Genomic DNA, 229,419 nt, shown 5'->3' with positions numbered 1-229,419 from the left:
GATTTTTATTTAGAGATAAATGAGGATAAAAAATGTCTTGGAATAAGTACTTAGCAGCACAATATGCCAGAGACAATGCTGAAGATCATAGTATTGGGTTATGTGCGAGATATGTAACCAACGCAATTCTCTATGGTGGTCTCAACATCCCAAGAACTCCATATGCCAAGGACATGGGAAACACTCTATTTGCAGCTGGATTTAAGTATGCGATTGTTAGTATGGATACTGGAGATATTGCGATAATACAGCCTATACCAAACCATCCTTATGGCCATGTCTGTATATATGATGGTGAAAATTGGATTAGTGACTTCATTCAAAAAACAATGTATCCGGGGCAGGCATACAGAAATGCAGCTCCTCCATTTATCATTCTTCGCCACACTTGATTAAGAGATTGAATTACCAATAAATTCAGCTCAACAAATCAGTTGGTAAGATCTAGAGGGCTCACAATTGCGAGCCCTAATATTCCACGCGGATGAAGTAAAAAAATTATTAGCGGCTATGATAATGTTAATCACTGCCTTTATGGATAACAAAGTTAATTGTCAGTAGGACCTCACATCTGCAATTGTTTCTGCCGGCGACCAGACACTGCTACATACGCCTACGACCACGACGATTGCAGCGCAATCAAGTCTAGCTTTTTGGCCAAAGAAGTGCTCGCCCCTTGCAACTTAGGGCTTTTTAACGATCTCCATATCATGCCTAAAAATAATGTTTTTAAGTTTTACAGCTAGTGCGTCAAAGTTAGCTCCTTGAGCCTCTATATCAATAAGTAGGAGATCTATCTCACTTCGGCTTAAACGATTACTCCTCCATTTACGCTCAAAGCCTCCTGCAGTTGCGATTGCTGTAAGTGCTGCTGCAATAGTCGTTAATACTACTGCGACTCCTGAATAATCTGGGTCTTTGATTTGTAAAATTGCTCCCGCAGCTACACTACATAGAATTGAACCGAAGATACTGAAATGATGTGCAAAACTCCAATTCTTTTGACCTTTATTAAACTGAGAACGAAATTCAAGTGCTTGATCATTTAACGTTTTCTTGTCCATAACGCCCTCGCATGATTAGTTCAAAAAAGATGATTTATAAGAATAAATATAACGATAAAAACATGCCAATCCTGACTTATATTTCAGGCGCTTTTACATCAACTTCATCAAACTTGGTTTGTTCGATTTTTATTATAGTAGTTGTTCTCTTGTTTTCATTATCTCAAGTTCTGACCAGTTTGCTACTCTTGATGTCCCAAGCTTCTGTCTCGATTGACGTAGCACATTTTTGTAGCTGGCCTTGACTATTTTAATTGTTGAACACCATTAGCCTGCTCGTAAAAAGATATTAAAAAGCAATTGGTTATATGCAAAAATATAGAGTGTTCATATGACCACAAATGAACTTGCTTCCCTGAGTTTGCACTCCTCTAAGCGCGTACCGTCAAGCCACTCACCGCAAAAAACTATCGTTCTGCAGATACTCCCTTACTCGCTCATTTTTCGATCCCCCACGTAACCGCTAAGCCTTCACGCTAAATACAAATTCGATGTTTTCTGTTAAACCTGCTTCGACCATTAATTTCTTTATTACCATGACAGCAAACGGCATGTTCGGCCCACCAAAAACAACGGTAGGAAACCGCTCGGCCCTGCCCTGGACGCGCTGAAAGCACACAGCATGAACTGACAGCTGGACATCCGGTATCCACTATCACGTTTCACCACTGGGAATACGGCTCAAGCGAGGAACAGAATTTGCGATTTGTTTTCATGCCGCGGAGACGGAAAGGCGAGCAAAAACCCTGCTACTCGCACAGCAGTATAGGCAGCAGATGGGAAGCTGCAGTAAAACGCGCTGGCATTCGCCGCAGGAATCCGTACCATACGCGGCATACTTTTGCCTGCTGGCTCCTGACGGCTGGCGCAAACCCGTCTTTTATAGCCAATCAGATGGGGCATGAAAACGCGCAAATGGTGTACGACGTTTATAGTACATGGATAGAAGAGATGAACGGCGACCAGGTTTCTATGTTGAATTCCCGGCTTGGGCTTTAACACATTTTGCCCCCTATATGCCCCTTTTAGATTTTGAGAATGTTAATAATGCAAGAAAATCAAGAACTTACAAAGAAAGAGAAATACAACATCGATAAGCTGCAGAAACGTCTGCGCCGCAACGTCGGTGAGGCGATTGCCGACTTCAATATGATTGAAGAGGGCGACCGCATTATGGTTTGTCTTTCTGGCGGCAAGGACAGCTATACCATGCTGGAGATCCTGCGTAATCTGCAGAAAAGCGCGCCCATCTCCTTCTCGCTGGTGGCGGTGAACCTCGACCAGAAACAGCCAGGGTTCCCGGAGCATATTCTGCCGGCGTATCTTGAGCAACTGGGCGTGGAATACAAGATTGTTGAAGAGAATACCTACGGCATCGTCAAAGAGAAGATCCCGGAAGGGAAAACCACCTGCTCGCTGTGCTCTCGCCTGCGTCGCGGCATCCTCTACCGTACCGCTACCGAGCTCGGGGCGACCAAGATCGCCCTCGGCCATCATCGCGACGACATCCTGCAGACGCTGTTCCTGAATATGTTCTACGGCGGCAAAATGAAAGGGATGCCGCCGAAGCTGATGAGCGACGACGGCAAACACATCGTCATCCGCCCGCTGGCTTACTGCCGCGAAAAGGACATCGAGCGCTTCTCCCAGGCCAAAGGTTTCCCGATTATTCCGTGCAACCTGTGCGGTTCGCAGCCAAATCTGCAGCGTCAGGTGATCGCCGATATGCTCCGCGACTGGGATAAGCGTTATCCTGGGCGCATTGAAACCATGTTCAGCGCGATGCAGAACGTGGTGCCTTCACACCTGAGCGATGTCAATCTGTTTGATTTTAAAGGTATCACCCACGGCTCCGAGGTGGTGGACGGTGGCGATCTGGCGTTTGACCGGGAAGAGATTCCCCTGCAGCCTGCCGGCTGGCAGCCGGAAGAAGAAGACGCCCGTCTCGATGAACTGCGTCTGAACGTGGTGGAAGTGAAGTAACCCTCACGCGTCTCAGGCAGCCGCCTGAGACGCACTAACCTGCCCTTACTTCAGCAGTCGAACGCGGCAGGCTTTGCCTTTAATCTTGCCGTTTTGTAACTGCTTATACACCTTCTGCGCCATATTCTGGCGGATCGCCACATAGACATGAGCCGGATGGACGGTAATTTTGCCGATATCGGCGCCATCAAAGCCCATATCCCCTGTCAACGCCCCCAGCACATCTCCCGGGCGCATTTTCGCCTTTTTCCCGCCGTCGATACACAGCGTGGCCATCTCCGCCGTCAGCGGCGCGATGGTGTTGCCCGTCGGCGCCGGCAGCCAGTTGAGGGAAAGCTGCAGCATGTCGGCGAGGATAGTGGCGCGCTGCGCCTCTTCCGGCGCGCAGAAGCTGATGGCCAGCCCTTGTTCGCCAGCGCGGGCGGTACGGCCGATGCGGTGAACATGCACCTCCGGATCCCACGCCAGCTCGAAGTTCACCACCAGCGCGAGGGATTTGATGTCCAGGCCGCGGGCGGCGACGTCGGTCGCCACCAGAACCCGGACGCTGCCATTGGCGAAGCGCACCAGCGTCTGATCGCGATCGCGCTGCTCAAGATCACCATGCAGCGACAAGGCGCTCTGCCCGGCGGCGTTGAGCGCATCGCAGACCGCCTGGCAATCGCGTTTGGTGTTGCAGAACACCACACAGGATGCGGGCTGATGCTGGCTGAGCAGGCGCTGCAGCAGGGCAATCTTACCGTGGCGGGAAACTTCAAAGAACTGCTGTTCAATGGCGGGGAGCGCATCGACAGAGTCGATCTCTATCGTCTGCGGATAACGCTGCACCCGGCCACTAATCGCCGCGATCGGCGCAGGCCAGGTAGCAGAAAACAGCAGGGTCTGCCGGTCAGCCGGCGCGAAGCGGATCACCTCGTCGATGGCGTCGCTGAAACCCATATCGAGCATGCGGTCCGCTTCATCCATCACCAGCGTCTGCAGCGCGTCAAGGGAGACCGTCCCCTTCTGCAGATGATCGAGCAGACGGCCCGGGGTGGCGACGATAATATGCGGCGCGTGTTGCAGAGAATCTCGCTGGGCGCCAAAGGGCTGGCCGCCGCAGAGCATCAAAATCTTGATGTTCGGCAGGCAGCGCGCCAGGCGACGCAGCTCGCCGGCAACCTGATCGGCCAGCTCGCGGGTCGGACACAGGACCAGCGACTGGGTTTCAAAGCGCGCCGGATCGATATGCTGCAGCAGACCCAGCCCAAATGCGGCCGTTTTTCCGCTGCCGGTTTTTGCCTGCACGCGCACATCTTTTCCCGCAAGGATCGCCGGCAGGGCGGCGGCCTGAACCGGCGTCATCGACAGATAACCCAGCTCATTAAGGTTGGCTAATTGGGCGGCAGGTAAAACAGTCAGGGTAGAAAAAGCGGTCACAATGTATTCTCGTATTAAAGGACGGACAATCTGCAGGCGCGTATCCTCGCAGATCTCCGCGCCTGATGCGACAATTTAATCGGCTCTTCGTCAGGCGGCGGATCGGGCTGTGGCTGCGGACGCGGTCGTGGGTCGGGTAAAGGAACCGGATCGTTCGGCTCGGGTGAGATGGGGATAGACTGGGCTGTCAGCCCTGAAGCGTAATGCATAGAGGCCTCCCGGAGAGTAATACGGGCGTACCCGCAGGCTTAACGGCCTGAAGACCGTCGGGTGTCTTAGTAAGCGTAGAAGCTGGTCCGGAGAGCGCAAAAAAAAAGCCGACTCAACAAAGTCGGCGTCGTACGAATCAATTGTGCTATGCAGTAATTCAAAAAAGGAAGTAAGACAATATGGAGCGCAACGCCCATCGCTTGACGTTGCATTCACCTGCGAGAGAGATATTGCCCTGAATGGGTAGGTGGTTTATTGATTTCGCTCAAACATTGCCGGGTTTTCCCGGCAATGCGGCCGCTAAAAGGCGATTCTTTACAACCATTTACTGCGATGTAACCACCACGCAACACCACCGATGACAACAACTAACATCAGGCAGAAGAGGCTAAATCCCAGATGCCAGCCGTTGCCGGGGATCCCGCCAAGGTTGACGCCGAACAGGCCGGTTAAAAAGGTGCTGGGCAGAAACACCATCGCCATCAACGACATTGTATAAGTCCGCCGCGCTAGCGACTCCTGCATAATCTGGGCGATCTCATCGCTCATGATCGCCGTCCGGGCAATACAGCTGTCGATCTCATCCAGCCCGCGTCCCAGCCGCTCAGCGATATCCTGCATTCGCCGCCGCTGATCGTCACTCATCCACGGCAGACGCTCGCTGGCCAGCCGGGCATAAACATCGCGCTGCGGCGCCATATAGCGGCGCATCACGATCAGTTGCTTACGCAGCAGCGCGAGAAAACCGCGCGGCGGCACCTGCTGGTCAAGCAGGTCATCTTCCAGGTCGATAATGCGGTCGTGCAGCTGTTCGATAAACTCGCTGGCATGATCGGTCAGCGCATCGCAGACCTCCACCAGCCAGCTGCCGCCGTCCGTCGGGCCATTGCCTTCGCGCAGGTCGCCAAGCACATCATCCAGCGCCAGCACCTTGCGCTGACGGGTGGAAACGATCAGCCGCTCGTCCATATACAGACGCATCGCCACCAGCTGGTCGGGACGCTCATCGGTACTGCCGTTAATGCAGCGCAGGGTGATCAGCGCCCCGTCGCCGATCCGCGTCACTCGCGGCCGGGTGCTCTCCCCCGCCAGGGCGTCACGCACGTTATTGGGCAGCAACGGGGTGGCCGCCAGCCAGTCAGCGCTGTCGCTATGGGTATAGTTCAGATGCAGCCAGCAGGGCTTGTCCTTGTCGATAATATCGTTATCGGTAAGCGGCTTCACGCCGCCCTGCCCGTCGAGCACCCACGCGAAGATCGCGTCCGGTATCTGCAACTCCGAGCCTTTAATCGCGTCCACTCAACCTCCGTTAATCCATACCTGTCACATTGCGCGTACTCTCTATAAGGTACGCGAAAGCGCGCTTTTTCGCTTTTTATTGCCCGGAAGACTGGCTAATGACTTCATTGAAAAGCGCTTTTGCCCCGGGTCGCGCCGCTCTCCTCATTTAACGTTAAAGCGTAGTGAAATCAAGTTCTTCCCGTTTTGCCGATTTCACTGCGTCTTTTTGCGGTTTATTTTGCCATTAATTGCTGTATTATGCTTTTTATTGCGTTAATTTGCGGAGGCGCTTGCCATGCATAAGCTCGCCAGACAAAAACACATCCTCGACAAGCTGAGTGAAAACGGCCAGCTAAGCATCAGCGAACTGGTCGAAGGGCTACAGGTCTCGGCCGATACCATTCGCCGGGATCTGAGCGAGCTGGAAAAACAGGGCGTCCTGCAGAAAAGTCACGGCGGCGCCATCGCTCTTAACGTCCCGGCGATGACGCGCCAGGGTCGAAACGCCCTGCTCCCCCAGACCAAGCAGCGCCTGGGCCAGCGGGTCGCCGCGCGCATCCCCCTCGGCTCGACGCTGTTTCTCGACGCCGGAAGCACGGTGCTGGCGGTCGCCGCCAAGCTTAAAGGGCCGATGACCGTGATCACGCCTTCGCTGGATATCGCCCAGCTGTTTAGCGACCGTACGGATATCCAGCTGATCCTGCTTGGCGGCCAGTGGGACAGTGAACAGCGGCTGTTCGCCGGCAGCGCCACGCTGTCGCTTGTCGCCCGCTACCGCGCCGACATCGCCATTCTCGGCGCCTGCGCGCTCCATGCCGGGCTGGGGCTGAGCGCCAGCCAGGAGGCCGATGCTGACGTGAAGCGCGCCATGCTGGCCGCCAGCGCAGAGCACTGGCTGGTGGCAGACCATACCAAAGTCAACCATTGCGAGCCGTGGCTGGTGGCTGGGCTCAGCGACATTCACCATCTTTTTCTTGATCGTCCCTGGGCTGAGCTGGGGGATGACCCCGCCCTCTCTGTACACATTGCTGACGCTTAACCGCGTGGAGAACCTGATGAGTAACAACACAATAAATATCGCCCTGATTGGCTATGGCTTCGTCGGTAAGACCTTCCACGCGCCGCTTATCCGTTCGGTGCCGGGTCTGAATCTGGCGTTCGTCGCCTCGCGCGATGAAGAGAAAGTCAAACGCGACCTGCCGGACGTCACGGTCATCGCCTCCCCGGAGGTAGCGGTCCAGCATCCGGATGTCGATCTGGTGGTCATCGCTTCCCCCAACGCCACCCACGCGCCGCTGGCCCGTCTGGCGCTCAACGCCGGCAAGCATGTGGTGGTGGATAAACCCTTTACCCTTGATATGCAGGAGGCCCGGGAGCTGATCGCCCTGGCTGAGGAGAAGCAGCGCCTGCTCTCCGTCTTCCATAACCGCCGCTGGGACAGCGATTACCTCGGGATCCGTCAGGTCATTGAGCAGGGCGCCATCGGCACCGTGAAACACTTCGAGTCGCATTTTGACCGCTTCCGTCCTGAAGTTCGCGTCCGCTGGCGTGAGCAGAACGTCCCGGGCAGTGGTTTATGGTTCGATCTGGGGCCGCACCTGATCGATCAGGCGCTGCAGCTGTTTGGTTTGCCGCAGTCGGTACAAGGCAATATCGCCACCCTCCGCGACGGCGCGGAGATCAACGACTGGGCGCATGTGGTCTTAAACTACCCGGCGCATAAAGCGATCCTGCACTGCAGCATGCTGGTCGCGGGCGGCTCGTCGCGTTTCACCGTGCACGGCGATAAAGGCAGCGTTATCAAAGCGCGGGCCGACCAGCAGGAGAGCCAGCTGCTGGCGGGCGTGGAGCCCGGAAGCGCCGGCTGGGGTCAGGATGATGACAAGCTGGTGATCTATGACGCCTCGCTGCAGGCCCACTCTCAGGCCACCCCGCAGGGCGATCAGCGCCAGTACTATATGCAGATCCGCGACGCGCTGAAGGGTCAGATCGCCAATCCGGTGCCGCCGGTTGAAGCGCTGGCGGTAATGGCCGTTCTGGAAGCGGCGGTGCGCGCCGCAGAAAGCGGCATGGTGCAGACCCTGGACCTGACCGACGACGAGCGCAACGCGCTGCGCTAATCCTGCCTGTTCTCCGGTTATCTGCGCATCCCGCAGGTAACCGGATCTCCCGCCCAACGTCAGAAAAAATCACTACCCATACGAAATTTAACCTTTCTTTATCCTGCTTTATAGCGCAAAGCACCGCTGGAAATTTCAGCCAATTGGGAGGAGGATAGAGAACAGATCGATCGTGATGAGAAAAAGGTTGCTGACGCTGTGGACGTGGCGACCGCATTAATGGACAGGAGAAGCTCATGTATTACACGTTAGGAGATACCACTCTCCATTTTTATCGCTATCAGTGCAAATTTTACGTGGCCCACTGGGAAGGGGGTAACGTGATGGACGACAAATTTAAACCCTTTATTGAACAGATCACTGAGAAGACCGGGCTGGATGCGAAACGCGTCGAGACCGCCGCGCGCGATTATTTTACCAACGTGGATTAACATGCAACCTGGCGCTGTAGAGCGTGGGTGCAAGCTGGCGCGATGACCATGCATGCTAACCCACGCTTTCGCCGCCGGGTGTTTCTCCCCCTGGCGGCATCCCTTCCCCCGTCTGTGTTAAACCGTGGACAGTTTGGCCAGAATGGCGGCAAAGGCGTCATTGACGTCATCGCCGGCGAGCAGTTTTTTACGCAACGTGAAGCTTCTGCCGCTGGAACGGATCAGTAGCCGAACTTTCGCATCATTATTCCCGCGCTCAGCCAGCACAACGTCACGCAAGGGAATAACGTAAGTATCGGCATAGAGTCCCGGCGTAAATATCATCGACTCGCCGCTCACGCCAATCACCACCCGATTCTGCAGACGATAGCCGTTGCACAGCGCCAGAATACCGGCGGCAATAAACACGCCACCAATCCCCATGCCAATCATTAAGATAATAATGCCGGCAATGAGCGCCAGTCCTCCCTGAGGATAAAAACCGGACGCATTAAAGGTTAATAGCCGGTGATTATCGTCGCTGCCCATCGCCCCGGTTGTTGACCGCCACGGGGTAAAACCGGCGTTAATCCGCGTTTGAAAGCTGAACATACAGCCAACCAGAAAGATCATGCTGGCAGGTACCATGACGATACCGCCAATAAACGCCAGCACGATGGCCAGATAAGGATAGCGGCCTGACAGTATAATACTGACAGCCTGAACCACCACGGCGATAAACAGGGCGAGCACCAGCCAGGACCACATGCTGTCCGCCCGACGATGAAAGTTCAGCTGTCCTTCATCGAGTAATAAATTTCGCGCGACAAAACAGATAATAATATTGACGAACAGGCCTATCCAGACCAGCTTATGAACATGCTTCATTCCATACTCCATTATGTATTTTGCTATTCCATTCGGTGGCATTATAAAATAAACCTGAATGCCGCCTGGATATTACCAAAGCGCCACGCAAGATCAATAAAAAGCATGTCCACTTACTCTATTCCCAGATTAACATGTCCTGCTATCATTTATTGGACTTATATAATCAACTATAAGTATTGACGTTATTTTTCACGATGAGAATATCACCCTGCCGCCCGGCAGGGTGTTGGCGATTAACCCTCTTTCATCGCCACCAGCGCCGGGGCGCTTTTCTTCCGCAACAGATAACCGGCGGCGAGGATCAGCAGCCATACCGGGATCAGGCAGACGGAGATGCGGATGTCGGGGGTGAGATACATCACCACGAGGATCCCGGCGAGAAACAGCAGGCACAGCCAGTTAGTCACGGGATAGCCGAGGCTTTGGAAGGCCGTTACTTTCCCGGCCCGCTGCATAGCGCGACGAAACTTAAGATGGGTGATGCAGATCATCGCCCAGTTAATCACCAGGGCCGCCACCACCAGCGCCATCAGCAGGCCAAACGCTTTACCAGGCATCACATAGTTAATCACCACGCAAAGCGCCGTAGCGACGGCAGATACCGCCAGCGCGGTCAATGGGATCCCCCGGCGGTTAACCCGCAGCAGCGCCCGCGGAGCATTGCCCTGCTGAGCCAGGCCGAACAGCATCCGGCTGTTGCAGTAAACGCAGCTGTTGTAGACCGACAGCGCGGCGGTGAGCACCACCAGATTGAGAGCGTTGGCCACAATATTGCTGTCAATGGCATGAAAGATCAGGACAAAGGGACTGCCTCCTTCCACGACGTTTCGCCACGGGTAGAGTGACAGCATGACCGCCAGCGATCCCACATAAAACAGCAGAATACGGTAGATCACCTGGTTAGTGGCTTTAGGAATGGTTTTATGCGGTTCGTCGGCTTCCGCCGCGGTGATCCCCACCAGCTCAAGCCCACCAAAGGAGAACATGATTACCGCCATCGCCATCACTAAGCCAGTGATACCGTTAGGGAAAAATCCCCCATCCTGCCACAGGTTGGCGACCGTCGCCGCCGGGCCGCCGTGGCCGCTAAATAACAGATAGCTGCCAAAGGCGATCATGCTGATGATGGCGGCCACTTTGACAATCGAGAACCAGAACTCCAGCTCGCCATACACTTTGACATTCGTCAGGTTGATGGCGTTGATCGCCACGAAGAAGATCGCCGCCGACAGCCAGGCGGGTACTTCCGGCCACCAGTACTGAATATAGATCCCCACCGCCGTCAGCTCCGCCATGCTCACCAGCACGTACAACACCCAGTAATTCCAGCCGGACATAAACCCGGCGAAGGGTCCCCAGTAGCGGTTGGCAAAATGGCTGAATGACCCGGCCACCGGCTCTTCCACCACCATTTCGCCAAGCTGACGCATGATGAAGAAGGCGATCGCTCCGGCGATGGCGTAGCCCAGCAGGACCGAGGGGCCTGCCATGCGGATCGTTTGCGCGATACCTAAAAACAATCCGGTGCCGACCGCGCCCCCGAGGGCGATCAACTGGATATGGCGGTTTTTTAACCCACGTTTTAATTGATGCTCTTGCTGCGTTGTCATCTCTGACCTGCCCCTGTCTGTAAAAAGTCACCTTCGGCGATAGCAACTTTCAGGCCAGGGCGCAGCAACCCGGCGTAAGAGCAAGAGCAATATATTGAATTTGATTAAAATATTATTTATCCGTCTGCTCCGGGGCGTGAGTCATGCGCCGCCGGGCCATACATAACGCGCGAAAAAACGCCTTAAATCGCACAGTTCATGAGAAAATCAGCCGTTTTATGCATGAATCTGACCCGTTTTGGTGCGCCGGCGTCGTCGCCCTGTCGTCAGACTTCACGGCGGGCAAAAAGCTGTTAGGCTGTTAATCACTCTGACGTTCCACTAGTGGCCACCATGTACAACATCGACGACTATGATTTGAAAATTCTCACCCTGCTGCAGGCCAATGGCCGTTTGACCAATCAGGAACTGAGCGATCTCATCGGCCTGTCCGCCTCCCAGTGTTCACGGCGCCGCATCGCCCTTGAACAGGCGCAGCTTATCCTCGGCTATCATGCGCGGCTGGCGCCGGATGCTGCCGGGCAGGAAATGCTGGGCCTGATAGAAGTGCGCTTGCTGAATCACACCCCGCAATGCGTGGAGAGTTTTCACCAGATGCTCAGTGAAGTGGACGCCATTCTGGATGCCTGGAAAACTACCGGCGACGCCGATTATCTGCTGCGGGTGACGGTCCCGGACCTGCCCGGTCTGAGCCATTTGATCAGCCATATTCTGGCGCAAAACAAAGGGGTCGCCCACCTGAAAACCGCGGTGATACTCAACCGCCTTAAAGAGAATGGCCAGCTGATGCCGGGCCCGGATCCGCTGCGCTGAATCAGGGCATGATGCCCTGCGCTGGTGCAAACGCAGGGTTAGTTAATGCATCACAGCGTGATAATTTGCACGGTTTGCGCAATGTAATGCAGAAAATCGCATGGGTCGTGCAATTTTCTCTTTTTGGCATAACAATACGTTAGGCTGAATAGCGCCTGTTTTTTCCGCAAACGATCGCCCGGCCCCCTCCTCTGGTGCGATTTTTGCAAACAAGGACTTATCCTTGTTAACGAAAAGATAGTGCTTATTTATGGATAATATCCTTTCCCCTGAAAAACTGACCCACACCTGGCTGGAGGATACCCTGGCGCTGCTGTTCGGCACGCTGATGATCTCCTTTGGCATTATTTTATTTCGCCAGGCCGGCGCCCTGACCGGCGGAACGGCAGGTATGGCCTTTCTGATCCACTATGCCACCCACCTGCCGTTTGGCGTGGTCTTCTTCGTCATTAACCTGCCTTTCTATTGGCTCTCCGTCCGGCGGATGGGCGCCGCCTTCACGCTGAAAACCTTCTGCGCGGTCGGACTGGTGTCCCTGTTCTCTGACCTGCACGGTTACTTTATTCATGTCGATCGCCTGAACCCCTATTACGCCACCCTCTTCGGCAACATCATGGTCGGCATTGGCTTTGTGGTGCTGTTTCGCCATAAAGCGAGCCTCGGCGGCGTTAATATTCTGGCCCTCTATCTGCAGGACAAAAGTGGCATCCGCGCCGGTAAATTCCAGATGGTGGTTGACGCCTGCATCGTCACCGCCTCGCTATGGGTAGTAAGCCTGCCGATGCTGCTGGTCTCTATCCTCGGCGCCGTAGTTTTGAATTCGATTATCGCCATGAACCACCGTCCCGGACGCTACGCGGTGTAATGGCTTCACCTTTGACGGTCATTTCAGGAGTAACCACTGTGTTTCAGAACGTTGACGCCTATGCGGGCGATCCTATCCTGTCGCTGATGGAAGCCTTTCAACAGGATCCCCGGGCAGACAAAGTTAACCTCAGCATCGGGCTGTACTATAACGAGCAGGCCATTATTCCCCAGCTGGAGGCGGTCCGTCAGGCCGCTGACCGGCTGCAGAGTCAGCAGCAAAAGGCCAGCCTTTATCTGCCGATGGAGGGGCTGGCGCCCTATCGCCGTGCGGTCCAGACCCTGCTGTTTGGCGACAATCATCCGGCGTTGCGTGCCGGACGCATCGCCACCATCCAGACGCTGGGGGGCTCCGGCGCGCTGAAGGTGGGCGCTGATTTCCTCAAGCGCTACTTCCCCGACTCCGCGGTCTGGGTCAGCGATCCAACCTGGGAGAACCACGTTGCCATCTTTGCCGGCGCCGGCTTTGAGGTACATACCTATCCCTGGTTCGACAGCGCCACCCGCGGGGTGAATTTCCCCGCTATGCTCGCCGCCCTCCAGCAACTCCCGCCGCGCAGCATTGTGCTGCTTCACCCTTGCTGCCATAACCCGACGGGGGCCGATCTCACCCGCGAGCAGTGGGATCGCGTGATTGAGGTGCTGATCGCCCGGGAGCTGATCCCATTCCTTGATATCGCCTACCAGGGCTTCGGCCGCGGACTGGACGAGGATGCCTATGCCATTCGCGCCATCGCCAGCGCCGGGCTGACGGCGCTGGTCAGCAACTCGTTTTCCAAGATATTTTCGCTGTATGGCGAGCGGGTTGGCGGCCTGTCAGTGGTCTGCGACAATGCCGATATCGCCGGGCGCGTGCTGGGCCAGCTGAAAGCCACCGTGCGGCGCAACTACTCCAGCCCGCCGGGGTTTGGCGCCCAGGTGGTATCGCAGGTGCTCAACGCTCCCGCGCTGAACGCCTTGTGGCAGGAAGAAGTGGAAGCCATGCGCACCCGCATCAGCGCCATGCGCGTCGCGCTGGTGACGGCCCTGCAGGCCGCCCAGCCGGAGGGTGATTTTTCCTATCTGCTGACCCAGCGCGGCATGTTCAGTTATACCGGCTTTAGCACCCGGCAGGTGGACATCCTGCGTGAAGAGTACGGCATTTACCTGATCGCCAGCGGTCGGGTCTGCGTGGCCGGGCTCAACCACGGGAATATTGCGCGAGTCGCCCATGCCTTTGCCGCGGTCTCCACGCGCTAAGCCGCTGTCCCGCCAACCGCGGTTACCCCGGGGCGGGACGACGGTTATTCGCGACGCAGTCGGCGAGCCAGGCGGGTGCCCAGCGTCTGAATGAGCTGGACAATCACAATCAGCACCAGGGCGGTGGTGAGGGTGGCAAAGGCGTCGAAGCGCTGATAGCCATAGGTGATCGCCAGGTCGCCAATACCGCCGCCGCCCACCGTTCCTGCCATGGCGGTCGCACCAAGCAGGCCGATGGTCGCCGTGGTAAGGGCCAGAATCAGCGACGCTGCCGCCTCCGGCAGCATAAAATGCCAGACCGTCTGCAGGGGGGTTGCGCCCATCGCATCCGCGGCTTCGAGGATCCCCTCATCCACCTCCAGCAGTGAGCTCTCCACCAGCCGGGCAATGTAGGGGGCGACAAAAACGATCAGCGGCACGATGGCCCCCGCGGTGCCGATAGTGGTGCCCACCAGCAGTCGGGTAAAGGGCAGGATCACAATCAGCAAAATGATAAACGGCAGCGAACGCAGCACGTTAATCAGCGGATTCAGCGCCTGATGCACCACCGGGTTGGCCACGATGCCGCCAGGACGGCAAACCACCAGCACAATCCCTAACGGTACGCCGATCAGCGCGCCAAAGCCCAGCGAGACGGCGACCATAATCAGCGTGTCATGCAGCGCCAGCAGAAACTGATCGCCGGTAATGGCGGTATCAATAAGATCAAACATGGGTGATTTTCACTCCTGCATCGGCCAGATGGGTGATGGCGCGGTCGGTTTCGTCAGGCTCGCCGAGGAGTTGCACAATCATAAATCCCAGGATCCGGCCCTGAACTTCAGACATGCTGGCAAACAGGATATTCACCTCGACAGCATACTCGCGGATCAGGTGGTTAATGATCGGCTGCTGCGCCGTCGCGCCGATAAATTCGAGGCGTAAAGCCCGGGCGCCGTTATCGCGCTGCAGGAGCGACGCCACCCGCTGCGGCAGACGATCGTGCACCACCGACTGCACGAAACTGGCCGTTACCGGATGCTGCGGCTGGGCAAAGAGGTCGAAAACCGTCCCCTGCTCAACGATACGGCCCGCCTGCATCACCGCCACCTTGTGACAGATTTTCTGGATCACCGACATCTCATGGGTGATCAGTACGATGGTGATGCCATAGCGGCGATTAATCTCCTGCAAGAGCAGTAAGATCTGCACCGTGGTGTGGGGATCGAGCGCCGAGGTGGCTTCATCGCACAGCAGCACCGACGGGTTGGTGGCCAGTGCCCGGGCAATACCGACCCGCTGCTTTTGTCCACCCGACAGCTCATTAGGGTAGCTGTGGATTTTGTCGCTCAGATCGACGAACGCCAGCAGTTCCGCCACCCGCGCCTGGATAAAGGCCTTGTCGCGGCCTTGTAAAATCAGCGGGATGGCGATGTTATGGAAAACGGTTTTCGAATTCAGCAGATTAAAATTCTGAAAGATCATGCCGATATCTTTTTTGATCGCCTGCAGGCGCTGGCCGCTGCAGGCCTGTAGCGGCTCGCCGTTTAACAGCACCTCGCCCTCGCCAGGCGTTTCCAGACGATTAATCAGCCGTAATAAGGTGCTTTTTCCTGCCCCGCTGTAGCCAATAATGCCGAAAATATCGCCTCGTTCAATGCTGAGATTAATATCCTGCAAGGCCAGAACCGGATGTCCTTTCCTGAAAAAGCTTTTACTGACGTGGCGAAACTCTATCATCGCGTTATTCATTTTAAATAATCAGGAAGCAGGTAACCATCATACTGTGGATGGCTGAGAATATATTTTTTGAAATCGGCAGAGTGGTAGCCATCGATAATATCTTTGGCAAACTGCGCCTTCTGATTTTTACCGGCGACGGTCACGACATTAATAAAATGGCTGGTGGCAGCCTCCAGCTTTAATGCCGAAGTCAGGGACATACCGCTGGAGACGGCGAAATTGCCCTGAATCAGGCCATAGTCGACATCCGGCAGAGCGCGAACCTGCTGGGCATTATCCATCTCTTTAAGGACAATTTTGTACGGATTGTCAACGATATTGCGCTGCGAAAAAGTGGCGGGGTCGCTGTCCGGTTTGACCTTCACCCAGCCCAGACTCTGTAACACCAGCACCGCGCGATATTCGTTCGACGGCTGGTTCGGTACCGACACGACGGTCCCTGCCGCCGGAGTGCCCAGGGTGGTCAGTTTACCGCCGTACAGCCCCATCGGCGGCGTGGGGACCTGCACAATGCCCACGTTATCGATCCCCAGCCGCTCATTAATTGCTTTCAGATATACCGGATGCTGCATAATATTCGCTTCGATATCCCCGCGGGCTACTGCATCATTCACCTGAATACCGTCGCTGAAATCCTTATATTCGATTTTATACCCTTTACTCAATAAATAGGGCGCGACGCCTTTCTCAAATTGCTCTTTATACGGCCCGGGGTTAAAGCCGACGCGGATAAGGTGGTCTTCGGCGGCGGCATAAAAAGAGGTGGCCGACAACAGGGCGAGGGTCATCCCGAGCGCAACTGACTTGTTCATAAGGTATTTTCCTGGAAGGTTGACGATATTGAGCGATTAAATCACAGCCGACTGAGGGTTGTAAGCCAGAACGCCGGATTTCCTTTTGCTAATTCCTCATTAACTTTTGCTATATCGACATATCCTAAAAACAAGAATCCTTTGCGTATTTTGTTATTTAGCCAGGCGTAATAAATCCCTTAAAGATGACTAATTATTCGTGACTTAAACCGGGAGTGTTATGCCTGATTTTACTGCTTCACCGCTGGTGGATGCGCTGGAAGAGAATCTGTTCAGCCTGCTGGAAAAACTGGCCGCGGAGGTCAACACCGAAGCGCTGCCGCTGATCGATCTTTCCAGCGGCAGTCCGGATCAACCCACTCCGCCGGAAGTGATTGACTCGCTACAGAGCGCCATTCATCGTCGTGAAAACCATGGCTACCCGTCGTTCTGGGGCAAACCACAGGTCCGCGAGGCGATCGCCCAGTTCTATCGCCGGCAGTATGATGTGGAACTCGATCCGCACAGCGAAGTCGCCGTGTTTCAGGGTTCGCATATCGGCATTGGCGGCATCCCGCGGGCGCTGCTCAGCCCCGGGCAATATCTGATCTCCACCGATCCCTGCTATCCGATTTACCGCTCGGCGGCGCTGCAGTCCCAGGCCGCGTTTTATGGCCTGCCGCTCAGGGCGGAGAACCATTTCCTGCCGGATTTTAACGACCTCCCCCAGGAGGTGGCTGACAAGGCCGGGCTGGTGGTACTTAACTACCCGCATAATCCAACCGGCGCCCTCGCCACGCCGGCGCTGTTCGCCAGCGCTCTGCAATTTGCCCGTCGTCACCAGGTGCCGATCCTCCATGATTTTGCCTATGCGGCCATCGGCAGCGCGGCTGGCGATGCGCCGCTGAGCCTCTTCTCCCAGCCCGACGCGAAAGCGTGGGGAGTGGAAACCTATACCTTTTCCAAGACCTTTAATATGGCCGGCTGGCGCTTCGGCTTCGCGGTCGGCAACGCCTCGATTATCCGGGCGTTTAAAAAGCTGCATACCCATAGCTACAGCACGGTGTTTGGCGCGATTCAGGATGCGGCGATCGCTGCGCTCAACCTGCCGGCTGAGCGGATTGCGCAGTTGACGGCGGTCTATCATCAACGTCGGGAGTGGGTTCTGCGTCGACTGGCTGCGCTGCGCTGGCCGGCTCGTGCCGCACAAGGCACTTTCTTCCTCTGGCTCGGCGTGCCGCCCGGCTACCGTTCGCAGGAGTTTGCCCGCCTGCTGCTGCAGGAAGCGCATATTCTGGTGGCGCCGGGCACTGGTTTTGGCGAAGGGGGTGAAGGGTTTATTCGCATCAGCCTCACGGCAGGCGACGACGCGCTGAGCAACGCGCTGGACCGTCTCGCCCGGCTGGCGCTGTTTTAGTCCGCCGCCGGGAGAAGCGAACAAACGTAACCCTGGCCGCCGGGGGTTACTCCGCTGAGGAGTCCATCACCGACAGTACAATTTTGCCCTGCAGACGACCTTGCACCGCTCGCTCGTGCGCCCTCTGCGCCTGCGCAAGGGGGAAAACGCTGTCAATCGCAACCCGGATGACTCCGGCGTCCAGCAGGTCGGCAAGCCGAGCGAGCTGCGCGCCGCTGGAGCGCACCTGGGTGGTCGAGACCGTCACTCCGCGCTGTCGCGCCTCTTCCGCCCCGGCAAAGCCGAGCGGAAAGACCGGGTACAGCGCGCCGCCGGGCCGCAGGGTACGCAGAAAACGGCCGCTGGCCGGCCCGCCCGGCGCATCAATGACCAGATCCAGGTCACGCACCGCCTCCTCAACCGCTGTGGTCGTATAGTCGATAAAAGCATCGGCGCCGAGCTGACGTAAAAAGGCTTCATGGCGGCCCGCGGCGACGGCAATCACCTCGGCGCCCTGCCACTTCGCCAGCTGTACGGCGAAATGACCAACGCCGCCCGCCGCACCGTTGACCAGGACGCGTTTACCTGCCAGCGGCACCGGCCGATGCGGCCCCGGCTGCAGCGGATTCACCACCTCATGCCCGGGCTCGATCATGAACTGCCAGGCGGTGAGGAGTGACATCGGCACCGCGGCGGCCTGCTGATGGCTCAGGGTTAGGGGCTTGCGGGCCAGATCGCTGACCGGCACGCTAACGTACTCGGCGTAAGCGCGGCTGCCCCCTGCTGCCCCTTCGGGAAAACGCGCCATGGCGTACACTTCGTCGCCGACCGCCACCTCCCGGACGTCATCCGCCCGCGCCACCACCACCCCGGAGAGATCGGTCCCGAGGATCAAGGGAAAGCGGACCTCGGGCCGCCACTCCGGGGGCAGCTGTTGATAGCCATCGCGCAGATAGCTGTCCGGTGGGTTCACGCCCACCGCGTGCACCTGCACCAACACTTCGCCGGCCTGCAGCACCGGCAGTGGCGCATCCTCATAGTTCAGGACTTCCGGCCCGCCAAAGGCGTGCTGTTGAACGGCCTTCATCATCTGCGTCGACATCGCTTTCTCCTCATATGGAAATGCGTTATATTTAACGGAGCACTGTTCCGAATATATGGAGCAGTGCTCCGTTTGTCAAGGAACGCCAATGAGAGCTGATGCCAGAAAAAATTATGATCTGTTAATCGACGTGGCTCGGGACGTCTTTGTGGAGCAAGGCGCCGAGGCGTCGCTACGCGATATCGCCCGCCGGGCGGGCGTCGGAATGGGAACCCTTTACCGCCACTTTCCCAACCGCGACAGCCTGCTGGAAGCCCTGCTCCGCAGCCGCTTTGCGGCGCTAACCGCCCGGGCTGAGTCGCTTCTGCTCGCCGCCGATCCTGCCGCGGCGCTGCTGGAGTGGCTGGCCGAGAGCGTGGCGTTTACCCATCAGCATCGCGGGATCATCGCTCCGCTGATGAGCGCCATCGACGATCCTGAGTCCGCCCTGCACAGCGCCTGCGTTGCCCTGCGCGCCGCCGGTACGTCGCTGCTGACCCGCGCGCAGCAGGCCGGCCAGGCACGGCCAGATCTCAGCGGAGACGAACTGTTCGATCTGATTGCCGCGCTTGCCTGGCTGCGGGAGCAGCCGTCCCATGCCCCGCGCGCAGAGCGGATTTTTGCGGTGCTGGCCGACGCGATCCTGACTGCCGGCTAGCGGCGGCCAGCCACCGACGAGACAGCACGCCTCGAGAGTGACCGGTACGCCCGCCTTTAACGATTAAACGCCCAGTTGGCCCCGCTGGTCAGCGCCCGCTCGAAGGCGGGACGGCCAGGGCCGGACAGCCAGCCGGCGAAGGTGTGCAGCTGCGGGTGCAGCTGGCGCATGGCGTCGAGGTCGGCGTGCCCGGCCAGCCGCCCGTCGTCCACCAGCCCGGTCAGCTTGTGCAGAAAAGGGCTGGCGGCCAGCACCTCATCGGAAAATCGCGAATAGGGGATCGGCCGTCCCGCCGCCGCGGAGAATAACCCCTCCAGCTGACGGCCGGTCACGCTGTCGCTGGCGATCTCAAACGTCTTGCCGGCAAACCGCGCTGGCGCGGCAAAAACCGCCGCGACTAGATGGCCGATATCCTCCACCGCCAGCACCTGCATCCTCCCCTCCGGCAGCATAAAAAAGTGAAAATGACCTTCATCAAGGCCAAAACCGGGCATCACCAACAGCTCCATAAAGGTGGCGGGACGCACGATGGTCGCCACCAGCGGCAGGCGGCGGATATGCCGTTCAATCGCCGCTTTGGTGTCATAATGCGCTACGCCGGTGGGCATCTCCCCCACCGCGCTGCCGGAGCTGTACACCAGATGCTTCACCCCGCACTCGACGGCAAGATCGGCGATGGTTATCCCGTAGCGTACCTCCTGCTCATCGGTCACCGTCCCTCCCGGCGAACTGGGCTGGACGCTGAAGACGCCGTCGACCCCGGCCATTGCCGATCGCATTGCCGCCCGGTCGTCAAAGGTACCCACCACCAGCTCGGCTCCCCGTGCCGCCAGCGCGACGGCCCCGGCGGAGAAAGGATCCCTGACCAGCGCCCGAACCCGCCAGCCGCGGTGCAGCAGCGCCCGCGCCACCGAGCCGCCCTGCTGACCGGTCGCGCCAAAAACCAACACGCTTTGCGCATTATTCATCACTGTTTCCCCTTATCTGCAGCTTGTTGCCCGGCCTCTCGCCAGCGATAGTCACCTTGCTTAACCTCCTCCAGCCAGCCGCAGGAAGGCCCGGCAAAATGCCCGGTGAACCATTGAGCATGATGGCTGGCTCCCCACGCCATCATCTCCCGTCGGGAGGCTTCCGCCTGCCGGGGATCGCCGCAGAACGCTGAGTTCCACTGCGGATGGGCAAACTGGAGCGGAGAATGAAGGAGATCGCCGGAGAAACAGGCGTAATCATCTCCGGCGGCGAGGATCAACGCGGCATGGTCCGGACTGTGGCCGGGGGTGGGCACAAAGGCGATCCGCCCGCCGACTCGCGGCCGGGCCGCCACATCGACGGTTTCCAGCAGGCCGGCCTCGATCACCGGCAGCAGGCTGTCGAGCCACAGCGCCCGGTAGCGTTCGCTGTTTTTCACCCGCGTCAGCTCTTTTGCCGAGCACAGGTAGCGGGCGTTGGGGAACAGCGGCACCCAGCGATCGTCCTGCCAGACGGTATTCCATCCGACATGGTCGGTATGCAGGTGGGTCAGTAGCACCAGGGTCACGTCCTCCGGGTTCACTCCCGCGGCGCGGAGATTCTCCAGATACGGCGTGTTAAGTTGATGATAGAGCGGATTGCCGCCGCGCTCCCGACCGTTGCCGGTGGCGGTATCGATAACAATCAGATCGTGGGGAGTCTGCACCACCCAGCTGTGGATCGACAGCGCAATCGACTGAATAACGTTGTCCGCCTCCGCTACCGGGAACGCCTCTGGATAGAGCGCCGCCGGCTGCAGGGTCATCTCGCGCTCCGGCACTTTGAAAATCAGGCTATCGCCTGTCTGGTAAGTTTGCATCACACCCTCCGCGCGCATTGCGCTGGTTGATTTATCGGGGTGAGATTCACTATGCTGCCGGGATAACCCACATTCAAATTGATTATCATAATGAAGAAAATCATTGAAAATGATTTTAGCCGTATCGATCTGAATCTGTTGACGGTCTTGATGGTGCTGTACCGCGAAGCGAGCGTCACCCGCACCGCAGAGGTGTTGCACCTTGGCCAGCCGGCTATCAGCGGGGCGCTGAAGCGGCTGCGCGAGATGTTTGACGACCCGCTGTTCGTGCGCAGCGCCAGAGGCATGCTGCCGACGCCGCGGGCGCAAGCGCTGATGACCGACCTGCAGCCGCTGATGGAAAACCTGCATTCGGCGATGTTTGGCGCCGGGGAGTTCGTCCCGGCGCGCGTGCAGCAGCTTTTTCGCATCGGCCTCAGCGACTGGAGCGAACACTGGCTGATGCCCCAGCTGTTACCCGGGCTGATGCAGGAGGCGCCTGGGGTCTCACTGCAGTCGATAGCCGCCGACCCCTTCAAGGTTCGCCAGTTGCTGGAGGAGGAGCGCATTGATGTCGCGGTGTCTGTCAACAAACAGAGCCGCGGGGAGGTGGTCAGCGAGCCAGTGATGACCATGGGAGTCACCACCCTGTGGTCGCCGCAGCAGATCCCCTGTCGCGGGCCGCTGTCGGTGAGCGACTTTGTCGCCTGGGAACATGTGATGGTGGCCTATCGCGAAACCGGCCACGGTGAAATTGACCGCCAGCTCGCCAGCCAGGGACTCGCGCGGCGCGTGCGCTTTGCCACGCAGAATTTCTCCACCTTTCCCCTGCTGCTGACCACCCTGCCGCTGTTCGCCACCGTCCCGCAGGGGTTGGCGCAGCGCTGGCAGGCGCAGTACGCGTTGCGTGCAGACGCCCCGCCGGTAGCCTACCCGGAATTTACGCTGTGCATTTTGCGGCACAAACGCCGGGCGCAGGATCCGGCGCTGAACTGGCTGGTGACGAAGTTAAAACAGGCCATGCGCGGTCAATAACCGGGCCGATGCCCGGCATCAAGCCTCGCTGAGCGGGGGTTGCAGAACGCGCCTGCTCCAGTCATAAAACGCGCGCACCGCCGGCGGCAGATAGCGGTTTTGCGGATAGACCAGCGACAAGGGAAGATCAGAAGCGGCCTGCTCCAGACAGGCGACCAGCGCGCCGCTCTGCAGATAAGGTTGCGCCAGATAGCTGGCGACGCGGATCAGGCCCAGCCCCTGAACGCCGGCCTGGATATAGGCATCGGTATCGTCGACCACCAGCGTCTCCTGCATACGGATCGCGCAGTCGCCGTCATCGAGGGAGAAAAGCCAGTCGATGGTCCGCCCGGTACGGTGGTTCAGGTAGCCCACCGCCCGGTGGTGGTGCAGATCGTCGATGCTCTGCGGCCGGCCGTGGGCCGCGAGCCAGGCCGGCGAGGCGAGGACCATCCAGCGGTAGCGGGCCAGAGGACGCGCCACCAGGGTGGTGGAATCTTCGATTCGCCCGGTACGGATCACGCAGTCGAATCCCTCCTGAATAATATCTTCCACGTTGTCGCTTGAGCAGAGGATCAGCTCCAGGTCGGGATACTGCTGCAAAAACTCGCCGATCCTCGGCAGAATGCAGTGGCGGGCAAGGGATTGCGGCATCCCCACTTTGAATCGCCCGGCGGGCTGAGCCGAGCGCCCGGGAAAAGAGGCTTCCATCGCCGCCATCTCGGCCAGCAACCGTTTACACTCCTCGTAGTACCGGCGCCCCTCCGCCGTCACGCTGAGCTTGCGGGTGGTGCGCTGGAGAAGCTGCGCCCCAAGCCAGGCTTCCAGCTCCTTCACTACCCGCGACACCGTGGAGCGCGGCTGCCCGAGCACCTCCGCCGCACGGGCGAAGCTGTGGGCATCCACAACCGCAACATACAACTGCATGGCATCCAGTCTGTCCATTTCGTTCTCCCCCGGCAATTATTATCCCATTATAACGAACAGTCTAACCCGAAATCCTGTTCTTATCGAATGATGCCCGCCCCCCTACACTGAGCCTGTATCCAGTCGATACAGGGCTTAACTGAGCAAGGAGTCAAAATGAAAACTGATAATCTTAATCATGAGGAAAAGGTATTGGTGCTGGGAGCGGGACAACTGGGCGCCGCCGTTCTCGATGCGCTGGTGCCTGCGGTGATCCAGCGCCAGGGCACGGTCTCGGTTATCGTCTCGCCGGCGGCCTGGGATGAAACCGGCCAGCTGCGGTCGGCAAACCATCAGGCGCTGGCCGCCGCCGGGGCCACTTTTCTCGCCGTCGACATCGCCGGTGGATCCCAGGAGGCCCTGGCCGGGCAGTTTCGCGGATTCACCACCGTGATTAACTGCATGGGTTTTGTCGCCGGACCGGGGACACAGCTGAAAATCACCCGCGCGGTGCTGGCGGCCGGGGTACCCCGCTATTTTCCCTGGCAGTTTGGCGTCAATTACGATGTGGTCGGCAAAGGTAGCGGCCAGCCGGTCTGGGACGAGCAGTATGATGTCCGGACCCTGCTGCGCGCGCAGCAGGCCACGGAATGGGTCATTGTCTCCACCGGGATGTTTACCAGCTTTCTCTTCGAGCCAGACTTCGATGTGGTGAATTTATCCAACCGAACCCTTCACGCCCTTGGCAGCTGGGATACCCAGGTGACAGTCACTTCGCCGGCGGATATTGGCCGCCTGACCACGGCGATTTATCTGCATCAGCCGCGGATTGCCAACGAAGTGGTATTTGTTGCCGGCGAAACGACCTCTTACCGCCAGCTGGCGGATACCGTGGAGCGCGTAACACAGCAGACGTTCAGCAAAGCCGTCCACACCCTGCCCGCCCTGCTGGACCAGCTGCGGGCGGACCCGGAGAACACCATGCTGCGCTATCGCGCCGCCTTCGCCCGGGGCGACGGCATGTGGTGGCCGATGGAGGATACCTGGAATGCCCGGCATCATCTGCCGACCCAGAACGTTGCCGGCTGGCTGCAGGCCGCGCGCTGATTTTCTCTCACAGGACAGAATGAAGATGAACAAGTTGATTCCACTGATCGTATTGAGTTGTCTGCTGCCGCTGGCGGTCAACGCCAGGACCATCACCGCCACCGGCGATACTCTGGACCATGCGGAAGGCAAAATCCGCCAGCAGACCGCCCGCGAGGGCGCAACCGCCTATCGCATTACTGAAGCGCGAATGGGCAACAAAGTGCATATCACGGCGACCCTCGTGGACTAAAACCCCGGCGCCAGGCTCAGGGATGAGCTGCCGCCAGCCCGCGCGCCAGGTCAGGCGCTCATTTTTTCCCGCCGACGATCGCGGCCCGGCGGCGCGCCGTACAGGCGAGCGTATTCCCGGGTGAACTGCGACACGCTGATATAGCCCACCTCCCCGGCAGCCTGCGCAATGCTCATCCCTTCCGCCAGCATCAGGCGGCGGGCGTGGATCAGGCGCAACTGCTTCTGAAACTGCAGTGGCGACAGCGTGGTCATGGCGCGGAAATGACGGTGAAAGACAGAGACGCTCATCCCGGCGGCATCGGCCAGCGCGTCGACGCTGACTGGCTGCATAAAATCCCGGCGCAGCATCGCCACCGCCCGGCGGATCCGCGCTGAATGGCTGTCTACGGCGCCCAGCGCCCGAATGGCCGGCCCGTGGACACTCTGCAACAGCCAGTAATGCAGCTCCCGCCGCAGACCTTCCCCCAGCACCGCCAGCGCCCCCGGTTGATCAAACAGTCTTGCCAGCCGGTAAGCGGCGTCCGTCACATCGGCATTCATCGGTTCGATACCGACGCGGGGCGCCTCATCCGGCCCTGACGGCCCGGCCTCCTGCAGCTCGCGCAGGATAGCCAGGTCCAGCTCCAGCACCAGCGCGTAATAGGGAAAACGCTGACTGGCCTCGGTGATCTGGCTGGTGGTGGGGACATCCGCGGCAATCACCATCGCCTCGCCCGGGCCATAGTCAAAGCTCGCCAGGCCGGTGGTCACGCTCTTGCGCCCCTGAAGCAGCATGGCCACCAGCGGCCTGGCGATAGCCGCCTGTAGATCGCCAGGATGCAGGGCCCGCACCAGGGTGATGCCGGGAACCGGGGTAACCGCCACCCCGCTGCTATCGACATGAGCATCGGCAAACCGGCGGCAGAGATCGAACAGGGCGTCGCGCATAAGTTCCTTTCAGGCAAGTTTTAAAGCCTGAGTATGCGCTATTTCCCGGGAAAAGGGAGTGAACGGAGAGAAATGGGCAAAAAATAACAAGGATTGGGCAACCCGGCCTGACGCGCGGCCCCTATTGTAGAGCCTCCACATACCAGAGAGGACCGAACATGACTAAGATTGCACTTATTACCGGCGCCAACCGCGGCCTTGGCCGTCAGACTGCACTGGATATCGCCCGCCAGGGTGGGGATGTCATCGTCACCTACCGCGGCAATCTCGAACAGGCGGAAGAGGTGGTCGCCGACATCCGCGCCCTGGGGCGCAAGGCCATCGCCCTGCCGCTGGATATGGCGCAAACCGCCAGCTTCCCGGCCTTCGCCGACAGCCTGAGCGCTGCGCTGGCCAGCGTCTGGGGGCGGGACACCCTCGACCATCTGATCAATAACGCCGGACACGGCGAATTTGCCTCGCTGGCCGAAACGCGCGAAGCGCAGTTCGACGGGCTGTTTAACGTCCACGTTAAGGGGGTATTTTTCCTCGTACAAACCCTGCTGCCGCTGCTGGCGGACGGCGGACGGATCGTTAACTTTTCTTCCGGGCTGACCCGCGTCTCCTATCCTGGCTTCTCCGCCTACGCCGCGGCCAAAGCGGCTGTGGAGATGCTGAGCGTGTATATGGCCCGCGAGCTGGGCGGGCGCGGCATCACCGTCAATACCATCGCCCCCGGGGCTATCGCCACCGATTTTGGCGGCGGGCTGGTGCGGGACGACGCAGGGGTTAACGCGCAGTTTGCCGCCATGACGGCGCTGGGACGGGTGGGCGTTCCTGAGGATATTGGGCCGATGATCGCCAGCCTGCTGCGCGACGATAACCGCTGGGTGACCGCCCAGCGGATCGAGGTGTCGGGCGGACAAACCATCTGACGACTCAGGCTGGCAGGATGCGCTCCAGCGCCAGGCCTGCCAGCCGCACGGTCTCCAGAAGACGCGGCAGGCTATCCCCTTCCCGCGCTTTCGCCGACAGGCCAAGCATCAGCGTATCCATATAGTCAGTCACCCGCAGCGCGTCCTGCGGGTGATGGCGGGCGATATACTGCTGGATTTTGGCTCTTGCCGCGGCATGCCATTCGCCTGCCGCCCCCCGGGCGTCGGCATCCTGGCAATGACCCCCCTCCAGCACCAGACAGCCGGCGGCGGCCGGATCGGCCACATAGCGGCGAGCCGCCTCCTGCAGCACGGCGATGAGCGACACCGCCACCGGCTGGTCGTCTCGCAGCAGGGCGTCGATGGGAATGGCCCCGGTCTGACTGTAGCGCTGCAGGACGCGGGTATACAGCCCGAGCTTGCTGCCGAAAGCGGCATAAAAACTCGGGGGGTTGATACCGAAAGCCTGGGTCAGATCGGCCACGCTCACCGCGTCGTAGCCTCGCGCGTGAAAGAGGCGTTGCGCCGTTTCAATGGCCTGTTCCGCATCAAACTGGCGAGGACGTCCCGGAGTACGCCCTGGTTTTGTAGTGGTCACTATATTAATCCTTGACAGCCTGTTTTGCCGCAGCATATTGTAATCATCACTACAATATCATGAGGTGCGGGATATGACAGCGTTTCACAACAAATCAGTGCTGGTTTTAGGCGGGAGTCGGGGAATTGGCGCGGCGATCGTCAGGCGTTTTGTCGCCGATGGCGCATCGGTGGTGTTTAGCTATTCCGGTTCGCTGGAAGCGGCCGAGCGGCTGGCGGCGGAGACCGGCAGCACGGCGGTGCAGGCGGACAGCGCCGATCGCGATGCGGTGATAAGCCTGGTCCGCGACAGCGGCCCGCTGGACGTGTTAGTGGTCAATGCCGGGATCGCGATTTTCGGCGATGCCCTCGAGCAGGACAGCGATGCCATCGATCGCCTGTTCCGCATCAATATTCATGCCCCCTACCATGCCTCCGTGGAAGCGGCGCGCCGGATGCCGGAAGGCGGACGCATTATTGTCATCGGTTCAGTCAATGGCGATCGCATGCCGGTGCCGGGAATGGCGGCCTATGCGGTCAGCAAATCGGCCCTGCAGGGGCTGGCGCGTGGCCTGGCGCGGGATTTTGGCCCGCGCGGCATCACGGTCAACGTCGTCCAGCCCGGCCCTGTTGATACCGACGCCAACCCGGAGAACGGTCCGATGAAAGAGCTGATGCACAGCTTTATGGCCATTAAGCGCCACGGCCGCCCGGAAGAGGTGGCGGGAATGGTGGCGTGGCTGGCCGGTCCGGAGGCGTCGTTTGTCACGGGCGCCATGCACACCATCGACGGAGCGTTTGGCGCCTGATATCCCCGGGCGGCGATGCGCGCTTTGCACCGCCGCCGCGGGAACGTCATCCCCTGTCAGGGATCTTCAGGCCAGGCTGTCGACCGCCATAAAAAAGCGATCTTCGGTAAGCATAAGCCGCGCTTGCGGGGACTGGTGCGCCTTGCGGATCATCCAGCCATCCTCCGGGGCCAGGCTAAGATAAAACACCTCCCGGGAGCCCGTACCGCCGGGTGTCTCGAGACTCAGCGTCACGATCCCCTTTTCCACGCCATCCAACAGCTGCTGCGGCACGATATTGACGCTGCGCTCGCCGTTTTGCAGACGAATGGCCGGGATATCGTAGCGGCAGATGCCGTTGTTGAGGCTGTAGCCAAGGGTACTCAGGTCCTGGAGATGGCGGGTCGACATCACCACCTCAATACCGGTTCCATCAAACCACTGACTTATCTGCTGAGCCAGCGCCGCCATCTGCTGACGAAACCTGGCGATATCCGCGGCGACCGACCCGTCGAGGGCCGCTGTCCGCTGCGGATTTTGCTGTTGCTGCAGTTTCTTAAAAAAACGTTCCCTCGCTGTCACGTTATCTCCCTGTGCTGTGGTGAAGATGGTATCGCCCGTTCGCTGGTTACGAAGATTGGGGGCGAACTGGCGCGATAGCCCCGCCACAAATGTTTGTTTTTGACGTTACTTCGCCGCTTCAGGCCTGAGCCGTAGCTGGTTGTGTTCGGCGGTAAAAATGCGCGGCTTGTCCGGATCCAATTCCTCACGCCCCAGCACCTGCTTCCAGGTATTTCTTTCTATGTCCGGATGGCGGAACAGGCCGACAACCGCCACGAACGTCGCCTCCGCTTTCAGCGGCATATTCAGACTGGCATCCCCTCCGGGACTGATCACCACATCGCGACTGGCGAGGAGATCGGCGGCGAGCAGAATATCCCCCTCCTCCAGCAGCTGCTGGTAAACCAGCCGGTCAAAGGTCTGGCGATCTTTAAGCTGATAGATGCGCACCACCACCGGTTCAGAGAGCGTGTGATTCTCTCTGCCATCGGTGTTGAGCGCTTCGCGCGCGGTAAAGTCCAGATGCAGCGTATTAATTTTCTTATAAAAAACGGCGTTGAAGGCAGTTTTGGTCCCCTCCGAGACGCGCTGGGTGAGCCCGCACCCGCTCAGACAAAGCGCAAGCAGGGGCAGCAGGCAGGCGGTTTTAGTCAAACTTGTACGTAACACGTCGGTTTCCTTGTAGAAAGGTGGCAGGCTGCAGGCCCGTATAGGTACCCAGCTCGGTGGTAAAGGTCTGAGGAATATCGTCCTGACTCTCGCCCTCCCCCACACCCAGCACGCCGTTCATACCGAGCCAGAACGGCTCGTCCCCCAGCGGCGGGACAGCCAGCAGTCGGGTCGGCGCGGTCAGGGTGATGTTGGCCCGGAATCGCCAGCCGAGGTATACCCGCAGCAGGATGAGAAAGTCCCGAAACAGGGGGCCGTCAGGCTTCCAGCCCTGCACCTCCGCGGGATTGTCGGTGGTAAGGGCGACGAGGAGCTGGCTGCTGGCATCCATCGCTTCGTCACCCAGCGGCATATTGCCGTCCAGTAAGAAGTCGTCATCGCCGTAAAAACCCAGCGGCTGGCTGATCGCCACCGGACGCAGGCTGTACGGGCTCACCCTGACAGTGGTCTCCGGGGCCAGCAGGGTGACCAGCGCCTGGATCCCTTGCTGGGTTTTGCCAGGCTGACGCAGCACGCCAGTTAGCGCCAGAAAGCGCGACGCCGGCGAGGCGATATGCTGCGTCGTGCCGGGGATGCCCAGCCCCGCCAGGCCCAGCAGCGACTGCGAGAGACGATCGGTGCCGCCGGGCTCAAAGGTGGCGGGCCAGGAGTATTTCCGCCAGATGCGGTAAAACTGCGTCATGATCCGGTGGCTGAAGATATCCAGTAAGCCCTGCAGCGCTTCATGCCCTTCCCTGCGCTGGGCGATATCATCGAGATATGCCGTCGGGAGCGGCGAATCGACACCGTACAACCCCATAAAGGTGGTGCGAATGACCGGCGGCCTGCTGTCATCGGCCTCATCGTATTCCACATCTTTCAGTTCGCTGGCCGGAAACCCCATCCCCGGATGCGGGTAAAAACGCACCGGATCGTCTGCCGGATGGCTGGTCGCCCCCATCAGCGGTTGGCCGGGACGCCGCTTTTCCAGAAGCTGGCAGAATCGGTAAAAATTGATCCGCGGCAGATCGACCTCCAGCCGCGGGGTCAGCCGGGAATGCGGCGGCTGTGCTTCTCTTCCCATTCCAGTCGTTCTCCGGTTGGTTGCAGAATGATAATCAGGCGGTTGAACAAGTAGATGTCGGTGTAGAGCGCGAAGAAGCGGCTAAGCATCTCGCCAAACAGGCATATGTCGCCTCGTCCGGCAAAGCCGTGACTGTCGAGGGTGACTTCAATCTGCACGCCGCGCACCAGATGGCCCTGCGCAAAGCGCTCTGTTGCGCAGTGCTTCACGTCGAGGATGGCTTCCAGACGCCGACGATTCATCTCGCTGTCGGTCCATTCATACAGCGCCAGGGTGCCGCGCAGGACTTCAGCGTTATCCATCAGGGAAAGAAAACTGCTGCCCAGATGGCTCAGCACCCGCCAGTGAAAACGGTCCTGGGCCGGGGGATAGCACGGCAGCGTTGGTGCGCAGAGGTTACGCACCGCAACGCTGGCGGAAGTGGTTTTCATCACCGTATCAAGCACGGTGCTCTGCAGCGCGCGACGCGGCAGCTGGCCGTTAGTTCCGGTGAGGGTCAGCGACAGGCTTTCATCTTCCGGTACGGTATGATTATCGAAGGCTTCTCCGCCGACGATAAGCCAGGTGTTGTAAAGCCCGGAGGGGCCACGGCGCACCCGGGTATGATAGTAATATTCCGCCGCGTCATGACGCATCATGCCGCCTTTGTGGCGAAAACTTGAGAACGGCGCGTAAACCTGCTGGTGCGAGGAGATCACGGAATCGACGGTGTAAATTTCGGTGTGGCCGTCCTGCACGCGCATCGGGCGCAGCGGGTATTCCGTCTGCAGGGAGTTGATGGTCAGCGGATCCGACTCCAGCGGAAACAGGTTGATCACTGGCACGCAGTGCAGGCGCAGCTGCTTTTCGCTGAAGCGGAAGTCATGTTCCCAGCGTTCCGCCAGCACGATGTCGATTTCAAACCACGCCAGTCCGGCCGGTAAATCCACTGTCTCCAGTCCGCGCAGGTCGATGAACATGAACTTTTCGCGGAAGGTAAAATACTCCAGCAGCAGCTGATAACCGCGAAAACTGCGGCCATCTTCAGGCCAGAGGCCGTCATCCTCGCCAAATCCCAGCGCGCTGAAATACCCGTCCAGCGGCCTTCTATCCACCTCATCGGGCATGCGCAGCCACATCCGGGCCACATTGAGGGTAAAGGCCTCGTGCATGGCGCAGGCCAGCGGCGCATCGGCGTTGCAATAGAGCGGGATATGACTGAGATCGACCCGGCTCCAGTCCGTCAGCTGGCTGCAGTTAAAGCGCAGCGTGATCACCGACCGGCCATCCGTATCGGTGGCCAGCTGGACGCGCTCAAGGGATAACGGCTGCAGAGCGATCGCTTTGGTGATGGTGTACCGGCAGCGCGTGCCCTTTTCACCGATCGGCCGGGAAAGCACTTCAAAACCTTTGCCCATCGTCATCGGCTCTTTCATTTCCGGCCAGTCGGGGGTGAATTCCACGACCGACATCGAGGGAATGGTACGTAAATAATGTGGCCACAGCAGACTGACCACGCCTTCGGTCAGCTCAGGCAGATCGTCATCGAGCTTCTCGCGCATGCGGCCCATCAGGAAGGCAAAACCTTCAAACAGGCGCTCAACAAAGGGGTCGCGGGCGCCTGCTTTGTCGAGATTGAGCATTGCCGCCTGCTCAGGATGAGCACGGGCAAACTCTTCACCCGCTTCCAGCAGGTAGCGCATTTCAGCGTCGTAATAACGCAGAGTTAAATCGTCCATAAATCACCAGAATGAGTAATAGCATTCAGATATGCAGAGAACAGCAAGTGCAGGGAGTGCAATGTGAATGATGCGTGAATTATGCGCACAGCACCGCAGCGCGAGCGGGATCCAGAGCGATAAGCCCGGCAAGCAATGACTCCATTTCTGGCAGCAAGCGATTTTTTTCTGCCTCACTGCGCCCGGCCTTGCCTCTGAGCAGCCGGAGTCGGCGGGCTTTGACCTCAAAGATAAGCTCCGGCTTCCATTGTTCGAGCGTGATTTCCCGGGCACGGCTGTCGAGTTCCGCCAGCAGATGTAGCGCCATTTCATTTTTTCCGTACTGCTCGCTGACTCGCGCCATCAGTAAGCGCATCAGCCACCGATTGCGGCTGGTGGTATAGCCCGGCTGCGCCTGTAACCAGTTCAGCGCCGACTCAATACCTTCATCGTCCGCGCGGGTGAGCACTTCTGGCTCCAGCGACAGCACCTCATCAGCGCTGGTCGCCGCCATTACCGGCTCATCTTGCCATCCGGCCATCTCATCCAGAACACGCTCGTTAAGCCAGTTGAGCGTCACTTCATCGGCGAATGGCGTACCATCGTTAAACGCCAAGGTTTCCAGCCCCGGCAGACGAGCCAGTAGCCCTTTCATATCCCGGCACAGGATATCGGCACGTACACTGTCAGCATCCAGTTTCAGCAGCGCCTGCCAGGCGTACCACTGCACATCCAGCCACAGATGGTTGACGCCTTGCGCCAACAGCGTGTCCGTATGCTCCAGCAATTCCGACCAGCTTTTCTGTAAATACAACCGTTTAAGATGGGCTTTACTCTCAGGCTTGGGAGGCAATAGCCGGGTCCGGCCGGAGGCATCCAGCGGCGGTAACTCCGTTAACGTATCCCAACGCACACTCTTCATCAGATGATGACCTGCCAGCCATCCGCCGGGACACTCACGCAGATATTTCGCCAACACCTTAGCCTGATCGAGCAAATCACGACCTGACGTGACGGTATGCATTACCGGTGCGGTGTCCGTATGTTGGGGTAGCAGATCGTGTTCTTCGCGGCTGGTCTGCGGCACCAGACTGTGGGCTCCGCCGCTTTGCACCAGGCGGTTCTCCAGTATCTGATATAGCCCGGAAAGATCGGGGCGAGATGCTTCAGCCAATCCGGCAAAAGAGGCTTCCGTCAGCAATAACGCCCCGATAATGACCTGCATAGTGGTCATGTCGACTTCCGGATAAAGAGACAGACTGTCCGACATCCGGCGACTGCCAAGCCATTCCAGCGCCGATTTACAGCTACGTTCACGCTGGGGATGGAGCATAGCCCCAAACCGCTCAAGCATTGCCGCCAGCAGCGTAACGCCCTCCGCCAGACCGGTTTCGCCATCCCGCTGCAGACGCGCCCACACGTAAAAGGTGATCACGCGCAGATCCTTGCAGGTCTGAGTCAGCAGTTTTTCAGCCAGCTGGCAAATCAGTTCGGTATCGACACCGGAGATCTTATTGACCTCCTCGCGGATACGCTGAAAATCATCGTCATAGCCCGGATCGCTCCCGGTGGGCTGGCTTTCACTGATTGGCGCAAGCCAGGACTGCCACTGCGCCTGGCGTGACCGGGCCTGCTGGCGCAGTACGCTTTCATCCAACTGACTGGCGGCAACCAAATTTTGTAAAATACTCATAATTCCATCTCATCCATGTCACTATTCCCTACCCCCGTCGTCAGGGCCTGTGCGCTCTCAGCCGCATCGACACTAAAAATCTGATCCGGCAGGGTCAATCCGCGCAGCGCCAGAAGCGCCAGCGGGCCGCTCCCAAGCTGGGAGCGCAATACCCACTTCAGGGTGCGGCCATCCGGGGCGGTGAAGCTCATCATCCACTGGCTGCGATCCAGCGGCTGGCGTTTACCCTGCTCCAGCCAGCGAATAAAACCCCAGGTACCGCTGTAGTCACCAAACAGGCGCGTGCCCGCATTGACGCTGGTCCAGGTCAGCAGAGTGCCGGGTTTATACGTCTCCCCCGGCCAGCGGAAAGTCTGCCAGTCGGCCATTTGATTGAAATAGCGCAGCTTTTGGCCGTCTATCGTCAGCTGTGTCTCCACAACCTCCGGGGCAGGCCTGGCCTGTAACTCAAAGCTGATCCCCTGGCTGCCGTCGGTAAAAAGAATGTCGGACAGCTGGCTTAGCTGGTTGATGGCGCGCAGAAAGGCCGGATTAAAGACCAGGCCGTGACTGTTGACCTTATCCGGCACCCACTGACTGCCTTCTTTATGCAGGACACCGTTCAGCTCCGTCGTGAGAAAACGTTCGATCCGCCCGCTGTCTTTGCGCACAAACTCAGCCAGCATCGGCAGGGAGGCGTCGCTTTTGCTGGCGGCAAACGGAAAGCGTCCGTCAAAGGCGGTGTGCCAGTTCGCCACTACCGAGCGGCGCCATTTATCATTCAGACTGGCCGCCGACGGCAGAAGCACGGTTTCCCATGCCTGGGTCAGCGGTTGCACAAACAGAGTGTTGCCGAAGCCACTCCACTCTTCGCCAAGGCTTGCCGAAATCAGGCTACCGTACTGTTGCGTGTCGGTCAGGTCGACGCTTTTCCCCTGGAAGACGGTCTGCGCCAGGGTCTGCATCATCTCCTGCGGATCGGAGGCATTCGCAACCTGCTGCAGGCGCAGGCGCACGCGGGTGATACGGGTCAGATAGGTTTGCAGGCTCAGGGTGCTATCGGCCGACATGACGTTGCTGCCCGTGTTTTTCCCCATTAGCTGGAGCAGTGGGCCGAACGTGTCATCCAGAGGCCCCTGCGGGCCGGCTGCCGACTGGTCGATGACTGGCTTGTCTTTCCCGCCCACCAGGTCTTTGGCCGATTTAATAAGGCTGTCCGACAGCCCCTCCCTTTGTTGCCCCGCCTGCCCCTGCCAGGCAAGGGTATTCATCAGGGCTATCAGCGGCGACTGGCGGACATCGCTTATCAGCGTGAGCTGGTCGGTAACATCGGCGATATTGGTCGCCGGATTAAGTCGCAGACTGTTGAGAAAATTCAGCCAGCTGCCGGCGAAATCGGTGAAGTAGCGTCGGGTCAGACGCGCTTTCAGCGCCTCCGGCGACAGGTCTGTCGACATCGTTTTGCGCGAATCGCTCAGCACCCAGTCGATTTCTTCCCGGCGCGAGCTGGCTGCCTTATCAATGGCCTGCTGAATGCCGCCTTCCCATGCCTGGCGGGTAAACATCCCCGGGACCACTTCATCGGTGGTAAACAGGCGGCGCGCATCGGTGCCACTGGTCATGTCTTCCAGCGACACATCGGCAAAATTACGACGCACGGATTTAAGCATGTTCTCATATAAGGTACTTTCGGCATTGCGGCGACCTAGCTGCTGCAACAGAACCTGACGGCTCTGACTCACCCGTTGCGCATCTGGAGTTATCTTCCATTCAGGCCGTTCGGGCAGCAGGGAGAGATAAAAGGCCCACAAATCCGGCGCCAGACTTTGCCACAGACCGGTCGAGATCCCCATTCGCGTTGGCTGGACCGCTTTCATGGTCTGCGCGAAAAAGGCGCCATCGGCTTTATCCGGACGAGACATCATCAGCCAGGCTTTCAGCTGGTCATAGCCCGGTTTCGCCAGCTGGGCTCGTTGGTCGCTGTTGGGTGCGGAGTTGACCAGCGCGCTGAGCGCCTGCTGCAACGCGGCATTGGCCGGGTCACGTATCAGGTGATGATTTGCCACACCGTACCAGGGCAGGACGGCGTCTAATAGTTGCTGATGATGATCCAGACCAAAACGCCGATACCAGGGAGCCCCCTTCTGCCCATCGTGTACGAGACGGCCGGCCTCATTGCGCAGGGCATGGAGGGCCGTCAGTTGATAGTCAGAAACAGAGGGGTGGGCCACCAGGTCGCGGGCTTTTCCCGCGACTGTAGCAATCTGACTGTAATTGAGGGCAAAGGAGAGCAGCAGTCCCGCCGCCCACAGGCCGAGGATGGCCAGCAGACCGCACGCCAGGCCCCGCTCCCACGCCATTCCCACGTGATGCCCGCGTAAACGGCGGCAGTCATCAACGATCCCCTGCCAGGTGGCGGGCAGCGTCAGGAGATGAGGCTGGCCCGCAGGCGAGGTATCAGCCTCCTGATAAGGATCTACGGTACGAGGCGCCGGCAGGCTAAACATCAGGCCACGCAGTGCAAACCGCTGCCGCGAGGCGGTCAGCCACGGCGCCAGCTGCCAGCGCCATTGCGCGATCTCCCCGTCGATAAGCCGCTGCCCCAGACGCAGCAGGAAGTCGTGGCGGGTCTCCTCCGCGATCTGGTGCATCCCCTGCTCCCGCAGCGTGGGCAACATCTGCGCAAGCTGACGGGCGACATCGTCCTCGGTAGCGCGTAACGGGAAGCTAACCCCTACCGCCTGCACCACGCGGTCAGCCTGCGACCACTCACTGTCGCACAGTTTCCACAGCCAGACCGGGGCGGCATAGCCCAGCAGTTCGCTGATTTTTTCCAGCCCACGCAGGTCGTTCTCGCTTATCTGCGGTGTCAGGGTCAGAGACGACGGCATCACCCGCACAATCCCATCCAGAGGACGGCCACGGCGCAGCTTGCGCAGCGCGGCGTATTGTTGGCGATCGGGTTCGGAGAGCAGACTGCCGCCGTAAATCAGAACGGTACGCTGGCCCTCCAGCCAGCGCTGCTGACACAGACCAGGCACCAGTTGTTCGATTGCTGCATCGTCCCCGGTAACCAGCAGCAGGCGGACTTTGCGCCGCCAGTGAATTCCAATTCGGGTTCGCAGATGGTCACGTATCCTGGCACACATCACCACTGCCGGAGAAACAGAGATGTTTTCACTCTCATCTTTTCTCTTATTGTCATCACCACGAGTGACATCCAGGAGAGCCTCAAACTCCTTTTTACCGGCACTGCGAGCTGTCCACAGGAGCATAACTAACATGATAAAGATACATCCGGTAATGCAGCACCCGCCAATAAGCCAGTAATTCTGCTGCTGACTATCGCCCTCAAGTCCGGCCATTTCAGGATTTTTCCAGACGATAAATGTCATTGCAGCCAAGAGTAAAAAGAGAATGAATACGACTGAAAGATAGCGACCTTCCGTAGTTTTCGGTGCTAAAAGTAACTTCACAGATCCATCTCCTGTCTTGAAGCTATCGGGGTAATAAGCGTGCTCCATAGCACTTTCTGAGTGGTATCCCCGCAGATAATCATCTGCGGGGATTGTGTTTGTCGGGCGATTTCAGTGGCGGCAGCAATAGCCAGCCAGGGTGCAGCGGCTCCAGCACTCCCCATGGATATATCCAGTGAAATGACAGCCTCATCTTCTACGCACTGCGCAGGATGTGCATTCTGACATCCAATCGCTTCTGCACGTTGCTCACCTGTCATTCCAGCGAGCCATAAATTTTTCACCATATTTTCTTTTAGCGGGACGTTCCAGGCGGCCATCCTCATCCCTTCGCTAAGTTCACCTGAGGGAGCAGCATCTGGCCGGTGTAGTAATGCGAGGGGGTCAAGCGTCTCCTGCGTTAGGCGGTTGCCAAGAAGTAGAGCAACAGCCGCTTCAGCAGTATTGTTTGTAACAACCGGATCAATCTGGAGGCCAACAATCAATAACATTGCTTTATCTTTAATACGTTCATTTAACCAGCGGTCAATTACACTAAGACCACTCCCTTCACCGTGTTCAACAGGAAAAGTGATATTGTTCTTTTGCCATGCCTCATCCCAGTAATGGCGAATGTTCTCCAAAGGCAGCGATGTTGTTACATCAAAAACTACTACTAATGGGCATTTATCAGGGATTTGTGTAAAAGGAATGTCTGCAATCATCTGCGAAAAAATATTTATTATCATGAATTCCATAGAATCCTGCGGGCTGGAAGAAATTTGGCTCATTCTGGCGCTTTCATTACCATCCCGGCCGACTTGTGAAACAATAATGCTGGCGTTATTTTGCATAGCAATAGCGGTATCTTTCTGAGCAACTGATGAGTGGCCGGTAATAAATGTTGCACTCAGCACTTGTAATGCACGCCGTGCCTTACGGGTTTCTCGAAGAATCCACTGTTCTCGCTGTTTGTCAAAAGCGTTTGCTTTGCTATCCTGTAAAGACCAAACAAGCAGACGAGAAGAAAGCAAGACACTCCACAAAGCAACAGGAAAACCTACAGCTAATCTCCAGAAGTACAGATTTTCAACATAACGCCCAAATATACGCATTATGATAATACTGACTGAAAGCATGACAACCAGAGCAACAAGCCAACGATAAAATTTCAGAGGCTTAGGTCTGGGGTAGCTTTCTGGCAAATGTTTAAGTGTATATGGCATTATTATTCCCTGCTTGCTAAATCATCTAAAAACGATAAAAATCACCTGTACCTATTGAAATACCATGATTTATGGCCAGCGCATGATTCAAAACTATTATCGTTTGCAGAATCAAGGTTTGTGCTAATTTTATTACAACGTCCATTATCCATGGCCAATATAAACGCCTTAGTTATTATCAATATATGCAAAACCTATAGATCTTAGATAATTCATATCAAAAACACCATCAGTAACGCTTTTCATTATCGTTCCATACCTTTTGGAAAGCCTAAGAACTTGCAAAAACCGATTCCAATGATACCAACGAAAAAGTAATAATTAGCCTCAAATTCACAACGTTTGCTACTTTCATGTTGGCCTACTAGATCTATGGAGCACTTAGTTAATATACATTTATTCCAAAACAACCGTTGATGCTTTATGCCAGTTGCTGATCATGTATTTATGCAATAGGATGTTATTTTTCAAATTAGTACCAGGCACTGATTTAACATTATTATCAATTATACCATCAGGCATAATCATCGTTCTTCACCTCGAAGTTAATGCTTAACGCCATTTTCATAAGCATAATATTTTACAGTAACCGGGTCGATAGCACCTACACAACCTATGGTATATGCAAATAACACTGTATCAAATGAGCCATTGATTTTCTTAATCTCAAATGAGTCTTTAATTAAACCTAAATTTATATCGAGAAGACATCTATTTACATAATCGACAAGACTCCATATTTTTTGTCTTTTACATATTTCGAAGCGATTATTTTGGCATTTTTAAAATCTTCAAGGTTATCTTCTTGTATATCAATCTTCACATTATGCACACCATCTGCACGATCAATCTGTTTATTAAATGTAGAGGCTGCACTACTAATTACAGGTAACGCAACCAGAAATAATGCAAGTGTTTTTTTGTTTTTTAGAATCATCTTGTACTCTCACGTACAGTTGTTTTAGAATGAATACCAATCATTTCGTTGAGTTAATTTACTGCAAATATTTCTAATTTGGATGCCTCCCCGCGGGTGACATCCACCTGCGCGCTCATGTCCGCCGTCGCCTCGAGGTAGTTGTGACCCTAGCATTATTTTCAGGGAGGAGAATAATTCCCCTGCAATGGCGCTTGAAAAACACAGCATACATATGATTAATCAAATGTATCTAAACAAAGCAACTGACCTCAATGTCATTAAGGACTGGAAGGGAGTATCTTTGATCTTATAGACTGGCAAATGGACCTTCCCAAAAGCTTATAGCTAATAATTCCATCAACATTCAACTCATTCGTAAAGATATGCACAGGGGCTTTTGAATCGAACGTATAAATAAATAACTTATTATCTTTCACTGCATAAAAAAGAACTCCATCAAATCCAGAAACTTGATCATCAGAGTAAGATGATAATATTTTGGCAATCTGAGTTCTGGATGATAAGTCTGTTATGGATTTTATTAATATATTGTCATCAATACCTTTTGGGAGCGTATTCAAATATACGTTATCAATATAAGGGGTATAATCATTTTGATCGCACGAAGGAGTGTGAGGATTGTCCACACCGTAATAATTTCTAAAAAAGCCATCAAGGACATATTTATAATCACTTGCAGAAGGCAATGCCTTTACAAGTAAGGATATTCCTCCGGGATCACCTGCCATCACTCTCAATGACAACAACAGTAGCATACTTATAGCTATAAAATTTTTCATCGACCGCCACCTTCATCTTTCACAGATTTAGTTTTGCTATCAAACCCGAATAAATTATTGTTTACATCGTCAACATTAACTATAGGTAATTCCGCTGAAATTTTTGAATAATATTCTTTATACGCGACAGGTATATAATATTTATAAAATTTTTGATACACAGGAGTTTCCTTTTTTTTTCTAACAGTCATGCTGAATCTAGATGTTGGTTTCGTGGTACTATACATCGATAACTTAATAGTACCTCCACCATATGCTTTACCTCCTTGATTTCCGCCTAAGCCAGCAATATCACCGTTACTCGTTTTTCCATACACAAATGTTACATGCCCATTGCCTGTAAATTCATCACTTGATTCGACATAAGTACGAAAGACCATCAATGCACCATATACAGGATTTTTTATCTCGATAAACTTAGTTTTATCATAAACTGGAAATTGAGAAGACTTTGTAAAACTCCTGGAGTAGTCATACCCTGTTTCTTTCAAGCAATAATTAGCAAACGAAGCGCACCATGCAGTACTACCCAATGACCCCTTAGAACCCGTAAGATTATGATAATTATCAGTGATTTTCTTCTCTCCTGTTCCATGCCATTCCGTAACCTCGCGGATTGCAATCGCCATCCATGGTGCCTCTCTCTGATCATGGGGAAGCAAGGCTATCGGTTTATCCGATTTTTTAGAGCCCACTGATTCCAGTGTTTTTTTATCTAAATTGACCGATTGCACATTGGGTGAAGTTCTACTAACTGGGGGCTGAGGTTTGGGTGCCTGTTTGTCAGAGACTAAGACAGGGCTGCTACCTTTTGAGCAGTTTGCATCATTTGAAATCAATATCGACTGACCTGGATAGATTTTGTTTAGATCTACGATATTGTTCCGACGAGCGAGTTCATCAACAGTTACGCCATATTGTGCTGCGATCTTCGCCAGCGTGTCACCAGGTACAACGATATAGATTAAGGGGCTATTAGTTTTGGCACCATAAATCGTCAAGTGTTGACCAGGGAAGATCTTACTCACATCTTTTACATTATTGTTTTTGACAATTTCATCAGTGCTTGTCTTATAACGTTCGGCTATTTTTGATAGAGAATCTCCTGGCATGACTATATACTCTATCGGTTTCAGAGCGCTCTTCTCACGTGGCACTTTGGGAGTCTCGGCAAGTGTTTTTGCAGAGAATTGAGAAAAGTTTCGCGTGAGCAGTATATTCTTCGTTTCATCCCCAGCAACAGCTGAATAAACAACATCCTCTTTTCCAGCAGAATTAGTATATTTGACGACAATAACCATTCCTTGTTTAGTATGAATAATTGTCTTTAGCTTGCCGTAAACGTCTGTTTTCCACTCTTAGCTAGTACTTCCTAGTGTTACCTTAAATGGCACATTAGCAACTGGGCGAGAGCCGTCTGAAACCGTCAAGTTTGTCACATATACCCATTTTTCAGTACCAGCCTTCAGGCCACCTTCTTTTTTACTGATCGCATCCACAACTTTGCCGAATTCTTTATCATTCAAGTCAGATATTTTTTTATCTTTTGCAACGCCACTCTCTGAACTTATAAAGTTAGCATAAGCTACGGGATCATTACCTGCGGTTTCAGGAGCATACTGCGACATCATCTCAGATATGGTGTCATTTCGGTATTTTCGCCTCAATAATGCACATTTTTCACGCTCCCCAGCTTCAATACTGGAAAAAATCGCAAATGTATTTTCTTTCGGATTATATACAGTGCCGGCACCTATTCGCCCTTTTTGCTTACTTGCATCAGGCAATGCCATAATATTTCCAGGGTTGTTAAATCTCCAGTTTAATGTCCCTGCAGTTTTTAGCAAACGAGTCCCATCACCAGCTTCGTACTCAACCGTCTTGGTTTCAAGATGGTATGTCGCTTTTATAAATCTCATACATCATCCTTTTTATTTTATTCTGTTGGCTGAAAGCTGGTGTCGTTTAATAAGACGGAAGTCATATGATAGCCTGTGACAGCAAGCATAATTTTTCCATCTACAGTGACATGGTGATTAAGTAGATTGCGTTTAGTTTTATAATCATCACTACTAACAATGAGCTGAATATTGCTGTTCCAACCTTCTTGCTCAGTATTAGCATCAACCACGCACTTTAGCGGACTATTTATATGCAGGATCCAGTAGAGTAATTTTTCGTCATGCGCCCTATCTTCCCCCCAATTTGGGGGGCCGTAAAATATTTCTTCTTTCATTACTCCTGTGAGTACAATCTTATCCCCCTCTTTCAGGCATGCAGCATATACACCGAAGCTATAAAATAAGATAACCAGACTCAACATAAGTTTCATAAGCATACTTAACACTATCAACTATCCTTTGTTAAACTTAATAAAGTTGAAATCATTGATTCAGTCAATGCTGATGTTCTATCATCTTCAAAACCCATTTCACTTAAATGAAGATCGGCATCAGGTGCTTCATCCTCAAAATCCTCCATAGTGTCGTCTTCAGTTGATGAGACAGAAAGCTCCTCTTTACTCCAAGTTTCTCGGCCAATGATTAAATTTAATGTATCGCTTTCAGGAAGTACTATTTTGGGGAAACGACCTGAACTGTCTACTGTTCCGGTAGACAGAATTTTTCCAGCGCTATCAGAAATACTGTACGGCTGATTTATCAGCCAGTTCATACTCTGGCTGACACTATCCGCACCTGGAAAAGCAAAACGTAAACTGTGCTCTCCAGGCTCCATTACAGGAAATACAGGCATTTTGACTTTTTCAGAAGCGCTTTCCTGACGCCCGTAATATCCTGCTTTCGTGCGATATTCGCCTACAGTAGCAGATTCAATCGCATTTGCATCAAGTCTGATATAACTCCCTCCACCATTCAGGGTCAGCTTCTTCTTCGCGATGATTTTGATTTCATCCTCCGTGCTGACAATGCTGATTTCCTTCAGGGCAAGCAGCGCCATCAGGTCATTCTGCGCCTGCATCTGTACCGGTCCCTGGTTCGCTATCAGCCTGATCCCAAGCTTTCGCACAAACACGCTCAGCGCACTGCCCACCCCGATGAACAGATTTTTCACCACGCTGACATCCGCATTCTTTCCGGCCGTGGCAATCAGGTTCTGCCCGGCTGAGACCTGCAGATGCTCCCCGCTGGTCAGCGCTATCCCCTCCGGCGCGCTGAGCAGCAGTACCGATTTTTTGAGGTCCGTCAGCTGCTGCTCCAGCAGGGTAATTTGCGCCTGGAGATCGGCCGGGTTCGCGGTCGCCTTCTGCGCGTCACCGGAGATGGACATCATCTGCTCCCGGGCATCAGCCAGATTGCTGACCGCCGGCTCCATATTCAGCACCTGCCCCTGAGCCTGCGCCTGCCCGTCCGCGCTGATAAAAATACCCTTCTGTGCCCGGATAGCTCCCCAGCTGTCGGTTCTTAGCTCAAAACCGTCCCCGCGCGGCTGCTTTTCAGCATCCACGAGATGGCCGAGGTTCAGCTGGCTCTTGCCGCCATACTCCGTCGACACCTTGATATGTTCTTTCCCGCGCTCATCGTCGAGGCGGATTTTGTTGTTGGCCGGGGTGCGCAGAACGTTGCGTTTGTCATTGCGGATGGTGACGTGGTCGCCGTGCGCCGAGTCGTGCAGCACGCCCGCGATATACGGCCGGTCAGGGTTACCATCCTCAAAGCCAATCGCCACCTCCGTCCCCGCCAGCAGCGGCAGGTGCAGGCCGTAAGTGTCTCCGGCATACGGTCGCGACTGACGGACCCACAGACTCTCGAACCCGGTTTCCCAGCGCGCCCGGTCAAACAGCATATTCACCCGGTAGCGCCCGTGTTTATCGATATGCCCGTAGGTGTCGTTTTCCCGGGTGCTGGTCACGCGGGCCGGCAGCGTCCCGGCCATCACCGGACGCGCGCCGGGCTCAGGCCGGTAGCCGACGTCCGGGCTGTCCGGTATGCCGGCAAACTTCACCGCAAAGTCGGCATCGCGCCGGGCGTGGCTGTGCATCGCCGTGACGAGCACGCCATCAGCAAACTCCCCGGCCACCTCCTCTCCGCCGGTGACCTTCAGCACCTGCCCCGGGCAGAGCGTCGGGCAGCTGGTGGTGGCCTGCATCCGGGTCTGGCCGTTCAGATAACGCTCATGGCGAAGGCGGGCGTAAAACGCCCCGGACTCCGGCGCCGGATGCCGGTCATGGGCATTCCCCGCCGTCAGGTAGTTATCTCCCCAGTGGTAAGCCTCACCGAAGGTGGTGGTCTCCCCGCGGGTGACATCCACCTGCGCGTTCATGTCCGCCGTCGCCTCGCGGTAGTTGTAGTCGCGGGTACTGACCTGCTGCTCCACGACACGGTGGCGGCATGCCATCTCCCACACCGCGTCCACCCCGGCCGACTGCTGCCCGGACGGCGGGACCGAAGGCAGCGTCAGCCCCTTCTCATAGCCCTGCTGACTGTCGCAGAACACAGCGACGTCGATGTGCAGCCGCGTGTCGGCGGAAAAGCGAAACCAGATCCCCACCTCACCCAGCAGACGGGTGATAAAGCGCAGGTCATCCTCGCCGTACTGCATCACCTGCTCGCGGCGCGGATACGTTTTTGTCAGTGAGAACAGAAAATCCTGACCGCGCAGGCCGTGGCGCTCGCGGAGGATTTTTTCCACAATCTGCGGAACGGACTGGTCCTGGTAAATGGCGTTCTGGTGCGAGCGGTTAAGCAGCGCCAGGCGCGGCTGAAGCGTCAGCGCGTAGTGCGTTTCATCCCTGGAGGTACTGAGCCGTTCAAACCCCGTCACCACGCCCTGGATCACCCGCACGGGTTGCTGAACATTGATGCTGAAACCCTGAGCCACCGGCGCCTGCAGCGTCAGGGAGGCAGCCTTCATCAGCATCATCTCTTTGCTGATGGCATGGTCTGCGCTGGTGAATTCGATACGGTAGCGGAACGGCTGGCTCAGGGCTTCATCGCCCTCAAACGCCAGCACATCAAGCCCGGCTTCACATCCCTTCACCGAAAGCAGGTGGTGGTTGTGGCTGAACAACAACGATTTCACGCTACTCATCGGCGATTGCCCCCTCGTCAAACGCCATCACGACGCCTTCCTCTTCGTGATACCCCAGCGTCACCTGGCGCGGTTTCTGCCCCGCCGCCATATGGCTCAATAGCTGCTGACTCAGCGCCGGCAGGATCTGCTGATTCAGCAGACTGTCGACGTTGCGGGCGCCGGTGTCCGGTAGCAGGCAGGCCTCGGTCAGCACGTCGAACAGGCTCTCGCTGAGGGTGGTGGTGATTCCGTAATGGCAAGCCAGACGCTGACTCACCTGACCGAGCTTGATCCCGACAATGGCGCGCAGCGCAACCGCCGGCAGCGGACGGTAAATCACCGTCTGGAAGCGGGCCAGCAGCGCCGGCTGGAAGTGGCCGCGCAGCACCGGGCGCAGCAGCTCGTGCAGGTCTGATTCACTGGCCTCCGGCTGTTCATCCAGCAACTGCATCAGGAGGTCGCTTCCGAGGTTGGCGGTCATCAGGATCACGGTGTTGCGAAAGTCGATTTCACGCCCCTCGCCGTCGCGCATTACCCCCCGGTCGAAGACCTGGTAGAACAGGTTCATCACATCGCGATGGGCCTTCTCCACCTCATCGAGCAGCACCACGCTGTAGGGGCGTTTGCGCACCGCCTCGGTCAGGATCCCGCCCTGGCCGTAGCCGACGTAGCCCGGCGGAGAACCCTTCAGCTGGCTGACGGTGTGCGGCTCTTGGTACTCGGAGAGATTGATGGTGATCAGCGCTTTCTCGCCGCCGAACAGCGCATCGGCCAGGGCGAGCGCCGTTTCCGTTTTGCCGGTGCCGCTCGGCCCGACCAGCAGGAACACCCCCTGCGGACCGTTCTCCGGCGTCAGGCCGGTTTTCGCGGCGCGCAGGCGCCGGGCAATAGCGCTCAGGGCCGCCTCCTGGCCAACCACCCGTTTGCCGAGACTCTCTTCCAGACTCAGCAGCTCCGTCTGCTCATCTTTCATTAGCGAGGAGAGCGGCACGCCGGTCCAGTCGGCAATCACCGTCGCCACGGTGCGGACGTCGACGTCCAGCCCGAGCAGCGGATTGCCCTGCTGGACGGCAATAAGCGCGTTTTGCAGGTCGTTAATTTCCGCCTGGCGGGAGATATCGCGGCGACAGGCCAGCAGCGCCTCCGTCAGCTGCAGCTCCTGACCATACTGAGTTTCAAGGGTATCCAGCGCCAGAATAAGGCGGATCTCCTCCTGCTCAATGGCCGCCAGCCGTTCGCCGCGGGCGCTGTTGCCCAGCGCAATATCTTCCAGCAGCGCCTGTTTCTCCATCGCCAGCGCGGTGAGCTGTGCCTTCATGCGGGTCAGCGGCTCAGGCACGGTATCGAGACTCATACGCAGGCGGGCGGAAGCGGTGTCGAGTAAATCCACTGCCTTGTCCGGCAGCTGGCGGCCGGTGAGATAGCGTCGTGACAGCGTCACGGCGGCGCGCACCGCATCATCCGTGATATGCACGCCGTGGTGGTCGGCATAGCGGGACTTCAGGCCGCGCAGCATCAGGCAGGCGGTGTCGTCGTCCGGCTCATCCACCTTGACCATCTGAAAGCGGCGCTCCAGCGCGGCGTCGCGCTCGAAGTACTGCTTGTATTCAGACCAGGTGGTGGCGGCGATGGTCCGCAGCTCGCCCCGGGCCAGCGCCGGCTTCAGCAGGTTGGCGGCATCCGCGCCGCCCGCCTGATTACCCGCGCCGATGATCGTGTGCGCCTCGTCGATAAACAGCAGCACCGGCGAAGGCGACTGCTGTACCGCCTCAATGATATTTTTCAGCCGCTGCTCGAACTCGCCTTTGACCCCGGCGCCGGCCTGCAGCAGACCGAGGTCGAGGGTGCGCACCGACACCGGCTTCAGCGCGTCGGGGACGTTGCCTTCGGCAATGCGCAGCGCCAGGCCTTCCACCAGCGCGGTCTTGCCCACGCCCGGCTCACCGACGAGGATCGGGTTGTTTTTACGCCGACGGGAGAGAATATCCACCATCTGGCGGATTTCCGTGTCACGTCCGAACACCGGGTCAATCTGGCCATCTCTGGCTTTGGCGGTGACGTCGAGAGTGAATTTGTCCAGCGCGTTCTGCAGCGCCGGGTTGAGCCCATCCGCATTCAGTTCACCGCTCGCAGGACGCCCCACAAATTCCACGTCCCCGCCATGGGGCTGCGCCAGGGCCGCTTCCTGCTGCGCTGGCGGACGTTCGTCGGACTGGGCATCCAGCAAGGGGCGCAGGCGTTCCAGCTGACGCTGGCCCAGCGTTAACAGCGGCCACAGGCCATCGCACTGGATCAGATTCTGTTTTTCAACCAGCGCCATCAACAGGTGAACACTGCGGATCTGCGTTTCGCCGCTGAGCGAGGCAATCAGCCAGGCCTCCTGCATCAGCCTCAGGGTATGGTCAGAGAGCTGGGGACGATGACGTACCGAGCGCGGCTGTTTATCCAGCCAGTTCAGCAGATCCTGCCACAGCGCATCCATATCCCATTCATAGCGCCGCGCCAGCACCGTCAGATCGCCTTCCCCCTGTTCCAGCAGCTTGAGCAGCCAGTGCTCGGGCAGGATCTCGGCATGCGCCCGGGTCTGGCACAGGGAGGCCGCCCCCTCCATTGCGCGGGCACAGCAGGGATTAAGACGGCGTAACAGGCTGGCTGGATTTTCCATGAGATCCTCTCTTATTGGTTCCGGACACGCTACCGCCCGTCGCTGTTCCCGAACAGGAACCCACAGCGCACAGGGTCAGGCAGGCAGATTGTGTTTTTCTTTGCTGAGAACCCGTATCTCAGGCGCTCAGCAAAAAACGGCGGGCAGAGAAACGCTGCCCGCATCAGGCGATCGCCCGCAATAAACCCCGGTCGCAGAGATAACAATGCGGCCGGGGTGAGCGAACGTCGCCTGCGCACCAGCGGCGCGAAATATGACGGGCAATTACGCGGTGGCGCGTTCGTTCCAGCTATCGGAGTGAATGATGTTGCCGTCTTTATAGGTCCAGGTGATCTTCTCGTAGCGCAGCTCAATCTGTTCCAGATGGTTGTGCTTCTCGTAGGCGGGGTCTTTGATGTCGTGCATCAGGGGATTCACTTTCACCACCTTGACGTTCTCAAGTTTGGTATTGAAATACTCCACTTCCTGGCCGGCATCGTTGATTCGGTACCACTTGAACTCAGCGGATTTCAGGGTCTGGCCGGTGGTCACCGCCTTGTACAGGTAGGGGCTGGAGGAGTCGATCTCCTTGGTGAACAGGAACGGCGTATGAATACGCGTTCCGGTCAGTTTGCCGGTGTTGTTATCGGTCGGGATGTACAGGTTATGCTCCTGGGCCACCACTTCGATACTGCCTTCACGATCCTGAACGTCGACAGACCCTTTAATGTCCGCGCCGCCATCGTCTTTCAGCCAAAGATAAACAGGAATTGCCATGGAATTACTCTCCATTGTGTAGTGAAGCGCCATCATCCTGGGATGACGCAGAGGGTTGGTCCGGTAACCGGCAGGCGTCTACCTGCGGCACCAGACTGATTTCGACACGACGGTTCAGCGCACGGCCCTCCGGCGTATCGTTTGTTGCAATTGGTCGGCTTTCGCCATAGCCCTGAACGGCAAAGCAGCTGTTCGGCACGTCGCCGGTATCGCGCATCCAGTCGCGGACCGATTCCGCGCGTTTCAGCGACAACAGCTGGTTGGCTTTTTCCTCACCCACGCTGTCGGTGTGGCCCGCCACCACGATCAGCCACCCGGGCCTGGCCTTAATGTCCACCAGCGAGTTGACCAGCCGCTTTGTCGAACCGGGCTTCAGTACCCATTTCCCGGTATCGAACAGCGACATGCTGTCAAGGCGGATGACGTTCGGCGCGACGCGCTGCACCGGCCTGGGCGGCGGTGGAGGCGGCACGTAACCGCGAATAGCCTCCAGCAACGGCAGGCGAATCTGCTCCCCGCGATACAAGCCCAGACTCAGGCGCAGCGGGACGCCGTTACGCGCCCAGCTATCCAGCAGCGCGGCATCTTCACGCAGCACCCTGACAGCGCTGGCTTTTGGCCGATAATCATCCATCGCAATCCGCTCATAACGGGCAATATCGACGCCCACGCGCTGCAGCAGCTGTCGATTGTTCCAGCCACTGCTGAGCAGCGCGGCGACAGCCGCGAGGGTGAAAATCGCGAGCGCCGCACGCCAGGCCCTTCCCCGTGGCGTGAGTCCCCGTCCCGCCGGTAACTGCGGCAGGATGAATTCCGGCAACGCTGAAGCGTCTTCGGTGTCACTCTCGCCTGGCTGCCAGCCAGCTACCCGCGACAGACCGCTATGTCGGGATAACCACGTCGTCCAGGCCGACGACGCCAGACTTCCAGGCAGCGAGGGCCCGAGACCCCACAGCACGGCCGCTGGGGTCAGAGGCGGCAGGTCGGTATTTTCTTCCGTCAACACGGCATGGACGTGCTGTTCAAACCAGCCCATCAGGCTATTCATCAGCACCTGCTGCTCCAGCGCGGCCGCCCCGCCGGCGCTTACCCAGGCCGGTACGGAACAGGGGGCGCAGGAGGGCTGCCAGACTTTCACCGCTTCACCCGGCATCGCCGCCTGCCAGAGCAGGATGGGGCTCATCGCGCTGCCCACCAGCCCCTGCAGCGCCAGTGGTACGGCATACCCCGTCTCCTGGCGCAGCTGGCTGAGTTGCCAGCGCAGGGCCAGCAGAACGCTGGTCAGCGCATCGCTTTGCGCGTGCCGCTGCGGGCAGACGCAGAGCAGCACTGACAGCTGAGGCCCCCATTCCGGCCGCTGGCTCAATACCTGGCGCGCGACCTGCTGCAGCTCCTCCGTCTTTTCCACGCGGATCCAGCAGCCCTGTTTGACGACCCGCACCGGTGACGCTTGCGGCCAGACACACGGCAGATCGCCGCAGACGAGGACCACCGGCTGGCGATAAGCGCCCTCCGGGAGATGGTCCAGGCTTGACGCAACGTTACGTCGGGTACGACGACTGGCGATGCGCCAGATCCCGATGATCAGGGCCAGCGTCACCAGTAGAATGAGCCACGCCCCCCAGCGGGGAACCGGCAAAAATAGCAGGCACACCAGCGCACTCAGCAGACTGGCCCACAGCGCCAGCCCACGCTGCTGCGCGGGGCTCATTTCACCGTCCCCGGTAACAGGGTCAGCAGCAGGTGATCGAGCCAGTGGTTCAGCCCCCACCACAGGACGAGTACCACCATCACGCTCAGGCCAATACGTACCGGCCAGGAGGCCAGCCAGCCGCTTATCCCCAGTCCGGCCCGACTCTCTACCAGTACGGGAGCGGTTGACGGGCACTGAAAAGGTGGGACATGCTCACTGAGCGCGTTGATCAGCTTCAGGCGCTCGGGATCGTTGAGGGAGCGAAAGCTGCCAACAAAACCCAGCAGCATCACCCGCTGAAAACAGGTGACCACGGCCAGGTCGGGCGCCGGTTCACGCAGCACATCACGCATCCGATCGCACAGCGTATCACCGGCATCCATGGTGCCGAGGAAGTGCCCCTGCAGCGGAATGTCATACCACTGCAGGCAGGCCTCATCCTCCACGCCGCGCCCTTTCACGGCTTCATCGAGCAGCGCGCACTGGGCGGTGAGAATATGCTGACAGCTGGCGTCATCAAGCCCGCTCGCCTTCAGCTCATGTTGCACGCGCTCGACATCAGCAATACAGCGCTGCCATAGCGCGTACCCTCCCTCATCGCGGAACTGCGGGCCGTGGCGCAGGCTGATAACCTGCAGCCAGGTGTTCTGCAGCAGCGCATCAATATCAATGGACGCGGCGTTGCCGCGTTTAGGCTCATTCACGTTCGTAGTACCGCAAAAAGTTCAAGTTCAGGCTCACCGAGCATCCCCGGGACGTAGAACATACAGGTGCCGCTCTGCAGCATTTCCGTCGCCAGAGGGTGGGACACATCGAGGCTGAAATACTGATTTTCCAGACGCAGCGGGATCGCCGCCGGCACATGACGCAATGGCGTCAGGGGCACCCCTGTCCGCGAGGAGTTGACGATGGCTTTGACATGATCCGGGCTACCCACTTTGCACTGTCGCGGAAACTGCTCCTGCAGCCGGGCGACCGGTACCGACGAACGAACCGACAGATAGTAATCAGCCCCTTCCCGCAGCCGGGCATCGTGCAGACGCGCCTGCCAGAAGTGCAGCCGGGCATCATGCTCCAGCGCAATCGCCACCACCCGCGACGGCAGGCTCGCCTCCAGCAGGTCGCTCAGTAAATCAAACAGCGGCGGAAAAACCGCGTTCAGCTGATCATGTTGATAGATCGGGACGGCATTCGCCTGATGGGTGAGCGAAAAGGTCAGCAGGCTGCCAGCCAGGCGCGCCAGCTCCGGATAGAGGCGTTCCGGCGGGCTCTGTTGGTCACGCAGAAAGTACCCCAGCACCGGCTCGGCGCTGTTCAGCGCATTCAGCAACCAGAACAGAGAGACATCGGCCACGGCAAAATCAGCCATCCGTTCATTGCTCTCGCGACGCATGGCCATCAGGCGCGTCAGACGAGCCCGAAGCTGAGTAAGCAGCTGTTCAAGCTGCGTCGCCAGCCAGCGGCTGCCCTGGATCTGCAGCAGCGGCGGGAGAAACGTCTCGTCGATAAGCCAGGCCCCCTGCGAGTCCCGCTGCAGGCGAACAAGCGGACAGGTCAGGTAATCGCTGTTGTCCTGATGGGCGAAGCGGAGGGTCAGCTCCGGCTGCATGACGGCAATCTGCCGGGTATCATCCCCGAACTGGTTGCGGACATCACGCCAGCGCTGCCGGAAGCGCACCGGCCTTTCGGCCACCTCCTCCGGCTTCAGACAGTTGCCGCCATTCGCCTGCATCAGGGGCAGCGCCAGCACGATCACCGCCTCGTCGTCCACCCTGTCCAGTGACAGCGCGGACGGCAGCGCATCGGCATTGTCCGTATCAATCATCGTGCCATCCTGGAACCGGACCTGCAGCCTGTGAGCCTGCAGGCGGCCCAGTTTGAGCATCTCTGGTTCGAAGGTCGCCTCCATCACTCCCCAGGGGTGATTAAGACCTATCCGGGCAATCACTTCCGCAGTCCAGGCTGCATACGCAGCCTGCTGTTGAAAATGCTGGGGCGACACCATAATGCCCCGGCCCCACAACGGACGTTCCGTTTTAATCATCGTCCGGACCTACGCCTTCGCCTTTGGCATCTGGCTAACCAGCGACAGATTGACGTCCATCCCCTCGACCTGGAAGTGCGGCACCGCGTACAGCTTCACGCGGAAGAAGCCCGGGTTATCCTCAATATCTTCCACCACCACACTGGCATCGCGCAGCGGATGGGAGGCCTGCAGCTCGTCGCCAGGGTCGGTCATTTCGGTCACCAGGCTCCGCACCCAGGTGTTCAGCTCCAGCTCCAGCAGTCGCCGGTCCTTGGTGGTGCCGATATTCTCGCGCTGGATCATCTTCAGGTAGTGCGCGATGCGCGACAGCAGGAAGATATAAGGCAGACGCGCGTTGATGCGGCTGTTGGCGGTGGCGTCGGCGGTATCGTACAGCGCCGGTTTCTGCGCGGAGTTGGCCGAGAAGAAGCAGGCGTAATCGCGATTTTTGTAGTACGACAGCGGGATAAAGCCCAGGCTGGCAAACTCAAACTCCCGCGTTTCCGGGATCATCACCTCGGAAGGGATCTTCACCTGGTTGCCGGTGCCGAGATCGTACAGATGGATGGGCAGATCTTTCACCGCGCCGCCGGCCTGCGGACCGCGGATCTGCACGCACCAGCCGTTATTGACAAAGCTCTTCACCATATTGGAAGCGAAGGAGAACGCCGCGCTGGTCCACAGATACTTTTCGTGATCCGGGCCCTTCACCTGCTCGACATAGTTGAAGCTGCGCACCGGCACGGTGTCCGGACCGTACGGCAGACGACCCAGCACGCGCGGCATCACCAGGCCGATGTAGCGGGCGTCGTCGGTTTCACGAAACGCCTTCCAGCGAATATATTCCGCGCGATCGAAGTAGTTGCCGATATCCTTAATGGCAGCCACCTCTTCCATGGTCTCTTTCAGGAAAAAGGCCGGACCGACGGCGCCGATAAACGGCATATGGGCGGCAGCAGAGACGCGGGAGATATTGCGCAGCAGCGCCACATCCTGCGGGCTGGCATCGAACTCATAGGCCGAGATCACCGAGCCGATCGGCTCGCCGCCGGGAGTGTCATACTCCGCGGTATAGGTGTGCCAGTAGAGTCCGCTCTGGATAAGCTCCGGCGCGTCCTCAAAGTCCTGGCGCAGATCGTCTTTGGCGACGTCAAGGATCTCCGTTTTGACGTTCTGGCGATAGTCGGTGTTGTCCACCAGCTGTTTGAGGCCACGCCACAGGGATTCGACCTGCTGAAACTCCTGATGGTGCATCACCGCGTCCAGCTGACGGCTTATCTGGAAATCCAGTTCGGCGATATGGTGGTCAATCAGCGTTTTGTCGAGCTTTTCCACCCGCTGACCGGACTGACGGATGCGCTCCATAAACACCTGCATCGCCGCGGTGAGACGTTCTGCCGCCGGCGCCTCGGAGAGCGCGGCATCGTCCAGAAAATCGTTGATATCCCCGAGGCGAGACGCCGGGGCGAGATTAATTTTTTCAAACAGCGAGGCGTAAACGCCCTCGCCAGCCCTATTTTCCTGCAGCGTGGTTTGCCCCTGAACAGGGGCGTTTTCTGTGGTAACAGACATTAGCATTTTCCCGGTTAATCCATTAACAGACTTGCCCCGCCATTATTTCGGGGCAAGCGCACTCATTTCGTCGCGTAATTCCTGGGACAGCGCCGGATCTTTCAGGATTGCCTCAAGCTCTTTTCTGAAAGTGGCGTTATCAAGCAGATTGGATTTGAGATCGCGTAATAAATTACGCATCGCCAGCATGGCGCGGAGTTGCGGTATTTGCCGGGCAACCTGCTCCGGTTCGAAATCTTTAATATCGGTAAAACGCAGTCTGACATTCTCCTCTTCGCCGTTACCGGCCAGCGTATTCGGCACCGAGAGATTCACCTCCGGGCTAAATTCCGAAAGTACGCTGTTAAAGTTATTTTTATTGACGTTGATCTTTTCTCTTTCCGATAAAGGCCGGTTTTCCTTACCATGACTAAAATTGCCAATGGTAAGCAGCTTCAGCGGTAGCTCGACCTTCTTTTGCGCGCCGCCGGTATGAAGAGATAATTTGAGATTAATGCGCGCCCTGGGGACTTCATTCTGGAACGTATCAGCCATAGTAGTTCCTTTCCTTGAGGAATAATTGTTGAAGAATTGACGGTAAAAAACCTGAGGATGATAAAGCAAAAATAGATTATCGATCAACTTAACAAGAAGATTTATTGAATATACTCACGAGGTGAATGAATTTATTTTCCATGGCACTCAACGTGAATATTTAATAAGTCAATACAAAGCCCTCAAATAATAATCACAATAAATCCCGCGCAAAATTAAAATAAAACAACAAACCTAGCGAAAGCATCACCTGGGATAAAATCATCCAGATATCAACGCAATTAACCCCTGCTGGCGGGTAAAAATTATTACTTACCGATCTACATGCACCAGACGTGACGAGGAATAGCCTGCGGAACCCGCGATATTTTCCACCGCAGACAGCCGTCTGTAGCTAAAAAGGATATTTTTCCGGGTGACTGACCGCAGGGCGGCGATGCCGGAAAAAGTTGTCATTGCCAGAAAAACATGACCCCGATAACAAGATACGCACGCCACCGTCTTCGGCATCCTGAGGGGGTCGCATTCTGCGGATCGCCAGGCTATATCTAAGACACCTTTCTCCCACAACGAGTAAAAATGATGAGCAAGAAGATCCTGATGCTGGTCGGCGATTATGCCGAAGATTACGAAACGATGGTCCCTTTCCAGGCACTGCAGATGATTGGCCACCAGGTCGATGCCGTCTGCCCGGATAAAGCCGCTGGCGACTATGTCATAACCGCAATCCATGACTTTGACGGCGCCCAGACCTACAGCGAAAAACCGGGGCACCGCTTCACCCTGAACGCCGACTTTGCCGCAGTGAAGGCCGAGGACTACGACGCGCTAGTGATCCCCGGCGGCCGGGCGCCGGAGTATCTGCGCCTGAACGAGGAGGTTATTAAACTGGTACAGGCATTCGACGCCGCGCGTAAACCTATCGCCGCCGTCTGCCACGGCCCGCAGCTGCTGGCCGCCGCCGGTATTCTGCAGGGCCGCACCTGCAGCGCCTATCCCGCCTGCGCCCCGGAAGTACGCCTGAGCGGCGGGCACTATGCGGATATTGGTATCGACCAGGCGCACGTGGACGGTAACCTGGTTACCGCCCCCGCGTGGCCGGCCCACCCGCAGTGGCTGGCGAAATTTGCCGCCCTGCTGGCGGAATAACGGCCTGTAGAGAAAGCGTTTTCTCTGACGAAGGGAATTAGCCATCGCCGCGCTGGTGCTCTCCTGCCCACCGGCACGGCGGTGTTTGATCAGCCGTTCCCGCAGCAGCTTAACCTGACTCAACTCCGCATGACATCGACCGGGCAATATCCCGCGATTTAGATCCGCATTCCCCCGGAAACTTCAATTCGCTGGGCATTCACCCAGCGATGATCGTCAGATAGCAGCGAGGCGATCATCGGCCCGATATCCTCTGGCAGACCAGGCCGCCCCAGCGCCGTCATCCCGGCGACAGCCTGGGCGACCTGCGGGTTATCCCGCACCACCCCGCCGCTGAAATCGGTGGCGATGGCGCCGGGCGCCACGCAGTTCACCGTAATTCCGCGACTGCCCAGCTCAAACGCCATATAGCGGGTCAGGGTTTCCACCGCGGACTTCATGATCGCATAGGGCGCCCGGTTCGCCATCACGATACGGGTTAGCCCGGACGAGACATTCACTATCCGTCCGCCGTCTGCCATCAGCGGCAATAGTTTTTGGCTAAGGAAAAAAACGCCCTTCACGTGGATACGATACAGCGCATCGAATTCCGCTTCCGTAGCGTTAAGAAAACCCATGCCGCTGGCGTTGCCGGCGTTATTGACCAGATAATCAAATTTATCGGCACCCAGCTCCGCCTGCGCGCCCTGAAAAACGCTAACAAATGCGTCAAAGGTGTCGATGTCGCCGGCGCTGAAGGGCAGCGCGATCGCCCGCGCGCCCAAGTCTGTAACCCGCGCGACCACCTCGTTCGCCTCGGCAAAATGCGCGTTATAGGTCAATACCACGTTCACGCCGCGCTGAGCCAGCGCTTCAACGGTCGCGCGCCCCAGGCCGCGGCTGCCGCCTGTCACCAGGGCAATTTTTGCGCTATTGTTCATGTTTCCCCCTTTTATCTCTGCTGAAAACATGAGCGATTATAGGCTTCTGCATGCCGACGATAAGACCGCGTTGCGCGACAGGATTGTTTTGCCAGCTGGAACAATGTCATGGATAAACTGGATACCCTGACCCTGTTCGTGCGCATCGTCGAACGCGGCTCATTCAGCGCCGCCGCCGCGGACCTCGGTCTTTCCCGGCCGGTGGCGACCGCGGCTATTCAGGCGCTGGAGGCCAGCCTCGGGGCACGGCTGCTGCAGCGCACCACCCGGCACGTGCAGCCCACGGCAGAGGGCACGCTGTATTATCAGCGCTGCGTGTCCATTCTGGCGGCCCTTGAGGAGGCCAACCGCAGCGCCGGGGGGAGCATTGCCGGTATGATCCGCGTGGACGTGGCGGGCAATCTGGCGCGAACCCTGCTGCTGCCCGCGCTGCCGCAGTTTCTCGCCCGCTATCCCGCCATTACGCTGCAGATCGGCGAAAGCGAACGCGACGTCGATCTGGTTCGCGAAGGGGTCGACTGCGTTATTCGCGGCGGCCATCTCCCCGACAGCGAGATGATTTGCCGGCCGCTTGCCAGGCTGCAGGAGATCACCTGCGCCAGCCCGGCCTACCTCGCCCGGTATGGTACCCCGGAAACCATCGACGGACTGACAGGCCACGTGATGATCGGGTTTGTTTCAACGCGTACCCACCGGACCCTGCCGCTGAGCTTTACCCTGGAGGGCAGGCAGACGGAGGTCAGTTTGCCCTGTCGGCTGCTGACCTCCGATGCCGACGTCGGTGCCGAAGCGGCAAGGCTTGGCTTTGGCCTGTATCAGGCCCCCTTGCCCCGCCTTGAGGCCGATCTGGCGTCGGGCGCGTTAACGGAAGTGCTGGCCGATTTTCGCCCTGCGCCTCTGCCGCTCTCCCTGCTCTATCCCAGTAATCGGCATCTCTCTGCCCGGGTTCAGGTGTTTATCGACTGGGTTACCGCGCTGATGAAGGCACCCCTGACACAGCAGGCATCCGGAAGGCTAAAATAATATTTGCTATTATTCGCGGCACGTGCGTTAATCGTTGTGTCGATTTACCAGACGAAAAGTTATTATCTGAGTACGAGTTCTCATCTCCAGGCGTTATCCCTGATACCACCTTCCTTTGAGCAGTCCCGTTAGTATTTTGCTTTTTCTGTAAACAGGCTCTGTCAGACCCCTGCTGGCTCGTTAATAAAGCCCTCCGTCTGATCCAATACCCGGCTTACCACTAACTAAAATCAGCCGCGTTAATTTCCCTGAAAACGTCCATTGTCTTTTCAACAGAACATTACCCATACAAGGTTTACATTATGATCGAACATATCCATTTTAGATGCCCATGCTGCCATGGCTCCCAGTACAGAACGTCCCAGTTTGACGTGACTGAAAAAAATCCCTTTGGTGCGAAATGCATTTTCTGCAAATCGGCGATGATGACATTTGATGCTATCCGCCCTCATCATCTGGGTGCGTTGTCCACCGCGCACGCGCAACAATAAGAATGCGCAGGAAAAGAGTGCCCGTTATCCGCCTGGGGATAACGTCTTTTTTTCAATCGCAGTTTTTGTCGGTTGAATAATTAACGCCGGGATCAGGCAACGCTTTTATCAGGGTGGTGATATTCTTCCCTGCATTCATTTCAACGTTAAAATAGTCCACCGCGCGCAAAATAAGTCGCAAGCCTCTACCACTTTCCGCTAACGGATCGACATCGAAGCGCTCATCGCTACGCGCCAGCGCCAGGCGCTCGGCGGGAAAGGTTTCCCCCGCGTCGGTAAAGCGCAGCGTCACCCGTCGGTCCGCGACCCTAAATTCCACACCAAAACGACTTTCCCGATCCTCATGCAGCGCATAGCGAATAATATTCGTTGCCGTTTCACAGGCAGCGAGATCGAGCGCGAAGCGCCACTCGTCCGCAACAGGCAGCGGCGCCATTCGCTGGGCAAGCCACTCCGCCAGCGGTGAAAGCGAGGTGAGTTCGGCAGGAAACATCATGATGTTATTCACGGGCACGTCACTCATTTGGCTGTGCAATTTTGCTGAAATCAACAATCAGATCGGTACGAGCTTCACCTGTCTCACTGGCGATTGCCGCTTTAAAGGCCACCGCGACGGAAGCATCCAGCCGACGCACGGCCGGCGTCAGGATCGTGACCGCGGCCTGCCGTTCGGTATCAATTTTCATCACTGTCCCCTGTACGTTCAATAATCAAGAGTGAAACATCATCAGCCATTGCCTGCGGCTCCCGGTCATCACCATTGCGCCAGCAAGTAAGATGCTCGGCAAACTGCGCCAGCAGCGTGGGTAGCGAAAGCGTTACGCCATCCTGCAGACGGCGCTGCAGGCGCGCTTCGCCAAACTGTTCACCGTTACGGTTTTCACATTCGGTGATACCGTCGCTGAACAAGCACAGCCGCTCACCCGCCGCCAGCGAGAAGCTAACATCTGACCACGTGAGATTGGACATCAACCCCACCGGCGCCCCACCGCTGCCGACCGAGCGCACACCTCCATCCACAGTGACGACAAACGGTGTGGGATGCCCGGCCTGACACAGTTTCCCCTCGCCGGTTGCCAGGTCAATGACGCCATAGATGAGGGTGAAATAGCTGACGATCTCTGCCTCGTCGCTACAAAAACGACCATTCAGGATCTGCACTACCTCGGCAGGTGATGCCGGCTGGTTATCAGCAGAGAAAAGAAAAAGTTCAACCGCCCTGCCATGCAGAAACTGGCGGGCGACGGCGAGCGACATCATCGCCGCCCCCACACCGTGGCCGGAGACATCCACACAGTAAAATCCGAGATGATCCCCCAGCGTGAAAACATTAAAAATATCCCCCGACACCCAGGCCGACGGCAGGAATATCCAGTCGGAGAAAAAACCCTGATGGCGCAGCTGATGGGCCGGGAGAACCGACTGCTGGATGCGCGCCGCCAGCTCCAGATCTTGTTCAATCTGATGCAGTGCTTCGCTTAGCCGCGTATTGCGCGCGGCGAGGTCGGCTTCAAGGGAGAGGATCCGCGCCCCGGCGTGCAGTCGCGCCCGCAGTTCACTCTGCTCCACCGGCTTACTGAGAAAATCATCGGCACCGGCCTCAAACCCCAGCGTCAGATCGCCTGGATTTTCGCGGGCAGTGAGCAATATCAGATAAACATAGTGACCAAACTGGCGGCGGCGCACTTCCCGGCACAGCGTCAGGCCATTCATCTCCGGCATTTCCCAGTCGCTAATCACCAGGCTGACGGGCTGGTTCTCCAGGATCGTCAGCGCAGCGACGCCGTTTTCCGCCTCGCTGACGATATAACCCCACTGCATCAACATTCGACTCAACAGCCGACGATAAACCAGTGAATCTTCAACAATCAGGACGTGCTGCACCGACATTGCGCCTCCTAAATCGGCAGGAACCAGATAAGGCTGACCGTGCCTTCACGAAACTTGCCGCTGTACGCTATCAGTTTAGTCAGTAGCGGGTTGGCTTGCTCATCAGCAATGGGGTTGTCAACCAGGCTATACTCCAACCTGACGGCAACGCCAATCGACTTTAGCGACAAACCGGCGATAAATGGCTGGTCAGCAAAAGTATCGTGTGGCTGATGCTGGATAAAGACGGGTGAGCGGCGGCCCGCTTTACCGCAGAATGGCAACGAGGAAATCCTGTAAGGGGAAAACTCATGCATGGCCAGCGCGTGTCGCCTGCGGATCCTAACCCGCCCGGCCGCTGCCGGGAGAACGGGTCATGAGGAACGCACCATGAAGTTTTATCGCGATCTTTTTGAAGCCAGCCTGAATCGCGTCGTACCGGAGCACGATAAAAAGCGCTTTTTCCAGGCCTTCTACAGCACCTTTATCCATATGTCTCCCGAGACGGAGCAGCACTTTTCACGACGCCCGGGCGAGGAAGGCCAGCAGATGATCTTTAAAAGCTTTTTCGCCATGCTGGCGGTCAACGGTGATCTCTTCGTACCCGATTTTCTGGAACGGCTGGCGCGCGAGCAGAGCGAGGAAGGCCTGCGCCTGCCGCCGCGGTTTTTTGCGCTGTGGCGGGAAGCCATGCTCAAAACCGTCCGCGCCAGCGATCCGCTGTGCGATGAAGAGATCCTCACTGCATGGGCGATGGCGATCGCCCCTGGCCTTGAGTATCTACGCCGCCAGGCGGAGCTCCACTATCAGACCGCAGGTCAGTAATCATGTGCGCCGCTAACCGTGTCGACCTCAACGTCCTGCCCTCGGCGGTGATGATCTACGATGAGCGCGAACGACTGCAGGCCTGGAATGATAAGGTGGCGCTGTTTTATCCCGCGATCGCGCCCTGGCTCGCCGTCGGCGCTCCCCTTGAGAGCCTGGCGGAGAAGTTCATTGATGCCGGGTATAACATCGACCCTGGTCGGCAACAGACGCTACGCGAGACGATTATCCGCAACTGCCGCCAGACGAACCACTGCGAGGTCCGCCAGTCGGGCAACCGCCGGATTTACGTCCAGCATCAGCGGCTGGCAGATGGTGGAATTGTCAGTCTGCATACCGACATCACCGAGCTTGACGAGGCCCGACGCGCACGTCACCAGCTTCACGACGATTTTTTATTCACTGCGGAGTCGATCCAGATCGGTATCTGGGACTGGCAGGTCTCCCACGACAACCTGCAGGTGAATGACACCCTGCTGGCGATGGTCGGCCAGTCGCGGGCACAGTGGCGCTATCCGCTGCGTTTTATGCTCAATCTGGTCCACGAGGACGATCGCGCTACCCTGCAGCAGGCGATGATCGCCTCGCAAAACGAACATATGCCGGTTTTTGAATGTGAACTTCGCGTCCAGCACCCGACGCAAGGCTGGCGCTGGATGCTGCTCTCCGGGCAGATCGTCACCCTCAATATGCAGCAGCAGGCAGAGCGGGTGATCGGGACGTTGCAGGATATTACCCGGCGCAAAGCCGCAGAGCTGCTGGCCATTGAGGCGGCGAAGGAGGCCCGCGAGGCGAACGAAGCGAAAAGCGCCTTCCTCGCCAATATGAGCCACGAAATCCGCACCCCGATGAACGGCATTCTCGGCATGACCCAGCTGTGCCTCGACACGCCGCTGACCGCAGAGCAGCGGGAGTACCTTTCGCTGGTGATGAGCTCAGCCCAGTCGCTGCTGCACATCATTAACGACATTCTTGATTTCTCACGCATTGAGTCGGGCAAGATGCAGGTAGACGAAGAGCCGCTGGAGATCCGCCCCTTTATCCAGTCGCTGATCCGCCCGCATATGCCTGCCGCCAGCGAAAAGGGCATTGAGCTGCTGGTGGACATCTCCCCTGCGGTACCGGAGGTGCTGATCGTCGATGGCCCCCGGCTGCGGCAAATTCTGACTAACCTGTTGGGTAATGCGCTGAAGTTCACACATCAGGGGGAGGTTCTGCTGGCGATTGCGCCGGCCGACGACGAAAGCCGCTGGCGCTTTCGCATTCGCGATACCGGCATCGGCATCGCCCCGGAGAAGCAAAAGGCGATCTTCGAGGCCTTCAGCCAGGCCGATAGCTCCACCACCCGCCGCTACGGCGGCACCGGGCTGGGGTTAACCATTTCGGCCCGCCTGGTCAGCCTGATGGGCGGCGAGCTGACGGTGGAGAGCCAGCCCGGGGCGGGCAGCGAATTTGCCTTCACCCTGCCGCTGGAAGGCCTGCACGCCGCCGCCTCCGGTAGCGCCCCGCCGGGACGCTTCAACAACGAGCGGGTGCTGGTGGTTGACGACAACAGCACCAACCTGCGCCTGCTCGACACTATGCTTCGCCAGATGGGACTGATACCGACCTGCGTGGACAACGCTGGTGAGGCGCTACGCCGGGCCGCCGAAGGGCCGCCCTGGCCACTGATCCTGCTGGATGCGCAGATGCCGGATATGGACGGCGTGTCGCTGGCGCTGGAGCTCTCCGCCCTGCCCGAGGCCAGACAAAGCCAAATCATTATGCTCAGCTCCATGAGCCGCCATTTTGACGCCAATATGCTTAAGCGCATCGGTATCGCCCACTATCTGCATAAACCGGTGGCACAGCGCGAGCTGCATCAGGTTATCGCCGGGATTCTGGTCCCCACGCCAGTAGCGACAACAGCGCCAGCCCCCGTTGCGGGACCGGTCAGGGACCAGACCGGGCTGCATATCCTGCTGGCCGAAGATAACCTGGTGAATCAAAAGGTCGCCAGACGACTGCTGGAACAGCTTGGCCACCGCTGCGAAGTGGTAAATAACGGCCGGGAGGCGCTGGCGCGCTGGCGCGCCGCCTGCTGGGATCTCCTGCTGATCGATCTGCAAATGCCGGAGATGGACGGTGAAACCGCCATCCGCCTGCTGCGCGAAGAGACGCTGGCGCTGGGCCGGGAGCACCAGTTCGCGATTGCGATGACCGCCCACGCCATGCAGGGCGATAGAGAGCGCTGTCTGGCGATGGGCTTCGACGACTATATCGCCAAACCGGTGAGCCAGGAGGCGCTGAGGGAAGCCATCGCCCGCGTCGGCGCAGCGGCAGATAGCGGTCCGGACGAAGAGGCAGGCCTGCCGGACGAGGCCCACCTGCTAAAACAGTGCGCCGACGATCCTGAGCTGGTCGAGGAGCTGCTGGGACTCTTCGCTGAAGGGCTTGACACCGCAACGGCGGCCCTTACCCACGCCATTGACGCCAATGACCGGGAGACGTGGCGCCGTACCGCCCACAAGCTGCGCGGCGAGGCGGTCACCCTCGGCTTTCAACGCCTTGCCGGGGTGCTCCAGCAGTTGGAGAGCCAGGCGACGTCGCCCGACCGGACCGTGCCAGATGACCTGCGCGACGCGCTGGCCGAGGCAACCACAGGCTGCCACCGGTGGCTACATCGCAGAGCGCAGGCGGCTTCACGCTAAGCCGCGATCAGTCGTGGATTTTCACCCCCAGACAGCCGCGAACAAATTCAGGGTTAAAGTGTTTCACCGCTTCGCCAACGTAACCTAAATCCAGGGCGCCGATCTGCGCCATTTCGCTCGCGGTGAGCGAGAAATCCCAGATGGCAAAGTTCTCTTCAATACGCTCCTGGCGGGTGGATTTAGGGATCACCGTGACGCCACGCTGCACGTTCCAGCGCAGGATAACCTGCGCAATGGTTTTTTGATGGGTATCGGCAATCCCCTGCAGCATTTCATCTTCATACGGGTGATGTCTGCCGCCGCCTAACGGCGCCCAGGCTTCAGGCTGAACGTGATAATGCTTCATGGTTTCCAGCGCCGCAGGCTGCGCGAAATAAGGATGCAGTTCAACCTGGTTCACCATCGGCATGATTCTGACGGTTTCGCAGAAGTTAGCTAACACATGGGGGTAGAAATTGGAGACGCCAATCGCTTTCAGCTTCCCGGCTTCATACGCGTCTTCCAGCGCGCGCCAGGCGCTGAAATAATCGCCCATCGCCTGATGCAACAGATAAAGATCGAAGTATTCCAGCCCGGATTTTTTTAAGGACGCGGCAATCCCGGCTTTCGCCATCCCGGTGTTGTCCATGTCCTGAATCCACAGTTTGGAGGTAATAAATAGCGCCTCACGGGTACACAAACCTTCGGCGATGGCTTCGCGAACGGCCTCCCCCACCGCATCTTCATTATCATAGACGGCAGCGGTATCGATAAGGCGGTAGCCGGTACGAATGGCGTTCAGCACCGACTGCTTACACTCTGCTTTATCGGTCACCTTAAAAACGCCAAAGCCCAGCATCGGCATTTTTAGGTTGTTACTTAATACGGAATATTCCACGGTGAAGCTCCCCTCTTGTTAAAACACCATGGTAAGACAGGAACGCGGTCACGATTAGCCTGTCATTCCTGATTTGACTTATGCATTCAATTCATTAATCGCAGTGCGCTGAGATGATCTGATTTTGACAGAGAGCAGAAAAGTCACCCCTGCCGCGCCCAGCAGTAACAGACCACTCAGTGCAAAAGTGCTGTGCCATCCCAGACTATCAAACACCAGGCCGCCTGCCGTTGACCCGAGGGCAATCGATAGCTGGATCACGGCAACCATTAGACCACCGCCCGCCTCCGCCTCCTCGGGCAGCGTCCGCGCAATCCATGTCCACCAGCCGGTGGGCGCCGCCGTCGCCAGCAGGCTCCACAGGCTTAACAGTACGGTGACGGCACCGGTATGGTGCCCGGCCAGCAAAAGCGCTCCGACAATCGCAGCCATAACCAAAGGGATAGCCACCAGCGTCGGATAAAACCGGGCGTGCAGAACGGTCGAAATGGGCAGCGTGCCGACAAAACCAGCGACGCCAATCGCCAGTAATATCAGTGGCAGACCAGAAGAACTGACCCGGGTCACCGTCTCCAGAAACGGTCGCACATAGGTAAATAAGGTAAACTGCCCCATAAAGAACAGCCCGCAGGCCAGCAATCCCAGGGATAGCGTAGAAAGACGGAACAGACGCAGCACCGATCCCTGCCGCTGTGGTGCGCGCGGACTTTTCATCGACGGCAGGCTAACGCATTGCCAGACGAAGGCCAGCACCGCCAGCGGGACAAGACATAAAAAGGCGCCGCGCCAGCCGACGGTGGCCCCCAGGTAGCTGCCCAGCGGCGCTGCCACGACCGTGGCCAATGCGTTACCACCGTTAAAAATGGCCAGCGCGCGGGGAACCTGGCGTTGCGGCACCAGCCGAATGGCCGTTGCTGCCGACAATGACCAGAATCCGCCGATGACGATCCCGATGAGCGCCCTGCCCAGCATATAAACCGGAAAACTGGACGCCTGGGCAATCATCAATCCTGAGGCCGCCATCAACGCCGTGAGCCCCAGCAACAGCCATTTACGGTCCAGCGACCCGGTAAGACGGGAAATCGTCAGGCTGGTCAGTACCGCCAGCGCGCCAGAAAGCGCGATCCCCTGGCCTGCTAATCCCTCGGTAATGTGTAAATCACCCGCGATGGGTGTCAACAGACTGACCGGCATAAACTCTGAGGCAATGAGCACAAATACGCAGAGCGTCATCGCCAGGACGCCGCTCCAGTATGCGCGGGTATTATGTAATCCAGACATTATTTATCTCCGACAAAACAAAGCCGCCTGCAGGCGGCTTTGGGGATGTCTCCGGCACAGGAGAGCTATTGCAGGTTGGTTTTGAAAAATTGCGTGAATGTAGCAAAGGGAATTTTGCCCGCGACGTTGTCATAGAGATCGACGTGGTTTGCGCCAGGGACAATCACCAGCGCTTTCTCTTTACTGCCGATCGCCTTAAAGGCATCTTCGGCAAAATAGCGTGAGTGGGCTTGTTCGCCGGTCACAATAAGCGTCGGAATAGTCACTTCGCTGGCGTAACTCAGCAGCGGCATATTCATAAACGACAGCGGCATCGTCGCATTCCATGCCCCGGTTGAATTAACCGAACGCGCATGGAAACCACGCGGCATACGGTAATAATCGAAGAACTCTTTCAGGACCGGGTTGGGGTTGGCGGGCAAGGTTTCCGGCAAAATACGATCGGCAGCGCTGACGTTGCCTTTATCATCAACATAAATGTCATGCCCACCGGGGGCGAAAGTGCCGTTTGCCGCATCCTTCCAGCGCTGCGCGTTCAGGTAATGCAGTACCGCTCGGCGGTCAGCTGTCGTGTAGCGGTCTTTGCCATCGCCTACCCCATGCCCCATCGCGCGGCTCATGTCATACATGACGCTGGTCGCCACCGCTTTGACGCGTGTATCCATCGCCGCGTCGTTTAGGGCCATACCGCCCCAGCCGCAAATGCCGAGCAAACCGATACGGTTGCGATCCACCTCTTTTTGCAGGCCCAGAAAGTCCACCGCGGCACTGAAATCCTCGGTATTGATATCCGGTGAGGCCACGTTGCGTGGGTAGCCACCGCTTTCGCCCGTATAGGATGGGTCAAACGCCAGGGTGACAAACCCCTGTTCGGCCAGCGTCTGGGCATACAGGCCGCTGGACTGCTCTTTTACCGCGCCGAAGGGACCGCTCACGGCAATAGCTGCCAGTTTGCGGTCGCCGCGATCCTTCGGCAGGTAGAGATCGCCAACTAAGGTTATCCCGTAGCGGTTCTGGAAGGTCACCTTACGATGATCCACTTTCAAACTTTCAGCAAACGTTTTATCCCATTTTTCAATCAGTGAAACAGGCGCATTCGGGTTAGTTGTCTCAGCATAGCTCATCGTTGTCACTCCAGTTAATGAGGCGCAAAGCAGCATGGCGGGTATCGCGGCTGTCAGTTTTTTGGTGAAAACCGTCATCAAAATTCCCCTAAATAAACGAGATCAATGCAAGTCTCCAGTAGACAATGCAGCTTTGCTTTATTGTCGTGCGCTTAGTGTAGCCAGCAGTAATGGTTCTGATTAGTAGGTAAAAAATGCTAAAATTAATACCATATTGTTCTAAATGGCATGTGGATGACGAGGCGGGAGAATGGCGAAACGGGAAAACTATAATGACCTTTATCTGTTTATGCAGGTGGTGCGGGAAGGCAGTTTTACCGCCGCAGCGCAACGACTTGGCCTGGCGCAGTCCGGGGTAAGCCGTGCGGTTCGCGAACTTGAAGAACGGTTGGGCGTTCAGCTTCTGGTGCGTACCACCCGCCGGTTGTCGCTCACTCAGGCGGGTGAGCAGCTCTATCACAATGTCGAATCCGGTTTCGACGCCTTAGATATGGGACTCGCCACGCTGGCCCACTATCGTCAAACGCCCTCCGGTACGGTACGCATCAATGCCAGCCAGCATGCCATTGATAAAGTCCTGCTGCCGAAGCTGGCAGTATTTAAACACCGCTATCCCGATATCAGACTGGAACTGATCAGCGAAAGCCGGTTTGTCGATATTATTGCGGAGCGATTCGATGCGGGCGTGCGTCTGGGCCCGGAAGTCGGGAGTGGTATGATTGCGGTACGCATTTCGCCCGATATGGAGATGGCTGTTGTCGGTACCCCGGAACATTTTCGCCGCTACGGCTTTCCACAAACGCCCGCCGATTTAGTCGTCCACCCCTGCATCGCTTATCAGTTCGGCGACGGCAGCCTTTACGCCTGGGAACTTAATGTGGATGGCAAAAAAATCACCCACCCGCCTCAGGGACAGTGGGCTTTCGCCGATAGCTATATGGAGGCCAAAGCGGCGAGGCTCGGTCTGGGGCTGGCCTATGTCCCGGAAGAGCTGATTACCGACGATCTAGCCCAGGGCACACTTATCCGGGTGCTCCAGCGTTATAGCCAGCGTCTGGAAGGTTCATTTCTCTATTACCCGCACCGCAATGTGTCGCCCGCGCTGAGAGCGGTCATTGATACATTGCGAATGTAGCAGAGGTTGCCTGCGGGCAGCAGGCAACTGGTAGTGGTCAGAGACAGCTACTGTGCTCGGACCTGTCATTCAATTCCGATCTATGCAAATAGTCATGCCAGGCGGAAATGAATATATAGATTCATTTTACGAGTTATGTACTTCATTATAAAGTTTAGAAGCAGCGCCTCTACGTAATAAACTAAAAAAGCAAATGATCGTAAAAATGAAGGGGTAAATAGCCAAAACCCATGCCAGCTTTTGATTTTTAATAATGCTATTTATAGTATCACTCAACGAACCACTTGAAAAATTTTCACAAATCCTGTCAACCGAGCGCACACTTATCCCCGCTTTTTCTGAGAAAGCCGTTTTATCGAACGCCTTGCTTTCACACTGTTTTTTATCGAGCTTCCACTCAGTCCAGTTCAGGGGAAGGTAATTATTGGTCCAGATCGAACTCTCAGCAATATGATCATTAATCCAAACCCATGACTTGTCGTCGCCTAATCGTACTAATGCGGATGGCTTCAATGCCAGCAACATAAAATTTGATAATAGCAGCATAGTTAACACACAAGAGACAAATACGCCAGTATTAGCGATAAATAATGGTTTTATTGCCTTAAGCGTTGATATTTCAAACCATCCTTTCGCGGCTGTGACATGACGAATATCTATATTTTTCTTTTTTGTCCAGTTAATCAGCGACTTGATCTCTTCTTTATTTCTTGCGCCGACATTAAATAAAACATTAAAGCGTTCAACATCATTTCTCTCATTGAAATATGCATTTATTTTACCGTCGTGAAACGTTTTCCCTCCCAGGCAGAACTCCCATAGCCGGTTCAATAAAGAATATGCGGATCCTGCCCGTTTCCAGATAAACACCCCTAATAAGCCAAAAGTAACAAAAATTAACGCGCTATTTATCAGTCCATCAAAATTCCATATCGAAGAAATTAAACTTTCCATCTATCCCCTCTTAATCATCCCGCTAATCGCATGCTCAGCAATCACACCACAGCATCATTACAAAATAAATATTTTTTAACTGCAACTTTTCTTATCCAGCGCACAAGGTCATTGCCGATATCTTCTTATACGCAGGCCATAACTATACGTCACGCACTTCTGCTACTTGAGCCTTACATTCCACCTCAGTGCTGCTACGCTATCTCTGAGAAAATGGCGAAGGAGATATAATGAAAGTCCTCAATATCCTGATCCGTCGATGCGTGCTGATTACCCGCTTTGAAGAGACCGTTTCGTTTTATGAAAACCTTATCGCGCAGACGGCCAGATTGCGTTTCGACTATCCCGAATACGATCTCAAACTGGCGCAGGTAGGTTCTGTGCTTTTAATTGGCGGAACCGAGAAAAGCCTGGCGCCTTTTCGCGCCACCGAGGCCACTTTCCTGGTCAACGACATTACCGCCTGGGAGAAACATCTGCCTTCCACCGGAGCAACGATTATCAACCCGGTGAAGGCCGTGCCCACCGGCTGGAACATGCTGGTTCGGCATCCGGATGGCATGATTGCCGAATACGTTGAGCATCATGACAAAAACACAGCAGATGAGATCTTCTGATGCTTCGCTTTCAGAGGGTTGGACCTGGTATCAGTCGGCCATACTGCCAGAAAAGTGCGCTTTCTGCTGTAGCGAGAGAGGGAGAGCTGGAGAAACTGGCGCTGCAAGCCGCAGCGCCACAGTTATCCTCTCAACTGGATAGCATCACAGGCTGACACTGTTCAACCAGTTGAGCAGACTTTCCACTGAGTATTGCGTCGGTGCGCGCGATATCGGTTGGCCCGATGTTATCAGCAGCAGCGTCGGCAGGCCGCGTACGCCGAGGTCGCTGGCCAGTTCCTGATGCAGATCGGCATCCAGATAGCGCGTTTCAAACTGAGCAATACGCTGGCTGAGTTTTTCATGGGCCAGCAGCTGCCAGAGTTTACGGCAATGCACACAGCGCTCCGCGCCAACGAACAGCAGCACGGGTCGTTCACCCTGCAGTTCACTCGCCGCGCTTATCGGCCGGAATGCGCTTTCCGCAACGCGGAACAGCTTCGGACTGCGGCGCAGAGTATCGTTATCGGTTGCTACGCACAGCGCATCGGCGCTTTTACTGTACGGTTGTACGCCCGCTACGCGCACCACGCTCTGCGCCGGGCCCGCCGCCGCCGCGCCCGGCTGACGCAGAGTGCGGACATCGACTGCCGCAATCGGCGTCTCCTGCGGTTGCGCAAGCTGCGGGATCCACGCGTAAGGAATGCGGTAGGCGCGGTAAACCATATTATTATTCAGCGTTTTGCCCCAGAACGGCGAAATATATTCCCAGACAATGTCGTGATCGCGGGTCACTTCAAAAATGCGGCCGTTCGATCCTTCGTTAATCAGCGTATTGCCATTTTCCAGGCGCTGCATATTACTGATATACGGACTGTAGAAGCGATAGGAGTCGGTCGGTTGCGGCAGATCCGCTTCATAAGGCGAGTAGCGCCACTCAATATCGAGGGTCAGCGGGTTAATCTCAAGGATCCGTGAATAATCGCGCCAGGCGTTTTTCACCCCATCCTCCGACGCCGGGTTCGGCGCACCGTATCCGGCCCAACCGCCGTTGTCGAAAATCAGGATATTGCCCGCGCCCGGCAGCCCCTGCGGGATCATATGCGCATGATGCTGGCCGATGATCCAGCCGATGTGCTTCAGCTCCGGTTTGCTGTAGTCCGGGCCGAGCTGCCAGACTATTTTGCCGCTCTGCTTATCGATAATGGCGATAATGTTGGATTCGCGGGCGTCCCAGATAATGTTGTCGGGATGAAAGCGCGCATCGCCGGCGTCATACCATTTATTCGGTCCCAGCGCCGACATCGAGTTGATATGCATCCAGTCGCCCATTCCGCCGCCGCTGGCGCGCATATTCGGGTTATTGTACAGCGCGGTGCGTGCCGCATCGTCGAAGCCCAGCTCATGAAAATGGTCGCTGCAGCGCCACTCCCAGACCACATTGCCCTGCCAGTCGACTTCAATAATGGTGTCGTCCAGCAGCAGCTTGTCGGAGATCGCTTCATTAACCAGATTGGTGTGGGCGAGGATCAGGGTATTGCCGCCATCCACCTGCGGCTCCAGCCCCGGCGCGTAGTAGCCGACCGGGTTACCCGCTCGCTGATAGTCGTGATGAGCGCGCGCCATCCAGCGCGTTTCGTTGCCGGGATCGCTGACCTGTTCGTAGCGGTCGAATTTCCAGGTCACGTTGCCCTCCCAGTCCACCTGGATCAGATCGAGCATATCCTGCATGCCATAGCGCGGGTCGCGCTCGCCGCTGTGGCCAAGGATGGCGCCGCCGGGCAGAATTTTGTTGGGAAACCCATGCAGTTCAGGCCATTCCCGCACCACGTGACCATTCATATCCACCAGTACCGCGCCGTGTTCGGTGGCCTGGAAAAGGGTGTAGCCGCTCCAGGCGCGCTGCGGATCGTAAAGGGTGGCGCCGGTCGGGTAAACGGAAGGATGTCCCATATGTTGCTCCTTAAATAATAAAATCAGACAGAAGTAATCAGGTTGCGAATGTGGCGGCAGGCGGCGGTAAACGAGTCATCATCACGCTGGCGCGGATGAGGCAGCGCCAGGTTCACGATTTCTCGTATCCGCCCCGGACGCGGTGAGAGCACGACGACGCGATCGGCCAGGGCGACGGCCTCTTCCACATCGTGCGTCACCAGTAACGTGGTGGTTCCCGCGCTTTGGTGGATCTGTAAAAGTTCCTGCTGCAGGGTGTGACGCGTCAGGGCATCCAGCGCGCCGAAAGGCTCATCGAGCATCAGGATCTGCGGGCGAGCCACCAGACCGCGGGCAATAGCCACCCGCTGGGCCATGCCGCCGGAAAGCTGCGCGGGCAGCGCGCTGGCGAACTCGCTGAGCTGCACGCGCGCCAGCATCTCCAGTGCCCGCTGGCGCTTCGTCGCACGGCTGAGCTTTTCATCCGCCAGGCCGAGCATCACGTTGTCGAGCACGTTAAGCCACGGGAACAGGCGCGGCTCCTGAAACACAATGCCGCGCTCTTTGCCCACGCCGGTGACCGGCTCGCCGTTAATACAAATATCCCCCTGGGTGGCTGACTCAAGGCCCACCAGCATCCGTAGCAGCGTCGATTTACCGCAGCCGCTGCTGCCCACCAGCGCGACCAGTTCACCGGCGGCGATATCCAGATTGAAATTCTGTAGCGCCGTCACCTGTTGCCAGGATTTACGCACGTGGCGAAAAGAGACCAGAGTTGAAGAGGTCATAACTGCTCCTGTTGACGCCAGCGGGTGGCGCGCATTTCCAGTAAACGTCCGGCTTTATCCAGCGCCGCGCCGGTGATACCGACCAGCACCATGCCGCAGAGAATAGTGGGCATATCCAGCAGCTGCTGGGCATTGATCATCAGGCTGCCGATCCCGACGCCGGAGGACATGAAATATTCCGCGCCGATATTGCCAAGCCAGGCGTAAATCAGCGCCAGCCGCAGACCGGCGAAGATCCCCGGCGCGGCACCGGGAAGAATGACCCTGCGCAGGCGCGCGAATTCACCCAGCCGCAGTACCCTGGCGACTTCATCGAGTTGCGGATTTCGCTGAAGTACCGCCTGCAGGGTGCTGAAGAACATCGGAAAGAAAGACGCCAGAGCGATAAAGACAATTTTGCCGCCGTTATCGTTACCCACCCATGCCGTCAGCAGCGGCAGCCAGGCAAACAGAGCAATATGGCGCAGCACGTTAAGCATGGGGGTAAAAATTTGTCCGGCGCGTGGGCACAGCGCCAGCAGCAGCCCGCACAGCAAACCGCCGGCAATCCCCAGCGCGCCGCCGACAACCGCTCTCCCCAGACTGGCCAGCATCGCGGCGCTCAGCTCTCCGCTCAGGATCCCCTGAACAAAACGCGCCGCCACCGCCAGCGGCGAAGAGAATAATCCGCTATCAATCCAGCCCCACTGACTGGCCAGCTGCCACAGCGCCAGCAGGACTATCGGCAACTGTAACGCCCGCCAGCTGGCCTGCGGTTTCCACGCCAGGCGTCCGGCGGCTGGCTGCGGCCAGAACACCAGTCGGGAACAGGCCCGATTCGCCGCCCACTCCATCAGCATGCCGCTCAGGCCAACCACCGCGATGGTGACGAAGACGATATCCAGCTGAAACAGCTGGCGGCCCCAGACCATCAGGTAGCCAATACCTTCGGAAGAAGCCAACAGCTCGACAACGATAAGCGATACCCAGGCCTGCGAAAGCGCCAGACGCAGACCGGTAAACCAGCCCGGCAGGCTTGCCGGGATCACCAGCCAGCGCAGCCGCTGCCAGCGGGAGAAGTTCATCACCCTGCCGGCTTCGCTCAGGGTCAGCGGCACGCTGGCAACTGCCTGCTGAGTGTTGATGGTCATCGGCACCACGGTGGTTTTCACGATAACCGCCAGCTTGAGGCCATTATCAATCCCGAACAGCACCATCAATAGCGGGATCCAGCCGAGCGTCGGAATTTGCGCCAGCGCGTAGAACAGCGGTTCCACCCGCTGCGCGGCCGCTGGCACCAGGCCAAACAGCGCCCCGAGCAGCGTGCCGGCGATGGCGCCCAGCAGCAGGCCAAGCGCCAGATGCTGGAGGCTAAATCCCCACTGCGCCAGCAGATCGCCGCTCAGCAGCGACAACGCGGTATCGGCAACCACCGACGGCGCGGGCAAAATTTGCGCGGGCATCCATCCCTCGCGGGCGGCGATGTACCACAGCAATAGCAGTAGCGCTGGCAGCAGCCACGGCCAGCCGTTAAGCCGGAAACCCGGCCTGCCAGGAGCATCGGTTCTTAAGATCATCTGCGACATATCGGTCCACTAATCGGAAAGTGATGCCGCTATGAAAACGTGACTCACGCCGCCCCGCTATTGCGTAAGGTGAATAATCCCGATGCATCGAATGCATTTCAGCCTGGCGAGCACGCTGCGTCTGATTTAGCTTTTTTTCACCCATGCTTGGCGAATAAAAGCATTTAACACACGGCCCGCCGGCTCTTTAGGGTGAGAAAAAACTCAAGGGAGCAATACGTTATGATGAAAGCATATTTTAGCCGCACCTTGCTGGCATTGGTCACGGTCATCGGTCTGGCGGCAAACGCCCAGGCCGAGACGCTACGAACCATTCGCATCGGCGTGCCGGATCAGAGCGCAGGCAGTCAACCTTTTATTGAGGGGCCGGTCGGCATGGCGTTTATCCGCCATCAACTGGAAGAGGTGTTTAAACCGCAGGGTGTGGAAGTGCAGTGGCAGTTTTTCAAGGGGGCAGGCCCGGCGGTGAATGAAGCGTTAGCCAACCGACAGCTTGATTTTGTTTACCTCGGCGATCTGGCGGCGATTATCGGTAAGGCCAATGGTCTGCCGACACGCCTGCTTCTGGGCAGCCGCGGCTCGGAATCCTGGCTCGCGGTAACCAAAGCCTCGGGTATTAAAACGCTGGCCGACCTGAAAGGCAAACGGGTGGCGGTCTATCGCGGTACGGCGGACCAGTTGGCCTTTGACCGGGCGCTGCAAACTGCCGGCCTCAATGAGCGCAGTTTGCAGGTCATCAACCTTGACTGGAACGCGGGTAAAGCAGCGCTGGCGGCCGGTCGCGTCGATGCGGTATGGGGAGGCGTCTCCCTGCTGGCGCTACGCGGCGACAAAATTGATGTGGTGGTTAAAAGCGGCGATTCAGGCCGCCAGAACACCACTCAGGCGGGGTTCCTCGGCACACAGACGTTTATCGAGACCTGGCCGCAGGCGACTCAGCAGATCGTTAATGTGCTGGTGAAGAATGCCGCTGAAATCAGCGATCCGGCTAATCGAGACGCCTGGTCTGCCGAGATGGCGCAGCAAAGCCAGATCCCTAAGTCGCTGTTTCTGGAGGCGCTGCAGCCGCAGGATCTGAACTTTACCACCTCACCGCGTATTGACCCGTTCCTGACCGACAGCTTCAGCAGTAGCGTCGAGCAGGCTAAATCGGGTCGTCTGATCCGCAGCGCCTTTGACGTTAAGCAGTGGGTGGACGGCCAGTTTGTCGAGCAGGCGCTGAAAACGCAGCAACTGGAAAACCGCTGGCCACCGTACGATGCCAAAGGTGAGGCGAAAAACGCCGGTTAATCCCTCTCCTCCTGCGCCAGCAGCTGAAGCTGAAGCTGATGCTGACGGTCGGTATGGAGGATAATCTCAATCAGCCTCTCAACCAGCGGCGGCTGAATCGCGTGAACCGGGGAGATAATGGCAAACCGGGTCTGCATTAGCCGCCACTCATCTGGCAGATCGCTAAGTTCCAGTTTCACCAGCCGATGGCTGTGCTGGCACAACGCGAAGCCGTCCTCGCTGGCGAAGCTTATCGCGTGGGTTTGCGCCAGAGTGGAAAGCAGCGCGTAAATATGGTCGCACTGGATCGCGGGCGTAAAGTCCTGTTGCTGGCTGAGGGTCGCCAGTACCTTGCGTACCCCCGGCGGCAAATAGGGGGCGGCAAAAGGGTAGCGCAGCATCTCCTGAATCGAGACCGTCCCCTGTTTTGCCAGCGGATGTTCGGCATGGCAGACAAAGAAACAGCGTTGTGGGCTGAGCGGCTGCACGCGTAGCTGCGGGTCAAGCTCGGCCTGCCAGCTATCGGCGACCACAAAAGGATAGTGCTGGGAGGTAAGCGCCTGATGCAGAGCAAGCCAGTTATCAATGTGGAAACGCACCCTCGCCTGCGGCAAAAGACGATGAAACTCACCGATGGCCGCCGGAATCAGCCTGGCGCCGGGGGCCGGTCCGCAGCCAAAAGCGACCTCGCCATTTTGCGCATCGTCCGCCTCACGTAGCTGGCTACTGAGCTCAATATTGAGTTCCTGAAAACGGCGCGCATAAGGCAGCAGCTTTTGCCCATGCAGCGTGAGCGTCGGTAGCTTGCTCTGGCGGTCGAATAAAGGATGACCGACACTCTGCTCCAGCGCCTGAATGCTGCGGCTAAACGCCGACTGCGACAGGCAAACCGCCTCCGCCGCACGATTAAAACTGCCGTACTCCACTAGCGCCACAAAATTGCGTAACTGGCGAAAATCCAGATGCATCGATCCGCTCCCTTCCCTCTACTGTTCAACAAAAGTACTGGAAGGCGGCCTGGCGGTAAACCACAGACACCACTCCCGGTGGGTTAGCGCACGGTGACTGGGGGTGAAAGTTCGCGTTGCAGAATAGTGATGAATCTGCATGAGCGGCCAGCCACAGAGCCTCACGCTGATCTCACGTTTCAGCCATTAATTCCGTCATCACTTTCGCAAACACTTCGCCCGGCTGCGACAGGGTGCTATGTCCATCCGTCACCGCGACGACAGACACCGGCAACGCATGACGGAACGGCCGCACCGCCAGACCGCTGGTGTCGACGCCCTGTAGAGAAAAACTGTCAACAATAGTCATACTGTTGTTGCCGTGTCTGACAAGATTAATCGCTATGCTGTAGCGGTTGGTTTCTACCGCCGCCACCTGGCGCTGGCGGAACGCCGGCACCTCCTCGGCAATCATGGCAACCAGCCGCGCGTCGGTCGTGATATATACCAGGTCGCGTGTCGGGATATCCTGCCAACGGATTTCCGTCTGCTGCGCCAGCGGATGCTGCTCGGGCAGCACACACACCATTTCGCCCCGGCAGATGGCCAGCGGGTTCTCCTCTGGTTCGTAGCCGGGTTTCACCAGAAAACCGAGATCGTAACGCCCTTCTTCAACCGCTGTCTCAATTTCATTGTTGAGACACATATCCGCCACCACACCATAATCCGGAAAGGTCTGGCGAAAACGCGCCACCGCCAGCGGCAATATATTCAGCGCCAGCGCAGGCGTGGCACAGACCCGCAACTGACCAACGCGATACTGGCGGATGTGATCAACAAAACGCTCAAAACGAAGCCGATCCTGATGCACGCGCAGCGCCTCTTTATACAGCGCTCTGGCTTCCGCGGTTGGCTGCATCTTCCCTTGATAGCGCTCAAACAGGCTGAACCCCATCTGCTGCTCGATAAGCGCCAGGCTTTTACTCACCGAAGGCTGCGACATGGCCAGCTGCGCCGCTGCCGCTGTCACTGAACCTAGCTGAACGATACTGATAAAGACCTCGAGTTGCTTGGGTGTCATTGCCATTTTCCTGATAACGATATGCTGATTATGCATTTAAAAAATATGCACTCAGGGTTATAGAATCCATAATTATATTCACCAGAGGGCATAAAATGAAATTTTTCACGTCACGCTTCATGTCGATATTGTTGCTTATACCGGGGATGTTCTTAGCCCAGTCTCCTGCTCAGGCCGGGGAAGAAATCAATACGATCCTGCCAGACCATGTGATCCGCGTCGGTGCGGTCAACGCACCGCCGTGGTATCAGAAAGATCTGCTGACCAACCAGTGGACCGGGCTGGTTCCGGATGTTGTGCAGGCGATATTTAAAAACACCGATATCAAGATTGAATACGTTGATACGCAATGGGGCACCGCCGTCGCGGGTTTACAGTCCAACCGCTTCGATATTTTAGGTGGTTTTAATAATACGCCAGAAAGAGCCAAAGCCGTCGACTTTACCCGCCCTATGGGCTCGCACCAGATGGGCGTCCTGACTCTGGAGAAAGAGACGCAGAAATATCAGCGCTGGGACACCATCAACACTTCGCAGACCAGGCTCAGCGCGATTGATGGCTCGGCAGCCGTCACGCTGCTGCAGCCTCAACTGGACAAAGCCCAGTGGATTATCGTTCCCGATAGCGACAACATGCAGCTCCAGATGGAGAGCGGCCGCGCGGATGCCATCGTCACTAACGATATCCAGATGGCGCAATATATTCAAAAGCGTCATCAGGGCACGATGATTATTCCACAGCCGATCAAAGAACAGGCAACCAATATGGGCCTGCGTAAAGATCGACCGGAATTACAGGCGTGGCTGAATGGACGGCTCGAACAGCTGGATAAAGACGGCACGTTGAAAAAAATCTGGCAGAAATATACTCACCCAGCGAAATAACTCTGATGAACCCACAATCATTATTACCGTTGCTGAAAATTGAAGCGCTTAGCAAATCATTTTCAGGTAATAAAATTATAGATGATGTTTCCTTCGCGGTTCGTCCCTCGGAGGTGATTGGCATCATTGGCCGCAGCGGCGCGGGTAAATCCACCCTGCTGCGTTGCCTGAACATGCTTGAAGTCCCGGATAGTGGGCATATCTGGCTGGGTGAGGAAGAAATAGGCTTTCACGGCGCGCAGAGAAAACAGGTCACACAGCGCACATTAGCGCGCCAGCGTGCCTCAATGACGATGGTATTCCAGCACTTTAATCTGTGGCCACACCGCAGTGTATTGCAGAATATTATTGAAGGTCCGGTACAGGTCCTGGGCGTGCCGCGTAAAAAAGCCATCGAAAAAGCCATGGCGCTGCTCACGCGTATGGGCCTGCAAGAAAAAGCCGGAGACTTCCCGGTTCAACTTTCAGGCGGTCAGCAGCAGCGGGTATCTATCGCCCGCGCCCTGGCTATGGCGCCGCAAGTGATCCTGTTCGACGAACCGACTTCCGCACTCGATCCGGAATCTGTCGGGGAGGTGCTGTCCGTTATTTCCGAACTGGCGGCCAGCGGCACCACCATGCTGGTGGTTACCCATGAAATGCGTTTTGCCCTGCAGGTCTGTAGCCGGCTGCTGTTGATGGATAATGGCAAACTGGTGGAAGAAGCATCCCCGCAGGAGATCTGGTCACGACCGCCCGATGCCCCTATCCGACGCTTTATGACGCTGTCCGGCGTAACGGCAGAGGAGCTGCGCTAATGTCATATCACTGGGATTTCTCAATACTGTGGCAATATCACGCGGTTTTGCTGGAAGGGATATTGACCACTTTTAAAATTGTGCTGGCCTCAGTCACGTTAAGCATTCTTGGCGGAGCGCTGCTGGCCCCGTTGCGCGGCGCGTCCAGGGCGGTCATCCGCTTACCCACCCAGGGGTTGATTGAGATTGTGCGTTCAATCCCCCCTCTGGTGCTGATTGTCTGGGCCTACTACTGTCTGCCCATTTTGTTCGGCCTGACCCTCTCCTCGTATCTGACCTGTGTCCTGGCCATCTCATTATATGGCAGCGTATTTTTCGCTGAAATATTTCGCTCTGGTATGCAATCGGTCGATCATGGTCTGGTCGAAGCGGGCCTGTCGGTGGGGATGTCACCGCTGAAAGTATTAGTTCGCATTACCGGGCCGGTTGCCTTTTTGCGAATTCTACCGGCGTTTGTCAGTCAGTGCGTGATGTCGGTTAAGAATTCCGTGCTGGCGAGTTATATCGCAACGGGTGAGATCCTCTATCAAGGGCAACGGCTGAGTACCGCCACCTTCCGCCCTCTGGAAACACTGACTTTTGTGGCGCTGTTTTTCGTCGCCACCATTCTTCCGCTGTCACTGCTGGCAAGCTATGCCGAGCGCCGGATCCGCAGCCGCTACTTCAAACGTTGAGTAACCATGACTATTTCCGCAACACGCCAGCTGGTCAATTTTGCCAGTACCTTATCTGCGCCAGCTATCCCGGCTCCCCTTCGGCGCAAAATTCGACTGCATTTACTGGATGCTCTGGCCTGCGGTTGGGCGGCCAGTGGCCACCGGGTCAGCGAACCGATGATACGCGCCTCCCGGCTATTTGGCGGAAACGGTCACTGTAGCGTCTTCGGTGAGTCCGGTTTCAGCCCATCGGCGGCCGCGTTCGCGAACGCCGCCATGATAAACGGCCTGGATCACGATGACGGTGTGGAGATCGACGGCAAAGGGCTCGGCCATCCGGGGGCCACGCTGGTTGCCGCCGCGATGGTTGCGCTTGACCTCAATCCTGAGCCGGTAGCTCAGGACGTGCTGATTACCACCCTGGCGGCCGGTTTCGAGGTGAATAACCGGCTCATCCACGCCATCCAGCCTTCGGCAGAACGCTTCAGCCAGGTCTACGGCGTGGCGCAGCATCAATCTATCGGCGCAGCCGTGGTAGCCGGTCGGTTGTTGGGGTTAAACCCTGAGCAATTACATCACGCAGTGGGCCTGGCCGCCGCGTTAACACCGCTCCCCAGCCTGCACCAGTATAACTGGCGACAACGACCGCTGTTGTCGCTCAAAGATGCCGTGGCGCCCGCCGCGCAAGCCGCCGTGCAGGCGGTGATAATGGCGCAGCAAGGCCTCAGCGGCAGCCTTGACGTACTCGATGGCGAACAGGGCTTCTGGCGGATGATTGGCTCTGACCAGTTCGCGCCAGACAGGTTGACCGACGATCTCGGCAGCCACTGGTACGCTGGCTACGGTAGCTTTAAGCGATATCCCGCCTGCCGCTGGCTGGCCTGCGCGCTGGAATGTATGGAGGGCATTATGCAGCAGACCGGCTGGTCCGTTGCGGATCTCCGCACCATTGAGGTACAAAGCTTCCCCCGCCTGGTCAATGATATGATGGACTACCGGCCGCAAACGGTGACCGACGCGCAGTTCAGCCTGCCGTGGACGCTGGCAGCGGTCGCCGCTGGCCTGCCACCTGGTGCCGACTGGTATACAGAAGACAATATGCAAAACCCAGCCTTGCTGGCGGTGGCGGATAAAGTCACGGCCACTGTCACACCTGAATTTACACAACGAATGAACGGTCCGGCACGCCAGCCTGGCGCGCGCGTTGTGGTCACAAACAGCCGTGGTGAACGTGCAGTGCAGGAACGCTACAAACCCCTGGGCAGCGCCGAACGCCCGCTTAGCGATGGCGAAATTATTGCCAAAGCGCGGCGAAATTTGCCCGGACATAAGATAAAGGTTAACGAACTGCTTACGAGCGTGATGGAGGAGGAAACGGCTCGGTATTACTCCTCTTCGGCAGACCTGATGGGCTTTTCGCTACCGGCGTAGCAAGGGTTGCCTGACATCATCAGGCAACCACGACCGGTTAGTGCTTGGTTATATACTCACCATGTAACATCATGTCTGATAGTGGTTTTTTCTTACCCTTAGAAACCCATACCGTCTTTTTTACCGTAGACAAAAAGTTTTCTGTTTTGTGATCTAGCAACGGTTCCAACGAGTCGCTTTAATCCACAGAGACAGCGTCACGGATACCTTCCATTTCCGACCAAAACCGAAATGCATCATCACGAATAAATGGACAAATAATACCAAAATGCCCCGTTGTTCTCTCAACCCAGGAATAAACGCCAAAAAAGCCGAGACCCGAATTGCGGGAGCCGTTCCTCTCGTATCCCAGACTCACACCAGTTACCCAGCGCGTAATGGACATCAACCAGAATATTATTCCCCGTCGATGTCATTACTACACCAGGAGTTTGATCTGCCAACATTTCATTGATGGAATCTGGCGAGAGAATACGTTAACCCGCAAACATCCCATTCTGAGCGATCATACTCAGAAAATTGAGATAATCCTCCGCCGTACTGACCGCCCCGCCCTTCAAAACTGGATTCAGGATCTCCTCCACAGGCACATCATTAGCTCGATCCCTTCGCGGATGCATCCATTGGGTTCGCATCATCCCCAACGGTCCGGCTAATTTCTCCTGGAATACCTGACTCTAGCATTTCCCTGTAATCACCTCAACAACAGCGCCAACTACCTGAAAACCCGGATCACCATAGGCAAAAACTTTTCCAGGACGGCTAATCAGAGGGCGCTGCATAAACTCCTGCGCCGACTGTACTAACGTAATGCGATGATCCTGAGCAAACTCATAGAACTCCTCTTACGTACCGGCAAGACCTGAAGTCTGAGATAAAAGCTGACGTAGAGTTAGTTCATCAGCAATTTTCGGAAACGCTGGCAGCCAACGTGAAACAGGCTGATCCAAGGATAATTTTCCCTCATCCACAAGAGCCATCACCGTAGCCGCAGTCAGAAACTTTGATGCAGAAGCTATCGGATACTGAGTATTGGGCTTCTGGCCACCAAAATTTACGAGAGAAACAATCTTGTCCTTAAAACCAATACCAAAACTGAAAGCACCCGCGCCTTTACCCATCATGCTTTTTGCAATGTTCAAGGCTGTTGTAGGGAGAAGGGAACCATGAACTAACATATAATCCAATTTTACAACCTTTGAATCAGGGCTGCTCATATCATTCGGTTTCATATTTTAGCACTTTCCCCTAAGGTATATTAATAATATGATGCCTGTTCTTTATTAACAGCTAAAACAAGATCATTGGAAGAAAGTAATTCGTGTTGCAATCAATTATGATCAATCATATCCATTAACATCTCCCCATAGCGCATCTGACTCGCACTGAATTGCATGCGCCGTTCTTACCATATCTGCCAAATTTGGAAGCACGCCAGTAAGCCCCAACTCCGCAGCTACCAATTGCCCTGTAATGATTGCTAATGTCTGGCGATCAAGATCTTCGTTTGTCACCGCTTGTGGGGGAGGAACAAAATCAGAAGTAGAGATATTTTCGATTTCCATCGTCATTGCCTCTTTCAGACCTGGCTATGATTTTGCCTGTCATAATCGAGAGCATCTAATGTATTGGTGCCACTTTATCTATGGCACCTAAAATAAAACCGGTCACCACATGGCAAAATGCATACGTCCTCTTCCAGGGATAGATCATCAACTGAAATATTTACTTAAAGAGCTCTAATAATTACCGAACAGCTCCTTCGGCGCTGATCCCTGCCACGGTATTTCTTATCAACTTCAGGAGGTCAGCAATGAGAACCTCAACGTCCCCTGCGTCTTAGTTTAATCTGCACATTAACGGTCTGGGCTATCTCAGCCGCATCCGCGACGTGCAGCCTAAAAAAGGCGACAGCTTCCTCGCGTACGCCATTGCGGCACTGAACGGCCCCACCACCAAACCGGAATATCACTATTTTGATGTTCGGGTTTCAGGCGATGAGGCGCAACATCTGATCCGTCGCTGCAATGATGCCGTGGACGCCGGGAAAAAAGTGCTAATTGGCTTTCGTCTCGGCGACTTGTGGACCGATATTTATTCCCATACCAAAGGGAAGTATGCCGGGAAGCAGGATGTAAGCCTGAAGGCCAGGCTTACCTTTATCCACTGGATTAAAGTCTATGGCGAGCAGGTTTATCAGGCGAAGCCCAAATCATCTGAACAGGCTGAAGATACGTCGCCGGAGGCTCCAGCATCGACTGCATATCCAGATTCAACGCCCTACATGTGGTGACAGTCAGGCTCCTTTGGGAGCCTGCTTTTTTAATATATCTTCTGCACTTTCAATAGGATAACGGGTATAACTGCCATCTTTCTTACAAACCACAGCAGTCACATGAACAGCATTATTTTCAATATATATCGCTCTATAATTATTTGGTGTGTCCATGAGATATCTGGCTTCTCTACCTAATTCTGGAATAATCCAGTATTTATCATTACATTGAAAAGAGCTTCTGGTATCATAACGGTAAACTTCTTTCGCCACAGCATTAAACAATCCACCAGCGCTAATGAAATAGGAAGTATAACCGATAATTAAAAAAACACCTGACAGACAAAGAATTGATGTATGCACCATCGAAGGTATTTTAATTTTTTTAACCCGCGATGAATCAGTTACCGCCCCTATAGCCATACAGCTAAAATATGAAGCAATCACAAAAAATGGGATGGAAAATAAGATTGAAAAAGCCCACCCAACATAAGCGATTTTAGAAACACTAATATCAAAGAATTCATTGACAAAACCATTCGTAAACATCTTTGAAATAAACAGTATGATTGAACACAAAATTAAAAGAGCTCGATTTATTTTTTTAACAGTATTTTCTTGCAGCCTTGACATGCATAAAAAATAATAATTCCAAAACAGTAATGAGAAACAAATTGCCGGAACACCAAGCAGGAAAATACCATAATTGAAACCAACACCTGAAATCGCCGTCGCCGCCGCGATAAAAAATATTACGATTAACGTACTTGAAGCACTAATGATTCCTTTCAGTTTACCTTTTCGTCCAGGAAATACACCTCTGAGGCGTTTTCTCTCTGTGCTTGCAAAGGTAGCAGAAGAAAAAAATCTGATAATATATCCGGATATCAACACCATGCTGATAAATGTTATGATAATGAGTAGATCAGTACTTGTACGCTTTCTGGCATAAGCCAGACTGAACATAATGGCTGGCCACCAAATAAAACTTATCCAGAACACAACAGGGACTGAACGAAAAAACTTTCCTATCATTAATTTTCTGCCTTTCCATATGATAATTCAGGTAGTTATAACAGGTGTATCTCCTACACGTCTATCACCCAGACAACAGATAAGTAAAAAGGCTGTGTTAGTCACCACATGGCTAAAAACGACTATCCACTTCCCCCTATTTTCGGCTGTCCGATAGTCACGCAACTGGCAGGATGAGCTCAATTTCCTGTCGGACGCCTCGCCATGAAGAATGACGCTCTGTGTTTACTGTATATTTTTTCACTGTTTATTAGCGGCTGCGCCGTACGCCAGAAACCGTTGCCTGTTTCCGCCAATATCGGTGTAGTCCCCACTACGCCGCAATTTACCGAGCGCCAGCAGCGCTACACCCTAGTAGAACTCAAACCCGAAACCAGCCGGATGAACCTGCAGCTACAGCCCGTCGAAATTAACCTTCTCGATAGTCCTGGTCTCACGATTGGCGCCGCATTGCGCCACACGTTGCGCCAGACGGGCTTTAGTCTGTGTCCCGCCGCCGAACGTTCATTGCTCTATATGCTTCCGCTGCCTGCCATCCACCGACACAGCGGGCGAATACTGCTGACTATTAATTCAAAGCTGTTTTCAGTAGACTATCCGGCTGGGTCTGATCCAGCCACACCGACGCGCTATCGCTCAAGGAATCGCTATGTCAGGCTATCGCAAGCACCGCCCTTTTACTTCTCTTTCACGCCGTTGTCGCCGTAAAAAAGTCATTCTACTTAAGAATCTGATCCGTCAGGAGCATCACCGCTGTGGCGGCATATACTACGACGCATGCGGCATTTCCCCTTTCTGCGATGAACCCGATCGCATTTGGGGATGGAGCGATGTCTACTTTACGGGATTAGATCCCGCCGTTCTTTGGAACGCGGAAATTATCACAGTGCAAACAGCGTTTAACGATGCCGTCCACGCCCGAGCATTTGATGAAGCCCGTGAGTTGCTGAGCAAAAAAGAACGTGAAAATGAATTCCGAATGGAAACCAGACACAATTACGACGCAAAAGGAAAAATTCTAAGCCACACAATGATATTCCGAGAACCCAGTAAATATGTCATGTTTGGCAACCTGACTTTTTCACAGTATGTTCATAAACGCGAGCAGGAGATAGCTCATGACGATCCGCCCATAATTCACTGCTGTTATCGTTTTTTACCCAACTATGCTTATGGACTGGGGTTGCAGATGATTATTGACGCTCCGTCGTTAAGCCAACAGATCATTGAAGCAGCTATTTCTGATTTTCGTTTACGCGGTGAGTGTGAATGGCATTCACCCAAGCCTGTTTCGGTTGAAATGCTGAGGTTGTTTGACAGAGAGGAAGGAATCTGAAATTGCGATAAACGGGCGGCATCGTTTCATCTTTCCGCCCGGAGCCCTCCTCTGTCTGACAAGTTGCGCGCTGACGATTTGCTGCAAACTTTTGCCTGTGTATCTCTCACGTTTTTTCCAGACCTTTCATCATCCCCGCGTCACGCTCAATTAAGTCGGGGTATTTCTGACGTGCGTCTGGCCAAGCTTCCACCTCATCCCGGTTCCAGGCAACAACGCGTGGCGTCAGTGAGAAGCGTTTAGGAAAATCGCCATCTTTTCCCTGCTTATCAATAGTATAAAAAGACAACCGCACTAACTTTATCAATTCTTCTTTTCTGAGTGCTGCATGCATGATTCTCTCCAGAAGTTGGTTATCTGTCGTCAAATTCTGTTAAATCCGGCTCACTGTTTTAAGCAACAATAAGCTTTTATCGGCTGCCCTATTCCTGACTCATTTAAATTTCTCAATACACCGGTCAACCATATCCGCCCAGTCCTGCAACATGGATGTCCGTTGCTCTGCGTATTCCGCCTTGTTATACACCGCCAGGACACCCCGCTGTTCATGCGCCAGACATTTTTCGATCCAGTCAGAGTTATACCCTGCTTCGTGCAAAAGCGTGCTGGCCGTCCGACGCAGGTCATGAACTGAAAAGGATTCAAACTCCACGCCCTCTTCCGCTAATTGTTTTAACCCCGAACGAATAGCGGCATTCAGCGCAGCGTCAGATAGCGGGAGTCTGGGGCTAAAACGTCCGGGATGAAGATACTCGGGCCAGGCATAGATGATATTTAACGCAACAAGAATCTCTTGCGCCTGCCGGGAGAGATAAACCCGATGTGGTCGCGACATTTTCATGATAGAGGACGGTGCGCCGCGATCGCGGATTTCTTCGCACAGGATGCGGAGGTCAATATGACTAATCTCCTTGAGGGTTCGCTTACCAAAATGCGGCAGCACTTTTTTATCCATAATAGATAATCTAAGAGCTCTGGTACTTTCAGCAGCATTCCAGGATTTACGCCAGCGTTTCTCAAAATCCCTGAAATAGAGGGCCTCTCTTATTTCCTGCTTTGCCTGCTGCTTTTTAATCGCAGGAGAAACACCCTCTGAAATAAGTTATTTGGCCTTACTTAACATTTCCCGCGCTTCAGCAAGGCTAAGCCCTCCCACGCCAAAACGTCCAAGAGTCAGGGTCTCACGCCGATTATTGATGCGGTAGTCATAGCGAAATGAAACAGAACCAGCGGGAGAGAACAAAACATACAGGCTATCACGGTCAGAAATTTTATAACTTTTATCATTTTATTTCAGACACTTAAGCTCGACATCAGTCAGTATGACGGTATCCTCCGGTGTTTACGATACCGTCGATAAAACACCTGGCTGACGGTATTATACGCAATTTACCGCAACCGCTTTTTGTTGAATACGTCAAAAATACCGTCAGAAAAGTGATGCTTTCTGCTGTGGCGGGAGATGGTCAGAAAGAGAGACTGGCGCTTTAAGCCGCGCCAGCTCTGGGTTTATCCGTGGTTACCTTGCGTTATTAACAGGAGGCCAGTACCGGTTAGTGCTTCACGATATACATGGTACGACTGTAGGCCACATCTTCCGGGTTGGTGATCGGGTAGCCTTTCAGCCACGGCTTAATCAGCCGGCCGTTAGTGTACTGGTAGATCGGCGCAATCGGCGCTTTGACCATAATGATCTTCTCCGCCGCGTTGTAATCGTCGTTACGCGCTTTGGCCGAATTCTCCACCGCCGCCTGGGCGAGGATTTTGTCGTACGCCGGATCGTTAAAGCGGGAGATATTTCCGCTGTGGGTGGAGGTCAGTAGCGACAGGAAGGTGGACGGCTCGTTGTAATCCCCCACCCACGAGGCGCGGATCACGTCGAAATTGCCGGTGTTACGGCTGTCGATATAGGTTTTCCACTCCTGGTTCTGCAGTTTCACCTCCACGCCGAGGTTTTTCTTCCACATCGACGCCACCGCGATGGCAATCTTCTGGTGATTCTCTGAGGTGTTATACAGCAGCGTCAGCTTCAGCGGACGATTCGGGCCATAGCCGGCGGCAGCCAGCAGGGCTTTCGCCTGAGCATTAAGTTCGGCCTGACTCATACTCTCAAACTGCGACGGCTGGGGGGTGAAGCCCGCCGTCACGTCCGGCGTGAAACGCCACGCCGGTTTTTCCCCGGTTCCCAGCACTTTCTCCGCCATCACCCGGCGATCGATGGTCATGCTCAGCGCCAGTCGCACCCGCTCGTCCGCCGTCGGCCCCTTTTGGGTATTAAAGGCGTAATAGTAAGTGCCCAGCTGCGGCGGGGTATAAACCTGCCCCGGAATGTCCTTCAGCAACTTCTGGTACATATTTTTCGGGAAAGATTCGGTGATATCGATATCGCCAGCGAGATAGCGCTTGGTGGCGGCGGACTCCTGGTTGATCGGCACAAAGGTGACCTGCTGGATCACCGTTTTGGCGTTATCCCAGTAGTGCGTGTTCGGCACCAGCACCAGCTTTTCATTCACGACGCGGTCTTTCAGAACATAGGCGCCGTTGCCCACCAGGCTGCCGGGCCGCGTCCAGTTCGCCCCGCTGTCGACATTCGCCTTCTGTACCGGATAGAAGGCAAAGCTGGCGGTCAGGTTGCTGAACCACGGCAGCGGTTTGTCCAGCTGCACCCGCAGGGTGTGGGCATCGACGGCGGTGACCCCCAGGGTCTCCGGCGCGGCTTTGCCGTCAATGATGTTCTGCGCGTTAGCGATCCCCGCCAGCGCCGCGAACCAGGCGAACGGCGAAGTGGTTTTCGGATCCACCAGACGCTGCCAGCTATAGACGAAATCCTCGGCGGTAACCGGCGTGCCGTCGGACCAGCGCGCGTCATCGCGCAGGGTAAAGGTCCAGACGCGGTTATCGTTGCTCTGCCAGCGGGTCGCCACGCCTGGAACCAGGTTGCCTTTCGCATCCTGATTGACTAAACCTTCAAACAGATCGCGGATCACCTGGATTTCCGGCAGGCCCACCGCTTTGGCGGGATCTAACGAGGCGGGTTCATCTTTGATATGGCGTACTAACAGCTGTTTTTCAGCCAGTACCGTACCCGGCGGTACGTCCGCCGCCCAGGCTAAAGAAGATACGCTGGCTAACCACAGCGCGCCGCATGTCAAAGCGACAGGATACTTCATAAGATCCCCTTTAAAATGAAAAAAATACCGCCAACAGAGCGATAATTATTTGTTTCATCACCTGAAATTGCAAACGACATATGATAGAAAATTGATGTGTCGTCGGATTTCACGCCTCAGGGAATGGGTTTGATCCCGACACGCTTTTCGCCAACACTCAATAATAACGACACACAGGAAGCCCTATGTCTATTTCACGTCCTCGTCCGCAGCGCGGCGACTTTCCGCCGGGAACCCGGCAGTACGGCAGCTCGGAACTGGGCGCGCCGTTGTTGTGGTTTCCTGCGCCGCAGGCCGACAGTCGCAGTGGCCTGATTATTGCCGGCACCCACGGTGATGAAAATTCGTCGATTGTGACCCTCTCCTGCGCCCTGCGCACCCTGAAACCCGAGCTGCGCCGTCACCACGTGGTGCTAACGGTCAATCCTGACGGCTGTCAGCTCGGGCTACGCGCCAACGCCCGCGGCGTTGACCTCAACCGTAACTTTCCGGCCGCTAACTGGCGACAAGGGGAAACGGTTTATCGCTGGAACAGCGCGGCAGAGGAACGCGACGTGGTGCTGTTGACCGGCGAGCAGCCGGGTTCGGAGCGGGAGACCCAGGCCCTGTGTCAGTTGATCCATCAGATCCATCCGGCATGGGTGGTCTCCTTTCACGATCCGCTGGCCTGTATCGAAGACCCGGGCCACAGCCCGCTGGGGCACTGGCTGGCTAATGCCTTCTCCTTGCCGCTGGTCGGCAGCGTGGGCTACGACACGCCGGGCTCCTTTGGCAGCTGGTGCGCCGATATCGGACTCCCCTGCATCACCGCCGAGTTCCCGCCGGTCTCCGCCGACGAGGCAACGGAGCGTTACCTGCCGGCGATGACCGACCTGCTGCGCTGGCAGGCTTAAAGATGAAGCACGCCGGTGCTGAACCGCAGCGCCGGCTCAACGTCCACCGCCAGCCATGTCGGGCCGTCGAGATCGGCGAAGCGCGCCAGCGGCGCCAGCGGGAGCGCGGCGGCGATCCCGCGCGAGGTGCAGAGCATACAGCCCAGCATCCGTTCAAACCCCTGCCGTTCCGCCTCCTCGGCCAGAGCCAGCGCTTCGGTCAGACCGCCCGTTTTATCCAGTTTGATATTGACCATCTCATAGCGCCCGCGCAGCCTCGGCAGGCTCTCCCGGGTATGGCAGCTCTCGTCGGCGCAAATCGGTAACGGATGAACGAAGTTTTCCAGCGCCGCATCGGCGTCAGCCGGGAGCGGCTGCTCGAGCATCGCCACGCCGAGGTCCGCCAGCAGCTGACAGCGCGCCGCCAGCCCCTCGCTGTGCCAGGATTCATTGGCGTCGACAATCAGGGTGGCCTGCGGCGCCGCCTGACGGATAGCGATTAACCGCTCGCTGATCAGCCGGTCGTCAAGCTTCACTTTCAACAGCTGGGCCCCCTTCTGCCACAACGCCGCGGCGCTGGCTGCCATCTGATCCGCCGTACCAATCACCACCGTTTGGGCGGTGATCACCCGGTTGGGTAACGCCACACCCAGCAGCTGAGGCAAGGTTTTGCCTTCGCGCCGCGCCTGCAGATCCCACAGCGCGCAGTCAACGGCATTGCGCGCGGCGCCTGCCGGCAGCAGCCGCTGCAGCTGTTCGCGGGTGAGACCCGCTTCCAGTTGCTCGCCGATCGCCATCACCTGGGCCATGACCGAAGCGATGCTCTCGCCATAGCGGGGATAAGGTGTGCATTCGCCCACCCCTTTCACACCGTCCTCCTCCAGTTCCACCACCACCACTTTTGCCTCGCTGCGGCTGCCGCGGGCGATCACAAAAGGGGTATGTAGCGGCCAGGCTTCCTCATACACTCGCACGTTGCGCATTCCCTTGTCCTCTCTGGTCAATGTTAAATAGGGTTTGCCGTGTAGCTGGCGGATGTCATACACTACTCGTGACGTTAACTATATGTAAACAGGAAGATAACCATGTCACAAACCGTGCATTTCCAGGGCAACCCCGTTTCTGTTCAGGGCACCATTCCGCAGGCAGGCGCTAAAGCGCAGCCGTTTACGCTGGTCGCCAAAGATCTCTCTGACGTCGCGCTGAGCCAGTACGCCGGCAAACGTAAAGTACTGAATATTTTCCCGAGCATTGATACCGGCGTGTGTGCCGCATCAGTGCGTAAATTCAACCAGCTGGCCGCTGAACTGGACAACACCGTGGTGCTGTGCATTTCCGCTGACCTGCCGTTCGCCCAGTCCCGCTTCTGCGGCGCGGAAGGCCTGAGCAACGTGGTGACCCTTTCCACGCTGCGCGGCGCGTCGTTCCTCGCTGACTACGGTGTCGCCATCGCCGCCGGTCCGCTGGCTGGCCTGGCCGCTCGCGCTGTGGTCGTTATCGATGAAAACGATCAGGTCGTCTACAGCCAGCTGGTGAACGAAATCACCGAAGAGCCGGACTACGACGCCGCGCTGGCCGCTCTGAAAGCCTGATAACAGAGTGCCCGGGCGCATCGCGCCTGCGGACATTCTCTTTGCTCAGCCCCCGCTCTGCGGGGGCTTTTTATTGCCGTGGCGCATAGCGGGAGATAGCCCGTGCCATCGCCGGGCCGGTCAGTAAAATGGTAAACAGTCGCAGCGTCTGTAGCGCCATAATGAACGACATATCCGCCCGGGTGCCGGCGGCGATAATCGCCACCGTGTCCAGCCCGCCTGGGCTGGTGGCCAGATAGGCGGTCATAAAGTCCATCTGCAAAATGTGAGTCAGGCCGAGGGCCATCAGGGCGCACATCATGATCAGCCCGAGAATAGAGGCGATAATCTGCGGCAGCGTCTTCAGCGCCAGCAGAAAAATGGCTTTATTAAACTGGAGCCCCACCGTCCAGCCCAGCACCGCATAGGCCATCGCCAGCAGCCACTCCGGCAGCTCCAGCATCACCCAACCGCTGCCCTGCGCGAGTGCGCCGAGCAGCATCGGCAACAGCATGGCCCCGGAGGGGATGCGCAGCCGCATGCCCAGCCAACAGGCTAGCGCCGTCAGCAGCAGCGTGAAAGGGAAATTCAGGGTCAACGATGGAAACCAGACAATATCCTGAGTCATTTCCTGCGCTTCATTGCCCAATGCATAACGCACCACCAGCGCCGCCGCGCCGACGACAAACAGCACTCGCAGATACTGCATCAGCGCCACCAGCCGCACATCGGCCCCGTACTCCTGGGCCATCACCACCATTGCCGACGCGCCGCCGGGAGAGCTTCCCCAGGCGCCAGTGGCGCCCGGCAGCGCGCTATAGCGGACCAGTAGCCAGCCGGTGAGGCCGCTAATCGCCAGGGTGGTCAACAGGATCGCCAGTACCAGCGCCCAGTTGTTGAACAGCACACCAAAAACAGAGGGGTTGATCGCCCGGGCAATCATGCAGCCGACAATGGCCTGCGCCGCCAGGTAACAGGGGCGGGGAAGCTGCAGCGTCACCCCGCGCAGGCTGAAGATGATGCCGGCGATTAGCGGCCCCAGCAGCAGCGCCGCCGGAAGATGAAGGCGTAACAGCAGCGAGGAGAAGAGAACAGAGAGCAGCAGCAATGCCAGCCATTGCCCGATCGCGCGACGCGACGCCAAGATGCACCACCCCGGAAAAAGGATTAAAAAACCAGTATATACAGGTTTGGCCCGCTTTGCAGGCCAGGATGCCGGCAACGAGGGTCGCCGGCCTGGCGGGATTATTCGTCGCCCTTTTTCTGACTCAGACCATATTCACGCAGCTTATTGGCGATGGCGGTATGCGACACCCCCAGCCGCTTCGCCAGCTTACGGGTGCTGGGGTAGCTGCGATAGAGCTGGGTCAGCACCGAGCGCTCAAAGCGGCGGGTGATGTCGTCCAGCGACCCTTCCATCGCCTCCTCGCCCACTGGCAGCGACGCGACGTCATGGTCCGGCAGCAGAATGTCCTGTGGGCGCAGCTCGAATCCCTCCAGCTGGGTCAGTGCGCGATAGACGGCATTCTTCAACTGGCGAACGTTGCCGGGCCAGCTGTAGCGGGTGAGCACCGTACTGAGATCGGCGGAGAGCTTTGGCCGCGGGACGCCCTGCTCATCAGCAAAGCGGGCCACGAACAGCTCCGTCAGCGGCATAATGTCCTGCGGGCAGTCGCGCAGCGGCGGCAGATAGAGCGTCAGGACGTTGAGGCGATAGTAGAGATCTTCACGGAACAGCCCTTTCTGCACCAGCTCGACCAGGTTTTTCTGCGTCGCGCAGATCACCCGCACATCGACGTGCACTTCATGATCCTCGCCAACGCGGCGGAAGGTGCCGTCGTTGAGGAAGCGCAGCAGCTTGGTCTGCATTCGCGGCGACATCTCGCCAATTTCATCCAGCAGCACCGAGCCGCCGTTGGCCTGCTCGAAGAAGCCCTTCTTGCCCTGCAGCGCGTCGCCAAAAAGTTCGCTCTCGACCGCGTCCTCGGGAATGGAGCCGCAGTTGAGCGCCAGATAAGGTTTGCCCGCCCGCGGACTGGCCAGATGGCAGGCATGGGCCAGCAGATCTTTGCCGGTGCCGGTGTCGCCGACAATCAGCAGCGGCGCGCTGAGCATCGCCAGCTTGCGCGCTTGCTCCACCACGTGGCGCATTTTCGGCCCCACCGCGAGGATCTGGCTGAAGGCGCTGGTGTCCTGGCTGGTCATGGTCTGCAGCTGACGTCCCATCCGCACGGTTGAGCGCAGCATCGCCACGGCGCCGGTCAGCACCCGCTCGTTATGCTCCCCTTCCAGATAGACCGGAGTCACTTCCAGCAGGTAATTCTGACCATTCACCACCACATGTTCCGCATGCGTCTCCAGCGGATTGCTCTCCAGCCAGCGCTGAACGTTAAAATCGGCGATCAGCTGGGCCACCGGATGGTTACGCAGCTTCGCCTGGCTTTGACCAAACAGCAGACAACTGGCGGGGTTGGCCAGTTCCACCTTGCCTTTGGTATCCAGCGACAGCACCGGCTCCGGCATCGCCACCAGCAGGGCGCTGAGCGCCAGGTGTTCACGCTCCGATGGCATCCACGGCACGGTGCGCACATCTGTCACGCCGGCGATACGACGGATCTCTGCCATCAGGCTGCTGAACGTGGCGAACTCCAGTTCGGCAAAATTGAGGTAAATTCGGCCAATAGGGTCAATATCGATACCACGTAGATCAATGCCGCGCAGCACCAGCAAATCAAGCAATTCACGAGTCAGACCGAGGCGGTCTTCACAAAAGACTTCAAGACGCATGGGAGTGTTCACCCTAAAAGTGCCAATGACGGGAGAATAATAGGACAGGAATGGGTTTTCGGGAAGCTAACTGTCAACAATTATTGACAGCATGGCGGAAAAATGGGCGTTGTGCCGTAAAGTCAGGCGGTCAGTGGCTAAATGACCGCCTCGGCGAGCCGGGATCCGGCATGCCCTGTAGGCCGGGCAAGGCGAAGCCACCGCCCGGCAATGTCTTTCAGCGGGGATCAGTTCTCCGGGCGGGTTTTGCTTTTCTGCAGGGTCTCTTTCAGCTGCCCAATCAGCTCGCGACGAAAATCGCCGAGCCGCGGTTTATCATCGGCGATCCACGGCAGTGGGCGGCACAGCTCCATTGCCTTGATCCCGAGACGGGCGGTCAGCAGTCCGGCGCCGATGCCCTGCGCGGCGCGCGCCGACAGCCGGGCCGCCAGATCCTGCGACATCCAGTCCATCCCCACCTCGCGCACCAGTTCGCTGGCGCCAGCGAAAGCGATATTCAGCAACACCAGGCGAAACAGTCGCAGACGGCTGTAATACCCGAGCTCAATGCCGTACAACGTGGCAATTCGGTTGATCAGCCGCAGGTTACGCCAGGCGATAAACGCCATATCCACCAGCGCCAGCGGGCTGACGGCAATCATCAGCGTCGACTCCGCCGCAGAACGGCTGATTTCCCGCCGCGCCTGGGCATCCAGCACCGGCTGCACCAGCTGCGCATAGAGGCTCACCACTTCACGATCGCTTTGCGTTTCGTGGATCGCGGCATACCAGCGCTGCAGCGCCGGATGCGACTGATCCAGACCCGCCTGCTGCGCCAGTTTCTCGCAAAAGGCTTTGGCTTTACCGACCGCGTGACTGTGCAGCATATCGCGCGCTTCATCGCGTTCGTGGGCGCGCTGGCGCAGTCGCCACAGGCGGCGCCATTCGGTAGCTACCGATCCGACGCCGGCGCCGACGATCAGCGCCCCGGCGACGCAGCCGCCCAGCGCAATCCAGTCCTGGGTCTGCCAGGCGTTGGCCGTCCACTGCACGCCTTGCGCCACGACGCTGACGCCGAAGATCGCCAGTCCGGCGCTGACCATCCGCCGCCACAGGCTGCGTTTGGGTCGCAGGACTGACTCCACCACCGCTTCCGCCGCCCCCTCTTCCTCTTCGCCGGTCACCAGCCGCGCTGGCGCGAAGTTGTCCGCCTCCAGGGTGTCGAAGGCGCGGGCGCTTTTCAGCGGCGGAATTTTTTCCGCTTGCAGCGGACCATCAAAATCAATCCGCGGTTTTAACGGTTCGCTCATCGCAGTTTATCTCCAATCAAAAATTCCAACGCCGCGTCGAGGCGAATGTGCGGCAAAGGCCGATCGACATCCATGACCTGCGGACGAAAGTTTTCAAACTGAAATCCCTGCTGCTGCCAGAAGGCCTGGCCCGGCAGACGCGCCGGCACCTCGCCGGGATAGATGGTCAACGGCTGGCCGTCGCTCAGCCGATCGCCGCGCAGGGCGGGAATTTTCTCGCCATTCACCTCAATCAGCCCGCTCTGGGTCGCCTGAATGGACGCCAGCCCCAGGCAATCCATGCTGATCCCCTCAAAGGCGGCGTTCTGCCACGCGTCCTGAATCAACTGCTGCAGGAGCGACACCATATTGCTGTGCTGATCGACCGTGACGTGGTCAGCTTTGGTGGCGGCAAACAGCAGCTTGTCGATAACCGGCGAAAACAACCGGCGGAACAAGGTGCGCTGCCCGTAATGGAAACTTTGCATCAGCTGGGTCAACGCCAGGCGCATATCGTTAAAGGCCTGTGGCCCGCTGTTGAGCGGCTGCAGACAGTCCACCAGCACAATCTGCCGATCGAAGCGCAGGAAGTGCTCTTTGTAGAACCCCTTCACCACCCTTTCGCAATAGTATTTGTAGCGTTCGCGCAGCATGCCGGCGTTGCTGTGTTTGTCCGCCTGCGCCAGCTTGGCTTCGCCGATGGCATCGACGTCAGGCCATGGGAAAAACTGCAGCGCCGGCGCACCCGCCATTTCACCGGGCAGGACAAAGCGCCCGGGCTGGATAAAGTGCAGCCCTTCACGCTTACAGGCGTGCAGATAGTCCGTCCAGGCGGCGGCGATATCTGCCAGACGGGCCTCGTCGGCAGGGGCCAGCGGATCCAGCCCGGCGCACAGCTGCCGCCAGCGGGCCGACCACTCCGCACGCTGTCCCTGCAGGAGTCCGGTCATCTGTCGTGACCAGCTCAGATAATCCTGTGCCAGCATCGGCAGGTCGAGCAGCCACTCGCCTGGATAGTCGACGATCTCCAGATACAGCGTGGAGGTGTCTTTAAAATGGCGCAGCAGGGAGTCATTCGAACGGTAGCGCAGCGCGAGACGGATCTCGCTCACCCCGCGCGTCGGGGTTGGCCACATAGGAGGCTGGCCGTACAGCTGGGCCAGCCCTTCGTCGTAGGTGAATCGGGGAATGCCAAAGTCCCGCTGCGGCACGCGCTTGACGCCGAGCAGCCGCTCTTCGCGTGCGGCGCTCAGCAGCGGCAGGCGGGCGCCGGTGTGGATATTCAACAATTGATTGACCAGCGCGGTGATAAACGCCGTTTTACCGCTCCGGCTCAGGCCAGTCACCGCCAGACGTAAATGCCGGTCAACCCCGCGGTTGACCAGCGCATTCAATTCAGTTTTCAGTCGCTTCATCGCCAGTCCGTTATGCCCTGAAGGTGGTTCTCGTTATCATAAGTTATCTGGTGAGGATAAGCAGGGCAACGTTCATCCCTGGGGGATTTCCTCACGGCGGCATTATTTCATCCCGCGCGTGACGCGGTTGGCCAGCCGGCTGAGCAGCGGCTCCAGCGCCACCGCCAGCAGCATTTTCAGCGGCCGACGCGCGACCGATTTGACCGCCCAGCCGGCAACGCCCGCCGGGCCATAACGCAGCGCGGTCAGCAGCGCCAGCTTACCGACGATTTTCAGACCGGGCTTCACCTGCTGCCCGGCGCGTTGCCATTTGCTATTCATGCGTTGCCTCACTCGTTAAAAACAGGATTTACAGCTGGCGAAAGCGGCTGCGCAGCGTAAAGGTGTCGGAGGTCACATACCGCTCCATTTCACGCAGACGCTGTTCACCGGAGGCCAGTTCGGCATCCACGGCGGCCAGCAGATCGCCATTGCTCGGCGCTTTATGACCGTACAGCTCGCTGTCCGGTATCGGGTCCAGGGCAAAGGTCAAAATGATGTAGGCCACCAGGACAAAGAAAAAGAGGCCGAAAATCATCGCCAGCACGGTAATCAGTCGCACCAGCTTCACCGGGACATCAAGATGCTGAGCAATGCCCGCGCAGACGCCCTTCACCATCCCGCGCTGCGGGATACGCCACAGTTTTTTATTCAGATCCAGTCCGGCCATTATTTGTCTCTCCAGTTCGGATGTTCGGCATCCAGGATCGCTTCCAGCGCCTGAATGCGTTCGCGCATCCGCTTCGCGTCATCGGTCAACTGCAGCAGCCGTTGCTGCTCATTTTGCGTCAGACTGCCGTTGGCGCCGCGATTGTTATAATGCAGCCACAGCCAGACCGGCAGAACAAACAGCACAAACAGCGTCAGCGGAATGGCGAGAAAAAGCATGCTCATGTGTACTCCTTACAGGGGGTGAGCCGCGGCGCAACGCCGCGCCGCGCAATCGTACTTACTGGTTCGACTGGTTCATTTTGGCTTTCAACGCCGCCAGTTGATCGCTGATTTCGTCGTCTGCTTTCAGTTCGGCAAACTGCTGATCCAGCGTCTGCTGCTTGCCAAAGCGGTGACTCTCCGCTTCCGCTTCCATCTGATCGATGCGGCGCTCAAACGATTCAAAGCGGGCCATCGCCTCATCCAGTTTACCGCTGTCCAGCTGGCGACGCACATCGCGGGACGAACTCGCCGCCTGATGGCGCAGCGCCAGCGCCTGCTGACGGGCGCGGGTTTCGCTGAGTTTGTTCTCCAGCTCGCCAATCTCTTTTTTCATGCGCGCCAGCGTTTCATCCACCAGCTGCACTTCGTGGTCCAGCTGAGCAATCAGGTCGGTCAGCTTCTGTTTTTCGATCAGCGCCGCCCGGGCCAGATCCTCTTTCTCTTTACGCAGCGCCAGCTCGGCTTTTTCCTGCCATTCCGCTTGCTGGGCGACCGCCTGCTCAATACGACGGGACAGCTGTTTCTTTTCCGCCAGCGCGCGGGCCGACGTCGAACGCACCTCCACCAGCGTGTCTTCCATCTCCTGGATCATCAGACGCACCAGCTTTTGCGGGTCCTCCGCTTTCTCCAGCAGGGAGTTGATGTTGGCGTTCACGATGTCGGCAAAACGAGAAAAAATACCCATAATTTCAATCCTCATAGTTCTGGTTTCAGGTATTCACCTGTGGCTTAGCTAATACAAATGGCGTGCCAACTTTTTATCTTATTGATTTTAAACAGAGTGGTTGCGAATTGTGCAAGGTATTGCTACAGTCACCTGGTTAATCACACTACTTAATGGCGAAATTCATCATGGCGCAGTACAAGGATAATCTGCTGGGCGAGGCCAACAGCTTTCTCGAGGTGCTGGAACAGGTTTCCCGGCTGGCCCCGCTGGATAAACCGGTGCTGGTCATCGGTGAGCGCGGCACCGGGAAAGAGCTTATCGCTAACCGTCTGCACTACCTCTCCAGCCGCTGGCAGGGGCCGTTTATCTCGCTGAACTGCGCGGCGCTGAACGACAATCTGCTCGACTCGGAGCTGTTCGGCCACGAAGCTGGGGCCTTCACCGGGGCCAGCAAGCGCCATCCCGGGCGCTTTGAACGCGCCGACGGCGGGACGCTGTTTCTCGATGAGCTGGCGACGGCGCCGATGCTGGTGCAGGAGAAGCTATTAAGAGTCATTGAATATGGCGAGCTGGAGCGCGTAGGCGGCAGCCAGCCGCTGCAGGTCAACGTCCGGCTGGTGTGCGCCACCAACGCCGATCTGCCGCAGATGGTAGAGGAAGGCCATTTTCGCGCCGACCTGCTCGACCGTCTGGCCTTCGACGTGGTGCAGCTCCCCCCGCTGCGCGAACGGCAGAGCGACATCATGCTGCTCGCCAACCAGTTTGCCATTCAGATGTGCCGCGAGCTTGGCCTGCCGCTGTTTCCCGGCTTTAGCGAGCGGGCGACCGCAACGCTGCTCGGCTACCGCTGGCCGGGCAATATTCGCGAACTGAAGAATGTCGTCGAGCGCTCGGTGTATCGCCACGGCGACAGCGAGCATGAGCTGGACGCGATTATCCTTAATCCTTTCCGCCAGACTACCGCTCCCACCCCGGAAGCCGCGTCCGGCGATGATCTGCCCGCCCTGCCGCTGGATTTGCGCGATTTTCAGCTCCAGCAGGAAAAACGCCTGCTGCAGCGGAGTCTGGAGCAGGCGAAGTACCATCAGAAGCAGGCGGCGGAGCTGCTGGGGTTAACCTATCATCAGCTCCGCGCGCTACTGAAAAAACATCAGCTGTGAGAGGTGCGCGGCAGCAGCAGCGCGCTCACCGCCATCGCCCCCAGGCATAAGACGGCGTTGAACCACAGGGCATACTGGGCGGCATGGGCCATGCCCAGCGGTAAAAACAGCGCAAAAAGTGACGCCGTCACGGCAATGCCCATCGCCCCGCCCAGCGAGCTGCCCATCTTGTAGATCCCCGAGGCGACGCCGATTTTGTTCTCCGGCGCGTTGGCCACCGCCGTATCCGTTGACGGCGTGGCGTAGCAGCCCAGCCCGAGACCAAACAGCACGTTGCTGGCGAACACCACCCCGATATACAGCGCCTTATCGAGAAAAGTGCAGGATATCAGGCCGATGGCAATGGCGGTCAGCACCGGCCCGGCCATCATCGGCAGCCGGGCGCCATAGCGCTGCAGCAGCTTCTCGCCAACCCGGATCATCGCCAGGACGGTTACCAGATAGCCGAGGGTCATCATCCCGCTCTCCAGCGGCGTCAGGTGGTGCCCCTGCTGCAGCCAGATGCTGGCGATCATCATGGTGCCAATCGCCCCATTGAGCAGAAAGTTCGACAGCACTGCCGCGCCGTAGGCCCGGTTACGAAACAGCGCAAAATCAATCAGCGCCGCCTCGCCTTTGCGCATGCCGTTACGGATAAATACCGCTCCCGCCGCCAGCGCCCCGACCAGCATGGTCAACGACAGCGGGCTGCTCCAGCCCCAGCCGTGGCCTTTGCTGATAAACAAATTCACCAGCACCAGCGCGGCAATCAGGCTCAGCAGACCGCCGACGTCCAGCTTATGCTGGCTGGCGCTGGCGCTGCGGCTCTCCGGCGTACCGCGCAGCAAAAACAGCGCCAGCAGAGCGACGGCGATAGAGAAGACGAAGATCCAGCGCCAGCCGAGCCCGGTGGCGATGGCCCCGCCAACGAAGGAACAGAGACCGCTGCCGCCCCACGAGCCGATGACCCAGAAGCTGACCGCCCGCTGCCGCGCACGCCCTTCATACCAGGTCTTAATCAGCGCCAGCGTCGCCGGCATAATGCACGCCGCCGACAGCCCCTGCAGCACCCGGCCGGCCAGGAACAGCCCCGGTCCCTGAGCGACCACCAGCATGGCGCTGCCGACGATGCTCAGCCCCAGTCCGAGGGTGGTCATCCGCATCCGGCCAAACTTGTCCGCCAGGCCGCCGCTGGCGACCACGAAACAGCCGCTGAACAGCGCGCTAAGGCTGACGGCCAGAGTTAAGGTTTCAAGGGAGATATCAAGACTGCTTTTCATCGCCGGCACCACGTTAATCACCGACTGGGCAAACAGCCAGAAGGTTAAAACGCTTAGCACAATCCCCACCAGCAGGCGATCGCTGCCGACAAAGGGGGTGTCGCTCACGGTGACAGTGCTCATCGCATGGCCCTCCTGTTTCCGGTGATTAACGCAGATAGTGTTCCGCCAGACCGCACCACAGCGCCGCCCCGGTCAGCAACAGCGCGTCGTTGAAGTCATAGCCCGGGTTATGGACCATGCAGCGATCCGGCTCATCGCCGGCGCCGATGGTGAAATAGCTGCCATGCGGGTGCTGCTCCAGCATGAAGGCAAAATCTTCACTGCCCATAAACGGCTTCACCTCGCCCACCTGCTCTGCGCCAAACAGCGACGTCGCCACTTCCCGCACCAGCGCGTTGGCCGCCGGATCGTTACGCAATACCGGGCTGCCGTTGACGTGCGTCAGCGTGGCCGTGGCGTTGAAGCTCTCCGCCTGAGCCACGGCGATATCATGGATCCGTTGCAGCACGGTCTCGCGCACCTGCTCATTGAGGGTGCGCACCGTGAGCTTCATCAGCACGTGATCGTTAATGATATTGGGCGCGTGTCCGGCCTGGATGCTGCCGACGGTGACCACCGCCGGTTCGAACGGGGTGATATTGCGCGAGACGATCGACTGCAGCGCGAGGGTGATATGGCAGGCGACCAGCGTGGCATCCACGGTATGCTCCGGTACCGCGCCGTGGCCGCCAACGCCTTTCACCTCAATATGCAGCGTATCGGAGGAGGCCATCATCGCCCCGTCGCGCAGGCCGATCTTGCCCAGCGGCTGACCCGGCATATTGTGCAGGCCAAAGATGGCATCGCAGGGGAACTGGTCAAACAGACCGTCCTCGACCATCACTCGCCCGCCGTACAGCAACTCTTCCGCGGGCTGGAAAATCAGCTGCAGCGTCCCGGTAAACTGGCGGGTGCGCGCCAGATATTCTGCCGCGTAGAGCAGCGTGGTGGTGTGCCCGTCATGGCCGCAGCCGTGGAAACGCCCTTCGACCTGGCTTGCCCAGGGCTTACCGCTCCGCTCCTGCATCGGCAGCGCATCCATATCCGCCCGCAGGCCGAGTCGTTTTTTTCCGTGGCCGACGCGCAGCGTGCCCACCACTCCGGTGCCCGCCAGGCCGCGGTGAACCTCGTATCCCCACTCGCCAAGCAGTCGGGCGACCTCGCTGCTGGTCTGATGCTCTTCAAAGCCGATCTCCGGCTGCTGGTGGAACTGGCGACGCAGGGCAATAAATTGCGCCTCGTTGACCTGCAAGGCTTCAAGCAACGGATGTGTCATTTTTGTTATTCCTGTGTTGTGTTTGCACGACACTTTCGAGTTTATGCGGGTGAAACAGCTTTCAGGCGCGCTTTTTTGTTTTATATTGACGAGAAATCAATGACTGTTTTTCATACATATCAGTTATGACAAAAAATGACGGGTTGTTTTTTGTCTTCGGAGGAGTGTCACGTGGAGCAGCATTCAGGCGACTTTAGCGTTACCGTGCGCGATGTCCGTCAGTTAAACCAGCCGGAAAGCGATCTGCTGACGCTGCTGTGGGTGTTGGAGGGGTCTGTGACGCTGACGGAGGCCGACGCTGCGCAGCCGCTCGCCGCCGACGGGCTGGCGATCGTTAACCGCAATCGTCGCTGGAGCCTGTGCGGCGACGGGGCCAACGCGGTGATGTTCCTGACCCTTTCCGCCAGCTGGCTGACCCGCCTTGATAGCGTTTTTTTTGCTGTCGACTATCAGATAACGCCGCGCACCCGGGATGCGGAGGACGGCCTGCGCCGCCTGATGCGCCAGCTGCTGGTGAGCGGCCTCGTCAATCATCCCGGCCATTACCGGCTGGAGGCCAATCGCTGGCTGAGTGAGATAGCGCTCCTGCTGGCCACGCGCTTCAGCCAACCCATCGCCTCCACGCCGCGCCGTGGGGCGGAGAACTGGAGCCGGCGAATCGCCAGCGTGGTGGCGCGGATCGATGCCAACTATCAGCGCCGCCTCTCGTTGCAGGAGGTGGCGACAGCGGAATTTGTCTCCGAGGCCTGGCTGTCACGCTTATTTCACAAAGAGGTCGGGGTGAGTTTTGTTCAGTATCTCACCGCGCTGCGCCTGCGCCACGCCGCCGATCAGTTGTTGACCACCCGCAAACCCGCCCAGCAAATCGCCCGCGAACAGGGGTTCGCCAGTACCCGTATGATGAGCGATCTGTTTAAGCGCCAGCACGGCGTGACGCCGCGCCAGTATCGTGAACAGCATCCCCGGGAGCTTGCCCGGCCGCGTCCGCCGCAGGCCGACCGCTGGCAGCCGGTCGCTGTCGACCGGCTCTATGCTCGCCTCAATGAACCGGAACCACGCGACCGGGAAAGTCCCCCGCTGCCGATCAATCCGCCGCAGACCCGAGAGATCAACCTGCACGATCGCCCGGCGCGCGCCGCTGTGCTGCGCCATACCCGGATGGTGGTGACCGTGCGCGAGCTGGACGACCTGCTACGGGAGGATGTGCGCCGGGAACTGGAGCAGCTGCACCGCGCCCTGCCGGTGTATGCCATCGATATCAACGATCCCTTTCTCAGCAGCCGGCTGTTCGGCACCGGCTGGGACGATCCGCAGATGGCCGGCTACGCCTGCTGGTACAATCTGCAGCAGATTTTTAGCTGGCTGGCGGCGATGGGCTGGAACGTGATCCTTCACACCGGCGTCACCACCCGCAGCGATCTGCTGCAGCGGTTTCTGCTGCTCGCCGCCAACCATTTTCCGCCGGCCACGCTCAACAGCTGGCGCTTTGTCTGGCACTGGTCGCCACAGGCCAGCGAAGCGGCCCGCCAGGCGGCCTGGCGGCAGCAGCGCGAGGTTCTTCACCGCCTGCTGCCGCAGCCGCAGCTGGGGATCTGGCACCGCTTTGCACCCAGCGATCCCGGGAACGATCCGCTGTTTCACTCACCGCTGCTGGCGGAGGCGGATTTTCTCGCCTGCCAGGCAGATGCCAACGAACAGCTGGATCTGGCGCAGGCAGACAGCAGCCGCCTGGCGTCCAGCGAACATTATCCGCTGCATAAGCTGCGGCAGATCCACAGCGCCCTGCGCCAGCGACAGCTTAACCTGCCGCTGTGGCTGCTCTCCTGGAATACCCTGACCGGCGATACGCGGGATACCAACGGCCGCTTTTTTCGCGGCGCGCTGTTGATGGATAATCTGCTGGGGGTGGCGGACCAGGTCTGGCTGGCGGGCTTCTGGTTAAATTCAGGCCTCCAGGGCGAAGCCCGCGCTAACGGGAAGCTCGATACCTCCAGCCTGGCGCTGCACTATCTGCACGGGCTGCCTCGCCCGGTTTACTGGGTACTGTGGCTCTGGCGGCGGCTACGCGGCGAGATCCTGTTTCAGGATAAAAACCTGCTGTTGCTTCACCACCAGGGGCACTACCAGCTGCTGCTGCGCAATACGGTGGTCTACAATCCCTGGCTCTCCAGCGAAGCGGCCTTTATCCAGCGCTTCAGCCAGCCCTACAGCGTGCGGCTGCAGGGTCTGGAGGGCGGCTGGCGCGTCAAACAGCACCTGTTCGATCAGCATCATGGCGCGTTATTCCCGCTGGTCGACGCCTTTCGCAGCCGCAGCGGCCCTGACGCCGAGGATTACCAGTGGCTGATGCATCAGGCCCGTCCGGCGCTCAGCGTGGAAGATGCCCGGCTCGACGGACACTGGCTGCGGATCGACTCGCTGGAAAGCAACGCTTTGGCGCTGTACGAATTTACGCCTCAGCGCTCACCAGGCGAGGATCCCGCCCCCGCAAGCAAACCGTGAACTTTCCGCTGACTTTCCGTCGTTGCCGGATTAAAGACCAGTAGCGAAAGATCGGGGCGGCCTTCCACGGCAAAAGAGGTGAACTCCAGATCGAGCGGGCCCATCTGCGGGTGGTGAATGCGCTTATAGCCTTCTCCGTGGCCGGCGACGTCATGGCTTTGCCAGAAACGGGCGAACTCAACGCTCTGCTGCGTGAGTTCAGCGATCAACTGGTCAGTTTCCGCCGTCGCCCCCATCCGGGTGACGTCGGCGCGAAAAGCGTTGACGATAAGCTGCCCCACCGTCTGCCAGTCTTCCAGCGTGCTGCGGGCTTCAGGTCGGGTAAACAGGCGACGCAGTACATTGCGCTCCGCCAGCGGTAGCTGGCTGTAGTCGGTTAGCACCCTGGCCGCCGCCGCGTTCCAGGCGATGACGTCCCAGCTGGCGGTGCGGATAATCGCCGGAATGGTAAAAGCGTCAAGCACCCGCTGCAGCCGCGGCGTCATATCATCCGTCACCGTCAGACGCGTCTGCGGCGGATGGCCAAAGGCGAGAATAAACAGGTGTTCGCGCTCCGGGGTGGTCAGCCGCAGACCGCAGGCGATCCGCTCCAGCACCTCGCGGGAGGGCGCCCCGCCGCGCCCCTGTTCAAGCCAGGTATACCAGGTCGGGCTGATACTGGCGAGCTGCGCGACCTCTTCGCGACGCAATCCCGGCGTGCGCCGACGTCCCGCCGGGAAGCCAAACGTCACCGGATCGAGACGCTGGCGCCGGGCGCGGAGAAAATCGCCTAAAGCATGGTTGTCAGAAGTGTTCATCATCTGCCTGTGGGATCTGCCTGTTAGAATTTATACCCCGATAATGTCTCTACTTTTATAGTATGGCATCGCGGGTAGGATACGCCTGAAACCCGTTCAGGAGATCCATGATGCGTATATTTCTTACCGGTGCGAGCGGCTTTATCGGCTCACGTATTCTTCCGGCCCTGCAGGCGTCGGGCCATCAGGTTATCGGCCTCGCGCGCAGCGATGCCACAGCGCAGACCCTTAAGGCGCATGGCGTCGAGGTGCACCGCGGCACGCTGGACGCCCCGGACTCGCTACTGGCCGGCGTCGAGGGCGCCGACGCCGTGATCCATACCGCCTTCGACCACGACTTCAGCCGCTTTGCCGCCAACTGCGAGAAAGACCGCCAGGCGATCCTGACCATGGGTCGGGCGCTGCAAGGCAGCGCGCGGCCACTGATCATCACCTCCGGCACGCTAATGGGCGACGACGGGAGCGGCGTCCCGGCCCGGGAGTCGTTCTTTAACGCAGGGCACCCCAGCCCGCGCACCGCCTCTGAACTCGCCGGTCAGCAACTGCTGGAAGCGGGAGTGGATGTCCGGGTGGTCCGCCTGCCGCAGGTGCATGACACCGTGCGTCAGGGGCTACTGACCAGCTATATCGAACGCGCGGTCGCCAACGGGGCGGTGGCCCTGCGCGGCGAGGGAAGCAATCGCTGGTCCGCCGCCCATGTCAAAGACGTCGCGCGACTGTACGTTAGCGCCCTGCTGCAGGGCGCGGCCGGCGAGCGCTATCATGCGGTGGACGAAGAGGGGATCGCGTTACGGGATATTGCTGCGGTAATTGCTCAGGGATTAAACCTGCCGCTGACCCACCTGGATGAGTCGCAGGTCGACGCCTGGTTCGGCTGGTTTGCGCCATTTACCGCCCTCGATCTGCGCGCCAGCTCCGCATGGACCCGTGAGCGATTGCAGTGGCAGCCGGTTGGCCCCGGGCTGCTGGAGGACCTGCGACATATGGATTATCAAAAAGTGACGTTGTCACAATAAACAGGCACGGCCCCTGCTTATTTCCTGACGGGCTCGCCCGCTGCCCGTCAGCCCCTCTGCTCTCTCCCCGCTATACTGAATATATCTCCACGGCGTCAGCGCCTGTTTCATCGTCTGGCAAACCGCGGCCAAACAGACCTGACTGGCGATATCGGCGATAAAAAGTTACCATGTTTCAATATACAGACTCGGTTCCGCTACTATTTTAATCAATTGACTGAATACTATACGCTCCCGGTGACCGCATTATCCCTCAGGCTTATTGAAGGCGGTGGTGAATGTCTATTAATCTTAATAAGATAGAGTTCAACTCTATAATCAAACAGAAAATATGCGCCTGAAATTGTCATCTCTCCTGGCAGCGGTTTCCCTGCTGTGTGGGCAGGCCTTTGCCGCCCCTGTGCTCCCTGACCGCGCCGATATCCGCGACAGCGGTTTCGTCTATTGCGTCAGCGGCCAGGTGAATACCTTTAATCCGCAGAAAGTCAGCAGCGGCCTGATTGTCGATACGCTGGCCGCTCAGATCTACGATCGTCTGCTTGACGTCGATCCCTATACCTACCGGCTGGTCCCCGAGCTGGCGGAGAGCTGGGAAGTCCTCGATAACGGCGCCACCTACCGCTTCCACCTGCGCCGCCATGTCCCGTTTCAACGCACGGCATGGTTTACCCCGACGCGGGACTTCAACGCGGATGATGTGATTTTTACCTTTGGCCGTATTTTTAACCGCGACCATCCATGGCACAACGTCAACGGCAGCAGCTTCCCCTACTTCGACAGTCTGCAGTTTGCTGACAGCGTGGAGAGTGTGCGTAAGCTGGATAATCAGACCGTGGAGTTTCGCCTCAAGCGGCCGGACGCCTCGTTCCTCTGGCATCTGGCCACTCACTATGCGTCGATTACCTCTGCCGAATATGCCGCCCGCTTAACGCAAGACGACCGCCAGGAGCAGCTGGATCGCCAGCCGGTCGGTACCGGTCCGTTCCAGTTGTCCGAGTACCGCTCCGGGCAATATATCCGTCTGCAGCGTCACCCCGACTACTGGCGCGGCAAACCGTTGATGCCGCAGGTGGTGGTGGACCTCGGCTCTGGCGGTACCGGCCGACTGTCGAAACTGCTCACCGGGGAATGCGACGTGCTGGCCTGGCCCGCCGCCAGCCAGCTGACGATCCTGCGCGACGACCCGCGCCTGCGCCTGACGCTGCGCCCGGGAATGAACATTGCCTGGTTGGCCTTCAACACCGCCAAGCCGCCGCTGGATAACCCCGAGGTGCGCCACGCGCTGGCGCTGGCCATTAACAACCAGCGCCTGATGCAGTCCATCTACTACGGCACCGCAGAGACGGCGGCATCCATGCTGCCGCGCGCCTCGTGGGCCTATGATAACGACGCTAAGATTACCGAATATAATCCCAAGGAGGCCCGCACGCGCCTGAAGGCCCTGGGGCTGGAAAACCTGACCCTCAAGCTGTGGGTGCCCACCAGCTCGCAGGCGTGGAACCCCAGCCCGCTGAAAACGGCGGAGCTTATCCAGGCGGATATGGCGCAGATTGGCGTCAAAGTGATTATTGTGCCGGTGGAGGGGCGCTTCCAGGAAGCGCGCCTGATGGACATGAACCATGATCTGACGCTCTCCGGCTGGGCGACGGACAGCAACGATCCGGACAGTTTCTTCCGGCCGCTGCTGAGCTGCGCGGCGATCGCCTCACAAACCAACTTTGCCCACTGGTGTAACCGGGAGTTTGATGACGTGCTGCAAAAAGCGCTGCTCTCGCAACAGCTCTCCTCGCGGATGGACGCTTACAAAGAGGCGCAGCGGATCCTCGCCCGCGAACTGCCGGTCCTGCCGCTGGCCTCCTCGCTGCGTTTGCAGGCCTATCGCTATGATATGAAAGGCCTCGTGCTGAGCCCCTTCGGTAACGCTTCGTTCGCTGGCGTATCGCGGGAGAAAACCGAAGAGGTGAAAAAACCATGATTATTTTTACCCTGCGTCGTCTGCTGTTGCTGCTGGTCACCCTCTTTTTTCTGACCTTTATCGGCTTCAGCCTGAGTTATTTCACCCCTCATGCGCCGCTACAGGGCGCCTCCTTGTGGAATGCGTGGCTGTTCTGGTTTCAAGGGGTGCTGCACTGGGATTTTGGCGTCTCCAGCATTAACGGCCAGCTGATTTCCGAACAGCTGCGCGACGTGTTCCCGGCGACCATGGAACTGTGCATCCTCGCCTTCGGCTTTGCCCTGCTGATTGGCATTCCGGTGGGCATGATCGCCGGCGTAATGCGCAATAAATGGCCCGATACGCTGATCAGCGCCATCGCGCTGGTTGGTTTCTCGATCCCGGTGTTCTGGCTGGCGCTGCTGCTGACCCTCTTCTTCTCGCTGACTCTTGGCTGGTTTCCGGTCTCTGGCCGCTTCGATCTGCTGTATGAGGTGAAAACCGTCACCGGTTTTGCGCTGATTGACGCCTGGATCTCGGACTCGCCATGGCGCCATGAGATGATCGTCAGCGCCGCGCGGCATATGGTGCTGCCGGTGCTGACCCTGGCGGTGGCCCCCACCACCGAGGTGATCCGCCTGATGCGCATCAGCACCAGCGAGGTGTATGACACCAACTATGTCAAAGCGGCTGCCACCCGCGGCGTGTCGCGACGCAAAATTTTACTGCGCCATGTACTGCACAACGCCCTGCCGCCGGTGATCCCGCGCCTCGGCCTGCAGTTTTCCACCATGCTCACCCTGGCGATGATCACCGAGATGGTGTTCAGCTGGCCCGGACTGGGACGCTGGCTGATCAACGCGATCCGCCAGCAGGACTACGCGGCGATCTCCGCCGGCGTCATGGTGATTGGCGCACTGGTTATTATCGTCAACGTGATTTCCGATATCCTCGGTGCCATGGCTAACCCGCTGAAACATAAGGAATGGTATGCCCTACGATAGCGTTTATCTGGAAAAGCGTCCGCCCGGCGCGCTGCGCACCGTATGGCGTAAATTCTATGGTGACACCACGGCGATGATCGGCCTGTACGGTTGCGCGGGTCTGCTGTTGCTCTGCGTCTTCGGCGGCTGGTTCGCCCCCTATGGTATCGATCAGCAGTTCCTTGGCTATCAGTTGCTGCCGCCGTCGTGGTCGCGCTATGGCGAAGTCTCCTTCTTCCTGGGGACCGATGACCTGGGCCGCGATGTGCTGAGCCGGCTGCTGAGCGGCGCGGCGCCGACCGTCGGCGGGGCCTTCGTCGTCACCCTCGGCGCGACGCTGTTTGGCCTGGTGCTGGGCGTGATTGCCGGGTCGACTCACGGCCTGCGCTCGGCGGTGATGAACCATATTCTCGATACCCTGCTCTCTATTCCCTCGCTGCTTCTGGCGATTATCGTCGTCGCGTTCGCCGGGCCGCACCTCAGCCATGCGATGTTCGCCGTCTGGCTGGCGCTGCTCCCGCGCATGGTGCGTTCCGTCTACAGCCTGGTCCACGACGAGCTGGAGAAAGAGTACATCATCGCCGCTCGCCTCGACGGGGCGTCGACGCTGAACATTTTGCTGTTTGCCATTCTGCCCAATATTGCCTCTGGCCTGGTGACCGAGATCACCCGCGCCCTGTCGATGGCCATTCTGGATATTGCCGCGCTGGGCTTTCTTGATCTCGGCGCCCAGCTGCCTTCACCGGAATGGGGAGCCATGCTGGGCGATGCGCTGGAGCTTATCTATGTCGCACCGTGGACCGTGATGCTGCCCGGGGCCGCGATTATGCTCAGCGTACTGCTGGTCAACCTGCTGGGCGACGGTATTCGCCGGGCGATCATTGCCGGGGTACAATAATGCCGTTACTCGATATTCGTCACTTAACTATCGAATTTAGAACCAACGAAGGTTGGGTGAAAGCCGTCGATCGCGTCAGTCTGACCCTGACTGAAGGCGAGATCCGCGGCCTGGTGGGCGAATCCGGTTCCGGGAAAAGCCTTATCGCCAAAGCCATCTGTGGGGTGACCAAAGACAACTGGCGGGTCACCGCCGACCGCATGCGTTTCGATGATATCGACCTGCTGCGGCTGTCGAACCGCGAGCGGCGCAAACTGATCGGCCACAACGTGTCGATGATTTTCCAGGAGCCGCAGTCCTGTCTTGATCCCTCTGAGCGCATCGGCCAGCAGCTGATCCAGAGTATCCCCGGCTGGACCTATAAGGGCCGCTGGTGGCAACGGCTGGGCTGGCGTAAGCGCCGGGCGATAGAGCTGTTGCACCGCGTCGGCATTAAGGATCACAAAGACGCGATGCGCAGCTTCCCCTATCAGCTCACCGACGGTGAGTGTCAGAAGGTGATGATTGCCATCGCCCTGGCCAACCAGCCGCGTCTGCTGATCGCCGATGAACCCACCAATGCCATGGAACCCACCACCCAGGCGCAGATTATTCGTCTGCTGACGCGGCTCAACCAGAATAACAACACCACTATTTTGCTGATCAGCCACGACCTGCAGATGCTCAGCAAATGGGCGGATAAAATCAACGTCATGTACTGCGGACAGACGGTAGAGAGCGGCCCGAGTGAAGAGCTGATCACCCTCCCGCATCACCCGTACACTCAGGCATTAATCCGTGCGATCCCGGATTTTGGCAGCGCCATGCCACATAAAAGCCGCCTCAACACCCTGCCGGGGGCGATCCCGCTGCTGGAGCAGTTGCCCATCGGCTGTCGGCTGGGGCCGCGCTGCCCTTACGCCCAGCGCGAGTGTATTGAAACACCGCGTCTTACCGGGGCACGCAACCATCTGTACGCCTGTCATTTCCCGCTGAACATGGAGAAAGAGTGAAATGGTCGAAACATTGCTGGAAGTTCGCCAACTCAGTAAGACCTTTCGCTACCGCACCGGCTGGTTTCACCGCCAGACGGTGGAGGCCGTCAAGCCGCTGAGTTTTACTCTGCGCGAACGGCAGACGCTGGCGATCATCGGCGAGAACGGCTCCGGGAAATCCACCCTCGCCAAGATGCTGGCGGGCATGGTGGAACCCACCAGCGGCGAGCTGCTGATCGACGACCATCCGCTGACCTTCGGGGATTACTCCTACCGCAGCCAGAAGATTCGCATGATCTTTCAGGATCCGTCGACCTCACTGAATCCGCGCCAGCGTATCTCGCAGATCCTCGATTTTCCACTGCGGCTGAATACCGACCTCGACGCCGAGGCGCGGCAGAAGCAGATTATCGACACGTTGCGCATGGTCGGTCTGCTGCCGGACCACGTCAGCTATTACCCCCATATGCTGGCGCCCGGTCAGAAGCAGCGTCTCGGCCTCGCCAGGGCGCTGATCCTGCGCCCGAAGGTCATCGTCTGCGATGAGGCGCTGGCCTCGCTGGATATGTCGATGCGCTCCCAGCTCATTAACCTGATGCTGGAGCTGCAGGAGAAACAGGGCATCTCCTATATCTATGTCACTCAGCACCTGGGAATGATGAAGCACATCAGCGATCAAGTGCTGGTGATGCATAACGGCGAAGTGGTCGAGCGCGGCAGTACCGCCGATGTGCTGGCCTCACCGCTGCACGACCTGACCCGACGCCTGATCGCTGGCCACTTCGGTGAAGCCCTCACCGCCGACGCCTGGCGCAAAGACGGGAAATAGCCCATCTCATTCACCTCGCCCGGTGACCTCACACCGGCGCGTGGCCAGCCGTCCGCTTGAGGATAGCCGCCGCGTTGGCGATGTCCGGCGCCAGCCAGCGATCGTCCTCCCAGGTGGGCACGTTTTGGCGCAGCAGATCGCGCGCCCGGCGCGTCCCCGACGCTAGCTTCTGCGGCTCGTGAAAATCGAGCCCCTGCGCCGCGAGTAAATATTCGATACCCAGGATCTGATAGAGGTTGCCGAGCAGACGCTGCAATTTCAGCGCAGCACTGGTGCCCAGGCTTAAATGATCCTCCTGCAAAGCCGAGGTAACAAAATTATCCAGCACCGCCGGCTGCGCCAGCTGCTTATTTTCCGCGCACAACGACGCAGCGACGTACTGGGCAATCATCATGCCTGAATTCACCCCGGGTCGGGCGACCAGAAAGGCCGGCAAGCCGCTCACCAGAGGATTCACCAGCCGGTCAAGGCGTCGTTCGGCGATGGTACCCAGCTCTGCCATGGCAATGGCCAGCAAATCGCAGGCCATTGCCACCGATTCGCCATGGGGATGCGCCTGGGACACCACCCGCCACTGCTCAAGGGTACCCAGGATTAGGGGATTATCGGTACAGGCGTTAAGTTCGATATTAATCTGCGTCTGCGCATGGCTAAACTGGTCGCGGCAGGCGCCATGCACCTGAGGCATCGAGCGGAGACTCAGCGCATCCTGGGTGCGAAGACCTTCGCTTTCGGCCAGAAGATGGCTGTCCGCCAGCAGCTCACGCAGCCGCTGGCCGCTGGTCTGGATCCCGGGACTGGCTTTCAGCGCCAGGATCTCGGCATCGAATGCCACAAGCTGGCCGCGCAGCGCTTCAAAGCTCATCGCCCCGGTCACATCAGCCCAGTTCATTAAGCGCTCGGCGTCGTCTAAGGCCAGGCAGGCCAGGCCGGTCATGCACGGCGTACCGTTAACCAGACTGAGCCCCTCTTTCGCTCCCGGCGCAATGGGCTGCAGATTCAGCTGCGACAGGACCTCTGCCGCAGACCACGTTCGCCCTTGCCATAGCACATCGCCGACTCCCATCAGGGCCAGGCCAACGTGCGCCATATGCGTTAAATAGCCAACCGACCCCTGAGAGGGCACCTGCGGTGTCACGCCATGCTGCAAAAACGTCAGCAGTTGTCGCACTATTCCGGCGGAGATACCGGATTTACCGTGGCTGAAATTGGCCACCGCGGCGCACATAATGGCCCGGGTTGGGGCGACCTCCAGCAGCGGCCCCACCCCGCAGGCGTGACTGAGCAGCGTATTGCGCGACAACTGGTGTAACTGCGCTTCCGGCAGCGTAATGTTGCACAGCGCCCCCAGCCCGGTGTTAATCCCATAGGCCACCTGACCGGCGCTAACGATATGCTGGACGATCGCCCGCCCCTGCTCGATACGCGCCCAGGCGCTTTCGCTGAGGCTCAAGGTCGCCTCGCCCCGGGCGACACAAGCCACCTCCTGCCAGCGTATCGGTGCATCGCCCCACTGGATCATATTCATACGACCTGTCCTGGCTGTTGATGGCTGGAGATAAATTGCTTAAAGCGCGCGGAACCCTGAGTGCCAAATAGCGCCTCAGGCGCACCGTCGCAGTCAATCGTCCCCTGGTGCATAAATACCACCCGATTGGAGACATGGCGGGCGAATCCCAGTTCGTGGGTGACCACCAGCATCGTCCGCCCCTCTTCCGCCAGGCTGCGCATGACCTTTAACACCTCGCCGACCAGTTCGGGATCCAGCGCAGAGGTGGGTTCATCAAAGAGCATGACGTCTGGCTCCATCGCCAGCGCGCGGGCTATTGCCACGCGCTGCTGTTGGCCGCCGGAGAGCTGTGCCGGATAGAAATCCTTTCGGTTCAACATCCCCACCCGCTCCAGCAGCTGCTCCGCCTGTTCAATGCAGGTCCGTTTATCCCGTTTGAGCACATAATGCGGCCCCTCAATGACATTCTGCAGGACCGTCATATGCGACCACAGGTTAAAACTTTGAAAGACCATCCCCAGCCGCGAACGCAGGCGCTCTATCTGCCGGGGATTCGCCGCCAGCCGATGCCCGCGGGCGTGGTGCTTCATTTCAATCGTCTCGCCACCGACGCTGACCACCCCGGCATCGGGTGTTTCCAGCAGATTAATGCAGCGCAGCAGCGTACTTTTACCGGAGCCGCTGGCGCCGAGGATCGAAATGACATCGCCCTGCCGGGCCTGGATGGTGATCCCCTTCAGGACATCCAGGGAGCCAAAGGACTTATGAATATCGCTGACCGATAAGGTCACCGGACGTGAATCGAGCATCTTACTCTCCTTTGGTTATCGGCTTGAGCGACACGGTCGCCGGGTTTTGCCGGGTATGCGGCGTTAATCGCCGTTCTAGCAGGGCATACAGCTGCACAATGATGAAATTAAGCAGCAAATAGATGGCCGCCGCGCAGAGAAATACCTCCATCGTCCGGTAGGTACGCTGAATAATCTGTTGCGCCACCCCGGTGACGTCCCAGACGGTCACCAGGCTTGCCAGCGCCGTCGACTTGACCAGCAGAATGGCCTCCGTGGAGTAGGCTGGCAGCGCATAACGTAGCATCACCGGGGCAATGATCCGCCGCAACAACAGCCAGCGCGACATGCCGCAAGCCTGACCGGCTTCAATCTGACCCGGCGGTATCGCCAGCAACCCGCCGCGAAGAATTTCCGCTGTGTAGGCCGCCGTACAGAGCGCCAGCGCCAGAACGGCGCAGATAAAGGGTTCGCGCAGCAGCGGCCACAGGAAACTGTGACGGATCACCCCAAACTGACCCAGCCCGTAATAAATGAGAAACAACTGGATCAGCAATGGCGAACCGCGAAAGATCAGGATATAGCCTTTGGCGAAACCGCTAGCCAGCGGCCAGTGGCTCATTCGCAGCGCCAGAACGCCGAGGGCCAGTACGCCGCCGAGGATAAAAGAGCAAATAAAGAGCCCCAGCGTCACCGGCAGTGCCGCACCGAGCTTTAACAACGTCTCACCAAGGAAGGCAAAATCGATAAACATACGGGCTCCTTACGCCTGCGCGGTGCTGCGACGCAGCCAGGCGCGGTTGAGATGGCTCTCCGCCCGGGTAAACGCGCGGTTAGAGAGCAGCGTCAGGATCAAATAGCAGCCGCCGCCGATCAGATAGAACAGGAAATATTCGCGGGTCGAGCCTGCGGCAATCTGGCTGGCGCGCATCAGTTCAACCATCCCGGTCACCGATACCAGCGCCGAATCTTTGAGGCTCATTTGCCACACGTTGGATAACCCCGGCAGCGAATAACGGACAATCTGCGGCAACAGAATGCGCTGCAGGATCCGCCAGCGCGGCATGCCGATAGCGGTAGCCGCCTCCACTTCACCGGGCATCAGCGCCAGGCGAGCAGCACGATAGACTTCCGCCTGATACGAGGAGGAGATCAAACCAATCGCCAGGGCGCCAATCAGAAAGGGCGGAACCTCAATAAAGCCATCAGCGCCAAACAGACGCCCCACCCATGAAATCATCCCTGAGCCGCCAAAATAAAACAGGTAGATCACCAGTAATTCGGGGATACCGCGGAATACCACCGACCAGGCGGCGCCAAACCAGCGCGCTGGCGCGTGCCGGGATAGCTTCGCGGCGGCAATGACGCCGCCCACCGCCGCACCGACGGCCAGCGCGGCGAGCGACAGCAGCAAGGTGGTCAGCGTGGCACTGAGGATCAGCGTCCCCCACCCGTTTTCACCAAAACTCAGAAGATTCAACATAACAGCCTCACTCAGGGGGTAACGTCGCTTTTAAACCATTTCTCACTCAGTTTTTTTACCGTCCCATCGGCCAGCGCCGCCTGAATAGCGCTATCCAGTTTCGCTTTAAGATCGGTATCGGTCAGGCGTACCCCCATCGCTTCACCGCCTCCCCAGATCGGCCCGCTTATCAGCGGACCGCTTAATGCCAGATTGCTATTCTCCGAGCGCGACAGGGTGGTGTTGGCAAAGGTAATATCATCAAAAACGGCATCGATGCGCTCAGCCTGCAGGTCGAGGATCGCATCCGCTGAGTTGTTATATTCCCGGACGTCAGCGATATCCTTGAAATACTTGTCAATAAACGGGGTGTACACGGTGCCGGAAGCGATGCCGATGGTTTTCCCTTTCAACGCCGCGCGCAGAGGCGCAATCGCCGCCTGAATCTCTTTCTCATCATCATGAAGCTTGACCGTCGGAGACGGAGGGAGCAGTGACCCTTTTACCGCAATAAACGAGGCTGGCGTGGCAGCGTAGGCCTGGGTAAACGCCACGACCTTCGATCGCTCCGGGGTGACGACAATAGCGTCCATGATCACGTCATATTTTCCGGCGTTAAGTCCGGCAATCATGCCATCCCAGTTCTGTACCACCAGCTTGCATTCGATCTGCATCCGCTGGCATAAATTCGCCATGAGCTCAGGTTCGAAGCCGCTCAACTTCCCTCCGGGAAGCGTCAGGTTCCAGGGTTCATAGCCGCCTTCCGTAGCGATGGTGATTGATTTCCACTCTTTAGCGTATGTTGAGCCACCAGACAGCAGTAGCCCCGAAAACAGGGTGACCAGGCAGGCCTGGCGGAAAGTAATACGCTGTTGCATTTTCATTCTCCCGATCGCGTTTTGTCATGATGGCTCTGGTCACTGCGATAAGATAATTCGTAGATGACTGCTCATGTATATACAAGCATTGACAAACCCACACACGCGCTCGATGATGGATTTGTGAACCCTGTTGTAAATAATTTGTAAGCATGTTGAGACACACATGTAACAAATACCATCCACCCTCTGAATTCCGCCGAGCAGACCATGATCTTTTTTTTTGATATCGCCACCTTACCCATCACGCCATGGAAGAACGGTGCCGGTGCCACCCGGGAAATTATCGCCGTTCCTTCCGCAGAGGCTCCCTTTCTCTGGCGAGCGAGCATTGCCACACTGCAGGCAGATGGTCCATTTTCCCCCTTCCCCGGCGTCGACCGGGTGATTACCCTGCTGGCGGGACAACCGCTACGACTGTGCGGCGAGGACATCGACCATCCGCTGACGCTCTGGCAGCCATGGGCTTTCCCCGGTGAATGGGCGCTGTCCAGCGTCGGGATCGTTGAGCCAGGGCTGGACTTCAATATCATGACTCAGCGCGGACGTGCCTCGGCGAGCGTAGAGGTGATAAACGACCAGCAACGCCCTGCCACTGAGGGGGTCGCTTATGTTCTTCAGGGCGAGTGGGATCTGGCCGGGCAGCGAAGCGCGGCCGGCAGCGGTCTCTGCTGGCGCGGTGAATCCCCTGGCGAGCTATTGCCCCTCGGCGCCAATGGGCGTCTGCTGCTGGCGGAGATCGCGCTCAAATAATCGTCAGGAGAGATGGTATACTGGAGCCGTTGCGATGAGCTTTTGCCCCGCGCGGCGCGGGCCGGCTGAAAAATATCGTGACACAAGGGGTCGTCAGTGGGATATAATTCCCGGCTAAATTTGAGTTATTTTGAAATAACAATGTTAACGCTATGATTGTTAAAGTAAAAATAAGCAATAACGATAAGGATTAAAGCTATGGGTTTTCTTTCCGGTAAGCGCATTTTGATCACTGGCGTCGCCAGCAAACTGTCCATCGCCTACGGTATTGCGCAAGCAATGCACCGCGAAGGCGCGGAACTGGCATTCACCTATCAGAATGAAAAACTGAAAGGTCGCGTAGAAGAATTTGCTGCCGCGCTGGGTTCTGACATTGTGCTGCCGTGCGACGTTGCTGAAGATGAGAGCATCACCGCACTGTTCACCGAGCTGGAAAAAGTCTGGCCGAAATTCGATGGTTTCGTCCACTCTATCGGTTATGCTCCGGCTGACCAGTTAGATGGCGACTACGTCAATGCCGTGACCCGCGAAGGTTTCAAAATCGCGCACGACATCAGCGCTTACAGCTTCGTGGCGATGGCTAAAGCCTGCCGCAGCATGCTGAACCCGGATTCAGCCCTGCTGACGCTCTCCTACCTGGGCGCAGAGCGCGCGATCCCGAACTACAACGTGATGGGTCTGGCAAAAGCCTCTCTGGAAGCTAACGTCCGCTATATGGCTAACGCCATGGGTCCGGAAGGCATTCGCGTCAACGCCATCTCTGCCGGTCCGATCCGTACGCTGGCTGCTTCTGGCATTAAAGATTTCCGTAAAATGCTGGCACACTGCGAAGCGGTCACCCCGATCCGTCGCACCGTCACCATTGAAGATGTGGGTAACAGCGCAGCCTTCCTGTGCTCCAACCTGTCTGCGGGGATCTCCGGTGAAGTCGTTCACGTTGACGGCGGGTTCAGCATCGCCGCCATGAACGAACTGGAACTGAAATAAGTTCCATACCCTCCTCACCCTGGTGAGGAGGGCCTATCCCTTACTCCCTTCCGTTGCGCTGTCTCTTGTTATTCCAATCGGCTATTTGTTAGCACGTATCAATATTTTCTCCTGCTTCCGGGTTACGCCAGGATAGTTCTGCATAAACGATCCGCGGAACGGCGGTTCGCCACATACCGAACAAGGAAAGCCCATGGAGCCACGCCGCGTGAATGGCAAAAACCACTGGTATCACGAAACCCAGTCAACAATCTGCCCAGTGGATGTTCTGCCACTTGTCCCTGAAGCCGCCCATGTTGAAGACCGCTTTTTGCTGGACCTGACGCTGCCGGATGCCTGGCTACACATCCACGCAGGCTGGCTACATCCTGCTCGCCAGCTGGCAGTGCGGCTGTTTCCCGATCAGGTGACGGTGAGCCGACTGCAAACTTTTACCGCCTATGATCGCCTGAGCACCGCGCTGACTGTCGCCCAGGTCTACGGCGTCCAGCGGTTGTGTAACCACTATGCCGCCCGTCTGGCCCCCTTGCCTGGCCCTGACTCTTCGCGTGAGAGCAACCGTCGCCTGGCGCAGATCACTCAGTACGCTCGTCAGCTCGCCAGTTCGCCCTCCGTCATTAACGCCCTCTCACGCAGCCAGCTTGACGAAGTAGGCTTAACCAGCCGGGATATTATCCTGATCAACCAGATTATCGGTTTCGTCGGCTTCCAGGCCCGGGCGATTGCTGTCCTGCAGGCGGCGCTGGGCTATCCGGTGCGTTGGATCCCCGGCATGCCTCAGCAAGAAGAGGCCCCCGCCGAACTGTTCACCGCGCCACCAGGAGAGTGGCAGAGCGACCTTGAGGACCCCGATCTGCAGTATGCCGATGATGAACGCCAGCGGCGCATCGCTGGCTGGCAGTCGCTGCACGGCCTGGGCGAGTTGGCCCCACTGCTGGCCTGCGACCCACAGTTGATCGTGCCTCTGGAGACCTTGATCCGTCAGCTCAGCACGGATGATGCCTTTGGCCCGCAGGTCGCCTTACTCACGGCACGCACCAATGGCAGTCCCACCTGTTTTGATGCCTGGCTCCCCCACTGGCACGGTGAAGAAGAGTTCGCCAGCCACCTGCGGGAAGGCGACCAGGCCCTCCATCGTTGGCTCCAGCAGCATCCTCAGTCCCGGGCCCTCGTTACCGCGGTGCAGCTGTTAACCCGCTCGCCGGACCGGTTTAGCGCCGCCCAGTTAACTCCCCTCGCGGAATATGGACTCTCTGCGGAACAAGCGATCGATCTGTTGACCTGGAGCGGGCTGTGCGGATGGATGAATCGTCTGAAAATCGCCCTCGGCAATGTGCGTCAGCAGACGTAAATTGCTGAAACAGCGCTTGCTGCGGCAGGCATATTCGCGTAAAAATGTCAGCCGCTCTTTTAGCCACGAAAATACCTAATTATGTTTCAGGATAACCCGCTGCTAGCGCAGCTTAAACAGCAACTGCATTCCCAGACGCCGCGCGCTGAAGGGGTCGTTAAGGGCACGGAAAAGGGCTTTGGCTTCCTCGAAGTGGACGCTCAGAAGAGCTACTTCATTCCGCCGCCGCAGATGAAAAAGGTGATGCATGGCGACCGTATCGTCGCGGTGATCCATTCTGAAAAAGATCGCGAAAGCGCCGAACCGGAATCACTGATTGAGCCGTTCCTGACCCGTTTCGTCGGTAAAGTCCAGAAGAAAGACGATCGCCTCGCTATCGTTCCTGACCATCCGCTGCTGAAAGACGCCATTCCCTGCCGCGCCGCCCGTGGCGTTGAGCATGATTTCAAACAGGGTGACTGGGCCGTCGCCGAGATGCGCCGTCATCCGTTAAAAGGCGACCGCGGGTTTTACGCGGAGCTGACCCAGTTCATCACCTTCAGCGACGATCACTTCGTCCCCTGGTGGGTAACCCTGGCGCGCCATAACCTCGAAAAAGAAGCGCCGGACGGCGTGGCCACGGAAATGCTCGATGAAGGGCTGACGCGCCGCGATTTAACCGCTCTCGACTTCGTCACTATCGACAGCGCCAGCACCGAAGATATGGACGATGCGCTGTATGCCGAATCCACTGCTGATGGCAAACTGCTGCTGACGGTCGCCATTGCTGACCCGACCGCCTGGATTGCCGAAGGTAGCAAGCTGGATAAGGCCGCAAAAGTGCGCGCCTTTACCAACTATCTGCCGGGCTTCAATATTCCGATGCTGCCCCGCGAGCTGTCAGACGACCTGTGCTCCCTGCGCGCTAACGAAGTGCGCCCGGTGCTGGCCTGCCAGATGACTCTGGCGGCCGATGGCACCATCGAAGACAACATCGAGTTCTTTGCCGCCACCATCGAGTCGAAAGCCAAGCTGGCCTATGACGACGTCTCTGACTGGCTGGAAGGCCGCGGCAGCTGGCAACCGGGCAGCGACGCCATCGCGCAGCAAATTACGCTGTTGAAAGATGTGTGCCAGCGTCGTAGCGAATGGCGTCAGACCCATGCGCTGGTGTTCAAAGACCGTCCGGACTACCGTTTCGTTCTTGGCGAAAAAGGCGAAGTGCTGGATATCGTCGCGGAGCCACGTCGCATTGCCAACCGCATTGTCGAAGAGTCGATGATCGCCGCCAACATCTGTGCCGCCCGCGTTCTGCGCGACAAGCTCGGCTTCGGCGTTTATAACGTCCATACCGGCTTCGACCCGGCGAATACCGAACAGCTGGCGGCGCTGCTGAAAACCCACGACGTGCACGTCGACCCAACGGAGGTGCTGACGCTGGAAGGGTTCTGCAAGCTGCGCCGCGAACTGGACGCCCAGCCGACCGGTTTCCTCGACAGCCGCATCCGCCGCTTCCAGTCGTTTGCGGAAATCAGCACCGAGCCGGGCCCGCACTTTGGCCTCGGCCTTGAGGCCTATGCCACCTGGACCTCGCCGATCCGTAAATATGGCGACATGATCAACCACCGTCTGCTGAAGGCCATCATCAAAGGCGAGACCATTGCGCGCCCGCAGGATGATGCCACCGTGCAGATGGCGGAGCGCCGTCGTCTTAACCGGATGGCTGAGCGCGATGTGGCCGACTGGCTGTATGCTCGCTTCCTCAACGATAAAGCCGGGACCGATACCCGCTTTGCGGCGGAGATCATCGACATCAGCCGCGGCGGGATGCGCGTGCGCCTGGTGGACAATGGCGCGGTCGCCTTTATTCCGGCCCCGTTCCTCCACGCCGTTCGCGACGAACTGGTGTGCAGCCAGGAGAACGGCACCGTGCAGATCAAGGGCGAGGTGGTCTACAAAGTGACTGACGTTATCGATGTCACCATCGCTGAAGTCCGCATGGAAACCCGCAGCATTATTGCGCGTCCGGCAGTCTGACGCCCCTTCACAGCGGTTCCTCCGGGAACCGCTGCTTCTTTCCTCTCCATCCAGCGATTTCCGTCGCACCGATTAAGGTTGTGCGTTTTTTTCGCTTCTCTTTTTCACTCATTTTTAGCATCATTGATTTCATTCGTTTTTGTTACCAGGATAATGCCATGTCAGATGTGAATGCCCACCTGCTCGCCCAACGTATCGATACCGTGCTGGATATTCTGGTTGCCGGTGATTACCACTCTGCGATCCATAATCTGGAAATCCTCAAAGCGGAGCTGCTGGCACTGGCAGCGGACGACGCTGAGCAAAAAAACCAGCCCAAGGCCCCCTGGGAAATCTGATTATCGCCCATGCCGCAACCGGTGACTCATACCGGTTGCTCGCCATATAGCCCCCTAACAGTGATGTTGCTATGAACGCCCGACAACAAAGTATTTTGCAAGTGGTCATTGATAAAGGCCGGATGAGCGTCGCCGATCTGGCGAAGATGACCGGTGTCTCAGAGGTCACAATTCGCCAGGATCTGAATCTGCTGGAAAAGCAGAGCTATTTGCGCCGCACCCATGGCTATGCAGTCCCACTGGACAGTGAAGATGTCGAAACCCGCATGATGACCCATTTCGCCATTAAGCGTGAACTGGCCAGCCGGGCGGCGGCGCTGGTGAGCGCCGGCGAAACGGTATTCATCGAAAACGGCAGCAGCAACGCCCTGCTGGCGCGCACCCTCGCCGAACGCGGCGATATCACCATCATTACCGTGAGCAGCTATATCGCCCATCTGCTGAAAGAGACGCCGGGAGAGGTGATCCTGCTGGGCGGGATTTACCAGAAACGCAGTGAAAGCATGGTGGGCCCGCTGACCCGCCAGTTCATCCAGCAGGTGCATTTCAGCAAAGCCTTCATCGGGATCGATGGCTGGCAGGCAGAAACCGGCTTTACCGGTCGCGATATGATGCGTGCGGATGTGGTTAACGCCGTGCTGGAAAAGCACTGTGAAGCGATTATTCTCAGCGACAGTTCAAAATTCAGCGCGGTTCATCCCTATCCCCTCGGTCCCGCCGGGCGCTTTAACCGCGTTATTACCGACGATCGCCTGCCGGCCGCCTGCCGCGACCAGTTACTGCACAGCGGCCTGACCGTCGATATTGTGCCGTACGCTTGATGTTTACCCTGCCCCGAGCCATGCCATAGCGCCGTTCGGGGCGTTATTACGCTCTGAGAGTATTCCGAGCCGCTAATTAAGATTTTTTACCTGACGATACATTTAAAAAAAAGTAAAATTATTATTAGCGATATAACAGGAAGTGACTATCACCTGCGTGATTTTCGTGACACCTGCGCACCCTAACTTCATGGAATTGCCCTAAAGCTGCTATTTCAGGCTATGCTTAAAGGAGCGTAGTATCCATGAATAGATTATTCAGGAGAAAAAAATGATGACTTCAACGAGCAAAAAAATGGCTGCTGTCGTTCTGGCTGTCACTGTAGCAATGTCTCTGAGCGCTTGCTCTAACATGTCTAAACGCGACCGTAACACCGCGATCGGTGCTGGCGCCGGCGCCATCGGTGGTGCGGTGTTAACTGACGGTAGCGCACTCGGTACCTTGGGTGGCGCGGCAGTCGGTGGTATTATTGGTCACCAGGTTGGCAAATAATATAATTACCTGACGAAATAAAAGAATAATTCACACGAATTGACTTACGCACGTTAAATCATTCAAGGCCGCGGCATTCACCGCGGCCTTGTTATTTCAGCATTACTTTAATTATTGCCGAAATAGCACTCAGCCACCGGCTAACTTAACCTTCATCCCTTTCGCCTCGAGCAGCGACTTAAGTAAATCCCGTTTATCACCCTGGATCTCGATCACGCCATCTTTCACTGCGCCGCCGCAACCACATTTCTTTTTCAGCTCTGCTGCCAGAGCGTTCAGCGCGGCATCGTCAGCATCGATGCCGCTAATCAGGCACACGCCTTTGCCCTTGCGACCGCTGGTCTGGCGCTGAATACGGACAATACCATCGCCTTGAGGCCGCACCGGCGCCGGTTTCGCCTCGTCGATACGCCCGGTTTCCGTGGAGTAGACCAGGCGGCTATTGGAATCGCTCATTATGCCTCCTTTGACAACGAGACGTTGATTGCCCGCAGCGTTGCGGCAGGATCGGCCGACTGTGTTACCGGGCGACCAATAACCATATAATCCACACCCGCCGCCTGGGCCTGCTCGGGGGTCATAATCCGCCGCTGATCCCCGGCCTCGCTCCCCTGCGGACGGATCCCCGGGGTCACCAGCTTAAACGCCTGTCCCAGCTCCTGTTTGAAGCGCACCGCCTCCTGAGCTGAGCACACGACCCCGTCAAGGCCGCAGCGTTGGGTCAGCGCTGCCAGCTTCGCCGCGTAATCAGCCGGGGATAAGGTAATGCCCAGATCCTGCAGGTCGCAGGCCTCCATGCTGGTGAGTACGGTGACGGCGATCAGCAGCGGAGCGTCTTTGCCAAACGGCAGCAGCGCTTCACGCGCGGCGGTCATCATTCGCGCGCCGCCGGAGGCATGAACATTCACCATCCATACACCGAGTTCGGCCGCCGCCGCCACCGCGCGAGCCGTGGTATTGGGGATATCGTGAAACTTAAGGTCAAGGAACACCTCAAACCCACGCTGATGTAGATCGCGAACAAACTGCGGGCCCAGCAGGGTGAACATCTCTTTGCCCACCTTCAGGCGGCAGTCTCGCGGGTCGATGCGGTCGACAAATGCCAGCGCTTTATCGCGATTATCATAGTCGAGCGCAACCACAACGGGAGAGGATGTGACAGCGCGGGAAGATGTGATAGCTGTAGACGTCATGACCAGACCTTAGTGTTGATGGGCGCCAGGGCGGCGCAAAAAAGGTAAACGGGCAGCATTCTACCTGTGAAGCTAACAAAATAACAGGCTGCTGTATTGGCGCTGGCCGGACGATGGCGCTGCCGGGGCCGCGCGTGGAGTGGAGAGAAGCGATAAGTATGTTGTAACTAATAGAGGGATTTTTTTTGACTTTATTGGCCGTCGAGGCCGCGAATGGGTTTGATGGTTGCCCACGAACGGCAGGATGGGCAGTGCCAGTAGAGCGTATGGGCGGTAAAGCCGCATTTCTGGCAGCGATAGCGCGGTTTGCTGCGCACCTGTTCCCCGACCATGTTTCTCAGCACCCCGAGGCTTTCTTTCGCCCGCCCTTCTTCCGCTTCGTTGAGATGGTAGTCCATCAGCTTATGGAAGACACGCATGGTCGGGTGACGTTCCAGCTGCCGGGTAACGTAGTTTTGCGCGGCTTCGACCCCTTCCCGTTGCTCGAGGATCTGCGCCAGCATCAGTTCAGCGGTGGCCCCGGTGTTCTCATCCACACAGCGACGCAGGAAAACTTCCCACTCTTCGGCTTTACCCAGTTGCTGGTAGCAGGTCTGCAGCATCTCCAGCGTCTCACCGACCAGCTCTTTATCCTGATCGATAACCCGCTCAAGGCTCTCTACCGCTTTGGCGTAATCACCCTTTTCCATCCACACCCGGCCCATCATTATTGAGACCCGCGCGCTGTTGCGGTCTGCGGCGGCGCCTTTCTTCAGCAGCGCCATCGCCTTATCCAGATCGTTGGCCGCCATCTGCTGCAGGGCCAGCTCACACCAGAAGTTGGCGATTTCGCCACGATGTTTCTCTTTACCCAGCTTCACCAGCCGTTCAGCCACTTCGATCGCCGACTGCCAGTCGCTGGTCGCCTGGTAGATCTGCAGCAGCTGCTGCAGAGCGCTCAGGCGGAAATCGGTCTCATCCACCAGCTGTTTGAACATGTCTTCCGCGCGATCGTACAACCCGGCGGCCATATAGTCGCGCCCCAGCTGCTGGACGGCCAGCAGACGCTGATCGTAGGTTAACGATGCGCTTTCCATCAGGCTCTGATGGATACGGATCGCGCGGTCAACCTCGCCGCGCGAGCGGAACAGGTTACCGAGCGTCAGGTGGGCCTCAACGGTGCCGGTATCCTCTTTCAACATATCAAGGAACAGGTCGACGGCTTTATCCTGCTGGTTGCTGAGCAGGAAGTTAACCCCCGCCACGTAATCCCGTGACAGGCGGTTCGCATCGTCCTGTTTGGACTGTTGTGCACTTCTGCGCCCCATGTACCAGCCGTAGGCGGCGGCAACGGGTAAAAGCAGAAACAACAACTCCAGCATAAGAGGTTATTCCTTCACGGCAGGCACGCCTGCGTCGACAGCGACCGGGCTGACGGGGGCAATCTGGTGCTCAAGGCGCTTAATTTTTCGCTCCGCGCGCGCCAGCGAGACACGCACCCGCAGCCAGAACAGGCCGCAGATCAGCCAGCCAATGGCAAAGCCCGCGGCGAACAGCACCGCCAGCAGCGTCGAAATGCGGAATTCACCCTGCGCGAGTAAATAGTTGAACGTGACCTGTTGGTCATTCTGCGCCCCCAGCGTCACTGAAATGACGAAGATTGCTAGCACCAGTAAGAAAATGAGTAAATATTTCACATGACTTCCCGTTATGTGGGTTGCGCGTAAAAAAGCCCGCTTTCAGCCCTATAAAGTATCATTTTCGCCGCAGCGGTGGAATGAAAAAGCATGGCAACTGTACAGGATATGCGGTCGGATGCCGCTAAAATCAACATTATTCCGCTTCGGGCATCCGTTTTTTAATATCCTGCGCCTCCTCCCCCGGCGGCGAGAGCGGTCCGCACAGGCGCTGCGTCAGCCAGCAGGCCACCGTGACCAGCAGCCAGGAGATCAGCGTGGCGACAATGAGATCCAGCGGCCAATGCATGCCCAGCGCCAGACGACTGCCCATCACCGCCGTCGCCCATACCAGCAGCACGGCGACCGTGCCCCAACGCCGACGCGGCCACAGAAGTCCGGCGGCCAGCAGTGCCCAGCTGGCGGCGAACATCGTGTGACCAGACGGGAAAGCAAAGCCCGTCTCTTTCTGCCAGTGCTTGCGTAAAAATGGCGGAATGTCCTGCGCCTGCGCCAGCTGAGCATGCACCAGTTTAGCGCGTTCTTTACGCTTCAACGCATAGAATTGCGTCACCGGCACCTGTCTTGAGTTTTCCAGCCAGATGACAAAGGGTCTCGGCTCCTGAACCCGCTCTTTGACCCAGGATTTAATCCCCTGTCCCGCCAGGATGGCGGCGGCAAGAATCAGGAACAGGATCAGTGCCGCGCGCAGCCGGTAGCGCAGACACCAGAGAAACCAGCCGCACAGGGCGACATGCGTGATAATTCCCCACGGCTGCGTCACCGTTTCCGTCACCCACCAGAGGGTTTTCAACATAGCAACCGGCAGTCCTGGCTGCCACAGCCAACCAGACAGCCAGACCGTAACAGGCATAACAAGCAGCAGCGCCGCCGCGAGAGCGGTTCGTCGGGCAATCAACAGCATTTTCTCTCCTTCTCCTTGTAGATGAACATCATAGCGGAAAGTAGTTCGTTTGTGCGCTTTCCACGCGGCTAACCGTTCGCGATTAGGAGAACGTCCCGGCCTTGTGGCAAAATAGCGACAAACAGAAAGCACATTCAGGTGCTGACAGAATCTGGAGAATCACATGCAGCTTAAACGTGTGGCAGAAGCCAAACTGCCAACCCCATGGGGCGATTTCCTGATGGTGGGTTTTGAAGAACTGGCAACCGGACAAGATCATGTCGCGTTGGTGTATGGCGATATTTCGGGGCAGTCGCCGGTCCTGGCCCGTGTCCATTCAGAGTGTCTGACGGGCGATGCCTTGTTTAGTCTGCGCTGTGATTGTGGCTTTCAGCTGGAAGCGGCCCTGTCGCATATCGCCGAAGAAGGTCGGGGGATCCTGCTCTATCACCGTCAGGAAGGACGCAACATTGGTTTATTGAATAAGATCCGCGCCTACGCGCTGCAGGATCAGGGCTACGACACCGTTGAGGCAAACCATCAGCTGGGCTTCGCCGCCGATGAGCGTGACTTCACCCTGTGCGCCGATATGTTCAAACTGCTCAACGTTGAGCAGGTGCGCTTATTAACCAATAACCCGAAAAAAGTGGAAATTCTTACCGAAGCCGGAATCAACATTGTGGAGCGCGTACCGCTGATCGTCGGGCGCAACCCCAAAAACGCTCACTACCTGGATACCAAAGCCGCCAAAATGGGCCATCTGCTGAACAGCAAGCCGGCGGAGTAAATCGTTTAGATCAAAGAGAAAGGGCCAGCGATGCTGGCCCTTTGTTTTACAGCATATTGCGGATGACGTAGTGCAGAATGCCGTCGTTGCGGTAGTAGGTAAGCTCGGTCGCCGTGTCGATACGGCACCGACAGGGGATCACTTCCTGCGAGCCGTCAGCGCGAGTCAGGGTCACCGGCACCGTAGCGCCAGGCTGAAGCGACTGCAGATTGCTGATATCAACCTGCTCTTCCCCGGTCAACTGCAGCGTTTTGCGGGTGACGCCCTGCGGGAACTCCAGCGGTAAAATCCCCATCCCGATCAGGTTGGAGCGGTGGATACGTTCGAAGGACTCGGCGATCACCACCCGAATGCCCAGCAGGCGCGGCCCCTTCGCCGCCCAGTCGCGGCTGGAACCAGACCCATATTCCTTACCGGCAATCACCGCCAGCGGAATGCCTTCCGCTTTATACCGCATCGCCGCATCGTAGATCGCCACCGGTTCGCGGTCCGGCAGATGCCGGGTCATACCGCCTTCCACTCCCGGCACCATTTCGTTACGAATACGGATATTGGCGAAGGTGCCGCGCATCATCACCTCATGGTTACCGCGACGGGAACCATAGGAGTTAAAGTCGCGCCGGGCAACCCCATGCTCCTGCAGATAGCGGCCTGCCGGGCTATCGGCTTTGATGCTCCCCGCCGGCGAAATGTGGTCAGTGGTCACTGAATCGCCCAGCATGGCGAGGATCCGCGCACCATGAATATCCTCCACCGGCAGCGGCTCGACGCCCATCTCGTCAAAGAACGGCGACAGGCGAATATAAGTCGAGTCCTCCTGCCAGTCATAGGTATCTGACGCCTCTACCTTGATTGCTTTCCACTCCTCAGTACCGGAAAACACTTCCGCGTACTCTTTGCGGAACATCTCGGTGGAGACCTGTTCCACCGCGCGGGCAATCTCCTCCCCGCTCGGCCAGATATCTTTCAGATAGACCGGCTTACCATCGCTGCCCTGCCCCAACGGCTCGCGGGTAAGATCGATGTTCATGTTCCCCGCCAGCGCGTAAGCAACCACCAGCGGCGGTGAGGCCAGCCAGTTGGTTTTCACCAGCGGATGGATACGCCCTTCGAAGTTACGGTTACCGGAAAGCACTGCCCCGACGGTCAGGTCGCCCTTTTTAATCGCCTCTTCGATAGGCTCCGGCAACGGACCAGAGTTACCGATACAGGTGGTACAGCCATATCCCACCAGATTAAAACCGAGCTGGTCGAGGTAAGGCGTCAGGCCGGCATGGGCCAGATAATCCGACACCACTTTCGAGCCTGGAGCCAGGGAAGCTTTTACCCACGGCTGCGGCTGCAGTCCTCGCTCGACGGCTTTTTTCGCCAGCAGACCGGCGGCCATCAGCACGCTGGGGTTGGAGGTATTGGTACAGGAGGTGATCGCCGCAATGGCCACAGCGCCGTCCGGTAGCGAATAGTGATGCCCGTTCAGCGTATAATCCACCGGCTGGCGCTGACGCTGAAGATGGTTAACCTCCAGCTCGCCGCTGGCGGCGAAGGCTTTCGGTACATCGCCCAGCGCCACGCGATCCTGCGGCCGCTTCGGCCCGGCAAGGCTTGCCTCAACGCTGCCCATGTCCAGCGCCAGGGTGCTGGTAAAGACCGGCTCATCGCCAGGTTTGCGCCACATGCCCTGCGCTTTGGCATAGGCTTCCACCAGCGCGACCTGCTCTTCGCTACGGCCGCTGAGACGCATATAGCTGAGCGTCACGTCATCGATCGGGAAGAAGCCACAGGTGGCGCCATACTCCGGCGCCATATTGGCGATGGTGGCGCGATCGGCCAGGGGTAAGGTATCCAGGCCATCGCCGTAGAATTCAACAAACTTGCCGACGACACCGTGCTGGCGCAGCATCTGAGTGACCGTCAGCACCAGATCGGTGGCGGTAATGCCTTCACGCAGTTTGCCACTGAGCTTAAAGCCCACGACATCCGGGATCAGCATCGACACCGGCTGGCCCAGCATGGCGGCTTCCGCTTCAATCCCGCCCACGCCCCAGCCCAGTACGCCGAGACCGTTAATCATGGTGGTATGGGAGTCGGTGCCCACCAGCGTATCCGGCCACGCCATCCATTTCCCGTTCACCTCTTCGCTCCAGACGGCCCGACCGAGGTATTCCAGGTTGACCTGGTGACAAATACCGGTGCCCGGCGGCACCACGCTGAAGCGGCTGAAGGCCTGCTGACCCCAGCGCAAAAAAGCGTAACGTTCGTGGTTACGTTCCATTTCCAGACGGACGTTATCTTCGAAGGCCTCGTCATCGCCGAAGCGGTCGACGGTGACCGAGTGGTCGATCACCAGGTCTACAGGCGACAGCGGATTCACTTTCGCGGTGTCGCCGCCCAGGCGCTTCACCGCCTCGCGCATGGCGGCCAGATCCACCACTGCCGGCACGCCGGTAAAGTCCTGCATCAGAACGCGCGCCGGACGGTAGGCTATCTCCCGGTCGGCATGGGCCTGTTGCAGCCAGCCGGCCAGGGCACGAATATCTTCTTCTGTCACCGAGTCACCGTCCTGCCAGCGCAGCAGGTTCTCCATCAGCACCTTCAGCGACTTAGGCAGTCGACTAAGATCGCCCAGCTGCTTCTCTGCCAGCGGCAGACTGTAGTAATGCCAGGTTTTCTCGTTGACCAGCAGCGTGTCCTTACTGGCTTCTCGTAGGGTTGACGACATAGCTCCTCCTTTATCTCAGGGATGGCATACCCCGATTCTCCTCAGGGTCTCCATTAAAGATAACACATGCAGAGCATAACACTTTGATAACAACCCAAATTGCTAAATGCGCAGATGGCGAGAGTGATTATTCGGGAATTATCCTGGAATCGGAGAAATAGCACCAAAATAGTGCAGAAGCGATGATTAAGCCGATATTGTATTAGTACACGAGGACAAAAAAAGAGCTAATCGGCCAGCTGGCTATGATTAGCTCTTGTGAGTGATTTCAGATTGGATGAATCCAGCGGCAAAATATATTCTCCCTGTATTGCCGGTCACTGATCTTATATTACCGTTTCCTTTCACTGTCATAAAAATGACATGTATCTACAACGATGACCTACAGCTTTAGCTGACAATCCAGATGTTGCAGATGGTAAGCGCGATGATGCTCCAGAACATCGCCAGCCCTACCAACACTACGCCCCATACGCGACTACGCAGAACGGGATCGATTTCGGTTTTGTCATTCTCGTATGACATCGCCAGTTTCATGTAATCGATATTACTTATCATATTGTCACCACCAATTGCTCAAATCATCAGGTACAGATAAATCTTAATTATGGATAAAAGATTAATCCAGTGAATTTAGGCCTGATGGAATATATTTAACCGGTTATTTGATCGCGGCGGGCATAATGACAAACGTGTTGCCAGAAATTATTAATTTTGTGATTGGTTCGAGGTTTAAGATGTTAAATTGGGACCATGATAGTCAATGGCACTCCCCACAGGGAATGCCATTGTTTTTTTAAGGGTTATTTTTCCGGAAGTTTTATATCTTTAAACATCGCTTCTATATCTTCATTTGACCGCAAAGCCACCGCAGTATCCACGACATCCCGGGTCAGATGGGGTGCAAAACGTTGAATAAAATCATACATGTAGCTTCGTAAGAAGGTGCTACGGCGGAAACCAATTTTGGTGGTGCTGTGGCTGAATATACCGTTCGCATCCAGCTTCACCAGATCAGGGTCAGAGACCGGATCGACCGCCATGCTGGCAATCACCCCTACCCCAAGGCCCAGACGAACATAGGTTTTGATGACGTCGGCGTCAGTGGCGGTAAAGACAATGCGCGGCGTCAGGCCCGCACGGTTAAACGCAGTATCCAGTTCCGAACGACCGGTAAAGCCAAAGGTATAGGTCACCAGCGGGTACTGCGCCAGCTCTTCAATGGAAACCGAGCCCTTCGCGGCCAGAGGATGCTCAGGCGTCACCACAATCGACCGGTTCCAGTGATAGCATGGCAACATCACCAGATCGTCATACAGATGCAGCGCCTCGGTGGCGATGGCGAAGTCGGCATTGCCTTTCGATACGGCTTCTGCAATCTGGGTTGGCGAGCCCTGATGCATATGCAGCGACACGCGCGGGTAGCGTTCAATAAAGCCCTTGATCACTCCCGGTAACGCATAGCGCGCTTGAGTATGGGTCGTCGCCACATATAACGACCCTTTATCAGGCCAGGTATGCTCCCCGGCGACAGATTTGATCGCATCGACTTTCGACAACACCTCGCGGGCGATACGGATGATCTCCTGCCCGGCAGGCGTCACCTGGGTTAAATGTTTGCCGCTGCGGGCAAAGATCTGGATGCCCAGCTCATCTTCCAGCATGCGGACCTGCTTACTGATGCCCGGCTGGGAGGTATAAAGCCCTTCGGCGGTGGATGAAACATTCAGGTTATGGTTCACCACCTCAACGATGTAGCGAAGCTGTTGTAGTTTCATGCTGATATCCGTTTGCGCGTAAAATGAAGCCGCTTAATACACTTTACGTTCAGGCAACTTGTCGACCGTGAGGCCCGGCCTCCCGGCAGTTGGCCATAGTGGCGCCGCAACGCATCCTGAAAGCGATGATGTATAAGACGTTTTAATAATAAAAAAGGGATTAACTATAACCACTATATCATTTATATCAACAGTGTATAGATACTAACGAAAAATAATATAGGTGGTTATAAGGGGAAGAAAAGCCGATCCAGAAGGGGAAACGATGCGGCAGAAGCATCCACTGCTTCTGCCGGTCGTTAGAGCAGGAAAAGCGCGCTTTTCCTGCCTGGTCATGCACAATTACTTCTTGGCTTCAGTCCATTTACCGTCGATAAAGAAGGCTGACCAGCCGGTCGCTTTGCCCTCTTTTTCGGAAGCCACGTACTGCTGTTTCGTTTTACGGCTAAAGCGCACCAGCGTTTTATTACCTTCCGGATCCTGCTGCGGCGCATCGGCGAGATAGCGCAGTTTTTCCGGCAGACGATCGCGGAAGCGGTACAGCTCTTCCACCAGCGGCGCACGCGTTTCCCGTGATTTCGGGAAGGTGTTGGCCGCCAGGAAGACACCCGCCGCCCCGTCGCGCAACACGAAGTATGCGTCAGACTTCTCGCACGGCAGCTCCGGCAGCGGCACCGGATCTTCCTTCGGCGGAGCCACTTCGCCATTGCGCAGGATCTTACGCGTGTTTTTACACTCGTCGTTGGTACAGGCCATGTACTTGCCGAAACGCCCCATTTTCAGGTGCATTTCAGAACCGCACTTCTCGCACTCTACTACCGGACCGTCATAGCCCTTGATGCGGAACTCGCCCTCTTCAATCTCATAGCCGTCGCAGGTCGGGTTATTACCACAAACGTGCAGTTTACGCTTGGGATCGATAAGGTAGCTGTCCATTGCCGTCCCGCACTTCTGACAGCGACGTTTGGCGCGCAGCGCGTTGGTTTCCGCGTCATCGCCTTCCAGCACGTTGAGGACTTCGTTTTCCGGCACCAGGTTGATGGTGGTTTTGCAACGCTCTTTCGGCGGCAGGGCATAGCCCGAACAGCCGAGGAAAACGCCGGTACTGGCAGTACGGATCCCCATTTTACGTCCACAGGTCGGGCAGTCGATGCTGGTAAGCACCATCGGGTTCGGCTGCATGCCGCCCTCTTCCGGATCTTTCTCCGCGGTCTCCAGCTGAGTGGTAAAATCGCCGAAGAAGTGGTTCAGCACCTCTTTCCACTCGGCCTGGTGGTTGGCCACCTGGTCGAGACGATCTTCCATCTGCGCGGTGAAGTCGTAGTTCATCAGATCGCGGAAGTTTTCTTCCAGCCGATCGGTGACGATTTCGCCCATTTTCTCCGCGTAGAAACGACGGTTTTCCACCCGCACGTAGCCGCGATCCTGAATGGTCGAGATGATCGAAGCGTAGGTGGAAGGACGGCCGATACCGCGTTTTTCCAGCTCTTTGACCAGCGAAGCTTCGCTGAAGCGCGCCGGCGGCTTGGTAAAGTGCTGCGCAGGCGTCAGCTCCACCAGGCTCAGGCGGTCGCCCTGTTTGACCACCGGCAACGTCCGGTCTTCATCGCCCTTGCGCAGCGCCGGCATCACTTTGGTCCAGCCGTCGAAACGTAAGGTACGACCGCGCGCTTTCAGTTTGAAATCGCCCGCCGCCACGGTCAGCGTGGTGGAATCGTATTGCGCCGGCGTCATCTGACAGGCGACAAACTGGCGCCAGATCAGCTGATAGAGCTTCTGCGCATCGGCTTCCATATCTTTCAGCGTTTCCGCCAGCACGCTCACATCAGAAGGACGAATCGCTTCGTGCGCTTCCTGCGAGTTTTCTTTGCTGGCGTACTGGTTAGCGCTCTCCGGCAGATATTTTTTGCCAAAGTTGTCGCTGATATAACCGCGAACCATGTTCAGCGCGTCCTGACTCAGGTTGGTGGAGTCGGTACGCATATAGGTGATGTGCCCCGCCTCATAGAGACGTTGAGCCATCATCATGGTCTTTTTCACGCCGAAGCCGAGACGGGTGCTGGCCGCCTGCTGCAGCGTGGAGGTGATGAACGGCGCGCCCGGCTTGCTGCTGGTCGGCTTGTCTTCTCGCTCCAGCACGCTGTAGCTGGCTTTTTCCAGCAGCGATACCGCCGCCATGGTCTCATCACGGCTGACCGGACGGAACGGCTTATCGTCTTTATGGGTCACCTGCAGAGGCAGCGCGTCGCCGCCCGGCGTGGTGGTGCTGGCATCAACTTCCCAGTACTCTTCCGGGACGAAGGCTTTGATTTCACGCTCACGTTCCACCACCAGGCGGACCGCAACGGACTGCACGCGCCCGGCAGAAAGACCACGGGCAATTTTCTTCCACAGCAGCGGCGAGACCATATAGCCCACCACGCGGTCCATAAAGCGGCGCGCCTGCTGGGCGTTAACCCGATCGATATTCAGTTCGCCCGGCTTTTCAAAGGCCTGACGAATAGCGTTTTTGGTGATCTCATTGAACACCACGCGGCTGTAACGCTGTTCATCGCCACCGATCACTTCCCGCAGGTGCCAGGCAATGGCTTCCCCTTCGCGGTCAAGGTCGGTTGCGAGATAGATGTGGTCAGCTTTTTCTGCCAACTGTTTGAGTTCTGAAACTACCTTTTCTTTACCCGGAAGTACTTCATAGTGCGCATTCCAGTCATGCCATGGGTCCACGCCCATGCGGTTAACCAGAGCACCACGTTCGTCCTTTTTAGGCTTTTTAGCCCCTTTGGTGGCGGTAGAGTCGGTGCTCTTTTTGGAAGCTGATCCACTGGTCGGCAAATCGCGGATATGACCGACGCTGGATTTCACCACGTAGTCATTACCCAGATACTTATTGATCGTTTTGGCTTTTGCCGGGGACTCAACGATAACGAGAGCTTTACCCATATTCACCTTTACCTAATTTGATTCATCCAGGAATACATCGCACATTCATACACCCTCCACTGGCGACTGCCTCATATGTTGCGGCACCGTCGGTGAATATCAACCCTGAACACCCGTTTCATCTCCGTAAAACCAGGCGTTTGAGTTTGCTGACTTTTTTTCGTCAGGTGACATAGCACGAAGAATTTTTGGCCGAATGTCAAGCAAATCTGTTGCCAGATCGCCGAAAGCGTCACACTGTACCTGATAAAATTCGTTACGCAACTTTATTAGCATGCAAAAGCGAATCCCGCCAGTAAACGGCTGTTTCTCCACTGGTTACGATTACCCTTGTTTTGACCATGGAAAATTTGCCCCACGCCGCGGCGCGGCGTAAACTACGCGCGGAGAAAAAGAGGAGTCCGTTATGCAAGGTACAACCCAACCTATCGATCGCCAGACGCTGCTCGAAAAAGCCAACAAACTTATTCGCGAACATGAGGATACGTTAGCCGGTATCGAAGCCACCGACGTCGTTCAGCGCAACAATGTCCTGGTGTTTAGCGGTGAGTTTTATCTTGACGAGCAAGGTTTACCGACGCCGAAGAGTACGGCGGTATTTAACATGTTTAAGTACCTCGCCCACGAGCTGTCGGACAAGTATCACCTGGTCGATTAAGGCCAGTGGAAACGATAACGCGAGGCCCTGGCCTCGCGTTATGTTGTTTACATCAGCGGTTTCTGACCGCGCTGCCACCAGCGCAGCAGAAGTCGATCGGCGCTCTCCGCGGCGCTACCGGTGAAGCGGTCGAGCATTTTCTTACGCTGTTGATAACGCACCCCGATCACCTCGTGGCTCTCCATGAGCCCCAGCAACAGCTCATCGCTGGTTTCAACCGCATCCACCAGCCCTTTTTCCAGCGCCTGCACCCCGTACCAGTGCTCGCCGGTAGCTACCTGCTCAATATCAAGTCCCGGACGCATCCGATGGACGAAATCCTTGAACAGATGGTGCGTCTCATTGAGATCCTCACGGAACTTGCGCCGCCCTTCTTCGGTATTTTCACCCAGCATAGTGAGGGTTCGCTTGTACTGACCAGCGGTGTGCAGTTCGATATCAATATCTTTGTTCTTCAGGAAGCGATGGAGGTTAGGGATCTGCGCCACCACGCCAATGGAGCCAAGGATCGCAAACGGTGCCGACACAATTTTGTTCGCCACGCAAGCCATCATATAGCCGCCGCTGGCCGCCACTTTGTCAACCGCCACCGTCAGCGGGATCTGTTTGTCACGCAACCGCTGCAGCTGAGAGGCTGCCAGCCCGTAACCGTGCACCACCCCGCCGGGGCTTTCCAGACGAATCACCACCTGGTCACGCGCTTTCGCCGCCGCCAGTACCGCCGTGATCTCTTCCCGCAGGCTGTTGACCTCATGGGCATCCATGCTGCCTTTGAAATCCAGCACCCAGGCGCGCGGCTTGCCTTCTGGCTCCACGTTACCCAGCTTCGCCCGCGCTTTCGCGGCCTTCGCCTCTTGTTTTTGCTTTTTTTTCTGCGTCTTATGCCACTGCTTCTGCTGCGGCCCGTCCAGCAGCGCCACCGCCAGTGATTCCTTCATCTCTTTATAATGCTCGCTAAGATTGGTCACCCGCAGCTCGCCGCGTTGCTTCTTGCGCTGGGCCAGGTTGACGATAATAGCGGCAATCACCGCGATAGCGACGACAACCGTCGCGATCTTGGCTAAAAATAAGCCGTACTGAGCAAGTAATTCCACGTTTTCACCTTGTGTAAAGCACTGACGTTGCTGCACAGTGTACATCAGCCCCTGGCGAGAAGTCTTTGTGCTTTGTGTCTTGTGCGCAGCGGATTCCGTTTTTTTTCAGCGAGGTTGAAATCGTTGCAAGATATTAATTTTCTGAATACTTTCCGCTTCGCCGATTGCAATGGCGAGCGCTTTCAGGCATAACAGCGCAAAAGTGAGATACCAAAGATGAAGCGCGATCGGGAACCGATCGCCCAAGGAGTCGCCGTGCATTATCAACCGCAACGCCACTTGCTGAAAGATCGCATCATCCTGGTCACCGGCGCCAGCGACGGGATTGGTCGTGAAGCGGCCCTGACCTACGCACGCTACAGCGCCAGCGTGATCCTGCTTGGCCGCAACGACGAAAAATTGCGCGCCGTCGCCCAGGAGATTGAACGCGAGGGCGGCCTTCCCGCCCGCTGGTTTACTCTCGACCTGCTAACCTGCACACCACAGGAGTGCCAGCAGCTGGCGCAGCAGATAAGTATGCACTATCCCCGTCTTGACGGCGTGCTGCACAACGCCGGCCTGCTCGGCGACATCTGCCCTATGGACGAGCAGAAGCCGGAGGTCTGGCAGCAGGTGATGCAGGTGAACGTCAATGGCACCTTTATGTTGACCCAGGCGCTTCTTCCTTTATTACTCCGTTCGGATGCGGGCTCGCTGGTCTTCACCTCGTCCAGCGTTGGCCGTCAGGGTCGCGCCAACTGGGGCGCCTATGCGGTCTCCAAATTCGCCACCGAAGGGATGATGCAGGTGCTGGCCGACGAGTACCAAAGCCGCCATCTGCGGGTGAACTGCATCAACCCCGGCGGCACCCGCACCGGGATGCGCGCCAGCGCCTTCCCGACGGAAGATCCGCTAAAACTGAAGACCCCCGCTGACATCATGCCCGTCTATCTGTGGCTGATGGGTGACGACAGTCGCCGCAAGACGGGAATGACCTTTGACGCCCAACCGGGCCGTAAGCCAGGAATTGCCCAATGAGTGATGAACGCTACCGCGAACGCCAGCAGCGGCTGAAAGATAAAGTTGACGCCCGGGTGGCGGCAGCCCAGGACGAACGCGGCATTGTGATGGTCTTTACCGGCAACGGCAAAGGCAAAACCACCGCCGCCTTTGGCACCGCGACCCGCGCCGTCGGCCACGGCAAAAAGGTCGGCGTGATCCAGTTTATCAAGGGGACCTGGCCTAACGGTGAGCGTAACCTGCTGGAACCCCACGGCGTCGAATTTCAGGTGATGGCGACAGGCTTCACCTGGAACACCCAGGACCGCGACAGCGACACCGCCGCCTGTCTGGCGGTCTGGGAGCATGCCCGCCGTATGCTCGCTGACAACCAGCTCGATCTGGTGTTGCTGGATGAGCTGACCTACATGGTGGCGTACGATTACCTGCCGCTGGAGTCGGTGCTGAGCGCCCTGCGTGAGCGTCCTGCCCATCAGTCGGTGATCATTACCGGCCGCGGCTGCCATCGCGATATTATTGAACTGGCGGATACTGTCAGCGAACTGCGTCCGGTCAAGCATGCGTTTGATGCCGGGATTAAAGCGCAGATGGGAATTGACTACTGAGGGCCTGATACGGCGAAAGGCAGTACGCGTTCCGGCGGCAAGCCACCGGAACGCACAACATTAACCGTTGGTCTTATTGCGAGTACTGGAACGACGGTTGCTGTTGTTACCCTGGCGCGGGTTAGCGCTGGTCTGGCTGTGACGCTTCACCGCCCGACGGATCTGATTGGCTTTCATCCGGCGACGGTCTTTCTCGACAGCAACTTTAGAACTGGTTTCCGGCGTCAGCTCCACCAGCTCGCGCAGGTAGTTGGTCTGCGCCAGGTCGAGTTCGGTATAGCCGCCGCGCGGCAGGCCTTTCGGCAGCAGAATATCGCCGTAGCGCACGCGGATCAGGCGGCTGACCTGCACACCGACCGCTTCCCAAAGGCGACGTACTTCGCGGTTACGCCCTTCGGTCAGAGTGACGTTGTACCACTGGTTAATCCCTTCACCGCCGGTGAATTTGATGGTTTTAAATGCTGCCGGGCCATCTTCTAATTGCACGCCGCGAGATAGCTGACGCAGCTTATCATCATCCACCTGGCCGAAAACGCGAACGGCGTACTCACGCTCGACTTCACGGCTCGGATGCATCAGGCGGTTTGCCAGTTCGCCATCGGTGGTGAACAGCAGCAGGCCGCAGGTGTTCACGTCCAGACGGCCAACGGCAATCCAGCGCGCGCCGCGCAGTTTTGGCAGACGATCAAACACCGTCGGGCGCCCTTCCGGATCGTTACGGGTGCACAGCTCGCCTTCCGGCTTATAGTAAGCCAGCACGCGACAGATCTGCTCAGCAGACTCTTTCACCGAGATCAGATGACCATCGATACGAATTTTTAAACCGGGGACGATTTCCACACGATCGCCGAGGGTGGCGATTTTTCCGTCGACGCTGACGCGGCCAGCTTCGATTTTCGCTTCAATTTCACGGCGGGAGCCGTGGCCAGCGCGGGCCAGCACTTTTTGCAGTTTCTCGCTCATTGAGCTTCCTTAAGGTGTCGCCTTCCCAGGCGTCTGGTATGCTTTATGAAACAATGAGGCCTGTATCAACAACTCATTGTTACGTATATACTTTTTACGTAAAGTCTCGCTGACATGCGCTAAACATTCACCGCGAGCCCGTAATCGTGGCCGAACATACTACACTAACTTCGTCGGGAAAGCTTCTGTTCGCCGCATCGCGCCTTTAGTATGGAACAGATTTTCCTCATTCTCCTGTGCACATTCACGTATGGAGGTCTTTACCGGACAGTGAGCTCCCCTTACTGCGCGCCCTCCTCAGCAACAGCCGGGCGCTGGTCGAGCAGCCAGTCGCGAAAACAGCGGTTGGCAGGCGCCAGCAGCGCGGTCTCGTGGTAAACCAGATGATAGGCCAGTGGACAGGCGATGGGCTGCGGCAGAGGATTAACCAGCCGCCCCTGCGTCAGCGCAGGCGCTATGAATGAACGTCGCAGTAATGCCATCCCCATACCGGCGAACGCCGCCTCCGTCACGCCGTTGGAATCAGTGAACACCGGACCGCGGCGCGCGCGGTGCGGCTCCAGCCCCACGGCCTTACACCACAGCGCCCAGTCTTCACGATGTTCATCGTGCAACAGCGGATACTGTAGCAGCTCGCTCACATCGGTAAGGGTCCGGCGCGGAGCAATCAGCTGCGGACTGCAGACCGGGATAAGGTCGTCATCCAGCAGACGGTAAGCCTGCAGTTCCAGCCAGCCGCCGACACCATGACGCACGGCAAAATCGATCCCTTCACTCAGCAAATCTACTCGCCGGTTAGTGGTGCCGATCTGGATCTCAATCTGTGGATAACGTCGTTCAAAATCAGCCAGCCGTGGCAACAGCCACTGAATGGCGAAGCCGCTGGTACAGCTGAGTGTCACCTTTTCTGGCCCCGCGGGCACCTGCAGGCGATGAGTGGCGGCGGCTATCTTGAGAAACGCGGGCTGAACGGCCCGCAGGTAGATCTCCCCCACCTCCGTTAACTGTAACTGTCTGGGAGTACGAATAAAAAGCGGGGTATTTAGCGCTTCCTCGAGGCGGGCAATTTGCTGGCTGACGGCGCTGGGCGTAACGCAAAGCTCACTGGCGGCCTGCTTCAGACTGAGCAGCCGTGCCGCCGCTTCAAAGCAGCGTAGCGCATTCAGCGGTGGAAGTTTCATCAACATGGAATCTCAGTTAAGAATAACTTAATCATGTAAGCATAACGCGTTTGTCGGACGCTGCACGTGAGTTCTACAGTTGACTTCCTTCGTGACTACAAGGAGTCAATCATGCGTGTTATCGACTATGGCCGCCTGCTGCTGCTCGCCGCTCTCTGGGGCGCCAGTTTTTTGTTTATGCGCATCACCACCCCGGCCTTCGGGGCGATGACCAGCGCTTTTCTTCGCGTACTGTTCGCCGCTATCGCGCTCGGGCTGTTACTCGGCGTGCAGGATAAATGGAGCGGGTATCAGGGAAAATTCATATCCACTCTGAAGCTGGGGGTCATTAATTCAGGCCTTCCTTTTCTGATGTACTGCCTTGCCGCACAGTGGCTGCCGGCAGGGTACTCCGCCACGCTCAACGCCACGGCGCCGATGATGGGAATGCTTATCGGCGCGTTATGCTTTGCAGAACCGTTAACCCTGCGCAAAGGCGGCGGCGCGTTACTGGGCGCCATTGGCGTGGCAGTCATTGCGCGCCCAACCTCCAGCCTCAGCACCGCCCTCCTGCTGCCAGGGATCGGGGCCTGCCTGATCGCAACCGCTTGTTACGGTCTGGCCGGTTTCCTGACCCGCAGCTGGATCCAGCAGCAGGGCGGCCTTGAGGCTGAGCGCGTTGCGTTGGGCAGCCAGGTCGGCGCCACGCTGTTTCTGTTGCCTTTCTTTCTCTGGTCAGGCTGGTATGGTCCGGTCATAGACTGGCGACAGAGCCTGCCGTGGATAGCGATAGTCATGCTAGGCGTGGTCTGTACGGCAGCAGGGTATATTCTCTATTTTCGCCTGATTGCTGATATTGGACCGCTGCGTTCGCTGTCGGTGACCTTTTTGATCCCACCTTTTGCGGCGCTGTGGGGCTATCTGTGCCTCGGAGAGGCCATACAAAAAGGGCTGATTCTCGGCGCACTGCTGATCGGTCTGGCGCTGTGGTTGATTGTCGTCCCGTCAGGAAGGAAACGCGGGGTGTCGGGCGGAGTATGAACCACCGCCCGACGAGGACGATCAGAGGAAAGGCTTCACGTCGCCGACGCCTTCGCGCAGCACCACCGGGGTATCTTCCGTCAGGTCGATAACCGTGGTCGGCTGCTGCCCAAGGAAACCGCCGTGAATGATGAGGTCCACCACTTTCTCCAGACGATCTTTGATCTCTTCCGGGTCGGACTCAGTAAAGTCGCTGCCGGTCAGCATCAGCGACGTGGACAGCATCGGTTCGCCTAAAGTCTCGAGCAACGCCTGAGCAATGGGGTTAGACGGGACGCGCATGCCGATGGTTTTACGTTTCTCCTGCAGCAGCCGGCGCGGCACTTCTTTGGTCCCCTTGAGGATAAAGGTGTAGTTGCCCGGCGTGTTGTTTTTCATCAGACGAAACGCCACGTTGTCTACAAAAGCGTAGGTTGACAGCTCGGACAGATCGCGGCACATCAGGGTAAAGTTGTGGCCGTCAGGCAACTGACGGATACGGCAGATCCGCTCCATCGCGCCCTTGTCTTCAATTTTGCAGCCCAGGGCGTAGCCGGAGTCGGTCGGATAAACGATCACCCCGCCCTTACGCACAATCTCCACCGCCTGGTTAATCAACCGCGCCTGCGGGTTATCCGGATGGATATAAAAAAACTGGCTCATACTTCCCTCTCAATTTTTATTCGGCGGCCGCTTCCCAGCTGTGCCAGACGCCTTCCACGCCGGCAGGAAGCCAGAGCTTACGGCCAAGCTCGATCCACGCACAGGGCTGATGAAAATCGGATCCCTGTGACGCCAGAAGACCAAACTGCACGGCCAGGGTGGCCAGCTGGGCGCGTTCATGGGGCGCCTGCTGACACTGGGCCACTTCCATGGCATCACCGCCCTGCTCGCTAAAGTGGGCCAACAGCCGCTTCAACCACTTGGCGGAGAGATCGTAGCGCCCGGGATGGGCTATCACCGCCTTGCCGCCAGAATGATGAATGACATCAATCGCTTGTTTTATTGTACACCACTGCGGCGGCACGTAACCGGTTTTCCCGCGGGCAAGGTATTTTTTGAAGACTTCCGCCATGTTTTTCGCATGGCCGGCCTCCACCAGAAAACGGGCAAAATGGCCGCGGGTGACGGCGCCACCGTCCGCCAGCCGCAGCGCCGCTTCCCAGGCGCCAGGGATCCGCGCCTTCTCCAGGCGTTCGGCGATCATTTGTCCCCGCAGCTGGCGTCGCGCTTTCTGCTCCTCCAGCAGCGCGGTCATCGTCGGGTGCGCAATATCAATATTCAGACCCACGATATGTATTTCGTGATTCTCCCAGAGCGTCGAAATCTCGACGCCGTTTACCAGCGTTAAGGGTAATCCGGCGCGGGCGATCTCTTCCCGGGCGGCCGGGATCGCCGCCACGCTGTCATGGTCGGTGATCGCCAGGGTGCCAACGCGCATCTCATGGGCGCGATGGACCAGTTCCTGCGGAGTCAACCGCCCATCAGAGGCGGTGGTGTGGCTGTGCAGATCGTAAATCACTGCGTATTGGCTGTCGCTCAAAAGGACTCCTGCTGGACATCAACGTAAATAAGCGCATTATCATACCGACAGGCAGAGAAAATCTGCAAACAAGGGTTGACTTTATTCCATTGAACTAGTTAACTAGTACGCAAGTTCACATGAAGGGGTATCACGATGAAAAAGTATGTTATCACTCTGCACAGCTGGTGGCGCACCTCCTGACTTCGGGCGGCGTGATCGCGTTTTGCATTCAGCATACAGATACCCGGCCCGCCAATGAGCGGGCTTTTTATTGGACAAAAATAATACGAACAGGCGAGAACAATAATGCAAACATCCAAACCGGCACTCGAGCTTCTCACCAGCGACGCCATCTACCGGGAGAACCCGACGGCGTTATTCCACCAACTGTGCGGCGCCCGTCCGGCCACGCTGCTGCTGGAATCCGCTGACATCGACAGCAAAGATGACTTAAAAAGCCTGCTGCTGGTCGACAGCGCGCTGCGCATTACCGCCCTTGGTGACACTGTCACTATTCAGGCCCTTTCCGCTAACGGCGCCGCGCTGCTGGAACTGCTGGACGGCGCGCTGCCCTCCGGGATCGCCAATCAGCGCCAGCCCAACGGCCGCATCCTGACCTTCCCCGCGGTCAGCACCCTGCTCGATGAAGACGCCCGTCTCTGCTCACTGTCGGTGTTTGACGCCTTCCGTCTCCTGCAGGAGCTGGTGACCGTCCCGGCCAACGAGCGTGAAGCGATGTTCTTCGGCGGCCTGTTCGCCTACGACCTGGTCGCCGGCTTTGAAGATCTTCCGCCGCTGCAGAGCGACACCGCCTGCCCGGACTACTGCTTCTATCTGGCAGAAACTCTGCTGGTCATCGACCATCAGACCAAGCATACCCGCATTCAGGCCAGCCTGTTCACCCCGCTGGAGAGTGAAAAACAGCGCCTTGAGCAGCGCCTGAGCCAGCTGCGTCAGCAGCTGAACGAGCCGCCGGCGCCGCTGCCGGTCACCACCGTGACCGAAATGCAGTGCGACGTTGACCAGAGCGATGAAGAGTACGGTGCGGTGGTGCGTAAAATGCAGCGCGCGATCCGCGCCGGGGAAATCTTCCAGGTGGTCCCTTCCCGTCGCTTCTCGCTGCCCTGCCCGTCGCCGCTGGCCGCTTATGATGTGCTGAAGAAGAGCAACCCCAGCCCGTACATGTTCTTTATGCAGGACAACGATTTCACCCTGTTCGGCGCCTCGCCGGAGAGTTCGCTGAAATATGATGCCGTCAGCCGTCAGATTGAGATCTACCCGATCGCCGGCACCCGGCCACGCGGCCGCCGCGCCGACGGCTCGCTGGATCGCGATCTTGACAGCCGCATCGAACTGGAAATGCGCACCGACCATAAAGAGCTTTCCGAACACCTGATGCTGGTGGACCTGGCGCGTAATGACCTGGCCCGCATCTGCACCCCGGGCAGCCGCTATGTCGCCGATTTAACGAAGGTTGACCGTTACTCCTTCGTGATGCATCTGGTCTCCCGGGTGGTGGGTGAACTGCGTCAGGATCTCGATGTGCTGCACGCCTACCGCGCCTGCATGAACATGGGCACCCTCAGCGGCGCGCCGAAGGTCCGCGCCATGCAGCTGATTGCCGCCGCCGAAGGTAAACGCCGTGGCAGCTACGGCGGCGCGGTGGGCTATTTCACCGCCCACGGCGACCTCGACACCTGCATCGTCATCCGTTCCGCCTATGTGCAGGAGGGTATCGCTACCGTCCAGGCCGGAGCCGGCATTGTGCTCGACTCGGTTCCCCAGTCGGAAGCGGATGAGACCCGAAATAAAGCCCGCGCGGTGCTGCGCGCCATTGCCCAGGCCCATCACGCGAAGGAGATTTTCTGATGGCTGACATTCTGCTGCTCGATAATATCGATTCTTTCACCTATAACCTGGCAGACCAGCTGCGGGCCAATGGCCATAACGTGGTGATTTACCGTAACTCCGTCCCGGCGCAGGCGCTGATTGAGCGTCTGGGCACCATGGCCAACCCGGTGCTGATGCTCTCCCCGGGCCCGGGTACGCCGAGCGAAGCTGGCTGCATGCCGGAACTGCTGACCCGTATGCGTGGCAAGCTGCCGATCATCGGCATCTGCCTCGGTCATCAGGCCATTGTTGAAGCCTACGGCGGCTATGTCGGCCAGGCGGGCGAGATCCTCCATGGCAAAGCTTCCAGCATTGAGCACGACGGCCAGGCCATGTTTGCCGGTCTGGCTAACCCGCTACCGGTGGCACGCTATCACTCGCTGGTTGGCAGCAATATTCCCGCCGGGCTGACGATTAACGCCAATTTCAACGGTATGGTGATGGCGGTGCGTCACGATGCGGACCGGGTGTGCGGCTTCCAGTTCCATCCGGAATCGATCCTTACCACTCAGGGCGCACGGCTGCTGGAGCAGACCCTGGCCTGGGCGCTGCAGAAGCTGGAGCACACTAACACCCTCCAGCCGATCCTTGAGAAGCTCTATCAGGCGGAAACCCTGAGCCAGCAGGAGAGCCACCAGCTGTTCTCCGCCGTCGTGCGCGGTGAAGTGAAGCCTGAGCAACTGGCCGCCGCGCTGGTCAGTATGAAAGTGCGCGGCGAGCAGCCGCAGGAAATTGCCGGCGCCGCCACCGCGCTGCTGGAAAACGCCGCGCCGTTCCCGCGCCCGGACTACCTGTTTGCCGACATCGTCGGCACCGGTGGCGACGGCAGCAACAGCATCAATATCTCCACCGCCAGCGCCTTTGTCGCTGCGGCCTGTGGATTGAAAGTGGCGAAACACGGTAACCGCAGCGTCTCCAGTAAATCAGGCTCTTCTGACCTGCTGGCGGCCTTCGGCATCAATCTCGATATGAACGCCGATAAGTCCCGCGCGGCGCTCGATGAGCTGGGGGTTTGTTTCCTGTTCGCGCCGAAATACCACACCGGTTTCCGCCATGCGATGCCGGTCCGTCAGCAGCTGAAGACCCGTACCCTGTTTAACGTGCTGGGGCCGCTGATTAACCCGGCGCATCCGCCGCTGGCGCTGATTGGCGTCTACAGCCCGGAACTGGTGCTGCCGATCGCCGAGACCCTGCGCGTGCTGGGCTATCAGCGCGCGGCGGTGGTGCACAGCGGCGGGATGGATGAAGTCTCGCTGCATGCGCCCACGGTGGTCGCCGAACTGCATAACGGGGAAATCAAAAGCTATCAGCTGACCGCTGACGACTTCGGCCTGACGCCTTACCATCAGGCGCAGCTGGCGGGCGGCACGCCGGAAGAAAATCGTGACATTCTGACGCGCTTGCTACAAGGTAAAGGTGAAGCCGCTCACGAAGCCGCCGTCGCCGCCAACGTCGCCATGTTGATGCGTTTACACGGGCATGAAGATCTGAAAGCTAACGCTCAGCAGGTACTGGATGTGCTGCACAGCGGCGCGGCCTATGACAGAGTGACCGCCTTAGCGGCAAGAGGGTAAAGAATGCAGACCGTTTTAGCAAAAATCGTTGCCGACAAAGCGATTTGGGTAGAAGCCCGCAAACAACAACAACCGTTAGCCAGTTTTCAAAATGAGGTCGTTCCGACGCAGCGCAATTTCTATGACGCGCTGGCCGGCACCCGCACCGCGTTTATTCTCGAGTGCAAAAAGGCCTCGCCGTCGAAGGGGTTGATTCGCGAAGATTTCGATCCGGCGGTGATCGCCAGCATCTACAAACACTACGCCTCGGCGATCTCAGTGCTGTGTGATGAGAAATATTTCCAGGGCAGTTTCGATTTTCTGCCGATCGTCAGCAAGGTCGCGCCGCAGCCGATCCTGTGTAAGGACTTCACCATCGACCCTTACCAGATCTACCTGGCGCGCTACTATCAGGCCGATGCCTGCCTGCTGATGCTCTCGGTGCTCGACGATGAGCAGTACCGCCAGCTCTCCGCGGTGGCGCACAGCCTGAATATGGGCGTGCTGACCGAAGTCAGCAATGAAGAGGAGCTGGAGCGCGCCATCGCCCTGAAGGCGAAGGTGGTGGGCATTAACAACCGCGACCTGCGCGATATGTCGATTGACCTTAACCGCACCCGTCAGCTGGCGGCGCGTCTCGGCCCGGATGTCACGGTGATCAGCGAATCCGGCATCCATACCTATGCCGAAGTGCGTGAGCTGAGCCACTTCGCCAACGGTTTCCTGATCGGCTCCGCCCTGATGGAGCAGGCGGATCTGGAAGCAGCGGTCAAACGCGTGCTGCTCGGCGAGAACAAAGTGTGCGGCCTGACGCGCCCGCAGGATGCCCAGGTGGCCTGGGAGTCTGGCGCCATCTACGGTGGCCTGATTTTCGTCCCGACCTCGCCGCGGGTCGTGAATGACGCGCAGGCCAAAGCGGTGATCGCCGCTGCGCCGCTGCAGTACGTCGGCGTCTTCCGCAATGCGCCGCTGGACGAGGTGGTCGCCCGCGCGCAGGCTCTGGGGCTGACCGCCGTGCAGCTGCACGGTGATGAGGACCAGGTCTATATCGACGCGCTGCGCGACGCCCTCGCGGACAACGTCCGCATCTGGAAAGCGCTGAGCGTTGGCGAAACCCTCCCGGCCCGTACGCTCCGCCATGTTGACAAGTACCTGTTCGACAACGGCCAGGGCGGCAGCGGCCAGCGCTTTGACTGGAGCCTGCTGCAGGGCCAGGATCTGCGCAACGTCATGCTGGCGGGTGGCCTGGGTGCCGATAACTGTGTGGAAGCGGCCAAAAGCGGCTGTGCCGGACTCGATTTCAATTCAGGCGTAGAGTCGCAACCCGGGATTAAAGACGCCAGCAAACTGGCCTCCGTATTCCAGACGCTGCGCGCATATTAAGGAGCAATAATGAGCACTTTACTGAACCCCTACTTCGGCGAATTCGGCGGCATGTATGTGCCGCAGATCCTGATGCCCGCCCTGCGCCAGCTGGAAGAAGCCTTTGTCAGCGCGCAGAAGGACCCGGCCTTTCAGGCGGAATTCACTGACCTGCTGAAAAACTACGCCGGACGTCCGACGGCCCTGACCAAATGCCGGAATCTGACCGAAGGTACTCGCACCACCCTGTACCTGAAACGCGAAGATCTGCTGCACGGCGGCGCGCACAAAACCAACCAGGTGCTGGGCCAGGCCCTGCTGGCCAAACGGATGGGCAAAACCGAAATTATCGCCGAGACCGGCGCCGGTCAGCACGGGGTCGCCTCAGCGCTGGCCAGCGCCCTGCTCGGCCTGAAATGCCGTATCTACATGGGCGCCAAGGACGTCGAGCGCCAGTCGCCGAACGTCTTCCGTATGCGCCTGATGGGCGCCGAGGTGATCCCGGTGCACAGCGGCTCCGCCACGCTGAAAGATGCCTGTAATGAGGCGCTGCGCGACTGGTCTGGTAGCTACGAGAAGGCGCACTATATGCTGGGCACCGCCGCCGGTCCGCATCCATTCCCGACCATTGTACGTGAATTCCAGCGCATGATTGGTGAAGAGACCAAAGCGCAGATCCTCGAAAAAGAAGGACGCCTGCCGGACGCGGTGATCGCCTGCGTCGGCGGTGGGTCAAACGCCATCGGCATGTTTGCCGACTTTATTGATGAAACCAACGTCGGCCTGATCGGCGTGGAACCGGCCGGGCACGGTATCGAAAGCGGCGAGCACGGCGCGCCGCTGAAGCATGGCCGCGTGGGGATCTACTTCGGTATGAAGTCGCCGATGATGCAGACCGCCGACGGCCAGATCGAAGAGTCTTACTCCATTTCCGCCGGGCTGGACTTCCCGTCCGTTGGGCCGCAGCACGCGTTTCTGAACAGCACCGGTCGCGCTGACTATGTGTCGATCACCGACGACGAAGCGCTGGACGCGTTTAAAGCGCTCTCGCGCCACGAAGGGATCATCCCGGCGCTGGAGTCCTCTCACGCTCTGGCCCACGCGCTGAAGATGATGCGCGAAAATCCGGAAAAAGAGCAGCTGCTGGTGGTTAACCTCTCCGGTCGCGGCGACAAAGACATTTTCACCGTACATGACATCCTGAAAGCGCGAGGGGAAATCTGATGGAACGCTATGAGACGCTGTTTGCCCAACTGAAAAATCGCCAGGAAGGCGCCTTCGTTCCCTTTGTCACCCTTGGCGATCCGGGACCGGAGCAGTCGCTCAAAATTATCGATGCGCTGATCGAAGGCGGCGCCGATGCCCTGGAGCTGGGGATCCCCTTCTCCGACCCGCTGGCGGACGGCCCGACCATCCAGGGCGCGGCCCTGCGCGCCTTCGCCGCCGGGGTGACCCCGGCGCAGTGCTTTGAGATGCTGGCGGCGATCCGCCAGAAGCATCCGACGATCCCAATCGGCCTGCTGATGTATGCCAACCTCGTCTTCAGCCCGGGCATCGATGCGTTCTATGCCCAGTGCGAACGCGTCGGCGTCGACTCGGTGCTGGTGGCCGACGTGCCGGTGGAAGAGTCCGCCCCGTTCCGCCAGGCGGCGATGCGCCATAACATCGCGCCGATTTTCATCTGCCCGCCCAATGCGGATGACGATTTACTGCGCCAGATTGCCTCTTATGGCCGCGGCTACACCTATCTGCTGTCGCGTGCCGGGGTGACCGGTGCGGAAAATCGCGCCGCGCTGCCGCTGCACCACCTGGTGGAGAAGCTGGCGGAATATCACGCCGCGCCGCCGCTGCAGGGCTTTGGCATCTCCGCGCCGGAGCAGGTGAGCGCCGCCATTGACGCCGGAGCCGCCGGGGCTATCTCCGGTTCCGCCATCGTCAAAATCATCGAACGCCACCTCGAGGAGCCGCAAATCATGCTCGACGAACTGAGAGCCTTCGTCCAGAGCCTGAAGGCGGCGACCAAAACCGCCTGACCGTTAGCCGCCTGGTATTGCGCCAGGCGGCGTCTTTTTCTGCAAACTGTCGGCGTATTTGCGCGTTAAGCGAAACAGCGCCTGCACTTCCTCTTCCGGCCACTGCGCCAGCACCTGATTCATTAACCGCCGCCGCGCTACCGCAATACTGTCGATCATCCGTTGTCCACTGGCGCTAAGCGTCACTTCGCTGATCCGTCGGTCATGACGGTTAGGTTGCTTACAGGCGAGCCCCTGGGCTTCCAGTTTTTTCACCTGGCGGCTGACGGTGGTGTAATCGCGCCCTAAATGATCCGCCAGCTCAACAACCCCCACCGGGCCATGGCGCCCTACCGCCACCAGCAGCGGAAACAGCATCTGTTCCAGCTGGACGCCGGCCGCCTGGAGGATCTGCTCGTCGCGCAGCGGCTGGTTCATCACGCTGATGATATCCAGCAGCGCGCCGTGAAAATCGGTAATGTCGTAGTCATTATGTGCATCTTGCATGTATTAATTTTCCGCGTATAGTGCTGCAAAACAATATGTGTATTTTACACATAATTCCCGACAGGAGATAATTTATGAAAGCAGCCGTGGTTTTTGACCTCGCAGAAGGCCCGGTTTGGGCCAATTTTATCGACCCGCAGCCCGCGCCCGGCCAGACGCTCATTGACGTCCGCGCCGCCGCGCTGAGCCATGTGGTTAAGGCCCGGGCATCCGGACGTCATTATAGCTTCGACGGCAATCTGCCTTTTGTACCCGGTATCGATGGCGTCGGCACCACACCCCAGGGTCAGCGCGTCTACTTCGCCTTCCCCACCGCCCCCTTCGGCAGTATGGCGCAGCGGGCGCCGGTTGCCCTGCAGAATTGCCTGCCGTTGCCGGATGCGCTCGATGATGTTAGCGCGGCGGCGATGGCCAATCCCGGCATGTCCGCGTGGGCATCGCTGGTGACACGCGCCCAGCTCCAGACCGGTGAAACAGTGCTGATTAACGGCGCCACCGGCAGTGCCGGTCAGCTGGCGGTGCAGATTGCCCGCTATCTGGGGGCAAAAAAGATCATTGCAACCGGGCGTAATGCGCAGGCGCTGGCGGCGCTGGACGCCGATGAGTGTATTCAGTTAACCGCTGATGATAAATCCTTGAGCGGTCAATTTTCAGCGGCCAGCGCTGCGCAGATTGACGTGGTCATCGATTACCTGTGGGGGCACAGCGCGGAATTGTTATTGCCGGCCCTGGCGAAATATACCCCAGCCGGCAGACCGGTACGCTATGTGCAGGTGGGGTCCCTGACTGGCGCCGATATCGCGTTAAATGGCGCAGTTCTGCGTTCCGCACCGCTCGTGCTGATGGGCAGCGGTATCGGTAGCCTGTCGATGCCGCAGCTGCTGGCGGCGACGGGTGAAATGCTGCAGGCGGCGGTGCCGGGTAAATTGACCATCGCCACCACCCCGCGGCCGCTGCAGGAGATCGCGGCGGCCTGGCCGCGGGACGACAGTCAGAAGCGTACGGTTTTCACCCTCGGATAAAAAATCGCTTCCGCACAAAAGATGGGGTTGATATCTTAAATGAGAAATATTATCTTTCTCATTACTGAATAGTTGAGTAAATAACTCAGGTATTCAGTACGACATTGCTCACATTGCTTCCAGTATTTTTGCCCGCACTTGTGCGGGCTTTTTTTACTCGCAACACACCTCTCGCACCAGCTGCCGCCGCCAGCGGTGGCCCGGCACCTGCTCCAGACGACATACGGCACGGCATCGTTCTCCGTCACGCGGCGGGAGAACGCTTGCTGGTCGTCCCCCCAATAACGCGGTCGCGGAACAGTGCCTGCAGAGGGATCGGTGGTCCCCTGTTTTTCATTACATCAATTTCCAGAACGGCGTTCTCCTCGCGCAGAAGGAGGGCATCTTTTATGCCAAAAACCACGAAGCGCCGGGTTAGCCCTGGCGCCTGTCACCTCGCGGCGCGGCTGGCCAGCGGCCTCTTCCTGCCGCTCTTTTGCTTCAATCCCGCCATTTTCGTTCAAAATTTATGAACTATGTAAATTGCGATGAAGAAATATGTTTAAACGTCAACATTTCTATGTAAATATTAAGGCGAATGATAACTATTCTTTTTATCATTTATAGAATCACACCGGGTCAGCGCAAGCCAGACGACGAATAACGTCGCTTTTGCGCGGTGTGATATGTGCTCATAACAAAAAATAAGCCTGCATTTATCATGGAAAAAAACGCTTCTCTGCCGTTTGGCAGTTTCAACTCATTGGCATTGTTTACGGGTCTGTGTCTGGGGGCCTCACCGGCAACGGGCATCGCAGCGGAAAAATCAGTCAAAAATAGTGAAGAGACGCTGGTGGTGGAAGCCACTCCGCCTTCACTCTACTCTCCCGGCGCCTCCGCCGATCCCAAGTTCAATAAACCGCTGGTCGATACCACCCGCACCATCACCGTGATCCCGGAACAGGTGATTAAAGACCAGGGTGTCACCAACCTGACTGACGCCCTCAAAAACGTCCCCGGCGTCGGGGCGTTTTATGCCGGTGAGAATGGCAGCTCATCTACCGGGGATGCCATCTACATGCGCGGCGTGGATACCTCTAACAGCATCTATGTGGACGGCATTCGCGACATCGGCAGCGTGACGCGGGATACCTTCAATACCCAGCAGGTGGAAGTCATCAAAGGACCCGCCGGCACGGACTATGGCCGCAGCGCGCCCTCCGGCTCGATCAATATGATCAGCAAGCAGCCGCGCCTTGACTCCGGGATCGACGGTTCGGCCAGCATCGGCAGCGCCTGGTCGCGTCGCGGAACCCTCGACCTGAACCAGGCGTTTAGCGACAACGCCGCGTTCCGTCTGAACCTGATGGGGGAAAAAACCCATGACGCCGGCCGGGATAGCATTGAAAACGAACGCTATGGCATCGCGCCGTCGCTGGCCTTCGGCCTCGATACCCCAACTCGTCTGTATCTGAACTATTTGCACGTCCGGCAGAACAACACCCCGGATGGCGGGATCCCCACCGTCGGCCTGCCGGGCTATTCGGCGCCTTCGCCGAAGTATGCCGCGCTCAACTCCGCCGGTAAGGTCGATACCAGCAATTTCTATGGCACCGACTCCGATTATGATAAATCCACCACCGACAGCGGCACTCTGCGCTTCGAGCACGATCTGACGGACAATACCACCGTGCGCAATACCACCCGCTGGTCGCGGGTGAAACAGGAGTATCTTTTGACCGCGGTGATGGGCGGCGCGAGCAATATCACCGCCCCCGATATCAATGACGTCAACACCTGGAGCTGGTCGCGTCTGGTTAATACCAAAGATGTCAGCAACCGCATTTTGACCAACCAGACCAATATCACCTCGACCTTCACTACCGGCTCGATAGGCCATGACGTCAGCGCCGGCGTGGAGTTTACCCGGGAAAACCAGACCAACTATGGCGTGAACGCCATGACCGCGCCGGCGGTGAATCTCTACCATCCGGTGAGCAATCTGTCGATTGGCGGACTGGACAGAAACGGGGCGAACGCCAACGGCCAGACCGATACCTTCGGGATTTATGCCTTCGATACGCTGGCGCTGACCGAGCGGATTGAGGTCAACGGCGGGCTGCGTCTCGACAATTATCATACCAAATATGACAGCGCCACCGCCTGCGGCGGCAGCGGACGCGGGGCTATCGCCTGCCCGTCCGGACTGTCGACGGGCAGCCCGGTCACCACCGTGGATACCGCCAAATCCGGCAATCTGGTTAACTGGAAAGCCGGGGCGCTGTACCGCTTAACCGAGCAGGGCAATATCTACGTCAACTACGCCATCTCACAGCAACCGCCGGGGGGCAGCAGTTTCGCCCTGGCCGCCAGCGGGAGCGGCAACAGCGCCAACCGAACCGACTTTAAGCCGCAGAAGGCGAAATCCAGCGAGCTGGGCACCAAGTGGCAAATCTTCGACAAACGTCTGTTGCTCAGCGCGGCGTTATTCCGCACCGATATTGAAAACGAAGTGGCCGCCAACGATGACGGGACCTGGTCGCAGTACGGCAAAAAGCGCGTGGAGGGATATGAGCTTTCTGTAACCGGAAACCTGACCCCGGACTGGACGATCATCGCCGGCTACACGCAACAGCATGCGACGGTGACGGAGGGGCAGAATGTGGCGCAGGATGGTTCTTCCGCGCTGGCCTACACTCCGAAACATGCCTTTACGCTGTGGACGCAGTATCAGGCCACCAGCGATCTGTCCGTCGGCGGCGGTGCGCGCTATGTCGGAAGCCTGCGCCGGGGCAGCGATGGTGCAGTCGGTACCCCGGATCACACCGAGGGCTACTGGGTTGCCGATGCCAAACTGGGCTATCGGGTCAACAGCAACCTCGATCTGCAGCTCAATATGTACAACCTGTTTGATACCGATTACGTGGCCTCCATCAACAAGAGCGGCTATCGCTATCATCCGGGCGAACCCCGGACCTTTATGCTGACGGCGAACGTCCACTTCTGAGTCTGTACGTGGGGCCGTTGCGCCCCACCTTTTAGAGAGAACACCGCGATGATGTATCACATTCCTGACGTGCTATCGGCAGACCAGGTGGCGGAATTTACCCGGCAGCTGGCGCAGGCCGACTGGGTCGACGGGCGGGTTACGGTGGGTAGCCAGGGGGCGGCCGTCAAACAGAACCAGCAGATCGATACCCGAACGCCGCTGTATGCCCGCCTGCAGGCCGCCGTGCTCGACATGCTGCGCGGCCATCCGCAGTTTTTCTCCGCCGCGCTGCCGCGGACGATTTCCGCACCGTTGTTTAACCGCTATGGGCCAGGAGAGACCTACGGTTTTCATGTCGATGGCGCCGTTCGTCAGAACGGCGAGGCGGGCTGGATGCGTACTGACCTGTCAGCGACGCTGTTTCTTTGCGATCCGGAGAGCTATGAGGGCGGTGAACTGGTGATTGAAGACACCTATGGCCAGCACCGGGTGAAGCTCCCGGCCGGGCATCTGGTGCTCTATCCCGCCAGCAGCCTGCACTGCGTCACCCCGGTGACCCGCGGCGTACGTCAGGCCTCTTTCCTGTGGATCCAGTCGATGGTCCGCGACGATAAGCAGCGCGCGATGCTTTACGACCTGGACCGCACCATCCAGTCTCTGAAGGCCCGCTTTGGCGACGGAGAAGAGGTTCTCTCCCTGCTCAACATGTATCACAACCTGCTGCGCCAGTGGACGGAAGTATGATCCGCTATCGATGGCCAAAGCTTTTGGCAGACAGGTGTGACGTGACAATGAACTGGCCATCCGTTGGCCAGTTTTCAGCAGGATTTAAAACCGATAACCCGCAGAGAACATAAACACCCACGGATCCAGACGGGTGCTGACTTTCTGGTCCACGCCGCCGGCTTTGAATTTCACATCGGTATCGATATCCATGTACCACACTGACATATTCAGCAGCCAGTCACGGTTAATCAGATAATCGAGGCCAACCTGCCCCGCCGCGCCCCAGGAGTCCTTCAGGCTCAGATCGGAAAGCCCAGCTGCCTTACCGGTATCGTTAAAGTCTTCATTAAAGAAGGTGGTGTAGTTAATACCGGCCCCCACATACGGGCGCACCTTGCTTTGCGCATTGCCAAAGTACCACTGCGCCATCAGGGTGGGTGGCAACTGATGGACGGTGGCGATAGTCCCGGTTGGCCCGGTACCGACCTTATGGCGGAACGGCGTTGCCGCCAGCAGTTCCACGCCGATGTTATCGGTCGCCATATAGGTAAAGGTTAAACCCAGCTGGGTGTTGTTACTGACGTTGAAACTGCCAAGGCTGCCTAACACATTGTCAGAGCCCTCCGTCGGTCGGACGGTGGCGGTCCCGGCACGAATGAAAAATTCACCCGCCTCATGCGCCCAGACGCTGCCGGTGGAAAGCGTGCTTAGAATTAATGCCGCCGCTGCTAACTTCTTCATATCCACTTCCTCATTATGGTTTTTCAGCGCGGCCAAATATACCTATAACGAGTTACGTTTGATCTGTTTTAGATCACACTAAAACCTTAGATTTAACATTTATTGATCCAGATTAATTTTTGATACCGATCGCAATACCTTGAATCCTTCTCACATCAATTTTCACTTTTCGCGAAAAAAAATATTTCTGCCCCTCTTGCCGCCGCAAAAGCGGCTGGATAAGTTAACTGCCGACAATCTGTGTTGATGCGTTTTTTTCAGGTGTAATTATGAGTGAAATCAACCCGTGCATGACGTGCGGTGCCTGTTGTGCGTATTTTCGTGTCTCTTTCTACTGGGCGGAAGCCGACGACGCCGGTGGCCTGGTGCCTTCCGCGCTGACCGAGCCGCTGACCCCTTTCCTGCGCTGCATGAGCGGCACCAACCAGCGCCAGAGCCGCTGCGCGGCGCTGTCAGGCGACATCGGTGACGCCGTCCACTGCACTATTTATGAAAACCGTCCCTCACCGTGCCGCGAATTCACCATGTCCGGTGAGAATGGTGAGGAAAATGACGCCTGCAACCGGGCGCGGGCGCGCTATGGCCTACCGCCATTGATTCCTCTTTACAAAGATATACCTGCCCTGAATGGTGCAGAGAGTGCTACGACGGAACGATTTGCGGTACAATCGCCGGCTAGTTAACACCTGCAACACTCAAGGAGAATGCATGTCTATCACGGCGAAGTCCGTCTACCGTGACACCGGGAATTTTTTTCGTAATCAGTTCATTACCATTTTGCTGATTGCGCTGTTGTGCGCGTTTATTACGGTAGTACTTGGCCATGCTTTTTCACCCAGTGACGAGCAGCTGTCGATACTCAGCGAAGGCGACAACCTCGCCGGTAGCGCCGGCCTGTTCGAACTGGTGCAGAACATGACGCCGGAGCAACAGCAGATCCTGCTGCGCGCCTCGGCGGCATCAACCTTCTCGGGTCTGGTGGGCAATGCGATCCTCGCCGGCGGCGTTCTGCTGCTGATCCAGTTGGTCTCTGCCGGTCATCGCGTTAGCGCCCTGCGCGCCATCGGCGCCTCAGCCCCGGTGCTGCCGAAGCTGCTGCTGTTGATCCTCTTCACGACCTTCCTGGTGCAGATGGGGATGATGCTGGTACTGGTGCCCGGCGTGCTACTGGCCATCGTGTTAGCCTTTGCGCCGATCATGCTGGTGCAGGACAAAATGGGTATCCTCAGCGCCATGCGCAGCAGCATGCGCCTGGCGTGGGCCAATCTGCGGCTGGTGGCGCCGGCTATCATTGGCTGGCTGGTGGCGAAAACCCTGCTGTTACTGTTCGCTTCCAGCTTCGCTGTCCTGACGCCAAACGTCGGCGCGGTGGTCATCAATACCATCAGCAACCTGATATCCGCCCTGTTGCTGATCTATTTATTCCGCGTGTATATGCTTATCCGCAACTAATCTTAACCAGGATCGGGGTCTTCCCCGGTCCGTCCTGAAAGACGGGATCGATGTATGAAGCAGTTTCTGGATTTTTTACCGCTGGTGGTCTTCTTTGCCTTCTATAAGCTTTACGATATCTACGCCGCCACCACCGCGCTGATCGTCGCGACCGCTATCGTGCTGATCTACAGCTGGGTACGCTACCGTAAAGTCGAAAAAATGGCGCTGATCACCTTTGTGCTGGTGGCCGTCTTCGGCGGATTAACCCTCTTCTTCCACAATGATGAGTTTATTAAATGGAAGGTGACGGTGATTTATGCCCTGTTCGCCGGCGCACTGCTGTTCAGCCAGTGGGTGATGAAAAAGCCGTTGATCCAGCGCATGCTGGGCAAAGAGCTGGCCCTGCCTCAGCAGGTCTGGTCGCGGCTTAACCTGGCCTGGGCGGTGTTCTTTATCCTTTGCGGGCTGGCCAATATCTATATCGCCTTCTGGCTGCCGCAGAATATCTGGGTGAACTTCAAGGTCTTTGGCTTAACCGCCCTCACGCTGGTCTTTACCCTGCTGAGCGGGATCTACATCTACCGCCATATGCCGCAGGACGACCACCACTAACTCCCCGGCAGCTTGCGCCCGCCTCAGCGGGCGCTTTCCCCTATTCTCACCGCCCCGTTTTCATAGTAGCATCCCGCTGATCGTCTTTGACCACAACAGAGTAGAGCATGACAACTACAGATCTTGCCCCGAAGGGCGAAATGGTTTTACGCACCCTGGCAATGCCGGCGGATACCAATGCCAACGGGGATATTTTTGGCGGCTGGCTGATGTCGCAGATGGATATCGGTGGCGCCATCATGGCCAAAGAGATCGCTCAGGGTCGCGTGGTGACCGTGCGCGTGGATGGGATGACCTTTTTACGCCCGGTCGCCGTCGGCGACGTGGTGTGCTGCTACGCCCGCTGCGTGAAGCGCGGCAACACCTCGGTGACGATTAACATCGAAGTGTGGGTGAAAAAAGTCTCTTCTGAACCGATTGGCCAGCGCTATAAGGCGACGGAAGCGCTGTTTATCTACGTTGCTGTCGATAATCAGGGTAAACCGCGGGCTCTGCCGACAGAATAAGATGGCGCCCGGCTAACCGGGCACCTGGCTTACAGAAAGCCCAGCAGCGAGAAGAAAAAGTAGCCGATAATAATCACGATCACCGGCAGCACATACAGCGGGAAATATTGCACCAGGATGGTATGGCGCGGTACCACGATCCGCTCAGCGAGCTGCTCACGGGATAACCCTTCTGCGCCTTTGGCCTGCTCGAGGATCAACTGATCCTCAATCCCCTCGCGAAGAAATTTCGCCTGCCTCGCCATCCGCGCGCCGGAGGCCTGCAGCGCCATGCCGACAAACACCAGAATGAAGATGATCCAGAAGCCGATGTTCAGGCTGTGGTGAAAATCCGGTAGCGGCGAGTTGTACCAGAAAAAGTTCAGGAACGGGGTGTTAAAGCGCATCATCTCAATCATGACATGCGCAAAATCCATCATTACCGCGTCAATGCCGGGTTTCTTTTCGCTGTGCTCATACATAAATTTGAGCACAGAAATCAGCGTCGACAGCACGGCGGGAATAAAGATGACCCATCCCAAAATGCGTTTGATAACCGCTATGCGTCCAGCTTGTTGGTACGTCATGAGTTCCCCTTGTTAAAGACGCGTTGGTGATTCGCCTGCCGCCTGTTGCGTGGCGCAGGCGCTCCTCGCTTACCCGAATGTGTCGGGTATAAGTCTATCTTCCACGGCGAATTTCGCCCAATAACGCGCGGTATGATATACCATGAATGCCGATTCGTTTATCTGATTACGCAACAGGAGAAGGACATATGTCAGCGAAGCGCCGCATTGAGGCCGCGATTTTTGATATGGACGGGTTGCTGATTGACTCTGAGCCGCTCTGGGATCAGGCGGAGGTCGAGGTCATGGAAAGCCTGGGGGTGGATACCCGCCGCCGCGATGAACTGCCCGACCTGCTTGGTCTGCGAATCGACCTTGTGGTGGATCTGTGGTATGCCCAGCAGCCGTGGCACGGCGTCGATCGTGCAGAAGCCACCGCGCGCATTATCCGCCGGGCCATCGAGCTGGTAGAAGCCTCACGCCCGCTGCTACCGGGCGTACGCGAGGCAGTGGCCCTGTGTAAAGCGCAGGGCTTGAAGGTGGGCCTGGCCTCGGCCTCGCCGCTGGTGATGCTGGAGAAAGTGCTCAACATGTTCGAACTGCGCGACCAGTTTGATGCGCTCGCCTCCGCGGAACATCTGCCCTGGAGCAAACCGCACCCGCAGGTATACCTCAACTGCGCCGCTGCCCTGGGAGTCGATCCGCAGCGCTGCGTCGCGCTGGAGGATTCGGTCAACGGCATGATCGCCAGCAAAGCCGCGCGCATGCGCGCTATCGTGGTACCGGAAGCGGAGAACAGCCGCGACCCACGCTTCGTGCTGGCGGACGTCAAGCTCCCGTCACTGCAGGCCCTGACCGCCGAAGCCCTGCTCGGGTAAGGCCGCTGGCGGGTGACGCGATCGCTGTCACGCCGCCGGCAACAAAATCAAAACGTTGTTTCATTTTAATTGTAATTTTGTTTTCCTGCCTCTATGCTGGTCACAGGTGGCGTCATCGTACGCCTGATGATCAGCTGACAGAGGTGAATATGGTACTGAACGCCTTCGACCTGACGGGTAAGGTCGCCATCGTGACCGGTTGCGATACCGGACTGGGACAGGGAATGACGCTGGGCCTGGCGCAGGCCGGGTGCGATATCGTCGGCATCAACCGTAAAATTCCCCATGACACGGCGGCACAGGTTCAGGCGCTGGGTCGCCGCTTTCATGCCATTCAGGCGGATCTCAGCCTTCAGGATGAGATGAGCGTGCTGGTCGACCAGGCGGTCGCGGCGATGGGTCGGGTCGATATTCTGGTCAATAACGCCGGGATTATCCGCCGCCATGATGCCCTGACCTTCACGGAAAGTGACTGGGATGCGGTGATCGATCTGAATCTCAAAGCGGTTTTCTTTCTCAGCCAGGCGGTCGCCAGGCAGTTCATTCGCCAGGGCGATGGCGGCAAAATCATTAACATCGCCTCGATGCTCTCGTTTCAGGGCGGGATCCGCGTCCCCTCCTACACCGCCTCGAAAAGCGGCGTGCTGGGTTTGACCCGCCTGCTGGCCAACGAATGGGCCGGCCAGCGCATCAACGTCAACGCCATTGCGCCAGGATATATGGCCACCAATAACACCCAGGCGCTGCGTGAAGATGAAGAACGTAACCAGGCGATCCTCGAGCGCATTCCCGCCGGTCGCTGGGGAGAACCCAAAGACCTGCAGGGGCCGGTGGTGTTTCTCGCCTCGGCCGCCGCCGACTATATTAACGGCTATACGCTGGCCGTTGATGGCGGATGGCTGGCACGCTGAGAATTTGTGACAAAGAGTTACACCGTCACCTCTTCCGTACACTGTATAAAAACCCTATACTGTATGAATCGACAGTTTAGGGTGTGTTATCATGACGGCGGAAGGCCATCTCTTCTTTTCAATCGCCTGCGCAGTATTTGCCAAAAACGCAGAGTTAACGCCGGTGCTGGCGCAGGGCGACTGGTGGCATATTGTGCCCTCTGCGGTATTGACCTGCCTGCTGCCGGATATCGATCACCCTAAGTCGTTTCTCGGCCAGCGGCTGAGCTGGATCTCAAAGCCCGTGGCGCGGGCCTTTGGCCACCGCGGCTTTACCCACAGCCTGCTGGCCGTCTTTGGCGCGCTGACGCTGTTCTATCTGAAAGTGCCTGACAGCTGGATTGTCCCGGCGGACGCCCTCCAGGGCCTGGTGCTGGGCTATCTCAGCCACATCCTCGCCGATATGCTCACCCCCGCCGGGGTGCCGTTGCTGTGGCCCTGCCGCTGGCGCTTCCGGCTGCCGATCCTCGCGCCGCGCAAGGGTAACCAACTGGAGCGCGCTTTATGCATGGCGCTGTTCGTCTATGCCGTCTGGATGCCGCAGACGCTGGCGGACAACAGCGCAATACGCTGGTCTTCCGGGGTGATCAATTCCCTGCAAATCACCTTCAACCGCTTTATTAGTCACCAGAGTGGCCGATAAACCGCCGGAAAACGCCATTTGGTTATAACCCATTCCATTTGAATATAAGTCCTTGATAACGCCTTCTGCTAACCTTGCCGTCATAAGAGCTGGTTATCCACCAGCCCAGGTTATAAAAATATCAGGAGAACGGGGATGAACTTTCCATTAATAGCGAACGTAGTCGTGTTCGCCGTATTACTGTTTGCGCTGGGGCAAACTCGCCATAAACAGTGGAGCCTGGCCAGGAAAGTGCTGGTTGGTCTGGCCATTGGTGTGGTCTTTGGTCTGGCCCTGCAGCTGATCTACGGGTCTGACAGCCAGGTGCTGAAGGATTCCATCCAGTGGTTCAATATCGTCGGTAATGGCTATGTCCAGCTGCTGCAAATGATTGTGATGCCGTTGGTCTTCGCCTCGATCCTGAGCGCGGTGGCCCGGCTGCATAATGCCTCTCAGCTGGGAAAAATCAGCTTCCTGAGCATCGGCACTCTACTGTTCACCACGCTTATCGCCGCGCTGGTTGGTGTGCTGGTGACCAATATGTTCGGCCTCACCGCCGAGGGGCTGGTCCAGGGCAGCGCAGAAACCGCCCGTCTGAACGCCATCCAGAGCAACTATGTGGGGAAAGTGGCCGATCTTAGCGTACCGCAGCTGATCCTTTCCTTTGTGCCGAAGAACCCGTTTGCTGACCTGACCGGGGCTAACCCGACCTCCATCATCAGCATCGTCATTTTCTCAGCGTTCCTCGGCGTCGCGGCGCTTAAGCTGCTGAAAGAGGATGTGGAAAAAGGCCAGCGCGTGCTGACGGCCATCGATACCCTGCAGGGCTGGGTGATGAAGCTGGTTCGTCTGGTGATGCAGCTGACTCCTTACGGCGTACTGGCCCTGATGACCAAAGTGGTTGCCGGGTCGAATCTGCAGGACATCATCAAACTTGGTGGCTTCGTGGTGGCTTCGTACATTGCGCTGGGCATTATGTTTGTCGTCCACGGCCTGCTGCTGGCGATTAACGGCGTCAGCCCGCTGAAGTACTTCCGCAAAGTCTGGCCGGTGATCACCTTCGCCTTCACCAGCCGCTCCAGCGCCGCGTCGATTCCGCTGAACGTGGAAGCCCAGACCCGACGCCTGGGCGTCCCGGAGTCAATTGCCAGCTTCTCCGCCTCCTTTGGCGCCACCATCGGCCAGAACGGCTGCGCCGGTATCTACCCGGCCATGCTGGCGGTCATGGTCGCGCCGACCGTGGGCATCAACCCACTGGATCCGATGTGGATTGCCACCCTCGTGGGCATCGTCACCGTCAGCTCGGCGGGCGTAGCCGGGGTGGGCGGCGGCGCCACCTTCGCCGCGCTGATCGTCCTGCCGGCGATGGGCCTGCCGGTGACCCTGGTAGCGCTGCTGATCTCCGTCGAACCGCTGATCGATATGGGGCGTACCGCGCTGAACGTTAACGGCTCAATGACCGCCGGGACCCTGACCAGCCAGTGGCTGCGCCAGACCGACAAGTCGATTTTCGATAGCGAAGAAGAGGCCGAACTGGCGCATCGCTAAACGGTAAGCACAAAAAAACCGCTGATTATCAGCGGTTTTTTTATTTCTGCAGCAGACTCAGGCTTCAATCTCACCTTCCTGACGCACCTGGTTAGCCCAGCGCTGGGCCGACTCCGGCACGCTGAACGCTGGCGAGCGGCGAAAATGCTCCCCCATCAGCAGAAAGGCGACATACTTCCCGCGCAAAATCCAGACATCGCGAAAATGGTCCATTTTCACGGCATGTTCCGGAGGCGCAGGCTCCACGCGCGGCACGTAGCTAATGACAGGGCGATTTTGTTGGCGCAATGGTTTCATAACAAATGGATTCACTAAACAGAGCGGGAAACAGAAACCTCTATCATAGCCGATTGCGGGCCCGTTCGTCGCCCCCCTGCCGCCGATGCGCATTTTAGGATAACTCCATGCCCCTGCGCCGGGCGCAGGCAGCGTAATGTTCTATAGTTAGAAGGGTTTTGGTTTATCAACGACCACTTTTAGCAATGAAAGCAGGAGACGAGTAATGTCTGATAAGCACCCAAACCCTCACCACCAGCAGGCACCGGTCCACGACAGCGAGGAAGCGAAACCGGGTCTCGACTCGCTGGCACCGGATGACCGGGAGTGGCGACCCACGCCGAAACCCACCGCCCCAGGCGCCGAACCGACCGCTCCCGGCAGCCTGAAAGCACCGGAAACCCACAGCAGCAAACTTGACGCCCTTGAGCCGCAGCGTAAAGGCGGAGAAGACTTTCCGCTGACCACCAACCAGGGCGTACGCATTGCCGACGATCAGAATTCGCTGCGCGCCGGCGCCCGCGGCCCAACGCTGCTGGAAGATTTTATTCTGCGGGAGAAGATCACCCACTTCGACCATGAGCGAATTCCGGAGCGTATCGTTCATGCCCGCGGCTCTGCCGCCCACGGTTACTTTCAGCCCTACAAAAGCCTGGCGGCGTTGACCAAAGCCGATTTTCTCTCGGCAGCCGATAAGATCACTCCGGTCTTTGTGCGCTTTTCCACCGTGCAGGGTGGCGCAGGATCGGCGGATACCGTCCGCGATATTCGCGGTTTCGCCACCAAGTTTTACACCGACGAGGGGATTTTCGACCTGGTCGGCAACAATACCCCGGTGTTTTTTATCCAGGACGCGCTGAAATTTCCCGATTTTGTCCACGCCGTGAAGCCTGAGCCTCACTGGGCCATCCCACAAGGACAAAGCGCCCACGATACTTTCTGGGACTATGTCTCCCTGCAACCGGAAACGCTGCACAATGTGATGTGGGCGATGTCCGACCGCGGGATCCCGCGCAGCTATCGCACCATGGAAGGCTTTGGTATTCACACCTTCCGCCTGATCAACGCCGAAGGCAAAGCCACCTTCGTTCGCTTCCACTGGAAACCGGTGGCCGGCAAGGCGTCGATGGTGTGGGATGAAGCGCAGAAGCTCACCGGCCGCGACCCTGATTTTCATCGCCGCGACCTGTGGGAGGCCATCGAAGCCGGGGACTACCCGGAATTTGAGCTTGGCCTGCAGCTCATCCCCGAGGAGAACGAGTTTGATTTTGACTTCGATCTGCTCGATCCCACCAAGCTGATCCCCGAGGCGCTGGTGCCGGTCCTGCGCGTCGGCAAGATGGTCCTCAACCGCAATCCGGACAACTTCTTTGCCGAAAACGAACAGGCGGCCTTTCATCCCGGGCATATCGTACCGGGCATTGATTTCAGCAACGATCCGCTGCTGCAGGGGCGCCTCTTCTCTTACACCGATACGCAAATTAGCCGCCTGGGTGGGCCGAACTTCCATGAAATCCCCATCAACCGTCCGACCTGCCCGTATCACAATTTCCAGCGCGACGGGATGCACCGGATGGACATTGACACCAATCCGGCCAACTACGAGCCCAACTCCATTAACGACAACTGGCCGCGCGAGACGCCGCCAGCGGCCAAACGCGGCGGCTTTGAGTCCCTCGCCGAGCGCGTCGACGGCGAAAAAATCCGCCAGCGCAGCCCTTCGTTCGGCGAATATTACACCCAGCCGCGTCTGTTCTGGCTGAGCCAGACACCGATTGAGCAGCAGCATATTATCGATGGTTTCAGCTTCGAACTCAGCAAAGTGGTCCGCACCTGGATCCGCGAGCGGGTGGTCGATCATCTGGCCCATATTGATACTAAACTGGCGGAAGCGGTCGGGGCGAATTTAGGTATCGAACTGAGCGACGATCAGCGCAACATTACCCTGCCCTCCCCGGTCAATGGCGTGGAGAAAGACCCCAGCCTCAGCCTCTACGCCGACGCCGAAGGGGATGTGAAAGGCCGTGTAGTGGCAGTCCTGCTCAATGAACGCACCTCGGCGCAGGATCTGGTCCATCTCCTGCAGGCGCTGCAGGCCCAGGGCGTGCACAGTAAACTCCTCTACTCGCGGATGGGCGAGGTCGTCGCCGACGACGGATCTCCCGTGCCGATCGCCGGCACCTTCGCCGGTTCCCCATCGCTGACGGTGGATGCGGTAGTGGTGCCTGGCGGCGACCTCAGCGCCCTGAGCCAGAGCGGCGACGCGCGCTATTACCTGCTGGAAGCCTATAAGCATCTGAAGCCGATCCTGCTGGCAGGGGATGCGCGACAGCTGACGTCCGTTCTGCAGGTCCCGACCCAGGGTGAAGAGGGGGTTATCGTCACCGATGCTCTCGACACGCCAGCGGCGGACACACTGCTCGCCCTGATGACGGCGCATCGCGTATGGTCGAGAAGTCCAAAAATCGCCGCTATTCCGGCGTAGTAAAAAGCCCGGCACACGGTGCCGGGCTTGATTCACTTTCCCTTTCCACCATCGGGCTTAGACGTCGCGGTAGGTTCCCAGGCGATAACCCCGATCAACCACCGCCGCTTTCAACGAGGCTGACGTCAGCACATCAAGCTCACCCAGCCGCGGGTAGCAGTAGGCGCTGCCCATAATGGTCTGATCGACAAAAGCCGGATGACACATCACCTCCAAGGAGCGTTCCTCGCGGGCCATTGAGGCATCCAGCGTCTGCAGAAACAGTTCCTCAGAGACGGCTTCGCCGTAAAACTCGCTGCTGAAGCCTGCGCTGCTGCGCGCCGCCTGTTGATCGAGCCCACTCTGCGCCGCCACCTGGCGGTCAATACGTAACGCGATACCCTTCTCGCGGGCAAAGGCCGCCACGATGGGATAGATCGGGGCGATCATATGCACATGGTGGTGGCTGTCGAGATGCGTCGGCTCATGACCAAAGAGATCGACAAAACGACGGTACTGACACGCCAGCTCGTGGGTGATCTCCTCCAGCGGCAGACTACCTTCTTCTGCCTGCTGCCAGATCCATTTGCCCAGCCGGCCATCACGGGTTAATCCCGGCATGGCCGACAGCGGCTCGCCCAACGTCAGCACAAAGTGCATCCCGACCGCCAGCTCCGGGGTACTGCGGCTCAGCTGGGCGGCGTGGTCAATGGCCGCGCCGTTGACCAGCGCCGTGGTCGATGTCACCACGCCGTTGCGGCAGGCCTCGATAATGCCGTAGTTCTGCCCTTTACTGAGGCCGAAGTCGTCGGCATTGACGATCAATACGCGTTCCATTGGCCGCTCCTGTTAAGATTTCAGTTTTTCGATAGTCGCCGCAAAGTTCGGCAGCCATTTTTCATGCGCCAGAATCATCTCCCGCGCCAGCTGCTCGGCGTCACGATCGGAATGGATCAGCGGGCTTAAGTTCAGCGCCAGCAGCACGTCATTCAGCTCGCCGCTGATCGCCGCCTGGCTGGCCGCCACTTCGAACCCCTTGATGGTGTAGATAAGCCCCAGTACCTTCTCATCGAAATGGGTGATGCGCGGCGTCGGCTTCGCGCCGTCGCGACCTAAGGTGCAGCTCATCTCGACCGCCCAGTCCGCCGGGATATTATCCACGTGGCCATGATGCGGGATATTCACATAGTGCTCAGTCTGCTTGTCGTTATAGATAGCGTTGATCACTTCGCAAGCGGCATCGGAGTAATAGGCGCCGCCGCGCTGCTCCAGCTCCTTCGGCTTAACCTTGAGATCTGGATTTTTATATAGCTCAAACAGCTGTTTCTCCACCTTCTGTACCACCTGAGCGCGCGCGCCGCCCTTATAGTACTCGCCCATCTCAATCGCCAGCATCTCTTTTGGCTTAAAGTAGTAGAGCAGATAGGAGCACGGGATCAGGCGCAGGGAGCGGATCAGCCCCTCGCTAAACGGCAGATCGAAGATATTTTTCACCGAGTTCGCGGTCAGGCGGCCAGAGGCCACGCCGTCCAGCAGTTCATCGAAGCGCGAAACGCCGTTAACCAGCACGTCGCGGACGAACACCAGATGATTCAGACCGAACAGGTCGATATTCAGCTCATCGCTTGGGCTCAGCTGCAGCACGTCGGTGATGAACATCTTCATGCCGATAGGAATGTTGCACACGCCGATAAAGCGTTTGAAACTGGTGTGGCGATAGACCGCCTCGGTGACCATGCCCGCCGGGTTGGTGAAGTTGATGATCCACGCGTCCGGGCAAATCTCCTGCACATCTTTCACAATATCGAAAATCACCGGGATGGTGCGCAGCCCTTTAAACAGCCCGCCCGCCCCGTTGGTCTCCTGGCCCAGGTAGCCGTGGCTCAGCGGAATACGCTCATCTTTTTCACGCGCCTTCAGCTGGCCCACGCGCAGCTGGGTGGTGACGAAATCCGCGCCCTGCAGCGCCGCACGGCGATCCAGCGTTTTATAGACCTTCATCGGCACGCCGGCTTTTTCCACCATCCGCTCGCACAGCGCATGGATAATATCAAGCTTCTCCTGGCCCTCTTCCACGTCCACCAGCCACAGTTCAGTGACCGGCAGTTCATGGTAACGTTTCAGAAAGCCTTCCAGTAATTCCGGGGTATAGCTGCTGCCGCCGCCAATAGTGACTACTTTTAATTTCTGGCTCATCTTTTTCTCCCTTGGGCGCTACGCCTGGACGCAGGCCGCTCTCCGCAACAATGCGGACAGTTAACTTGAATGATTTACGGTATAAACCGGGCGGCTAAAACCGCGCGGGTTTAATTAATACTGGTCAAATGTTTGCGATAACTGCTCGGCGTAAACGACGTCAGTTTTTTAAAGGTTTTAATAAACAGGCTCGGGCTGCTGTAGCCTGACTCATACGCAATATCCGTCACCGAATAGTTGGTAATTTCCAGCTGCTTTTTAGCAAAGTTGATACGGATATCATTAATTATCTGCATCGGCGTTTTACCATAATAGCGCTGGGTCGCCCGGGTTAAATATTCCTGCGTTTTCCCCGAAAGCTGAACCATATTCTCGAGCGCGCCCTCACCGAATTTCAGCTTATCGTGCATGGCCTCAACGGTATTTTTTAGCCATTGCGGAATAACATCGGCAACCGGCTCTTCGCGATAGTGGCGTAAACGGTTAATGACATAAAAGGAAACCAGCTCGATAAATTCGTCAAATTCCGTTTCGCGAAAATTGAGTGAGGCGATGACCGACTCAACGTAGCCGAGAAAAGCGCTCTGCACCGCATAAACCTGCGACGCCACCAGGCCAAACGGCAGCAGCGGCAGATAATGTTTCTCAAAGAAGCGTCTGCTGATGCCGACGTTAAGGATGCGCGTCGCCCCAAATTCGTAAAAGCTCTGGTGGTGCGAACCCATCGGGATAAAGACGAAATCTCCGCGCTCCAGCAGCACCCGTTTGCCATTGATCTCCTGGTAATAGCGCCCGGTTAATACCACGGTAAATTCGTAGTAGTCATGCTGGTGAAGCCCGCTCACGCTTTCCGTTTTGTTATAGATGACCACATGAAAGTTCTTCCCGTTGAAAAGCTGTTGTTCTCTGGCGGTACTGATCTCGGTGGTCATCATCCTGGGCTGCCTCATCGTCGCGATGGCCTATTGTACCTTCTCGTGCAGCTCAATCAATTCCGCGACCAGCTCGCGGGCCAGCATCGAGGTCATCAGATGATCCTGGGCATGTACCAGCACGAGGCTGACCTTCATTTTTCCTTCGCCCTCATCGCTTTCAATAAGCTGGGTCTGCACACGATGCGCCTCGCTCAGCGCCTGACGCGACTGCTCCATCATCGCTTTCGCCGCGGCAAAATCGCCCTGCTTCGCCTGCTTCAGGGCGGCATAGGCCAGGCTGCGGGCCTGTCCGGAGTTGATAATCAACCCCATCACCACCTCTTCGAGGTCATTTTCCGGGGTTTCTACCGCGTCGATGTTGTCCAGATCAAACATAATATTTCCCTCATTTATCAGGCGGTACGGGACATTGCCCGTACCGCGCGGTATCAGAATTTCAGTGCGTTAGCGATGTCTTCTTCGCTCTCTTCCTGCTCGATGACGGTCTGCGCTTTATTCGACAGCACCACAAACGGCAGGTAGACCAGAGTCGCGACGCCAAGGTTGAACAGGGCCACCAGCAGGGCGGCAACGCTGCCGTTACTGTTAAAGAACGCTCCCAGACCGGTCGGCATGGTCCACGGCGCCAGGTTAGTCACCGGTGGGATAATCCCTAAGCTATAAGCCGCCAGCGTAATGGCTGCCAGAATCGGCTGGACCAGCACGAAGGGGATAAACATCACCGGGTTCATAATGATCGGCAGACCAAACAGAATCGGTTCGTTAATCTGGAAGATGCCTGACGGCAACGCCAGCTTCGCAACCTGACGATGGTCAGCGCGGCGGGAAGCGATAAAGATGGCGATAATCAGACCCAACGTTGCCCCGGAGCCACCCAGCAGGATGTAGGAGTCGAGCATCGGCTTGGCCCAGAAGTGGAACTGTTTGCCTGCTTCGATAGCCGCATCAACAGAGCCGTACTGGTTATACAGCGCGATGTTTTCCAGCGCCCACGGGGTCATGATGCCGTTATCCAGCGCCGTCAGCGCCAGGGAACCGTGCACGCCGAAGAACCACAGCAGGGAGTTAAAGATGACGTAGGCCCAGCCGACTACGCTGCCCATCGCCGCCAGCGGCGTGGAGATAGAGTCCATGATGATCTGGTGGAAGTTGCTGCCATAGCTCGACAGGGCCCACGAGATAATGCCGAAGATGGAGAGGATCAAAAAGCCCGGGATCAGCGCGGAGAAAGAGCGCGATACTGACCCTGGCACGCTGTCCGGCAGTCTGATCACCCAGTTACGACGGATCACGAAGGTGAACAGTTCCGCGACGACCAGACCGATAATCATCCCGGAGATGATGTTCTGCCCGCCCAGCCAGTTGGCGCCCACCGCATAGGCTTCACCCACGCTATACGGGGTCACGGTCATGAAGGCCGCCACCGCCAGCAGGCCCGCGGCCATCGGGTCGACTTTGCGTTCTTCTGCCAGCGCGGAGCCGATAAAGAACGGCGCCATCAGCGACATAATGCCGAGGGTACCGTTATAGACGTTCCCGCCGATAGCCTTAAAGCCGTTTAAGGTTTCAATGGTGGAGGCATCCAGTCGAATGCCCATAGAATAAAAGAAAGAGCCTTCGCCGAAGCTCAGAAAAACGTTGTTAATTAATACAAACATGGCCCCGGCGAGGGTCAACGGCATTAACTTAATAAATCCGTTTTTAATCGCATTAATATGCGGCTGCTTTCCTATTTTCACTGCAAAAGGAAGGAGTACCTTTTCAAGCGAGTCGATCACTTTACTCATAGTCAATACCCTTAAAAGCCGCAATAAACTATTACGGCGATGATGTATGAAATTACTCTTTGACGGGAAAATAAACTCTTTATTTTTTGACGTCCGGCAACAGAGTGCCGCCAGGCGTCAAAATACATCGAGTTTTAAAAGTTAAAATTATTGTGCTGCAGCTTTCTTAATGGCCGCGACGGCGGCTTTCAATACACCTAAACCATCCACCTTGCCATACAGAAGAGAATCGATGACTTCTACCGGTTTATTCGGCAGCAGGCGCTGAATTTCCGGTAACATATACGCAATTTGTGGCCCTAATAATACCACGTCGGCTTCCGGTCCCTTTTCACCCGCGAGGGTTTCAGGATAAGCTTCAATAATGACCGGGACTTCGTATTTTTCCGCCTGCGCCCGCATTTTGGAGACCAGCAGTGATGTAGACATGCCTGCCGAGCAGAAGAGATAAATGTGTTTCTTTTCCATGAACGCTTCCTCAATGTGTGAGACCAGGGCCTTCAGTAACCGCTGAGAGCCGGTAAGACTGGTAACATCCGGTTAATTCTGTTTATGGGTTGAGTATACGGCAAGCTGAGCCACCAGGATAATTCGCTGTTGAACAGAATTGTCTCTCATTGACCTCTGGTTTTGACTACCCTCACATTTTCACCCAAATAATTCGCGCAATTAAATAAGCATCAGTACTCGCAAAAAAGCCCGACCAGTGGTCGGGCTTACGTAGGGCTCAGTAAACAGTAGGAAGCTTACTTGGCGTTGCGCGGGTCAGTATCATACTCGGCGCAGGTCTGGTAGCCGGAGTTAATCACATGGCCAGTGTCGTCGAGGGCCACAAAGTAGGTCTCTACTTTACCATCCCGTTGACCGAGGATGTAGGTCTGGCAGGTGCCGCGGGCATGAACCATGGTCACTTCCGTTGAAGGTTTGCCAGCGATCTGCATCACCTGCTGACGCGACATCCCTTTCTTCACATCTTTCACCACCGGCTGGGTAAACTGGTCTTTGGTACGATCGTAAGCGGTACAGCCCGCCAGTAAGGTTAACGCGACGGTGACGCCCAGTATTCCTGCTAAGCTTTTGTTCATTTTGGTTCCTCTCTTCTACTGTGTAACGATAAGCCTGGAATAAATAGTGTTATTTTTCAAGCCGAACAGCGAAATCATGTCTGATTGTGTTATTGCGTAAACAGGATTGACGCGCCGCTGCCGACCGGCAGTTTCTCCCGCGTAGTGGCATCTATAATGAAATCCTATGTCATTGATTGCCTTCTTTTCCGGCAGTCAAAACCCCGGTCCTTGTCGTTTCAGCGGCAAAGAGGTAGCTTTAAGCCAACAGCTTGCCAAACAGATTCACTTTCGGAGGGCGCGATGACGCTACAACAAGAGATTATTCAGGCGCTGGGCGCAAAGCCGCAGATTGATGTCGCCGGCGAGATCCGCCGCAGCGTCGATTTCCTGAAGTCCTACCTGCAGACCTACCCGTTTATTAAATCGCTGGTGCTGGGTATCAGCGGCGGCCAGGACTCCACCCTGACGGGGAAACTGTGCCAGATGGCGATTAATGAACTGCGTGCCGAAACGGGCGACAGCAGCCTGCAGTTTATTGCCGTTCGGTTGCCCTATGGCGTGCAGGCGGATGAGCAGGACTGCCAGGACGCCATCGCCTTTATCCAGCCTGACCGGGTGCTGACGGTGAATATCAAAGCCTCGGTACTGGCCAGTGAACAGGCGCTCCGCGAAGCGGGGATCGAACTGAGCGACTTTGTTCGCGGTAACGAAAAAGCCCGTGAGCGGATGAAGGCCCAGTACAGCATCGCCGGAATGACCAAAGGGGTGGTGGTCGGCACCGACCATGCGGCGGAAGCGATTACCGGCTTCTTCACCAAATATGGCGACGGCGGCACCGACATCAACCCAATTTTCCGCCTGAACAAACGTCAGGGCAAACAGCTGCTGGCCCATCTCGGCTGCCCGGAACATCTGTATAAGAAGCTGCCGACCGCCGACCTGGAAGACAATCGCCCCTCCCTGCCGGATGAAGTGGCGCTGGGTGTCACCTACGAGAACATCGACGATTATCTGGAAGGCAAAACGCTGGACCCCAGTATCGCTAAAACGATCGAAGGCTGGTATCTGAAAACCGAGCACAAGCGTCGGCCACCGATCACCGTCTTTGACGATTTCTGGAAAAAATAGTCCCTCCTCGCCCCGGCCCGCGCCGGGGTTATTTTTTGCGCTTTTCGCCGCAAAAACCGCCTGCTATACTGGATAGATAGACAGTATCAGGAGTTATTGTGGCCAGAAAGCAATCTGCCCCGCGTCTGGAATTTGAAGCGGCGGCGATCTATGAATACCCCGAACATCTTCGCCCGTGGCTGGAGGCGCTGCCAAAGCTGCCGGGTGTCTATCAGTTTCACGGCGACAGCAACACAATGCCGCTCTATATCGGTAAGAGCGTCAACCTCCGCAGCCGCGTGTTATCCCACCTGCGTACGCCCGAAGAGGCCGCGATGCTGCGTCAGTCACGGCGTATCACCTGGCAGCGCACCGCAGGCGAGCTGGGAGCGCTGCTGCTGGAGGCGCGGCTGATTAAAGAGCAGCAGCCGCTGTTTAACAAGCGGCTACGGCGTAACAAGCAGCTCTGTGCCTGGCTACTTGCGGACCACCGGCCGCAGATTGTCTATGCCCGAGAGGTTGATTTCTCGCACCAGCAGCATCTCTATGGCCTGTTCGCCAACCGGCGGGCGGCGCTGCAGATGCTGCAGAGCCTTGCCGACGAACAGCGCCTCTGTTACGGCCTGCTTGGTCTGGAACCGCTCAGCCGCGGCCGCGCCTGCTTTCGCTCCGCGCTGGGCCGCTGCGCCGGCGCCTGCTGTGGAAAGGAGAGCGTGGAGGCGCACAGCGAGCGCCTGCTGGCGCAGATGAGTAAACTGCAGCTGGTGTGCTGGCCGTGGGCGGGGCCAGTGGCGCTGGAGGAGCGCGGCCCGGATATGACGCAGTATCACGTCATTCATAACTGGCTGTGGCTGGGGGCCGTCGACTCGCTCGACCAGGCCGCGGAGTTGACCCGTCTGCCCGCCGGATTCGACCAGGATGGTTACAAGATCCTCTGTAAGCCTTTGCTCAGCGGTCACTATCCGCTGCACCCGCTTGGCTGAGAAACCACCAATAAAAAAACCGCCGGCCCTGCCCAACGCCTGATGGCATTATTGGGCAAGACCGGCGGTCTTGATTCAGTGCGCTACATTATTCAGCAGGTGCAGGCATTTTACCTGCCGGCGCGTTGCGTTCTGTCAGATGCTTCTCAAAATTAGCATTGAACTGTTTTTTCTGCTCTGGAGTCAGAATGTTGTAGATCTTGTTCTGCGTTTCCAGGCGGGACAGCGCCATCGCTTTATGCTGCGCTTCCATCTTATCGATCTGCGCTTCCGCTTTCGCCTTATCGAAGGTGTCGCTGGCGATCAGATCGTGCATCGCGCGGCGTTCGTCGAGGGACGGACGCTTCATGTTCTCACGCTGGCTCTTCATGATGTCGCGGATCTGTTGTTTCTGCGCATCGGTCAGGTTCAGGCCTTTAAACATCATGTCATGCTGACCCGGGCCGCCTTTATGATGCATCATCATCGGCTTGCTGTCGCTCGGCGCGGTGGTGGTGTCGGCGGCGTGTGCCAGGTTAGCCGCGCCCAGAGCCAGAGTAGAGGCAACAAACAGTGCAGTGAGTTTCTTCATCATTCAATCCTTACTTTACGTTATTCTTACGGCGCGTTGCCGTGTTGACGAGATTAACTTTACGACGTTAATCGTCAATTAGTCAGAGCAAGAGTAAAACAATGAAAGTGTAAAAAACAGTTTCTCGCCAATTATGGAGAAAATAAGGAATTTAGCCGAAGAGTTGCAATAAAAAATAAATAACGTACTGTTTTTCAGAGAAATTATGGAGAGCATAAAGGAGGGGAGATTAAAAACAAAGCATTTTACCAGGAATAATCTGCAAATTTACACTGGCGCACGAAAAAATAAGATGGCGAAAAAAGACGCGAGAAATAAAGCAGGCCGCCCGGCGGACGGCTTGCCCTCAGGATAATTTCTCCAGCATCAGGCCGGCGCGCAGTCCCTTCGCCACCGTCGGATTGGGAAACAGGACATACTCCGGCTCAGGCCCCACCACATACCGCGTCTCGCCCTCCTCCGCCAGCAGCGTGCCGGGTTCGAAGGGGGTGAAGTTGAGCGTCTGATCCGCCATATGCAAGCGGAAATCATCGCTATGGCGGGTGATCTGTTGTACCACCCGGTAGCGCAGCGGCGCCGGGGCGTCGGCAATGGCCAGATCCCCCACCAGCAGCCGGGAAAGCGCGCCTTCGGCGGCGGCAAACTGCGTCAGATCGTTTTCACCCAACGGCAGCGCTTTGCCCAGCTCAAGGGTGCAGGCCAGCGCCGCGAACCGTTCGCAGCTGAAGTGGGTGAAGGTCCCGCCTGGCTGGCGATGAAACACCAGCGCCTCCAGCCCGGCGCCGCCCAGCCAGTGAAGAAAATCCTCCTCCCACGGCGTATCGCGGGCCGGGAGCACGCCGAAGCGCGGATGTAGCGACCCGCGGATCGCGGTATGCAGATCGAGGTGCCAACGAGGACCACCGTGGTCGCGATAGAAGCGGGCCACCGCCTGCTCCAGCCGCTGCGCCCGCTGCGTCTCCTCACTGAGCGGAAACTGCCGCCAGCGCTCGCCAAACATCCGGTTCATATCACTGTGCAGATAGCGCTTATTCGCCCGCAGCGCCGGTGGGTTGCCAACGATCACCAGCAACCGCCAGCGCAGCGGGAGTGCCTCCCGGACCAGTCGCTGCACCAGGTGGTCGACTATCTCCACCGGTGCCGTTTCGTTGCCATGAATGGCGCAGGAGAGTACCAGCCCGCGCTCGCAGCGCGCATGCGGCGTCAGCTCGAGGATCCCCTCTCCCAACCAGTGCCAGCGAAAGTGCGCTGTCTCGCCGTGAAAATGGTGGGGCAAACGCCCCGCCAGGGTTAATGCCAGAAAATGTTCCACCGCGCCCCCTTATTGCTGAAATGGATAAACCGAACCGAGCTGCAGGATCTGGGTCAACCGATCCAGCGCGTCACGCCCTTCCCGCAGCAGTTGCGGGTCGGCGAGGTCGGCCTGGGTAAGGCGATCGCGATAGTAGCGATCCACCCAGTCATTGAGGGTGGCAAACAGCGTATCGTTCATCAGGACGTGCGGATTGACCGCCTGATACTCCTCGGCCGTCAACACCACCCGCAGGCGCAGGCACGCCGGACCGCCGCCGTTGGCCATACTCTCGCGCAGATCGAACACCTGTAGCGCGGCGATGGGGTTGTCCCCGGCCAGCAGCTCATTGAGGTATTCCCAGACGCCGGCATGCTCCTGCGCTTCGTGGGGCAGGATCAGCGCCATGCTGCCATCCGCCCGGCTCAGCAGCTGGCTGTTGAACAGATAGGTGGCAACCGCCTCTGCCACCGTGACCCGACTGGCGGGGACCACCAGCGGCGTAAAATCCGGCACCCGCTGTGCCAGCTGCTGGAGAAGCGCGGTCTGGTCGGCAAAGGCCTGCTCATGGCAGAACAGGACCTGACGGTTGCTCACCGCGATAACATCGTTATGAAAAACCCCCGTGTCGATCGCCGTCGGATGCTGGCGGGCGAAGATCAGCTTACGGGGATTGACCTGATTGAGGCGCGCTACCGCCTGGCTGGCCTCAAGGGTTTGCCGCGCCGGATAGCGACACGGCGCCTCCTCGCTCCCCCGGCTGCGGCCATAGACAAAGAGCTGGACGCCAGGGGCGCCATACTCGCCGCCGAGACGATTATGGTTCGCCGCCCCTTCGTCGCCAAACCAGGCCGAGGCGGGCAGCGCCGGGTGGATGGCAAATCGCGTGCGGTCCGGGAAAATCGCCTGCAACAGCGCCTCTGTGGTCGGTGCTTCGCTGGCGCGGTGGAATTTATCCTGCAGATTCGCCACCGTCAGGTGCACCAGGCCATCCAGCGAATCGGCGGAGGGACAGACCGTCGCCGCGTTCGCCACCCACATCGCTGAAGCCGAACTCACCGCCGACAGCAGATCCGGATCCTGCTGCGCCGCCCGGGCCACCACCTGCTCATCGCTGCCGCTAAAGCCCAGCTGGCGCAAGAGCGGCACGTTCGGTCTCTCGTGCGGCGGGATCACCGCCTGCGGGTAGCCGGCGTCGGCGAGGGCTTTCATTTTTTTCAGCCCTTGCTTTGCCGCCAGCTGCGGGTTCGACACCCGGTGGCGATGCCGGGTGGAGGCCTCGTTGCCAAAGGAGAGCCCGGCGTAGTGGTGGGTCAGCCCGGGCAGACCGTCAAAGTTGACTTCACGGGCGGTCATGACGCCTCCCCGGCCAGAAAGTCGAGCCCCGGGTTCAGGCTGGTGGGCAGCGTCAGCGTCGGTGATTCAAGGCTGGCCATCGGCCAGGCACAATAATCGGCGGCATACCAGGCCCCCGGACGATGGTTACCGGACGCGCCGGTGCCGCCGAACGGCGCGGTACTCGCCGCCCCGGTCAGCGGTTTGTTCCAGTTAACTATCCCCGCCCGCGCTTCGAGCAGCAGTCGATCAAACTTCTCCCGTTCCGGAGAGATTAACCCGCAGGAGAGCCCGAAGCGGGTGGCGTTGGCTAAGGCAATTGCCTCCTCAAAAGTGTCGTAGCGCCAGACGCCAAGCAACGGGCCAAACACCTCTTCATCTTCAACATTGGCCACGTCGCTCATGTCGACAATTCCCGGCGTCAGCAGCGACGTTCCGGCCTGCAATAAACGTGGCTCCAGCAGAGTGGCCGCGCCAGCAGCGACCCGCTGCAGCCAGGCCTGATGCACTTTCTGCGCGGCCTGCGCCGAGATAAGCCCGCCGAGGAACGGCTGCGGCTCGGCGTCCCACGCCGCCGGGATCAGCCGCTGGCACACCGTCACCAGCCGGGAGAGGAAGGCATCGCCCGCCTCGCCACGTCGGACCAGCAGACGGCGGGCGCAGGTGCAGCGCTGGCCCGCAGTAATAAAGGCGGACTGGATGGTCAGATGCACCGCGGCATCCACGTCCCGCGGGTCGTCGACGATCAGCGGGTTATTGCCGCCCATCTCCAGCGCGAGGATCTTTTGCGGCTGCCCGGCCAGCTGGCGATGCAGATGAAAACCGGTGGTTGAGCTGCCGGTAAACAGCAGTCCGTCGATATCCGCCTGACCGCTGAGCGCCTCGCCGGTTTCCCGACCGCCCTGCACCAGGTTGAGCACCCCGGCGGGCAGGCCGGCCTGCTCCCATAGTTTCACCACCGCTTCGCCGCTGCGCGGGGTGAGTTCGCTGGGTTTAAAGACCACGGTATTGCCCGCCAGCAGCGCCGGCACGATGTGCCCGTTCGGCAGATGGCCGGGAAAGTTATAGGGGCCAAACACCGCCAGCACGCCGTGCGGCCGGTGACGCAGCGTGGCGGCGCCGTCGGGCAGATCGCTGTGCTGTTCGCCGGTGCGGACGTGGTAGGCCTTCACCGAGATCGCCACCTTGTTGATCATCGCCGTCACTTCCCCGGCCGCCTCCCAGCGCGGCTTTCCGGTCTCGGCGCCGATCATCGCCGTCAGCTCCGCCTTGCTGGCCTCCAGCAGGGCGGCAAACTTTTCAACGATCGCCTGACGGGCGGCAAACGGTAGCCGCGCCCAGGCCGGGAACGCCTGGCGGGCAGCCGCCACCGCCTCGGCAACCTGCCCGGCATCCGCCGCCTCGCCCTGCCAGACAACCTTCAGGTTAACCGGATCCTGTTTACTGAAACCTGGCCCACGGCCGGGCCGCCACTCGCCGTTAATCCACAGACTCATGCGGTTTTCTCCTCAGGGATCAGGCGCACCATGCGCACCTGGTCGCCGTCATGACACTTCAGCATATCCAGTTCGCGGGCGCTGAGGGTCAGGGTGTCGCCATCCGGGTCGGCATGCACCAGCAGAGCGCGGAACTGGTGATACTGTTCGTTCGCCACCAGGCACAGCGGCCAGTCACCGGGTGGGGTTTCACCGGCCTCGGTGGTCACCAGACGGCTTTTGCGGATCGCCCGCACCCGGTCGATGTCGCACTCCAGAGTCGGGCCGCCGTCGAAAATATCGATGTAGTTCAGGTAGCGGAACCCCTCTTTCTCCAGCACCGTCCGGGCTGGGGCGGTCTGCGGATGAACCTTGCCGATCACCGCCTGCGCCTCAGGGGAAAGGAAATCGATATACAGCGGATGCTTGGGCATCAGGGCGGCAATGAAAGCCTTCTGTCCGGTGCCGCACAGGTAGTCGGCGCGGGAAAACTCCATGGCGAAAAAGCGTTTGCCCAGGCTTTCCCAGAACGGCGAGTAACCCTGCTCATCAATCACCCCGCGCATCTCGGCGACCACCTTCTCATTAAAGCGTTCGCGAAAGGCGGCCATAAATAAGAAGCGCGATTTCGACAGCAGATAGCCATTGCCCTCTTTGCGCCACTGCGGGTCGAGGAACAGGGTACACAGCTCACTACTGCCGGTATGGTCGTTGCTGAGAAACAGCGTCGGCAACGCCTGATAGACGTTGAGCTCCTTCGAGGCATGGACCTGGGTGCCGACCCGGTAGTTATACCAGGGATCGTTGAGCCCCACCGCCACCTCGATCGCGCAGATGCCCACCACCGCGCCGCTTTCGCTCTCCTCCAGCACAAAGACATAGCCCTGCTCGCTTTTCGGTAGCTCGCCGCGCCAGGTCTGCTGCGAGCGGGCGATCCGCGCCGCGAGGGTCGCTTCATCCACCGGCAGCGAGGTCAGCCCGCCGCCGGTCTCCGCTGCCAGCTTCAGCAGCCCGGGCAAATCGCCCGGCTCCACCGGTCGAATAACCATCATGATGAGACTCCTGCCACGAAACGCGCGCAGGCCCGCTCGACGCGATCCAGCCCGCTGTTCACCTCTTCTTCACTGACGTTCAGCGCCGGCGCAAAACGCACCACATTAGCGCCGGCGATCAGGATCATCACCCCCTCTTCCGCCGCCAGGTTGCTGAGCGTTTTCGCCTTCCCGGCCCAGGCGTCATTCAGCACGCAGCCGAGCAGCAGTCCCAGGCCACGGATCTCCTTGAACAGACCATAGCGGGCGTTGATCGCCTGCAGACGTTCACAAAACCACTGGTGGCGCTGTCTGACGCCGGAGAGGACTTCCGGGGTGTTGACGATCGACAGCAGCTCGCCGGCCACCGCCCCGGCCAGCGGGTTGCCGCCGTAGGTGGTGCCGTGGGTGCCGACGGTCATCACGCTGGCACAGGCCTCTGTCGCCAGCAGCGCGCCGATAGGGAAACCGCCGCCCAGCGCTTTGGCGGTGGTCAGCACATCGGGCGTCACGCCGTAGTGCATATAGGCATACAGCTCGCCGGTGCGCCCGACCCCGGTCTGCACTTCATCGAAAATCAGCAGAGCGTTGTGCTGGTCGCAAAGCTGGCGCAGGCCGCGTAAAAATTCGCCGCTGGCCGGCACCACGCCCCCTTCGCCCTGCACCGGCTCGACGATCACCGCGCAGGTCTGGTCATTGATTAAGGCCTTTGCCGAAGCGAGATCGTTAAACACCGCATGCTGGATCTGTGGCGGCAGCGGGGCGAAATCCCGGGAATAGGCTGGCTGACCGCCCGCCGAGACGGTGAACAGCGTCCGCCCGTGGAAAGCGTTCTGAAAGGCGACGATGCCGCTTTTCTCGCTGCCAAAGCGATCGTGGGCATATTTACGCGCCAGCTTGAGCGCCGCCTCATTGGCCTCAGCGCCGGAGTTACAGAAGAAGACCCGGTCGGCGAAGGTGGCATCGTTAAGCATTTTGGCCAGACGCAGGATCGGCTCATTGGTGTAGCCGTTGCCGGTATGCCAGAATTTGCCGGCCTGGTCGGTCAGGGCTTGCACCAGACGCGGATGGGCGTGCCCCAGCGCGTTCACGGCGATGCCGCCGGCAAAATCGATATACTCTTTGCCCTGCTGATCCCACAGCCGCGACCCGGCGCCCCGCACCGGAATAAACGCCGCTGGCGCGTAGACCGGCATCATCCATTCATCAAAGTGGTTACGCGTAATTGACTGAGACATATCGACCTCTTCCGGTAAATTAAAAGTAGCAATAATGTTAATAAATATGAGTTATTACGCTGTAAATGTAGATTGCACGGTTCGTGCCAGCCAGCGATAAAAATGCATAAACCGGATGAGATAACGCAAAATCAAGGAGTTACAACCGAACGCTATTCACATAAAATGCATATATAGTGAATAAGTATCCGACAAAGGGGGATAAACAGTGATTAAAGAAGATAAGTTATGCAATGGTAAGATATAATTCTGTAATTGTGATCCTCTGCGAAATTTATCGTAGCTATTTGCCCTTTTTTGGCGCGGCATGCCCGCAAAAGGGGCACCCACGGCACGCTCATGCGCAGCGATTGGCAGAATGACGCATCCGGTGGCAGCCAGCCTGGCGAATTTCTGCTACCATCCATGCACTATTCACCTTGCACAGTGGCAGCGACTATGAAATTCGTCTCTTTTAATATCAACGGCCTGCGCGCCCGCCCACACCAACTGGCCGCCATCGTCGAAAAACACCAGCCGGACGTGATTGGCCTGCAGGAAACCAAAGTTCACGACGATATGTTCCCTCTCGAAGAGGTCGCCAAACTCGGCTATAACGTCTTTTATCATGGACAAAAAGGCCATTATGGCGTCGCGCTACTGACCAAAGACACGCCGATTGCCGTCCGCCGCGGCTTTCCCGGCGATGGCGAAGAGGCTCAGCGCCGCATCATCATGGCGGAGATCCCGTCGCCTTTCGGCAACGTCACGGTGATTAACGGTTATTTCCCGCAGGGTGAGAGCCGCGATCATGAAACCAAATTCCCGGCCAAAGCGGCGTTCTATCAGAATCTGCAGAACTATCTGGAGACCGAACTCAACAAAGAGAATCCGGTGCTGATCATGGGCGATATGAACATCAGTCCCACCGATCTCGATATCGGTATCGGTGAAGAGAACCGCAAACGCTGGCTGCGCACCGGCAAATGTTCCTTCCTGCCGGAAGAGCGAGAATGGATGGATCGCCTGCTGGGCTGGGGCCTGGTGGATACCTGGCGTCAGGCTAACCCGGACAATCAGGAGCACTTCTCGTGGTTTGATTACCGCTCCAAAGGCTTCGATGATAACCGCGGGCTGCGCATCGACCTGCTGCTGGCCAGCCAGCCTCTGGCGCAGCGCTGCGTGGAAACCGGGATCGATTATGAGATCCGTGGGATGGAAAAACCGTCCGACCACGCGCCGGTGTGGGCCACCTTCCGGTCATAATTCACGCCCTTCTCTCGCCTCCCGCTGTGCGGGGGGCAGAATTTCCTGAGCAAAATCAACAAAGCGACGGTAAACCATTGTGACCGTCGTCTGAACAGGATACTGTCGCGCGCACTTTTTGATGTCCACCGCGTCCAGGCTGTACAGGAGAACCCCTCATGCAAAAGAAGCCATCATCCGGCCATTGGTAAAGGGCTGGGACTTCTCGCGCTGGTGGCCACGCTGGCCGTGATCAGCCATCGCGTCGGTCTCCACGATCTGCTGACTCACCTGCATCTGCTTCAGGACACCCTGCGCCATCATGGCGCCTGGGGATATCTGGTCTATGTTGCGCTATTTATCATTGCCACCCTTTGTCTCATCCCCGGCAGCCTGCTGGTGATCGCCGGCGGGATGCTCTTTGGCCCGCTGACAGGCTCCCTGCTCTCGTTTGCCGCCGCTACCCTCGCCTCTGCGTTGTCGTTTTTAATCGCCCGCTGGCTTGGGCGCGATCTGCTACAGCGCTATGTGGGCCATACCGCCGTCTTCCAGGCAATTGAGCGCGGTATCGCCCGCAGCGGCTGCGATTTCCTGATCCTCACCCGCCTGGTGCCGCTCTTTCCCTACAACATTCAGAATTACGCCTACGGCCTGACGGCGATCCCTTTCTGGCCCTTTACCCTGATCTCCGCCGTGACCACCCTGCCAGGTCTGGTCATCTATTCAGTCATGGCCAGCGAACTGGCCCGCGAGGGGGTGACCCTCGCCTTCGCGCTCAAACTGAGCCTCGCCGGCGGGCTGTTGTTTGCCCTGGTGCAGATGGGCAAACGGTTTGCCCGCGCCCGCCGTGTGGCAACGCCCAGCGAGGAGGTTCGCCATGACCCAACCTGATCGCCGTCACCTGCGCCGCGCCCGGCTGGCCCTTGCGGTGGTGGCCGTCGCCGGGCTGGCCGCCTGGTGGTGGTTACCCGGCGGGCGTGCCTTTCTGCAGCAGAGTCTGACGGCGTTAGCGTCGCTGGATCCGCAGCATGTCAGAGGGTTTATCGCTGCCTGGGGGCCGCAGGCCGCGCTGGTCTCTTTTGCGCTGATGATCCTCCAGGCGATCGTCGCTCCGCTGCCGGCTTTCCTGATTACCCTGGCGAACGCTGCCCTGTTCGGCGCCTTCTGGGGCGGGGCGCTGTCGTGGTTCAGCGCCATGGTCGGGGCCGGGCTCTGCTTCTGCATCGCCAGAGCGCTGGGGCGCGAAGTGGTGGAAAAACTCACCGGCCGCGCGGTGCTGCGCAGCGTCGACGGCTATTTCACCCGCTTTGGCCCGCAGACGATCCTGGTCTGCCGCCTGCTGCCGTTTGTCCCGTTTGACCCGGTCAGCTATGCCGCCGGACTGACCTCGCTGCGCTTCTGGCCCTTTATGCTGGCCACCGGCGTGGGCCAGCTGCCGGCGACCATCGTCTATTCCTGGGCCGGGAGTCTGCTCACCGGGGGCACCTTCTGGCTGGCCACCGGGCTTTCGCTGCTTTTTGCCCTGGCGGTAGTCATCTCCATCGCCAAAAATATTTACCGTGAACGTCATAAGAGATCCTCGCCATGAGCTTACCCCCGCTGGATTCTGTCCCCCTGATCCTTCGTCCGCAGGCCTGGCTGCACCGCCGGCATTACGGCCAGGTGCTGAGCCCCATTCGCTGGTGGGGACGGATCCCCTGGCTGTTTTACCTGGTTTCGCTGTTCGTGGGCTACATTGAACGCCGCCGCTCGCCGCTGGATCCGGTGCTGCGCTCGCTGGTCAGCGCCCGCATCGCCCAGCTGTGCCACTGCGAATTCTGTATCGATATCACCAGCATGACCCTCGCTGCGCGGAGCGGGAGCCAGGACAAGCAGCTGGCGGTCGCCGACTGGCACAGCAGTACGCTGTTCAACGACAAAGAGCGTCTGGCGCTGGCCTATGCCGAAGCCGCCACCCAGACGCCCCCGGCAGTGGATGATGCCCTGCGCAGCGCGCTGGCCGCGCACTTTGACGCCCGGGCGCTCACCGAGCTGACCGCCCTGATTGGCCTGCAAAATTTATCGGCGCGGTTCAATGCCGCGATGGCGATCCCGGCCCAGGGGTTGTGTCAGATGCCCACCTCTTCCTCGCAGAATAAGGAGTAACGATGCGCCGTTTGCGTGATTACAGCCTCTGTCTGTGCCTGCTGCTGCTCTGGCCGCTGGCGGTTAATGCCGACGACAGCTGGCGACAGATCCAGACGGATGCCCGCGGGCAGACCGTCTGGTTTAATGCCTGGGGCGGCGACCCGGCCGTCAACCGCTATCTGGCGTGGGTCAGCGAGGAGGTCAAACGCCACTACGCGATCGACCTGCGTATTGTCCCCATCGCCGACGCCGCCGACGCAGTGAAACGTATCCAGAGCGAGGCACAGGCTGGCCGTCAGCGGGGCGGATCAATAGATTTGCTGTGGATCAACGGCGAAAACTTTCGCACGCTTAAGCAGGCCAACCTGCTGCTTACCGGCTGGGCAGGAACGCTGCCCAACTGGCGCTACGTCGATCTGCAAAAACCAGTTCGGGAAGATTTTTCTGTCGCCACCGACGGTGCCGAGTCGCCGTGGGGCAGCGCCCAGCTGACGTTTATCGCCCGCCGCGGGCAAACCCCGCAGCCGCCCACCAGCCCACAGGCGCTGCTGGCCTTCGCCAGAGCCCATCCCGGCAGCGTGACCTATCCGCGGCCGCCGGACTTCACTGGCACCGCCCTGCTGGAGCAACTGTTGATTGCCCTCACCGACCAGCCAGCCGCCCTGCGCCAGCCGCCGCAGGCGGCGACCTTCGCGGCGGTCACGGCCCCGCTGTGGCGCTATCTTGATGAGCTACACCCGGCCCTGTGGCGGGCGGGCAAGGATTTCCCGGCGTCGCCGGCCCGCATGGATGCCATGCTCAACAATGGCACCCTCCGCTTATCGCTCACGTTTAACCCGCTGCACGCCCGGCAGAAAGCCGCCAGCGGCGAATTACCGACGGACAGCTACAGCTTCGGCTTCACCGCGGGGACCCTCGGCAACGTCCATTTCGTTACCATCCCGGCTAACGCCCGCGCCGTCGCTGGCGCCAAAGTGGTGGCGAATTTCCTGCTCTCGCCTGAAGCGCAGCTGCGCAAGGCCGATGCCGCCGTCTGGGGCGATCCGAGCGTACTGGATCCACAGCGTCTGCCTGACGGCCAGCGCCAGGCGCTGGCGGCTACCGTGCCGCAGGATCTGCCGCCGGTGCTCGCCGAGCCGCATGCGGCGTGGGTTGACGCGCTGGAGCAGGAATGGCTGCGTCGCTACGGTACCCACTGATCCTGCTGGCCTGGGGGGCGATGACGGCGACCTATCTGCCGTTGCTCCCCGCCGCCGGGGAACTGGTGGGCGCTGCGCGTTCCCCGGCCCACTGGCGGGCGCTGTTCGCCGACCCGCAGCTGGGTCAGGCGCTGGCCGCCACGCTCGTTTCGACGCTGCTGTCCGTCGGCGGCGCGCTGCTGATCGCCCTGACCGTCGTCGCGGCCCTCTGGCCCTCGGTCCGCTGGCGGCGGCTGGCTTCCCGTCTGCCGCTGCTGCTGGCGGTACCCCATCTTGCCCTGGCGACGGCGGCGCTGCTGCTGTTCGCCGAAGGGGGTTGGATCTGGCAGTGGCTGCCGCTTCTGACGCCGCCGGTTGACCGGTATGGCATCGGACTTGGCCTGACGATGGCCTTGAAAGAGAGTGCCTTTGTGCTGTGGGTGATCTATGGCCTGCTGGGGGAGAAACGCCTCGCCGACCAGGCGACAGCGCTGAAGAGCCTCGGCTACGGCCGCTGGCAGTGTCTGCGCTGGCTGGTGCTACCCGCGCTGCTGCCCGCCCTCGGCATGGTGCTGCTGGCCACCACCGCCTGGAGTCTGTCGGCGGTCGATGTCGCCCTGGTGCTGGGGCCCGGCAATCCGCCCACTCTCGCCGTGCTGGCGTGGCAGTGGTTAAGCCAGGGCGATGACCTGCAGCAGGCCAAAGGGGCGCTGGCCAGCCTGCTGCTGATGGCGGTTCTTGGCGGACTGGCGCTGCTGGCATGGGGGGGTTGGCGTCTACAGCGCCAGTATCAGCCCGATCTGCACGGTGTTCGTCATCCTCATCCTCATGCCCTGCCCGGCCGCCTGCTGGCGACGCTGCTGCCGCTGAGCGGTCTGCTGGGCGCCCTGTTGCTGGCGGGGCTGGCGCGATCGGCGCCGCCGCAGATGGATGCCCTGGGCAACAGCCTTGGCCTGGCGCTGACGGCCTGCGCCCTCGGCGCGGCTGTCTGCCTGCTGTGGCTGGCCTGTGGTCCGGCACGAGGGGATGGCTGGGTCTGGCTACCGCTGGTCCTGCCGGCCCTGCCGCTGGCCGCTGGCCAGTACCGGCTGGCGCTGTATGCCTGGCTTGATGGCGAATGGTGGACCGTCCTGTGGGGCCATCTGCTGTGGGTGGTGCCATGGATGTTGTTTATTTTGCGCCCGGCCTGGCGACAACGCGACCCGCGGATGGCGATTATCGCCCGCACGCTCGGCTGGGGGCCCATGCGTATTTTCTGGCTGCTGACCCTGCCCTCGCTGACCCGCCCGCTGCTGACCGCGCTGGCGGTGGGCTTTTCCGTGAGCATCGCGCAGTATCTGCCGACGCTATGGCTGGGGGCTGGCCGAATTCCGACGCTCACCAGCCAGGCGGTGGCGCTCAGCAGCGGCGGCGAGGCGCAGACGCTCGCCGCCCAGGCGCTGTGGCAATTACTGCTGCCGGCGGTATGCTTTATGCTGACGGCCCTGCTGGCCTGGCTGGCAGGCCGCTATCGACGAGGACTTCGCTAGTGCTAACCGTAAACCATCTGACCCTGAGCGTGAAACGTCAGCCGCTGCTGCGGGAGGTCGCCTTTTCGGTAGCCCCGGGTGAGGTGCTGACGCTGATGGGCCCTTCCGGCAGCGGAAAATCGACGCTGTTTGCCTGGATGATTGGCGCCCTGGACGGCGATTTCCGCGCCGTGGGCGAGCTGTGGCTCAATGGACGGCGCTGCGATACGCTGCCGACGGAGCATCGACGCATCGGCATCCTGTTTCAGGACCCATTACTGTTCGACCATTTCAGCGTCGGGCAAAATTTACAGCTGGCGCTGCCGGAGAGCGTGCGCGGCGAGGCGCGAAAAGCCGCGGTGGAGCAAGCGCTCAGCCGCGCCGGGCTGCATGGCTTCGCCCCACGCGATCCGGCCACGCTCTCCGGGGGACAGCGGGCGCGGGTGAGCCTGCTGCGCGCGCTGCTGGCGCGCCCCGAGGCGCTGCTGCTCGATGAGCCCTTCAGCCGCCTGGATGTCCCTCTGCGCGCCGCGTTCCGCCGCTGGGTCTTCGAGGAACTGGCCCGCCAGGCCATTCCGGCAATCCTCGTCACCCACGATCGCGGGGACGGTCCGCCGACAGGGCGCTGCCTGGCGATGGAGACCTGGCAATGAAGAGCAATAGCGTACAAACCTGCGTTGCCGCAAAGAAATCGGCGCCTGGCGAGCGGAGAATACGCCCTCTACTTTTTACCGTCGGGCATTTCGATGAAACGTGTTTCTCAATTGACCGCACTCGCCCTGCTCATGGGGCTTGCTGCTTCCACCACCTGCGCCGCTGAAACCATGCCAGCGCTCACCTTATCTCATCTGCAACAGCAGCACGGCGTGGCCATCGATACCCGGCTGAGCGCTTATTACAACGGCTGGCCGCAGCGCGCCAACGGCCCCGAAGGTCATGAGCCGCAGGCCCTGAATCTTTCCGCCCGCTGGCTCGGCGCCATGAGCGACGATCAGCTCCGCGCCTGGGCTAAGCAGCACCAGCTCCAGCCGGATACCCCCGTCGCGCTGTACGGCAGTCCGGAGGATAACGCCAGCGTGGCGGCACGGCTGAAACAAGCGGGCTTCACCCGGCTCAGCACGCTGAGCGATGCCCTGAGTCAGACTGACCGTCTGCAAAAGCTGCCGCACTTTGAACAGCTGGTCTACCCGCAGTGGCTGCACGACTTGCAGCAGGGAAAAAGCGTAGCCGCCGCCCCGGCCGGCGACTGGAAAGTGTTTGAAGCCGCGTGGGGAGCGCCGAAACTCTATCTGCTGAGCCATATCCCTGGCGCGGGCTATATCGATACCAATGAGGTGGAAAGCGAGCCGCTGTGGAACAAAGTGTCAGATGCACAGCTGAAGGCGATGCTGGCAAAGCACGGCATCCGGCATGACACCACGGTGATCCTCTACGGTCGCGACGTCTACGCCGCAGCGCGGGTGGCGCAGATCATGCTGTATGCCGGGGTCAAAGACGTGCGCCTGCTTGACGGCGGCTGGCAGACCTGGTCCGACGCCGGGCTGCCGGTCGAGCGCGGCATGCCGCCGACGCAGCAACCGGCGCCAGACTTCGGCGCGCCGATCCCCGGCCAGCCGCAGCTGATGCTGGATACCGAACAAGCCCGCGGGCTGCTGCATCGTCAGGACGCCTCGCTGGTTAGCGTCCGCTCGTGGCCGGAGTTTATCGGCACCACCAGCGGCTACAGCTATATCAAGCCGAAGGGTGACATCGCTGGCGCCCGCTGGGGCCACGCCGGGAGCGACTCCACGCACATGGAGGATTTCCATAACCCGGACGGCACCATGCGCAGCGCCGACGATATCGCTGCCCTCTGGCGCCAGTGGAACATCCTGCCGAGCCAGCAAGTGGCGTTCTATTGCGGGACCGGCTGGCGGGCCTCGGAAACCTTTATGTATGCCCGCGCCATGGGCTGGCCGCACGTCGCGGTGTACGACGGCGGCTGGTACGAATGGAGCAGCAACCCGCACAATCCGGTCGCCCGCGGAGAGCGTGGCCCGGAAAGCAGTCAGTAACTCGCCCCGCCTCAGCGCGTCGCCCTTTGTCGGCGACGCGCGATACCCCGTTTACGCTGTGGTCGTCACCCGCTTTAAGGTCTGGTAGCCACTGCAGATGCGCGTCGCCGTCGTCAGCCAGCACAGCGCGCCAAACAGCCACGCCAGCCAGGCGAAATGCGCCGGAAACAGGCAGCCGAGGACAAACAACAGGATGGTCTCCGTCCCCTCCGTCAGGCCCCCAAGATAGTACAGCGATTTATGGGCGTAGCCGGGATTGGCGATCTGATGCCTGGCCGCCAGTGCGGCAAAGGCGAGAAAGCTGCTGCCGGTGCCGATAAAGGCAAACAGCAGCCAGGCCCCCGCCAGGGCATTGTTCAGCGGATCTGCCAGAATAAAGCCGAACGGCACCAGGGCGTAGAAGAGAAAATCCAGTGCGATATCGAGAAAGCCCCCCGCGTCCGTGAGCCCGCGCCGCCGCGCCAGAGCGCCGTCCAGACCATCCAGCAGGCGGTTGAGGAGAATAGCGACCAGCGCCGCGCTATACCACCCCAGTGCCAGAAATGGCAGAGCCAGCACACCGATGGCAAAACCGAGCAGCGTCAGCCCGTCCGGTGAAATACCCGGGCGGTCAAGCGCGCCGGCGACAGCGTTAAGCAGGGGTTTGAGGCGCGGATGCAGGTGGCTATCAAGCACGGAGGTCTCCAGCAGGGTTGGCGGTTGTCAGTCAAGGTCTATGGCGGTGATAATAGGCCAGATTCGTCCTATTAACGTTGATGCTTATGCTAAAAATGATTGATGTTGTCGCGGCCATTATTGAACAGGATGGCAAGATTTTGCTGGCGCAGCGTCCACCCCACGCCGACCAGCCGGGGATGTGGGAGTTCGCTGGCGGCAAAGTGGAGCCTGGTGAAAGCCAGCCGCAGGCGCTGGCCCGCGAGCTACAGGAGGAGATGGGCATCATCGCCCACCCGACATGCTATATCGCCAGCCATCAGCGGGAAGTCTCCGGTCGCCAGATCCATTTGCACGCCTGGTGGGTGCCGCACTTTCAGGGCATACCGCTGGCCCACTATCATAGTCAGCTGCGCTGGTGCCTTCCCACAGAAGCGCTGGCCCTCGATCTCGCCCCGGCCGATATCCCTCTACTGCACGCCTTTATTGCCCAGCGTCCCACCCTTTCCGTCCGCTGATCCGCCCGCCGCCTCGTCATCGCTTTTAGTTATGACGGGCGGCCAATTATAAATTTTGTTGTCGGCTTAATTTTTCCTTGCTTGCCTAAGGATTAGCGGTGTTATAGTCGGAAAATCGGTTTTTTCAAGGACCGAATCATAATAAATACATGCAACCACAACCATAAGGGGACCTTATATCTATGGATCAGACGTGCACTCTGGAAGGCTTTCTCACCCGCGTTCAACAGCGCGATCCTCATCAAACCGAATTTGCTCAAGCCGTCCGGGAGGTGATGACCACCCTGTGGCCTTTCCTTGAGGAAAATCCGCGCTATCGTCAGCTTGCTTTGCTGGAACGTCTGGTGGAACCGGAGCGCGTGATCCAGTTCCGCGTAGTGTGGGTTGATGACCGCAATCAGGTCCAGGTCAACCGCGCATGGCGTGTGCAGTTCAACTCGGCCATCGGCCCGTATAAAGGCGGGATGCGTTTCCACCCGTCGGTTAACCTGTCGATTCTCAAATTCCTTGGCTTCGAGCAGACCTTCAAAAACGCCCTGACCACCCTGCCGATGGGCGGTGGGAAAGGCGGCAGCGATTTCGATCCTAAAGGCAAGAGCGATGGCGAAGTGATGCGCTTCTGCCAGGCGCTGATGACCGAGCTCTATCGCCACCTTGGCCCGGATACCGACGTACCGGCGGGCGATATCGGCGTCGGCGGCCGCGAGGTCGGCTTTATGGCCGGGATGATGCGCAAGCTCTCCAACAACAGCGCCTGCGTCTTCACCGGTAAAGGCCTCTCCTTTGGCGGCAGCCTGATCCGTCCGGAAGCCACCGGTTACGGTCTGATCTACTTCACCGAAGCGATGCTCAAACGTCACGGCCTCGGCTTCGAAGGCGCTCGCGTGGCGGTTTCCGGCTCCGGCAACGTCGCGCAATACGCCATTGAGAAAGCGATGGAGCTTGGCGCGCGGGTGGTCACGGCCTCCGACTCCAACGGCACCGTCGTTGACGAAGCGGGCTTCACCAAAGAAAAACTGGCCCGCCTGATCGACATTAAAGAGCGTGCCCATGGCCGCGTGGCCGACTACGCCCGCGAATTTGGCCTCACCTATCTTGAAGGCCAGCAGCCGTGGTCAGTGCCGGTGGATATCGCCCTGCCTTGCGCGACCCAGAATGAACTGGACGTCGATGCCGCCCGCCAGCTGATTGCCAATGGCGTCAAGGCCGTGGCGGAAGGCGCCAACATGCCGACCACCATCGCCGCAACCGACCTGTTCCTGGAAGCTGGCGTGCTGTTTGCCCCGGGCAAAGCGGCCAACGCCGGCGGCGTGGCGACTTCCGGTCTGGAGATGGCGCAGAACGCCGCGCGCATGGGCTGGAAAGCGGAAAAAGTGGATGCCCGTCTGCATCACATCATGCTGGATATCCACCACGCTTGCGTGCAGTACGGCGGCGAAGCGAAGCAGACCAACTACGTGCGCGGCGCGAATATCGCCGGTTTCGTGAAGGTCGCGGATGCCATGCTGGCCCAGGGCGTGATTTAACCTCCCCTGACTCCATCCCGGCGGCTGCCCGCCGGGATGCGTCTCACGACGTCATCGTGATCACCACTTTCCCCAGATGCTGACCACTGTCCAGACAGGCATGGGCCTCGGCAACCTCCGCCATCGGATAGCTGGCGTAGATCATCGGCTTGCATTTCCCTGCCTCAAGCAGCGGCCAGACGTGGCGCCGCAGCGCCTCGGCAATCTCCTGTTTCTCCGCCGCCGTCCGGCCGCGCATGGTTGAGCCGGTGACGGTGGCTCGCTTGAGCATCAGGGTCTGAATATCAACCTCATGAGCGATTCGTCCGCCCATAAAGCCGATGATCACCAGCCGTCCATCCTTTTTCAGTAGCCCAAGGTTGCGGTTAAAGTAAGGGCCGCCAACGATATCCAGAATGACATCCACGCCTTCATCATAGGTCAGCTGGCCGATTTTCTCCGCAAAATCATCGGTTTTGTAGTTAATCGCCGTAGCATAGGGACGGAGGGCAGCGATTTTTTCGTCCTGGCCGACGGTGGCATAGACGGTCATCCCCAGCGCGTGGCACAGCAGGACCGCGGTGGTGCCAATCCCGCTGGCGCCGCCGTGGATCAGGATGCTTTCGCCAGGCTGCAGCTTACCCAGCTGGAATACGTTCGCCCAGACGGTGAAGAACGTTTCCGGAATGGCGGCCGCTTCGGTAAAGCTCAGACCCGCCGGGATCGGCAGCGTCTGGCCTGCCGGCACGGCGCAGTATTCGGCATAGCCGCCACCGTTGGTTAGCGCACAAACGCGATCGCCGGGCGTAAACGCTGTGACCAGCGCGCCGACCTCAACGACTACGCCCGCCACCTCCAGGCCAGGTACGGGAGTGACGCCCGTGGGCATAGGGTACAGCCCCTGGCGCTGCAGGATATCCGGCCGGTTGACGCCGGCGGCCTTCACCGCAATGAGCACCTCATTCTCCCCAATAGCAGGGATTTCTCCTTCGCGGATCTGCAATACCTCCGGGCCGCCCGGTTGGCTAATAGCGATATATTTCACGGGTCCTCCTTATCGCCGGTGAGAGAAATGAGCAACAATATCGGGAAGCGCGAAGACGCATTCAGGGGGAAAAGTCGTCAAGCCCTGCCCGGCTGTTTAGTGTAGACCATTGACCTGGCTGGCGGAGAAGCGGTGGCCGCGGGGATTTACATCCTCGCGACCACCGGCGGGTTACTGCGGCGGCGGCGCAGCATCGTCTGCTGCTTTTTTCCCTTTCGGCTTGCCTTTACCTTTAGTGAACGATTTTTTCGCCCCGGCTGGCGCGGCCAGGCCGCGGAACTGACGCACTGGCGTGCTCCGCGCCTGATCGATCAGCTGGAACAGCGTCCCCACCAGCGGCTGCATAAAGTCCTGATAGCGGCACTGCTTTTCGCTGATCTGCGTCAGGACCGATTCCCAATGGGCGGTCATATCCGGGCGCGCGGCCATCTCCGGCAGGGAGTGAATCAGCGCCCGGCCAGCGTCCGATGAGTGGATATAACGCCCCTTTTTGGTCAGGAAACCACGCTTGAACAGCAGCTCGATAATCCCGGCGCGGGTCGCTTCTGTGCCGAGACCGTCGGTGGCGCGGAGGATCTTCTTCAGATCTTTATCCTGCACGAAACGGGCAATCCCGGTCATCGCCGACAGCAGCGTGGCGTCGGTAAAGTGGCGCGGCGGCTGCGTCTGACGCTCCACCACTTCGCCCTTCTCACACAGCAGTTCATCGTCTTTGGCCACCACCGGCAGCGGCGTGCCGTCGTTCTCTTCATCGCGCTCTTTGCTGCCCAGCAGCGTCCGCCAGCCAGCCTCTGCCAGAAAACGCGCCTTGGCGACAAACTTGCCGTTGGCGATCTCGAGGTCAATCTGGCATTTGCGGAACACCGCGTCCGGGCAGAACTGCATCAGATACTGCCGGGCGATCAGGTGGTAAACCTTCGCTTCGTTATCGGTGAGCTTGACCTGGCTGCTGCGGGCGGTCGGGATAATCGCATGGTGCGCATCGACCTTTTTATCATCCCAGCAGCGGTTGCGGATCTCCGGATCCATCACTGGCTGCGGCAGCAGGTCCGCCGCATGGACAGCAATCGCATTCAGCACCGCATGGCGGCCGGCGAAGTGCTCTTCCGGCAGGTAGCGGCTGTCCGAACGCGGGTAGGTAATGAGCTTATGGGTTTCGTACAGCTTCTGGCAGATATCCAGCACGTTCTGCGCGCTGAAGCCGAAACGTTTGGCCGCCTCAATCTGCAGCGCCGACAGCGAGAACGGCAGCGGTGCGGGTTCGGAATCGCGCTTATCGTTATAGGCGGTCACCAGCGCCGGCTGGCCTTCGATACGTTTAACCACGTGCTCGGCCAGCGGACGATGCAGCAGACGCCCTTCTTCATCCTGGTAAGGTTCGCAGGCTTCGCTCGGCACCCAGGTGGCGACAAAGCGCTCTTCCTGCGGCGTGACGATATGCGCCTTCACGTCGAAGAAATCTTTGGCGACGAAGTTTTCAATCTCTTCATCGCGGCGTACCACCAGGCCAAGTACCGGGGTCTGCACCCGCCCTACGGAGAGCACCCCCTGATAGCCGGCGTTACGCCCCAGCAGGGTGTAGGCCCGGGTCATATTGATGCCGTACAGCCAGTCGGCGCGCGCCCGCGCCAGCGCCGACACGCAGAGCGGCACGAACTCGCTGTTGGCGCGCAGGCGGTTGATCGCCCGCTCCACCGCCTGCGGATTGAGATCGTTAATCAGACAGCGCTGCACCTGCTGACGCTTCTCCGGCGCCAGCTGCAGGTAATCGAGCACTTCGTCTACCAGCAACTGCCCTTCTCTGTCCGGGTCGCCGGCATGGATAACTTGCTCGGCGTCGCCGAGCAAGCGCTTGATCACATTGAGCTGTTTGGTGACCGAGGGTTTGGGCTGTAGCTGCCATTTCTCCGGCACAATCGGCAGGTCGGTGAGATTCCAGCGGGCATAGCGGCTGTCATAGACGTCCGGCTGCGCCTGTTCCAGCAGGTGGCCGATACACCAGGTGACCACCTGCCCGTTGCCGCACTCAATATAGCCATCGCCTTTGCGGTGCGGTTTAGGCAACACATCGGCGATAGCCCGACCGAGACTCGGTTTTTCTGCAATAAACAACCGCATCGAATCAACGGATCTCGATCATGGGTCGTCCGCCGCGGGCGGTGACCAGCTCGCCGATGGCGGCCAGCTTAATGCCGAACTCCGCCGCGGCCGCCTGTACTTCCGCCTCCGCTTCCGGGGTTACCGCCAGCAGCAGGCCGCCAGAGGTCTGCGGATCGCACAGCAGGTCACGCCACTCCGCCGGCATCTCGCCCATCAGATGGCCGTAGCTGGCAAAGTTGCGCCCGGTGCCGCCCGGCACCGCGCCGGCGGCAATATAGCCTTCCACCCCCGGCAGTTTTGGGATATCGGCATAGCGCAGTTGCGCCTGCACGCCGGCCCCGCGGCACACCTCGCTGAGATGGCCGAGCAGGCCAAAGCCGGTGACGTCGGTCATCGCCTTCACTCCGTCGATGGCGGCAAACGCGGCGCCGGCGAGGTTCATCTGGCACATGGTTTCCGTCGCCAGTCCCTGATGCTCTGGCTTGAGCAGCGATTTTTTCTCCGCGGTGGTCAGCACACCGATCCCCAGCGGTTTGGTGAGATACAGTTTGCAGCCCGCCTGCGCAGTGCTGTTTTTCTTGATGCGCTCGGTGGGCACCACGCCGGTGACCGCCAGACCGAAGATCGGCTCCGGAGCGTCAATGGAATGGCCGCCCGCCAGCGCGATCCCGGCCTGCTGGCAGGCAAAGCGCCCGCCCTCCACCACTTCACGGGCAATTTCCGGCGCCAGGGTGTTGATCGGCCAGCCAAGGATGGCAATCGCCATAATCGGTTTCCCGCCCATGGCGAAAATATCGCTGATGGCGTTGGTGGCGGCGATGCGGCCAAAGTCGAACGGATTATCGACAATCGGCATAAAGAAATCGGTGGTGCTAACGATTGACGTGCCGTTACCAAGATCATAGACGGCGGCATCGTCGCTGGTTTCGTTGCCGACAAGCAGGTTCGGATCGACAAACTTCGCCTGCTCGCTATGCAGGATGGTTTCCAGCACCTTCGGGGAAATTTTACAACCACAACCGGCTCCGTGGCTGTATTGCGTTAAACGAATGGCTTGCTCGCTCATGGACATCTCCTGTCATTGCAATCCCGCTATGTTAGCGCCCAAACGCCAGGGTGGTAAGTACGACAGTCTGAAATCGCGTATGGTTGCTCATTAAGCAGACAAAAAGCCGTTTTTGCGAGATGCGACAATTTTTTCCCGACCATTTTCACTTTTACTTAAAGATGACAGAAATGTGACAACACAGGACTGTCTTCTCTGGACTGATTATGACGTAAGGAAATTCTAATGAAAAAGCGTGTTCTTGCCCTTTGCCTGGCCAGTTTCTTCTCCGTTAACGCCTTTGCTCTGGTTCCCGCCGGGAACGATGTCACCACCAAGCCCGATCTCTACTATCTGACCAATGCCCAGGCCATCGACAGCCTGGCGCTGTTGCCACCGCCGCCGGCGGTGGGCAGTATCGCGTTCTTAAACGATCAGGCGATGTATGAGCAGGGGCGTCTGCTGCGCAATACCGAGCGCGGGAAGCTGGCGGCAGAGGATGCCAACCTCAGCGCGGGCGGCGTGGCCAATGCCTTCTCCAGCGCCTTTGGTTCCCCAATCACCGAGAAAGACGCGCCTCAGCTCCACAAACTGCTGACCAATATGATTGAAGACGCCGGCGATCTGGCGACCCGCGGCGCGAAAGAGAAATACATGCGCATTCGCCCGTTTGCGTTCTATGGCGTCTCCACCTGCAACACCACCGAGCAGGACAAGCTGTCGAAAAACGGCTCTTACCCGTCCGGGCATACCTCTATCGGCTGGGCCACCGCCCTGGTGCTGGCGGAGATCAACCCGCAGCGGCAAAATGAAATTTTGAAGCGCGGCTATGAGCTCGGCGAGAGCCGGGTGATCTGCGGCTATCACTGGCAGAGCGATGTCGATGCGGCGCGCATCGTCGGCTCCGCGGTGGTCGCTACGCTGCACACCAATCCGGCCTTCCAGCAGCAGTTGCAAAAAGCAAAGGATGAATTCGCGAAAAGGCAGAAGTAACTTCATCGCCGTTGCATTCCCGGAGGCGGCGCCTGGCGCGCCTTATCCGGGCTACCAAATCGCACAGCGCTGTAGCCCCGGTAAGCGGCAGCGCCACCGGGGATAAGTCGCCAGCCGCCACCCGGCATCACAAGCACCGACTCAGAATCGTGTCACAAACGGCGCGGTATCCGGCAGGGCAATGGTGGTTGAGGCTTTCAGCTGCGGCGTCCCCAGATAGAGGAAGCCGACAATTTTATCCTGCTCGCGGCACGCGAAGCCGGCCCGCACCACCGGGCTCTCGGTCAATGCTCCGCTGCGCCAGATGCCATTGAATCCCTGGGCCAGGGCCGCCATCTGCATCGCCATCACCGCGCAGCCAGCAGACATCTCCTGCTCCCAGCGCGGCACCTTCGGGTGGTCTTCACAGCGCGCGACTACGGTAATGATCAGCGGCGCGCGGAACGGCGCATTGCGGGCTTTCTCTATTCCCTTCTCATCCTGGCCGGCCTCTGTGGCCCCTTTTTCCAGCAGCTGGCTGAAGCGCTCGCGGCCGTCATCGGCGATAATAAAAAAGCGCCACGGCTGCAGGGTGCCATGATCCGGGGCGCGCAGCCCGGCACGCAGAATGTTTTCCAGCTGTTCGCCAGCCGGGGCAGGTTCCGCCAGGCGAGAAGCGCTCCGGCGATTAAGCAGTAGATCGAGAGCATCCATCTGTATAACTCCTGTGATGTCATTTTTCATAAAATTAACATGCACAAGGATTTTGTTACAGCGCGGTCGGTGATTCCTGCTGACAACCGACGGCTCACTCTTTAGGATAGCCAGACGCGGCGGCCCCTGCGGCCTGCCCTTTTTAGATAACGTTAGGGAGAAGACATGCGAACCCTTTGGCGACTGATTGCCAGCTTTTTTAAATGGACGTGGCGGATACTCAACTTTATTCGCAAACTGGCCCTCAATGCGATCTTCCTGGTGCTGGTGCTGGTGTGTATCGGCATCTGGAGCCAGTTCAGCAGCACCACCAGCGAACATGCCGCGCGCGGCGCGCTGCTGCTGGATATTACCGGCGTGGTGGTGGATAAACCGTCCGCCAGCAGCAAGCTCGGCGTAATTGGTCGCCAGCTGTTTGGCGCCAGCTCGGACCGTCTGCAGGAGAACTCTCTGTTCGATATCGTGCAGACCATTCGCCAGGCGAAAGATGACCGCAATATCACCGGTATTGTGCTGGATCTGAAAAACTTCGTCGGCGGCGATCAGCCGTCCATGCAGTACATCGGTAAAGCGCTGCGTGAGTTTCGCGACAGCGGCAAACCGGTCTATGCCGTCGGCAGCAGCTACAGCCAGGGCCAGTACTACCTGGCGAGCTTTGCCAACAAAATCTGGCTCTCACCGCAGGGCGAGGTTGACCTGCACGGCTTCGCCACCAATGGGCTGTACTACAAGTCGCTGCTGGATAAGCTGAAAGTCTCCACCCATGTCTTCCGCGTCGGCACCTATAAATCCGCCGTCGAGCCTTTCATTCGCGATGATATGTCCCCTGCCGCCCGCGAGGCGGACAGCCGCTGGATTGGCGAACTGTGGCAGAACTATCTCAACACCATTGCCGCCAACCGCCAGATCACCGCCCAGCAGCTCTTCCCGGGCGCCCAGGGCATTATCGATGGCCTGCGTAAAGTGGGCGGCGATACGGCAAAATATGCGCTGGACAATAAGCTGGTGGATGAGCTGGCGACCTCCACGGAAGTGGAAAAGGCGCTGACCAAACAGTTTGGCTGGAGCAAAACGGATAACAATTACCGGGCGATCAGCTATTACGACTACAACGTGAAGACACCGTCTGACGAAGGTTCCGCCATTGCGGTGATCTTTGCCAACGGCGCCATCATGGATGGCGAGGAGACCCCGGGCAACGTTGGTGGCGATACCACGGCGGCGCAAATTCGCGATGCGCGCCTCGACCCGAAAATTAAGGCCATCGTGCTGCGCGTTAACAGCCCGGGCGGCAGCGTGACCGCCTCAGAAATTATCCGTGAAGAGCTGGCGGCAGCCAAAGCCGCCGGTAAACCGGTAGTGGTCTCGATGGGCGGCATGGCGGCCTCTGGCGGCTACTGGATCTCCACCCCAGCGGATTACATCGTCGCTAATCCGAGCACCCTCACCGGCTCCATCGGCATCTTTGGCGTGATCAACACCGTGGAAAATACCCTCGGGTCGATTGGCGTCCACACCGACGGCGTCGCCACGTCGCCGCTGGCGGATGTCTCCAGTACCAAAGCGCTGCCGCCGGAAGTGCAGCAGCTGATGCAGTTGAGCATTGAGAATGGCTATCAGCGCTTTATCACCCTGGTGGCTAACGCCCGTAAGAGCACGCCGGAGAAAATCGACCAGATTGCCCAGGGCCACGTCTGGACCGGGGAAGATGCCAAAGCCAACGGCCTGGTCGACAGCCTCGGCGACTTCGACGATGCGGTGGCTAAAGCCGCCGAGCTGGCGAAGCTGAAAACCTGGCACCTCAACTACTATCAGGAAGAGCCGACCTTCTTCTCGATGGTGCTGGATAGCCTGACCGGCTCGGTACGCGCCTCGCTGCCGGCGGCCATTCAGGCCTGGCTGCCTGCACCGGTCGCCGCGGCGGCCGAGACGGTGAAAGCGGAGAGCGACAAGCTGGCGGCGTTTAACGACCCGCAGAACCGCTATGCCTTCTGCCTGACCTGCGCCAACATCCGTTAATACGCAGCGGCTGCCCCGTCTCCCGGGGCAGCCTTTTTCCCGCACCTGCCAGCGCCGCCACAAAGCGAGCGGCCAACACTGTATTTTTTCCTGCGTCTCTTTATACTGCGCCTGTCTACGACCAACCTAAGCGATGCTATGCAAAAAAAATCGATTTACGTTGCCTACACCGGTGGGACCATCGGTATGCAGCGCTCTGAACACGGCTATGTACCCGTTTCCGGCCATCTGCAGCGTCAGCTGGCGCTGATGCCTGAGTTCCATCGTCCGGAGATGCCGGACTTCACGATCCATGAATACCATCCGCTGATGGATTCATCCGATATGACCCCCGAGGACTGGCAGCACATCGCCGACGATATCCGCAGCCATTACGATGAGTATGATGGCTTTGTCATCCTCCATGGTACCGACACCATGGCGTTTACCGCTTCGGCGCTGTCGTTCATGCTGGAAAACCTTGGCAAGCCTGTCATTGTGACAGGGTCACAAATCCCGCTGGCCGAGCTGCGTTCTGATGGTCAGATTAACCTGCTCAACGCCCTCTACGTCGCCGCCAACTATCCGATTAACGAAGTGGCGCTGTTCTTCAACAATCGACTGTTTCGCGGCAACCGCACCACTAAAGCCCATGCCGACGGCTTCGACGCTTTCGCCTCGCCAAACCTCGCGCCGCTGCTGGAAGCCGGGATCCATATTCGCCGTCTCGGTACCCCGCCGGCGCCGCAGGGCAGCGGGGAGCTTATCGTGCACCCCATCACCCCGCAGCCGATTGGCGTGGTGACGATTTACCCCGGCATCTCCGCCGACGTGGTGCGCAATTTCCTGCGCCAGCCGGTGAAAGCCCTGATCCTCCGCTCCTATGGCGTCGGCAATGCCCCACAGAATGGCGAGTTTATTCAGGTGCTGGCGGAAGCCAGCCAGCGCGGTATCGTGGTGGTCAATCTGACGCAGTGCATGTCCGGGAAAGTGAACATGGGCGGCTATGCCACCGGCAACGCCCTCGCCCAGGCGGGGGTCATCAGTGGTTTCGATATGACGGTGGAAGCGACGCTGACCAAGCTACACTATCTGCTTAGCCAGCAGCTGGATGTTGACGCCATTCGCGCGGCGATGCAGCAAAATCTGCGTGGCGAACTCACCCCCGACGAGGCTTAAGGAGGACGTATGGCACATCGAGCACTGTTACTGGTTGATTTGCAGAACGACTTTTGCGCCGGCGGCGCGCTGGCGGTTCCTGAAGGCGACAGTACCGTTGAGGTGGCTAATGCGCTTATCGACTGGAGCCTGGCGCGCGGCGAGCCGATCGTCGCCAGCCAGGACTGGCACCCGGCGGATCATGGCAGCTTTGCCAGCCAGCACCAGGTGGCATCCTACACCCAGGGCGAACTCGATGGCCTGGCGCAGACCTTCTGGCCGGATCACTGCGTGCAGTACAGCGAAGGCGCGGCGCTGCATCCGCTGCTCAAACAGCAGGCGATCAACGCCGTGTTCCACAAAGGGCAAAACCGGGTCATTGACAGCTACAGCGCTTTTTTTGACAACGGTCACCGGCAGAAAACTGAACTGGACGGCTGGCTGCGCGGCCAGGGCATCGTGGAACTGACCGTGCTCGGCCTCGCCACCGATTACTGCGTCAAATTCACCGTGCTGGATGCCCTGGCGCTGGGCTATACGGTCAATGTCATCATCGACGGCTGTCGCGGCGTTAACCTGCAGCCGCAGGACAGCAGCCAGGCGTTTATGGAGATGGCCGCCGCGGGCGCCACGCTGTATACCCTCGATGACTGGCGGGAATCTCACGCGTAACCTTTGCCGACAGGCATTCTCCCTGTCGGCGCATTTTTCAGGCCAGCGTTGAAATCTCCTCCAGCGAAATCTTGCGCGTTTCGATGCCAAAGCAGAACAGGATTAGCGCGCAGAGCACCAGCATTACCCCGAGCACCATAAAAACCGTAATCGCCCCGTAGCGGGTCAACAGGACCGCGACACCGTAGGGGGTAAAGACGGCGACAATCCGCCCTACCGCGTTGACAAAGCCTGAACCGCGCAACCGGAGATGCGTTGGCCACAACTCAGGCACGTACACCGCCGAGGCAAAGCAGACGTACATATACAGGAAAAAAATCATCACCAGGCCATAGCTTAAGATGGCCCACTCTGCGGTTTGAATCGAATAGACGTAGCCGAGAACCGCAATAATAATCAGCAACGATGAGCCAAACAATCGCCGCGGAAAACGGTCGATAATCAGTGCGGCAATAAATATACCCACTGGCGCGCCAATCATAATAATCGCGGTCATCAAGATTGACTTTGTCACGTCGATCCCCGAATTAACAAAAATTGTCGGGATCCACACCGTAATAGTATAGAGCGAAATGTTCATCGCGATGAGCACCGTAATTGCCACCAGCGTTCGCCGCAGCATGTGGCCTTTAAACAACAACCAGAAAGAGCCGCTTTCCACACCCACCTCCGCCGTATGTTCCGCGCTTTGCCAGGCCGGTAAGATGATGTTTTTCTCTTTCTCGATTTGCGACTCTACCTGCTGGAGATGCTTTTCAGCCGCGCTTCGCTGCCCTTTACCCGCCAGCCAGCGCGGAGACTCAATAAAATATCTTCCCGACAGATACCAGGCAAGCAGCATAGCCACGCCGCCGAGCAGAAACATTATCCGCCAGCTTAAAAAAGCAATCACCACTATGCCAATTACCGCCGATAGCATGGGCGACCAGTTACCGACAAAAGAGAGCCGGGCGGACCATTTTCCGCGCACTGCGGGTGGAATAAACTCGGTAAATGAAGCATAACCTATCATTATCAACGCCCCCATTCCGCAGCCCATCAGACAGCGGCAAAAGATAAGCCAGTACATGTTGGGCGCAAAGGTTGCCGCACAGGCCGAAATCCCGACGATCAGCAAATTCAGGCGAAATGCCTTACGTCGCCCGAGATAATCGCCTATAAAACCGCCGGTTAGCGAACCTATAAAATAGCCAAACTTCAGCGCTGAGGTAAATGCCGCATTGAGGTAATTATTTGACCAGCCGTTGCTGACTAACTTTGCCAGTACCACATTGCCAGAATAGCTGAGAAAACCGGTGATTAATAAACTAAAACTGATGATGCCAAAAATACGAAAATGAAATCGCGATAAAGGTAAGCGGTCTAATCTTGCGCCGATAGGGTCACATTGTTCCATCTGGATGCCTCAATTTCAGCTAAAATATAAAATATGGCGACAGCGGCAGAGTCACTTTTGCCGCGCCATCCATCATCATTAAATTTTATGGCATTACCCAGGTGCAAACTAAAATAATATTAATCTGAACAGCAATAAAGTTAATAAACAAGTTGTATATTATTCTCTTTACAAAATGCTATCCATTCCGCACCTGGCGCCTTATTGGTTATAAGGTAATTAATATGGCTAAAATCCACCAACTGGACAAAAGCTTTACGATCGAACTTAGAGTGATCGACCAACAGCGCCACTTCCGTCGCCTGGCGAATCATCGTTTTCTTGATTTCCGCTTCTGCTTCGTTGGAGTCAAGCGCTCCGTTCTTCATATCCAGCCCTTTACAGCTCATTACCATAATATCAACGTGATAACGGCTGATAATTTCCTTAGTAATTCTTCCCTGCAGCGACAGCGTATTTTTATTCAGCTCACCGCCGGTAGAAACAACGTTAATTTCCGACTGCGCCAGCTCGTGAAAGGCTTCCGCCGAGTTGGTTAACAGCGTGAGATCGTTTCTTTCCTTCAGCAGTTTTAATAACTCCATCGCCGTACTGCTGGAATCAGCAGCCATAGTGGTTTTATTCTTAATAAATGGTAATGCATTACGGGCAATAGTCTGCTTCTCTTCAAAGAAAGACTTTGCGCGTTTATAAAAATGAATGTTATCGGATAATGCGGTGGTGTTTAATACCGCACCGCCATACGTACGGGTCAGAAAACCTTCATCTTCGAGCTTTTCAAGATCGCGGCGAATAGTTTCCTCCGTGACCTGAAAAATTGAGCTTAAATGAGAAACCACCACTTTCTTATCATTAGCCACCATTTGCTTGATGGACTGAATCCTGTCTTTTGCCGCCACGATAATACCTCTGTTTCCTGCAACGTAATAATAAGACCGTAGTATCTCACAGGCTATGTTTATTTTCAAAAGAACCTGTCTGAATCACAGATTTTAATACTCTATTACACAGAAACAGAGGCCAGGCCGTTCTCCCGTTACTTCGTATCCAGCGCTACTGCCATTTCACGCATTAATAGTGAATCCTCATCAGTCAAGGCGATAGTTAATGCATCAATATTCTCGCGAACTTGCGCTGGTGACGTTGCGCCACTCAGCAAGGTGATTAAGTCGCTCTGCTTTAAAATCCACGCCAGCGCCAGCGCGGGGATCGTGCAGTGGTATTTTGCACACAGCGGCCGCCACTCCTCGAGCATATCAATCACCCGCAGCATATTTTCCCGCTGGAACCAGACTTTGTTAGCTCGCGCGCCGCCGGGAACATAATCCCGGCCGATAGTGCCAGTCAACAGCCCCTGCTCAAGCGGTGAATAGACCTGCACAATGATGCCATTCTGCTGGCATAACGGCAGCAGTTCACCTTCCAGCGCCCGGTCAAGGATGCTGTACTTGGCCTGGATGATATCCAGCTCACCGTGTTTGAGATACTCTCTGATATGCCCGGCATCGACGTTCGCCGCACCGATAGAACGAATTTTCCCCTCTTTTTTCAGTGCGTTCAGCGCATCTACGGTTTCCGCAATCGGCGTAAAACAGGGCTCTACGGACTGCCAGTGGGTCATATAGATATCAATGGTGTCGATACTCAGCCTTTGCAGGCTGGCTTCCACCTCTTCGCGAATCGACTCGGGCGTGAGATTTTTGTACAGCTGACGATCGCCAACTTTGTTAAACAGGCTGCCCGTCCGCTCCCAAACGATGCCACATTTGGTTTCGACAACGATATCGTTACGCGGCAGCTTTTTCAGCGCCTGCCCGACAATCACTTCACTGTTGCCAAAGTTGTATCCCGGCGCGGTATCAATCAGATTAATGCCGCAGCGATGCGCCTCGACAATGGTATCGATGCAAACCTGCAAATCGAGATCGCCGTTCCATGCCGGACCGCCGCCAATAGCCCATGTCCCTAATCCCATGCGGGAAAGTTTAATATCCGTACTGCCTAAAGGAATCATTTTCATCTGCCGCTATTACCCTTCGTATTCGTCGAGAAGTTGTTCAACCAGCTTTCTGTTTTTCACGCCCGTTGTGGCGCCCACGCTCAGTACCGATATTGCGGCCGTTGCGTTAGCAAACAACGCGCACTCGCGCAGCGGCTTGCCTTCAAGCAGCGCGGAGATAAATCCCGAGGCAAAATTATCCCCCGCGCCGATGGTGTCGATGGCAGTAATTCCCGACACCGCAGGGACCTCCATTTTCATATCGGCACGCTTGATAAAGCAGCCTCTCTTGCCGGTCTTGATCACTACCGTTTTCACGCCGCAGCCGAGGAAGCTGTCGGCAATTTCATCCAGCGTCTCTTTCCCGGTGAGAAGTCTCGCCTCTTCAAAGTTGGGAAACAGATAATCCACGTAGCTCAGCGCATGGCGAATATCTTCCAGCGTTTCGTTAAGGCGGGGCTTAATCATATCGGCGCAAATAATTAACCGATGCGCTTTCGCCTGCGTAAAAATCTCCGTTAACGCTTTGCCATCGAGCAGCGGGCTATTAAAAATACTCGCCAGCGACAGCACCTTTGCCTGCGAGAAGCGGTCTAAATCAACATCGTTAATATTTAGTTTCCACAGGCTGCCGTTACGATTGGTGACAAAAGTGCGTTCACCATCGGCGGTGACTAAACCCACATTAATGGAAGTATCAATATCAGCATCCTGCTTCAGGCTCTGAATATCAATATTCTCCCGCCGACAGTGTTCGACAATAAAATGTCCTGGCGCGTCATCGCCCACGCGGCTAATTAACGCCGTGCGATGACCGAGACGAGAAATAATTGTCGCTTCATTAATCGCATCCCCTCCCGTGGTCATGGCAATGCGTTCTAATGGGTAAGAGTCAACATCAAAGATATTTTTACTCACCGGTTGAAGGGGAATATCAACAATAGCTGCCCCGATACAAATAACCTTGATATTCTCCATATTGTCATTCCGCTTTACCGTCAGAGCCAAACAGTTTGATTTTCTCCAGAGCGCGCACTTTAACCGCTTTGCGGACCTCGCGCTCAACGTGCAGGAAAGGCTGATTCTGATTCTCCTGCACCGCCGCCATTGCCGCCTGACACAGTTCGGTATGGATATTGATTTTCGAAATGCCTAATGAAATAGCTTTTTTGATATCCGCATCGCTAATACCGGACGCGCCGTGCAGCACCAGCGGAACGGATACCGCCTCGCGTACGCGTTTAACCACCTCAAAATTCAGTTTGGGTTCTGAGGTATAAACCCCATGCTGGTTACCAATTGCCACCGCCAAAGAATCGCAGCCGGTACGCTCGACAAATTCCGCCGCCTGGCTCGGGTCGGTATAGTGGTAGCCCGCCAGCGCTTCTTCATAAACCGTTTCATTCCCCACGTGCCCCAGCTCCGCTTCAACCGGAATGCCCAGCGGGTGGAAGAAGTCTACCGCTTCTTTAGTCAGGCGAATATTTTCTTCGAAATCAAAGGCGGAGGCATCGCGCATCAGCGAATTCATACCATGGACCCAGGCGTTGTGGATAATCTCCATGCTACGCCCGTGATCCCAATGGGTAATAACCGGTATAGAGGCTTTTTTAGCCATCGACACCATCATATGCGAAAAATCTTCAAACGAGGTATTACCCACAAAACCGGTACCGAAAGAGATAATTACCGGCGATTTAGACTCTTCTGCCGCATCAATGACCCCCATTAACATTTCCGCATTCCAAACATTAAAGTGGGCAATCGCGTAATGTTTATTCTGGGCATCGTTTTCCCAATATTTAATATCGGCCAGCATGGTTGTTTCTCCCTTTTCAATAAATTAATGGTTAACTTTAATAACGCCTTTGATAATTTCGCGTTTGTTGTTAACAGACTCGTCAAACGCGCGCTGAACATCTTCATAATCATAAATATGCGTCACCATCGACTTGACATCGAAACGCCCGGAGGAAATGGCTTCAATGGTGACCGGATAGCGGTTGGCATAGCGGAAAACGGTCTGAATTGAGACTTCACGGTTAATTTTTAGAAAATTAATCGCCGAATCTCCGGGAACTGTACCAACGATCATGATTTTCCCGCCGCGCATCACCAGATACGGAGCCTGCTTCACGGTGATCGCCGAGCCTGCCGTTTCAAAAACAATGTCTGCCCCGATATCGCCGGAGAACTGCTGGCAGCGGGCGACGGTGTCCTCTTTCGCACCGTTGATGACGGTCGTCGCCCCAAGCTTCCCGGCCATGGCCAGACGCTTTTCCAGAACATCGACAACGGCGATGTCGGTTGCCCCTAAACACTTACAGGCTTGCAGGGTCATTAAGCCAATACAGCCGGCCCCCAGGATGACGATTTTCTTGCCAGGCTTCACGTCAGCCAGCATTGCGGCATGCATCCCTACCGCCGCAGGCTCTACCAGCGCGCCTTCCATGGTGCCCATGTTATCGGGTAGCTTGTAAGTGAAGCTTTCCGGATGGCATAGATAGTGGGTTAGCGCGCCGCGATAGTTAGGCTGCGTGGCCATAAAGTCGACATCAGGGCAGATGTTGTATTTCCCCTCCAGACAGTAGCGGCAGTGGCCGCACGGCACGCCGGGTTCAATGTTCACCCGGTCGCCCGGTTTAAATTTACTGACGCGACTTCCCACCGCCACCACCGTACCGGCACATTCATGCCCGAGACCAATTTCCTGGTTTGGGTCTTTCGGCGGAATAAAAGGGCCCGATTCAAACCCGTGAACATCTGAACCGCAAATACCAACGTATTCAACTTTGATCAGCACTTCATGCTCTTTGGGTACCGGGATATCGGCGGCAATAATTTTCATCGCACCCGGGGTTTTTAATATCGCTTTTGAATTTTTCATTTTATTTCCCGTCAATATTATTTGCTGGTAACTGCATCAATACCGAGACTTTCGACAGAGACGCCTTTGGTTTCAATTCCGATGGTCGCAATGGCAATGGCGACAATAATGGAGACGGTTCCCAGCAGAACAAATACCCCCGTCACGCCATAACCGTTAAGCAATACCGCGACCGCATAAGGAGCGGCGATACCGCTGATACGCCCAACTGCATTCGCCAGACCGGAACCGCGAAGCTTCGCTTCTGTCGGCCATATTTCCGGAACATAGACTGCCGAGGCGTAGCAAACGTACATATACACAAACGTAATCAGAAAGAAGCCAATTAACGTAATTAATAGCATGCTGGTTTGCAGAGAATAGATATATCCCAGCCCGGCAATTAATACCAACAGCCCCACCCCCATATTTTTTCTGGGTATTTTATCCATGACCAGCATGGCGATAAAAATCCCAAACGGCGCGCCAAACATACTCATCGTGTTTAAGACAATCGAGTCTTTAAGATTAATGCCCTGGGTCATAAATATCGTCGGCAGCCAGTTAATTAAAGTATACTGGACAACGTTCATGGCGATCAGGACAAAGGAACCTAAAATAACGCGTTTCAGCAACACACCTGTTAATAAGGCCGAATAAGGAACTGCGCGCGGGGCTTTGCCGTCATCTTCAATTACCACAGGCGGTAGCGGCTTGCCGGTCTGCAGAACAACCCCTTCTTCAATGGCACGCATCACCTTTTCAGCTTCGGCGTAGCGCCCGCGGGACTCAAGCCAACGAGGCGACTCCGGGAAACGACGCCAGGCAATAATAGTCGCCATTAGCGACAGTACGGCCGGGATCAATAACTGTACTCGCCAGTTCCATTCAGCGCTAATTAACGGCGTCAATCCCATGGCGATGAGCGAACAGAGCGGATAAGACCAGTTGCCGATAAACGAGACCCGGCTTGACCAGGTGCCGCGATTCCTGCCAGGCATATATTCGGTGAACCCGGCAAACAGGGTCACCAGCAGCGCCCCTAATCCAACCCCCATGACAAAACGGCAGGCGATCAGGAAGGTCATATTCGGTGAAAACGCCCCAACGACCATGGCAATAATATGAATCGCTTCATACAGAATAAATGCGTTTTTACGCCCGATTTTATCGCCAATGATCCCACCACCGAGCGCGCCGAGAAACATTCCCGCAGTCGTAATGGCGGAAAACGTAGCGGTGGTGGAATTATCGGTCCAGCCAAGTTCTTTTAACTGCGCGAGAATTAATCCGCCTACGGCATTACTCCAGCAGACCAGTAATCCGAAGGCGACTATGGCAAACATTGACGAATGCCAGCGACAATCTGGCAGTCGATCCAGCCTCGCGCCACAATGCGGTTTTGCTATATGTTCCATCCGGGAACCTTCCTTTAATAAATGGGCTTATTCATCAAAGTCGTAGGTCATGATGACCTTAATCGCGGTTTTATCGACCATAGCGTCAAACCCTTCCCGCCATTGCGACAGGCCGATACGGTGAGTGATCATCGGTTTGACTTTGATCGCGCCGCTGGCCAGCAAGCGGATAGCATTACGCCAGGAGGTGGAGTCGTAGGCCATATGACCAATGATGCTTTTGTTCCACGCGGTAATGTCGTTGATGGAGAAATCAAGAGGTTTGAAACCCATGCCCACGCGAACCACTTCCCCGTTGGGGCGCAGCATTTCGATAGATTGTTTGAGGGCAATATTAGCGCCGGAGCATTCGATAACCAGCCCCAGGTTGTCTTTACCGCAGATTTCCTGGCAACGCGTGACCACATCTTCGGTCGAACCGTTGACGACCGCTGTCGCCCCCAGCTCTTTGGCAATAGGGAAGCGTACCGCGACATCCTCTTCCAGTCCGACCATGACGATGTTCACAGCCCCCATGATGCGCGCCATTTGCACGGAAAAGAGCCCTAATGGACCGGTACCGAAAACCACGACGTCCTGGCCAGGTAGAAATTTGGATTGTTGAGCTATAGATTTGTAAGCGTTACAGATAGGATCCAGCACCGCGGCTTCTTCATAATCAACGCCCTGCGGGATCTCCCACAGTGCATGGCGGTGAATTTTGAGAATCTCCCCCGGCACCAGGCAATATTTCGAAAATCCGCCCCCCCAGGTGTTGTTATCAAGTCCTAAATTAACTTTTTCTGTACAACACAGAAAATCACCTTGTTCGCAGGCCGGACATACACCACACACGTGCCCACTGTTGTCAGAAACCACCCGCTGACCAACTTTCCAGTCCTTGACTTTGTCGCCGATGCGAACAATTTGTCCGGCAAATTCATGGCCGCGGATGGAGTTAAATTGATCCGATCCGCTATCAACATTGTAATGCTTCATGTCAGCGCCGCAGATAGCCGCCGCTTTGATTTCAATCACGATGTCATCCGGGCCGCAAACCGGCTCCGGTACATCAATCATCTTATAGCCGCCAAAGGCCTTACCAAATCTTGCCAGTGCTTTCATTGCGTCTTCCTTTGTTGATTGTGGTTTTGCTTCAATGGTCGTCATACTTAACCACACAATCTTCAAGGTCAACATTAAATCTTTAAAACACAGATATTGATCTGCATTTCACAACTCAGATCACAAATACAGCAAATTTCATTATGAGAAAATGAAGGAATGACAATGACTGACCACTAAAGGATGCCTTCTGCCGCCTCGCTATCGTCCATAAATTGAACTCTCTCGCAGTTTCAACAGGTTATTGCTGGTAGTCTGGCAAGGCTGTTTTTTCGCCACGCCATTTCCGTGGCGTGGTTATTTTTTATGTCAAAGAGGAACCACTATGAAACGTTTGCCCTTGCTGGCAGCTTTGCCCTTGCTTTGCGCTTCCGCGCTCTCTGCCCAACCCCTGATGTCCGTCGGCTATTTCAACGGCGGCGGCGACGTCACTGCCGGGCCCGGCGGCGATATCGATAAGCTGGACGTCCGGCAGATCACCCATCTCAACTACTCGTTTGGCCTTATCTATAACGATGAAAAAGACGAGACCAATGCGTCCCTGAAGGATCCTGCGCATCTGCACGAGATCTGGCTGTCGCCGAAGGTGCAGGCGGATCTGCAAAAGCTCCCGGCCCTGCGTAAACAGAACCCGGACCTCAAGGTCCTGCTGTCGGTCGGCGGCTGGGGGGCGCGCGGTTTCTCAGGCGCGGCGGCAAGCAAAGAAACCCGGAAGGTGTTTATTCAGTCTGCGCAGGAAATTGTTGAAAAATATGGTCTGGATGGGATTGACCTCGACTGGGAGTTTCCGGTCAACGGCGCCTGGGGGCTGGTTGCCAGTCAACCGGCCGATCGCGATAACTTTACCGCGCTGTTAAAAGAGCTGCGCGCAGCGTTTGGTACGAAGAAACTGGTTACTATTGCCGTGGGGGCTAACGCAGAAAGCCCGAAAAGTTGGGTGGACGTTAAAGCGATTGCGCCATCGCTCGACTACATCAACCTGATGACCTACGACATGGCCTACGGCACGCAGTACTTCAACTCGAACCTGTATGACTCCCGCCACTGGCCGACGGTCGCCGCGGCGGATAAATACAGCGCCGATTTTGTGGTTAACAATTACCTGGCCGCCGGGCTTAAACCCAGCCAGATGAACCTCGGGATTGGTTTTTATGGCCGGGTACCGAAACGGGCCGTCGAACCGGGGATTGACTGGACGAAAGCGGATGCGCAAAACAATCCGGTCACCCAACCCTATTTTGGGCCACAACAGATCGCGCTGTTTGCCTCGCTGGGCTATGACCTGAGCAAAGACACCTACGTGAAATACAACGATATCGTGAGCAAACTGCTCAACGATCCGCAGAAGCGTTTTACCGAGCACTGGGACGATGAAGCGAAGGTTCCGTGGCTGTCAGTGCAGTCCGCGGAGGGCAAGCCGCTGTTCGCCCTGTCGTATGAGAACCCGCGCTCGGTGGCCATTAAGGCGGACTATATCAAGGCGAAGGGCCTCGCCGGGGCCATGTTCTGGGAATATGGCGCCGATGACCAGAATCAGCTGGCCCGTCAGCTGGCGGAATCGCTGGGGATCAAACACTAGTCGAGACCCTCCCCCTCGGGCTGCGTGACGCAGGCAACATCGCCTGCAATGCAGGTATATCGCGCAGCCCGGGATAGGTTATGATGCCTGTTATCCGCTGCGCCACGCGCTGGCGCAGCTTAACCGTTTGACAGGAGGCAGGGGGCCATGGCCTATATCCCCAAAAATTACGCACGTCTGGAAGTGGGTTACCGCGAAAAGGCGCTCAAGCTTTTTCCCTGGGTGTGCGGACGCTGCTCGCGGGAGTTTGTCTATTCAAATCTACGCGAACTGACGGTGCACCACATCGATCACGACCACTCCAATAACCCGGAAGATGGGAGTAACTGGGAGATGTTGTGCCTGTATTGTCACGATCACGAACATTCCAAGTACACCGAAGCCGATCAGTACGGCTCCACGGTGGTGGCGGGCGAAGATGCGCAAAAGAGCGTCGGCGAGGCTACCTACAACCCGTTTGCCGATCTGAAAGCGATGATGAACAAAAAGTAAGCAGGCCGGTCTGGCCGCTGCGCGTGGTCGTTCACGCTGAGGCTGTCCGGCGCGGGGTGACCCCGACGCCGGAACCACGCGCCGCCGGCTGGCGGTTTATTGCAGCTTAACAGTGGCGATCGGCTTCGGCACGATGCCGAAATCTTCCTTCAGCTGCTGTTTGCTCTTCATCACCATCTGCCCCCGGGTGTCGATGGTCATGTGCTGGGCGTCGGTGTTATACCGGGCCTGCCACAGCATCACCAGCTGTAGGCTATTTTCCTTTTGCTCCGGCGTCAGCGCCACGCCATCCGGCCATTTTCCCAGCTCCACCGCCGTCGCCAGACGCTGGTAAACTTCCGGCGTCATACTGTCGATAATTTGCTCAATATCCATCTTCCGCTCCACTCCGCTTGGAATAATTTGCTGAATCGTTTCTTCAACCCTTGATCTGCTCGCCATTCTGCTCATCAGTGAAGCTCAGCGACGCCGAATTAACGCAATAGCGCTCGCCGGTCGGCTGCGGGCCATCCGGAAACACGTGGCCGAGATGGGCATCACAATTTCCGCAACGGATCTCAATGCGCTGCATGCCGTGCGAGTTGTCGGTCAGGTAGCGAATGGCCTCTTCGCTCACCGGCTCGTAGAAGCTCGGCCAGCCGCAACCGGAGTCATACTTGGTTTGGGAGTTAAACAGCGGCACATCGCACACCAGGCAGTGATACACGCCATTCTTCTTGTTGTGCAGCAACTGTCCGGTAAAAGGCGGTTCCGTGCCATGATGTTGCGTCACGTAAAACTGCATTTCGCTTAAGCCGTTTTTCAGCTCTTCCGGGGAGGGTTTATTCGCCATGGGCTTACATCTCGCTTTGCAATGGACAACTTTCGCTCCAATTCTAACAAAACATTAACAATGAAGCGTGCACTTTTGTTCTAAACTTATGCGGTGCCAACAGGCAGCCAGATAATTGTGACTTAAATCACGTTTTTATCTTAAATGCCCTTTAAAATTCCGCGCGCAGCCCCCATATGGAATTGGGCTCAAAGGGAGAGTGAGGCAAATCAATCGCGCAAGGTCTGCTCAGGATTGATTTGTCGCAATGATTGACACGATTCCGCTTGACGCTGCGTAAGGTTTTTGTAATTTTACAGGCAACCTTTTATTCACTAACAAATAGCTGGTGGAATATATGACTATCAAAGTAGGTATCAACGGTTTTGGCCGTATCGGTCGCATTGTTTTCCGTGCTGCTCAGAAACGTTCTGACATCGAGATCGTTGCAATCAACGACCTGTTAGACGCAGAGTACATGGCTTACATGCTGAAGTATGACTCCACTCACGGTCGTTTCGACGGTACCGTTGAAGTGAAAGACGGTCATCTGGTCGTTAACGGTAAAAAAATCCGTGTTACCGCTGAACGTGACCCGGCTAACCTGAAGTGGGACGAAGTTGGTGTTGACGTTGTTGCTGAAGCAACCGGTATCTTCCTGACCGACGAAACCGCTCGTAAACACATCACCGCTGGCGCGAAAAAAGTCGTTCTGACTGGCCCGTCCAAAGACAACACTCCGATGTTCGTTCGCGGCGCTAACTTCGAAACTTACGCTGGCCAGGACATCGTTTCCAACGCTTCCTGCACCACCAACTGCCTGGCACCGCTGGCTAAAGTTATCAACGACAACTTCGGTATCGTTGAAGGCCTGATGACCACCGTCCACGCAACCACCGCTACTCAGAAAACCGTTGATGGCCCGTCTCACAAAGACTGGCGCGGCGGCCGCGGCGCAGCTCAGAACATCATCCCGTCCTCTACCGGTGCTGCTAAAGCAGTAGGTAAAGTACTGCCAGAACTGAACGGCAAACTGACCGGTATGGCGTTCCGCGTTCCGACTCCGAACGTATCCGTTGTTGACCTGACCGTTCGTCTGGAAAAAGCAGCGTCCTACGAAGAAATCAAGAAAGCCATCAAAGCCGCTTCTGAAGGCGCAATGAAAGGCGTTCTGGGTTACACCGAAGACGACGTTGTTTCTACCGACTTCAACGGCGAAATTTGCACTTCCGTGTTCGATGCTAAAGCAGGTATCGCACTGAACGACAACTTCGTGAAACTGGTTTCCTGGTACGACAACGAAACTGGCTACTCCAACAAAGTTCTGGACCTGATTGCTCACATCTCCAAATAAGTTGAGATGAAAAAGTAATCTGTAAGAGCGACTTCGGTCGCTCTTTTTTTTGTCTGCAGAGATAGGATTGCACAATGATAAATAAAATTTTTGCTCTCCCGGTGAATGAAACCATTTCTCCCGTGATCTCCCGTCGCCAGCTGGACGACCTGGAGCTGATTGTCATCGACCATCCGCAGGTGAAAGCCTCTGTGGCGCTGCAGGGGGCGCACCTGCTCTCCTGGAAACCCGCCGGTGAAGAAGAAGTCTTGTGGCTGAGCAACAACACCCCATTTAAACAGGGCGTCGCCCTGCGCGGCGGCGTGCCGATTTGCTGGCCCTGGTTTGGCCCTTCCGCGCAGCAGGGTCTGCCGTCGCACGGCTTTGCCCGCAATCTGCCATGGACCCTGGAAGGTCATGACGAAGACGACAGCGGCGTCATGTTGACCTTTGCGCTCCAGCACAGCGCCGAAACCATGAAGCTCTGGCCGCACGAATTCACCCTCTATGCCCGCTTCAAGCTGGGCAAAACCTGCGAAATCGAGCTGGAAGCCCACGGTGAATTCGAGACCACCTCTGCCCTGCATACCTACTTCAACGTCGGCGATATCGCAGCGGTGAAAGTGAGTGGTCTTGGCGAGCTCTATATCGATAAAGTGAAGAATGCCGAAGAAGGCGTCCTGAGCAACGGCGTGCAGACCTTCCCGGACCGCACCGACCGCGTCTATCTCAACGCCGACAGCTGCAGCGTGATCCATGACGATGCGCTTAACCGCACTATCGACGTCGTGCACCATCATCAGCACAACGTGGTGGCCTGGAACCCGGGCCCGGCGCTGTCCGTCAGCATGGGCGACATGCCGGACGATGGTTACAAAACCTTCGTTTGCGTCGAAACCTGCTGCGTGACCCAGCCGCAGAAAGCCAGCGAAGAGACCCCCTCTCGCCTGGCGCAGACCATCAGCCTGAAAAAACGCTAACAGCAAAAAGCCCCGTTTCAGACGGGGCTTTTTTCTCCGCTGGCTGAGGTGTTGATTAAACCATATCCAGCCGGTTTTTTCGCTGCGGTGGCGGATAGAGGCGATCCAGCTGCGCGAGCTCTTCCGCACTGAGGACGATATCGAGCGCGGCGGCATTCTGCACCATATGCTCAATACTGGCCGCTTTCGGGATCGCCAGCACTCCGGGATGACGAATCACCCAGGCAAGCAGCAGCTGCGCGACTGTCACCCCCCGCGCGTTAGCCATATTAATGATATCGGTATGCTGAAAAAGTCCATCGCGTAAGCGCCCCGCCTGCGCCAGCGGGCAGTAAGCCATCACCGGCAGAGTGTGCTGCTGGCACCAGGGCAGGAGATCGTATTCAATGCCCCGCGATGCGAGATGATAGAGCACCTGGTTGGTCGCGCAGCGTTCGCCACCCGCCGTCCGCCACAGCGCCTGCATATCGTCGGTGTCCAGATTAGAGACGCCCCAGCGGCGGATCTTGCCCTCGGCCACCAGCCTCTCCATCGCCTCGACCGTCTCCTGCAGCGGGATATCCCCGCGCCAGTGCAGCAGATACATATCCAGATAGTCGGTCTGCAACCGGCGCAGGCTATTCTCACAAGCGCGGCGCATCGCCATTCCGCCGGCGTGCCAGGGATAGACTTTAGACACCAGCACCACGCGGTCGCGCAGGCCGCGGATCGCCTGCCCGACTACCTCTTCCGCCCCACCATCGGCGTACATTTCCGCCGTGTCGATCACGGTCAGTCCATGATCGATGCCCGCACGCAGTGCAGCGACTTCCTGCGGACGCTGCGCCGCGTTTTCGCCCATATACCAGGTGCCCAGCCCGATGGCCGGAACCGCCGTCTGCTCAGCGAAGCGTACTGTTTTTTTCACTCTCTTCTCCCTCTTACCTTTATGCACCACCATAAAGCAAAACAGGGCGCGAAGCCCTGTTTTGATGCATGAAGCGCACTGTAATGATGCACAATCAGAAAGTGTAGGTGATCCCGGTTGAGATCAGGCCACTCCAGGATTTGTCCACCATCGGGCTGTCGGTAATTTCATCCGACAGGCGGGTGTAGCGCGCAATACCGTATACGCTCCAGTCGCCGAGGAACCGATAGTTAGCCGACAGCTCCAGATACGGGTTCCAGCTGCTGTCCGGATCGTAGCTGCGCATGCCGCTGCGACGGGACTCATGCTGCGAGACACCATAGTAGTATTCGTTCTGGTTGTCGCTGTTCCACTCCACGCCAATGCCCGGCGTCAGCGTCAGGTTACCGTTGGTGTAGCGGTACAGCCAGGCGAGATCCCAGTTGATACCATTACTGTTATCCAGCGTATCGCCTGCAAGCGTCGTGCGCAGGAAGCCATAGGGCGTGTTGTGGACATATGAAAGACCGGCCATCACGGTCGATTTACGTTTATCCAGTTGACGCATTTGCGCGCTGTCGCTATCGCCCGGCTTGAAGTACATCGGCGACCAGTAGGCCGTTATTGACAGCTTATCGTTGGTGTCATTCCACAGGTAGTAGCCCCCGCCCAGACCGTGGAACCAGAAGTTATCGCTCTCATAACTAATGACCGGCACCGGGTAGACATCCGCATCATACTGCTTATACGGATGCTCGACGATGCCCACGCCAGCCCCAAGAGTGAACTTCCCGTCGGCATGCGCCGCGCTGGCGGACGTCGCAATCAGCACGCCGAGTGCCAGAAGTTTGATTTTAGTCACAATCCATATTCCCGTTGTCAAATTATCAGCCCGTGCAGTTTACCGTCGTAGGCCTCATGCCTCAAATTCTTTACCCGACATGACACAAATCGTTCACTTTCCCACCCTTCTCTTACCATGAGGTGACAGCCCGGTGACAGCTTCGCGTCCTGGCGTGTCAAAAAGCGTTATTTTCAGGATGAGTTATTGATATGTCATTGAAATTGATTTTCTGCGGCATGCAAGATTTCTAAATGCATCTACGCTTAAATTTAGAAGGTGTAATTGCAGGGCACATTAACGCTACTCCACCCGCAACCTGGCATAAGGGTTGCTGGATATCTGGAGAGCGACGTTCAGCTTATGTCTTCCGGGGGCCCCCACTACTCATATGAACGGCTCTCAACCTGTGCTAAAAAACGAAAGGACGGCATGCCATGAATATATTCGATCACTATCGCCAGCGCTATGAAGCTGCCAAGGACGAAGAGTTCACACTGCAGGAGTTTCTTACCATCTGCCGGCAAGATCGCAGTGCCTATGCCAATGCGGCAGAACGTCTGTTGATGGCCATTGGTGAACCCGTCATGGTTGATACGGCTCTCGAGCCACGGCTATCCCGTCTCTTTTCAAACCGGGTTATCGCGCGCTATCCGGCCTTTGAAGAGTTTTACGGTATGGAAGACGCCATCGAACAGATCGTTGCCTACCTCAAGCATGCCGCCCAGGGGCTGGAAGAGAAGAAACAGATCCTCTATCTGCTGGGGCCGGTGGGCGGTGGTAAATCGTCGCTGGCTGAACGGCTGAAAGCGCTGATGCAGCGCGTGCCCATCTATGTGCTGAGCGCCAATGGCGAGCGCAGCCCGGTCAACGATCACCCGCTGTGCCTGTTTAATCCGCAGGAGGATGCCCAGATCCTTCAGAAAGAGTATGGCGTGCCCACCCGCTACCTCGGCACCATCATGTCGCCGTGGGCGGCCAAGCGCCTGCACGAGTTTGGCGGCGATATTACTAAATTCCGCGTGGTCAAAGTCTGGCCATCGATTCTTGAGCAGGTCGCCATCGCCAAAACCGAACCCGGAGATGAAAACAACCAGGATATTTCGGCGCTGGTCGGTAAAGTGGATATCCGTAAACTGGAACACTATGCGCAAAACGACCCGGACGCTTATGGCTACTCCGGTGCGCTGTGCCGTGCCAACCAGGGGATTATGGAATTCGTCGAGATGTTTAAAGCACCGATTAAGGTGCTGCATCCGCTGCTGACCGCCACCCAGGAAGGGAACTACAACGGGACCGAAGGGATCTCTGCCCTGCCGTTTAACGGGATAATCCTCGCCCACTCCAACGAATCGGAATGGGTGACCTTCCGTAATAACAAGAACAATGAGGCCTTCCTCGACCGCGTCTATATCGTCAAGGTGCCTTATTGCCTGCGTATCTCCGAAGAGATCCGCATCTATGAAAAATTGCTCAACAGCAGCGAGCTGACCCACGCGCCGTGCGCCCCGGGCACCCTGGAAACGCTGGCGCGCTTCTCGATTCTGTCGCGCCTGAAAGAGCCGGAAAACTCAAGCATCTACTCGAAAATGCGGGTCTATGATGGCGAAAGCCTGAAAGATACCGACCCGAAAGCGAAATCCTATCAGGAGTATCGCGATTACGCCGGGGTGGATGAAGGGATGAACGGGCTCTCCACCCGTTTTGCCTTTAAGATCCTGTCACGGGTGTTTAACTTCGACCATGTCGAGGTGGCCGCCAACCCGGTGCATCTGTTCTATGTCCTGGAGCAGCAGATTGAGCGCGAACAGTTCCCGCAGGAGAACGCCGAGCGCTACCTGGAGTTCCTCAAAGGCTATCTGATCCCGAAATACGCCGAGTTTATCGGCAAAGAGATCCAGACCGCTTATCTGGAATCCTACTCTGAGTACGGGCAGAACATTTTCGATCGCTATGTCACCTACGCCGACTTCTGGATCCAGGATCAGGAGTATCGCGATCCGGACACCGGTCAGCTGTTTGACCGTGAGTCGTTGAATGCGGAGCTGGAGAAAATTGAGAAGCCGGCCGGGATCAGCAACCCGAAAGACTTCCGTAACGAAATCGTCAACTTTGTGCTGCGCGCCAGAGCCAACAACAGCGGACGTAATCCGAACTGGACCAGCTACGAGAAACTGCGCACGGTTATCGAGAAGAAAATGTTCTCTAATACCGAGGAGCTGTTGCCGGTCATTTCGTTTAATGCCAAAACATCAACCGATGAGCAGAAAAAACACGACGACTTTGTCGACCGCATGATGGAAAAAGGCTACACCCGCAAACAGGTTCGCCTGCTCTGCGAGTGGTACCTGCGGGTTCGTAAATCGTCCTGATGCGTCAAGCCCGGCGGCACGCCGCCGGGTCAACTGCAGCTGAATGATGATAAGCAAAGTTGGCTAATGCAGTACAGGAGGGCATATGACCTGGTTCATAGACCGACGCCTGAACGGGAAAAACAAAAGCGCCGTCAATCGCCAGCGCTTTTTGCGCCGTTATAAGGCGCAGATTAAACAGTCGATTTCCGAGGCTATCAACAAGCGCTCGGTCACCGATATTGAGAGCGGAGAATCCGTCTCGATCCCGACGGACGATATCAACGAGCCGATGTTTCATCAGGGGCGCGGCGGCCTGCGCAACCGCGTCCACCCGGGCAACGATCATTTTGTGCAAAACGACCGGATTGAGCGACCGCAGGGAGGTGGCGGCGGCGGTGGCGGCGGTCAGGGGCAAGCCAGCGCCGACGGCGAAGGGAAGGATGAGTTTGTCTTCCAGATTTCGAAAGATGAGTACCTGGATCTGTTATTTGAAGATCTCGCCCTGCCGAACCTGAAGAAGAATCAGCACCGGCAGTTGAACGAGTTTAAAACCCATCGCGCGGGCTTTACCTCGAATGGGGTGCCAGCCAACATCAGCGTGGTGCGTTCGCTGCAGAACTCGCTGGCCCGGCGTACGGCGATGACCGCTGGCAAGCGCCGTGAACTGCGCGCCCTGGAGGAGGATCTGGAGACCATCAGCCGCAGCGAACCGGTGCAGCTGCTGGAGGAGGAGCGCCTGCGCAAAGAGATTGCCGAGCTGCGCGCCAAAATTGAACGGGTGCCGTTTATCGACACCTTTGACTTACGCTACAAAAATTACGAAAAACGGCCGGAGCCCTCCAGCCAGGCAGTGATGTTCTGTCTGATGGACGTCTCAGGCTCGATGGACCAGGCCACCAAAGACATGGCCAAGCGCTTTTATATCCTGCTGTATCTGTTCCTCAGCCGGACCTATAAAAACGTCGATGTGGTCTATATCCGCCACCATACCCAGGCAAAAGAGGTGGATGAACACGAATTCTTCTATTCTCAGGAAACCGGCGGCACCATCGTCTCCAGCGCCCTGAAGCTGATGGATGAAGTGGTGCAGGCCCGTTATGACCCGGCGCAGTGGAACATCTACGCCGCCCAGGCGTCGGATGGCGACAACTGGGCCGATGACTCCCCGCTGTGCCACGAACTGCTGGCGAAGAAAATTCTGCCGGTGGTGCGTTATTACAGCTACATCGAAATTACCCGCCGGGCGCATCAAACCCTGTGGCGCGAGTATGAACATCTGCAGGCGACCTTTGATAATTTCGCCATGCAGCATATTCGCGACCAGGAAGATATCTACCCGGTATTCCGCGAACTGTTTCACAAGCAGTCATCTAAAAGTGAAGCATAGTTAACTGCTCAGCCAGTGAGTCGAGTGACTTGCTGGCTGTTTTCCTCAGACACAAGGCCCGATGGCACATCCATACATCATGTAAAACGGAAACAACGGGGCCAGGGCGACGGCTCCAAGCGAGCTAATCGTTTTGGTCTTATCATTGATTGATACCACAACGGGGTGCGCTAGCTGGTAGGCGGCGGCCAGATCTGACGCATCCGATGCAGTCCAAAATCCTGTCGCTTTAAACAACACCCCGAGGCGATCGTTATCAATCTGCACCGCATGATACTGATTCACCAGCTCGCTATGCTGCCCGGCATCCAGTTTGCGCTGATCCATCACCACCAGATATTCCGCCGTCACCTCATGTTGTTCCACGACAAAGTTAACCCGCACGCCGGAAGCCTGTTGGTGAAAGCGTTCATAAAAGGTCTGATAACGCTGATATTCCTGAGGCACACCGTCACGGACAAAGCGGTAACTGTATTTCGCTGAGCTGGCGACAATACCGGACGCTGAGGGTTTCACCGCCACAATAGTATCCGTAGGCGGTAAGTTTGGCGTGCTGGTACATCCTGCGAGCATTGCCACCACCACCAGCGATAAGACATATTTCATCATTTTCAGCCGTTCCTGTTCGCGATTTTCTCTATGACATCTGGCGTTTTTTTAACACTCCAGGTACAAATCCCTAACCCTGTGTATCATAACTGCCTAATCTGCTTCAAACATTCGCGCGATCGTCAGCGTTGAACTGTTTCTACTCTCAGGAGCCTGCTATGCCCCCTTTTTATCAATTGACGGCTACCCGCCTGCGCGGCCAGCCCCTCTCCATGTCTGACTATGCTGGCAAGGTGGTTCTGGTGGTGAATACGGCCAGCCATTGTGGCTTCACACCGCAATACGCTGGCCTGGAAGCGCTCTACAAAAAGTACGCGGCTCAGGGGCTGGTAGTGCTTGGTTTCCCCTGCAACCAGTTTGGGAAGCAGGAACCCGGCGGCGCGGATGAAATTGAGCAGACCTGTCACGTTAACTACGGCGTGAGCTTCCCGATGTTTGAGAAAGTGGACGTCAACGGCCCCGCCGCACACCCGCTGTTTCGTTATCTGAAACAAGCGTTGCCCGGCGTACTCGGCGGACGGATCAAGTGGAATTTCACCAAGTTCCTCATCGCTCGCGATGGCACACCCCTCACGCGTTTTGCGCCGTTCACGACGCCGGAGAAAATGGAGGCCTCCATTGTCGCTGCCCTCAAGCGCTGAGTGTTCCCGTCATGCCACGTTCACCCAACAGTGACTGGCTGCCCATGCAAGGTAGAAGTCGATCGCACGCAGCCAGCAACCGTCTGTTGCTGGCCGATCTTCCACCTGCCCGGCCATCAGCCTACAGTGGCGACACGGCCTCAACGTCATGCTGAAACACGTAGGGGTCGGAGAGGAGTTCGAATGCGTCGTCGTCCGGATAGGTGACCGCGACGTGATAGTCTTCGCCTGCGAAGGCTTTGACCGCCGCAAGATCCTGCCAGTAGGTGGCGAGAAAGAAATGCGCCCATTCGCCCTGGTTTTCCTGGCGCACCAGCGCGCCTCTGTTGCCGGGGATACCACGGGCGTGTTCCACGCCGGTCAGCTCAAGGTGCCGGGCAAACCCCTCGGCATGTTGCAATGGCACACAGCCGTGCCAGGTCCTGACAATCATTTGCGTTCTCCTGTGGTGATAAACGTCTCACCTTAACATCAGGAGCCACCTGTAGGGGAGCGTCACGATACCGCGCACGGCTCTGAATCAGGTGGCACCTCGCCCTCTGCCCCCGCGGTTATCTCCGGCAGTCGCGCCTCAATCAAGGCGATCACGCTTCTGACCCGCGGCGGAATAAAACGGGCATCGGGATAGACGGCATACAGGAAACGGTCCGGTAATCGCCAGTCAGCCAGGATCGGCACCAGCCTTCCAGCCCTGAGGGCCCTGGCCGCCAGCGGTCGCTGCATCCCTCCGATGCCGATGCCGGATTCCAGCGCCTGCAACAGCGCATCGCTGGTGTTGGCCCGAAAAACGGTCTTAACCTGCACGTCTCTCGTCTCGTCTGCGGAAATGACCCGCAGCGGAGCGTCAAGCGGGAGGCCGCTAAACCGAACGTGTGGACAAGCCGCCAGGTCGTCTACGGACTGGACGGCGTAATGACCTGGTGCCGCAAAGAGCGCCGTTTCAATCCGCGCCAGAACCCGCGCAGCATGGGATGGCGGCGGCTCATGGCCGAGACGTAGCGCCACATCCACCCCTTCGGTAACCAGATCGGCGATCCGATCGTCGAGCGACAGCATCAGGTGCAGTTCAGGATACTGTTTTTGCAGCGCCAGCAGATGCGGCAGCAGAAGACTGCCGAGACCGCTTGGCAACTGGACATGCACCCGCCCCTGAAACTGAGGATCCGTCGGGTTGAGCCGCCTTTCCGCCTCCTGCATGGCGTTCAGCACCCGCTGCATATCACGCCGGTAATGTTCACCCTGTTCAGTGAGCATCATGGCCCGCGTCGTACGATGGAGTAACACCACACCAAGCTCCTGTTCGAGCGCGGCGATCTGCTGACTGACGGCAGATTGCTTCATCCCGAGCTGCCGGGCGGCTGCGGAAAATGAGCCGGCTTCGGCAACGCGCAGAAAGGTGGCGATGGCGGTGAGCTTATTATTCATTTCATGATTCTGCTGATAAGTTTCATCCGTTTCATGGGATAGGTGGCAAAAAAATAATCTAGCACACTGTGTCGGTCACCTTCCCAGGAGAAACACCATGAACAAGACATCCTCTCAGGTCGCACTGGTCGCTGGCAGCAGCGGCATCGTTGGCCGCCAGCTGGTCAACACCCTTTTACATCGTGGATGGGAGGTTATCGGCCTCAGCCACCGCGCCCTGTCGCAACCGGGGGCGATCCCGATGATTCACGTCGATTTACGCGATGCCCGGCACAGCGCGCAAGCGCTCCAGCCGCTGTCCACCGTGACCCACATTTTTTACAGTGCCTGGATGAATACCGGAAACTGGAGCGAAATGGTGGAACCGAACGTTACCATGCTGCGTCATCTGGTCAGCCACGTCGAGCAAAACGCCCCGCTGCAGGCGGTCAGCCTGATGCAGGGGTATAAAGTGTATGGCGCCCATCTTGGCCCCTTTAAAACCCCGGCGCGGGAAAGCGACCCCGGCGTACCCGGGGCTGAATTTAACGCCGCTCAACTTGCGTGGCTCCGCCACTTTCAACAAGGCAAAACCTGGCACTGGAGCGCTATCAGGCCCGGCGTGGTGGGCAGCCCGGTGCCGGGTAACGCCATGAATCTTGCGTTGAGCATCGCGCTGTACGCGTCACTGTGCAAAGCCCTGGGCTTACCGCTGCGCTTTCCCGGCACGATAACCACCTGGCACAGCATTGTCGATCACACTGACGCCGACCTGCTGGCGGAGGCCACGCTGTGGGCCGCCACCTCACCGGCGGGGGAAAACGAGGCCTTCAACGTCAATAATGGTGATATCTGGCGCTGGTGCGAGCTGTGGCCGCGCATCGCGCAGTGGTTTGAACTGGAATGCGCCCCGCCGGTCAGGCTCTCATTTCATCAGTTATTCAGTGACTACCGTGCCGTCTGGCGCGAGCTGGCCGCAGAGCGGCTGGTGGAAACGAACATTCTGCGCCTGAGCGACGGTCAGTTTGCCGATTTCGTGTTCGGCTGGCAGTACGACATGTTTGGCGATGGCAGTAAACTGCGCCGGGCTGGCTTCCAGCGGATGCAGGCCACAGACGAGATGTTTTTCAGCCTGTTTTCGCAGCTGAGAACGGCGCGGGTGATCCCCTGAGCGTTAGCGTCAGGGCAACGCCAGCCGGTCTTGATGGTGCGCAAAGAGGGTGATGAGATGGTCGGCGAGAACCCGCACGCGTCTGGACCCGGCCAGGTCGGAATGCATCACTAACCATAACGTCTGATCCGCGCCGATCTCCGGCTGCAGGCACTGCAGCCCGTTGGCCCGCGCCATAAAGTGCGGCAGGACGCCCAGCCCAAGTCCCGCTGATACCGCGGAAACCTGGGCCACGAGCGTATTGGCTTCGACTTTACACGGTCGCCCTCGCAGGGTGCGCGTGATCCATTGGGCGGCCGGCAGGTGCTGGTGAGTCTCCGGCCACCCCACAAAGTCCGCCTCGCTCAGCGACAGGCCGTCCGCACCGGCCAGATAGCTGGCGGCGCCATAGACGCCAAACCCCACCGATCCCAGCCGCTTTAAGGTCAAATGCCCGGCGTCAGGCTTAACCATGCGGATCGCCAGATCGGCATCCCGACGGTGCAGATTCACCGGCTGCACACCGCTCAGCACCTCCACCCGCAGGTCAGGATAGTGGTCCAGGAGCCCTTTCAGGGAGGGCAGAATAAAATGCGTGGCCAGGTTGTCCGAGGTAGCCAGGCGGACAACCCCGGCGACATGCCCCTGCAGTTGCGCCGCCTCGCCGAACGCCAGGCCTGCGTATTCCAGCGCCTCCGCCCGCGCGAGCAGGGCTTCGCCATCGTCGGTCAGGCGATAGCCGCTCTGATGGCGGCTGAAAAGCGGGACTTTCAGCGACTGTTCCAGCCGATCCAGCCTGCGGGACACCGTGGCAATCCCCATGTTCATCTTGTCGGCGGCGCCGCTTAGCGTTCCCGCCCGGGCGATGGCGAGGAATATGCGCGCATCATCCCAGTTAAACTCTGCCGTCATCTCTTTTCCATTTATGGAAAACGGTTCTCCGTTTTCTGCTCTTTTTTATCATTTTCGCAGGGATGATACTCCACGTCACTCGCGGAGACAAACAGGCTATCCGATCGCCGGTTCTCTCCTCACCTGAACGTCCGTGCACCATGCACGACTTCCCTCTTCTTAGGATACGCCTGACATGAAAGAGATTGCTTTACCCCTTAACCCAACCCCGACGCGCGTCTGGATAGCCGTCATTGCGCTCGGGATCTGCGCCTTTTCGATCGTCACCAGCGAACTGGCGCCGGTGGGCATGCTCAGCGCCCTGGCGGCGGATTTTCACCAGACGGAATCCGGTATGGGGCTTGCCGTCACCGCCTACGGCTGGGTAGGCGCCCTGGCGGCCCTGCTTTCCGGCGCGATGCCGGCGCGTATTTCACGCAAGGCGCTGCTGGTCGGGCTGATGCTGACCCTGGCGCTTTCCTGCCTCGCCGCGACCCGGTCTTATTCCATGTTCGCCCTGATGAGCGCCCGCATGATTGGCGCCCTGGCGCATGGCGCTTTCTGGGCCTTAATTGGCATCGTCGCCGCGCAGCTGGTCCCGCCGCACCGTCTGGGGCTGGCTACGGCAATCATTTTTGGCGGCGTGTCGGCGGCAAGCGTAGTGGGGGTACCGCTGGCGAGCTTTATCGCCACCCTGGCGGGCTGGCGACACGCGTTTTTGGCGGTGGCCCTGTTGTCACTGGCCGCAGCGGCAGTGCTATGCTCGACGCTGCCCGCGCTGGCCGCGTCCACCCCCGTCAGGCTGGGTGTTTATCGCGATATCTTCCGTAATCCGCTGCTCTGCGGTCTGTATGGCGCCACGGCCTGCATCATTACCGCTCACTTTGCCGCCTTCACCTATGTTGAACCGCTGCTGATAACACTGCAGGGAGTACCGGCGACCGCCCTCTCCGGCCTGCTGCTGTTGTCAGGGGTTTCCGGGCTGGTGGGTAACGTTATCGCCGGTAAGCTTATCGATCGTCATCTGAAGGGGCTTATTTTTGCTTCACTGCTGCTGAGCGGGGGCGCGCTGGCGATCCTCGGCACCGGACAACTTGCGCCCCTACCTTTCTGTTTTAGCGGGCTGCTGTTAGCCCTGTGGGGCGCCGGTATCGCGATTGTGTTCGTCGGCTTACAGACCTGGCTGCTGCGCAGCGCAGGCGCGGTCGCCCAGCCGGCGTCAGCCATTTACGTGGCTATTTTTAATGCCGCCATTGGCACCGGGGCGCTTGTCGGCGGCCAGCTGATCGCCACTGCCGGCTTGTCAGGCATGGCGTGGCTGGCGGCGGGGATCATGGCGTGCAGTACGCTGCTGATCGCCCTGCTGAAAGCGCCCTCAGACCGCTAAAGGCTGCCCTGTAAAACCGCGTTTTCACGATCCAGGGTGAAGACCTGCCACGCGACCCGGGTCGTGCTCAGGGTAAAAATGGCCGTCGCCAGCGTATTTTCGTCATCCGGATCTTCCGCAGACAGCCGGTAAATCGGTAACAGCGGATCATGCTGGTCGGAGAGCATCGCTTTCGCTGTTACCCCATCCAGCGACGGGTTCGTCGCCAGCCAGGCATCCAGGCGCTGCTGTCGTGAGCCGGAGCTCCCGGTCACGATCTGTTCAATGGTCTCAAGCTGGGGATGGATCAGATGGTTGGCATGCCCAAAGGTGGCGGTCAGCTGGCGCACTGAGCTGCCGGAGCCGGTAGCTTCAACGCTAAACAGACGGCTATCGCCCATTTGACCCAGCGTGTGGTGAAACGCGCCCGCGCGCGATGTCGCGGTCAGCAGGGTAATGGCGTCATCTAACGTGGTGGCATTCAGCGATGCGCGGGCCAGTATCTGGCGCGGCATCCCCTCCGGACGATGCACAGCACGAATATTGTTGACCGTATTGACTATCCCTTTCTCATTCACCGCGAAGGTGTGCCCGCACAGGGAGCCGGGGTAGGCGAAGCTGGTGAAGGCGAGGCCCACATCCGGTGCCACGTGGACGATGGCGCAGTCACCGCGCAGCTGCGGGAAACCGTCTTCGTTGTGCGCAATAATTAACTCGCCCTCAGCGCTTTTCCCCGCCAGGGTAGTGCAGCCATCCGACGTCGAACGCACCAGATCGCCGCGACAGTTCCAGGCAAACACCTCATCCACCGGCGCCTGCAGCCCCTCCGCCATGCCCTCCAGCTCCTGCCAGATCAGCGGAAACTGAGCCTGGACGGTTGCGCGCATGCGCTGGGTTTGCTCCGCCGTTTTCAGGGCGGTTACGGTTTGCCACAGCGCTGTTTGCCTGATTTTAGTATGCCAGGCCTCACGACCAAACGCGCCAAGCTGCTGACCCACCGCATAGGCGGAACCACGGATTGCGATTGTTTTCATATTGTTATCATTCACTTATGTTCAGGATACGTGTTGCAAAAACTCTTGCAGACGCGGATTGCTGCTGGCAGTGAGCAGCACCTCAGGTGAACCATCTTCGGCAATGGTGCCGCCATCAATAAAGATCAACCGGGAAGCCACCTCTCTGGCAAAGCCAATCTCATGGGTCACAATCACCATCGTCATGCCCTCTTCGGCCAGCGAGCGCATGACCTTTAACACCTCATGCCGCAGTTCGGGATCGAGAGCGGATGTTGGCTCATCAAATAACATCATTTTGGGTTTTACCGCCAGGGCACGAGCTATCGCCACGCGTTGCTGCTGCCCCCCCGAGAGCTCTGCCGGATAGTGGTTGGCGCGTTCACGCAGACCCACGCGGTCCAGCAACGCCAGCGCCTGCTCCCGCGCCGCGGCCTTACTCTGCTTACGCACGCGAACCGGACCGAACATGACATTCTCAAGGGCGGTCAGATGCGGGAACAAATGAAACTGTTGAAACACCATACCGGCTTCGCGGCGAATATCACACTCATTCGCGTGCGGATCCGTAATATGCATGCCCGCCACCAGCAGCGTTCCCGAAGAGATCTCCTCCAGCTTGTTAATGCAGCGCAACAGGGTCGATTTTCCCGAGCCGGACGGGCCAATGATCACCACCACCTCGCCCGCTTCAATCTTTAAATTGATATCGTGCAGCACCTGAGTGGCGCCGAAGTTTTTCGCTACCGCGCTAAATTCAACCATGCTCATAAAATATGGATCCTTTTCTCAAGTTGTTTCAGCAGGAAGCTCAGACACAATGTCAAAAACAGATAAATCATCGCCACCGCCGTCCACACCTCCAGCGCCCGAAAGTTACCGGCAATAATCTCTTGTCCCTGGCGGGTTAATTCTGCCACGCCAATAACAATAAATAGCGAGGTATCTTTTATACTGATAATCCACTGATTGCCTAATGCCGGGATCATTCGCCGAAAAGCCAGCGGCATAATGACATGTAATAGGGTGCTGCGTGGCGATAACCCCATCGCCAGGCTGGCTTCTTTAAAACCTTTATTGATCGACAGAATCGCGCCCCGGGTGATCTCCGCTATATAAGCGCCGGAGTTAATCACAATGGTAATAATTGCGGCAGGAACCGGGTCAATACGCACTGGCAACACCATCGGCAGGGCGAAGTAGATAAACATCACCTGCACCATGATCGGCGTTCCACGGATTAATTCCACAAACACCAGCGATACCGTTTTTGATATTTTTCCGCCTAATGCGCGGCAGGTTCCCGCCAGCAAGCCAATGATTAACCCACCTAACAAACCGGACAAAGAGATAATCAGCGTCAGCTGCAAGCCCTGCATCAGCAGCGGTAAAGCATCCCAAATATAGCGACTGTCAAAATTCATCATTCTACCCGTCAAGAAGAAATGAGGTCGGATCGCTCCGACCTGGCAGGGTTATTTCGGCTGTTTAGCAAACCACTTTACGTAAATCTTGTCGTAGGTACCATCGGCACGCAGGGCCTGCAGAGCCTGGTTCACTTTTGGCGTCAGGCTGCTGTTTTTCTGCATCGCAAAGCCATATTGCTGTGGCAGAATGCTGTCCGTCTCCCCGGTGGATTTGACCTTGCCATTACCCGCCGTCTTCACGTAGTAAAGGACATTTGGCGAATCGTGAACGACGGCATCGAGATTGCCGGCCTGCAGATCAAGGTAGGCGTTATCGATGTTCGGGAACTCGATATAATTCGCTTTATATTTGCTTTTCATAAAGCTGGCCGCCGCCGTCCCCTGCTTAAGGCCAACTTTTTTTCCGGTCAAATCACTGAATTTGGCAATGGAATTATCAGTACTTTTCACGGCTATTAACAGGTCGGCATTATAATACCCATCACT

The 229,419-nt window shown here is 57.7% G+C and carries 221 protein-coding genes, 4 pseudogenes and 1 other annotated feature (1 of these 226 cut by a window edge); of the genes and pseudogenes, 95 read left to right on the top strand and 130 right to left on the bottom strand.

Annotated features, from left to right (window positions below):
• Positions 1-32 precede the first annotated feature (32 nt).
• Complete coding sequence (locus CWM54_RS03620; protein WP_100680080.1) at positions 33-392, top strand: CHAP domain-containing protein; 360 nt, start codon at positions 33-35, stop codon at positions 390-392.
• Positions 393-683: 291 nt separating this feature from the next.
• Here CWM54_RS03620 and CWM54_RS03615 read toward each other — a convergent pair whose 3' ends face one another.
• Positions 684-1,064, bottom strand: a complete 381-nt coding sequence (locus tag CWM54_RS03615) for a hypothetical protein (RefSeq protein ID WP_100680079.1) — start codon at positions 1,062-1,064, stop codon at positions 684-686.
• A gap of 545 nt (positions 1,065-1,609) precedes the next feature.
• Between CWM54_RS03615 and CWM54_RS03610 the strand changes: the two are divergent.
• Together CWM54_RS03610 and ttcA are read left to right on the top strand one after the other, a co-directional pair.
• A pseudogene (locus CWM54_RS03610) lies at positions 1,610-2,063 on the top strand (tyrosine-type recombinase/integrase); the annotation flags it as partial.
• Positions 2,064-2,111: 48 nt separating this feature from the next.
• Entirely contained in the window at positions 2,112-3,047 is a 936-nt protein-coding gene (gene ttcA, locus CWM54_RS03605; RefSeq protein ID WP_004203988.1) for a tRNA 2-thiocytidine(32) synthetase TtcA, read from the top strand.
• A 45-nt stretch (positions 3,048-3,092) separates the two neighbouring features.
• Here ttcA and dbpA read toward each other — a convergent pair whose 3' ends face one another.
• From dbpA to zntB, 3 genes are all read right to left on the bottom strand, one after another.
• Positions 3,093-4,466, bottom strand: coding sequence for an ATP-dependent RNA helicase DbpA (gene dbpA / locus CWM54_RS03600; RefSeq protein ID WP_100680078.1), 1,374 nt, complete (start codon positions 4,464-4,466; stop codon positions 3,093-3,095).
• A gap of 14 nt (positions 4,467-4,480) precedes the next feature.
• A complete protein-coding gene (locus CWM54_RS29415; RefSeq protein WP_373996481.1) occupies positions 4,481-4,657 on the bottom strand; it encodes a hypothetical protein in 177 nt (58 codons plus the stop codon).
• A gap of 334 nt (positions 4,658-4,991) precedes the next feature.
• A complete protein-coding gene (gene zntB, locus CWM54_RS03590) occupies positions 4,992-5,975 on the bottom strand; it encodes a zinc transporter ZntB (protein ID WP_061154809.1) in 984 nt (327 codons plus the stop codon).
• Positions 5,976-6,252: 277 nt separating this feature from the next.
• On the opposite strand from zntB, the gene CWM54_RS03580 reads away from it, so the two are divergent.
• From CWM54_RS03580 to CWM54_RS03570, 3 genes are all read left to right on the top strand, one after another.
• On the top strand, positions 6,253-6,996 hold the full coding sequence (locus CWM54_RS03580; RefSeq protein WP_100680076.1) for a DeoR/GlpR family DNA-binding transcription regulator: 744 nt from the start codon (positions 6,253-6,255) through the stop codon (positions 6,994-6,996).
• Positions 6,959-8,077 (top strand): oxidoreductase, encoded by a 1,119-nt coding sequence (locus CWM54_RS03575; protein WP_100680075.1) that lies wholly within the window; start codon positions 6,959-6,961, stop codon positions 8,075-8,077. Before CWM54_RS03580 ends, CWM54_RS03575 begins: the two co-directional genes overlap by 38 nt.
• A gap of 236 nt (positions 8,078-8,313) precedes the next feature.
• Positions 8,314-8,508: a hypothetical protein gene (locus CWM54_RS03570; protein WP_100680074.1), complete on the top strand. Its 195-nt coding sequence runs from the start codon at positions 8,314-8,316 to the stop codon at positions 8,506-8,508.
• A gap of 117 nt (positions 8,509-8,625) precedes the next feature.
• Here the strand turns inward: CWM54_RS03570 and CWM54_RS03565 are convergent, their stop codons facing one another.
• Together CWM54_RS03565 and CWM54_RS03560 are read right to left on the bottom strand one after the other, a co-directional pair.
• Complete coding sequence (locus CWM54_RS03565; RefSeq protein ID WP_100680073.1) at positions 8,626-9,375, bottom strand: hypothetical protein; 750 nt, start codon at positions 9,373-9,375, stop codon at positions 8,626-8,628.
• A 236-nt stretch (positions 9,376-9,611) separates the two neighbouring features.
• The gene (locus CWM54_RS03560; RefSeq protein WP_100695997.1) at positions 9,612-10,988 is read right to left on the bottom strand and encodes an amino acid permease; all 1,377 of its coding nucleotides are present in this window, start codon (positions 10,986-10,988) and stop codon (positions 9,612-9,614) included.
• A 333-nt stretch (positions 10,989-11,321) separates the two neighbouring features.
• Here CWM54_RS03560 and CWM54_RS03555 point away from each other — a divergent pair, with 333 nt between their 5' ends.
• From CWM54_RS03555 to CWM54_RS03545, 3 genes are all read left to right on the top strand, one after another.
• Positions 11,322-11,801: an Lrp/AsnC family transcriptional regulator gene (locus CWM54_RS03555; RefSeq protein WP_008805158.1), complete on the top strand. Its 480-nt coding sequence runs from the start codon at positions 11,322-11,324 to the stop codon at positions 11,799-11,801.
• A gap of 250 nt (positions 11,802-12,051) precedes the next feature.
• Complete coding sequence (locus tag CWM54_RS03550) at positions 12,052-12,666, top strand: YitT family protein (protein ID WP_023322497.1); 615 nt, start codon at positions 12,052-12,054, stop codon at positions 12,664-12,666.
• A gap of 38 nt (positions 12,667-12,704) precedes the next feature.
• A complete protein-coding gene (locus CWM54_RS03545; RefSeq protein ID WP_032739761.1) occupies positions 12,705-13,904 on the top strand; it encodes an amino acid aminotransferase in 1,200 nt (399 codons plus the stop codon).
• A 44-nt stretch (positions 13,905-13,948) separates the two neighbouring features.
• On the opposite strand, the gene CWM54_RS03540 is transcribed toward CWM54_RS03545, so the two are convergent.
• Genes CWM54_RS03540 through CWM54_RS03530 form a run of 3 tightly spaced genes read right to left on the bottom strand, consistent with a single transcriptional unit; the run spans position 13,949 to position 16,438 of the window.
• A complete protein-coding gene (locus CWM54_RS03540) occupies positions 13,949-14,617 on the bottom strand; it encodes a methionine ABC transporter permease (protein WP_004892563.1) in 669 nt (222 codons plus the stop codon).
• Positions 14,610-15,623: a methionine ABC transporter ATP-binding protein gene (locus CWM54_RS03535; RefSeq protein ID WP_100696891.1), complete on the bottom strand. Its 1,014-nt coding sequence runs from the start codon at positions 15,621-15,623 to the stop codon at positions 14,610-14,612. Before CWM54_RS03535 ends, CWM54_RS03540 begins: the two co-directional genes overlap by 8 nt.
• A gap of 8 nt (positions 15,624-15,631) precedes the next feature.
• On the bottom strand, positions 15,632-16,438 hold the full coding sequence (locus tag CWM54_RS03530; protein WP_100630877.1) for a MetQ/NlpA family ABC transporter substrate-binding protein: 807 nt from the start codon (positions 16,436-16,438) through the stop codon (positions 15,632-15,634).
• 220 nt (positions 16,439-16,658) lie between these two features.
• Here CWM54_RS03530 and CWM54_RS03525 point away from each other — a divergent pair, with 220 nt between their 5' ends.
• A complete protein-coding gene (locus CWM54_RS03525; protein ID WP_100630878.1) occupies positions 16,659-17,834 on the top strand; it encodes an aminotransferase class I/II-fold pyridoxal phosphate-dependent enzyme in 1,176 nt (391 codons plus the stop codon).
• Positions 17,835-17,880: 46 nt separating this feature from the next.
• On the opposite strand, the gene CWM54_RS03520 is transcribed toward CWM54_RS03525, so the two are convergent.
• Entirely contained in the window at positions 17,881-18,915 is a 1,035-nt protein-coding gene (locus CWM54_RS03520; RefSeq protein WP_100695995.1) for an NADP-dependent oxidoreductase, read from the bottom strand.
• Between the two features lie 88 nt (positions 18,916-19,003).
• Here CWM54_RS03520 and CWM54_RS03515 point away from each other — a divergent pair, with 88 nt between their 5' ends.
• Positions 19,004-19,552, top strand: coding sequence for a TetR/AcrR family transcriptional regulator (locus CWM54_RS03515; RefSeq protein ID WP_100695993.1), 549 nt, complete (start codon positions 19,004-19,006; stop codon positions 19,550-19,552).
• Between the two features lie 56 nt (positions 19,553-19,608).
• Here the strand turns inward: CWM54_RS03515 and CWM54_RS03510 are convergent, their stop codons facing one another.
• Complete coding sequence (locus CWM54_RS03510) at positions 19,609-20,520, bottom strand: NmrA/HSCARG family protein (RefSeq protein ID WP_100695991.1); 912 nt, start codon at positions 20,518-20,520, stop codon at positions 19,609-19,611.
• Positions 20,513-21,383, bottom strand: a pseudogene (locus tag CWM54_RS03505) (MBL fold metallo-hydrolase). The gene CWM54_RS03510 and the pseudogene CWM54_RS03505 overlap by 8 nt, the downstream one beginning before the upstream one ends.
• Positions 21,384-21,470: 87 nt before the next feature.
• On the opposite strand from CWM54_RS03505, the gene CWM54_RS03500 reads away from it, so the two are divergent.
• Positions 21,471-22,394, top strand: coding sequence for a LysR family transcriptional regulator (locus CWM54_RS03500; RefSeq protein ID WP_100695987.1), 924 nt, complete (start codon positions 21,471-21,473; stop codon positions 22,392-22,394).
• An 18-nt stretch (positions 22,395-22,412) separates the two neighbouring features.
• On the opposite strand, the gene CWM54_RS03495 is transcribed toward CWM54_RS03500, so the two are convergent.
• A complete protein-coding gene (locus CWM54_RS03495) occupies positions 22,413-23,318 on the bottom strand; it encodes a LysR family transcriptional regulator (protein WP_100695985.1) in 906 nt (301 codons plus the stop codon).
• A gap of 138 nt (positions 23,319-23,456) precedes the next feature.
• Here CWM54_RS03495 and CWM54_RS03490 point away from each other — a divergent pair, with 138 nt between their 5' ends.
• Both CWM54_RS03490 and CWM54_RS03485 read left to right on the top strand, forming a co-directional pair.
• Positions 23,457-24,386, top strand: a complete 930-nt coding sequence (locus CWM54_RS03490) for an aromatic alcohol reductase (RefSeq protein WP_100695983.1) — start codon at positions 23,457-23,459, stop codon at positions 24,384-24,386.
• Between the two features lie 25 nt (positions 24,387-24,411).
• On the top strand, positions 24,412-24,618 hold the full coding sequence (locus tag CWM54_RS03485; protein WP_100696889.1) for a DUF1471 domain-containing protein: 207 nt from the start codon (positions 24,412-24,414) through the stop codon (positions 24,616-24,618).
• Positions 24,619-24,668: 50 nt separating this feature from the next.
• Here the strand turns inward: CWM54_RS03485 and CWM54_RS03480 are convergent, their stop codons facing one another.
• Positions 24,669-25,547: an AraC family transcriptional regulator gene (locus CWM54_RS03480; protein WP_004151595.1), complete on the bottom strand. Its 879-nt coding sequence runs from the start codon at positions 25,545-25,547 to the stop codon at positions 24,669-24,671.
• Positions 25,548-25,705: 158 nt separating this feature from the next.
• On the opposite strand from CWM54_RS03480, the gene CWM54_RS03475 reads away from it, so the two are divergent.
• Positions 25,706-26,461: an SDR family NAD(P)-dependent oxidoreductase gene (locus tag CWM54_RS03475; RefSeq protein ID WP_100695981.1), complete on the top strand. Its 756-nt coding sequence runs from the start codon at positions 25,706-25,708 to the stop codon at positions 26,459-26,461.
• 4 nt (positions 26,462-26,465) lie between these two features.
• On the opposite strand, the gene CWM54_RS03470 is transcribed toward CWM54_RS03475, so the two are convergent.
• A complete protein-coding gene (locus tag CWM54_RS03470) occupies positions 26,466-27,059 on the bottom strand; it encodes a TetR/AcrR family transcriptional regulator (protein WP_100695979.1) in 594 nt (197 codons plus the stop codon).
• 73 nt (positions 27,060-27,132) lie between these two features.
• On the opposite strand from CWM54_RS03470, the gene bdcA reads away from it, so the two are divergent.
• On the top strand, positions 27,133-27,846 hold the full coding sequence (gene bdcA, locus CWM54_RS03465; protein WP_100695977.1) for an SDR family oxidoreductase: 714 nt from the start codon (positions 27,133-27,135) through the stop codon (positions 27,844-27,846).
• A 66-nt stretch (positions 27,847-27,912) separates the two neighbouring features.
• Here bdcA and CWM54_RS03460 read toward each other — a convergent pair whose 3' ends face one another.
• The 20 genes from CWM54_RS03460 to tssB form a co-directional block, all read right to left on the bottom strand.
• A complete protein-coding gene (locus CWM54_RS03460; protein WP_100695975.1) occupies positions 27,913-28,407 on the bottom strand; it encodes a hypothetical protein in 495 nt (164 codons plus the stop codon).
• A gap of 105 nt (positions 28,408-28,512) precedes the next feature.
• Complete coding sequence (gene tssJ / locus CWM54_RS03455) at positions 28,513-29,055, bottom strand: type VI secretion system lipoprotein TssJ (protein ID WP_100695973.1); 543 nt, start codon at positions 29,053-29,055, stop codon at positions 28,513-28,515.
• Positions 29,033-30,118 carry a type VI secretion system baseplate subunit TssG gene (gene tssG, locus CWM54_RS03450; protein WP_100695971.1) on the bottom strand — a complete coding sequence of 362 codons (1,086 nt, stop codon included), beginning with the start codon at positions 30,116-30,118 and terminating at the stop codon, positions 29,033-29,035. The genes tssJ and tssG overlap by 23 nt, the downstream gene beginning before the upstream one ends.
• A complete protein-coding gene (gene tssF / locus CWM54_RS03445; protein WP_100695969.1) occupies positions 30,082-31,836 on the bottom strand; it encodes a type VI secretion system baseplate subunit TssF in 1,755 nt (584 codons plus the stop codon). Before tssF ends, tssG begins: the two co-directional genes overlap by 37 nt.
• Before the next feature lie 79 nt (positions 31,837-31,915).
• Positions 31,916-33,508, bottom strand: a complete 1,593-nt coding sequence (gene tssA / locus CWM54_RS03440) for a type VI secretion system protein TssA (protein ID WP_100680059.1) — start codon at positions 33,506-33,508, stop codon at positions 31,916-31,918.
• Positions 33,505-36,963 carry an ImcF-related family protein gene (locus tag CWM54_RS03435; protein ID WP_100695967.1) on the bottom strand — a complete coding sequence of 1,153 codons (3,459 nt, stop codon included), beginning with the start codon at positions 36,961-36,963 and terminating at the stop codon, positions 33,505-33,507. The genes tssA and CWM54_RS03435 overlap by 4 nt, the downstream gene beginning before the upstream one ends.
• Positions 36,960-38,168, bottom strand: coding sequence for a hypothetical protein (locus CWM54_RS03430; RefSeq protein ID WP_100695965.1), 1,209 nt, complete (start codon positions 38,166-38,168; stop codon positions 36,960-36,962). Before CWM54_RS03430 ends, CWM54_RS03435 begins: the two co-directional genes overlap by 4 nt.
• A gap of 715 nt (positions 38,169-38,883) precedes the next feature.
• Complete coding sequence (locus CWM54_RS03425) at positions 38,884-39,105, bottom strand: hypothetical protein (protein WP_100695963.1); 222 nt, start codon at positions 39,103-39,105, stop codon at positions 38,884-38,886.
• A 260-nt stretch (positions 39,106-39,365) separates the two neighbouring features.
• Complete coding sequence (locus tag CWM54_RS03420) at positions 39,366-39,887, bottom strand: hypothetical protein (protein ID WP_100695961.1); 522 nt, start codon at positions 39,885-39,887, stop codon at positions 39,366-39,368.
• Positions 39,884-41,188: a LysM peptidoglycan-binding domain-containing protein gene (locus CWM54_RS03415; RefSeq protein WP_227521605.1), complete on the bottom strand. Its 1,305-nt coding sequence runs from the start codon at positions 41,186-41,188 to the stop codon at positions 39,884-39,886. Before CWM54_RS03415 ends, CWM54_RS03420 begins: the two co-directional genes overlap by 4 nt.
• A gap of 57 nt (positions 41,189-41,245) precedes the next feature.
• The gene (locus CWM54_RS29150; RefSeq protein WP_227521604.1) at positions 41,246-41,806 is read right to left on the bottom strand and encodes a hypothetical protein; all 561 of its coding nucleotides are present in this window, start codon (positions 41,804-41,806) and stop codon (positions 41,246-41,248) included.
• Positions 41,807-41,823: 17 nt separating this feature from the next.
• The gene (locus CWM54_RS03410; protein WP_227521616.1) at positions 41,824-42,225 is read right to left on the bottom strand and encodes a DUF4431 domain-containing protein; all 402 of its coding nucleotides are present in this window, start codon (positions 42,223-42,225) and stop codon (positions 41,824-41,826) included.
• A gap of 11 nt (positions 42,226-42,236) precedes the next feature.
• Entirely contained in the window at positions 42,237-44,927 is a 2,691-nt protein-coding gene (locus tag CWM54_RS03405) for a type VI secretion system Vgr family protein (RefSeq protein WP_165785909.1), read from the bottom strand.
• Between the two features lies 1 nt (position 44,928).
• Complete coding sequence (tssH, locus tag CWM54_RS03400) at positions 44,929-47,583, bottom strand: type VI secretion system ATPase TssH (RefSeq protein WP_100680050.1); 2,655 nt, start codon at positions 47,581-47,583, stop codon at positions 44,929-44,931.
• 264 nt (positions 47,584-47,847) lie between these two features.
• Positions 47,848-48,339 (bottom strand): type VI secretion system effector Hcp, encoded by a 492-nt coding sequence (hcp, locus tag CWM54_RS03395; RefSeq protein WP_023340018.1) that lies wholly within the window; start codon positions 48,337-48,339, stop codon positions 47,848-47,850.
• A gap of 4 nt (positions 48,340-48,343) precedes the next feature.
• Positions 48,344-50,050 carry an OmpA family protein gene (locus tag CWM54_RS03390; RefSeq protein ID WP_100695955.1) on the bottom strand — a complete coding sequence of 569 codons (1,707 nt, stop codon included), beginning with the start codon at positions 50,048-50,050 and terminating at the stop codon, positions 48,344-48,346.
• Entirely contained in the window at positions 50,047-50,736 is a 690-nt protein-coding gene (gene tssL, locus CWM54_RS03385) for a type VI secretion system protein TssL, short form (RefSeq protein WP_100695953.1), read from the bottom strand. The genes CWM54_RS03390 and tssL overlap by 4 nt, the downstream gene beginning before the upstream one ends.
• On the bottom strand, positions 50,733-52,076 hold the full coding sequence (gene tssK, locus CWM54_RS03380) for a type VI secretion system baseplate subunit TssK (RefSeq protein ID WP_165785669.1): 1,344 nt from the start codon (positions 52,074-52,076) through the stop codon (positions 50,733-50,735). The genes tssL and tssK overlap by 4 nt, the downstream gene beginning before the upstream one ends.
• Before the next feature lie 9 nt (positions 52,077-52,085).
• A complete protein-coding gene (tssC, locus tag CWM54_RS03375; protein WP_022615501.1) occupies positions 52,086-53,630 on the bottom strand; it encodes a type VI secretion system contractile sheath large subunit in 1,545 nt (514 codons plus the stop codon).
• A 42-nt stretch (positions 53,631-53,672) separates the two neighbouring features.
• Positions 53,673-54,164: a type VI secretion system contractile sheath small subunit gene (gene tssB, locus CWM54_RS03370; RefSeq protein ID WP_100695951.1), complete on the bottom strand. Its 492-nt coding sequence runs from the start codon at positions 54,162-54,164 to the stop codon at positions 53,673-53,675.
• Positions 54,165-54,746: 582 nt separating this feature from the next.
• On the opposite strand from tssB, the gene CWM54_RS03365 reads away from it, so the two are divergent.
• Positions 54,747-55,313 (top strand): DJ-1/PfpI family protein, encoded by a 567-nt coding sequence (locus CWM54_RS03365; protein ID WP_077274736.1) that lies wholly within the window; start codon positions 54,747-54,749, stop codon positions 55,311-55,313.
• A gap of 158 nt (positions 55,314-55,471) precedes the next feature.
• Here the strand turns inward: CWM54_RS03365 and CWM54_RS03360 are convergent, their stop codons facing one another.
• Entirely contained in the window at positions 55,472-56,233 is a 762-nt protein-coding gene (locus CWM54_RS03360; RefSeq protein WP_100695949.1) for an SDR family NAD(P)-dependent oxidoreductase, read from the bottom strand.
• Between the two features lie 108 nt (positions 56,234-56,341).
• Between CWM54_RS03360 and CWM54_RS03355 the strand changes: the two genes are divergently transcribed.
• Together CWM54_RS03355 and CWM54_RS03350 are read left to right on the top strand one after the other, a co-directional pair.
• A complete protein-coding gene (locus tag CWM54_RS03355) occupies positions 56,342-57,256 on the top strand; it encodes a LysR family transcriptional regulator (protein ID WP_100695947.1) in 915 nt (304 codons plus the stop codon).
• A 302-nt stretch (positions 57,257-57,558) separates the two neighbouring features.
• Positions 57,559-57,747, top strand: coding sequence for a cold-shock protein (locus CWM54_RS03350; protein WP_071839087.1), 189 nt, complete (start codon positions 57,559-57,561; stop codon positions 57,745-57,747).
• A 52-nt stretch (positions 57,748-57,799) separates the two neighbouring features.
• On the opposite strand, the gene CWM54_RS03345 is transcribed toward CWM54_RS03350, so the two are convergent.
• From CWM54_RS03345 to CWM54_RS03330, 4 genes and pseudogenes are all read right to left on the bottom strand, one after another.
• Positions 57,800-58,270 carry an ATP-binding protein gene (locus CWM54_RS03345; protein WP_100695945.1) on the bottom strand — a complete coding sequence of 157 codons (471 nt, stop codon included), beginning with the start codon at positions 58,268-58,270 and terminating at the stop codon, positions 57,800-57,802.
• Between the two features lie 10 nt (positions 58,271-58,280).
• Positions 58,281-58,433: pseudogene (locus tag CWM54_RS03340) on the bottom strand (anti-sigma factor antagonist); the annotation flags it as partial.
• Positions 58,423-59,637, bottom strand: a complete 1,215-nt coding sequence (locus CWM54_RS03335) for a PP2C family protein-serine/threonine phosphatase (RefSeq protein WP_100680045.1) — start codon at positions 59,635-59,637, stop codon at positions 58,423-58,425. The pseudogene CWM54_RS03340 and the gene CWM54_RS03335, both read right to left, overlap by 11 nt.
• An 8-nt stretch (positions 59,638-59,645) precedes the next feature.
• Positions 59,646-59,900, bottom strand: a complete 255-nt coding sequence (locus CWM54_RS03330) for a hypothetical protein (protein ID WP_100680044.1) — start codon at positions 59,898-59,900, stop codon at positions 59,646-59,648.
• Positions 59,901-60,006: 106 nt separating this feature from the next.
• Here CWM54_RS03330 and CWM54_RS03325 point away from each other — a divergent pair, with 106 nt between their 5' ends.
• Positions 60,007-60,441, top strand: coding sequence for a globin (locus tag CWM54_RS03325; protein WP_025714185.1), 435 nt, complete (start codon positions 60,007-60,009; stop codon positions 60,439-60,441).
• A 2-nt stretch (positions 60,442-60,443) separates the two neighbouring features.
• Positions 60,444-63,131 carry a response regulator gene (locus CWM54_RS03320; protein WP_100695943.1) on the top strand — a complete coding sequence of 896 codons (2,688 nt, stop codon included), beginning with the start codon at positions 60,444-60,446 and terminating at the stop codon, positions 63,129-63,131.
• A gap of 7 nt (positions 63,132-63,138) precedes the next feature.
• Here CWM54_RS03320 and CWM54_RS03315 read toward each other — a convergent pair whose 3' ends face one another.
• The 3 genes from CWM54_RS03315 to CWM54_RS03305 all read right to left on the bottom strand — a co-directional run bounded on the left by CWM54_RS03315 (position 63,139) and on the right by CWM54_RS03305 (position 66,491).
• A complete protein-coding gene (locus CWM54_RS03315; RefSeq protein ID WP_100680042.1) occupies positions 63,139-64,008 on the bottom strand; it encodes an aldo/keto reductase in 870 nt (289 codons plus the stop codon).
• Positions 64,009-64,086: 78 nt separating this feature from the next.
• Positions 64,087-65,289 (bottom strand): MFS transporter, encoded by a 1,203-nt coding sequence (locus tag CWM54_RS03310; protein ID WP_100680041.1) that lies wholly within the window; start codon positions 65,287-65,289, stop codon positions 64,087-64,089.
• Between the two features lie 65 nt (positions 65,290-65,354).
• The gene (locus CWM54_RS03305) at positions 65,355-66,491 is read right to left on the bottom strand and encodes an alpha/beta hydrolase (protein ID WP_100695941.1); all 1,137 of its coding nucleotides are present in this window, start codon (positions 66,489-66,491) and stop codon (positions 65,355-65,357) included.
• Between the two features lie 172 nt (positions 66,492-66,663).
• Here CWM54_RS03305 and CWM54_RS03300 point away from each other — a divergent pair, with 172 nt between their 5' ends.
• Positions 66,664-67,548 (top strand): LysR family transcriptional regulator, encoded by an 885-nt coding sequence (locus CWM54_RS03300; protein WP_100695939.1) that lies wholly within the window; start codon positions 66,664-66,666, stop codon positions 67,546-67,548.
• A gap of 126 nt (positions 67,549-67,674) precedes the next feature.
• Here CWM54_RS03300 and CWM54_RS03295 read toward each other — a convergent pair whose 3' ends face one another.
• Positions 67,675-68,502, bottom strand: coding sequence for a DUF6216 family protein (locus CWM54_RS03295; RefSeq protein ID WP_100695937.1), 828 nt, complete (start codon positions 68,500-68,502; stop codon positions 67,675-67,677).
• A gap of 230 nt (positions 68,503-68,732) precedes the next feature.
• Here CWM54_RS03295 and CWM54_RS03290 point away from each other — a divergent pair, with 230 nt between their 5' ends.
• Complete coding sequence (locus CWM54_RS03290; RefSeq protein WP_100680037.1) at positions 68,733-69,119, top strand: VOC family protein; 387 nt, start codon at positions 68,733-68,735, stop codon at positions 69,117-69,119.
• A 144-nt stretch (positions 69,120-69,263) separates the two neighbouring features.
• Here CWM54_RS03290 and CWM54_RS03285 read toward each other — a convergent pair whose 3' ends face one another.
• From CWM54_RS03285 to CWM54_RS03275, 3 genes are read right to left on the bottom strand one after another with little or no spacing between them, the layout of a single operon-like run.
• Positions 69,264-71,051: an aryl-sulfate sulfotransferase gene (locus CWM54_RS03285; protein WP_100695935.1), complete on the bottom strand. Its 1,788-nt coding sequence runs from the start codon at positions 71,049-71,051 to the stop codon at positions 69,264-69,266.
• 23 nt (positions 71,052-71,074) lie between these two features.
• Positions 71,075-71,818, bottom strand: a complete 744-nt coding sequence (locus CWM54_RS03280) for an ABC transporter ATP-binding protein (RefSeq protein ID WP_061154870.1) — start codon at positions 71,816-71,818, stop codon at positions 71,075-71,077.
• Positions 71,815-73,383 carry an ABC transporter permease gene (locus tag CWM54_RS03275; protein WP_100680035.1) on the bottom strand — a complete coding sequence of 523 codons (1,569 nt, stop codon included), beginning with the start codon at positions 73,381-73,383 and terminating at the stop codon, positions 71,815-71,817. The genes CWM54_RS03280 and CWM54_RS03275 overlap by 4 nt, the downstream gene beginning before the upstream one ends.
• Before the next feature lie 222 nt (positions 73,384-73,605).
• Between CWM54_RS03275 and CWM54_RS03270 the strand changes: the two genes are divergently transcribed.
• Complete coding sequence (locus CWM54_RS03270) at positions 73,606-74,673, top strand: ABC transporter substrate-binding protein (RefSeq protein WP_100695933.1); 1,068 nt, start codon at positions 73,606-73,608, stop codon at positions 74,671-74,673.
• Here the strand turns inward: CWM54_RS03270 and CWM54_RS03265 are convergent.
• Both CWM54_RS03265 and CWM54_RS03260 read right to left on the bottom strand, forming a co-directional pair.
• Positions 74,670-75,620 carry a LysR family transcriptional regulator gene (locus CWM54_RS03265; protein ID WP_100695931.1) on the bottom strand — a complete coding sequence of 317 codons (951 nt, stop codon included), beginning with the start codon at positions 75,618-75,620 and terminating at the stop codon, positions 74,670-74,672. The genes CWM54_RS03270 and CWM54_RS03265 overlap by 4 nt on opposite strands.
• Positions 75,621-75,792: 172 nt before the next feature.
• On the bottom strand, positions 75,793-76,680 hold the full coding sequence (locus CWM54_RS03260; protein ID WP_100680032.1) for a LysR family transcriptional regulator: 888 nt from the start codon (positions 76,678-76,680) through the stop codon (positions 75,793-75,795).
• 95 nt (positions 76,681-76,775) lie between these two features.
• Between CWM54_RS03260 and CWM54_RS03255 the strand changes: the two genes are divergently transcribed.
• The 4 genes from CWM54_RS03255 to CWM54_RS03240 are packed head-to-tail and all read left to right on the top strand — an operon-like array spanning position 76,776 to position 80,448.
• Complete coding sequence (locus CWM54_RS03255) at positions 76,776-77,564, top strand: substrate-binding periplasmic protein (RefSeq protein ID WP_100695929.1); 789 nt, start codon at positions 76,776-76,778, stop codon at positions 77,562-77,564.
• Between the two features lie 5 nt (positions 77,565-77,569).
• A complete protein-coding gene (locus CWM54_RS03250; protein ID WP_012968429.1) occupies positions 77,570-78,361 on the top strand; it encodes an amino acid ABC transporter ATP-binding protein in 792 nt (263 codons plus the stop codon).
• Positions 78,361-79,035, top strand: coding sequence for an amino acid ABC transporter permease (locus CWM54_RS03245; protein ID WP_063106100.1), 675 nt, complete (start codon positions 78,361-78,363; stop codon positions 79,033-79,035). The genes CWM54_RS03250 and CWM54_RS03245 overlap by 1 nt, the downstream gene beginning before the upstream one ends.
• 6 nt (positions 79,036-79,041) lie before the next feature.
• The gene (locus tag CWM54_RS03240) at positions 79,042-80,448 is read left to right on the top strand and encodes an MmgE/PrpD family protein (protein ID WP_100680030.1); all 1,407 of its coding nucleotides are present in this window, start codon (positions 79,042-79,044) and stop codon (positions 80,446-80,448) included.
• An 845-nt stretch (positions 80,449-81,293) separates the two neighbouring features.
• Here the strand turns inward: CWM54_RS03240 and CWM54_RS03235 are convergent.
• Both CWM54_RS03235 and CWM54_RS27990 read right to left on the bottom strand, forming a co-directional pair.
• On the bottom strand, positions 81,294-81,680 hold the full coding sequence (locus CWM54_RS03235; RefSeq protein ID WP_100680029.1) for a serine hydrolase domain-containing protein: 387 nt from the start codon (positions 81,678-81,680) through the stop codon (positions 81,294-81,296).
• A gap of 108 nt (positions 81,681-81,788) precedes the next feature.
• The gene (locus CWM54_RS27990; protein WP_133122404.1) at positions 81,789-82,013 is read right to left on the bottom strand and encodes a hypothetical protein; all 225 of its coding nucleotides are present in this window, start codon (positions 82,011-82,013) and stop codon (positions 81,789-81,791) included.
• A gap of 284 nt (positions 82,014-82,297) precedes the next feature.
• On the opposite strand from CWM54_RS27990, the gene CWM54_RS03230 reads away from it, so the two are divergent.
• The gene (locus tag CWM54_RS03230) at positions 82,298-82,741 is read left to right on the top strand and encodes an STY4534 family ICE replication protein (protein ID WP_227521615.1); all 444 of its coding nucleotides are present in this window, start codon (positions 82,298-82,300) and stop codon (positions 82,739-82,741) included.
• Positions 82,742-82,744: 3 nt separating this feature from the next.
• Here the strand turns inward: CWM54_RS03230 and CWM54_RS03225 are convergent, their stop codons facing one another.
• Complete coding sequence (locus tag CWM54_RS03225) at positions 82,745-83,758, bottom strand: hypothetical protein (RefSeq protein ID WP_100680028.1); 1,014 nt, start codon at positions 83,756-83,758, stop codon at positions 82,745-82,747.
• A gap of 204 nt (positions 83,759-83,962) precedes the next feature.
• On the opposite strand from CWM54_RS03225, the gene CWM54_RS29145 reads away from it, so the two are divergent.
• Together CWM54_RS29145 and CWM54_RS03215 are read left to right on the top strand one after the other, a co-directional pair.
• Positions 83,963-84,466 (top strand): hypothetical protein, encoded by a 504-nt coding sequence (locus tag CWM54_RS29145; protein WP_227521602.1) that lies wholly within the window; start codon positions 83,963-83,965, stop codon positions 84,464-84,466.
• Entirely contained in the window at positions 84,408-85,094 is a 687-nt protein-coding gene (locus CWM54_RS03215) for a hypothetical protein (protein ID WP_100680027.1), read from the top strand. Before CWM54_RS29145 ends, CWM54_RS03215 begins: the two co-directional genes overlap by 59 nt.
• A 106-nt stretch (positions 85,095-85,200) precedes the next feature.
• Here the strand turns inward: CWM54_RS03215 and CWM54_RS03210 are convergent, their stop codons facing one another.
• The 4 genes and pseudogenes from CWM54_RS03210 to CWM54_RS28345 form a co-directional block, all read right to left on the bottom strand.
• Positions 85,201-85,428 carry a helix-turn-helix transcriptional regulator gene (locus tag CWM54_RS03210; RefSeq protein ID WP_100680026.1) on the bottom strand — a complete coding sequence of 76 codons (228 nt, stop codon included), beginning with the start codon at positions 85,426-85,428 and terminating at the stop codon, positions 85,201-85,203.
• Between the two features lie 99 nt (positions 85,429-85,527).
• Positions 85,528-86,364, bottom strand: a pseudogene (locus tag CWM54_RS03205) (tyrosine-type recombinase/integrase).
• 283 nt (positions 86,365-86,647) lie between these two features.
• Positions 86,648-88,264: a peptide ABC transporter substrate-binding protein gene (locus CWM54_RS03200; RefSeq protein ID WP_046881558.1), complete on the bottom strand. Its 1,617-nt coding sequence runs from the start codon at positions 88,262-88,264 to the stop codon at positions 86,648-86,650.
• Positions 88,261-88,377, bottom strand: coding sequence for a hypothetical protein (locus tag CWM54_RS28345; protein WP_012542015.1), 117 nt, complete (start codon positions 88,375-88,377; stop codon positions 88,261-88,263). The genes CWM54_RS03200 and CWM54_RS28345 overlap by 4 nt, the downstream gene beginning before the upstream one ends.
• Positions 88,378-88,449: 72 nt before the next feature.
• Here CWM54_RS28345 and mpaA point away from each other — a divergent pair, with 72 nt between their 5' ends.
• On the top strand, positions 88,450-89,157 hold the full coding sequence (gene mpaA / locus CWM54_RS03195) for a murein tripeptide amidase MpaA (RefSeq protein WP_061154878.1): 708 nt from the start codon (positions 88,450-88,452) through the stop codon (positions 89,155-89,157).
• Here mpaA and ycjG read toward each other — a convergent pair.
• Positions 89,154-90,119: an L-Ala-D/L-Glu epimerase gene (gene ycjG, locus CWM54_RS03190; protein ID WP_074386089.1), complete on the bottom strand. Its 966-nt coding sequence runs from the start codon at positions 90,117-90,119 to the stop codon at positions 89,154-89,156. The genes mpaA and ycjG overlap by 4 nt on opposite strands.
• A gap of 102 nt (positions 90,120-90,221) precedes the next feature.
• On the opposite strand from ycjG, the gene tpx reads away from it, so the two are divergent.
• Positions 90,222-90,728, top strand: a complete 507-nt coding sequence (gene tpx, locus CWM54_RS03185) for a thiol peroxidase (RefSeq protein WP_008805229.1) — start codon at positions 90,222-90,224, stop codon at positions 90,726-90,728.
• 70 nt (positions 90,729-90,798) lie between these two features.
• On the opposite strand, the gene CWM54_RS03180 is transcribed toward tpx, so the two are convergent.
• The 8 genes from CWM54_RS03180 to pspA form a co-directional block, all read right to left on the bottom strand.
• Positions 90,799-91,851 (bottom strand): AbrB family transcriptional regulator, encoded by a 1,053-nt coding sequence (locus CWM54_RS03180; protein WP_162677679.1) that lies wholly within the window; start codon positions 91,849-91,851, stop codon positions 90,799-90,801.
• Positions 91,852-91,952: 101 nt separating this feature from the next.
• Positions 91,953-93,494 carry a transcriptional regulator TyrR gene (gene tyrR / locus CWM54_RS03175; protein ID WP_061154881.1) on the bottom strand — a complete coding sequence of 514 codons (1,542 nt, stop codon included), beginning with the start codon at positions 93,492-93,494 and terminating at the stop codon, positions 91,953-91,955.
• A 227-nt stretch (positions 93,495-93,721) separates the two neighbouring features.
• Entirely contained in the window at positions 93,722-94,783 is a 1,062-nt protein-coding gene (locus tag CWM54_RS03170; RefSeq protein WP_100695927.1) for a YcjF family protein, read from the bottom strand.
• Positions 94,780-96,177, bottom strand: a complete 1,398-nt coding sequence (locus tag CWM54_RS03165) for a YcjX family protein (protein ID WP_008805233.1) — start codon at positions 96,175-96,177, stop codon at positions 94,780-94,782. Before CWM54_RS03165 ends, CWM54_RS03170 begins: the two co-directional genes overlap by 4 nt.
• 102 nt (positions 96,178-96,279) lie before the next feature.
• Positions 96,280-96,498, bottom strand: a complete 219-nt coding sequence (gene pspD, locus CWM54_RS03160) for a phage shock protein PspD (protein WP_002901915.1) — start codon at positions 96,496-96,498, stop codon at positions 96,280-96,282.
• Between the two features lie 28 nt (positions 96,499-96,526).
• Positions 96,527-96,886 carry an envelope stress response membrane protein PspC gene (gene pspC, locus CWM54_RS03155; RefSeq protein ID WP_002901913.1) on the bottom strand — a complete coding sequence of 120 codons (360 nt, stop codon included), beginning with the start codon at positions 96,884-96,886 and terminating at the stop codon, positions 96,527-96,529.
• On the bottom strand, positions 96,886-97,110 hold the full coding sequence (gene pspB / locus CWM54_RS03150; RefSeq protein ID WP_002901911.1) for an envelope stress response membrane protein PspB: 225 nt from the start codon (positions 97,108-97,110) through the stop codon (positions 96,886-96,888). The genes pspC and pspB overlap by 1 nt, the downstream gene beginning before the upstream one ends.
• 55 nt (positions 97,111-97,165) lie before the next feature.
• The gene (gene pspA / locus CWM54_RS03145) at positions 97,166-97,834 is read right to left on the bottom strand and encodes a phage shock protein PspA (RefSeq protein WP_061154884.1); all 669 of its coding nucleotides are present in this window, start codon (positions 97,832-97,834) and stop codon (positions 97,166-97,168) included.
• Between the two features lie 152 nt (positions 97,835-97,986).
• Between pspA and pspF the strand changes: the two genes are divergently transcribed.
• On the top strand, positions 97,987-98,976 hold the full coding sequence (pspF, locus tag CWM54_RS03140; RefSeq protein ID WP_165785875.1) for a phage shock protein operon transcriptional activator: 990 nt from the start codon (positions 97,987-97,989) through the stop codon (positions 98,974-98,976).
• On the opposite strand, the gene CWM54_RS03135 is transcribed toward pspF, so the two are convergent.
• Together CWM54_RS03135 and CWM54_RS03130 are read right to left on the bottom strand one after the other, a co-directional pair.
• Positions 98,967-100,358, bottom strand: coding sequence for an MFS transporter (locus tag CWM54_RS03135; RefSeq protein WP_100630914.1), 1,392 nt, complete (start codon positions 100,356-100,358; stop codon positions 98,967-98,969). The genes pspF and CWM54_RS03135 overlap by 10 nt on opposite strands.
• Positions 100,359-100,383: 25 nt before the next feature.
• A complete protein-coding gene (locus CWM54_RS03130) occupies positions 100,384-101,553 on the bottom strand; it encodes a M20 aminoacylase family protein (RefSeq protein ID WP_100695925.1) in 1,170 nt (389 codons plus the stop codon).
• 171 nt (positions 101,554-101,724) lie between these two features.
• Between CWM54_RS03130 and CWM54_RS03125 the strand changes: the two genes are divergently transcribed.
• A complete protein-coding gene (locus CWM54_RS03125) occupies positions 101,725-104,055 on the top strand; it encodes a helix-turn-helix domain-containing protein (protein WP_100695923.1) in 2,331 nt (776 codons plus the stop codon).
• Here the strand turns inward: CWM54_RS03125 and CWM54_RS03120 are convergent.
• Positions 104,010-104,852 carry a helix-turn-helix transcriptional regulator gene (locus tag CWM54_RS03120; protein WP_100695921.1) on the bottom strand — a complete coding sequence of 281 codons (843 nt, stop codon included), beginning with the start codon at positions 104,850-104,852 and terminating at the stop codon, positions 104,010-104,012. The two genes, CWM54_RS03125 and CWM54_RS03120, sit on opposite strands and share 46 nt — an antisense overlap.
• Positions 104,853-104,959: 107 nt before the next feature.
• On the opposite strand from CWM54_RS03120, the gene CWM54_RS03115 reads away from it, so the two are divergent.
• The 6 genes from CWM54_RS03115 (at position 104,960) to sapF (ending at position 111,485) form a co-directional block, all read left to right on the top strand.
• Entirely contained in the window at positions 104,960-105,868 is a 909-nt protein-coding gene (locus CWM54_RS03115; RefSeq protein ID WP_165785874.1) for an SDR family oxidoreductase, read from the top strand.
• Positions 105,869-106,199: 331 nt separating this feature from the next.
• Positions 106,200-107,843 (top strand): ABC transporter substrate-binding protein SapA, encoded by a 1,644-nt coding sequence (gene sapA, locus CWM54_RS03110; protein ID WP_061154889.1) that lies wholly within the window; start codon positions 106,200-106,202, stop codon positions 107,841-107,843.
• On the top strand, positions 107,840-108,805 hold the full coding sequence (sapB, locus tag CWM54_RS03105) for a putrescine export ABC transporter permease SapB (RefSeq protein WP_061154890.1): 966 nt from the start codon (positions 107,840-107,842) through the stop codon (positions 108,803-108,805). The genes sapA and sapB overlap by 4 nt, the downstream gene beginning before the upstream one ends.
• Positions 108,792-109,682, top strand: a complete 891-nt coding sequence (sapC, locus tag CWM54_RS03100) for a putrescine export ABC transporter permease SapC (protein WP_008807805.1) — start codon at positions 108,792-108,794, stop codon at positions 109,680-109,682. The genes sapB and sapC overlap by 14 nt, the downstream gene beginning before the upstream one ends.
• A complete protein-coding gene (sapD, locus tag CWM54_RS03095; protein WP_061154892.1) occupies positions 109,682-110,674 on the top strand; it encodes a putrescine export ABC transporter ATP-binding protein SapD in 993 nt (330 codons plus the stop codon). Before sapC ends, sapD begins: the two co-directional genes overlap by 1 nt.
• 1 nt (position 110,675) lies before the next feature.
• Positions 110,676-111,485 carry a putrescine export ABC transporter ATP-binding protein SapF gene (gene sapF, locus CWM54_RS03090; RefSeq protein ID WP_004140269.1) on the top strand — a complete coding sequence of 270 codons (810 nt, stop codon included), beginning with the start codon at positions 110,676-110,678 and terminating at the stop codon, positions 111,483-111,485.
• A 28-nt stretch (positions 111,486-111,513) separates the two neighbouring features.
• On the opposite strand, the gene CWM54_RS03085 is transcribed toward sapF, so the two are convergent.
• Genes CWM54_RS03085 through CWM54_RS03065 form a run of 5 tightly spaced genes read right to left on the bottom strand, consistent with a single transcriptional unit; the run spans position 111,514 to position 116,123 of the window.
• Complete coding sequence (locus tag CWM54_RS03085; protein ID WP_100695917.1) at positions 111,514-113,013, bottom strand: HAL/PAL/TAL family ammonia-lyase; 1,500 nt, start codon at positions 113,011-113,013, stop codon at positions 111,514-111,516.
• A complete protein-coding gene (locus tag CWM54_RS03080; protein ID WP_008807802.1) occupies positions 113,010-113,804 on the bottom strand; it encodes an ABC transporter ATP-binding protein in 795 nt (264 codons plus the stop codon). Before CWM54_RS03080 ends, CWM54_RS03085 begins: the two co-directional genes overlap by 4 nt.
• Before the next feature lies 1 nt (position 113,805).
• Positions 113,806-114,537 (bottom strand): ABC transporter permease, encoded by a 732-nt coding sequence (locus tag CWM54_RS03075; protein WP_012968438.1) that lies wholly within the window; start codon positions 114,535-114,537, stop codon positions 113,806-113,808.
• 9 nt (positions 114,538-114,546) lie between these two features.
• Entirely contained in the window at positions 114,547-115,266 is a 720-nt protein-coding gene (locus CWM54_RS03070) for an ABC transporter permease (protein WP_061154895.1), read from the bottom strand.
• 11 nt (positions 115,267-115,277) lie between these two features.
• On the bottom strand, positions 115,278-116,123 hold the full coding sequence (locus tag CWM54_RS03065; RefSeq protein WP_061154896.1) for a transporter substrate-binding domain-containing protein: 846 nt from the start codon (positions 116,121-116,123) through the stop codon (positions 115,278-115,280).
• A gap of 210 nt (positions 116,124-116,333) precedes the next feature.
• Here CWM54_RS03065 and CWM54_RS03060 point away from each other — a divergent pair, with 210 nt between their 5' ends.
• The 7 genes from CWM54_RS03060 (at position 116,334) to osmB (ending at position 122,882) form a co-directional block, all read left to right on the top strand.
• Positions 116,334-116,876, top strand: a complete 543-nt coding sequence (locus CWM54_RS03060; protein WP_100695915.1) for a HutD family protein — start codon at positions 116,334-116,336, stop codon at positions 116,874-116,876.
• A gap of 198 nt (positions 116,877-117,074) precedes the next feature.
• The gene (fabI, locus tag CWM54_RS03055; protein ID WP_100680013.1) at positions 117,075-117,863 is read left to right on the top strand and encodes an enoyl-ACP reductase FabI; all 789 of its coding nucleotides are present in this window, start codon (positions 117,075-117,077) and stop codon (positions 117,861-117,863) included.
• 193 nt (positions 117,864-118,056) lie between these two features.
• Entirely contained in the window at positions 118,057-119,214 is a 1,158-nt protein-coding gene (locus CWM54_RS03050) for a CMD domain-containing protein (protein WP_100680012.1), read from the top strand.
• Between the two features lie 81 nt (positions 119,215-119,295).
• Positions 119,296-121,230, top strand: coding sequence for an exoribonuclease II (locus CWM54_RS03045; protein ID WP_061154900.1), 1,935 nt, complete (start codon positions 119,296-119,298; stop codon positions 121,228-121,230).
• Positions 121,231-121,388: 158 nt separating this feature from the next.
• Positions 121,389-121,568 carry a hypothetical protein gene (locus tag CWM54_RS03040; RefSeq protein WP_012542045.1) on the top strand — a complete coding sequence of 60 codons (180 nt, stop codon included), beginning with the start codon at positions 121,389-121,391 and terminating at the stop codon, positions 121,566-121,568.
• A 71-nt stretch (positions 121,569-121,639) separates the two neighbouring features.
• The gene (locus CWM54_RS03035; RefSeq protein ID WP_100630918.1) at positions 121,640-122,389 is read left to right on the top strand and encodes a DNA-binding transcriptional regulator YciT; all 750 of its coding nucleotides are present in this window, start codon (positions 121,640-121,642) and stop codon (positions 122,387-122,389) included.
• A gap of 274 nt (positions 122,390-122,663) precedes the next feature.
• Positions 122,664-122,882 (top strand): osmotically-inducible lipoprotein OsmB, encoded by a 219-nt coding sequence (osmB, locus tag CWM54_RS03030; RefSeq protein WP_002901783.1) that lies wholly within the window; start codon positions 122,664-122,666, stop codon positions 122,880-122,882.
• Between the two features lie 129 nt (positions 122,883-123,011).
• Here the strand turns inward: osmB and yciH are convergent, their stop codons facing one another.
• The 5 genes from yciH to pgpB all read right to left on the bottom strand — a co-directional run bounded on the left by yciH (position 123,012) and on the right by pgpB (position 126,655).
• The gene (gene yciH / locus CWM54_RS03025) at positions 123,012-123,338 is read right to left on the bottom strand and encodes a stress response translation initiation inhibitor YciH (protein WP_100695913.1); all 327 of its coding nucleotides are present in this window, start codon (positions 123,336-123,338) and stop codon (positions 123,012-123,014) included.
• Positions 123,338-124,075 (bottom strand): orotidine-5'-phosphate decarboxylase, encoded by a 738-nt coding sequence (pyrF, locus tag CWM54_RS03020; RefSeq protein ID WP_061154903.1) that lies wholly within the window; start codon positions 124,073-124,075, stop codon positions 123,338-123,340. Before pyrF ends, yciH begins: the two co-directional genes overlap by 1 nt.
• Positions 124,076-124,266: 191 nt before the next feature.
• Positions 124,267-125,436 carry a lipopolysaccharide assembly protein LapB gene (gene lapB, locus CWM54_RS03015; RefSeq protein ID WP_008807790.1) on the bottom strand — a complete coding sequence of 390 codons (1,170 nt, stop codon included), beginning with the start codon at positions 125,434-125,436 and terminating at the stop codon, positions 124,267-124,269.
• A gap of 6 nt (positions 125,437-125,442) precedes the next feature.
• A complete protein-coding gene (locus CWM54_RS03010; RefSeq protein WP_012542047.1) occupies positions 125,443-125,751 on the bottom strand; it encodes a LapA family protein in 309 nt (102 codons plus the stop codon).
• A gap of 136 nt (positions 125,752-125,887) precedes the next feature.
• Positions 125,888-126,655 (bottom strand): phosphatidylglycerophosphatase B, encoded by a 768-nt coding sequence (pgpB, locus tag CWM54_RS03005; RefSeq protein WP_100695911.1) that lies wholly within the window; start codon positions 126,653-126,655, stop codon positions 125,888-125,890.
• A 163-nt stretch (positions 126,656-126,818) separates the two neighbouring features.
• Between pgpB and ribA the strand changes: the two genes are divergently transcribed.
• The gene (gene ribA / locus CWM54_RS03000; protein WP_008807788.1) at positions 126,819-127,421 is read left to right on the top strand and encodes a GTP cyclohydrolase II; all 603 of its coding nucleotides are present in this window, start codon (positions 126,819-126,821) and stop codon (positions 127,419-127,421) included.
• Between the two features lie 46 nt (positions 127,422-127,467).
• On the opposite strand, the gene acnA is transcribed toward ribA, so the two are convergent.
• The 4 genes from acnA to topA all read right to left on the bottom strand — a co-directional run bounded on the left by acnA (position 127,468) and on the right by topA (position 134,858).
• Positions 127,468-130,140, bottom strand: a complete 2,673-nt coding sequence (gene acnA, locus CWM54_RS02995; protein ID WP_100680008.1) for an aconitate hydratase AcnA — start codon at positions 130,138-130,140, stop codon at positions 127,468-127,470.
• Between the two features lie 390 nt (positions 130,141-130,530).
• Positions 130,531-130,698, bottom strand: coding sequence for a YmiA family putative membrane protein (locus CWM54_RS02990; protein ID WP_002901776.1), 168 nt, complete (start codon positions 130,696-130,698; stop codon positions 130,531-130,533).
• 245 nt (positions 130,699-130,943) lie between these two features.
• Entirely contained in the window at positions 130,944-131,918 is a 975-nt protein-coding gene (gene cysB / locus CWM54_RS02985) for an HTH-type transcriptional regulator CysB (RefSeq protein WP_008807786.1), read from the bottom strand.
• 342 nt (positions 131,919-132,260) lie between these two features.
• A complete protein-coding gene (gene topA, locus CWM54_RS02980) occupies positions 132,261-134,858 on the bottom strand; it encodes a type I DNA topoisomerase (RefSeq protein WP_008807785.1) in 2,598 nt (865 codons plus the stop codon).
• A 406-nt stretch (positions 134,859-135,264) separates the two neighbouring features.
• On the opposite strand from topA, the gene CWM54_RS02975 reads away from it, so the two are divergent.
• Positions 135,265-135,516, top strand: a complete 252-nt coding sequence (locus tag CWM54_RS02975; RefSeq protein WP_002901761.1) for a YciN family protein — start codon at positions 135,265-135,267, stop codon at positions 135,514-135,516.
• Between the two features lie 47 nt (positions 135,517-135,563).
• Here the strand turns inward: CWM54_RS02975 and sohB are convergent, their stop codons facing one another.
• Positions 135,564-136,610 (bottom strand): protease SohB, encoded by a 1,047-nt coding sequence (gene sohB / locus CWM54_RS02970; RefSeq protein ID WP_100680558.1) that lies wholly within the window; start codon positions 136,608-136,610, stop codon positions 135,564-135,566.
• Positions 136,611-136,865: 255 nt separating this feature from the next.
• On the opposite strand from sohB, the gene CWM54_RS02960 reads away from it, so the two are divergent.
• Together CWM54_RS02960 and cobO are read left to right on the top strand one after the other, a co-directional pair.
• On the top strand, positions 136,866-137,627 hold the full coding sequence (locus CWM54_RS02960) for a YciK family oxidoreductase (protein WP_074386106.1): 762 nt from the start codon (positions 136,866-136,868) through the stop codon (positions 137,625-137,627).
• Entirely contained in the window at positions 137,624-138,214 is a 591-nt protein-coding gene (gene cobO / locus CWM54_RS02955; RefSeq protein WP_100695909.1) for a cob(I)yrinic acid a,c-diamide adenosyltransferase, read from the top strand. The genes CWM54_RS02960 and cobO overlap by 4 nt, the downstream gene beginning before the upstream one ends.
• A 60-nt stretch (positions 138,215-138,274) precedes the next feature.
• Here the strand turns inward: cobO and rluB are convergent, their stop codons facing one another.
• Positions 138,275-139,177 (bottom strand): 23S rRNA pseudouridine(2605) synthase RluB, encoded by a 903-nt coding sequence (rluB, locus tag CWM54_RS02950; RefSeq protein ID WP_008807781.1) that lies wholly within the window; start codon positions 139,175-139,177, stop codon positions 138,275-138,277.
• A gap of 281 nt (positions 139,178-139,458) precedes the next feature.
• The gene (gene gcvA / locus CWM54_RS02945) at positions 139,459-140,358 is read right to left on the bottom strand and encodes a transcriptional regulator GcvA (RefSeq protein ID WP_100696886.1); all 900 of its coding nucleotides are present in this window, start codon (positions 140,356-140,358) and stop codon (positions 139,459-139,461) included.
• Positions 140,359-140,469: 111 nt separating this feature from the next.
• Here gcvA and CWM54_RS02940 point away from each other — a divergent pair, with 111 nt between their 5' ends.
• On the top strand, positions 140,470-141,378 hold the full coding sequence (locus tag CWM54_RS02940; RefSeq protein WP_100695907.1) for a DMT family transporter: 909 nt from the start codon (positions 140,470-140,472) through the stop codon (positions 141,376-141,378).
• 21 nt (positions 141,379-141,399) lie between these two features.
• Here CWM54_RS02940 and CWM54_RS02935 read toward each other — a convergent pair whose 3' ends face one another.
• Both CWM54_RS02935 and rnm read right to left on the bottom strand, forming a co-directional pair.
• On the bottom strand, positions 141,400-142,020 hold the full coding sequence (locus CWM54_RS02935; RefSeq protein ID WP_100695905.1) for an L-threonylcarbamoyladenylate synthase: 621 nt from the start codon (positions 142,018-142,020) through the stop codon (positions 141,400-141,402).
• Between the two features lie 16 nt (positions 142,021-142,036).
• Positions 142,037-142,900, bottom strand: coding sequence for an RNase RNM (gene rnm / locus CWM54_RS02930; protein WP_061154911.1), 864 nt, complete (start codon positions 142,898-142,900; stop codon positions 142,037-142,039).
• Between the two features lie 159 nt (positions 142,901-143,059).
• Positions 143,060-143,155: a sequence feature (Trp leader region), on the top strand.
• A gap of 33 nt (positions 143,156-143,188) precedes the next feature.
• Here rnm and CWM54_RS02925 point away from each other — a divergent pair.
• Genes CWM54_RS02925 through trpA form a run of 5 tightly spaced genes read left to right on the top strand, consistent with a single transcriptional unit; the run spans position 143,189 to position 149,720 of the window.
• Positions 143,189-144,751 carry an anthranilate synthase component 1 gene (locus tag CWM54_RS02925; protein ID WP_100680006.1) on the top strand — a complete coding sequence of 521 codons (1,563 nt, stop codon included), beginning with the start codon at positions 143,189-143,191 and terminating at the stop codon, positions 144,749-144,751.
• Complete coding sequence (gene trpD / locus CWM54_RS02920; RefSeq protein WP_100680005.1) at positions 144,751-146,346, top strand: bifunctional anthranilate synthase glutamate amidotransferase component TrpG/anthranilate phosphoribosyltransferase TrpD; 1,596 nt, start codon at positions 144,751-144,753, stop codon at positions 146,344-146,346. The genes CWM54_RS02925 and trpD overlap by 1 nt, the downstream gene beginning before the upstream one ends.
• A gap of 3 nt (positions 146,347-146,349) precedes the next feature.
• Positions 146,350-147,708: a bifunctional indole-3-glycerol-phosphate synthase TrpC/phosphoribosylanthranilate isomerase TrpF gene (gene trpCF / locus CWM54_RS02915; RefSeq protein WP_100695903.1), complete on the top strand. Its 1,359-nt coding sequence runs from the start codon at positions 146,350-146,352 to the stop codon at positions 147,706-147,708.
• A gap of 9 nt (positions 147,709-147,717) precedes the next feature.
• Positions 147,718-148,911, top strand: a complete 1,194-nt coding sequence (gene trpB / locus CWM54_RS02910; RefSeq protein WP_012542059.1) for a tryptophan synthase subunit beta — start codon at positions 147,718-147,720, stop codon at positions 148,909-148,911.
• Entirely contained in the window at positions 148,911-149,720 is an 810-nt protein-coding gene (trpA, locus tag CWM54_RS02905) for a tryptophan synthase subunit alpha (protein ID WP_100680003.1), read from the top strand. The genes trpB and trpA overlap by 1 nt, the downstream gene beginning before the upstream one ends.
• Before the next feature lie 3 nt (positions 149,721-149,723).
• Here trpA and CWM54_RS02900 read toward each other — a convergent pair whose 3' ends face one another.
• Positions 149,724-150,206: a MarR family winged helix-turn-helix transcriptional regulator gene (locus CWM54_RS02900; protein ID WP_100680002.1), complete on the bottom strand. Its 483-nt coding sequence runs from the start codon at positions 150,204-150,206 to the stop codon at positions 149,724-149,726.
• A gap of 74 nt (positions 150,207-150,280) precedes the next feature.
• On the opposite strand from CWM54_RS02900, the gene CWM54_RS02895 reads away from it, so the two are divergent.
• From CWM54_RS02895 to ybiX, 3 genes are all read left to right on the top strand, one after another.
• Positions 150,281-151,228: a quinone oxidoreductase family protein gene (locus CWM54_RS02895; protein ID WP_100695901.1), complete on the top strand. Its 948-nt coding sequence runs from the start codon at positions 150,281-150,283 to the stop codon at positions 151,226-151,228.
• Positions 151,229-151,895: 667 nt separating this feature from the next.
• Complete coding sequence (locus tag CWM54_RS02885; RefSeq protein WP_165785873.1) at positions 151,896-154,214, top strand: catecholate siderophore receptor Fiu; 2,319 nt, start codon at positions 151,896-151,898, stop codon at positions 154,212-154,214.
• Between the two features lie 48 nt (positions 154,215-154,262).
• Positions 154,263-154,940, top strand: a complete 678-nt coding sequence (gene ybiX / locus CWM54_RS02880) for a PKHD-type hydroxylase YbiX (protein ID WP_100679998.1) — start codon at positions 154,263-154,265, stop codon at positions 154,938-154,940.
• A gap of 84 nt (positions 154,941-155,024) precedes the next feature.
• On the opposite strand, the gene ompW is transcribed toward ybiX, so the two are convergent.
• Entirely contained in the window at positions 155,025-155,663 is a 639-nt protein-coding gene (gene ompW, locus CWM54_RS02875) for an outer membrane protein OmpW (protein WP_100679997.1), read from the bottom strand.
• A 269-nt stretch (positions 155,664-155,932) separates the two neighbouring features.
• Between ompW and CWM54_RS02870 the strand changes: the two genes are divergently transcribed.
• The 4 genes from CWM54_RS02870 (at position 155,933) to yciA (ending at position 158,215) form a co-directional block, all read left to right on the top strand.
• Positions 155,933-156,346, top strand: coding sequence for a YkgJ family cysteine cluster protein (locus CWM54_RS02870; RefSeq protein ID WP_061154919.1), 414 nt, complete (start codon positions 155,933-155,935; stop codon positions 156,344-156,346).
• A 25-nt stretch (positions 156,347-156,371) separates the two neighbouring features.
• A complete protein-coding gene (locus CWM54_RS02865) occupies positions 156,372-157,115 on the top strand; it encodes a YciC family protein (protein ID WP_061154920.1) in 744 nt (247 codons plus the stop codon).
• A 54-nt stretch (positions 157,116-157,169) separates the two neighbouring features.
• Positions 157,170-157,709 (top strand): septation protein A, encoded by a 540-nt coding sequence (locus CWM54_RS02860; protein WP_008807761.1) that lies wholly within the window; start codon positions 157,170-157,172, stop codon positions 157,707-157,709.
• A gap of 107 nt (positions 157,710-157,816) precedes the next feature.
• On the top strand, positions 157,817-158,215 hold the full coding sequence (gene yciA / locus CWM54_RS02855) for an acyl-CoA thioester hydrolase YciA (protein WP_100695895.1): 399 nt from the start codon (positions 157,817-157,819) through the stop codon (positions 158,213-158,215).
• A gap of 29 nt (positions 158,216-158,244) precedes the next feature.
• Here the strand turns inward: yciA and CWM54_RS02850 are convergent, their stop codons facing one another.
• Positions 158,245-158,781 carry a YniB family protein gene (locus CWM54_RS02850; protein WP_008807758.1) on the bottom strand — a complete coding sequence of 179 codons (537 nt, stop codon included), beginning with the start codon at positions 158,779-158,781 and terminating at the stop codon, positions 158,245-158,247.
• 188 nt (positions 158,782-158,969) lie between these two features.
• Here CWM54_RS02850 and hxpB point away from each other — a divergent pair, with 188 nt between their 5' ends.
• From hxpB to CWM54_RS02830, 4 genes are all read left to right on the top strand, one after another.
• Positions 158,970-159,638 (top strand): hexitol phosphatase HxpB, encoded by a 669-nt coding sequence (hxpB, locus tag CWM54_RS02845; protein ID WP_012968454.1) that lies wholly within the window; start codon positions 158,970-158,972, stop codon positions 159,636-159,638.
• Positions 159,639-159,787: 149 nt separating this feature from the next.
• The gene (gene kduD / locus CWM54_RS02840; protein WP_032730134.1) at positions 159,788-160,549 is read left to right on the top strand and encodes a 2-dehydro-3-deoxy-D-gluconate 5-dehydrogenase KduD; all 762 of its coding nucleotides are present in this window, start codon (positions 159,788-159,790) and stop codon (positions 160,547-160,549) included.
• Between the two features lie 91 nt (positions 160,550-160,640).
• Complete coding sequence (locus tag CWM54_RS02835; protein ID WP_002901611.1) at positions 160,641-161,231, top strand: metal-dependent hydrolase; 591 nt, start codon at positions 160,641-160,643, stop codon at positions 161,229-161,231.
• Between the two features lie 135 nt (positions 161,232-161,366).
• Positions 161,367-162,758 carry an L-cystine transporter gene (locus CWM54_RS02830; protein WP_061154921.1) on the top strand — a complete coding sequence of 464 codons (1,392 nt, stop codon included), beginning with the start codon at positions 161,367-161,369 and terminating at the stop codon, positions 162,756-162,758.
• Positions 162,759-162,815: 57 nt separating this feature from the next.
• Here the strand turns inward: CWM54_RS02830 and cedA are convergent, their stop codons facing one another.
• Positions 162,816-163,055 (bottom strand): cell division activator CedA, encoded by a 240-nt coding sequence (cedA, locus tag CWM54_RS02825; RefSeq protein WP_004151919.1) that lies wholly within the window; start codon positions 163,053-163,055, stop codon positions 162,816-162,818.
• Between the two features lie 205 nt (positions 163,056-163,260).
• On the opposite strand from cedA, the gene katE reads away from it, so the two are divergent.
• Positions 163,261-165,519 (top strand): catalase HPII, encoded by a 2,259-nt coding sequence (gene katE / locus CWM54_RS02820; RefSeq protein WP_100695891.1) that lies wholly within the window; start codon positions 163,261-163,263, stop codon positions 165,517-165,519.
• 57 nt (positions 165,520-165,576) lie between these two features.
• Here katE and chbG read toward each other — a convergent pair whose 3' ends face one another.
• The 8 genes from chbG to osmE all read right to left on the bottom strand — a co-directional run bounded on the left by chbG (position 165,577) and on the right by osmE (position 171,501).
• On the bottom strand, positions 165,577-166,335 hold the full coding sequence (chbG, locus tag CWM54_RS02815; protein WP_100695889.1) for a chitin disaccharide deacetylase: 759 nt from the start codon (positions 166,333-166,335) through the stop codon (positions 165,577-165,579).
• Between the two features lie 12 nt (positions 166,336-166,347).
• Positions 166,348-167,694 carry a 6-phospho-beta-glucosidase gene (locus CWM54_RS02810; protein ID WP_008807751.1) on the bottom strand — a complete coding sequence of 449 codons (1,347 nt, stop codon included), beginning with the start codon at positions 167,692-167,694 and terminating at the stop codon, positions 166,348-166,350.
• Positions 167,695-167,804: 110 nt separating this feature from the next.
• Entirely contained in the window at positions 167,805-168,629 is an 825-nt protein-coding gene (chbR, locus tag CWM54_RS02805; protein ID WP_061154926.1) for a transcriptional regulator ChbR, read from the bottom strand.
• A 27-nt stretch (positions 168,630-168,656) separates the two neighbouring features.
• A complete protein-coding gene (gene chbA / locus CWM54_RS02800) occupies positions 168,657-169,004 on the bottom strand; it encodes a PTS N,N'-diacetylchitobiose transporter subunit IIA (RefSeq protein ID WP_004179419.1) in 348 nt (115 codons plus the stop codon).
• Between the two features lie 53 nt (positions 169,005-169,057).
• A complete protein-coding gene (gene chbC / locus CWM54_RS02795; protein WP_008807749.1) occupies positions 169,058-170,416 on the bottom strand; it encodes a PTS N,N'-diacetylchitobiose transporter subunit IIC in 1,359 nt (452 codons plus the stop codon).
• Positions 170,417-170,427: 11 nt separating this feature from the next.
• Positions 170,428-170,544, bottom strand: coding sequence for a hypothetical protein (locus tag CWM54_RS28335; RefSeq protein ID WP_032425961.1), 117 nt, complete (start codon positions 170,542-170,544; stop codon positions 170,428-170,430).
• 19 nt (positions 170,545-170,563) lie between these two features.
• Positions 170,564-170,884: a PTS N,N'-diacetylchitobiose transporter subunit IIB gene (chbB, locus tag CWM54_RS02790; RefSeq protein ID WP_002901547.1), complete on the bottom strand. Its 321-nt coding sequence runs from the start codon at positions 170,882-170,884 to the stop codon at positions 170,564-170,566.
• A gap of 278 nt (positions 170,885-171,162) precedes the next feature.
• On the bottom strand, positions 171,163-171,501 hold the full coding sequence (osmE, locus tag CWM54_RS02785; RefSeq protein WP_008807747.1) for an osmotically-inducible lipoprotein OsmE: 339 nt from the start codon (positions 171,499-171,501) through the stop codon (positions 171,163-171,165).
• Positions 171,502-171,783: 282 nt separating this feature from the next.
• Between osmE and nadE the strand changes: the two genes are divergently transcribed.
• Both nadE and cho read left to right on the top strand, forming a co-directional pair.
• Positions 171,784-172,611, top strand: a complete 828-nt coding sequence (gene nadE / locus CWM54_RS02780) for an ammonia-dependent NAD(+) synthetase (protein WP_061154927.1) — start codon at positions 171,784-171,786, stop codon at positions 172,609-172,611.
• 98 nt (positions 172,612-172,709) lie between these two features.
• The gene (cho, locus tag CWM54_RS02775) at positions 172,710-173,573 is read left to right on the top strand and encodes an excinuclease Cho (RefSeq protein ID WP_100695887.1); all 864 of its coding nucleotides are present in this window, start codon (positions 172,710-172,712) and stop codon (positions 173,571-173,573) included.
• A gap of 88 nt (positions 173,574-173,661) precedes the next feature.
• Here cho and spy read toward each other — a convergent pair whose 3' ends face one another.
• The 6 genes from spy to CWM54_RS02745 form a co-directional block, all read right to left on the bottom strand.
• Positions 173,662-174,147 (bottom strand): ATP-independent periplasmic protein-refolding chaperone Spy, encoded by a 486-nt coding sequence (spy, locus tag CWM54_RS02770; protein WP_008807744.1) that lies wholly within the window; start codon positions 174,145-174,147, stop codon positions 173,662-173,664.
• Positions 174,148-174,490: 343 nt separating this feature from the next.
• Positions 174,491-175,456, bottom strand: coding sequence for a succinylglutamate desuccinylase (gene astE, locus CWM54_RS02765; protein WP_008807743.1), 966 nt, complete (start codon positions 175,454-175,456; stop codon positions 174,491-174,493).
• A gap of 9 nt (positions 175,457-175,465) precedes the next feature.
• Positions 175,466-176,791 carry an N-succinylarginine dihydrolase gene (astB, locus tag CWM54_RS02760; RefSeq protein WP_100695885.1) on the bottom strand — a complete coding sequence of 442 codons (1,326 nt, stop codon included), beginning with the start codon at positions 176,789-176,791 and terminating at the stop codon, positions 175,466-175,468.
• Positions 176,788-178,266 (bottom strand): succinylglutamate-semialdehyde dehydrogenase, encoded by a 1,479-nt coding sequence (astD, locus tag CWM54_RS02755; protein WP_100695883.1) that lies wholly within the window; start codon positions 178,264-178,266, stop codon positions 176,788-176,790. Before astD ends, astB begins: the two co-directional genes overlap by 4 nt.
• A complete protein-coding gene (gene astA / locus CWM54_RS02750; RefSeq protein WP_100679988.1) occupies positions 178,263-179,297 on the bottom strand; it encodes an arginine N-succinyltransferase in 1,035 nt (344 codons plus the stop codon). Before astA ends, astD begins: the two co-directional genes overlap by 4 nt.
• Positions 179,294-180,514 (bottom strand): aspartate aminotransferase family protein, encoded by a 1,221-nt coding sequence (locus CWM54_RS02745; protein ID WP_100695881.1) that lies wholly within the window; start codon positions 180,512-180,514, stop codon positions 179,294-179,296. Before CWM54_RS02745 ends, astA begins: the two co-directional genes overlap by 4 nt.
• Positions 180,515-180,952: 438 nt before the next feature.
• On the opposite strand from CWM54_RS02745, the gene xthA reads away from it, so the two are divergent.
• The 8 genes from xthA (at position 180,953) to CWM54_RS02705 (ending at position 188,605) form a co-directional block, all read left to right on the top strand.
• Positions 180,953-181,759 (top strand): exodeoxyribonuclease III, encoded by an 807-nt coding sequence (gene xthA / locus CWM54_RS02740; RefSeq protein WP_061154932.1) that lies wholly within the window; start codon positions 180,953-180,955, stop codon positions 181,757-181,759.
• Positions 181,760-181,972: 213 nt separating this feature from the next.
• Positions 181,973-182,629: a TVP38/TMEM64 family protein gene (locus tag CWM54_RS02735; RefSeq protein WP_100695879.1), complete on the top strand. Its 657-nt coding sequence runs from the start codon at positions 181,973-181,975 to the stop codon at positions 182,627-182,629.
• Positions 182,616-183,326 (top strand): TVP38/TMEM64 family protein, encoded by a 711-nt coding sequence (locus CWM54_RS02730; RefSeq protein WP_061154934.1) that lies wholly within the window; start codon positions 182,616-182,618, stop codon positions 183,324-183,326. Before CWM54_RS02735 ends, CWM54_RS02730 begins: the two co-directional genes overlap by 14 nt.
• Positions 183,323-183,883 carry a carboxymuconolactone decarboxylase family protein gene (locus CWM54_RS02725; protein ID WP_100695877.1) on the top strand — a complete coding sequence of 187 codons (561 nt, stop codon included), beginning with the start codon at positions 183,323-183,325 and terminating at the stop codon, positions 183,881-183,883. Before CWM54_RS02730 ends, CWM54_RS02725 begins: the two co-directional genes overlap by 4 nt.
• 2 nt (positions 183,884-183,885) lie before the next feature.
• Positions 183,886-185,064 (top strand): ABC transporter substrate-binding protein, encoded by a 1,179-nt coding sequence (locus CWM54_RS02720; protein ID WP_100695875.1) that lies wholly within the window; start codon positions 183,886-183,888, stop codon positions 185,062-185,064.
• Positions 185,037-186,572, top strand: a complete 1,536-nt coding sequence (locus CWM54_RS02715) for an ABC transporter permease subunit (RefSeq protein WP_100695873.1) — start codon at positions 185,037-185,039, stop codon at positions 186,570-186,572. Before CWM54_RS02720 ends, CWM54_RS02715 begins: the two co-directional genes overlap by 28 nt.
• A complete protein-coding gene (locus CWM54_RS02710; RefSeq protein WP_100679982.1) occupies positions 186,572-187,204 on the top strand; it encodes an ATP-binding cassette domain-containing protein in 633 nt (210 codons plus the stop codon). The genes CWM54_RS02715 and CWM54_RS02710 overlap by 1 nt, the downstream gene beginning before the upstream one ends.
• A 93-nt stretch (positions 187,205-187,297) precedes the next feature.
• Positions 187,298-188,605 carry a sulfurtransferase gene (locus CWM54_RS02705; RefSeq protein WP_100695871.1) on the top strand — a complete coding sequence of 436 codons (1,308 nt, stop codon included), beginning with the start codon at positions 187,298-187,300 and terminating at the stop codon, positions 188,603-188,605.
• A 51-nt stretch (positions 188,606-188,656) separates the two neighbouring features.
• Here the strand turns inward: CWM54_RS02705 and CWM54_RS02700 are convergent, their stop codons facing one another.
• Entirely contained in the window at positions 188,657-189,280 is a 624-nt protein-coding gene (locus tag CWM54_RS02700; RefSeq protein WP_040975813.1) for a CDP-alcohol phosphatidyltransferase family protein, read from the bottom strand.
• An 86-nt stretch (positions 189,281-189,366) separates the two neighbouring features.
• On the opposite strand from CWM54_RS02700, the gene CWM54_RS02695 reads away from it, so the two are divergent.
• The gene (locus CWM54_RS02695) at positions 189,367-189,777 is read left to right on the top strand and encodes a pyrimidine (deoxy)nucleoside triphosphate diphosphatase (RefSeq protein WP_100696884.1); all 411 of its coding nucleotides are present in this window, start codon (positions 189,367-189,369) and stop codon (positions 189,775-189,777) included.
• A 182-nt stretch (positions 189,778-189,959) separates the two neighbouring features.
• Entirely contained in the window at positions 189,960-191,303 is a 1,344-nt protein-coding gene (gene gdhA, locus CWM54_RS02690) for an NADP-specific glutamate dehydrogenase (RefSeq protein WP_004176526.1), read from the top strand.
• A gap of 43 nt (positions 191,304-191,346) precedes the next feature.
• Here gdhA and CWM54_RS02685 read toward each other — a convergent pair whose 3' ends face one another.
• From CWM54_RS02685 to selD, 3 genes are all read right to left on the bottom strand, one after another.
• On the bottom strand, positions 191,347-192,327 hold the full coding sequence (locus tag CWM54_RS02685; protein WP_100679980.1) for an NAD(P)H-quinone oxidoreductase: 981 nt from the start codon (positions 192,325-192,327) through the stop codon (positions 191,347-191,349).
• Positions 192,328-192,498: 171 nt separating this feature from the next.
• On the bottom strand, positions 192,499-194,445 hold the full coding sequence (locus tag CWM54_RS29045) for a DNA topoisomerase III (protein WP_074386158.1): 1,947 nt from the start codon (positions 194,443-194,445) through the stop codon (positions 192,499-192,501).
• 4 nt (positions 194,446-194,449) lie between these two features.
• Positions 194,450-195,493: a selenide, water dikinase SelD gene (selD, locus tag CWM54_RS02675; RefSeq protein WP_012542093.1), complete on the bottom strand. Its 1,044-nt coding sequence runs from the start codon at positions 195,491-195,493 to the stop codon at positions 194,450-194,452.
• A gap of 225 nt (positions 195,494-195,718) precedes the next feature.
• Between selD and phoC the strand changes: the two genes are divergently transcribed.
• Positions 195,719-196,465 (top strand): acid phosphatase PhoC, encoded by a 747-nt coding sequence (gene phoC / locus CWM54_RS02670; protein ID WP_100679979.1) that lies wholly within the window; start codon positions 195,719-195,721, stop codon positions 196,463-196,465.
• Positions 196,466-196,606: 141 nt separating this feature from the next.
• Here the strand turns inward: phoC and CWM54_RS02665 are convergent, their stop codons facing one another.
• Positions 196,607-197,158, bottom strand: coding sequence for an NAD(P)H nitroreductase (locus CWM54_RS02665; protein ID WP_008807622.1), 552 nt, complete (start codon positions 197,156-197,158; stop codon positions 196,607-196,609).
• A 165-nt stretch (positions 197,159-197,323) separates the two neighbouring features.
• Between CWM54_RS02665 and sppA the strand changes: the two genes are divergently transcribed.
• From sppA to pncA, 3 genes are all read left to right on the top strand, one after another.
• Positions 197,324-199,177 (top strand): signal peptide peptidase SppA, encoded by a 1,854-nt coding sequence (gene sppA, locus CWM54_RS02660; protein WP_061154944.1) that lies wholly within the window; start codon positions 197,324-197,326, stop codon positions 199,175-199,177.
• 138 nt (positions 199,178-199,315) lie between these two features.
• Positions 199,316-200,335: an asparaginase gene (ansA, locus tag CWM54_RS02655; RefSeq protein ID WP_061154945.1), complete on the top strand. Its 1,020-nt coding sequence runs from the start codon at positions 199,316-199,318 to the stop codon at positions 200,333-200,335.
• Positions 200,336-200,344: 9 nt separating this feature from the next.
• Positions 200,345-200,986 (top strand): bifunctional nicotinamidase/pyrazinamidase, encoded by a 642-nt coding sequence (gene pncA, locus CWM54_RS02650; protein WP_100695869.1) that lies wholly within the window; start codon positions 200,345-200,347, stop codon positions 200,984-200,986.
• Positions 200,987-201,023: 37 nt separating this feature from the next.
• Here the strand turns inward: pncA and CWM54_RS02645 are convergent, their stop codons facing one another.
• From CWM54_RS02645 to CWM54_RS02610, 8 genes are all read right to left on the bottom strand, one after another.
• The gene (locus tag CWM54_RS02645; protein WP_100695867.1) at positions 201,024-202,382 is read right to left on the bottom strand and encodes an MFS transporter; all 1,359 of its coding nucleotides are present in this window, start codon (positions 202,380-202,382) and stop codon (positions 201,024-201,026) included.
• 140 nt (positions 202,383-202,522) lie between these two features.
• Positions 202,523-203,281: a DeoR/GlpR family DNA-binding transcription regulator gene (locus CWM54_RS02640; RefSeq protein WP_100695865.1), complete on the bottom strand. Its 759-nt coding sequence runs from the start codon at positions 203,279-203,281 to the stop codon at positions 202,523-202,525.
• A gap of 137 nt (positions 203,282-203,418) precedes the next feature.
• Positions 203,419-204,402: an aldo/keto reductase gene (locus tag CWM54_RS02635; RefSeq protein WP_100695863.1), complete on the bottom strand. Its 984-nt coding sequence runs from the start codon at positions 204,400-204,402 to the stop codon at positions 203,419-203,421.
• Positions 204,403-204,411: 9 nt separating this feature from the next.
• Positions 204,412-205,359, bottom strand: a complete 948-nt coding sequence (locus tag CWM54_RS02630; RefSeq protein WP_100695861.1) for a sugar kinase — start codon at positions 205,357-205,359, stop codon at positions 204,412-204,414.
• 4 nt (positions 205,360-205,363) lie between these two features.
• Complete coding sequence (locus CWM54_RS02625; RefSeq protein ID WP_100695859.1) at positions 205,364-206,200, bottom strand: ketose-bisphosphate aldolase; 837 nt, start codon at positions 206,198-206,200, stop codon at positions 205,364-205,366.
• Positions 206,201-206,224: 24 nt separating this feature from the next.
• Entirely contained in the window at positions 206,225-207,268 is a 1,044-nt protein-coding gene (locus tag CWM54_RS02620; RefSeq protein WP_100695857.1) for an NAD(P)-dependent alcohol dehydrogenase, read from the bottom strand.
• 17 nt (positions 207,269-207,285) lie between these two features.
• Positions 207,286-208,665: an MFS transporter gene (locus tag CWM54_RS02615; RefSeq protein WP_100695854.1), complete on the bottom strand. Its 1,380-nt coding sequence runs from the start codon at positions 208,663-208,665 to the stop codon at positions 207,286-207,288.
• A gap of 27 nt (positions 208,666-208,692) precedes the next feature.
• Positions 208,693-209,769 (bottom strand): zinc-binding dehydrogenase, encoded by a 1,077-nt coding sequence (locus tag CWM54_RS02610; protein ID WP_100695852.1) that lies wholly within the window; start codon positions 209,767-209,769, stop codon positions 208,693-208,695.
• A 325-nt stretch (positions 209,770-210,094) separates the two neighbouring features.
• Between CWM54_RS02610 and CWM54_RS02605 the strand changes: the two genes are divergently transcribed.
• Together CWM54_RS02605 and yajD are read left to right on the top strand one after the other, a co-directional pair.
• The gene (locus CWM54_RS02605; RefSeq protein ID WP_100695850.1) at positions 210,095-211,348 is read left to right on the top strand and encodes a glycoside hydrolase family 18 protein; all 1,254 of its coding nucleotides are present in this window, start codon (positions 210,095-210,097) and stop codon (positions 211,346-211,348) included.
• A 147-nt stretch (positions 211,349-211,495) separates the two neighbouring features.
• On the top strand, positions 211,496-211,840 hold the full coding sequence (gene yajD, locus CWM54_RS02600) for an HNH nuclease YajD (RefSeq protein WP_002901254.1): 345 nt from the start codon (positions 211,496-211,498) through the stop codon (positions 211,838-211,840).
• Positions 211,841-211,936: 96 nt separating this feature from the next.
• Here the strand turns inward: yajD and CWM54_RS02595 are convergent, their stop codons facing one another.
• Positions 211,937-212,215: a YeaC family protein gene (locus CWM54_RS02595; protein WP_004203787.1), complete on the bottom strand. Its 279-nt coding sequence runs from the start codon at positions 212,213-212,215 to the stop codon at positions 211,937-211,939.
• 43 nt (positions 212,216-212,258) lie between these two features.
• A complete protein-coding gene (msrB, locus tag CWM54_RS02590; RefSeq protein WP_100695848.1) occupies positions 212,259-212,672 on the bottom strand; it encodes a peptide-methionine (R)-S-oxide reductase MsrB in 414 nt (137 codons plus the stop codon).
• 337 nt (positions 212,673-213,009) lie between these two features.
• Here msrB and gapA point away from each other — a divergent pair, with 337 nt between their 5' ends.
• Together gapA and CWM54_RS02580 are read left to right on the top strand one after the other, a co-directional pair.
• The gene (gene gapA, locus CWM54_RS02585) at positions 213,010-214,005 is read left to right on the top strand and encodes a glyceraldehyde-3-phosphate dehydrogenase (protein WP_061154949.1); all 996 of its coding nucleotides are present in this window, start codon (positions 213,010-213,012) and stop codon (positions 214,003-214,005) included.
• Positions 214,006-214,079: 74 nt separating this feature from the next.
• The gene (locus CWM54_RS02580; protein WP_100695846.1) at positions 214,080-214,964 is read left to right on the top strand and encodes a D-hexose-6-phosphate mutarotase; all 885 of its coding nucleotides are present in this window, start codon (positions 214,080-214,082) and stop codon (positions 214,962-214,964) included.
• Positions 214,965-215,019: 55 nt separating this feature from the next.
• Here the strand turns inward: CWM54_RS02580 and CWM54_RS02575 are convergent, their stop codons facing one another.
• Both CWM54_RS02575 and CWM54_RS02570 read right to left on the bottom strand, forming a co-directional pair.
• Positions 215,020-215,904, bottom strand: coding sequence for an aldo/keto reductase (locus CWM54_RS02575; RefSeq protein WP_100695844.1), 885 nt, complete (start codon positions 215,902-215,904; stop codon positions 215,020-215,022).
• 61 nt (positions 215,905-215,965) lie between these two features.
• Positions 215,966-216,712: a MipA/OmpV family protein gene (locus tag CWM54_RS02570; protein WP_100695842.1), complete on the bottom strand. Its 747-nt coding sequence runs from the start codon at positions 216,710-216,712 to the stop codon at positions 215,966-215,968.
• Between the two features lie 416 nt (positions 216,713-217,128).
• Between CWM54_RS02570 and yeaG the strand changes: the two genes are divergently transcribed.
• Both yeaG and CWM54_RS02560 read left to right on the top strand, forming a co-directional pair.
• Positions 217,129-219,063: a protein kinase YeaG gene (gene yeaG / locus CWM54_RS02565; RefSeq protein WP_061154950.1), complete on the top strand. Its 1,935-nt coding sequence runs from the start codon at positions 217,129-217,131 to the stop codon at positions 219,061-219,063.
• Between the two features lie 85 nt (positions 219,064-219,148).
• Positions 219,149-220,432 carry a YeaH/YhbH family protein gene (locus CWM54_RS02560; RefSeq protein ID WP_012968476.1) on the top strand — a complete coding sequence of 428 codons (1,284 nt, stop codon included), beginning with the start codon at positions 219,149-219,151 and terminating at the stop codon, positions 220,430-220,432.
• A gap of 45 nt (positions 220,433-220,477) precedes the next feature.
• Here CWM54_RS02560 and CWM54_RS02555 read toward each other — a convergent pair whose 3' ends face one another.
• Complete coding sequence (locus CWM54_RS02555) at positions 220,478-221,041, bottom strand: hypothetical protein (protein WP_074386235.1); 564 nt, start codon at positions 221,039-221,041, stop codon at positions 220,478-220,480.
• Positions 221,042-221,199: 158 nt separating this feature from the next.
• Here CWM54_RS02555 and CWM54_RS02550 point away from each other — a divergent pair, with 158 nt between their 5' ends.
• Positions 221,200-221,682 carry a glutathione peroxidase gene (locus tag CWM54_RS02550; protein WP_100695840.1) on the top strand — a complete coding sequence of 161 codons (483 nt, stop codon included), beginning with the start codon at positions 221,200-221,202 and terminating at the stop codon, positions 221,680-221,682.
• Positions 221,683-221,803: 121 nt separating this feature from the next.
• On the opposite strand, the gene CWM54_RS02545 is transcribed toward CWM54_RS02550, so the two are convergent.
• The gene (locus CWM54_RS02545) at positions 221,804-222,115 is read right to left on the bottom strand and encodes a hypothetical protein (protein WP_100695838.1); all 312 of its coding nucleotides are present in this window, start codon (positions 222,113-222,115) and stop codon (positions 221,804-221,806) included.
• Between the two features lie 62 nt (positions 222,116-222,177).
• Positions 222,178-223,107 (bottom strand): LysR family transcriptional regulator, encoded by a 930-nt coding sequence (locus CWM54_RS02540; RefSeq protein ID WP_100695836.1) that lies wholly within the window; start codon positions 223,105-223,107, stop codon positions 222,178-222,180.
• Between the two features lie 97 nt (positions 223,108-223,204).
• Between CWM54_RS02540 and CWM54_RS02535 the strand changes: the two genes are divergently transcribed.
• Complete coding sequence (locus tag CWM54_RS02535) at positions 223,205-224,257, top strand: SDR family oxidoreductase (protein ID WP_100695834.1); 1,053 nt, start codon at positions 223,205-223,207, stop codon at positions 224,255-224,257.
• Positions 224,258-224,266: 9 nt separating this feature from the next.
• Here the strand turns inward: CWM54_RS02535 and CWM54_RS02530 are convergent, their stop codons facing one another.
• Positions 224,267-225,148: a LysR family transcriptional regulator gene (locus CWM54_RS02530; protein ID WP_100679969.1), complete on the bottom strand. Its 882-nt coding sequence runs from the start codon at positions 225,146-225,148 to the stop codon at positions 224,267-224,269.
• A 175-nt stretch (positions 225,149-225,323) separates the two neighbouring features.
• Between CWM54_RS02530 and CWM54_RS02525 the strand changes: the two genes are divergently transcribed.
• The gene (locus tag CWM54_RS02525; protein WP_100679968.1) at positions 225,324-226,514 is read left to right on the top strand and encodes an MFS transporter; all 1,191 of its coding nucleotides are present in this window, start codon (positions 225,324-225,326) and stop codon (positions 226,512-226,514) included.
• Here the strand turns inward: CWM54_RS02525 and CWM54_RS02520 are convergent.
• The 4 genes in view from CWM54_RS02520 to glnH are tightly spaced (at most 51 nt apart) and all read right to left on the bottom strand, a layout consistent with a single transcriptional unit that may run on beyond the window.
• The gene (locus tag CWM54_RS02520; protein WP_100679967.1) at positions 226,511-227,527 is read right to left on the bottom strand and encodes a C45 family autoproteolytic acyltransferase/hydolase; all 1,017 of its coding nucleotides are present in this window, start codon (positions 227,525-227,527) and stop codon (positions 226,511-226,513) included. The two genes, CWM54_RS02525 and CWM54_RS02520, sit on opposite strands and share 4 nt — an antisense overlap.
• Before the next feature lie 21 nt (positions 227,528-227,548).
• The gene (gene glnQ / locus CWM54_RS02515; protein WP_012542105.1) at positions 227,549-228,271 is read right to left on the bottom strand and encodes a glutamine ABC transporter ATP-binding protein GlnQ; all 723 of its coding nucleotides are present in this window, start codon (positions 228,269-228,271) and stop codon (positions 227,549-227,551) included.
• Between the two features lie 2 nt (positions 228,272-228,273).
• Positions 228,274-228,930: a glutamine ABC transporter permease GlnP gene (glnP, locus tag CWM54_RS02510; RefSeq protein ID WP_100679966.1), complete on the bottom strand. Its 657-nt coding sequence runs from the start codon at positions 228,928-228,930 to the stop codon at positions 228,274-228,276.
• 51 nt (positions 228,931-228,981) lie between these two features.
• Positions 228,982-229,419 carry the 3' portion of a glutamine ABC transporter substrate-binding protein GlnH gene (gene glnH, locus CWM54_RS02505; RefSeq protein ID WP_008807644.1) on the bottom strand. Its footprint extends 315 nt past the window's final position, so 438 of the gene's 753 nt are visible here — the last part of the coding sequence; the start codon falls outside the window, past its right edge; its stop codon occupies positions 228,982-228,984.

This window comes from Klebsiella sp. D-Nf1 (assembly GCF_002810515.1).
In the GTDB taxonomy this organism is placed as follows: domain Bacteria; phylum Pseudomonadota; class Gammaproteobacteria; order Enterobacterales; family Enterobacteriaceae; genus Klebsiella; species Klebsiella variicola.
This window is presented reverse-complemented; position numbering and strand designations above follow the sequence as displayed.

Coding starts and splice junctions, on each gene's coding strand:
- CWM54_RS03620 (WP_100680080.1), top strand. CDS start 33: ATGTCTTGGAATAAGTACTTAGCAGCACAATATGCCAGAGACAATGCT.
- CWM54_RS03615 (WP_100680079.1), bottom strand. CDS start 1,064: ATGGACAAGAAAACGTTAAATGATCAAGCACTTGAATTTCGTTCTCAG.
- ttcA (WP_004203988.1), top strand. CDS start 2,112: ATGCAAGAAAATCAAGAACTTACAAAGAAAGAGAAATACAACATCGAT.
- CWM54_RS03580 (WP_100680076.1), top strand. CDS start 6,253: ATGCATAAGCTCGCCAGACAAAAACACATCCTCGACAAGCTGAGTGAA.
- CWM54_RS03575 (WP_100680075.1), top strand. CDS start 6,959: ATGACCCCGCCCTCTCTGTACACATTGCTGACGCTTAACCGCGTGGAG.
- CWM54_RS03570 (WP_100680074.1), top strand. CDS start 8,314: ATGTATTACACGTTAGGAGATACCACTCTCCATTTTTATCGCTATCAG.
- CWM54_RS03565 (WP_100680073.1), bottom strand. CDS start 9,375: ATGAAGCATGTTCATAAGCTGGTCTGGATAGGCCTGTTCGTCAATATT.
- CWM54_RS03560 (WP_100695997.1), bottom strand. CDS start 10,988: ATGACAACGCAGCAAGAGCATCAATTAAAACGTGGGTTAAAAAACCGC.
- CWM54_RS03555 (WP_008805158.1), top strand. CDS start 11,322: ATGTACAACATCGACGACTATGATTTGAAAATTCTCACCCTGCTGCAG.
- CWM54_RS03550 (WP_023322497.1), top strand. CDS start 12,052: ATGGATAATATCCTTTCCCCTGAAAAACTGACCCACACCTGGCTGGAG.
- CWM54_RS03540 (WP_004892563.1), bottom strand. CDS start 14,617: ATGTTTGATCTTATTGATACCGCCATTACCGGCGATCAGTTTCTGCTG.
- CWM54_RS03535 (WP_100696891.1), bottom strand. CDS start 15,623: ATGATAGAGTTTCGCCACGTCAGTAAAAGCTTTTTCAGGAAAGGACAT.
- CWM54_RS03530 (WP_100630877.1), bottom strand. CDS start 16,438: ATGAACAAGTCAGTTGCGCTCGGGATGACCCTCGCCCTGTTGTCGGCC.
- CWM54_RS03525 (WP_100630878.1), top strand. CDS start 16,659: ATGCCTGATTTTACTGCTTCACCGCTGGTGGATGCGCTGGAAGAGAAT.
- CWM54_RS03520 (WP_100695995.1), bottom strand. CDS start 18,915: ATGTCGACGCAGATGATGAAGGCCGTTCAACAGCACGCCTTTGGCGGG.
- CWM54_RS03515 (WP_100695993.1), top strand. CDS start 19,004: ATGAGAGCTGATGCCAGAAAAAATTATGATCTGTTAATCGACGTGGCT.
- CWM54_RS03510 (WP_100695991.1), bottom strand. CDS start 20,520: ATGAATAATGCGCAAAGCGTGTTGGTTTTTGGCGCGACCGGTCAGCAG.
- CWM54_RS03500 (WP_100695987.1), top strand. CDS start 21,471: ATGAAGAAAATCATTGAAAATGATTTTAGCCGTATCGATCTGAATCTG.
- CWM54_RS03495 (WP_100695985.1), bottom strand. CDS start 23,318: ATGGACAGACTGGATGCCATGCAGTTGTATGTTGCGGTTGTGGATGCC.
- CWM54_RS03490 (WP_100695983.1), top strand. CDS start 23,457: ATGAAAACTGATAATCTTAATCATGAGGAAAAGGTATTGGTGCTGGGA.
- CWM54_RS03485 (WP_100696889.1), top strand. CDS start 24,412: ATGAACAAGTTGATTCCACTGATCGTATTGAGTTGTCTGCTGCCGCTG.
- CWM54_RS03480 (WP_004151595.1), bottom strand. CDS start 25,547: ATGCGCGACGCCCTGTTCGATCTCTGCCGCCGGTTTGCCGATGCTCAT.
- CWM54_RS03475 (WP_100695981.1), top strand. CDS start 25,706: ATGACTAAGATTGCACTTATTACCGGCGCCAACCGCGGCCTTGGCCGT.
- bdcA (WP_100695977.1), top strand. CDS start 27,133: ATGACAGCGTTTCACAACAAATCAGTGCTGGTTTTAGGCGGGAGTCGG.
- tssG (WP_100695971.1), bottom strand. CDS start 30,118: ATGGGAAGAGAAGCACAGCCGCCGCATTCCCGGCTGACCCCGCGGCTG.
- tssF (WP_100695969.1), bottom strand. CDS start 31,836: ATGGACGATTTAACTCTGCGTTATTACGACGCTGAAATGCGCTACCTG.
- tssA (WP_100680059.1), bottom strand. CDS start 33,508: ATGAGTATTTTACAAAATTTGGTTGCCGCCAGTCAGTTGGATGAAAGC.
- CWM54_RS03430 (WP_100695965.1), bottom strand. CDS start 38,168: ATGCCATATACACTTAAACATTTGCCAGAAAGCTACCCCAGACCTAAG.
- CWM54_RS03425 (WP_100695963.1), bottom strand. CDS start 39,105: ATGATTCTAAAAAACAAAAAAACACTTGCATTATTTCTGGTTGCGTTA.
- CWM54_RS03420 (WP_100695961.1), bottom strand. CDS start 39,887: ATGAAAAATTTTATAGCTATAAGTATGCTACTGTTGTTGTCATTGAGA.
- CWM54_RS03415 (WP_227521605.1), bottom strand. CDS start 41,188: ATGGTTATTGTCGTCAAATATACTAATTCTGCTGGAAAAGAGGATGTT.
- CWM54_RS29150 (WP_227521604.1), bottom strand. CDS start 41,806: ATGAGATTTATAAAAGCGACATACCATCTTGAAACCAAGACGGTTGAG.
- CWM54_RS03410 (WP_227521616.1), bottom strand. CDS start 42,225: ATGCTTATGAAACTTATGTTGAGTCTGGTTATCTTATTTTATAGCTTC.
- tssH (WP_100680050.1), bottom strand. CDS start 47,583: ATGGAAAATCCAGCCAGCCTGTTACGCCGTCTTAATCCCTGCTGTGCC.
- hcp (WP_023340018.1), bottom strand. CDS start 48,339: ATGGCAATTCCTGTTTATCTTTGGCTGAAAGACGATGGCGGCGCGGAC.
- CWM54_RS03390 (WP_100695955.1), bottom strand. CDS start 50,050: ATGAGCCCCGCGCAGCAGCGTGGGCTGGCGCTGTGGGCCAGTCTGCTG.
- tssK (WP_165785669.1), bottom strand. CDS start 52,076: ATGATTAAAACGGAACGTCCGTTGTGGGGCCGGGGCATTATGGTGTCG.
- tssC (WP_022615501.1), bottom strand. CDS start 53,630: ATGTCTGTTACCACAGAAAACGCCCCTGTTCAGGGGCAAACCACGCTG.
- tssB (WP_100695951.1), bottom strand. CDS start 54,164: ATGGCTGATACGTTCCAGAATGAAGTCCCCAGGGCGCGCATTAATCTC.
- CWM54_RS03365 (WP_077274736.1), top strand. CDS start 54,747: ATGAGCAAGAAGATCCTGATGCTGGTCGGCGATTATGCCGAAGATTAC.
- CWM54_RS03360 (WP_100695949.1), bottom strand. CDS start 56,233: ATGAACAATAGCGCAAAAATTGCCCTGGTGACAGGCGGCAGCCGCGGC.
- CWM54_RS03355 (WP_100695947.1), top strand. CDS start 56,342: ATGGATAAACTGGATACCCTGACCCTGTTCGTGCGCATCGTCGAACGC.
- CWM54_RS03350 (WP_071839087.1), top strand. CDS start 57,559: ATGATCGAACATATCCATTTTAGATGCCCATGCTGCCATGGCTCCCAG.
- CWM54_RS03345 (WP_100695945.1), bottom strand. CDS start 58,270: ATGAGTGACGTGCCCGTGAATAACATCATGATGTTTCCTGCCGAACTC.
- CWM54_RS03335 (WP_100680045.1), bottom strand. CDS start 59,637: ATGTCGGTGCAGCACGTCCTGATTGTTGAAGATTCACTGGTTTATCGT.
- CWM54_RS03325 (WP_025714185.1), top strand. CDS start 60,007: ATGAAGTTTTATCGCGATCTTTTTGAAGCCAGCCTGAATCGCGTCGTA.
- CWM54_RS03320 (WP_100695943.1), top strand. CDS start 60,444: ATGTGCGCCGCTAACCGTGTCGACCTCAACGTCCTGCCCTCGGCGGTG.
- CWM54_RS03310 (WP_100680041.1), bottom strand. CDS start 65,289: ATGTCTGGATTACATAATACCCGCGCATACTGGAGCGGCGTCCTGGCG.
- CWM54_RS03305 (WP_100695941.1), bottom strand. CDS start 66,491: ATGACGGTTTTCACCAAAAAACTGACAGCCGCGATACCCGCCATGCTG.
- CWM54_RS03300 (WP_100695939.1), top strand. CDS start 66,664: ATGGCGAAACGGGAAAACTATAATGACCTTTATCTGTTTATGCAGGTG.
- CWM54_RS03295 (WP_100695937.1), bottom strand. CDS start 68,502: ATGGAAAGTTTAATTTCTTCGATATGGAATTTTGATGGACTGATAAAT.
- CWM54_RS03290 (WP_100680037.1), top strand. CDS start 68,733: ATGAAAGTCCTCAATATCCTGATCCGTCGATGCGTGCTGATTACCCGC.
- CWM54_RS03285 (WP_100695935.1), bottom strand. CDS start 71,051: ATGGGACATCCTTCCGTTTACCCGACCGGCGCCACCCTTTACGATCCG.
- CWM54_RS03280 (WP_061154870.1), bottom strand. CDS start 71,818: ATGACCTCTTCAACTCTGGTCTCTTTTCGCCACGTGCGTAAATCCTGG.
- CWM54_RS03275 (WP_100680035.1), bottom strand. CDS start 73,383: ATGTCGCAGATGATCTTAAGAACCGATGCTCCTGGCAGGCCGGGTTTC.
- CWM54_RS03270 (WP_100695933.1), top strand. CDS start 73,606: ATGATGAAAGCATATTTTAGCCGCACCTTGCTGGCATTGGTCACGGTC.
- CWM54_RS03265 (WP_100695931.1), bottom strand. CDS start 75,620: ATGCATCTGGATTTTCGCCAGTTACGCAATTTTGTGGCGCTAGTGGAG.
- CWM54_RS03260 (WP_100680032.1), bottom strand. CDS start 76,680: ATGACACCCAAGCAACTCGAGGTCTTTATCAGTATCGTTCAGCTAGGT.
- CWM54_RS03255 (WP_100695929.1), top strand. CDS start 76,776: ATGAAATTTTTCACGTCACGCTTCATGTCGATATTGTTGCTTATACCG.
- CWM54_RS03250 (WP_012968429.1), top strand. CDS start 77,570: ATGAACCCACAATCATTATTACCGTTGCTGAAAATTGAAGCGCTTAGC.
- CWM54_RS03245 (WP_063106100.1), top strand. CDS start 78,361: ATGTCATATCACTGGGATTTCTCAATACTGTGGCAATATCACGCGGTT.
- CWM54_RS03240 (WP_100680030.1), top strand. CDS start 79,042: ATGACTATTTCCGCAACACGCCAGCTGGTCAATTTTGCCAGTACCTTA.
- CWM54_RS03235 (WP_100680029.1), bottom strand. CDS start 81,680: ATGAAACCGAATGATATGAGCAGCCCTGATTCAAAGGTTGTAAAATTG.
- CWM54_RS27990 (WP_133122404.1), bottom strand. CDS start 82,013: ATGGAAATCGAAAATATCTCTACTTCTGATTTTGTTCCTCCCCCACAA.
- CWM54_RS03225 (WP_100680028.1), bottom strand. CDS start 83,758: ATGATAGGAAAGTTTTTTCGTTCAGTCCCTGTTGTGTTCTGGATAAGT.
- CWM54_RS29145 (WP_227521602.1), top strand. CDS start 83,963: ATGAAGAATGACGCTCTGTGTTTACTGTATATTTTTTCACTGTTTATT.
- CWM54_RS03215 (WP_100680027.1), top strand. CDS start 84,408: ATGTCAGGCTATCGCAAGCACCGCCCTTTTACTTCTCTTTCACGCCGT.
- CWM54_RS03210 (WP_100680026.1), bottom strand. CDS start 85,428: ATGCATGCAGCACTCAGAAAAGAAGAATTGATAAAGTTAGTGCGGTTG.
- CWM54_RS03200 (WP_046881558.1), bottom strand. CDS start 88,264: ATGAAGTATCCTGTCGCTTTGACATGCGGCGCGCTGTGGTTAGCCAGC.
- mpaA (WP_061154878.1), top strand. CDS start 88,450: ATGTCTATTTCACGTCCTCGTCCGCAGCGCGGCGACTTTCCGCCGGGA.
- ycjG (WP_074386089.1), bottom strand. CDS start 90,119: ATGCGCAACGTGCGAGTGTATGAGGAAGCCTGGCCGCTACATACCCCT.
- tpx (WP_008805229.1), top strand. CDS start 90,222: ATGTCACAAACCGTGCATTTCCAGGGCAACCCCGTTTCTGTTCAGGGC.
- tyrR (WP_061154881.1), bottom strand. CDS start 93,494: ATGCGTCTTGAAGTCTTTTGTGAAGACCGCCTCGGTCTGACTCGTGAA.
- CWM54_RS03170 (WP_100695927.1), bottom strand. CDS start 94,783: ATGAGCGAACCGTTAAAACCGCGGATTGATTTTGATGGTCCGCTGCAA.
- CWM54_RS03165 (WP_008805233.1), bottom strand. CDS start 96,177: ATGAAGCGACTGAAAACTGAATTGAATGCGCTGGTCAACCGCGGGGTT.
- pspD (WP_002901915.1), bottom strand. CDS start 96,498: ATGAATAGCAAATGGCAACGCGCCGGGCAGCAGGTGAAGCCCGGTCTG.
- pspC (WP_002901913.1), bottom strand. CDS start 96,886: ATGGCCGGACTGGATCTGAATAAAAAACTGTGGCGTATCCCGCAGCGC.
- pspB (WP_002901911.1), bottom strand. CDS start 97,110: ATGAGCATGCTTTTTCTCGCCATTCCGCTGACGCTGTTTGTGCTGTTT.
- pspA (WP_061154884.1), bottom strand. CDS start 97,834: ATGGGTATTTTTTCTCGTTTTGCCGACATCGTGAACGCCAACATCAAC.
- pspF (WP_165785875.1), top strand. CDS start 97,987: ATGGCGAAATTCATCATGGCGCAGTACAAGGATAATCTGCTGGGCGAG.
- CWM54_RS03135 (WP_100630914.1), bottom strand. CDS start 100,358: ATGAGCACTGTCACCGTGAGCGACACCCCCTTTGTCGGCAGCGATCGC.
- CWM54_RS03130 (WP_100695925.1), bottom strand. CDS start 101,553: ATGACACATCCGTTGCTTGAAGCCTTGCAGGTCAACGAGGCGCAATTT.
- CWM54_RS03120 (WP_100695921.1), bottom strand. CDS start 104,852: ATGAACACTTCTGACAACCATGCTTTAGGCGATTTTCTCCGCGCCCGG.
- CWM54_RS03115 (WP_165785874.1), top strand. CDS start 104,960: ATGATGCGTATATTTCTTACCGGTGCGAGCGGCTTTATCGGCTCACGT.
- sapA (WP_061154889.1), top strand. CDS start 106,200: ATGCGCCTGAAATTGTCATCTCTCCTGGCAGCGGTTTCCCTGCTGTGT.
- sapB (WP_061154890.1), top strand. CDS start 107,840: ATGATTATTTTTACCCTGCGTCGTCTGCTGTTGCTGCTGGTCACCCTC.
- sapC (WP_008807805.1), top strand. CDS start 108,792: ATGCCCTACGATAGCGTTTATCTGGAAAAGCGTCCGCCCGGCGCGCTG.
- sapD (WP_061154892.1), top strand. CDS start 109,682: ATGCCGTTACTCGATATTCGTCACTTAACTATCGAATTTAGAACCAAC.
- sapF (WP_004140269.1), top strand. CDS start 110,676: ATGGTCGAAACATTGCTGGAAGTTCGCCAACTCAGTAAGACCTTTCGC.
- CWM54_RS03085 (WP_100695917.1), bottom strand. CDS start 113,013: ATGAATATGATCCAGTGGGGCGATGCACCGATACGCTGGCAGGAGGTG.
- CWM54_RS03080 (WP_008807802.1), bottom strand. CDS start 113,804: ATGCTCGATTCACGTCCGGTGACCTTATCGGTCAGCGATATTCATAAG.
- CWM54_RS03075 (WP_012968438.1), bottom strand. CDS start 114,537: ATGTTTATCGATTTTGCCTTCCTTGGTGAGACGTTGTTAAAGCTCGGT.
- CWM54_RS03070 (WP_061154895.1), bottom strand. CDS start 115,266: ATGTTGAATCTTCTGAGTTTTGGTGAAAACGGGTGGGGGACGCTGATC.
- CWM54_RS03065 (WP_061154896.1), bottom strand. CDS start 116,123: ATGCAACAGCGTATTACTTTCCGCCAGGCCTGCCTGGTCACCCTGTTT.
- CWM54_RS03060 (WP_100695915.1), top strand. CDS start 116,334: ATGATCTTTTTTTTTGATATCGCCACCTTACCCATCACGCCATGGAAG.
- fabI (WP_100680013.1), top strand. CDS start 117,075: ATGGGTTTTCTTTCCGGTAAGCGCATTTTGATCACTGGCGTCGCCAGC.
- CWM54_RS03050 (WP_100680012.1), top strand. CDS start 118,057: ATGGAGCCACGCCGCGTGAATGGCAAAAACCACTGGTATCACGAAACC.
- CWM54_RS03045 (WP_061154900.1), top strand. CDS start 119,296: ATGTTTCAGGATAACCCGCTGCTAGCGCAGCTTAAACAGCAACTGCAT.
- CWM54_RS03040 (WP_012542045.1), top strand. CDS start 121,389: ATGTCAGATGTGAATGCCCACCTGCTCGCCCAACGTATCGATACCGTG.
- CWM54_RS03035 (WP_100630918.1), top strand. CDS start 121,640: ATGAACGCCCGACAACAAAGTATTTTGCAAGTGGTCATTGATAAAGGC.
- osmB (WP_002901783.1), top strand. CDS start 122,664: ATGACTTCAACGAGCAAAAAAATGGCTGCTGTCGTTCTGGCTGTCACT.
- yciH (WP_100695913.1), bottom strand. CDS start 123,338: ATGAGCGATTCCAATAGCCGCCTGGTCTACTCCACGGAAACCGGGCGT.
- pyrF (WP_061154903.1), bottom strand. CDS start 124,075: ATGACGTCTACAGCTATCACATCTTCCCGCGCTGTCACATCCTCTCCC.
- lapB (WP_008807790.1), bottom strand. CDS start 125,436: ATGCTGGAGTTGTTGTTTCTGCTTTTACCCGTTGCCGCCGCCTACGGC.
- pgpB (WP_100695911.1), bottom strand. CDS start 126,655: ATGCTGTTGATTGCCCGACGAACCGCTCTCGCGGCGGCGCTGCTGCTT.
- ribA (WP_008807788.1), top strand. CDS start 126,819: ATGCAGCTTAAACGTGTGGCAGAAGCCAAACTGCCAACCCCATGGGGC.
- acnA (WP_100680008.1), bottom strand. CDS start 130,140: ATGTCGTCAACCCTACGAGAAGCCAGTAAGGACACGCTGCTGGTCAAC.
- CWM54_RS02990 (WP_002901776.1), bottom strand. CDS start 130,698: ATGATAAGTAATATCGATTACATGAAACTGGCGATGTCATACGAGAAT.
- cysB (WP_008807786.1), bottom strand. CDS start 131,918: ATGAAACTACAACAGCTTCGCTACATCGTTGAGGTGGTGAACCATAAC.
- topA (WP_008807785.1), bottom strand. CDS start 134,858: ATGGGTAAAGCTCTCGTTATCGTTGAGTCCCCGGCAAAAGCCAAAACG.
- CWM54_RS02975 (WP_002901761.1), top strand. CDS start 135,265: ATGCAAGGTACAACCCAACCTATCGATCGCCAGACGCTGCTCGAAAAA.
- cobO (WP_100695909.1), top strand. CDS start 137,624: ATGAGTGATGAACGCTACCGCGAACGCCAGCAGCGGCTGAAAGATAAA.
- rluB (WP_008807781.1), bottom strand. CDS start 139,177: ATGAGCGAGAAACTGCAAAAAGTGCTGGCCCGCGCTGGCCACGGCTCC.
- gcvA (WP_100696886.1), bottom strand. CDS start 140,358: ATGAAACTTCCACCGCTGAATGCGCTACGCTGCTTTGAAGCGGCGGCA.
- CWM54_RS02940 (WP_100695907.1), top strand. CDS start 140,470: ATGCGTGTTATCGACTATGGCCGCCTGCTGCTGCTCGCCGCTCTCTGG.
- CWM54_RS02935 (WP_100695905.1), bottom strand. CDS start 142,020: ATGAGCCAGTTTTTTTATATCCATCCGGATAACCCGCAGGCGCGGTTG.
- CWM54_RS02925 (WP_100680006.1), top strand. CDS start 143,189: ATGCAAACATCCAAACCGGCACTCGAGCTTCTCACCAGCGACGCCATC.
- trpD (WP_100680005.1), top strand. CDS start 144,751: ATGGCTGACATTCTGCTGCTCGATAATATCGATTCTTTCACCTATAAC.
- trpCF (WP_100695903.1), top strand. CDS start 146,350: ATGCAGACCGTTTTAGCAAAAATCGTTGCCGACAAAGCGATTTGGGTA.
- trpB (WP_012542059.1), top strand. CDS start 147,718: ATGAGCACTTTACTGAACCCCTACTTCGGCGAATTCGGCGGCATGTAT.
- trpA (WP_100680003.1), top strand. CDS start 148,911: ATGGAACGCTATGAGACGCTGTTTGCCCAACTGAAAAATCGCCAGGAA.
- CWM54_RS02900 (WP_100680002.1), bottom strand. CDS start 150,206: ATGCAAGATGCACATAATGACTACGACATTACCGATTTTCACGGCGCG.
- CWM54_RS02895 (WP_100695901.1), top strand. CDS start 150,281: ATGAAAGCAGCCGTGGTTTTTGACCTCGCAGAAGGCCCGGTTTGGGCC.
- ybiX (WP_100679998.1), top strand. CDS start 154,263: ATGATGTATCACATTCCTGACGTGCTATCGGCAGACCAGGTGGCGGAA.
- ompW (WP_100679997.1), bottom strand. CDS start 155,663: ATGAAGAAGTTAGCAGCGGCGGCATTAATTCTAAGCACGCTTTCCACC.
- CWM54_RS02870 (WP_061154919.1), top strand. CDS start 155,933: ATGAGTGAAATCAACCCGTGCATGACGTGCGGTGCCTGTTGTGCGTAT.
- CWM54_RS02865 (WP_061154920.1), top strand. CDS start 156,372: ATGTCTATCACGGCGAAGTCCGTCTACCGTGACACCGGGAATTTTTTT.
- CWM54_RS02860 (WP_008807761.1), top strand. CDS start 157,170: ATGAAGCAGTTTCTGGATTTTTTACCGCTGGTGGTCTTCTTTGCCTTC.
- yciA (WP_100695895.1), top strand. CDS start 157,817: ATGACAACTACAGATCTTGCCCCGAAGGGCGAAATGGTTTTACGCACC.
- CWM54_RS02850 (WP_008807758.1), bottom strand. CDS start 158,781: ATGACGTACCAACAAGCTGGACGCATAGCGGTTATCAAACGCATTTTG.
- hxpB (WP_012968454.1), top strand. CDS start 158,970: ATGTCAGCGAAGCGCCGCATTGAGGCCGCGATTTTTGATATGGACGGG.
- kduD (WP_032730134.1), top strand. CDS start 159,788: ATGGTACTGAACGCCTTCGACCTGACGGGTAAGGTCGCCATCGTGACC.
- CWM54_RS02835 (WP_002901611.1), top strand. CDS start 160,641: ATGACGGCGGAAGGCCATCTCTTCTTTTCAATCGCCTGCGCAGTATTT.
- CWM54_RS02830 (WP_061154921.1), top strand. CDS start 161,367: ATGAACTTTCCATTAATAGCGAACGTAGTCGTGTTCGCCGTATTACTG.
- cedA (WP_004151919.1), bottom strand. CDS start 163,055: ATGAAACCATTGCGCCAACAAAATCGCCCTGTCATTAGCTACGTGCCG.
- katE (WP_100695891.1), top strand. CDS start 163,261: ATGTCTGATAAGCACCCAAACCCTCACCACCAGCAGGCACCGGTCCAC.
- chbG (WP_100695889.1), bottom strand. CDS start 166,335: ATGGAACGCGTATTGATCGTCAATGCCGACGACTTCGGCCTCAGTAAA.
- CWM54_RS02810 (WP_008807751.1), bottom strand. CDS start 167,694: ATGAGCCAGAAATTAAAAGTAGTCACTATTGGCGGCGGCAGCAGCTAT.
- chbR (WP_061154926.1), bottom strand. CDS start 168,629: ATGATGACCACCGAGATCAGTACCGCCAGAGAACAACAGCTTTTCAAC.
- chbA (WP_004179419.1), bottom strand. CDS start 169,004: ATGTTTGATCTGGACAACATCGACGCGGTAGAAACCCCGGAAAATGAC.
- chbC (WP_008807749.1), bottom strand. CDS start 170,416: ATGAGTAAAGTGATCGACTCGCTTGAAAAGGTACTCCTTCCTTTTGCA.
- CWM54_RS28335 (WP_032425961.1), bottom strand. CDS start 170,544: ATGTATTTTGACGCCTGGCGGCACTCTGTTGCCGGACGTCAAAAAATA.
- chbB (WP_002901547.1), bottom strand. CDS start 170,884: ATGGAAAAGAAACACATTTATCTCTTCTGCTCGGCAGGCATGTCTACA.
- osmE (WP_008807747.1), bottom strand. CDS start 171,501: ATGAACAAAAGCTTAGCAGGAATACTGGGCGTCACCGTCGCGTTAACC.
- nadE (WP_061154927.1), top strand. CDS start 171,784: ATGACGCTACAACAAGAGATTATTCAGGCGCTGGGCGCAAAGCCGCAG.
- spy (WP_008807744.1), bottom strand. CDS start 174,147: ATGATGAAGAAACTCACTGCACTGTTTGTTGCCTCTACTCTGGCTCTG.
- astB (WP_100695885.1), bottom strand. CDS start 176,791: ATGACCGCCCGTGAAGTCAACTTTGACGGTCTGCCCGGGCTGACCCAC.
- astD (WP_100695883.1), bottom strand. CDS start 178,266: ATGAGTCTGTGGATTAACGGCGAGTGGCGGCCCGGCCGTGGGCCAGGT.
- astA (WP_100679988.1), bottom strand. CDS start 179,297: ATGATGGTTATTCGACCGGTGGAGCCGGGCGATTTGCCCGGGCTGCTG.
- CWM54_RS02745 (WP_100695881.1), bottom strand. CDS start 180,514: ATGTCTCAGTCAATTACGCGTAACCACTTTGATGAATGGATGATGCCG.
- xthA (WP_061154932.1), top strand. CDS start 180,953: ATGAAATTCGTCTCTTTTAATATCAACGGCCTGCGCGCCCGCCCACAC.
- CWM54_RS02730 (WP_061154934.1), top strand. CDS start 182,616: ATGACCCAACCTGATCGCCGTCACCTGCGCCGCGCCCGGCTGGCCCTT.
- CWM54_RS02725 (WP_100695877.1), top strand. CDS start 183,323: ATGAGCTTACCCCCGCTGGATTCTGTCCCCCTGATCCTTCGTCCGCAG.
- CWM54_RS02720 (WP_100695875.1), top strand. CDS start 183,886: ATGCGCCGTTTGCGTGATTACAGCCTCTGTCTGTGCCTGCTGCTGCTC.
- CWM54_RS02715 (WP_100695873.1), top strand. CDS start 185,037: ATGGCTGCGTCGCTACGGTACCCACTGATCCTGCTGGCCTGGGGGGCG.
- CWM54_RS02705 (WP_100695871.1), top strand. CDS start 187,298: ATGAAACGTGTTTCTCAATTGACCGCACTCGCCCTGCTCATGGGGCTT.
- CWM54_RS02695 (WP_100696884.1), top strand. CDS start 189,367: ATGCTAAAAATGATTGATGTTGTCGCGGCCATTATTGAACAGGATGGC.
- gdhA (WP_004176526.1), top strand. CDS start 189,960: ATGGATCAGACGTGCACTCTGGAAGGCTTTCTCACCCGCGTTCAACAG.
- CWM54_RS29045 (WP_074386158.1), bottom strand. CDS start 194,445: ATGCGGTTGTTTATTGCAGAAAAACCGAGTCTCGGTCGGGCTATCGCC.
- selD (WP_012542093.1), bottom strand. CDS start 195,493: ATGAGCGAGCAAGCCATTCGTTTAACGCAATACAGCCACGGAGCCGGT.
- phoC (WP_100679979.1), top strand. CDS start 195,719: ATGAAAAAGCGTGTTCTTGCCCTTTGCCTGGCCAGTTTCTTCTCCGTT.
- CWM54_RS02665 (WP_008807622.1), bottom strand. CDS start 197,158: ATGGATGCTCTCGATCTACTGCTTAATCGCCGGAGCGCTTCTCGCCTG.
- sppA (WP_061154944.1), top strand. CDS start 197,324: ATGCGAACCCTTTGGCGACTGATTGCCAGCTTTTTTAAATGGACGTGG.
- ansA (WP_061154945.1), top strand. CDS start 199,316: ATGCAAAAAAAATCGATTTACGTTGCCTACACCGGTGGGACCATCGGT.
- pncA (WP_100695869.1), top strand. CDS start 200,345: ATGGCACATCGAGCACTGTTACTGGTTGATTTGCAGAACGACTTTTGC.
- CWM54_RS02645 (WP_100695867.1), bottom strand. CDS start 202,382: ATGGAACAATGTGACCCTATCGGCGCAAGATTAGACCGCTTACCTTTA.
- CWM54_RS02635 (WP_100695863.1), bottom strand. CDS start 204,402: ATGAAAATGATTCCTTTAGGCAGTACGGATATTAAACTTTCCCGCATG.
- CWM54_RS02630 (WP_100695861.1), bottom strand. CDS start 205,359: ATGGAGAATATCAAGGTTATTTGTATCGGGGCAGCTATTGTTGATATT.
- CWM54_RS02625 (WP_100695859.1), bottom strand. CDS start 206,200: ATGCTGGCCGATATTAAATATTGGGAAAACGATGCCCAGAATAAACAT.
- CWM54_RS02620 (WP_100695857.1), bottom strand. CDS start 207,268: ATGAAAAATTCAAAAGCGATATTAAAAACCCCGGGTGCGATGAAAATT.
- CWM54_RS02615 (WP_100695854.1), bottom strand. CDS start 208,665: ATGGAACATATAGCAAAACCGCATTGTGGCGCGAGGCTGGATCGACTG.
- CWM54_RS02610 (WP_100695852.1), bottom strand. CDS start 209,769: ATGAAAGCACTGGCAAGATTTGGTAAGGCCTTTGGCGGCTATAAGATG.
- CWM54_RS02605 (WP_100695850.1), top strand. CDS start 210,095: ATGAAACGTTTGCCCTTGCTGGCAGCTTTGCCCTTGCTTTGCGCTTCC.
- yajD (WP_002901254.1), top strand. CDS start 211,496: ATGGCCTATATCCCCAAAAATTACGCACGTCTGGAAGTGGGTTACCGC.
- CWM54_RS02595 (WP_004203787.1), bottom strand. CDS start 212,215: ATGGATATTGAGCAAATTATCGACAGTATGACGCCGGAAGTTTACCAG.
- msrB (WP_100695848.1), bottom strand. CDS start 212,672: ATGGCGAATAAACCCTCCCCGGAAGAGCTGAAAAACGGCTTAAGCGAA.
- gapA (WP_061154949.1), top strand. CDS start 213,010: ATGACTATCAAAGTAGGTATCAACGGTTTTGGCCGTATCGGTCGCATT.
- CWM54_RS02580 (WP_100695846.1), top strand. CDS start 214,080: ATGATAAATAAAATTTTTGCTCTCCCGGTGAATGAAACCATTTCTCCC.
- CWM54_RS02575 (WP_100695844.1), bottom strand. CDS start 215,904: ATGGTGGTGCATAAAGGTAAGAGGGAGAAGAGAGTGAAAAAAACAGTA.
- yeaG (WP_061154950.1), top strand. CDS start 217,129: ATGAATATATTCGATCACTATCGCCAGCGCTATGAAGCTGCCAAGGAC.
- CWM54_RS02560 (WP_012968476.1), top strand. CDS start 219,149: ATGACCTGGTTCATAGACCGACGCCTGAACGGGAAAAACAAAAGCGCC.
- CWM54_RS02555 (WP_074386235.1), bottom strand. CDS start 221,041: ATGATGAAATATGTCTTATCGCTGGTGGTGGTGGCAATGCTCGCAGGA.
- CWM54_RS02550 (WP_100695840.1), top strand. CDS start 221,200: ATGCCCCCTTTTTATCAATTGACGGCTACCCGCCTGCGCGGCCAGCCC.
- CWM54_RS02545 (WP_100695838.1), bottom strand. CDS start 222,115: ATGATTGTCAGGACCTGGCACGGCTGTGTGCCATTGCAACATGCCGAG.
- CWM54_RS02540 (WP_100695836.1), bottom strand. CDS start 223,107: ATGAATAATAAGCTCACCGCCATCGCCACCTTTCTGCGCGTTGCCGAA.
- CWM54_RS02535 (WP_100695834.1), top strand. CDS start 223,205: ATGAACAAGACATCCTCTCAGGTCGCACTGGTCGCTGGCAGCAGCGGC.
- CWM54_RS02530 (WP_100679969.1), bottom strand. CDS start 225,148: ATGACGGCAGAGTTTAACTGGGATGATGCGCGCATATTCCTCGCCATC.
- CWM54_RS02525 (WP_100679968.1), top strand. CDS start 225,324: ATGAAAGAGATTGCTTTACCCCTTAACCCAACCCCGACGCGCGTCTGG.
- CWM54_RS02520 (WP_100679967.1), bottom strand. CDS start 227,527: ATGAAAACAATCGCAATCCGTGGTTCCGCCTATGCGGTGGGTCAGCAG.
- glnQ (WP_012542105.1), bottom strand. CDS start 228,271: ATGGTTGAATTTAGCGCGGTAGCGAAAAACTTCGGCGCCACTCAGGTG.
- glnP (WP_100679966.1), bottom strand. CDS start 228,930: ATGAATTTTGACAGTCGCTATATTTGGGATGCTTTACCGCTGCTGATG.